Source organism: Pontibacter indicus (assembly GCF_900156345.1).
In the GTDB taxonomy this organism is placed as follows: domain Bacteria; phylum Bacteroidota; class Bacteroidia; order Cytophagales; family Hymenobacteraceae; genus Pontibacter; species Pontibacter indicus.
This window is the reverse complement of the sequence record NZ_FTPP01000003.1, coordinates 288,358-513,291: the sequence shown is the minus strand read 5'-3', so window position 1 is coordinate 513,291 and position 224,934 is coordinate 288,358. Positions and strand designations below refer to the sequence as shown.

The 224,934-nt window shown below is 51.4% G+C and carries 200 protein-coding genes, 1 tRNA gene, 1 pseudogene and 1 riboswitch (1 of these 203 only partly in view); of the genes and pseudogenes, 117 read left to right on the top strand and 85 right to left on the bottom strand.

Annotated features, from left to right (window positions below; translation table 11 throughout):
* Both B0B12_RS16980 and B0B12_RS16975 read right to left on the bottom strand, forming a co-directional pair.
* Positions 1-476: M57 family metalloprotease (locus B0B12_RS16980; protein ID WP_244554744.1), on the bottom strand; the 476-nt coding region annotated here is incomplete at its 3' end.
* A 267-nt stretch (positions 477-743) separates the two neighbouring features.
* Entirely contained in the window at positions 744-1,823 is a 1,080-nt protein-coding gene (locus B0B12_RS16975) for a sensor histidine kinase (RefSeq protein ID WP_076671279.1), read from the bottom strand.
* An 86-nt stretch (positions 1,824-1,909) separates the two neighbouring features.
* Here B0B12_RS16975 and B0B12_RS20430 point away from each other — a divergent pair, with 86 nt between their 5' ends.
* Positions 1,910-2,047: a hypothetical protein gene (locus B0B12_RS20430; protein ID WP_170871901.1), complete on the top strand. Its 138-nt coding sequence runs from the start codon at positions 1,910-1,912 to the stop codon at positions 2,045-2,047.
* 12 nt (positions 2,048-2,059) lie between these two features.
* Here B0B12_RS20430 and B0B12_RS16970 read toward each other — a convergent pair whose 3' ends face one another.
* The gene (locus B0B12_RS16970; RefSeq protein WP_076671276.1) at positions 2,060-2,803 is read right to left on the bottom strand and encodes a LytR/AlgR family response regulator transcription factor; all 744 of its coding nucleotides are present in this window, start codon (positions 2,801-2,803) and stop codon (positions 2,060-2,062) included.
* Between the two features lie 675 nt (positions 2,804-3,478).
* On the opposite strand from B0B12_RS16970, the gene B0B12_RS16960 reads away from it, so the two are divergent.
* Positions 3,479-3,772, top strand: a complete 294-nt coding sequence (locus B0B12_RS16960; RefSeq protein ID WP_139337833.1) for a DUF6520 family protein — start codon at positions 3,479-3,481, stop codon at positions 3,770-3,772.
* An 86-nt stretch (positions 3,773-3,858) separates the two neighbouring features.
* Here the strand turns inward: B0B12_RS16960 and B0B12_RS16955 are convergent, their stop codons facing one another.
* From B0B12_RS16955 to B0B12_RS16940, 4 genes are all read right to left on the bottom strand, one after another.
* Complete coding sequence (locus tag B0B12_RS16955; RefSeq protein WP_076671267.1) at positions 3,859-5,214, bottom strand: RagB/SusD family nutrient uptake outer membrane protein; 1,356 nt, start codon at positions 5,212-5,214, stop codon at positions 3,859-3,861.
* Between the two features lie 18 nt (positions 5,215-5,232).
* Positions 5,233-8,439, bottom strand: a complete 3,207-nt coding sequence (locus tag B0B12_RS16950) for a SusC/RagA family TonB-linked outer membrane protein (RefSeq protein ID WP_076671264.1) — start codon at positions 8,437-8,439, stop codon at positions 5,233-5,235.
* Between the two features lie 12 nt (positions 8,440-8,451).
* Entirely contained in the window at positions 8,452-9,057 is a 606-nt protein-coding gene (locus B0B12_RS16945; RefSeq protein WP_083704268.1) for a TlpA family protein disulfide reductase, read from the bottom strand.
* Between the two features lie 66 nt (positions 9,058-9,123).
* Positions 9,124-9,486, bottom strand: a complete 363-nt coding sequence (locus tag B0B12_RS16940; protein ID WP_139337832.1) for a hypothetical protein — start codon at positions 9,484-9,486, stop codon at positions 9,124-9,126.
* 645 nt (positions 9,487-10,131) lie between these two features.
* Between B0B12_RS16940 and B0B12_RS16935 the strand changes: the two genes are divergently transcribed.
* Positions 10,132-10,563: a helix-turn-helix domain-containing protein gene (locus B0B12_RS16935; RefSeq protein WP_076671256.1), complete on the top strand. Its 432-nt coding sequence runs from the start codon at positions 10,132-10,134 to the stop codon at positions 10,561-10,563.
* Between the two features lie 340 nt (positions 10,564-10,903).
* Here B0B12_RS16935 and B0B12_RS16930 read toward each other — a convergent pair whose 3' ends face one another.
* The 4 genes from B0B12_RS16930 to B0B12_RS20515 form a co-directional block, all read right to left on the bottom strand.
* Positions 10,904-11,623 (bottom strand): DUF5131 family protein, encoded by a 720-nt coding sequence (locus tag B0B12_RS16930; RefSeq protein ID WP_076671368.1) that lies wholly within the window; start codon positions 11,621-11,623, stop codon positions 10,904-10,906.
* Positions 11,624-11,726: 103 nt separating this feature from the next.
* The gene (gene tcmP, locus B0B12_RS16925) at positions 11,727-12,842 is read right to left on the bottom strand and encodes a three-Cys-motif partner protein TcmP (RefSeq protein ID WP_076671253.1); all 1,116 of its coding nucleotides are present in this window, start codon (positions 12,840-12,842) and stop codon (positions 11,727-11,729) included.
* A gap of 378 nt (positions 12,843-13,220) precedes the next feature.
* The gene (locus B0B12_RS16920; protein ID WP_076671250.1) at positions 13,221-13,901 is read right to left on the bottom strand and encodes a hypothetical protein; all 681 of its coding nucleotides are present in this window, start codon (positions 13,899-13,901) and stop codon (positions 13,221-13,223) included.
* Between the two features lie 70 nt (positions 13,902-13,971).
* Positions 13,972-14,661 (bottom strand): YbjQ family protein, encoded by a 690-nt coding sequence (locus tag B0B12_RS20515; RefSeq protein WP_083704267.1) that lies wholly within the window; start codon positions 14,659-14,661, stop codon positions 13,972-13,974.
* Positions 14,662-15,172: 511 nt separating this feature from the next.
* Between B0B12_RS20515 and B0B12_RS16910 the strand changes: the two genes are divergently transcribed.
* The 4 genes from B0B12_RS16910 to B0B12_RS16895 all read left to right on the top strand — a co-directional run bounded on the left by B0B12_RS16910 (position 15,173) and on the right by B0B12_RS16895 (position 18,790).
* Entirely contained in the window at positions 15,173-15,898 is a 726-nt protein-coding gene (locus tag B0B12_RS16910; RefSeq protein WP_076671246.1) for a DUF6088 family protein, read from the top strand.
* Between the two features lie 77 nt (positions 15,899-15,975).
* Positions 15,976-16,794, top strand: a complete 819-nt coding sequence (locus tag B0B12_RS16905) for a nucleotidyl transferase AbiEii/AbiGii toxin family protein (RefSeq protein WP_244554743.1) — start codon at positions 15,976-15,978, stop codon at positions 16,792-16,794.
* A 137-nt stretch (positions 16,795-16,931) separates the two neighbouring features.
* Positions 16,932-17,126, top strand: coding sequence for a hypothetical protein (locus B0B12_RS16900; protein WP_076671243.1), 195 nt, complete (start codon positions 16,932-16,934; stop codon positions 17,124-17,126).
* Positions 17,127-17,599: 473 nt separating this feature from the next.
* On the top strand, positions 17,600-18,790 hold the full coding sequence (locus B0B12_RS16895) for a TlpA family protein disulfide reductase (protein ID WP_170871900.1): 1,191 nt from the start codon (positions 17,600-17,602) through the stop codon (positions 18,788-18,790).
* 65 nt (positions 18,791-18,855) lie between these two features.
* Here the strand turns inward: B0B12_RS16895 and B0B12_RS16890 are convergent, their stop codons facing one another.
* Both B0B12_RS16890 and B0B12_RS20425 read right to left on the bottom strand, forming a co-directional pair.
* Positions 18,856-20,121 (bottom strand): GDSL-type esterase/lipase family protein, encoded by a 1,266-nt coding sequence (locus B0B12_RS16890; protein ID WP_170871899.1) that lies wholly within the window; start codon positions 20,119-20,121, stop codon positions 18,856-18,858.
* A gap of 484 nt (positions 20,122-20,605) precedes the next feature.
* On the bottom strand, positions 20,606-20,764 hold the full coding sequence (locus B0B12_RS20425) for a hypothetical protein (protein ID WP_170871898.1): 159 nt from the start codon (positions 20,762-20,764) through the stop codon (positions 20,606-20,608).
* Between the two features lie 297 nt (positions 20,765-21,061).
* A riboswitch (SAM riboswitch) is annotated at positions 21,062-21,166 on the top strand.
* Positions 21,167-21,614: 448 nt separating this feature from the next.
* Between B0B12_RS20425 and B0B12_RS16880 the strand changes: the two genes are divergently transcribed.
* Complete coding sequence (locus B0B12_RS16880; RefSeq protein WP_076671232.1) at positions 21,615-24,626, top strand: SusC/RagA family TonB-linked outer membrane protein; 3,012 nt, start codon at positions 21,615-21,617, stop codon at positions 24,624-24,626.
* Positions 24,627-24,638: 12 nt separating this feature from the next.
* Complete coding sequence (locus B0B12_RS16875; protein ID WP_076671230.1) at positions 24,639-26,000, top strand: RagB/SusD family nutrient uptake outer membrane protein; 1,362 nt, start codon at positions 24,639-24,641, stop codon at positions 25,998-26,000.
* Positions 26,001-26,381: 381 nt separating this feature from the next.
* Here the strand turns inward: B0B12_RS16875 and B0B12_RS16870 are convergent, their stop codons facing one another.
* The 6 genes from B0B12_RS16870 to B0B12_RS16850 all read right to left on the bottom strand — a co-directional run bounded on the left by B0B12_RS16870 (position 26,382) and on the right by B0B12_RS16850 (position 30,418).
* On the bottom strand, positions 26,382-27,377 hold the full coding sequence (locus B0B12_RS16870) for a phosphotransferase (protein WP_076671227.1): 996 nt from the start codon (positions 27,375-27,377) through the stop codon (positions 26,382-26,384).
* Positions 27,378-27,495: 118 nt separating this feature from the next.
* Positions 27,496-28,242 (bottom strand): serine hydrolase domain-containing protein, encoded by a 747-nt coding sequence (locus B0B12_RS16865; RefSeq protein WP_212564620.1) that lies wholly within the window; start codon positions 28,240-28,242, stop codon positions 27,496-27,498.
* On the bottom strand, positions 28,229-28,597 hold the full coding sequence (locus B0B12_RS20710; protein ID WP_212564619.1) for a serine hydrolase: 369 nt from the start codon (positions 28,595-28,597) through the stop codon (positions 28,229-28,231). Before B0B12_RS20710 ends, B0B12_RS16865 begins: the two co-directional genes overlap by 14 nt.
* 206 nt (positions 28,598-28,803) lie before the next feature.
* Positions 28,804-29,118, bottom strand: coding sequence for a hypothetical protein (locus tag B0B12_RS20420; protein ID WP_076671225.1), 315 nt, complete (start codon positions 29,116-29,118; stop codon positions 28,804-28,806).
* A gap of 87 nt (positions 29,119-29,205) precedes the next feature.
* Positions 29,206-29,751, bottom strand: coding sequence for a hypothetical protein (locus tag B0B12_RS16855; protein ID WP_076671222.1), 546 nt, complete (start codon positions 29,749-29,751; stop codon positions 29,206-29,208).
* A 91-nt stretch (positions 29,752-29,842) separates the two neighbouring features.
* On the bottom strand, positions 29,843-30,418 hold the full coding sequence (locus tag B0B12_RS16850; protein WP_076671219.1) for an SUKH-4 family immunity protein: 576 nt from the start codon (positions 30,416-30,418) through the stop codon (positions 29,843-29,845).
* A gap of 1,913 nt (positions 30,419-32,331) precedes the next feature.
* Between B0B12_RS16850 and B0B12_RS16830 the strand changes: the two genes are divergently transcribed.
* From B0B12_RS16830 to B0B12_RS16795, 8 genes are all read left to right on the top strand, one after another.
* On the top strand, positions 32,332-32,892 hold the full coding sequence (locus B0B12_RS16830; RefSeq protein ID WP_076671209.1) for an RNA polymerase sigma factor: 561 nt from the start codon (positions 32,332-32,334) through the stop codon (positions 32,890-32,892).
* Between the two features lie 70 nt (positions 32,893-32,962).
* On the top strand, positions 32,963-34,018 hold the full coding sequence (locus B0B12_RS16825) for a FecR family protein (RefSeq protein ID WP_076671207.1): 1,056 nt from the start codon (positions 32,963-32,965) through the stop codon (positions 34,016-34,018).
* 91 nt (positions 34,019-34,109) lie between these two features.
* A complete protein-coding gene (locus B0B12_RS16820) occupies positions 34,110-37,232 on the top strand; it encodes a SusC/RagA family TonB-linked outer membrane protein (protein ID WP_083704265.1) in 3,123 nt (1,040 codons plus the stop codon).
* An 18-nt stretch (positions 37,233-37,250) separates the two neighbouring features.
* Positions 37,251-38,579 carry a RagB/SusD family nutrient uptake outer membrane protein gene (locus B0B12_RS16815; RefSeq protein WP_076671203.1) on the top strand — a complete coding sequence of 443 codons (1,329 nt, stop codon included), beginning with the start codon at positions 37,251-37,253 and terminating at the stop codon, positions 38,577-38,579.
* 96 nt (positions 38,580-38,675) lie between these two features.
* Positions 38,676-39,650, top strand: coding sequence for a phosphodiester glycosidase family protein (locus B0B12_RS16810; protein WP_083704264.1), 975 nt, complete (start codon positions 38,676-38,678; stop codon positions 39,648-39,650).
* A 23-nt stretch (positions 39,651-39,673) separates the two neighbouring features.
* On the top strand, positions 39,674-40,864 hold the full coding sequence (locus tag B0B12_RS16805) for an Sb-PDE family phosphodiesterase (protein WP_076671201.1): 1,191 nt from the start codon (positions 39,674-39,676) through the stop codon (positions 40,862-40,864).
* A 35-nt stretch (positions 40,865-40,899) separates the two neighbouring features.
* Positions 40,900-41,853, top strand: a complete 954-nt coding sequence (locus B0B12_RS16800; protein WP_139337831.1) for a sugar phosphate isomerase/epimerase family protein — start codon at positions 40,900-40,902, stop codon at positions 41,851-41,853.
* A gap of 278 nt (positions 41,854-42,131) precedes the next feature.
* On the top strand, positions 42,132-42,398 hold the full coding sequence (locus tag B0B12_RS16795; protein WP_076671198.1) for a hypothetical protein: 267 nt from the start codon (positions 42,132-42,134) through the stop codon (positions 42,396-42,398).
* Positions 42,399-42,583: 185 nt separating this feature from the next.
* Here the strand turns inward: B0B12_RS16795 and B0B12_RS20415 are convergent, their stop codons facing one another.
* Entirely contained in the window at positions 42,584-42,838 is a 255-nt protein-coding gene (locus tag B0B12_RS20415; RefSeq protein WP_170871897.1) for a hypothetical protein, read from the bottom strand.
* 216 nt (positions 42,839-43,054) lie between these two features.
* Between B0B12_RS20415 and B0B12_RS20410 the strand changes: the two genes are divergently transcribed.
* The 21 genes from B0B12_RS20410 to B0B12_RS20705 all read left to right on the top strand — a co-directional run bounded on the left by B0B12_RS20410 (position 43,055) and on the right by B0B12_RS20705 (position 71,777).
* A complete protein-coding gene (locus B0B12_RS20410) occupies positions 43,055-43,210 on the top strand; it encodes a hypothetical protein (RefSeq protein ID WP_170871896.1) in 156 nt (51 codons plus the stop codon).
* Positions 43,188-44,030 (top strand): UDP-2,3-diacylglucosamine diphosphatase, encoded by an 843-nt coding sequence (locus B0B12_RS16785; RefSeq protein WP_076671194.1) that lies wholly within the window; start codon positions 43,188-43,190, stop codon positions 44,028-44,030. The genes B0B12_RS20410 and B0B12_RS16785 overlap by 23 nt, the downstream gene beginning before the upstream one ends.
* The gene (locus tag B0B12_RS16780; RefSeq protein ID WP_076671191.1) at positions 44,027-45,013 is read left to right on the top strand and encodes a glycosyltransferase family protein; all 987 of its coding nucleotides are present in this window, start codon (positions 44,027-44,029) and stop codon (positions 45,011-45,013) included. The genes B0B12_RS16785 and B0B12_RS16780 overlap by 4 nt, the downstream gene beginning before the upstream one ends.
* A gap of 58 nt (positions 45,014-45,071) precedes the next feature.
* Positions 45,072-46,439, top strand: coding sequence for a GH1 family beta-glucosidase (locus tag B0B12_RS16775; RefSeq protein WP_076671361.1), 1,368 nt, complete (start codon positions 45,072-45,074; stop codon positions 46,437-46,439).
* Between the two features lie 854 nt (positions 46,440-47,293).
* Positions 47,294-49,732, top strand: coding sequence for a TonB-dependent receptor domain-containing protein (locus B0B12_RS16770; RefSeq protein WP_076671189.1), 2,439 nt, complete (start codon positions 47,294-47,296; stop codon positions 49,730-49,732).
* Between the two features lie 62 nt (positions 49,733-49,794).
* A complete protein-coding gene (locus B0B12_RS16765; RefSeq protein WP_076671187.1) occupies positions 49,795-50,802 on the top strand; it encodes a hypothetical protein in 1,008 nt (335 codons plus the stop codon).
* Between the two features lie 49 nt (positions 50,803-50,851).
* Complete coding sequence (locus B0B12_RS16760; protein WP_076671184.1) at positions 50,852-52,069, top strand: lanthionine synthetase LanC family protein; 1,218 nt, start codon at positions 50,852-50,854, stop codon at positions 52,067-52,069.
* Positions 52,059-53,234: a lanthionine synthetase LanC family protein gene (locus B0B12_RS16755; RefSeq protein ID WP_076671181.1), complete on the top strand. Its 1,176-nt coding sequence runs from the start codon at positions 52,059-52,061 to the stop codon at positions 53,232-53,234. The genes B0B12_RS16760 and B0B12_RS16755 overlap by 11 nt, the downstream gene beginning before the upstream one ends.
* Before the next feature lie 13 nt (positions 53,235-53,247).
* The gene (locus tag B0B12_RS16750; RefSeq protein WP_076671179.1) at positions 53,248-54,171 is read left to right on the top strand and encodes an LLM class flavin-dependent oxidoreductase; all 924 of its coding nucleotides are present in this window, start codon (positions 53,248-53,250) and stop codon (positions 54,169-54,171) included.
* A gap of 371 nt (positions 54,172-54,542) precedes the next feature.
* Complete coding sequence (locus B0B12_RS16745) at positions 54,543-54,755, top strand: class I lanthipeptide (protein ID WP_076671176.1); 213 nt, start codon at positions 54,543-54,545, stop codon at positions 54,753-54,755.
* Positions 54,756-55,058: 303 nt separating this feature from the next.
* On the top strand, positions 55,059-55,274 hold the full coding sequence (locus tag B0B12_RS16740) for a class I lanthipeptide (RefSeq protein WP_076671174.1): 216 nt from the start codon (positions 55,059-55,061) through the stop codon (positions 55,272-55,274).
* A 231-nt stretch (positions 55,275-55,505) separates the two neighbouring features.
* Complete coding sequence (locus B0B12_RS16735) at positions 55,506-58,676, top strand: lantibiotic dehydratase (RefSeq protein WP_076671172.1); 3,171 nt, start codon at positions 55,506-55,508, stop codon at positions 58,674-58,676.
* A gap of 461 nt (positions 58,677-59,137) precedes the next feature.
* Positions 59,138-61,117, top strand: coding sequence for an alpha/beta hydrolase family protein (locus B0B12_RS16730; protein ID WP_170871895.1), 1,980 nt, complete (start codon positions 59,138-59,140; stop codon positions 61,115-61,117).
* Between the two features lie 85 nt (positions 61,118-61,202).
* On the top strand, positions 61,203-61,400 hold the full coding sequence (locus tag B0B12_RS16725) for a hypothetical protein (protein WP_076671168.1): 198 nt from the start codon (positions 61,203-61,205) through the stop codon (positions 61,398-61,400).
* 18 nt (positions 61,401-61,418) lie between these two features.
* A complete protein-coding gene (locus B0B12_RS16720) occupies positions 61,419-61,601 on the top strand; it encodes a hypothetical protein (protein ID WP_076671166.1) in 183 nt (60 codons plus the stop codon).
* Between the two features lie 8 nt (positions 61,602-61,609).
* Positions 61,610-63,883, top strand: a complete 2,274-nt coding sequence (locus tag B0B12_RS16715; RefSeq protein WP_076671164.1) for a peptidase domain-containing ABC transporter — start codon at positions 61,610-61,612, stop codon at positions 63,881-63,883.
* 12 nt (positions 63,884-63,895) lie between these two features.
* Positions 63,896-64,630 carry an HlyD family secretion protein gene (locus tag B0B12_RS16710; RefSeq protein WP_076671162.1) on the top strand — a complete coding sequence of 245 codons (735 nt, stop codon included), beginning with the start codon at positions 63,896-63,898 and terminating at the stop codon, positions 64,628-64,630.
* A gap of 265 nt (positions 64,631-64,895) precedes the next feature.
* On the top strand, positions 64,896-65,618 hold the full coding sequence (locus B0B12_RS16705) for a LytR/AlgR family response regulator transcription factor (RefSeq protein WP_076671160.1): 723 nt from the start codon (positions 64,896-64,898) through the stop codon (positions 65,616-65,618).
* A 182-nt stretch (positions 65,619-65,800) separates the two neighbouring features.
* The gene (locus tag B0B12_RS16700; protein ID WP_076671158.1) at positions 65,801-68,896 is read left to right on the top strand and encodes a lantibiotic dehydratase; all 3,096 of its coding nucleotides are present in this window, start codon (positions 65,801-65,803) and stop codon (positions 68,894-68,896) included.
* Positions 68,893-70,005, top strand: a complete 1,113-nt coding sequence (locus B0B12_RS16695) for a sensor histidine kinase (protein ID WP_076671156.1) — start codon at positions 68,893-68,895, stop codon at positions 70,003-70,005. Before B0B12_RS16700 ends, B0B12_RS16695 begins: the two co-directional genes overlap by 4 nt.
* Before the next feature lie 1,649 nt (positions 70,006-71,654).
* Complete coding sequence (locus tag B0B12_RS20705; protein ID WP_280173756.1) at positions 71,655-71,777, top strand: hypothetical protein; 123 nt, start codon at positions 71,655-71,657, stop codon at positions 71,775-71,777.
* Between the two features lie 173 nt (positions 71,778-71,950).
* On the opposite strand, the gene B0B12_RS16690 is transcribed toward B0B12_RS20705, so the two are convergent.
* The 3 genes from B0B12_RS16690 to B0B12_RS16680 all read right to left on the bottom strand — a co-directional run bounded on the left by B0B12_RS16690 (position 71,951) and on the right by B0B12_RS16680 (position 74,320).
* Positions 71,951-72,892 (bottom strand): relaxase/mobilization nuclease domain-containing protein, encoded by a 942-nt coding sequence (locus B0B12_RS16690; protein ID WP_076671154.1) that lies wholly within the window; start codon positions 72,890-72,892, stop codon positions 71,951-71,953.
* Positions 72,867-73,259, bottom strand: coding sequence for a plasmid mobilization protein (locus B0B12_RS16685; protein WP_076671152.1), 393 nt, complete (start codon positions 73,257-73,259; stop codon positions 72,867-72,869). The genes B0B12_RS16690 and B0B12_RS16685 overlap by 26 nt, the downstream gene beginning before the upstream one ends.
* A 128-nt stretch (positions 73,260-73,387) precedes the next feature.
* Complete coding sequence (locus B0B12_RS16680) at positions 73,388-74,320, bottom strand: toprim domain-containing protein (RefSeq protein WP_076671358.1); 933 nt, start codon at positions 74,318-74,320, stop codon at positions 73,388-73,390.
* 323 nt (positions 74,321-74,643) lie between these two features.
* Between B0B12_RS16680 and B0B12_RS16670 the strand changes: the two genes are divergently transcribed.
* Entirely contained in the window at positions 74,644-74,916 is a 273-nt protein-coding gene (locus B0B12_RS16670) for a helix-turn-helix domain-containing protein (protein WP_076671148.1), read from the top strand.
* Positions 74,913-75,245, top strand: a complete 333-nt coding sequence (locus tag B0B12_RS16665) for a hypothetical protein (RefSeq protein ID WP_076671147.1) — start codon at positions 74,913-74,915, stop codon at positions 75,243-75,245. The genes B0B12_RS16670 and B0B12_RS16665 overlap by 4 nt, the downstream gene beginning before the upstream one ends.
* On the opposite strand, the gene B0B12_RS16660 is transcribed toward B0B12_RS16665, so the two are convergent.
* Together B0B12_RS16660 and B0B12_RS16655 are read right to left on the bottom strand one after the other, a co-directional pair.
* Complete coding sequence (locus B0B12_RS16660) at positions 75,242-76,192, bottom strand: ArdC family protein (protein WP_076671145.1); 951 nt, start codon at positions 76,190-76,192, stop codon at positions 75,242-75,244. The genes B0B12_RS16665 and B0B12_RS16660 overlap by 4 nt on opposite strands.
* A gap of 79 nt (positions 76,193-76,271) precedes the next feature.
* Complete coding sequence (locus B0B12_RS16655) at positions 76,272-76,736, bottom strand: JAB domain-containing protein (RefSeq protein WP_076671143.1); 465 nt, start codon at positions 76,734-76,736, stop codon at positions 76,272-76,274.
* 216 nt (positions 76,737-76,952) lie between these two features.
* On the opposite strand from B0B12_RS16655, the gene B0B12_RS16650 reads away from it, so the two are divergent.
* Positions 76,953-77,540 (top strand): hypothetical protein, encoded by a 588-nt coding sequence (locus tag B0B12_RS16650; RefSeq protein ID WP_076671142.1) that lies wholly within the window; start codon positions 76,953-76,955, stop codon positions 77,538-77,540.
* A 207-nt stretch (positions 77,541-77,747) separates the two neighbouring features.
* Here the strand turns inward: B0B12_RS16650 and B0B12_RS20505 are convergent, their stop codons facing one another.
* Both B0B12_RS20505 and B0B12_RS16640 read right to left on the bottom strand, forming a co-directional pair.
* Positions 77,748-77,975 (bottom strand): hypothetical protein, encoded by a 228-nt coding sequence (locus tag B0B12_RS20505; protein ID WP_212564618.1) that lies wholly within the window; start codon positions 77,973-77,975, stop codon positions 77,748-77,750.
* A gap of 114 nt (positions 77,976-78,089) precedes the next feature.
* Positions 78,090-78,569 (bottom strand): hypothetical protein, encoded by a 480-nt coding sequence (locus tag B0B12_RS16640; protein WP_076671140.1) that lies wholly within the window; start codon positions 78,567-78,569, stop codon positions 78,090-78,092.
* A gap of 259 nt (positions 78,570-78,828) precedes the next feature.
* Here B0B12_RS16640 and B0B12_RS16630 point away from each other — a divergent pair, with 259 nt between their 5' ends.
* The gene (locus B0B12_RS16630; RefSeq protein WP_076671137.1) at positions 78,829-79,035 is read left to right on the top strand and encodes a hypothetical protein; all 207 of its coding nucleotides are present in this window, start codon (positions 78,829-78,831) and stop codon (positions 79,033-79,035) included.
* Between the two features lie 279 nt (positions 79,036-79,314).
* Here B0B12_RS16630 and B0B12_RS16625 read toward each other — a convergent pair whose 3' ends face one another.
* A complete protein-coding gene (locus B0B12_RS16625) occupies positions 79,315-80,559 on the bottom strand; it encodes an ROK family transcriptional regulator (RefSeq protein WP_244554741.1) in 1,245 nt (414 codons plus the stop codon).
* A 554-nt stretch (positions 80,560-81,113) separates the two neighbouring features.
* Here B0B12_RS16625 and B0B12_RS16620 point away from each other — a divergent pair.
* From B0B12_RS16620 to B0B12_RS16585, 8 genes are all read left to right on the top strand, one after another.
* Positions 81,114-82,967, top strand: a complete 1,854-nt coding sequence (locus B0B12_RS16620; RefSeq protein ID WP_139337830.1) for a hypothetical protein — start codon at positions 81,114-81,116, stop codon at positions 82,965-82,967.
* Positions 82,968-83,054: 87 nt separating this feature from the next.
* Positions 83,055-84,257, top strand: coding sequence for a DUF5689 domain-containing protein (locus B0B12_RS16615; protein ID WP_139337829.1), 1,203 nt, complete (start codon positions 83,055-83,057; stop codon positions 84,255-84,257).
* Positions 84,258-84,306: 49 nt separating this feature from the next.
* Positions 84,307-87,549, top strand: coding sequence for a SusC/RagA family TonB-linked outer membrane protein (locus tag B0B12_RS16610; protein WP_083704260.1), 3,243 nt, complete (start codon positions 84,307-84,309; stop codon positions 87,547-87,549).
* A 10-nt stretch (positions 87,550-87,559) separates the two neighbouring features.
* Positions 87,560-89,323 carry a RagB/SusD family nutrient uptake outer membrane protein gene (locus B0B12_RS16605; RefSeq protein WP_076671133.1) on the top strand — a complete coding sequence of 588 codons (1,764 nt, stop codon included), beginning with the start codon at positions 87,560-87,562 and terminating at the stop codon, positions 89,321-89,323.
* A gap of 141 nt (positions 89,324-89,464) precedes the next feature.
* Complete coding sequence (locus B0B12_RS16600) at positions 89,465-90,283, top strand: endonuclease/exonuclease/phosphatase family protein (RefSeq protein ID WP_170871894.1); 819 nt, start codon at positions 89,465-89,467, stop codon at positions 90,281-90,283.
* A 13-nt stretch (positions 90,284-90,296) separates the two neighbouring features.
* A complete protein-coding gene (pafA, locus tag B0B12_RS16595) occupies positions 90,297-91,925 on the top strand; it encodes an alkaline phosphatase PafA (RefSeq protein WP_076671131.1) in 1,629 nt (542 codons plus the stop codon).
* Position 91,926: 1 nt separating this feature from the next.
* Positions 91,927-93,114 (top strand): n-acyl-d-glucosamine 2-epimerase, encoded by a 1,188-nt coding sequence (locus B0B12_RS16590; protein ID WP_076671130.1) that lies wholly within the window; start codon positions 91,927-91,929, stop codon positions 93,112-93,114.
* 3 nt (positions 93,115-93,117) lie between these two features.
* Positions 93,118-94,374: a sugar MFS transporter gene (locus B0B12_RS16585; protein ID WP_076671129.1), complete on the top strand. Its 1,257-nt coding sequence runs from the start codon at positions 93,118-93,120 to the stop codon at positions 94,372-94,374.
* 84 nt (positions 94,375-94,458) lie between these two features.
* Here the strand turns inward: B0B12_RS16585 and B0B12_RS20035 are convergent, their stop codons facing one another.
* Positions 94,459-94,611 carry a JAB domain-containing protein gene (locus tag B0B12_RS20035; protein ID WP_083704274.1) on the bottom strand — a complete coding sequence of 51 codons (153 nt, stop codon included), beginning with the start codon at positions 94,609-94,611 and terminating at the stop codon, positions 94,459-94,461.
* A gap of 231 nt (positions 94,612-94,842) precedes the next feature.
* Here B0B12_RS20035 and B0B12_RS16575 point away from each other — a divergent pair, with 231 nt between their 5' ends.
* Both B0B12_RS16575 and B0B12_RS16570 read left to right on the top strand, forming a co-directional pair.
* On the top strand, positions 94,843-95,163 hold the full coding sequence (locus tag B0B12_RS16575; RefSeq protein ID WP_076671128.1) for a helix-turn-helix transcriptional regulator: 321 nt from the start codon (positions 94,843-94,845) through the stop codon (positions 95,161-95,163).
* A gap of 6 nt (positions 95,164-95,169) precedes the next feature.
* Positions 95,170-96,438: a type II toxin-antitoxin system HipA family toxin gene (locus B0B12_RS16570; protein ID WP_076671127.1), complete on the top strand. Its 1,269-nt coding sequence runs from the start codon at positions 95,170-95,172 to the stop codon at positions 96,436-96,438.
* Between the two features lie 1,071 nt (positions 96,439-97,509).
* On the opposite strand, the gene B0B12_RS16565 is transcribed toward B0B12_RS16570, so the two are convergent.
* The gene (locus tag B0B12_RS16565) at positions 97,510-98,835 is read right to left on the bottom strand and encodes a sensor histidine kinase (protein ID WP_076671126.1); all 1,326 of its coding nucleotides are present in this window, start codon (positions 98,833-98,835) and stop codon (positions 97,510-97,512) included.
* 537 nt (positions 98,836-99,372) lie between these two features.
* On the opposite strand from B0B12_RS16565, the gene B0B12_RS16560 reads away from it, so the two are divergent.
* A complete protein-coding gene (locus B0B12_RS16560; RefSeq protein WP_139337828.1) occupies positions 99,373-99,591 on the top strand; it encodes a hypothetical protein in 219 nt (72 codons plus the stop codon).
* A 195-nt stretch (positions 99,592-99,786) separates the two neighbouring features.
* On the opposite strand, the gene arsB is transcribed toward B0B12_RS16560, so the two are convergent.
* Genes arsB through B0B12_RS16535 form a run of 4 tightly spaced genes read right to left on the bottom strand, consistent with a single transcriptional unit; the run spans position 99,787 to position 102,536 of the window.
* On the bottom strand, positions 99,787-100,887 hold the full coding sequence (gene arsB / locus B0B12_RS16550) for an ACR3 family arsenite efflux transporter (RefSeq protein ID WP_076671120.1): 1,101 nt from the start codon (positions 100,885-100,887) through the stop codon (positions 99,787-99,789).
* 11 nt (positions 100,888-100,898) lie between these two features.
* Positions 100,899-101,675 (bottom strand): metallophosphoesterase family protein, encoded by a 777-nt coding sequence (locus tag B0B12_RS16545; protein ID WP_076671118.1) that lies wholly within the window; start codon positions 101,673-101,675, stop codon positions 100,899-100,901.
* A 42-nt stretch (positions 101,676-101,717) separates the two neighbouring features.
* A complete protein-coding gene (locus B0B12_RS16540; RefSeq protein ID WP_076671116.1) occupies positions 101,718-102,185 on the bottom strand; it encodes a DUF6428 family protein in 468 nt (155 codons plus the stop codon).
* An 18-nt stretch (positions 102,186-102,203) separates the two neighbouring features.
* Positions 102,204-102,536, bottom strand: coding sequence for an ArsR/SmtB family transcription factor (locus tag B0B12_RS16535; protein ID WP_076671114.1), 333 nt, complete (start codon positions 102,534-102,536; stop codon positions 102,204-102,206).
* Positions 102,537-103,034: 498 nt separating this feature from the next.
* On the opposite strand from B0B12_RS16535, the gene B0B12_RS16530 reads away from it, so the two are divergent.
* Together B0B12_RS16530 and B0B12_RS16525 are read left to right on the top strand one after the other, a co-directional pair.
* The gene (locus B0B12_RS16530; RefSeq protein WP_076671112.1) at positions 103,035-103,775 is read left to right on the top strand and encodes an SGNH/GDSL hydrolase family protein; all 741 of its coding nucleotides are present in this window, start codon (positions 103,035-103,037) and stop codon (positions 103,773-103,775) included.
* 128 nt (positions 103,776-103,903) lie between these two features.
* On the top strand, positions 103,904-106,195 hold the full coding sequence (locus B0B12_RS16525; protein ID WP_076671353.1) for a GH92 family glycosyl hydrolase: 2,292 nt from the start codon (positions 103,904-103,906) through the stop codon (positions 106,193-106,195).
* Between the two features lie 189 nt (positions 106,196-106,384).
* Here B0B12_RS16525 and B0B12_RS16520 read toward each other — a convergent pair whose 3' ends face one another.
* The 5 genes from B0B12_RS16520 to B0B12_RS16500 form a co-directional block, all read right to left on the bottom strand.
* Positions 106,385-107,281 carry a hypothetical protein gene (locus tag B0B12_RS16520; RefSeq protein ID WP_139337827.1) on the bottom strand — a complete coding sequence of 299 codons (897 nt, stop codon included), beginning with the start codon at positions 107,279-107,281 and terminating at the stop codon, positions 106,385-106,387.
* A 153-nt stretch (positions 107,282-107,434) separates the two neighbouring features.
* On the bottom strand, positions 107,435-108,043 hold the full coding sequence (locus tag B0B12_RS16515; protein WP_076671108.1) for a TetR/AcrR family transcriptional regulator: 609 nt from the start codon (positions 108,041-108,043) through the stop codon (positions 107,435-107,437).
* A gap of 194 nt (positions 108,044-108,237) precedes the next feature.
* Positions 108,238-108,693, bottom strand: a complete 456-nt coding sequence (locus tag B0B12_RS16510; RefSeq protein WP_076671107.1) for a cold-shock protein — start codon at positions 108,691-108,693, stop codon at positions 108,238-108,240.
* Between the two features lie 51 nt (positions 108,694-108,744).
* The gene (locus B0B12_RS16505; RefSeq protein WP_076671104.1) at positions 108,745-108,972 is read right to left on the bottom strand and encodes a hypothetical protein; all 228 of its coding nucleotides are present in this window, start codon (positions 108,970-108,972) and stop codon (positions 108,745-108,747) included.
* Positions 108,973-109,109: 137 nt separating this feature from the next.
* Positions 109,110-109,301 (bottom strand): cold-shock protein, encoded by a 192-nt coding sequence (locus B0B12_RS16500; protein WP_076671102.1) that lies wholly within the window; start codon positions 109,299-109,301, stop codon positions 109,110-109,112.
* A 587-nt stretch (positions 109,302-109,888) separates the two neighbouring features.
* Here B0B12_RS16500 and B0B12_RS16495 point away from each other — a divergent pair.
* From B0B12_RS16495 to B0B12_RS16485, 3 genes are read left to right on the top strand one after another with little or no spacing between them, the layout of a single operon-like run.
* A complete protein-coding gene (locus B0B12_RS16495) occupies positions 109,889-110,707 on the top strand; it encodes a prephenate dehydratase (RefSeq protein WP_076671100.1) in 819 nt (272 codons plus the stop codon).
* Positions 110,708-110,717: 10 nt separating this feature from the next.
* Positions 110,718-111,893 (top strand): pyridoxal phosphate-dependent aminotransferase, encoded by a 1,176-nt coding sequence (locus B0B12_RS16490; protein ID WP_076671098.1) that lies wholly within the window; start codon positions 110,718-110,720, stop codon positions 111,891-111,893.
* 43 nt (positions 111,894-111,936) lie between these two features.
* On the top strand, positions 111,937-113,034 hold the full coding sequence (locus B0B12_RS16485) for a bifunctional 3-deoxy-7-phosphoheptulonate synthase/chorismate mutase type II (RefSeq protein WP_076671096.1): 1,098 nt from the start codon (positions 111,937-111,939) through the stop codon (positions 113,032-113,034).
* Positions 113,035-113,073: 39 nt separating this feature from the next.
* Here B0B12_RS16485 and B0B12_RS16480 read toward each other — a convergent pair whose 3' ends face one another.
* The 4 genes from B0B12_RS16480 to B0B12_RS16465 form a co-directional block, all read right to left on the bottom strand.
* Positions 113,074-114,333, bottom strand: a complete 1,260-nt coding sequence (locus B0B12_RS16480) for an MgtC/SapB family protein (protein ID WP_076671094.1) — start codon at positions 114,331-114,333, stop codon at positions 113,074-113,076.
* Between the two features lie 108 nt (positions 114,334-114,441).
* A complete protein-coding gene (locus tag B0B12_RS16475; RefSeq protein ID WP_076671092.1) occupies positions 114,442-115,779 on the bottom strand; it encodes a TolC family protein in 1,338 nt (445 codons plus the stop codon).
* A gap of 53 nt (positions 115,780-115,832) precedes the next feature.
* Complete coding sequence (locus tag B0B12_RS16470; RefSeq protein WP_076671090.1) at positions 115,833-118,937, bottom strand: efflux RND transporter permease subunit; 3,105 nt, start codon at positions 118,935-118,937, stop codon at positions 115,833-115,835.
* An 81-nt stretch (positions 118,938-119,018) separates the two neighbouring features.
* Entirely contained in the window at positions 119,019-120,107 is a 1,089-nt protein-coding gene (locus B0B12_RS16465) for an efflux RND transporter periplasmic adaptor subunit (RefSeq protein WP_076671088.1), read from the bottom strand.
* Between the two features lie 215 nt (positions 120,108-120,322).
* On the opposite strand from B0B12_RS16465, the gene B0B12_RS16460 reads away from it, so the two are divergent.
* Positions 120,323-120,658: an MGMT family protein gene (locus tag B0B12_RS16460; protein WP_076671087.1), complete on the top strand. Its 336-nt coding sequence runs from the start codon at positions 120,323-120,325 to the stop codon at positions 120,656-120,658.
* A gap of 46 nt (positions 120,659-120,704) precedes the next feature.
* Here the strand turns inward: B0B12_RS16460 and B0B12_RS16455 are convergent.
* Positions 120,705-121,133, bottom strand: a pseudogene (locus B0B12_RS16455) (glycosyl-4,4'-diaponeurosporenoate acyltransferase CrtO family protein).
* A 418-nt stretch (positions 121,134-121,551) separates the two neighbouring features.
* On the opposite strand from B0B12_RS16455, the gene B0B12_RS20700 reads away from it, so the two are divergent.
* The 4 genes from B0B12_RS20700 (at position 121,552) to B0B12_RS16440 (ending at position 125,296) form a co-directional block, all read left to right on the top strand.
* Entirely contained in the window at positions 121,552-121,683 is a 132-nt protein-coding gene (locus B0B12_RS20700; protein WP_280173755.1) for a hypothetical protein, read from the top strand.
* A gap of 9 nt (positions 121,684-121,692) precedes the next feature.
* The gene (locus tag B0B12_RS16450; RefSeq protein ID WP_076671085.1) at positions 121,693-122,802 is read left to right on the top strand and encodes a sensor histidine kinase; all 1,110 of its coding nucleotides are present in this window, start codon (positions 121,693-121,695) and stop codon (positions 122,800-122,802) included.
* A 519-nt stretch (positions 122,803-123,321) separates the two neighbouring features.
* Positions 123,322-124,062 carry a LytR/AlgR family response regulator transcription factor gene (locus B0B12_RS16445; protein ID WP_076671084.1) on the top strand — a complete coding sequence of 247 codons (741 nt, stop codon included), beginning with the start codon at positions 123,322-123,324 and terminating at the stop codon, positions 124,060-124,062.
* 199 nt (positions 124,063-124,261) lie between these two features.
* Positions 124,262-125,296, top strand: a complete 1,035-nt coding sequence (locus B0B12_RS16440; protein WP_076671083.1) for a hypothetical protein — start codon at positions 124,262-124,264, stop codon at positions 125,294-125,296.
* A gap of 137 nt (positions 125,297-125,433) precedes the next feature.
* Here the strand turns inward: B0B12_RS16440 and B0B12_RS16435 are convergent, their stop codons facing one another.
* Positions 125,434-125,808, bottom strand: a complete 375-nt coding sequence (locus B0B12_RS16435; protein ID WP_083704259.1) for a cupin domain-containing protein — start codon at positions 125,806-125,808, stop codon at positions 125,434-125,436.
* Between the two features lie 109 nt (positions 125,809-125,917).
* Here B0B12_RS16435 and B0B12_RS16430 point away from each other — a divergent pair, with 109 nt between their 5' ends.
* Both B0B12_RS16430 and B0B12_RS16425 read left to right on the top strand, forming a co-directional pair.
* On the top strand, positions 125,918-126,301 hold the full coding sequence (locus B0B12_RS16430) for a hypothetical protein (protein ID WP_076671082.1): 384 nt from the start codon (positions 125,918-125,920) through the stop codon (positions 126,299-126,301).
* Positions 126,302-126,487: 186 nt separating this feature from the next.
* A complete protein-coding gene (locus B0B12_RS16425) occupies positions 126,488-127,024 on the top strand; it encodes a ferritin (RefSeq protein WP_076671080.1) in 537 nt (178 codons plus the stop codon).
* 280 nt (positions 127,025-127,304) lie between these two features.
* Here the strand turns inward: B0B12_RS16425 and B0B12_RS16420 are convergent, their stop codons facing one another.
* Together B0B12_RS16420 and B0B12_RS16415 are read right to left on the bottom strand one after the other, a co-directional pair.
* Positions 127,305-127,583, bottom strand: coding sequence for a (2Fe-2S) ferredoxin domain-containing protein (locus tag B0B12_RS16420; protein WP_076671078.1), 279 nt, complete (start codon positions 127,581-127,583; stop codon positions 127,305-127,307).
* 78 nt (positions 127,584-127,661) lie between these two features.
* Positions 127,662-128,078: a hypothetical protein gene (locus tag B0B12_RS16415; RefSeq protein ID WP_139337826.1), complete on the bottom strand. Its 417-nt coding sequence runs from the start codon at positions 128,076-128,078 to the stop codon at positions 127,662-127,664.
* Positions 128,079-128,358: 280 nt separating this feature from the next.
* On the opposite strand from B0B12_RS16415, the gene B0B12_RS16410 reads away from it, so the two are divergent.
* Positions 128,359-130,830, top strand: coding sequence for a S9 family peptidase (locus B0B12_RS16410; protein ID WP_076671074.1), 2,472 nt, complete (start codon positions 128,359-128,361; stop codon positions 130,828-130,830).
* 86 nt (positions 130,831-130,916) lie between these two features.
* Here B0B12_RS16410 and B0B12_RS16405 read toward each other — a convergent pair whose 3' ends face one another.
* A complete protein-coding gene (locus B0B12_RS16405; protein WP_076671072.1) occupies positions 130,917-131,684 on the bottom strand; it encodes a peptidylprolyl isomerase in 768 nt (255 codons plus the stop codon).
* A 418-nt stretch (positions 131,685-132,102) separates the two neighbouring features.
* On the opposite strand from B0B12_RS16405, the gene B0B12_RS16400 reads away from it, so the two are divergent.
* A complete protein-coding gene (locus B0B12_RS16400) occupies positions 132,103-133,329 on the top strand; it encodes a S8 family serine peptidase (RefSeq protein WP_076671070.1) in 1,227 nt (408 codons plus the stop codon).
* A gap of 56 nt (positions 133,330-133,385) precedes the next feature.
* On the opposite strand, the gene B0B12_RS16395 is transcribed toward B0B12_RS16400, so the two are convergent.
* Entirely contained in the window at positions 133,386-133,889 is a 504-nt protein-coding gene (locus B0B12_RS16395) for a GNAT family N-acetyltransferase (protein WP_076671068.1), read from the bottom strand.
* A 129-nt stretch (positions 133,890-134,018) separates the two neighbouring features.
* Here B0B12_RS16395 and B0B12_RS16390 point away from each other — a divergent pair, with 129 nt between their 5' ends.
* A complete protein-coding gene (locus B0B12_RS16390) occupies positions 134,019-135,017 on the top strand; it encodes a zinc-binding dehydrogenase (protein WP_076671066.1) in 999 nt (332 codons plus the stop codon).
* Between the two features lie 250 nt (positions 135,018-135,267).
* Here the strand turns inward: B0B12_RS16390 and B0B12_RS16385 are convergent, their stop codons facing one another.
* Positions 135,268-137,469, bottom strand: a complete 2,202-nt coding sequence (locus B0B12_RS16385) for a S9 family peptidase (protein ID WP_076671065.1) — start codon at positions 137,467-137,469, stop codon at positions 135,268-135,270.
* Between the two features lie 128 nt (positions 137,470-137,597).
* Here B0B12_RS16385 and B0B12_RS16380 point away from each other — a divergent pair, with 128 nt between their 5' ends.
* The gene (locus B0B12_RS16380) at positions 137,598-137,849 is read left to right on the top strand and encodes an acyl-CoA-binding protein (protein ID WP_076671063.1); all 252 of its coding nucleotides are present in this window, start codon (positions 137,598-137,600) and stop codon (positions 137,847-137,849) included.
* 53 nt (positions 137,850-137,902) lie between these two features.
* On the opposite strand, the gene B0B12_RS16375 is transcribed toward B0B12_RS16380, so the two are convergent.
* From B0B12_RS16375 to B0B12_RS16360, 4 genes are all read right to left on the bottom strand, one after another.
* A complete protein-coding gene (locus tag B0B12_RS16375) occupies positions 137,903-138,325 on the bottom strand; it encodes a putative signal transducing protein (protein ID WP_076671061.1) in 423 nt (140 codons plus the stop codon).
* Between the two features lie 33 nt (positions 138,326-138,358).
* Complete coding sequence (locus tag B0B12_RS16370) at positions 138,359-138,583, bottom strand: CDGSH iron-sulfur domain-containing protein (protein WP_076671060.1); 225 nt, start codon at positions 138,581-138,583, stop codon at positions 138,359-138,361.
* Positions 138,584-138,725: 142 nt separating this feature from the next.
* Complete coding sequence (locus tag B0B12_RS16365) at positions 138,726-139,526, bottom strand: hypothetical protein (protein ID WP_076671058.1); 801 nt, start codon at positions 139,524-139,526, stop codon at positions 138,726-138,728.
* Between the two features lie 233 nt (positions 139,527-139,759).
* On the bottom strand, positions 139,760-142,198 hold the full coding sequence (locus B0B12_RS16360) for a GAF domain-containing protein (protein ID WP_076671056.1): 2,439 nt from the start codon (positions 142,196-142,198) through the stop codon (positions 139,760-139,762).
* A gap of 243 nt (positions 142,199-142,441) precedes the next feature.
* On the opposite strand from B0B12_RS16360, the gene B0B12_RS16355 reads away from it, so the two are divergent.
* The gene (locus tag B0B12_RS16355; RefSeq protein WP_076671055.1) at positions 142,442-143,074 is read left to right on the top strand and encodes a DUF6565 domain-containing protein; all 633 of its coding nucleotides are present in this window, start codon (positions 142,442-142,444) and stop codon (positions 143,072-143,074) included.
* 172 nt (positions 143,075-143,246) lie between these two features.
* On the opposite strand, the gene B0B12_RS20405 is transcribed toward B0B12_RS16355, so the two are convergent.
* Positions 143,247-143,423 (bottom strand): hypothetical protein, encoded by a 177-nt coding sequence (locus B0B12_RS20405; protein WP_170871893.1) that lies wholly within the window; start codon positions 143,421-143,423, stop codon positions 143,247-143,249.
* Between the two features lie 30 nt (positions 143,424-143,453).
* Complete coding sequence (locus tag B0B12_RS20695) at positions 143,454-143,582, bottom strand: hypothetical protein (RefSeq protein WP_280173754.1); 129 nt, start codon at positions 143,580-143,582, stop codon at positions 143,454-143,456.
* Positions 143,583-143,675: 93 nt separating this feature from the next.
* Between B0B12_RS20695 and B0B12_RS16350 the strand changes: the two genes are divergently transcribed.
* The 4 genes from B0B12_RS16350 to B0B12_RS16330 all read left to right on the top strand — a co-directional run bounded on the left by B0B12_RS16350 (position 143,676) and on the right by B0B12_RS16330 (position 147,620).
* Positions 143,676-144,290, top strand: coding sequence for a deoxynucleoside kinase (locus B0B12_RS16350; RefSeq protein WP_076671348.1), 615 nt, complete (start codon positions 143,676-143,678; stop codon positions 144,288-144,290).
* Positions 144,291-145,033: 743 nt separating this feature from the next.
* Positions 145,034-146,701, top strand: a complete 1,668-nt coding sequence (locus B0B12_RS16340; protein WP_076671046.1) for a dipeptidyl-peptidase 3 family protein — start codon at positions 145,034-145,036, stop codon at positions 146,699-146,701.
* Positions 146,702-146,706: 5 nt separating this feature from the next.
* The gene (locus B0B12_RS16335) at positions 146,707-147,162 is read left to right on the top strand and encodes a hypothetical protein (protein WP_076671044.1); all 456 of its coding nucleotides are present in this window, start codon (positions 146,707-146,709) and stop codon (positions 147,160-147,162) included.
* A gap of 236 nt (positions 147,163-147,398) precedes the next feature.
* Complete coding sequence (locus tag B0B12_RS16330; protein WP_076671040.1) at positions 147,399-147,620, top strand: hypothetical protein; 222 nt, start codon at positions 147,399-147,401, stop codon at positions 147,618-147,620.
* An 84-nt stretch (positions 147,621-147,704) separates the two neighbouring features.
* Here B0B12_RS16330 and B0B12_RS16325 read toward each other — a convergent pair whose 3' ends face one another.
* From B0B12_RS16325 to B0B12_RS16300, 6 genes are all read right to left on the bottom strand, one after another.
* A complete protein-coding gene (locus B0B12_RS16325; RefSeq protein ID WP_076671038.1) occupies positions 147,705-148,097 on the bottom strand; it encodes a hypothetical protein in 393 nt (130 codons plus the stop codon).
* 19 nt (positions 148,098-148,116) lie between these two features.
* Entirely contained in the window at positions 148,117-149,256 is a 1,140-nt protein-coding gene (locus B0B12_RS16320; protein ID WP_076671036.1) for an NAD(P)/FAD-dependent oxidoreductase, read from the bottom strand.
* A gap of 2 nt (positions 149,257-149,258) precedes the next feature.
* Positions 149,259-149,516 (bottom strand): hypothetical protein, encoded by a 258-nt coding sequence (locus B0B12_RS16315; protein ID WP_076671034.1) that lies wholly within the window; start codon positions 149,514-149,516, stop codon positions 149,259-149,261.
* The gene (locus tag B0B12_RS16310; RefSeq protein WP_076671033.1) at positions 149,513-150,166 is read right to left on the bottom strand and encodes an alpha/beta hydrolase; all 654 of its coding nucleotides are present in this window, start codon (positions 150,164-150,166) and stop codon (positions 149,513-149,515) included. Before B0B12_RS16310 ends, B0B12_RS16315 begins: the two co-directional genes overlap by 4 nt.
* A gap of 57 nt (positions 150,167-150,223) precedes the next feature.
* On the bottom strand, positions 150,224-151,159 hold the full coding sequence (locus B0B12_RS16305; RefSeq protein WP_076671031.1) for an alpha/beta fold hydrolase: 936 nt from the start codon (positions 151,157-151,159) through the stop codon (positions 150,224-150,226).
* 155 nt (positions 151,160-151,314) lie between these two features.
* Positions 151,315-152,802 (bottom strand): APC family permease, encoded by a 1,488-nt coding sequence (locus B0B12_RS16300; RefSeq protein ID WP_076671029.1) that lies wholly within the window; start codon positions 152,800-152,802, stop codon positions 151,315-151,317.
* 340 nt (positions 152,803-153,142) lie between these two features.
* Between B0B12_RS16300 and B0B12_RS16295 the strand changes: the two genes are divergently transcribed.
* Positions 153,143-153,346 (top strand): hypothetical protein, encoded by a 204-nt coding sequence (locus B0B12_RS16295; RefSeq protein ID WP_076671027.1) that lies wholly within the window; start codon positions 153,143-153,145, stop codon positions 153,344-153,346.
* Here B0B12_RS16295 and B0B12_RS16290 read toward each other — a convergent pair.
* The 4 genes from B0B12_RS16290 to B0B12_RS16275 form a co-directional block, all read right to left on the bottom strand.
* Positions 153,343-153,816, bottom strand: a complete 474-nt coding sequence (locus B0B12_RS16290; protein ID WP_244554740.1) for a hypothetical protein — start codon at positions 153,814-153,816, stop codon at positions 153,343-153,345. The genes B0B12_RS16295 and B0B12_RS16290 overlap by 4 nt on opposite strands.
* A 111-nt stretch (positions 153,817-153,927) precedes the next feature.
* The gene (locus tag B0B12_RS16285) at positions 153,928-154,290 is read right to left on the bottom strand and encodes a Rieske (2Fe-2S) protein (RefSeq protein WP_076671025.1); all 363 of its coding nucleotides are present in this window, start codon (positions 154,288-154,290) and stop codon (positions 153,928-153,930) included.
* Positions 154,291-154,294: 4 nt separating this feature from the next.
* Positions 154,295-154,669 carry a DUF3221 domain-containing protein gene (locus B0B12_RS16280; RefSeq protein WP_076671023.1) on the bottom strand — a complete coding sequence of 125 codons (375 nt, stop codon included), beginning with the start codon at positions 154,667-154,669 and terminating at the stop codon, positions 154,295-154,297.
* Positions 154,670-154,782: 113 nt separating this feature from the next.
* Positions 154,783-155,466, bottom strand: a complete 684-nt coding sequence (locus B0B12_RS16275) for a hypothetical protein (protein WP_076671021.1) — start codon at positions 155,464-155,466, stop codon at positions 154,783-154,785.
* 407 nt (positions 155,467-155,873) lie between these two features.
* Here B0B12_RS16275 and B0B12_RS16270 point away from each other — a divergent pair, with 407 nt between their 5' ends.
* From B0B12_RS16270 to B0B12_RS16265, 3 genes are all read left to right on the top strand, one after another.
* Positions 155,874-158,408 carry a PIG-L family deacetylase gene (locus B0B12_RS16270; protein WP_076671019.1) on the top strand — a complete coding sequence of 845 codons (2,535 nt, stop codon included), beginning with the start codon at positions 155,874-155,876 and terminating at the stop codon, positions 158,406-158,408.
* 188 nt (positions 158,409-158,596) lie between these two features.
* On the top strand, positions 158,597-158,746 hold the full coding sequence (locus B0B12_RS20400) for a hypothetical protein (RefSeq protein WP_170871892.1): 150 nt from the start codon (positions 158,597-158,599) through the stop codon (positions 158,744-158,746).
* Positions 158,743-160,461, top strand: coding sequence for a sodium:solute symporter family protein (locus B0B12_RS16265; RefSeq protein WP_076671017.1), 1,719 nt, complete (start codon positions 158,743-158,745; stop codon positions 160,459-160,461). The genes B0B12_RS20400 and B0B12_RS16265 overlap by 4 nt, the downstream gene beginning before the upstream one ends.
* A 7-nt stretch (positions 160,462-160,468) precedes the next feature.
* Here B0B12_RS16265 and B0B12_RS16260 read toward each other — a convergent pair whose 3' ends face one another.
* The 12 genes from B0B12_RS16260 to thpR form a co-directional block, all read right to left on the bottom strand.
* Positions 160,469-161,386 (bottom strand): class I SAM-dependent methyltransferase, encoded by a 918-nt coding sequence (locus tag B0B12_RS16260; RefSeq protein WP_076671016.1) that lies wholly within the window; start codon positions 161,384-161,386, stop codon positions 160,469-160,471.
* Between the two features lie 246 nt (positions 161,387-161,632).
* Positions 161,633-162,511 (bottom strand): DUF2911 domain-containing protein, encoded by an 879-nt coding sequence (locus B0B12_RS16255; RefSeq protein ID WP_076671014.1) that lies wholly within the window; start codon positions 162,509-162,511, stop codon positions 161,633-161,635.
* A 103-nt stretch (positions 162,512-162,614) separates the two neighbouring features.
* Positions 162,615-163,139 (bottom strand): hypothetical protein, encoded by a 525-nt coding sequence (locus B0B12_RS16250; RefSeq protein ID WP_076671012.1) that lies wholly within the window; start codon positions 163,137-163,139, stop codon positions 162,615-162,617.
* A gap of 196 nt (positions 163,140-163,335) precedes the next feature.
* The gene (locus B0B12_RS16245) at positions 163,336-165,156 is read right to left on the bottom strand and encodes an ABC transporter ATP-binding protein (protein WP_076671010.1); all 1,821 of its coding nucleotides are present in this window, start codon (positions 165,154-165,156) and stop codon (positions 163,336-163,338) included.
* Positions 165,157-165,818: 662 nt separating this feature from the next.
* Positions 165,819-167,291, bottom strand: coding sequence for a sodium:solute symporter (locus tag B0B12_RS16240; protein ID WP_076671008.1), 1,473 nt, complete (start codon positions 167,289-167,291; stop codon positions 165,819-165,821).
* Positions 167,292-167,341: 50 nt separating this feature from the next.
* Positions 167,342-168,358, bottom strand: coding sequence for an MBL fold metallo-hydrolase (locus tag B0B12_RS16235; protein ID WP_083704258.1), 1,017 nt, complete (start codon positions 168,356-168,358; stop codon positions 167,342-167,344).
* Positions 168,359-168,511: 153 nt separating this feature from the next.
* Positions 168,512-169,165, bottom strand: a complete 654-nt coding sequence (locus B0B12_RS16230; RefSeq protein ID WP_244554739.1) for a porin family protein — start codon at positions 169,163-169,165, stop codon at positions 168,512-168,514.
* A 106-nt stretch (positions 169,166-169,271) separates the two neighbouring features.
* A complete protein-coding gene (locus B0B12_RS16225) occupies positions 169,272-169,775 on the bottom strand; it encodes a hypothetical protein (RefSeq protein WP_083704257.1) in 504 nt (167 codons plus the stop codon).
* Between the two features lie 2 nt (positions 169,776-169,777).
* Positions 169,778-171,607: a M61 family metallopeptidase gene (locus B0B12_RS16220; protein WP_076671006.1), complete on the bottom strand. Its 1,830-nt coding sequence runs from the start codon at positions 171,605-171,607 to the stop codon at positions 169,778-169,780.
* A 58-nt stretch (positions 171,608-171,665) separates the two neighbouring features.
* A complete protein-coding gene (locus B0B12_RS16215; protein WP_076671004.1) occupies positions 171,666-172,310 on the bottom strand; it encodes a class I SAM-dependent methyltransferase in 645 nt (214 codons plus the stop codon).
* A gap of 229 nt (positions 172,311-172,539) precedes the next feature.
* On the bottom strand, positions 172,540-173,031 hold the full coding sequence (locus B0B12_RS16210; protein WP_076671002.1) for a CinA family protein: 492 nt from the start codon (positions 173,029-173,031) through the stop codon (positions 172,540-172,542).
* A 33-nt stretch (positions 173,032-173,064) separates the two neighbouring features.
* Positions 173,065-173,637, bottom strand: coding sequence for an RNA 2',3'-cyclic phosphodiesterase (gene thpR / locus B0B12_RS16205; protein ID WP_076671000.1), 573 nt, complete (start codon positions 173,635-173,637; stop codon positions 173,065-173,067).
* Positions 173,638-173,729: 92 nt separating this feature from the next.
* Between thpR and B0B12_RS16200 the strand changes: the two genes are divergently transcribed.
* From B0B12_RS16200 to B0B12_RS16180, 5 genes are all read left to right on the top strand, one after another.
* Positions 173,730-174,437, top strand: a complete 708-nt coding sequence (locus B0B12_RS16200; protein ID WP_076670998.1) for a phosphatase PAP2 family protein — start codon at positions 173,730-173,732, stop codon at positions 174,435-174,437.
* A gap of 124 nt (positions 174,438-174,561) precedes the next feature.
* A tRNA-Leu gene (locus tag B0B12_RS16195) sits at positions 174,562-174,643 on the top strand.
* Positions 174,644-175,418: 775 nt separating this feature from the next.
* Positions 175,419-176,132 carry a phosphatase PAP2 family protein gene (locus tag B0B12_RS16190; protein WP_076670996.1) on the top strand — a complete coding sequence of 238 codons (714 nt, stop codon included), beginning with the start codon at positions 175,419-175,421 and terminating at the stop codon, positions 176,130-176,132.
* Between the two features lie 190 nt (positions 176,133-176,322).
* On the top strand, positions 176,323-179,199 hold the full coding sequence (locus B0B12_RS16185) for a tetratricopeptide repeat protein (RefSeq protein ID WP_139337825.1): 2,877 nt from the start codon (positions 176,323-176,325) through the stop codon (positions 179,197-179,199).
* Between the two features lie 77 nt (positions 179,200-179,276).
* Positions 179,277-179,837, top strand: a complete 561-nt coding sequence (locus B0B12_RS16180; RefSeq protein ID WP_076670992.1) for a phosphoglycerate mutase family protein — start codon at positions 179,277-179,279, stop codon at positions 179,835-179,837.
* A 3-nt stretch (positions 179,838-179,840) separates the two neighbouring features.
* Here B0B12_RS16180 and B0B12_RS16175 read toward each other — a convergent pair whose 3' ends face one another.
* The 3 genes from B0B12_RS16175 to B0B12_RS16165 form a co-directional block, all read right to left on the bottom strand.
* Positions 179,841-180,272 (bottom strand): RDD family protein, encoded by a 432-nt coding sequence (locus B0B12_RS16175; RefSeq protein WP_076670990.1) that lies wholly within the window; start codon positions 180,270-180,272, stop codon positions 179,841-179,843.
* A gap of 97 nt (positions 180,273-180,369) precedes the next feature.
* Positions 180,370-180,873 (bottom strand): methylated-DNA--[protein]-cysteine S-methyltransferase, encoded by a 504-nt coding sequence (locus tag B0B12_RS16170; protein WP_076670988.1) that lies wholly within the window; start codon positions 180,871-180,873, stop codon positions 180,370-180,372.
* Positions 180,874-180,974: 101 nt separating this feature from the next.
* Positions 180,975-181,982, bottom strand: coding sequence for a c-type cytochrome (locus B0B12_RS16165; RefSeq protein WP_076670986.1), 1,008 nt, complete (start codon positions 181,980-181,982; stop codon positions 180,975-180,977).
* Positions 181,983-182,416: 434 nt separating this feature from the next.
* On the opposite strand from B0B12_RS16165, the gene B0B12_RS16160 reads away from it, so the two are divergent.
* The 4 genes from B0B12_RS16160 (at position 182,417) to B0B12_RS16145 (ending at position 185,671) form a co-directional block, all read left to right on the top strand.
* Positions 182,417-182,872 (top strand): MarR family winged helix-turn-helix transcriptional regulator, encoded by a 456-nt coding sequence (locus tag B0B12_RS16160; protein ID WP_076670984.1) that lies wholly within the window; start codon positions 182,417-182,419, stop codon positions 182,870-182,872.
* 82 nt (positions 182,873-182,954) lie between these two features.
* Positions 182,955-183,614, top strand: coding sequence for a YceI family protein (locus B0B12_RS16155; protein WP_076670982.1), 660 nt, complete (start codon positions 182,955-182,957; stop codon positions 183,612-183,614).
* 336 nt (positions 183,615-183,950) lie between these two features.
* Positions 183,951-184,613 (top strand): YceI family protein, encoded by a 663-nt coding sequence (locus B0B12_RS16150; RefSeq protein ID WP_076670980.1) that lies wholly within the window; start codon positions 183,951-183,953, stop codon positions 184,611-184,613.
* A 299-nt stretch (positions 184,614-184,912) separates the two neighbouring features.
* Positions 184,913-185,671, top strand: coding sequence for a DUF6503 family protein (locus B0B12_RS16145; RefSeq protein ID WP_076670978.1), 759 nt, complete (start codon positions 184,913-184,915; stop codon positions 185,669-185,671).
* Positions 185,672-185,776: 105 nt separating this feature from the next.
* On the opposite strand, the gene B0B12_RS16140 is transcribed toward B0B12_RS16145, so the two are convergent.
* The gene (locus tag B0B12_RS16140; RefSeq protein WP_076670976.1) at positions 185,777-186,670 is read right to left on the bottom strand and encodes a flavin reductase family protein; all 894 of its coding nucleotides are present in this window, start codon (positions 186,668-186,670) and stop codon (positions 185,777-185,779) included.
* 213 nt (positions 186,671-186,883) lie between these two features.
* On the opposite strand from B0B12_RS16140, the gene B0B12_RS16135 reads away from it, so the two are divergent.
* From B0B12_RS16135 to B0B12_RS15995, 29 genes are all read left to right on the top strand, one after another.
* Positions 186,884-188,326, top strand: a complete 1,443-nt coding sequence (locus B0B12_RS16135) for an MBOAT family O-acyltransferase (protein ID WP_342039373.1) — start codon at positions 186,884-186,886, stop codon at positions 188,324-188,326.
* Between the two features lie 67 nt (positions 188,327-188,393).
* Positions 188,394-189,266 carry a hypothetical protein gene (locus B0B12_RS16130; RefSeq protein ID WP_139337824.1) on the top strand — a complete coding sequence of 291 codons (873 nt, stop codon included), beginning with the start codon at positions 188,394-188,396 and terminating at the stop codon, positions 189,264-189,266.
* A gap of 732 nt (positions 189,267-189,998) precedes the next feature.
* Entirely contained in the window at positions 189,999-190,790 is a 792-nt protein-coding gene (locus B0B12_RS16125) for a polysaccharide biosynthesis/export family protein (RefSeq protein ID WP_076670970.1), read from the top strand.
* Between the two features lie 21 nt (positions 190,791-190,811).
* Positions 190,812-193,169 carry a GumC family protein gene (locus B0B12_RS16120; RefSeq protein WP_076670968.1) on the top strand — a complete coding sequence of 786 codons (2,358 nt, stop codon included), beginning with the start codon at positions 190,812-190,814 and terminating at the stop codon, positions 193,167-193,169.
* Between the two features lie 89 nt (positions 193,170-193,258).
* Positions 193,259-194,569 (top strand): nucleotide sugar dehydrogenase, encoded by a 1,311-nt coding sequence (locus B0B12_RS16115; RefSeq protein ID WP_076671334.1) that lies wholly within the window; start codon positions 193,259-193,261, stop codon positions 194,567-194,569.
* Between the two features lie 84 nt (positions 194,570-194,653).
* A complete protein-coding gene (locus B0B12_RS16110) occupies positions 194,654-195,649 on the top strand; it encodes an SDR family oxidoreductase (protein ID WP_076670966.1) in 996 nt (331 codons plus the stop codon).
* 66 nt (positions 195,650-195,715) lie between these two features.
* On the top strand, positions 195,716-196,765 hold the full coding sequence (gene rfbB, locus B0B12_RS16105; RefSeq protein WP_076670964.1) for a dTDP-glucose 4,6-dehydratase: 1,050 nt from the start codon (positions 195,716-195,718) through the stop codon (positions 196,763-196,765).
* 18 nt (positions 196,766-196,783) lie between these two features.
* The gene (rfbC, locus tag B0B12_RS16100) at positions 196,784-197,338 is read left to right on the top strand and encodes a dTDP-4-dehydrorhamnose 3,5-epimerase (protein ID WP_076670962.1); all 555 of its coding nucleotides are present in this window, start codon (positions 196,784-196,786) and stop codon (positions 197,336-197,338) included.
* A gap of 121 nt (positions 197,339-197,459) precedes the next feature.
* On the top strand, positions 197,460-198,326 hold the full coding sequence (gene rfbA, locus B0B12_RS16095; RefSeq protein WP_076670960.1) for a glucose-1-phosphate thymidylyltransferase RfbA: 867 nt from the start codon (positions 197,460-197,462) through the stop codon (positions 198,324-198,326).
* 13 nt (positions 198,327-198,339) lie between these two features.
* On the top strand, positions 198,340-199,782 hold the full coding sequence (locus B0B12_RS16090; protein ID WP_076670958.1) for a lipopolysaccharide biosynthesis protein: 1,443 nt from the start codon (positions 198,340-198,342) through the stop codon (positions 199,780-199,782).
* Complete coding sequence (locus B0B12_RS16085; RefSeq protein WP_076670956.1) at positions 199,779-200,861, top strand: DegT/DnrJ/EryC1/StrS family aminotransferase; 1,083 nt, start codon at positions 199,779-199,781, stop codon at positions 200,859-200,861. The genes B0B12_RS16090 and B0B12_RS16085 overlap by 4 nt, the downstream gene beginning before the upstream one ends.
* Before the next feature lie 3 nt (positions 200,862-200,864).
* On the top strand, positions 200,865-201,572 hold the full coding sequence (locus tag B0B12_RS16080; protein WP_076670954.1) for a WbqC family protein: 708 nt from the start codon (positions 200,865-200,867) through the stop codon (positions 201,570-201,572).
* A complete protein-coding gene (locus B0B12_RS16075) occupies positions 201,559-202,533 on the top strand; it encodes a hypothetical protein (protein ID WP_076670952.1) in 975 nt (324 codons plus the stop codon). The genes B0B12_RS16080 and B0B12_RS16075 overlap by 14 nt, the downstream gene beginning before the upstream one ends.
* The gene (locus B0B12_RS16070; protein ID WP_076670950.1) at positions 202,517-203,065 is read left to right on the top strand and encodes a GNAT family N-acetyltransferase; all 549 of its coding nucleotides are present in this window, start codon (positions 202,517-202,519) and stop codon (positions 203,063-203,065) included. Before B0B12_RS16075 ends, B0B12_RS16070 begins: the two co-directional genes overlap by 17 nt.
* Positions 203,062-204,051 (top strand): beta-ketoacyl-ACP synthase III, encoded by a 990-nt coding sequence (locus B0B12_RS16065; protein WP_170871891.1) that lies wholly within the window; start codon positions 203,062-203,064, stop codon positions 204,049-204,051. The genes B0B12_RS16070 and B0B12_RS16065 overlap by 4 nt, the downstream gene beginning before the upstream one ends.
* Before the next feature lie 28 nt (positions 204,052-204,079).
* Positions 204,080-204,760, top strand: a complete 681-nt coding sequence (locus tag B0B12_RS16060; protein ID WP_076670948.1) for an SDR family NAD(P)-dependent oxidoreductase — start codon at positions 204,080-204,082, stop codon at positions 204,758-204,760.
* 33 nt (positions 204,761-204,793) lie between these two features.
* Positions 204,794-205,726 carry a glycosyltransferase gene (locus tag B0B12_RS16055; protein ID WP_076670946.1) on the top strand — a complete coding sequence of 311 codons (933 nt, stop codon included), beginning with the start codon at positions 204,794-204,796 and terminating at the stop codon, positions 205,724-205,726.
* A 64-nt stretch (positions 205,727-205,790) separates the two neighbouring features.
* Positions 205,791-206,630, top strand: a complete 840-nt coding sequence (locus B0B12_RS16050) for an ATP-grasp fold amidoligase family protein (RefSeq protein WP_170871890.1) — start codon at positions 205,791-205,793, stop codon at positions 206,628-206,630.
* 227 nt (positions 206,631-206,857) lie between these two features.
* Positions 206,858-207,670 (top strand): glycosyltransferase family 2 protein, encoded by an 813-nt coding sequence (locus B0B12_RS16045; RefSeq protein ID WP_076670942.1) that lies wholly within the window; start codon positions 206,858-206,860, stop codon positions 207,668-207,670.
* An 84-nt stretch (positions 207,671-207,754) separates the two neighbouring features.
* Complete coding sequence (locus B0B12_RS16040) at positions 207,755-208,819, top strand: glycosyltransferase (protein WP_076670940.1); 1,065 nt, start codon at positions 207,755-207,757, stop codon at positions 208,817-208,819.
* A gap of 1 nt (position 208,820) precedes the next feature.
* Complete coding sequence (locus B0B12_RS16035; protein WP_076670938.1) at positions 208,821-209,945, top strand: glycosyltransferase; 1,125 nt, start codon at positions 208,821-208,823, stop codon at positions 209,943-209,945.
* The gene (locus B0B12_RS16030; RefSeq protein WP_076670936.1) at positions 209,942-211,153 is read left to right on the top strand and encodes a glycosyltransferase; all 1,212 of its coding nucleotides are present in this window, start codon (positions 209,942-209,944) and stop codon (positions 211,151-211,153) included. Before B0B12_RS16035 ends, B0B12_RS16030 begins: the two co-directional genes overlap by 4 nt.
* Before the next feature lie 51 nt (positions 211,154-211,204).
* A complete protein-coding gene (locus B0B12_RS16025; protein WP_076670934.1) occupies positions 211,205-212,284 on the top strand; it encodes a glycosyltransferase family 4 protein in 1,080 nt (359 codons plus the stop codon).
* 35 nt (positions 212,285-212,319) lie between these two features.
* Positions 212,320-213,492 (top strand): hypothetical protein, encoded by a 1,173-nt coding sequence (locus tag B0B12_RS16020; protein ID WP_170871889.1) that lies wholly within the window; start codon positions 212,320-212,322, stop codon positions 213,490-213,492.
* 62 nt (positions 213,493-213,554) lie between these two features.
* Complete coding sequence (locus B0B12_RS16015) at positions 213,555-214,724, top strand: glycosyltransferase family 4 protein (protein WP_076670930.1); 1,170 nt, start codon at positions 213,555-213,557, stop codon at positions 214,722-214,724.
* Positions 214,711-215,334: a sugar transferase gene (locus B0B12_RS16010; protein ID WP_076670928.1), complete on the top strand. Its 624-nt coding sequence runs from the start codon at positions 214,711-214,713 to the stop codon at positions 215,332-215,334. The genes B0B12_RS16015 and B0B12_RS16010 overlap by 14 nt, the downstream gene beginning before the upstream one ends.
* 189 nt (positions 215,335-215,523) lie before the next feature.
* Entirely contained in the window at positions 215,524-216,129 is a 606-nt protein-coding gene (locus B0B12_RS16005; RefSeq protein WP_076670926.1) for an acetyltransferase, read from the top strand.
* Positions 216,126-217,256 (top strand): DegT/DnrJ/EryC1/StrS family aminotransferase, encoded by a 1,131-nt coding sequence (locus B0B12_RS16000; protein WP_076670924.1) that lies wholly within the window; start codon positions 216,126-216,128, stop codon positions 217,254-217,256. Before B0B12_RS16005 ends, B0B12_RS16000 begins: the two co-directional genes overlap by 4 nt.
* A gap of 346 nt (positions 217,257-217,602) precedes the next feature.
* Positions 217,603-219,534 carry a polysaccharide biosynthesis protein gene (locus B0B12_RS15995; RefSeq protein ID WP_076670922.1) on the top strand — a complete coding sequence of 644 codons (1,932 nt, stop codon included), beginning with the start codon at positions 217,603-217,605 and terminating at the stop codon, positions 219,532-219,534.
* Positions 219,535-219,658: 124 nt separating this feature from the next.
* Here B0B12_RS15995 and fahA read toward each other — a convergent pair whose 3' ends face one another.
* The 3 genes from fahA to B0B12_RS15980 all read right to left on the bottom strand — a co-directional run bounded on the left by fahA (position 219,659) and on the right by B0B12_RS15980 (position 222,522).
* Positions 219,659-220,930 (bottom strand): fumarylacetoacetase, encoded by a 1,272-nt coding sequence (gene fahA / locus B0B12_RS15990; protein WP_170871888.1) that lies wholly within the window; start codon positions 220,928-220,930, stop codon positions 219,659-219,661.
* Between the two features lie 216 nt (positions 220,931-221,146).
* Positions 221,147-221,413 (bottom strand): NifU family protein, encoded by a 267-nt coding sequence (locus B0B12_RS15985; RefSeq protein WP_076670920.1) that lies wholly within the window; start codon positions 221,411-221,413, stop codon positions 221,147-221,149.
* A gap of 5 nt (positions 221,414-221,418) precedes the next feature.
* On the bottom strand, positions 221,419-222,522 hold the full coding sequence (locus tag B0B12_RS15980; protein WP_076670918.1) for an Mrp/NBP35 family ATP-binding protein: 1,104 nt from the start codon (positions 222,520-222,522) through the stop codon (positions 221,419-221,421).
* Positions 222,523-223,681: 1,159 nt separating this feature from the next.
* Between B0B12_RS15980 and dnaG the strand changes: the two genes are divergently transcribed.
* Positions 223,682-224,934, top strand: partial view of a DNA primase gene (dnaG, locus tag B0B12_RS15970; protein WP_076670914.1) — the 5' portion only. The gene runs 676 nt beyond the window's last position; the window shows 1,253 of its 1,929 coding nt (coding positions 1-1,253); it begins with the start codon at positions 223,682-223,684; the stop codon falls past the right edge of the window.

The window sequence follows — 224,934 nt, the reverse complement described above, 5'->3', positions numbered from 1 at the left end:
CCGGCAGAGGCCAGGTAAGAAGAGCCCGCAGGCGCCTTCGACAGCAGGATGTTGTAGCCCGAGGACACGCGGCGGAACTTCAGGCGCAGGTTCTCTGCGTTGAAGCGGCGGATGGCCTCGTCCAGTGCCGTTACATAAGAAGAAGGCAGGCTGGTGGTGATGGCCACGTTGATGGTGCGGCTGGTGCCTACGCTTACCAGGTTGTTGGTGCGGTACTGTTCCTCCTCACCCACGCGCAGGGCTGTGGTTTCTGGAGAAGACTGCAAGTCGCTTTCAGAGAAGAAGATGTCGCCTTCCACAATGTAGCCACCCTCGGTGCGCTGTACATTGTCGGTGTTGAAGCCCATCTCTGAGATTTTGGCCATAGCGAGGGGTGAAATCTCGTTGGTCGTTACATCGGCCTCTTCTTTCTGGCAAGAGGAGAAACCAAACATGGCCGTCAGGGCCAGGAGCGAAAGGAGTCGTAATTTTTTCATAAAGGAACTTGTTTTAAGTGAGATGATGAGTTGATTACGAGAAAGTTACAGCAAAATATGTCTCTCTGGTAGCTTGTTACACGGAAGCGTGTGTTACCGGGACAGACAGGTAGGCTGGGGGTACCTGTTGCCTGTACACGGGCGCAATATGGCTACTATTGATGCGGACAGGAGGGGAACAAACAGCGTATGGCCGACAAACTGGTACAGGCGCAGGAACGCGGTTCTAAGCAGTTGGGTTGAACAGGTCGTCCCGGTGGAATCAGGTCAGGTCGTGACGCATAACCTGGTGTGGAAAAAGCCGGCCTCATCGGTCCAGGCGTCAAAGGAAGCGCGCCCGGGGTAAGCATGCTGCAGCCGCTTTCGGATATTGTCCAGTCCGATGCGATGTCCCCTTGCGCGTGTATCCAGGCATGGGTTCACAGTCATGATTTTCAGTTCGCCCGCCTGATACCTGACCGTGATCGTTGCGGGTTCACCTGCTCCGGTCAGGTCTCCGTGTTTGAACATATTCTCCACCAGGGTGATCAGCACCAGGGGGATAAAGCGGATACCTTCCAGGTTAGGGCCGTAGTGCAGCAGAATGCGAAGCCGGCCTTCCTGCCGGATCCGGTGGATGTGGAGCAGGTGCTCGACCTGCTGAATCTCTTCCAGCAGGTCGGTTTGCTGGTGCTCATCTTCACTTTGCAGGGCATAGCGCATCATGTGCGAGAGGGAAAGGATGGCTTCGGCCGCCGGTGCGGAAGTCTTCCGGACACTGTTGTAAACGTAGTTGAGGGTATTAAACAGGAAGTGGGGGTTGATCTGCGCTTTGAGGAAGGCGTTCTGGGAACGGATCAGCTCCGTCTGCAGGTGCTGCTTGTCGATGATGTCGAGCAGCTGCTGCCTTTGAATCTGCTCTACGCGGGTCCGTTCGCTCAGGTATTTGGTGAGGAAATAGTAGGCCGTCGCAAATCCCAGGAAATAAATGGCCCGCCAGGCGGACCGTAACAGGTAAGCCGAGTCCAGGTCCAGGGAGCGGGTCATGCGTACCTGAAAGAGGTCGACAGCCAGAAGCTCCATTGCATAGGTGAAGAGGATATAGGCGATGACTTCCGCCACAATAAGAGAAGGAAGAAGCCAGTAGCGGTGCCCGATTGGAAGGAGCCCCCTGGGCATTACAACAAGCGCATGCAGATAGAAGAGTGCGATGTTGATGCTGTAGTGCAGGGCATAATCCCCGAAGGAGCTCAGCCTGCCATAGATGATTCCGGCCACAGTCACCTCATACAGCACAAACAGCCCCCAGGCCACCAGGTGAAACTGATACCGCCGGATTGTGCTAAAAATATAATTTTTTAAAGACATTTTCCTGTATGTCTACTAAGCGGGGCAATTTGTGTAACATTTTGGCAGTGTAAGCTGGCCGACCCTATTTTCAAAAGAAAAATGTTATGGCAACGAAACCGAAAGCAAAGCTTACACTCAAGAACAAGCGCATCTTCACTTTCAATGGCACGGGTAGCAAGAATGGCAACAGTACAGACCCGACCATTCTGCCTACCACCTCCATGATGACCTTCATCAAATAAAACAGTCCGGGACTAGCGCTGCGAAAAGAGGGAGTTGTCGGCGATGTAGGCATCAAAGTGTTTTTTGTAGAGTTCGCCGACGGGTATCTCCAGGCCCCCTTTCAGCTGGATTGTACGGCCATGCACGGCCGTAATCTGGTTCTTGGCAATGATGAATGAGCGGTGGACCCGGAGGAAGCGATCTGTTTCGCGCAAGGCGTCCTCCGTCTCCTTCATGGTCAGGTAGGCGATGTGCTTCTGCGTGGGGGTATAGATCTGCACGTAGTTCTTCAGGCCTTCCACGGCGATGATCTCGTCAAAGCAGATGCGGATCAGCTTGTTTTTCTGATCGCTTTTAATGAAGAAGGTACTGTCCGGGCAGCCGGGCCGCTGGCTGGCCACCTCCCGGCTTTTGAGCAGCTCGCTGACCGTGAGCGCGAATTTATTCAGGCCGATGGGCTTTAGCAGGAAATGGTCGGCGCGGATGTCGAAAGCATCGACCGCGTATTTGGGGTGTGCGGTCGTAAAGACCAGGAAGCTGGTGAGCGGGCGCAGCACTCTGGCCAGTTCCATACCCGAGAGCCGGGGCATGTCCACATCCAGGAAGATGAAGTCGTAGCGCTCTCCCGAGTCACTGTCCATCAGCGCCGCCACCGGGTCCTGGAACGACTTGGCCAGGTATAAGGACGGGACTGCTTCAATGTAATCTGTCAATAGCTCAATGGCGTGACGTTCGTCATCCACCACCAGGCATTTGTAGCGCTGTACGGTTGACATGCTGTTAATTAAGTTAGTTTTATAGTCTGGTATCAGGGTAGCAGGATGCTGCAGCAGGTTCCCGGGATGCCGCGCAGACAACAACTAGCAAGGGAAGATTTCAGGGCGGCGTGGGGTTTCCCTGTGTTATGCGCCCAGTCTTTTCTCTGCCCCCATGTAAGCGCCTTGAGGCTCCATGCTGGTATGGCCGCTCTGTTTAGGAGGGCATGCCACGCTGAACGGGGCGTCCCTCCAGGTACAGTCCGAGCCCTGCCTAGGTAAATGTAAATTTTTTATTTTAAATAATCCACTTCCGTTCCGGTGAATTTTACCTTTCCCCAGCGGGATGGCCTGTGCCATCAGCTGTTTCACCTCCCTTTGCCATTCGGTTTGCTGACTGTGCCTCCTGCTCCTGCGTCGGGCATTACGTTTGCCTGCTCTTTCAGGTTTCCTCTACCTGTCCCTTCTCCCTGTTCTGTAACAGAAATTCCCGCGCTGCTCCGGTCTACCTTTATTCCATCATCAAAGCGAAAGGAGGTAAGCGGAAAAAGACGGAAAAGGGATGCCTGTTCCCGCTACGGGAGGTAGCCGGAACGGGCCAGGGGGAGGCCGAAAACCCGCGCCAGAGTAGGCAACGAATTAATTTCAAATTAAAGTTTTTCGCTTGCTTTTTGATTTAATAAAGCATCCAGACTTATGAAAAAGTACATGTTAAGTTTAGCGGCGATGGTGGTGGCTGTGGCAGCCATGGCGTTCACGAATGTGGAAAAGCCGGAAGAGCAAAGACTGGCGAAGTACATCTTCACTGGTAGCCAGTTATCGCAGGCAACCAACCCGGATCATTGGGATGAGGTGCCTCTAAGCGCCCCTGGCTGTTCAGCTGGCAGCTCACTCCCTTGCGCTGTAACAACTGAAATGAACATCGAAGACTGGTTGGCAGGCAAAACCGCTGAGCAGGTAAGGCTACAGGCCGATAGCCGCCGCAACTAGTATTATACCTCGCGCTAATTAAATGAAAAAGCTGCCTGGCAAGACCGGGCAGCTTTTTTGGTTTCAATTAACAAAACAGCGTAAGCTCAGCGGGGGTTCTGCGGCATTCCTGAAATAGCAATCACATCATCCGGAATCGGCAAGGCATACCGCAGGTCATTCGGGGGTAAAGTATAGGTCTGCCCCTGTACAGTTCGGGTAAGCGTTATATTAGCACCCTCTTTATTCAGGCGTTTGATATCCATCCACCACAGGCTGCGCTGCAAAAGCTGCTTGCGTCGCTCCTGCAGGATGAGCGCCAGGGCTTCCTGTTGATTACCTGCCTCTAGTGGTATAAAGGTGCCCGATCGCCACCTTTTCACCAGCAGGGTGTTCAGGTCGCGCATGGCTTCGGATACGTTTCCTGTCCGGGCGTAGCCTTCCGCGCGGGTCAGGTACATTTCATCTGTTGCTGGCCCTGCAAATGGCGAATCATGTCCATAGCTGCCTTTGAAGGCGAAGGAGCCATCGCCGTTGTCCCGGAAGAAGGCTTCTTTTCGCAGGTCATCGGCTGCATAGGAGGCATACAGAATAGGGTCCACTTTCGCCCGATCCTCCCTTAAAAGACTGGTAACGCCCCAGGCCAGGTGCTCCGTGAGCACTTCGGGATTAAAACGTGGAAAAGGAAATGTCTCAGCAGGATTCAGGGTATTGTAATCCAGCAGGGCCGGTTGCAACTGCAAGGTGGAGTCAGCATAGAACTTTGCCTGCTCGTACTGGCGCATAGAAAGATAGGTACGGGCCAGCAGGGCATAAGCTGAGGCCTTGTAGGGCCGGATGGGGTGCGACTGCGTAACCGGGAGCAATGTGGCAGCTTCCTTCAGGTCCAACAGGATTTGTGCATAGGTTTCCTCCACAGAAGCTCGTTCTGACCGGATGTTAAAATCGCTGCTCAGGCGCAGCGGAATGCCCAAATCCGTAGCGGCTGTGGCGGCATCGTAGGCAGGTGCCCAGACATAGGCTGCCTGCAGGAAATTGTGCGCGCGGTAATAAAGCGCCTGCCCTTTTACATAGTCCCAATTGCGGCTGTTGGCGGCATCTCTGGTAATGGAGGGCATTGTTTCCAGCACGACATTGGCCACATACACCGGCGCGAAATTCATGCTCCAGTCATTGAATTCTGGCGGGAAGAGGTTTGCCCTGTTCCAGGTATAGATATTGCGCTCTTCCAATGATAGGCCTGCCCAGTCGGTGTCGGTCAGGAAGAAATTGCCGGAGCCGATCTCACCCAGGTTGGGTATCTGGTGGTTCATCAGATCGTGCTCGTTGAGCAGGGCCTGCAGATCAGCCAGCGTAGTCGGTATGGCCAGCTTCTGGTCCGGCTTTTCATCCAGAAAGTTTTCGCAGGACATCAACATGAGTAGTATGGCCCAGCAAATCGGGTACTTGATATATTTTTTCATGATAGCGCTTGAATTAAATTAAAAGGAGGCTTTGAGTCCGATGGCATAAGTTCTGGCAGGCGGCAGGGGTGCAGTGCCCAGGTGATAGTCCGGGTCTATGCCTTGTTTATTGGCTACCCACAGCAGCCCCAGGTTGCTCACATTCACGTAAGCCTGCATCTGCCGGAAGGGCAGTCGCTTGAAAGTCGTTTTGTCAAACGCGTAACTGGCTGATATATATTGAAGCCTTACATGGTCGCCGCGCTCCACCAGCACTTCCGAGCCGGAGTAGAAGAAGTCGCGCGCAGTATTGGCCGGGTAGGGCATCGAAGGCACATGCGTAATGGCCTCGTCGCCCGGTTGCTGCCACCTGTTGGCAAAGTCGTGGTGCATTTCGCCGTTGCGGTAGAGCTCGTTGTAGTTGACGGACTTCCTTCGGAAGAAATAGCCGAACTTGTAGGTAAGCCGGGCGGTGAGTGACAGGTTGCCAAAACTCAAGGTATTGCCCAGCGACCCAAAGTATACCGGCACAGCGCTGCCGTTGTAGCGCAGGTCATCGATCTGTACTTCGGATCCGCGCAGCGCCACATAGTCTTGGGTCACATCCCCGTTCAGGTAACCCTGCGGATCGCCGGTTTCCGGATCGAGGCCCGCCCAGGGGTAGGAGAAAATACTATAGACCGGCTTTCCTACGAGGCCGCTGATAGCGGGCGTACTGGCAATGAAATTGCTCGCCTGCTGGTTGCCCAGGTAGTAGTCCGTTACTTCGTCTTTGAAATAGCTGAAGTTGAGATGGGAGCTCCAGCTAAAGCGCTTTGCCTGCAGGTTGATGCTGTTAAGCTCCACATCCATGCCCTGCCCCCGCATGCTGGCCACGTTCCGGAGCATGGTAGCACCTACCCCGGAGGTATAATCGGCCAGCTCCCACCCATAGAGGTTGGTGCCTTTCTTATGGAAATACTCCAAGCTGCCCGACAGGCGGCTGTTCCGCGAACCAAAGTCCAGTCCCAAATTGAACATGCCAGCTCTTTCCCATCTCAGCTCGGGGTTGGCATGGTTGGCGATATAGGCCATGGGCTCAGCAAGGAGTGGTGATTTGATAAGGCGGTAAGTCATGGTCGTGACAGCCGTTCGCGCCATATCCACATTACCACTGTAGCCGTAGGTAGCCCGCAGCTTCAGGCTGGGCAGCGCTCCCCACTTGTAAAAGGCTTCCTCTGAAATGTTCCAGGCAAGGCCCGTGCTCCACAAGGGGTTCCAGCGGTTGTTGGCATTCACGCCGAACAGGTTGGAGGCATCCTGGCGGGCGCTGGCCGACAAGGTATAGCGCTCCCGGAAAGTATAGGCCGCATTGCCGTACACCGACAAAAAACGGTTCTCCATGCCCCGGATATGCTGCGCTGGCTGGATAGTGGAGGTTCTGCCGTTGGTGATGAGTGGGTAGAAGTTCACCGGATCGATCTGTCCGAAAGTGAGGTTGTTCTCGTCGAAACCGAAGAAACGTTGCCCATGGCCACTGGTGCTGGCCTGGCGCGCTTCCGCCCCGGCAATCGCAGAAATGCCGTGCGCCCCCCAGGTCCTGTTGAATCCCAGTTGCGCACGACCGCTCTGTGATTGTATCAGCTCCTCCGAAACTACCAGTATGCCGCCTACCGGTACGCGGTAAACAGGCTCACCCGTTATAGGGTCCAGCTGTGTGTAGAGGTTGACCATGTTCCGGGCCATGTAACTCTGCGCATCGTTGAGCTGCTCGCTGGAGGACTGCTGCCGCTGGTACTGGTAGCTCAGGCTGGCCTCAAGTCCAAAGGGAAGTTTATAACTGAGCCCAACATTGCCCAGCACATCCTGCAGGGTACCAAGCGTGCGACTGTGGCGGTAGTCTGTAAGCGGGTAGTAGTTCCAGTCCAGGAGTTGGCCATTGCCAGCCGTTTCTTTCCAGGACTGGCGGTAATCCTTCACCACGGGCAGCGGGTTGCCTGCCTCATCGGCGAAACGGGCGTAAGGGTAGAGGTTGCTGGTCAGCATCGTCACCTGGCCGTAACCGGGCTTCCCGCTCTCACTGTTGCTCAAGGTATAGTACAGGCCCGTAGAGAGCTCCAACCGCTTGGCAGGGCGCAACGTGTTTTGGAAGCGGAGGTTAAAGCGGTCGTAGCTGGCGGACAGGTTGCTGAGGTTGCGGTCATAGCCTGCGGACATCAGCCAGGCGTTTTTGTCCGAGCTACCCTGCAGGCCCAGGCTATACTGCTGCTCCACACCCCGCTGGTACATGTGCCGGTTATATTCATCGCGCACGTCCACGGCACGCAGGGCATTGATCCGGGCATTCGCCTCGGCTTCGCTGAGCGTGCCGTTCCTGCGTTGCAAGAGCAGCTCCACTACCGGCGTAAGGGCCGGCCGGTTCACTGAATTGATGTTGCTGTTGTAATAACCCCGGCCAAAGAGCATGATCTCCGTGTCGATGTAGTCGGAGCTGGACATCTGCGGGATGTAGGAAAGATCCGGCACCTCCGTCATGCGCACGTTGGTATTAAAATCCAGGCGCAGGGGCTGGTTGAAGCGCCCTTTTTTGGTGGTGATCACGATCACGCCATTCCCGGCGCGGGTACCCCAGATGGAGGCTGCTGCCGCGTCTTTCAGCACCGTCACACTCTCGATATCATTGGGGTTGATGTTGTTGATGTCGCCTTCGTAGGGGAAGTTGTCGACCACGATCAGCGGCGCTTTCGGGCCCATGATGGTGCTCAGGCCACGGACCATCAGCCTGCCCCGCCGGTCGGTGCCCCGGTCCACGGTCAGGCCATTGGCTACTGCCTCCAGGCGGCTGATCACATCGGTGCTCACCTGTTCGTTAAACCGCTCCTTGCTCACCTGCGCAAAAGAACCTGTGGCACGCTCCTGCGGCAACTGCTGGTAACCGGTCGAGACGACCACTTCCCGTAACTGCCTGCTGTTTTCCTGCAGGGCGATCACAAAAGGGTCGGGCAGGGGCAGGCGAAGCGGCGCTTCATAAGGCAGGTAGCCCAGGTAGCTGATCTGCAGCGTGTCCTGGTCCCGGCTACGGGCAAGCGTGAAGTTGCCCTCTGCATCGGTCATAGTGCCGGTGCTGCTTCCTTTCAGACGCACAGGAGCGCCCGGCAAGGGCGTGTTGGTCACAGCGGATACTACTTTGCCGCTGATGGGCTGTTGCGCCCTGGCCGGTAAGGTATAGGCCAGCAGGAGCAGCAGAAGGAATAAAATTCTTTTCATATGCTGTTTTGTTTAAGGTTTATCATGGTTTCGGGTATGCCTGCGGTTGCCTTTCAGGGCGGCCCGGACTTTTTCGGGTGTCAGCTCATCCGCGCCAGTCACGGCATGCAGCGTACCGTTAGGGGCGATCCAGACGATGTGCGGAATGAGCTGGTGGGGGAAGAGGGCGTTGAGGGTGGTGTCGTTGACAGCAGCTGCCAGGGGATAGCGGCTGCCATCGGGGCGGCGCCAGCGGTCAAAGTACTTCTCTATCTTGGCTTCGGTATCGCCGGTTGACTGGGAGTTGACCAGCAGTACCTGTACTTTATCGCCAAACTCCTGTTGAATGGCGTCCAGCTTCGGAAGGGCCAGTTTGCAACTGCCACACCAGGTAGCCCAGAAATCGATCAGCACCAGTTTTCCCCTGAAGTCGGAGAGGCGCGCCGTGCCAGCCGGGTGATGGAGCACACGCGAGAAGGAAACATCCGGCACGGGTTGACCGATCTTGATTGATGGTTCAGACGGTTGCGGATGTTGTGCCATACTCCGACCGAGAGCCAGTGAAAAAGCCAGCAGCCAGGGGAGGAAGAGGAAATAAAAGGGCATAGGAAGCCCGGGAAGCCATTTTTTTGGTTTCATACTGATAGAAATTAGAATTTAACAAAGAGGACATCCGCTACAGCGGCGAGGGGTACTTTTACAGGTTTACTCGGGTGGCGAGATCAGGAGCATCCAGCTGGCATCGACGGAGGTGTGCAGCAGGTCCAGGGCCTCGGCCAGCGGCGCAGCTTCTAGGGAAGGTGCTGCCTTTTCGATGGGCTCCGGCAGCATGTCCCCCGGCAGGTCATGTAATTGATATAGAGCCGAAACAAGTGTTTTAAGATCTTCATAGAAAGTAATCAGTTCAGTATTTTTTGAACAGGTGATGGTGGCGCGGCTGTCTTTGAGGGCCAGGATGAACCATTTCCAGAGGCGCTGCTGTGCTTCATGCTGTGGGTAACGGGCGCAGAAGTCAAGCAGGGCCTGGTCGGGCTCGGAGAGTTTGAATTCAGGTAAGGTGTAGGGCATGGTTTCCATAGGTATTCGGTTAAAGTTTGGGAAATAAGGATCCTGCCAGCCGCTAATTAGCGCTGGTCATGCCGGGGAAGGGAAAAGGAAACAGCCGCCCGTTACACATGTTAGCTGGTGTTAGCGGGGCAGCGACGGAGGGGTATTCACTCACTCAGGGGGTGAGATGAGTAGGATCCAGTCGGAACCAAAGAACAGAGTGAGACCTTGGCCTGATGGCCCGGATGTAGGGAAGGGGAGAAGACGTAGTGTTATTTGTATCATGTTTCTTCCTTGTAAATCATCCAGTGCTGATTCTGACAGCAGCTTCACTTTCGCCATCGTCCTTACAGGAAGGCGATGGCAGCCTTTGGGTTTCCACGGACAGGCGGTTAAAGTACTTGTTGGCGTGTAAGCGGATCCGATAAAAGCACCTTAGTGGCCCTAGGGCTTGCCTGTGCGCCACGGTTGCTTTGGGAATATACAGAATACCTTATATCTTTAAGGGACTGAACTGCTCGACTGAGGTCAGCTTCACGAATTACAAACTTGCGGTTTTAAGCACTTGTATCAAATGTGGTACGCTTGTATTAAACAAGGGCTACATTTGTAAAATACGAGCAAAGTTTAATTGTATAATAGGTAGAAATTTAGTATATTAATCCTATGGAAACAGCAGCTAGAAAAAAACCAATCCACCTGGGCGACCATGTGCGAAGAATGCGGACCGCTTTGGGAGTAAAGCAATCCGCCTTAGCCATTGAACTGGGCATGACCCAGCAGAACGTCTCCCGCATTGAGCAGGAAGAGGAGGTTGATGATGTGACGCTGGAGAAGATTGGAAAGGTGTTGGGAGTGTCGGCTGAGGCGATCAAGAACTTTGATGAAGATGCAGCTATTAATATTGTTTCAACAACTTTTAATAGTCATGACAACTCTACTTCTGTAGCTTTTAAATCGACATTCAATTTTAATCCAATTGATAAGTTAATGGAGGTAATGGATGAGAATAAGAAATTGTATGAAAGATTACTACAGAGTGAGCGAGAAAAAGTAGAGTTCTTAGAACGTTTGTTGAAAGATCAGCAGGGTAGATAAAGGTATTTTGAATTTTTTATAAGAAGGGGTAAAGAAGATTATAATTTTCTTTACCCCTTCTTATTATTAATCATTCTATTATTACTAGTATGTAATAGTAGTACTCTCAGCAGTGTGGAATTTGCAGTTTTTCACGTCCATGAACAATATAACCAGCTATACCCAAATTCGCAGCATTATACCCATCAAGGAGCTGGTAGAGCACGTGGACAATTCGGCCCACGATTACCCAGGTACTGTGATTATGCTGGATGACCTATTAGATGCATGGGAGAAACCGGAGCTGGATCATAAGAAGAAAATGGAAAAGAAAAAGGGAGGCGCTAACCTCCCTTTTTCTTTAAATAAGTATATGTCGTTCTGGCATCCCATCGTAAGTTCTTCCATTGAGCTCTCTACCTGCGGCTTTCTTGTTCTTCCCACCCCACTGTTTAAAGAAGAAAGCTGTTCTAGCAGCCTCACATTGATCTCTTATATCTATTACCCACTTTGCTTGCATTGGCCTCGGGTTTCGGCCTGATTCACCCCCAACAATCACCCAGTCAATATCTCTCAGATTTAGTTCTATAAGTGGGCCAATGAGCGGTTCAAGAGAAAGAAACTTTATAACTGCATCCGACTGACGAAGATGATCAATCCTGAAGTCAACATCTTGATTCTCCACAGAAACTCCCATCCAGATGTTGGTAGTCCAGTTTAATAAAGGTGATAGCTCTGCTAGGCGCTCGGTTCTTTTGGTTAGGACTTGAAAGGTGTGCTGAGGACATTCATTCATGACCTTAAAAACCTGTTGTATGAAATGTAATGGCACATCTTCATGAAATAAGTCACTCATGCTGTTCACAAATATTACTGAAGGCTTCCACTTGCGGGGTTGATTCAGTACCTCAGGATGACATGTGACAGTTCTGAAGTCATTACTATACTTAGTCACACCCATAGCCTGAAGCCGCTTATGCATAACTTCAGCATAACAAAATTTACAACCCTGTGAAATTTTAGTACAGCCAGTAGTGGGGTTCCAAGTTGCTTCTGTCCATTCTATGCTTGATTCTGCCATGATCTGGTGTTTAAGGAACAAATTTAATCAATATGCTAAATATTTTAGTTTATAACTAAATATTTTGGCATAAAAGCATTAACGAAAACACTAAGGTACTTGTTTAAAATCCATTCCACTTAATAACCACAGGGCACTCACCTTTATAGGCGTCTTTAAAATTTATTTTAGGCGCTACGCCCTCAAAGTGTATTTTCTTAGCATTATTTTTGAGGAACTTCAAGTGCTCTGTTGCATGGCTAAGGGGATGGCCATGTTCTAGTGTAAAAAGATAAATCTGTCTGTTAGTAACGGTTTTAAATTCGCGAAGCATTGACTCTAGTTGCTCCTTAAATTTATCAATCTTATTTTTCTTTGGCTCAGTGGCAAACATATCAAGTTGCAAAGCTGGCTTTACAACATCATCATTTATGTCGAAGTTTGCTTGTCCATTAAGCGGGCTATGTTTCCATACTATTTGAAGGAACTTCTCTACTGCTCTTGGATGCTTGGCGCCGAAAACTAGACCGTGAATATTGGTCCCTTTTTTTATGGAGAAAGGATGAAGCTTAAGGGCTGATCCGGTTGGGATCTGATTACTGATTGCCTTCACTACATCTTCGTGTATGAACCGGTATGGATTACTCTTTAAAGCCTCCATGTCAATACTGAGGTGGTTACTGAACTCCTTGGTGCTGCCGAATCGCCTAACGTGAGAGGAGGAGATGAAAAATAGAAAATCGGTTTGTCGCGTCCTTTCCAGCGCAAGGAGGTTTTTCAAATTAGTGAACTTAATACCGTTCTGATCTAAGAAGACTAGGCTTGGGTATTTCTCGATCTCTGGGAGAAGCTCGGTATACACTTGATTGAAGTCCTGTTGAAAGATCTTATAGCTTATAGCCCTTGCTACATCACTGTTTTCAATTAGATATTGCTGGACCGCCTGCTCTAATAGTCTTTTTTTTCCCTGTTTAAACTCATTCAAGTATAGACGAACATTTACTCTTTTTGTAAATATGTGACCTATGTATTGCTTGATTACATTGAGTATGCGGATAGGGCTTCCCGGTTCCCCATTTAAATCGTAACCTGTGCCAGCAAAGAGGTCAAAGATGCAGATTGTAGGAGTGGATTGCATTACGAAAGTAGGCAACCAAGCTTGCGTATACTTCTCAAAGATATCTAGCTTGGCTAAAGTTGCTTCATCAAACGGCTTGTCGTGCAAGTCTATAATGGCCATAGTTAAGTTGTTTCATCAGTAAGCGTTAAAGTATAGTTTTAATTATGCTATTAAATTATTCATGAATTAACAGGTTCCAAGCTTTCTCTACTTCCTGCTTAGCTTTCTGTACCTGCGCAATTACTGCATGCGGCACTACTGTTTTCTCCCGTTTCCCATCTAGTATGTACCCTAACCCCATGCTCACGATAAGCTGTGAGGAAGTGCATCACTACCTGCAGACTCATCTCAACTCTAGGGTTCCAAATGTCGGAGATGTTACAAGACGGGAGGTTGCAGCCAACAACTACCTTGGCATAAGAGCCCATCACTGTTTTCAGACGCTCTATTTTCTCGAGAAATCGCGGTCTCACCTGCTCTTTGTGGTACATGGTTATCTTAATTTAATGTCTTTAGCAGCTCCCGGATTTTTTTCTTCCTTTCGTAGTAAATCCAAACTTGTGCAGGTACAATGAAAAGGATGCCACACAATAAGGCATTCAGCAAATAATTATAACTGGAGTTCCCAAGTATAATAGGTATATAAGAAAAGGTTTTGGCTAGAAGCCAAGCTAGCCCTAAGAGAGTAGGCTCGAAAACAATAAGTATAGTCAAGCCTAAGCCAAGAGAAACGGTTTTGTCAAAATATGCTGCAAAGGGCACAGCTATTATGGCGAAGACAATTAACCATGACGAAGAAATAAAATGCCAAAAATAGCTCCTGGTTGCAATCGAAGCATTTGGGCTCGTTTCATCTAGGATTTGCTTTTTAGAGTTGCTAAAATGAATGTTCGAAAAAAAGGCCCAAGTATAGTCTTTCCATGTCGCATGCTTTATTATATTTCTTCGCAAGGTAAATAATTCGGCTTTTTCGTGCTTTGTTAGACTCGTGTCTTGGAGAATTTCAGACAAAGCTTTTGCCTGCTCAATTTTTCGGGCATTATTGTAGTAATATGAGAAGCTTAAAAGATTGTCAGCTAGCAGTACAATAGCCCCCAGCAGTAAGACTAGGATAATCTTTGCGGGAAGCTTTCTGGTTCTGTCAGTGAAATAGTGAAAGATAGAATTAAAAAGGTCCATATTAAGGTTTGTTTTATCGCTAAGGTCAAGTATTATGAAGTATTTGGTATACTTATTTTGATTGACCTGATCAACTAGCTTCCACTGTTACATATGCATTGTTGGTAACATCAATGCTTCGGAGGTACTGTCTTCTCTCTACAGCTTTTGTTAGCTTCTCAAGGCTTTGTATTCTTTCCTGCCCGAGCACTTCGGTATTATGTATTTTGACAGCTGTGCCAGTCATACACACCATCAGCATACCTTTATCGCCACCAACCTCAGCATAGTCTATATCAGCGCCGATAACGGCATTGCCCCCTAGCTGAATACACTTTAATCGAAGCTGAGTAAGGCAAAGATTCTCTCCATTGCTGATCTTGCTGTTATATGCTCCTGACTGCATGCCGAAGAAGTCTGTAAAGCTTGACTTGAACTCCGAAAAAACACCGGTGCCGGTAGTAGACTGTCCCGTTACCATGTCTAACACATCATATTCCCACTTGTGAGGGGACTGTAGAGAAATGACAGGCACGCAATCAATGATAGATTCTATAGTCTTGTCTAAAGCATTTCGCTCAATAAAGAATTTGCCTTTTGAGGTTTCGTAAAGTTTCTGAGCGCATTTCTCGCAGTACTGTTCATGGTGAAGACCGGAGAATTCGTTAATGATAGGTATGAATTTCTTGCTTACTAGCTTATTGGTCCCTATCAAGCCTCCTGTTTTAAGTTTGGAGTTACAATGCGGACAATCAGTTAGGGTGGGTAAGGTTTGTTCCATGTTTTCAGAGTAAATTTTTTAATAATCAATCTAATTCTTTAGAAACCCAATCTAAGGTGTAAGCATCCTTCGCAGGCTTAGCTCTTGTCTCAGCTTTAAGAAGTATGCCTTTTTAGTAGGTAGACCCAGTTTATAAGGATGTGATATTAGTTGATTTAAAGTAAATATAGTAATATATAATGGTTCGTTGAGTGTTATAAATCAATGTTGTGGATAAAATGATGATTTTGTAGAAAATAGAATGATAGTTAAAAGTTTATGGTTTGTAGTTTCCATTATCTAGCTGAGATATTTTTTTCTCCTTAGGGAAGTCTAAGCAGGTGTTACTTGAGACGAAATGTTAGAGAATTTGCCATCAAACCTTTGCTATATCTATACCTTTATACCTATTTACATTATTGGTTTAACTGTTCTCAAGGTATACCTGCCAAAATGTTGAGGTATACCTTAAGATAAGGTATCAACCAGTTCATTCTGTAGCCAACTGTGCTTTTTTTTATAAGGTATACCTATGAAAATAACTGATTACATAGCATCTGCAATAGGTAGGCTCCCAAAAGGATATGTGTTCACCTATGCTGATTTAATAACACAGGTGAATAAGAAAGAGGCAGTCATAAAAGCACTTAATAGGATGGCAGGAGCTGGCAGAATAGCCAAGCTGAGCAAAGGGAAATATTATAAGCCTGAACAGACACCGTTCGGAGAACTGCAGCCCAGAGAAGCACAGGTAGTAAAAGACCTCCTAGAAGATGACGGGAAAGTTACTGGCTACCTGACAGGGTATAGTGTTTATAACCAGTTTGGTCTTTCTACCCAGGTAAGCAACACCATCCAGATCGGGAAAAACGACGTGCGGCCCGCTTTCAAGAGAGGAAGGTATACCATCTCCTTTATAAGGCAAAAGAATACCATCACCAAAGAGAACATTCCCTTGCTCCAGATACTTGATGCTATTCGCTACATCAAGAAAATTCCCGATTCAAGTACTGCCGAAGCTTGTAAAAGGCTTCTGGTTCTTATAGAAGGCTTGTCAATAGAGGATAAAAACACAATGGTTAGGCTGGCTCTAAAATATCCGCCGGCTACCAGAGCTCTACTAGGTGCTTTGCTGGATCAGATAGAAGAAAAGGCTATTGCAACACCACTCTATAAATCATTAAACCCTATCACAAAATATAAATTGACTGGCGTTGCAAACGTACTAGGCGCCTCCGATAAATGGAGTATCGTATGAAGTTGCATCAAGATAAGACACTTTTCAGGCAGGCGGTTCAGTTTACGGCCGACTAAATGCAGATACCCACTGTTTATGTGGAGAAGGATTATTGGGTAACTTTTGCGCTGTTCACCATTTTCAGCAGTGAGATTGGGAAAGATACTGTTTTTAAAGGAGGGACAGCTTTATCAAAATGCTACCAAATGATTGAGCGGTTTTCAGAAGACATCGATTTGGTACTATTGAAAAGGGAAGGTGAAACACCAGCCAAGTTGAAGTCAAAGCTGAAGGCTGTCAGTAAAGCCATTGAGGTGGGATTGCCCGAGGTAGCCATAGAAGGTGTTACCCGCAAAATGGGCATGAGCCGCAAAACAGCGCATAGTTATGGCAAAAGCTTCGAAGGTAATGTCGGGAATATGATGCTTAACAGCGGACAGCCAGATATGGCAGCAGCAAACGGATTGCTGCCATTTAATTTGGTTGTGTTGGAGCCTGTCAGAACTATCTGTGAGAAGATTATGAGCTTGGTCCGCTTTTCCTACAGCGACAACCCGCTAGAGGATTTAAGAAAAAAAGTCAGGCATACCTATGACTTGCATCAGCTTTTACAGCAAAAGGAATTCGCTGAATTTCTGGATTCTTCAGCTTTTGATGATATGTTATTGAAAGTGGCAAAAGATGATGTAGCTAGCTTCAAAAACAATAACCTATGGCTCAATAATAAACCGGCCGAAGCAATAATCTTTAAAGAGATTGATTCAGTCTGGAATGAATTGAAAGTTGTTTACATTGGGGAATTCAAAAACCTGGTTTATGGTAGCTTGCCCGATGAACAAGCTGTTTTCATTACGCTGAAGAAAATTAAAGATAGGCTAGCAAGTGTTAATTGGACCATTAAGGTAGATCCTCGCTAGTGGCAGCAGGTATAGGCTATACCTAAGTTTAAACCTACACTAAGTATACTAATTTTCCTATCTTGTTGTAAAATTCATTATTGTCATGTCTATACCTGATTATCCCTGTCTAACATTCATAAACTACTAGCGATACCATGTCAAAGCAAACGCACAGTTTCCCGGCACTGATCTCCTTCTTTATCCCCGGTCTTGGTCAGCTCATCAAAGGGCACCTCAAAGGCATCTTCATCTGGGTCTTTGGCGGTATCCTGACCTTCTTTTTCTGGTGGACTTTCATTATCCCGTTCATCCTGTGGGCCTGGAACGTGTATGATGCTTATAACTCCTAAGGTGAGCAAAACGTTGGCCCGCTCACCAAGCAGACGATTTCTCCGAAAGGCCGAACCATAACCGGTTACTACACTGGGGCTGAATACAGCAGCTATTTACATGCCACTGTATACGCAGGCATGGAGCAAAGCCAGGTGGTGGGCTCCCCCACGGAATGGTAACGCTAATCCGTTTTAAAATGGCTTTCGTGCAGGCAGGCGCATAGTCAATACGTATCCAAAGCCTGCTTCTTATAATGTAAAAGTTAAAGTATGTTAAAAAATCAAGAATAGCCACGGCAATTTCCTAGGTTAGCAGCTGGATGCTGAGCCTGTTTTTCTGTTAGAGCGTGTGGCAACGGGTGTCCTTGTAAAAATTCAAAGGAAGTAAAACAGGCTGCGATGGGGCTGTCACCCGACAACGGCTTTGAGGATGGAGCAGACAGGGAAGGCAGCACGAAAAGATGGTTGAACGAAACAAATCCTTGAAAGCCATGCGAACACTTCAGGCGAAGCTTATCCTGTCCGGCTGCTTCTTTCTCTCCATTTTGTCAGGGTTGCACCCCGTCTTGGGGCAAGGAGCCGACAACCCCACCGCAGACCGGGTGCTGTCGGCTGTCTATGAAAAACTGGCCGGCATGAGAAGCCTGCAGTATGCCTACCGGCTGGAGCTGAATTACGCCTCAGAGGACTACCACCGCGCCCTTCCCGGCAGCGCGTACCTGGAGTTCACCCCATCCGACACCCTGATCGGGTTCCGGTACCAGGTGGAACATGACAACATGAAGTTCGTGTACAACGGAACGGAGAGCTTTGTGCTGGATCAGGATCAAAAAACCATGCGCCTCAACACCAGTCCGGAATTTCAGTATTTTGCCGGGATCACGGCTTTCTACAATTCACTGGTGACCTTAAGGAAAGCGATTCCCGCCCTGATCGCTGACAAAACCATCGGGAAAAGCATCGCAGACACCACGATGGACAAGCGGGAGTGCTATGTGATCCGGCTGACGCTGGACAGGAGAGTGATCGACCGCCTGGGAGGTTTTTCGGAGCTGGGAACAGACCGGAAGGTCAGCTATGAGATCACAGTGGAGAAAGAGAGCTACCTGCCCGTGCAGATCCTGCAGCGCAACGACCAGAACCAAGACTTTATGCTGACGGCCTTCAGCCGGATTATGCCGGATGCGGCATCACCTTCCGAGCTGTCCTGGTATTACTCCAGCTATGCCGATCAATACAAGCTGACCCAAAAGAAAGCGCTGCAGCCGCTGCAGGAACACACGGCGGCGCCGGACTGGCAATTGCCGCTGTACGGAAGCCCGGAAGCCGTGCAGCTGCAGCAACTGCGCGGAAAGGTCGTGCTGCTGGAGTTCTGGACCAAAAACTGCGGCTATTGCATTTCGGTGGTTCCGGCCTTAAATTCCCTGGTAAAGCGATTTGCCCACGAGCAGGTCGTGGTCTTGGGCGTGAATGCCCACGATACGGAGGAGGGGATCAACAGCTTCTATAAAAAGAACAGGCCCCACTACAAGTCAGTGTTCAAGGGGAAGGGCGTGTCTGAGGCCTACGGGGTCGGTTACTTCCCGGCAATCGTCCTGCTGGACAAAGCAGGCAGGGTCCTCTACCAGGGGGAATACGACCAAAAGAAGATCGAAGGATTGATCCGGACCGCGCTGCAGTAGCGGTTTGCCACCGCAGCCGGTGCCCGTTTCATGGATGCAGGCCGATCAGGCTGCACCCGCCGGGGCTATCTGACCAGCAGCTTTAGGGTATGGCTTTTAGTTAAAGCGCTGACTTCCCAGAAGTAGAGCCCGCTGGAAAGGACCAGGGGCAGTCGCACCTCATCGTTCAGCTCTCCCTGCGCCCGTGCCTGCAGCACCTGGTGATGGAGCCTCCGGCCCATCGCGTCCCGCAGGGTCACATCGACCAAAGCCGAAGGGGCAAAACCGGTAGCACTGATGTGCACGGCCTGTGGGCTGCCATCCGACAGGGTAGGGTGGAGCCTCACGTTGAAGTCTGTGGGGACCGCGCGATGGACAGTCACCACCCGGGAGTAGGCATAGGAGCCGTCTGTGTCGACCTGCCGGAGGCGGTAGTACAGCACACCTGCCGGGGCGCTTGCATCCCGGTAGGTGTAGCGGTGGGTCAGGCTGCTGGTGCCGGCTCCCTCCACCTTCCCGATGGGGGAAAAAGGCTGCCCCTGTTGCATGCGCTCCACCTGGAAATAGGCATTGTCCAGTTCCGAGGCCGTCGCCCACTCCAGGAGCACCTCCGTCTTCGCAAGGTTGGCCCTGAAGGAGGTCAGCTCGACGGGCAGGGGGACGATCGGAGCGAGTGCCTCGTACCATACCTGGGCCATCTTGCGGTACCCCTGCTGATTCGGGTGCAGCTGGTCGGCCATGTCACCTCCGTCCCCTTCCGGCCTGTACACCAGCCCGGCGTCATCCTGCATGTCCACCAAGGTAATCTTGTCCCCGGTTGCCAGCCTTTCTTCGACCATCGCCTCCACGTGGGCGTTATACGTCCTGGTAGCGGCGTCTACGGCGGGGTCCCGTCCGTCTGTAAGTATTATTTTTGCTAAGATGACCGGCACTTCCCTGCCGACCCTTTGTTCATATAGGTCTACCTGGTCGAGGATGGCGGCCACATCCCGCACCGCCTCCGGACTGGCGTCAATCCAGTTGGTGCCGATGTGCAGCAGGATGACATCCGGGGCATACCTGTCCAGGTAGGGGCCTCCCCCCGGGCCACGGTAGTTGCCGCTATTATAGAATTCAAATTCCCCTTCCTGCAGGAGCGTGGCGATGTCCTCGTCCCGGGCCCCGCCGAATCCCGCGTGCCTGGTGTCAAGCATATGGGCGCTGCCCCCGCGCTCACTCCCCACAAACTCGTACTGCCCTTTCCAAGGAGAGGCATCCAGGAGCTCCTCCAGCCTGGCACGATAGGCGACCCTGTCTTCAGGGGCCACCTCAATGCTCCTCACGCCTTCGGTGTTAGAATCACCAAGTGGCATGATTCTTACCTTTGACGTGGGGTCCGACTGGCTGAAGGCAGCTGTCTGCAGCGCAAGCGTTGCAACAGCGGACAGCAGGAGGCAGCAATGGTACCAGGGGCGGAAAGCGCAGAGGGGCATGAACGTCTGTTTTCAGTTTGGTATTAGACAGTGCCTATATACTGCCCGTCTAATTTAAAAGTTCTGATCTAAGGTGCTTTGCCGGCTTCTCCTCCGGGGAGGAATACAAGCTGATTCACAGTTTTTTAGGTCAGGCAGGGTACACTGGATGTCCGTGGCGTGGCGAAATTTTACCGTAGCGCGCCGGCCGAACTCGTGAAAAGAATCAGCGAGAAGGGCTAGGTCTTATATAGAAACTTGCCTATATTTGATTGAAGGAATCAGCTGTACTGTGGTTTGGCATGATGGTGTGTGACAAGGCCAATCCCAGGAGTTCCTGCTTGCTCTTCAACAGTTCATGTTAACCAAAGGAATGCAGATAAGCCTATTTCCGGAAACGAAACAACTGAAAGGCCACCTCGAAGGCGAGGTAGCCCGGAGCGTGGCCCCCCGGTGGGTTTTCGGCCGGATCGACAAAAAGAAAGGCCGACACTTGTGGGTGCTGAAGCAGCATCGGGATGCTGCCATTGTATGCATCTCCCACCCTCTGGTGCAGCAGTGCACTGTTCCCTTACCCGGGATAGAAATTTAAAGAGCCTTACCGCACGCCTCCCCGCACTGGACGCAGGAGTCGTCTGGCCAGTTGCCAACAGCCATCGTTTGCAGCTGGTATTCAGCACTAACCTGCTGATACGATGTTATTGATTTTTGATATTGTATTTAGGTAAGTTGAGTTCTGGAGAATCGGGAATGCCCCTCTTTGGATATTTTCAGAAATTATTTCTTCTAAAATTTGCAATACTCGCGTGCCTGCCATTACCTTTGCAGCATCTTTATCGAAGATTTATAAAGAAGAGGTGAGAGAGCAGGCTCCATGATCCTCTAGCAACCATCAGCGCAGACTGAAAAGGTGCTACTTCCTGCCCAGTTTTGGGACATATAAATTGAAACACATGAACACACATTACATCACTTCAGCGTTTAAACCGACGGCCTTACTACCTGTTGCAGCGCCCGCTGCGCGTGTGTGCTGTTGCTGCTGTTGCTGCTAATCCACCTTTTTTCAGGTTTTACCAGGCCTGCACCACCACGGTGTAGTGGCCAATTGTATACCTGGGCCTGATTCATCTTTTTTTATTCTTACAATCCAGATCATGGGAAATCCTATACCCCAGCCTGTGCTGCGTCACCATGTGGCATCCTTTCCGAACCGGGCGCAACAGAAGTTGCCCGCCAATACCCCTATGCCCGCCTGTATGCGAATGCGCATGCGTAGCTGCTGTTGTTAGCACTACGCCTTGTACTAATCTGATATAATTCTTCTTGATTTATCCTGTGGCTGCAATTGATAAAATTGTAGGGTGGGAATACTTTATCCATTAATTAAAGATAAAATGCAAAATAACTTCTCAAATATATTTGTGCGGCTTGTCGCGTCCCTAGGGCTGGTACTGGTTTCAGGTATTGCGGCTATAGCACAGGACGCCCTAACAAAGGGTGTCGTGAAAGACGCCAAAACAGGTGAGCCGCTGATAGGGGCACGCGTGCAAATTAAAGGCTCCGATAAAGGCACCGTGACAGGTATAGACGGTAGCTTCAACCTGCCGGTGGAGCAGGGACAGACGCTCGTGATTTCGAGCCTGGGCTATACCCCGCGCGAAATAAAAGTGGCAGGCGAGTCGGTAACTGTTAGCCTGCAGGAAGATACCAAGGCCCTGAACGAAGTGGTGGTGGTAGGCTACGGCACGCAATCGCAGAAGGCGGTGTCGAGCGCGGTGACGTCAGTGAACCCGGAGGAGCTGAAAGGTATACCGGCCCCGTCGCCGGACCAATTGCTGCAGGGCAAGGCTTCTGGCGTGCAGATCTCCTCGGCCAGCGGTACACCAGGTGGCGGTATCTTTGTGCGCATCCGGGGCAACACCTCCATCAACGCGAGCAACGAGCCGCTCTACGTGGTGGACGGCGTGTTCATCAACAACCAATCTCTCTCCGGCCTCAGCCTGGGCGGTCAAACCACCAACCCGCTGGCGGACCTGAACCCGGCGGACATTGAAAGCATCGAAATCCTGAAAGACGCGAATGCCACGGCTATTTATGGTGCGCGCGGTGCCAACGGGGTGGTGCTGATCACCACCAAGCGCGGCAAAACCAATGCCGGCACCCGGATCAATTTCCAGACGTACGCAGGTATAGCGAAGGCCCCGAAGATTTACGAAACGGTGAATGCGCAGCAGGAGGCGGAACTCATCAACGAAACCTACCGCAACGACGGTGGCAATCCGGCCCTGGTGCCTTTCCGCCCGAAAAGTGAGGGTGGCCTGGGTCTGCCAAGTGAACAGACAACCTATTCCCGTATCCCGGACGTGTTCCGTACAGCACTGACGCAGAGCTATGACTTGTCGGCTTCCGGTGGTGGCGAATCCAACCGCTTTTTCCTGGGTGGCGGCTACTTTAAGCAGGAAGGCATCGTAAAGCCGGCTGCCTTTGAACGCTTCAGCGGCCGTTTTAACTACGATCACCTGGTCAACAATCGCCTGACGATCGGGACCAGCACCACCGTGTCGTACAGCAAGCGCAACCAGAGCCGCAACGACGACAGCGCCCAGGGCGTGATCAACTCGGCCCTGTATGTGCCGACCTACCTGCCGGTGTTCAACGAAGACGGTAGCTATGCCCGTCACTCCATCTTCGACAACCACCTGGCCCTGATCAACAACCTGAACATCAAGGGCGAAAGCAGCCGCCTAATCTCCAACCTGTACGGCGAGTACGAGGTGCTGGATGGCCTGACTTTCAAGTCGAGCTGGAGCCTGGACTACAACAACTACTCTGACAAGGTATACAACAACACGCAGATCAGTGTGGGTTTGCCAGCCGGTAACACCAGCCGCGTCGACACCCGCCTGGTGACCCTGCTTAACGAGCAGTTGCTGACCTACAACAAGCGCTTCGGCAACGACCACTTCCTGAACGTGCTCCTGGGGAACACGGTGCAGCAGACCAGGTATAACACCCTGTCGCTGTCCGGCCGCAACTTCCCAAGCGATAACTTCCAGGAGATCGCCTCTTCTTCGCTGCAGACCGGCTCGACCAACTCCAGCCAGAACGGCCTGATCTCTTTCTTCTCCCGCGCCGGCTATACCTTCAAAGACAGGTATAGCGTGGACGGTAGCATGCGCGCCGACGCCTCCTCGCGCTTCGGGGCCGCCAACCGCTGGGGTGTCTTCCCATCCCTGGGTGCTTCCTGGATCGTTTCGGAAGAAGCCTTTGCCCAGGACCTGCCCTTCGACCTGATCAAGCTGCGCGCCAACATCGGACTGACCGGTAACCAGAACGGCATCAATGACTTTGCTTCCCTGGGTTTGTGGAGAGCGGGCCGCAACTACGACGGCCTGCCGGGCATCAGCCATCAGCAGCTGGCCAACCCGGACCTGAAGTGGGAAACTACGCGCCAGTGGAACGTGGGCCTGGACCTGGGCCTGCTGCAGAACCGCCTGAAGCTGGAAGCCAACTACTATAACAAGTATACCAAAGACCTGTTGCTGGAAGTGCCGGTAGCGGCCAAGACAGGTTTTACCAGTGTGTTTGAGAACTTGGGCGAGATCAGCAACAAAGGGGCGGAGCTCAACATTTCGTCTACCAACATCGCGCGTGATGACTTCTCCTGGACGACCAGCCTGAATGTGGCCCGCAACGTGAACAGGATCGAGAAGCTGCCTATCCCGATCAACCAGCACTCCCGCGACTGGATCCGCATGGAAGAGGGCGGCTCAGTATATGCCTTCTGGGTATACAAGCAGCTGTACGTGGATCCGCAGACGGGCGACGCCGTGTATGACGACGTGGACCAGAACGGGTCGATCACCGTGGCCGACCGCCAGATCGTGGCGAATGCTGCCCCTGATTTCTTCGGTGGTCTGAACAACCAGGTTAACTACAAGCGCTTTGACCTGTGTGCCCTGTTCTACTTCGAGTCCGGCAACGACATCCTGAACCTGAACCGCTTCTTTATGGAGCACGGCGGTACCCGCAACGGCTCTATCACCTACCTGCCGGGCCAGCTGGACAGATGGCAGCAGCCGGGTGATGTGACCGATGTGCCCCGCATGACCCGTACCGGCAACAACTACAGCCTGCCGAGCAGCCGCTACATCGAGGACGGTTCTTTCCTGCGCCTGCGCTTGGTGACGCTGGGCTATACCTTGCCTGCGGAAGTGCTGAGCAAGTACAAAGTCTCCAACCTACGCCTGTACGTGTCCGGCACCAACCTTTGGACGCTGACCAACTACAGCGGCCTGGATCCGGAAGTGAACGTGGCCGGCAACAACCAGAATGTGCGCGGCATTGACCATGCGGTGGTGCCACAACCCAGATCCTTCCAGGCAGGTCTTAATGTAACTTTTTAAAATCTGATCATCATGAAGCATATACCCTCTAACTATAAAGTACTGGCGCTGGCGCTTGTGGTATCCCTCTCCAGCTGCGACAACATCCTGGATCCGGAGCCACGCCTCGACATTTCCTCGGAGCAGGCCATCACTGACAAACGCGGGGCAGAGGCCGCCCTGCTGGGCGCCTACAGCGAACTGCAGAGCAACAGCTACTATGGCTTTGAATATCCGGCACTGGCGTACCTGTCAGCCGACGAGGTGGACTGGTCCGGTTCCTACAACTTGTACCAGCAGTTTGACCTGAACGCCATACCTGCCGAGAACAGCTCCATCAAATCCGTCTGGAGCCAGATCTACCGGGTGGTGAATGTGGCCAACAACCTCATCGACAAAGTGCCGGGCATACAGGACCGCAACCTGACAGAGGCGCAGCGGCAGTCGATCCTGGGGCAGGCTTATTTCCTGCGCGCGCTTTCCTACTTCGACCTGGGCCGCGCCTGGGGCGGAGTGCCACTGGTGCTGCAGCCTACGGTAGACAAAAACAGTGGCAGCGGCATCAAACGTGACACGCTAGAGCAGACCTATGCCCAAGTACTGGCCGACCTGGAGCAGGCGGAGCTCCTGTTGCCGTCGCTCACGGCGCGTACCCGGGCTTCCAAAGAAGCGGTATGGGCACTGAAAGCCCGGCTATACCTGTATCAGCAGAACTGGCAAAAAGCCGAGGAGTACGCGACGTTGGTGATCAACAGCGGCAAGGCAAAACTGGTAACGCCTTACAGCGCTTTCTATACTGGTAAGCAGACCGAGGAAAGCATCCTGGAGCTGGTCTACGACAACGCCGACCGCAACTCCCACGCCAACTACTGGATGACCAGCAGCAAAGGCGGCCGCTACGAGTGGAAACCGTCTGCCTCCATCACGCAGGACCTGCGCAACCCGGCGATTGGTGGTACCAGAAGTGCCCTGATCGGTACGCAGACCAACAACGGCAACGAGCTGGTGTACGGGCAGAAGTATACCAAGATTGCTACGGGTGAAGATGGGGCCTTTATCCTCCGCATTGCCGAACAGTACCTCATCCGGGCCGAAGCCAGGCTGCAGCAACATAACCTGACAGGCGGTTTGGCCGATCTGAACGAGGTACGCAAACGTGCGGAGGTACAGCCGCTCGTGACGCTCGATCTGCAGGCAGCCCTGCTGGCTGTGGAGCAGGAGCGCAAGGTAGAGCTGGCGTTTGAGGGACACCGCTGGTTCGACCTGATTCGCACCAACAGGGCAGAGGTTGTGCTGGGTATAACCAACGCGAACAAATTCCTTTTCCCAATCCCGAACAGCGAGATGCTGGCAGATCCGGATTTGGGGCCGGAAGACCAGAACCCTGGCTACTAATACTTGCTTTACCCAGGGACCAAAGGTGGCGCACCGGCAGTTGTACGGCTGTCTGCGCGCCACCTTTGTGCTTTTTATATGGACTTAACAACGAGTTGAACCAGGTTGGTCTATACCAGACTGCTTGAAGTATGTGATCAATACGGGTTGTACGTCATGCAGCAGATCGCCCCGCAAAATGACGCAGCCCTGGACGAGAAAGCAAAAGCTATACTACACGCGGCATAGGGCCGCACCTCCATGTTTGCGTCGCTGCTACCGTTATTTGAGAGCACCCCCATAGCCTCAATCCAGGTCCTGAGCACTGAAACCAACAAGAAAACAATCCGGATCGCTACCGGCTGAGAAAGAGACGAAGCCGAATAAGGAGCCTGTACCGGTTTAGAGACAGTGTATTTTTATTCCATTGTATTCCATCCACCTGTTGACGGATTGAATCCAGAATTTCAGGAACTCTTGACTTAGAAACTGGTTCGAGAAGTCATCAAACCGTTGAATGTGAATTCCAGTATAATGTAGCCAAATTGCCAAACCACCATAGGGGATCAGCCTTTTTTCTTCTTCCGAGATAGATGTAATTGACTCATAGCCTTGATAAAAGCTATCCTTTTTTGATTCAAAATTTTCCTTATTGGGCTCATTCCTGTAGAGAGTCATAAGGCTAAATGCCATATCTAAGAACAACCACCCGTTCCCACAGTTATCAAAGTCAAAAACCGTGATTTGAGATTCGTTCTTGACTTTCATATTCTCATACCAAAGGTCAAGATGCACTATGCCGTACCTTAAGTTAGCGGTGTCAGCATTTCTAAATTCAGAAGAAATTATAGAATTCGCTCGTTGGAAATACTCCATCTCAATGGAAGGTTCTGTAAAATGTTCCTTTGCAGACTGATATGCCCAACTAACAAGCGTATTTGCGTCGTAATCCTTTCTTTTAACACTTTTATTAATTGTCAGTTGGTGCATTTTTGCCATGGTGACACCCAGACTATAAATAACACCTTCTGATGGAGTTCTAATAGACTCACCTTCAGCAAATGAAAATAAGACGGCAAATCGCTCGCCTTCCAAAGCTGGTATTCGGTTGATGTATTTTCCGTTACAATCCTTTATGGGGTATGACACCAACATACCATTGTCTCTCAGATAGTCTAAGAGCTGTAATTCTTCATTTATCTCACTTTCTTTTCGCCAATCATAATAGTATACTCTGAGTACATACTTTTTGTCATGAGTGGCTATCAAGTAACTGTGGTTGATACCAGTTTTTAATATTCGGCAAGTTGATTTTCCGTCGAAACCATAGAGCTGAATGACTAATTCTGCCAGATACGCTGGTGAAAGAATTGAGCTTATTACTGGAGCGTAGGTCATTTTATATTTTCTATAACGAACTTGTGCAGGCTAAGGCGAGGCGTTTGCCAAAGCTTAAGCCTGTACTGTGTTACCTGTATATTATATTTGTGTAATTAAAGCATTCGTCACCAGCTATTCAGAGTTTCTGAGTTCGTTTCCCGTAGTCTGCTATCATTTTGTCTCTAAGCAATAGCGCTCCTTCCACAGCTTTAGCTGCCGCACTGTTGCAAATGACAATGTATCCTAGCTTCTTATTTTTATCAAGAAGGGCATAGCAATAGAACGTTCCCGCAGATCCCACTTGTTCTGACAACTGCCTTTTCTCAGTCTTCACATTTCCCCAACCAATTGAGTAGTCTTGCATTCCATAATGCAGGAATTCGTACGTATCCGCTTTCAGTATATTATTTCTGCCGGTCAGCCCCTGCAGGTTTAACTGTATGAACCTGGCATAGTCAACTAGTGGCATGCTGATATCCCCTGCGGGCTCCCCAAGTCTCAAATTATAGCCAGCCGACGGGGATAAGGCGACCAGTGTGTCCCTATCAATCCAATGCCCCCAAGGCTGTTTGCTATCATACCTATTGGGCCAGCCAAACCTATAGCTTAACTGCAGCTTTTCGCTCAGTATTCCATCAACGAGTTGTTCCCATGACTGATGCGTAACTTCTTCAAGCATAAGAGCGGCAGCGCTGTAGCCTGCGTTTGAGTAGTCATAGGCTTTACCTTTGTTCTTGCTTGGTTCTTCCTGCAGGACATGCCTAATGAATTGCTTTCTTTGCTCAGACTTGGTCCCACTGAAGTGTGGTAATTGCCGATATTCAGGGCCACTCGTATAAGGCCTAATCCCGGTTCTGTGGGAGAGGAGGTCAGCTAATGTCATGGAAGGCGGGGTTACTGACTTTCTTCCATTCTGGAAACAAATCGAAGAACTTGGTCGCCCATTCTATTTTACCATTTTCCACTAAATAGGCAGCTACAAACCCAGTAATAGCTTTAGTATTGGAACCAATATGAAAGTAATCCGAGATTGCGACTGGATTAGCTTCATCAACCGCACCAGCTCTGTTGTATCCAATCACATCGAGCTCCAATACTGAATCAGGAGTAACTACAGCGTAGGCTAAAGCAGGTATTTGATGTACTTCCCTGATATGAACAGCAGTATTCTGTAAGTTTTGTCCTTGAGCTGCACAGGAAAGAAAAGCCACAAAGAACGAGAGTATAGCTTGTTTCATTTGGGATATCTTTAGTTATATACCAAGTAACGGATAGGCCTGATAAGGTGTGTGAGGCTTAGCCGAAGCATGACTTATAAGTTGGGTTAATTGTATTTGTTCTGCTTCTACTTATTTAGCGCATACCTCATTAAGCTAAATAAGCTGGAACACCCAATCAGCCTATTTATTCTTAATGATGGTTTTTAGAGCAATATAATTCATACTTAGTATGGGCTTAAGTTCTGTTTATACTTTCGTACAAATTCTTCTGCTTCTGACATATTTTCTGGATAGGGAACAACTACATAACTCCCATCTTCAACCTTTTCATAAACATGGTGAAAGAAGCAGCCACTGTTCTTGAGATACTCTGCCACTTTCCATTTCTTAATGTCACTACTCTTGGGGGGGCGAAACTTGTGATTAATTAATGTTGTAATAATTCCACATTCTGGACATGTAAGGTTTATTTCATCCGAGGGATTCTTATAAATGCTGAATGCCTTTCTACAGTTAAAACAAACTTTTTTATGTCCCATAATATCAATTTATAATATCCTTATTGCACATAACGGTTAGTACATAAAACGAGCAAGGCAAAGCCGCAACTTGATTTATGTATAGTGTTATATGGCATTGTTCTTCTTTTTATCTTGCTCTATCTGGTGCATCATGTAAGATATCGCACCACCAGCTGTCGCAATTCCAACCACACTACCCGCACCTGTAAGATATGCTATGGTTCCACCTGGTATGCCTGCTGCCAATCCACCTATCACGGCTGCTTTAACATATTTCCAGCTATTGTTTTTAGTCTCTTTAAGAAGCTTTTTGTTGATGGCGCAATAGTCAAAGCTACTCTGTATGGACTCTTTAAAGTTATTTATAAAACTCTCCCAAAGCTGTTCTTCTTTCAATGTCACAGCCTGGAATGATGTATCAATGTCAAACAAAGCTTTTATTTCAGAGTCAGTGATTTCCACGCTGATGGTGCTGTTCCATTTGAGCGGATTGAATGTAACCATATTTAAAAGGGTGCTGCCCCTTTTAAATACCAATGAATTTTCGGAACCTCTGTAAAGTTGAAAGCCTTGGCTTACGAAGTACTCCTTTACCTTTTGAATGGCTTCTTCCATGGAGCCTTCAAACTTAAAGTTTAAGTTTCTTTTCATTCTTGATTCACATTAAGCATATCGGCTTGTACAGGCTGTGGACGAGGCGCAGCCGAGTATGGAGCCTGTGCCTTGTTAGCACCTGTAATTCTTATTTTTGATTCTGGTAGTATTCTCTATTCCCTAATAATTGAGCAAGCTCCTGCGCCCAAAAGGTATTAGTTCTAAGCGCTCTATTGTCTACTTCTTCCATACCCTTCTTCAATTTTTCGTACTGGCTATCTGTGAAGTCTGCGTCAAGAAAAGCGTCTTCGCCATTCTCTCTAATGATTTCTCCGACAAATCTTTTGTATAGAGTTAGAAACTGAAATAATTCTCTAACTGAAGAGTTCATGAATGTTGGCTCGAAGTCTTCTTCATGATTCAATGTCACCACCTGGCATTCATTCTGAAGGTCTATGCAAACAGGGTCACCAGCACCGTCAGAACCTATACTTAGAAAGTATTTATGCCTATCCACTCTCGTCTCAAATGTGTCGAAGATGCTACTTAATTCCTTTTCTGAGTCACCAGCAAATGATAAGAATGGTGCAGCTGATGTCGGTAGTCCGACAGTTGACATGAAGGCTATTGTTTCTTCGTTTAACCCCTTATCAGAGAGGTCATGCATATAAAATCTGAATAGCTTTTCAGACTCCCAATCTTTCATCAGCTCTTTATTATCCATTACTTATATGTGCTAACGTGCTGGTATAGCTGATTGCAAGGCGTAGCCGCAGCATACCTGCTATACTTTGTTGTATGGTGCTTTTCTTTTAAGGTATAGCTGCAAACAATATCATTAGAGTATAGACATAAAACCACCACTTCACATGAGATGCTTTTTCATTATACTTTAAGTGAAATTGAGTCGCAACATAGCTAATTATACATGATAGCAACAGGAGAAATACCAGACTGCTAATCAAGGCTTCCCATTCTAAATCTTTAAGGATAATCTGTAAAACAGCTGAGACTATAAAAAGAGCAACTATGTATTTATACTTTCCCATCCGATAATTTCTCTACTTAAAACCTTCGAAATCGGGGAAAGCAAAGAAAGCTATCAATACCAGTATTGCGATAAATATGAATGTTACATTCCATGATTTCATATGTAAATCTTCTTGGTAACTTTTGAGCTTTAAGAATGTCAAAGCATAACTCAGCAAGTAAGACACCACCAACTGAAATACGACGTTTATCAGCACCCCTGTTCCAAACCCAAAGACGTATACCTGACTTGCTGCTGCTATCAGAGTAAGAGGTAGAATCAGTTTGTTCTTTCTTATTAATCTACTTACCATTCCTTAAGGTTTCTTTCATCATTAAAGTACCATACAACTACCTGCTAGCAGGAGTACCTACTCCTACTATCTGCACTATGTGTGGAGTGAGGTAGACTCTTACTTAGGCGAATGAATTTAGGAAGAAATAGTTGAAGAACGAGAGACTTTCTTAGAGAATCTACTGGAGGGGTCAGGATTAAAAGTGCTTAAAACATAAAGTAAAACACTCTTATAGTAGTCACTGGACGGCTTTAAGTAGGAAGCTTAAGCTAGCTTTTGTACGTTTTCATCAGTTGTTTATTAATAAGAGTGTCCTTTACAAGCTGTTGAAGGCCTTTGCTGAATTCGTAATGGCGGGAATCATAAGCAAATATCACCTGCCAATATTAAGTATAAATGCTTCTAATGCGCTGATTTAATGTGGGTTTCTGTTGAAGTTATGAGGTTTCCGGCCACAGCTGACGCAGCTTCTGACACAGTCGCTAGTGACGCAAGCTAATTATATTAGGCAAGGTCTGCGGGGCATGATTGATCTAAATGACCAATCGTCCTATGTACCTTGCATTGTGTCCTGTTTTTTAACCATAGAATATTTTGCCAGCGCATTGTATGCTGGCAACAAGTAGGCGTCATTTGCCTGGTCCCCCGCCACCGGATGTGAGGAAAGCCTTACAGTAACCCTCTTCGCTTTGGAATCAATGTATAGTGCCTGTCTGTGAGCCCCGCGGTGCAATAAGCACCATGTTTGGTGTAGGTGATCCACCACATATTCCGATAGCTCCAGCCTTTCAAATTGGTGTAGCCCGCTTTTTCAAATGCAAGCTAACTATCTCTGGCTTTGATGTCATCGATTACTTTGGATGGGAGTAGCTGTTTGCCATTGAAAAATCCGTTGTTGCGTATCATCTTGCCGAACATGGTCAGATCACGTAAGATGGCACATAATCCTCCCAGCTATAGGACAGGAGTTACCTTCATGTGATCGGGCAAGCTAATAAAGCGCAGCTATGTGAGTAGAATGATGTGTACCGCTACCAAGAGCACCCCAGTGGATAGGCATGCTGACCGCGAGCGTCGGGCGGGTAAGGAAATGGTCTCCTTTGCAGATGAGAAGGTCAGGCTGAATTGTTCACAAGGAGAAGGGATAGCCGCTGGACAAAGCAAAAACCAGAGTCAGTGGTCTGCAGGACAGCTGGCTGTGACCAGCGGGTAAAACGCCTCGCTCGAGCTTCCCCACTGATTTAACAGAAACTTAACCCACGCGTTTCTGAAATGTTGGTTCCTTTGTACAGGATTAAACGTTACCAGCGTGATGACTTCTGAAAGTATCGACCGGCTCAGCATACGGCCCAGCCCGGATGAGGCCGCTTTTGAGAAACTGTTTTACGAGTACCACCAGAAACTATACTTCTACTTCCGGAAACAGGCCCAGTCTGAGTTCATGGCCGAGGAGCTCGTGCAGCTCACCTTCATCAAACTGTGGAGGCACCTGGACCGCTTGTCTGACGAGGTGCCGCTTTCATCCCAGATCTTCCGGATCGCCCGCACCACGCTCATCGACACACTGCGGAAAAAAGCCGCAGAGCGCGAGGCCCTGCAACACGTCGAACTGCCCGGAGAACATGCTTCTACCGAAAATACGGTATACGCCTATTACCTGCAGCAAGACATTCAGGCTGCCATCGAACAACTGCCGCCAATCCGCAAAAAGGTTTTCCAGCTCAGTCGTCTCCAGGGCCTCTCGTACCAGGACATCGCCCAGGAACTATCCATCTCCACCAAAACCGTGGAAGACCATCTCACCAAAGCCACCAAGCATCTGAAGTTGCTCCTTCGGTATAGCCCTGTCATGCTGTGGAGCTGGCTTGGCTGAATGTTAAATAATTGTTTCCAGCAGGGGACAGGCGTTCGAGAATCGTATTCACTGTGTTTAGCTACTACCAATGGACCCACGCCAGATTGCGCGATTTCTGCAAAACAATGCCAGTGCCAGCGAAGCCAGCACAGTAGCCCGGTACCTGGAAGAAAACCCGGCTGCGCTGGAGCGACACCTGCCGGAATCGGAGTGGGAGCAAACCAACAGCAGGCTGTGGCTTAAAGAGAAAGCCTCGGACCGGATGCTGCGGCACATACAGCGTGAAGTCGGGATGCCAGGCAAAAGCAACTGGAACCTGCGCATAACGGCAGCAGCCGCTTCCATCGTGCTGGGCCTTTTCCTGGTCGGGCAGCTATACCTAGACCGTGCCAATGCAGGAACTTCAGTAGTGACGACACGGGGTATAACAAAGGGTGTATTTGCCGTGAAGGTGAATAAATCCCTCCGGTCGGTGGCCTTTCTGCTGGAAGACGGATCGGCAGTGGAGCTGCTGCCCGGAGCAGAGATCACCTATCCGCAGCCTTTTGTGCAGGACGACCGGCGCATGCTATACCTTCAAGGGGAAGCCGTGTTCAACGTAGCCAAAGACAGCCAGCGACCTTTCACCGTGCAGGCAGGCGGCCTGGCCACCACCGCGCTGGGGACTTCTTTTAAAGTAAAAGCGCCCGGCGGCAACAAACCGGTACTGGTGCAACTCTATACCGGCAAGGTGGTCGTACAAGCGGCTTCCGAAGCGCTGCAGCAAAAGGGGAAAGCAGTATACCTGACACCGGGCCAGCAACTCGAATTGAGTACAGAAAACCCAGAAGGGCGGGTGCGCAACATCGTTGCGCCGAAACAAAGCCAGCAGCGCGTGCCCCCACAGCCTGAAATGGAAGAAGGCAGTATGACGATCAGCGGAAACGTCATCGAGTTCAGCAAGCGGCCTTTGCCGGCCGTGCTCGACGCGCTTTCCAGGCTATACGCGCAGGACATCCGGTACCGGAAGGCCGACTTGACCCGGATCAGTTTTACCGGAAAGATCAGCACCAACGATTCGCTGGAGCAGGTACTGCAAACCATTGCTGTGCTCAACGAGCTGAAAATGAAGAAAGAGCAGGACAGCTACCGCATCAAAAAATAAATCAGCAACATAACAATTGCTCCGTCAATGGACGGATGAAACGTCATGGCAACAGGGCGTAGAGGGAAAACTATATCCAAACACATACACTATGAGCGTTAAGTTTACCAGGAAAGGCAGGCCGATCTGGCCCAAAGTCCTATTGTTTTTCATGCTGGCCGTCCTGCAGGGGCACAGCGGTTACGGCCAACGTGCCCCCGAGCAGGTAGTAGGGGTGGTGCAGGATGCGGGCGGCGATGCGCTGATCGGCGTGTCGGTGCTGGCCAAAAACGAAAGCACCGGCCAGACCAGTGGCACCACTTCCAATGCGGAAGGTATGTTTTCCTTCAGCAGATTACCGCTTGGCGGCCCGTATACCTTCACCTTCCGTTACATCGGTTTTGAGCCTCAAACACTGACTGGATATCGGCTGGAGGAGGGAGAGAAAGAATCCCTGCTGGTAAAGCTGAAAGCGGCCGAGTCGAAGCTCAATGAGGTGGTAGTGATTGGTTACGGCCAGAACACGCGCCGCAACATCACGACGGCCATCTCCAGCGTAAACCCCGCCGATGTGGCCGACCGCAACGTACCGAGCGCCAACCAGTTGCTGCAGGGGCAGGTAGCGGGCGTGAACCTGACGGTGAGCAATGGGACGCCAGGAGGAGCTTCCCGCGTGAACATCCGGGGCGTGAGCTCGATCAACGGCGACAACGAGCCCCTGTACGTGGTAGACGGCATCCCGCTTTCCAAAGCACGCGCCAGCTACAACTATACCGGCGAGTTCATCCAGGACCCGCTCTCACTCATCAACCCTTCCGACATCGAGTCGATTGAGGTGCTGAAAGACGCTGCTTCGGCCGCCATTTACGGTAGCCGCGCGGCGAATGGCGTGATCCTGATCACGACCAAGCAGGGCCGCAAAGGCGAGCCGAAAATCACCGTTTCGCAGGTATCCGGTATACAGACCATGCCTAAAAAGCTGAACCTGCTCAACCCGCAGGAATACATGAGCCTGCAGAAGGAATCGGTGGAAAACTACAACCGCGACCTGAACCTGAGCCCGGGCAAAAGCGGTTACCTCGACATCAACAAAGTGCTGGGCAACGTGCCCGCTGATCCGTACGACGTGAACTGGCAGGATCTGATCATCCATGAGGGCGCTGCCACGCACCAGACAGATTTCTCATTCAGCGGCGCCGCCAACTCCGTGAAGTATTATACCTCGGTAGGTTACCAGAACCTGGAAGGCCTGTTGAAGAACAGCGCCCTGGAGCGCTATTCGGTGCGTACGAACCTCGACTTTACGCCAAACAAAATTCTAAACTTTGGTCTTCGTTTCGGCGGTAACTATACCAACAGTTCCTCGGCGCCCAACGGTGACCAGGGCACGGCGCTATTCCAGCGCTCGCTCGAGCAGCGCCCCTACGACCGGATTTACAAAGACGACGGCACCTTCAACATCGGCGGGAAGGACATCCTGCGCCACAACGGCGTACAGGTACTGGAGAACGACCTGATCGAAGACAAGAACTACCAGGCGCTCATCAACCTGTACGGCAACGTCAACTTCCTGAAGTATTTTACCTGGCGCTCTGCTTACAATGCCGAGCTGCGCTTTGGCCGCGGTTTCCGCCACCAGACCCGGCTGCACCCTTATGCATCGGGCAGAGGCCTGACGATCGATATACGCAACAACCGCGTGTCGCAGAACATCGACAACACGCTGACCTTCTTCCAGAACTGGGGAGGAGACCTGAACACGGAAGCCATGGTGGGCTATACCTATTACCAGGACGCCTACGACTTCAACCATGCCCAGGGTACGGAGTTTCCGTCGGATGATTTCAGGCACATCACCTCGGCCACGGTCACCACGGCAGACGGCGACGCCAACAAATACGCCATGGAGTCCTACCTCGGGCGGGTACAGCTGGATTACAAGGGACGTTACTTCCTGTCGTCCTCGCTGCGCTACGATGGTTCTTCGAAGTTCCACAAAGACAACCGCTACGCCTATTTCCCCTCTGTGTCGGCAGGCTGGGTGTTTACGAGCGAGAACTTCTTCCCGACGGCCGAATGGCTGGAGTTCGGTAAGGTGCGCGCCAGCTGGGGCAAGACCGGCAACCAGGACGGGATCGGGATTTTCAGCTACATGCCGCTGGCCTCCGGCGGGTATAACTACGGTGCCGAAACCGGCCTGTCGGTTACTTCGCTGGGCAACCTGGACCTGAAGTGGGAGACCACCCGGCAGACGAACTATGGGTTGGACCTTTCGTTCCTGAACGGCCGACTGGCGTTCACCTATGACTACTTCATTAAAAATACGGACGACCTGCTCTACAACGTGCCCACACTGGCGACCAGTGGCTTTACGCACCGTACCACCAACATCGGCTCCATGGAAAACAAGGGGCATGAATTCTCCCTGACCAGCGTCAATATCGAAAAGGACCGCATCCGCTGGAGCACCAGCCTGAACATGGCCTCCATCCGCAACCAGGTGACCAGCCTGATCGGCAACGAACCGATCCAGGTAGGGGGGTGGAACGCCATCATCCCGGGCCAGCCGCTGGGTGTGTTCTACGGCTACAAGCAACTGGGCATTTACCAGCACATCGAAGAAATCCCCGAAGCCTTGCAAAAGCAGGGAGTACGCCCGGGCGACATGATCTTTGAGGACCTGGACGGCAACAACCTGATCAACTCGGCTGACCTGTCGGTGATCGGCAGCGCGCAGCCTGACCTGTACGGCGGCCTGACCAACAACGTGGAGATCGGCAACTTTGACATCTCGCTTTTTGCCACCTTCTCCCTCGGCAATGAGATTGCCGCTGCCTGGCGTTCCGGCCTGGACCACATGGGGGGCCGCGACTACAACCAGGTGCGCGATACCTACGAGAACCGCTGGACCGGACCGGGCACCAGCAACGACGTGCCGCGTGCCACCAAAAGCGCCTTCAACCTGAAGAACAGCAGCTACTTTGTGGAAGACGCCTCTTACCTGCGCATCAAGAACCTGACCATCGGCTACAAGCTACCGGTCGCTATGCTGCAAAAGCTGGCCATCCAGCAGGCGCGGGTGTACCTGTCCGGGACCAACCTCTACACCTTCACCGGTTACAGCGGCTACGACCCGGAGGCTTCCAGCTCACTCGATGCCCGTTCCTTCGGCATCGACAACCTGGTGACGCCACAGCCACGCGCCTTCATGGCGGGTATCAATGTAAGTTTCTAATTTTAAACAGCGTAAAACATGTTTCGAACCTATAGATTAGCAGCATGCAGCCTGGCCCTGGGCGCAAGTGTCCTTTTCGCCTCCTGCAGCAAAGAACTGGATGTGACACCGGAGAGTGCCGTATCGCCTGACCAGATCAACGAAAGCAATGTCGGCTTCTTTCTCAACGGCCTGTACCGCGCCGCCACCCCCGAGCGGGACAATTACCTGATCAACGACATCCGAGGCGGCAACTATACCTGGACGCCGCTTTCGGGCAACAACAGTGCCTACGGCCGCCTGATCACCGGCAATGGGGTGGACGATGGACTGAGCTACTCCTCCTCGCTCTGGAAAAATACCTACCGGACCATTTACAGCGCCAACAATGTGATCCAGGCCTGCGACAAGCTGGGGGCGCAGGGAAGTGTGAACGTGGTGAAAGCGGAAGCCAGCTACCTCAGGGCCTACCTGTACTACCAGCTGGTAACGGCTTTTGGCGGCGTGCCGCTGATCGTGGAAAACACCACCGAAAACCTGCCGCGCAACTCCGCCGACCAGGTATGGGAGCAGATCATCCAGGACCTGGATTTTGCCATCGCCGGGGCCAAGCCGCTGAAAGAAGCCACCAACAAGCGCGTGTCCAGGGAAGCAGCCACGGCACTGAAAGCACGCGTATTGCTGGCCCGCGGCAACAAGGCGGAGGCAGCCCTGCTGGCGCAAAGCGTGATCCAGGGCAGCGGCCTGGGCCTGGTGGCCGATTACGGCAGCATCTTCCGCAACACGGCGGCTTCCCGCGAGGTGCTCTTCGCTTTCGCCAATCTCAAAACGGAAACCAACCTGCGCTTCTCCAGCTTGTTCTGGCCGTACGGCACGGCCTGGGCCGGTTCCTACTTCGTGCAGCCCTCTACGCAGGTGCTGGAGTCGCTCTATACGCCGGACGACGTGCGCGGCGCGGTGAACATCGACACCATTTACAATGCCGACAAAACCTATAACGTGATCGTGATCAAGTACTGGGACGTGCAGCCGGTGATCGTGAGCCGCCTGTCGGAAATGTACCTGATCAGCGCCGAAGGGCTGCCCATGGAGCAGGGCCTGGTGTACCTGAATGCGCTTCGCAAGATCCGGGGTGTGGCGGAGTATGCTGTAGCCGATTTCGCCTCGCCGGAATCCTACCTGAACGCGGTGCTGGAAGAGCGCAGAAGAGAACTCTACAGCGAAGGTTTCCTGTTCTTCGACCTGGTGCGCACGGGCAAGGCGCTGGACCTGCCTAATATCCAGAATGCCAACCAGTACGTGCTGCCCCTGCCCGGTGACCAGATCAACCTGTCGAACGGCGTGCTGACGCAAAACCAGGGCTACTAACCATCATGATTACAGTAGATTGATTGATGAAAGAAGGAGTCAGCCATACGGGCGCTCCTTTCTTTTTTCTTCCCTTACCACATTCAATTCCCTAATATGACACTTAAAAAACTCAGCTTCCTGGCGCTTGCGGCAGGGATACTGGCTGGCTGCCAGACCACCAAACCCGAAACCAGCCTGGGCGCTGCCCCTAAAGTGCAACCGGTACTCCAGGACACTGCCGGCTGGAAAATCGATACCCTTTCACCCGGCTTTGTCAGGTATAACTACGCCCGCTATCACGAGCCCTTTGCCTCGGCACAGATCGTGCATGTGCTGGAGGTTAACCTGGCTTCCGGCGAGTATGAACTGGTGATGGGCAACGTGTTTCCGGAGGATTCCCTGTCGGCCGTGGCGGAAAGGAACACAGAGGCTTTGGTCGCTATCAACGGCACTTACTACGAGCTGGTGGAGAACGGGCAGTCTTCGTCTTTTTTCAAGGCGGATAACGAGATCAAAACGTCGGTGACCGTACCGGCCGGTCATAAGCTTTTCTGGAAACACGAAGGCGCATTCTTTTACGATGGCGCGAAAAAGCAAATGGGCATTGCCTACGGCGACAACGCCACCTATACCCAAATGCCGCACGCCAACATCATCTCGGGTTCGCCCATGCTCATCTATGCGTACAAACCGGTAGGTGAGACCTTTGCCAAACCGCAGGACAAGCCCCTGGACCAGCTTGACTACGAGCACCCCGACCGGCACCAGGGCGTACGGCACCCGCGCACCGCCATCGCCACCGTGGATCAGAACCGGGTCCTGCTCATCACGGTGGATGGCCGCCATGCGGGCAAATCGGCGGGCATGTCGGCTAAGGAACTGACGCAGTTCATTCAGCAATATTTCAACCCGGCCTACGCCCTGAACCTGGACGGTGGCGGCTCTACCACCCTATGGATCAAAGGGGAAGGTGTGGTCAATTACCCGACCGACAACAAGCGCTTCGACCACCACGGGCAGCGCCGGATCCGGAATTTCATCATGGTCACAGAAAAACCCGCAGATGCCGTCCCGGCAGCAGGGAAGTAGCAGGTATCTATAAGAAATAAAGTATGAAACCGACAAAACTGACGCCCTTGCTGCTGGCCTGCTTGCTGGGACTGGGCACCGAACTTAGCGCCCAGTCAGGGTCAAAAAAGGATGAGAAAGTAAAGCTGCCGGACATCCCCGGCTACCAGACCCTGAAGGGCGACTTCCACATGCACACAGTCTTTTCGGACGGGCACGTGTGGCCGTCTTTCCGGTTGTATGAGGCAGACCGCGATGGCTTGGATGCCATCTCCATCACCGAGCACATCGACTACGAAGGCTACCCCGACGAAATCAGGAAGGATTACAACAAGTCGCACCAGATCGCCACGGAGTCGGCTGCCAAGACCAATGTGCTGGTGATACAGGGGGTGGAAATCTCTCCCCGCGTGACACCTTACCACCACAACGCCCTCTTTGTAAAGGATGCCAACAAGCTGCCTGCCGATTACATGAAAGACGGGAAAAAGAAGTTTGTGATGAAGGACAGCCCGACCGAAAAGCAGCTGCTGGCCCCGTTCTGGGAGGCCAGGAAGCAGGGAGCCTTCATTTTTTACAACCACCCGAACTACCGCTGGTGGGACAAGGACAGGTATGGCCTGGATCTCTTCTCGGACCTGCACCGGAAAATGCTGGAAGAAGGCTTGCTGCATGGGGTGGAGGTGGTGAATTCGGGCATCTACAACCTGGAGGCCCACCGCATGGGCGAGAAGTATAACCTGACCATGCTGGCCAACTCCGACGAGCACCGCGACATCAGCTATACCTACCGCCACTCGCACCGGCCCATGACGCTGGTCTTTGTCAAAGAACGCTCGGAAGAGGGGATCCGGGAAGCGCTGCAGGAGCGGCGTACCGCGGTATACTTTGACGATTACCTGGTGGGCCGGGAAAAGGAAATGGACGCCTTCTTCAAAGCCTCACTGGAGGTAAAGGCCGTGAAAAGCACCCAGCGCAATGTGGAACCGGTCATCCAGATCCACATGCAGAACAACTCGGATATCCCCTACGAGGTGGTGTGCCAAAGCGATCTTGACTTTAAAAATCTGCCCTTGGGCCGCGTCACGCTCCAGCCACACGAAACCACCACGCTGACCCTGACGACGCTGTGGCAGGAGCTGCCCGAAGTGCCGCTTCGATTCGAGGTACATAATGTGTTGATTTCGCCGGAGAAAGCACTTGTTTCGGAGCTTCGGGTCAAGGTGATGGAGTAAAGTCAAGGTATAGCAACCCTCTACATTTTAAACGTGTGAAAAAGACGATCAACAGTTTTCTGCTGGTTTTCCTTCTATACCTGGTGGCGGTTCCGCTTGCCGCCGCTTTCCCCAAAAACGCCCCCAAACCGCTGAAAATAGGCTATGCGCTGGGCCTGACGAAAGTATCGGCGGAGCAGATGAAGTATGCTAAATCGGTAGGGGTGGACTATGTGGAGATCTCTTTCGGCGGCCTGATCGACGGCAATAGGAATTTCAAACTTAGCGATGAAGAGATGAGGGCACTGATGCAGCAGGCGAAAAAAGCAGCGGAGGATGCCGGCATCCAGGTATGGTCGATCCACATGCCCTTTGGTAAACGGATTGACCTGTCGCTGACGGATGAAGCCGAGCGCCAACAGGTAGTGGCCCTGCACCGGAAAGTGCTGGAGTACTGCCAGATCCTGCAGCCTCAGATCATTCTTTTTCATCCAAGCTATTACCTGGGGCTGCACGAACGGGAGGCCCGCAAGAGCCAGCTGATCAAGTCGGCTACTGAGCTCAACAAAACGGTCCGAGGGATAAACGCGACGATGGTGATCGAAAACATGCTGGGCCCCGAGCTGCTGGTGGATGCCGAGCGTGAACGACCCTTATGCCGCACCGTGGAGGAGACGATGGAGATCATGAACCGCCTGCCGAAAAACATCTACGCCGCCGTGGACATGAACCACATCAAGAACCCGGAAAACCTGATCCGTGCCTTGGGCAAACGCCTCAAATCGGTGCACATCGCAGACGGAACGGGGGAGAAAGAGGATCATTTCTTCCCCTGTTCAGGGCAGGGGAAGAACAATTGGACCGACATTCTGGCTGCGCTGCATGATGCCCGCTATACCGGCCCGTTTCTGTTTGAGAGTGCCTTCGACGATGCCCGTGATCTGAAGACTTGTTATGAAACGATGTATGATTCGTTTGTAAAAGAAAAGCAGCTGAAAGCAGCGCAATAAGATCAAAGGGGGGCGGCAGAGCGGCGGACGTACAGGGTACTATCATGGGGAGATGGCCATCTTGAATAGAAAGCGCCTGTACAGCCATGCCATCACATGCCCCCTGGAGGACCTGCGCGGTTGGTGAATCGGGCCTACTGGTTTCCGGTCCGCAAAGGCTCTGCTGACAAGACTTTATGAAAGCGTAACCATGCGGTAATATTCAGGCAATAGTCGTTTTTTACCTTGCAGCAGTTAGAGGTTAATGTTGTTATTCTCAACCCCTGTATGTAAATCAAATGGCTATCAAAACGAAAATCAACTTTGAACGCTTACTGGCTGGCACCGAGCTGGAAACCCCTGTAGGTGTAGGAAAATTCAGAATGTATAAGGAAGGAAATTTTAAGGCTCAGAATGTGCTGGTAGAGGATTCACAGGGCCGGATGAAATGGTATACAGCCCAGGAGGTTCAACTGCATTCGACAGGCAGAAAGGCTGAGCGGGAGGTAGCCCGTTTCCCTGCATTCACAACCCGTCTGCCAGAGTTGCTGTATTACGCCATGTAGGCGGCAGGATCCTTTTCATCTAAAACCAGATTTCAATAGTTTTTTTATGCGTTACTTTTTACGGCAGCCGGTTTACCGGCTGTCGTTTTTTGAGAAGGCTTGCTTTGGTGCGGGCATGCTTTGGATCTTGAGTAAGAAGCAAAGGGCGCTTTCCCAATCGGGAAGCGCCCTTTTAACTAACCTTACTAACAAAAAAATCTTTCACCTTGTCCCAAAGGTACAGCGGTTTTGGGAGCAATAACAGCGTCTCCGGCAGTCTTAACAGTTATATAACCCTGGCTTAAACTGGCGGTAACCAATGGCTGCATGCACCCCGCTTTTTGCCTGCGCCGGTCTTTCCGTTCAGGAAGCCATGGTGCCATCAACCGGCATTTTTGTACGGTCTGCTTTTGTGCCGCATATTTTCCGCGCACCAGGCCAAAACGTGGTGTGTCGTCCACAGTTCTTTCAATGCTAAGCGGAACAATCAGACACAATACGCGCCTGCTTTCAGGACTTTCTGTCTAATTCACAGCACCTGTTGCAGGGAGCACTGCTAAACCATAACAAAACCATAATCCCCTCATAACCTGTGCTTAATATCACATCTGTAGTTTTGAAGCGAGGAGAAAATCCTTCAGCCAAAGGGAAATTTCTTACCGCTAACAAGATAGATAATGGCACATTCAACACCTTACCTGATGAAAGCCGTGCTGCAAAAGCTACCGGACATTTTCCTCTACCGGCTGCATTCCTTTTACTCCCCGTTTAAGTTCTCCGGAATTCACAGTATCTCACCCGCCCCTGACTATGGCAAGAAAAAGAAAAGTTGAGGTAGCCGTCATCTCGGACGTGCACCTGGGCACTTACGGGTGCCACGCCAAAGAATTGTTGGCCTACCTCAAAAGCATTCACCCCGATACCCTCATCCTCAACGGCGACATCATCGACATCTGGCAGTTCAGCAAGAGCTACTGGCCCGCCAGCCACATGAAGGTGGTTAAGTACCTGATGGGCCTGATTGCCAAGGGCACCAAGGTCTATTACATTACCGGCAACCACGACGAGATGCTGCGCAAGTTCAATGGTTTCCAAATGAACTCGTTTCAGATCGCCAACAAACTGGTGCTGGAGCTCGACGGAAAGAAAGCCTGGTTTTTCCACGGCGATGTGTTCGATGTGACCATGCAGCACTCCAAGTGGCTGGCCAGACTGGGCGCCAAAGGCTACGACATGCTCATCCTGCTCAACCGCCTGGTGAACTTCTGCTGCCTCAAACTCAACCGCGACAAGGTATACCTGTCCCGCAACATCAAGAACCGCGTCAAGAGCGCCGTCAAGTTCATCAACAACTTTGAAACGACTGCTGCCGACATTGCCATTGCCAACAGCTACGACTATGTGGTGTGCGGGCACATTCACCAGCCCGAGAAACGCGTTATCTCCAACATGGAAGGCCGCGTCACCTACCTCAACTCCGGTGACTGGATCGAAAACCTGACGGCGCTCGAATACAGCCACGGTGACTGGCGCCTGTACAGGTTCCGGGAAGACCTGGACGCGGTGGTGATGGAAGAAGAGGAGGAGCGGATGCCCACCAGCGTACAGCTTTTCCAGAGCATGATGGTCGAATTTAACCTGAAGTCTGCTTGAAAATCCTGTATGCCATTCAGGGCACCGGCAACGGCCACCTGACGCGGGCGCTGGAGGTGATTCCGGCCCTGCAGCGACACGGCGAGCTGGACCTGCTGGTAAGCGGCTGTCAGGTGGATCTCAGCCTGCCTTACCCCGTGAAATACCGGCTGAACGGGCTGAGCTTCATTTTCGGCAAGAACGGCGGCGTGGACTTTTACCGGACCATCGCGCAGGCCAGTTCCCGCAGCTTTTACAAAGAAATACACCGGCTGCCGGTGCGGGACTATGACCTGGTGATCTCGGACTTCGAGCCGATTTCTGCCTGGGCCTGCCTGCTGGCCAAAAAGCACTGCGTCGGGCTGAGCAACCAAGTGGCGGTCCTGAACCAAAATGTGCCCAAACCCAAGGAGGCCGATCCCATGGGCAAATTCATCCTGAAGAACTACGCCCCGACCACTGCCCCATACGGTTTTCACTTTGCCCGCTTCGATGACACCATTTTCACCCCCATCGTACGGAAACAGGTACGCCAGCTGCAGGTAAGCAACCAGGGGCATTATACCGTATACCTGCCCGCCCACGACGACCATAAGATCGTGAACCGGCTGACGCGGTTCCGGCACGTAGAGTGGCATGTCTTCTCCAAGCACAACAAGCAGGCCTTTCAGCTTGATAACGTGTCGGTCCAGCCCATCCAGAACGACCTCTTCCTGCAGAGCATGGCCGCCTCGGCCGGGGTGTTGTGTGCCGCCGGCTTCGGGACGCCTTCAGAAGTGCTGTACCTGCAGAAGAAACTGCTGGTGGTGCCCATGAAAAACCAGTTTGAGCAGGTATGCAACGCGGCAGCCCTCCAGCACATGGGCGTGGCCACCATCAAAAGCCTGAAGAAAAAACACCTGCCCCGGATACACGAATGGCTCGAGCACGCAGCACCCATTCAGGTCGATTACCCGGACGAGACCGACGCCATCGTGCAACGCATCGTGCAGGAAAACACGTAAAGCATTTTTGACCTTAACACGCAGCAGCTTCCTTGCAGAAGGGCTGCTGCTTTTTTGTATGCCAGATACTAATAATGAGCAGGCACTGCCTGTACTAACGAAGTCAGCCTTCAGAGAAGATTTCCGATGGGGCGTTTCTACGGCGGCTTACCAGATCGAAGGCGCCCACGAAGCCGAAGGCAAAGGCCTCTCCATCTGGGACGTGTTCTCCTCGAGGAAAGGCAAGATCAAGCAGCGCCATCACGGCAACCAGGCCTGCGACTTCTTCAACCGCTACCCCGACGACCTGCAGCTGATGCAGTCCATGGCCATCCCAAATTTCCGCTTCTCCCTCTCATGGTCTCGGCTCCTGCCACAAGGTACAGGCCTGGTCAATCGGCACGGCGTTGCTTATTATGACCGCCTCATCGACCACTGCCTGGAGCTGGGCATCACCCCCTGGCCGACGCTCTACCACTGGGACCTGCCGCAGGCGCTGGAGCAGAAAGGCGGCTGGACGAATCGCGACATCGTCGGCTGGTTTGAGGAGTATGCGGCGCTGGCCGTAAAACTTTACGGTGACCGTGTAAAGAACTGGATGGTGCTCAACGAGCCCATGGTGTTTACGGGGGCCGGCTATTTTCTGGGGGTGCATGCGCCGGGCCGCCGGGGCTTCGGGCCGTTTATACCGGCCGTTCACCATGCTACGCTGTGCCAGGCAGCCGGCGGCCGGGTGATCAAAGACTTCAGGCCGGAGGCGGAGGTCGGTACCACCTTTTCCTGCTCCCACATTGAACCCCTGCATCAGCGGGAAAGAGACATACGGGCAGCCCGGCGGGTGGATGCCCTGCTCAACCGCCTCTTCCTGGAACCAGCCCTGGGGCTAGGTTACCCGCTCGACGAGCTGCGGTTCATGCGCCGCCTTGAAAAATACATGCTGCCCGGCGACGAGGAACGGATGGCCTTTGACTTCGACTTCATCGGTGTGCAGAACTATACGCGCGAGGTGGTGAAGTACGCTTTCTGGACACCCTTCCTGCAGGCCAACCTGGTGCCGGCCCGGAAGCGCGGCGTGCCCTATACCCTGATGAACTGGGAGGTATACCCGGAAAGCATCTACCACATCCTGCACCAGTTCAACCGCTACAAAGGTATACGCAAGCTGATCGTCACCGAAAACGGGGCGGCCTTCCCCGACGAGCTGAAAGACGGGCAGGTGCATGATCCAGAGCGGCTGTGCTACCTGAAGCGCTACCTGCAGCAGGTACAGCGGGCGAAACAGGAAGGCGTGAAAGTACAGGGCTATTTTGTGTGGTCCTTTGTCGACAACTTTGAGTGGGCAGAGGGGTACGACCCGCGCTTCGGGCTGGTGCACGTGGATTTTGAAACGCAACAGCGCACCATCAAAAGCTCCGGCCACTGGTACCGGGATTTTCTTCAAGGGTAGCATTCCCCTGCTGCATTGCCGCCCTATTAGCCCCAGATTAGATTGGGGCTAAACTCGCAGACAGCGGGTTTGGCGACAAGGCAATAACAGAATCAACCTTGATACCAGGTTAACGTGCGCCACAGTGCGGGTGATAACTGCTGTGAGCAGCAGAATGCCACAGAAAGCAGGGCCGGATACGCTTACTGTGCTAGTTACTGCTGACAAATAAGAACGGCCTGGGCTGGGAGGAGCCGATACGGGCGCTTGCTGCTGTGACAGCAACCGGGTGAGGGTGACGGCAAATTTGTTCCAGACGGATGGGCCGGAGCAGGAATTGAGTGACGCGGATGTCCATGGCTTCCACAGTGTAGCGGGTAGGGACTGTGGTGAAGATCAGCTACCAGGGATTGAGCCGCGGGGACCGGGCCAGCTCCATGCCTAAAATCGCGGCCTGTTGCCGTTGAGAAAAATAACATAGAAGGGATGGGGCGGTCTGATGACCGGCAGAGTGGCAACAGGATCCTGGAGGGCCTTGGTTGAATATGCTGATAACATAGGATGTATGAAATGGCGTAAAAGGGTGTATTCCCACTGACGGTGAGAGGCAGGGGCATGCCGGGCCGCGCGGGCGATGTGGTCCTGGTCCCGCTGGCGAACGCCCCAGGCTGCAGCTGGGCACCAGGCACTGTGACAGCACACAATGAGCCGGCACTACCCAGGTGCACTTGGTCTAAAGCTTTGACAGGTTAGTCTAATATTATTTCCGTTGCGCTTCATTCCTACTTGCTTTAAACCATAAATCGCAGGTAGGGGCTGATCTGAAGCGTTTTTGCTGCTTCCTGCGCTTGATAAATAACCTTAATTGATAGCGTATGAAAACGAGAGAAAGAATCCAGGCAATGAAGAGCTGGCTTTTGCTGCTCTTGGGGCTCTCCCTGGCGGGCTCGCTGCAGGCCCAGTATGTGATTTCCGGCAAAGTGCTGGAAAAAGCCGGCAAAGGGGCACCCTTTGCCACCGTGACCCTCCTGCAGGCGGCAGACAGCTCGCTGGTGAAGGGCGCACTGACAGATGAAGTGGGCCAGTTTCAGTTGCGCCAGCTCCAGCCCGGCTCTTATTTGCTGGCTGTCTCCAGTATTGGTTTCAAGAAATACTACGGGGAGGCGTTCTCCTACGAAGGCCAGGCAGTAGCGCTCGCTGACGTGGTGCTCCAGCCCTCAACCAATTCCCTGGGGGAGGTCACGATCACCGCTCAGCGGCAGGTGATGGAACGGAAAGCCGACCGCTATGTCATGCATGTGGCCGCCAGCTCGTTTCAGTCGGACAACCTGCAGGACATCCTGCAGGCGCTTCCCTTTGTGCAGATCAAAGGCGAAGAGATCGCTGTCAACGGCAAGGGGGGCGTGCTGATACTGCTGGACAACGTCCAGATGCCGGGTGCCACACTCAGTACGGTGCTGGGCTCCATGACGGGAGACGAGGTAGAGCAGATTGAGTTCATCACCAACCCCTCTTCCCGGTACCCGGCCAGTGTGGGCTCCGTCATCAAGATCACGACCAAGCGGTCGAAGCAGTACGGCATGACGGGCTCCGCCCGACTGACTGCCTCGCAGGGCCACCGGGGCAAGCTGCTGGGGGGAACCTCCATGACGTACCGGCGTGAGAAGTGGGTGGGCGCCCTGCACCTGAACTACAATGCGGGCACCAACTGGTCTGAGAACAATGGCTACCGGGTGCTGCAGGCCAACGGCGAGCGCGTGGTGCTGCACCAGGACCTGGTCTCCACTTTCACCACCCACAAGCCTTCGCTGCGTGGCAGCTTCGAGTATACGCTGGGCAAGAAAAGTGCCATCGGGCTCCAGGCCACGACCTCCTACAACCGGACCTTGCCCAGCAGCCGCACCCAGAACAGGATCCGCTTCACCCCTGAGGTGAACGGGGCGACAGACTCGCTGCTGGCCACTGATTTTAAGGATTTCGGCTACAGTGTCCTCCAGAACTACAGCCTCTTCTACCGGCAGCAGCTGGACACCCTGGGCAAGTCGATGGACGTTGTCCTGACCTACACGCCCGCGCAGCGCCGCGACCAAACTGAAATGGACTTCCAGCACATCCTCAGCCCGCAGGGAGAGTTGCGCAGGCGCCTGCGCACCATCCGCAACATCAATGCCAGCCAGGCGGCGATCTGGGTAGGGCAGGTCGACTGGGAGCTCCCTTTCCGCCAGCAGTGGAACGTGACGACGGGGGCCAAGCTCACGCACTCCCGCAACAGCACACAGCCTACACAGGAAGTGCTCACGAGCCAGGGGTTCATACAGGACGGCGCGTTCAGCTTTGAAAATGAGTTCGAGGAGAACATCGTGGCGGCCTATGCCTCGGTGGACAAGGCCGTCAACCCGCGAACGCGCGTGAGCGCGGGCCTGCGGTCAGAGTATGCCACCATGCGGGTGGATAACATCACGTCCGGAAACAGGGTGGTGGACCGGGATTTCCTGGACTTTTTCCCGACGCTGCTCGTGAACCACACCTTCTCGGAGGCCCTGCAGGTGTCGGCCAACTACCGGGCGACGATCCAGCGGCCGGGCTTTCAGGTGCTGACTCCTTTCAGGGTTTATGTCGATGACTTCACCATCACCGAGGGCAACCCGGCCCTGCGGCCCAAGTACACGAGTTCGTACTCCCTGAACGCAGTTTACAAGGGCAATCTCTTTGTGGAGTTTGAATACAAGGACGAGCAGGACGTGTACACCCAACTCCCTGCGGCGGTGGGGGATGTGACGGTCTGGAAAGACCGCAACTTTGACCTGAGCTCCTACAGCCTGGTGGGAAACTACGGTTACAAGATCACCAACTGGTGGTCCGGCAGCGTGTTTGCCTACGGGGCCGTGTATGACTCCAGGATCGACGCCGAGCAGGACAACGCCGTGACCGTTCCGCGGAGCCTCTTCCATACCTTCGGCATTGAAAACACCTTTTCGCTTCCCGCCGGGCTGCGCCTGGAAACCTCTTTCAAGTACACGGGTCCTTTCCGCTACGGCCTGATTGACATCGTGCCGAACCACTATTCGCGCATCGCCCTGAAGGGGGATCTGCTGGATAAGAAGCTGCAGTACACGCTGGCCGTGACGGACTTGCTGCGGGGGGACGTGACAGGCGGTGCCATCAACGCCTTCAACGTGGAGACGAATCTGACCAACTACTACGACGCCAGAAGGGTGCAGGTGGGCCTGGTCTACAAGTTCGGCAAGAGCACGGTGAAGAACGCCCAGAACAAGAAACTGGGCAATGAGGATGTTGTGGACCGGGTGCAGTAAGCGCAGGCCATCGGACAACCATTCAAATCATCAACAGGCCTTGTGCTGTAAATCGAAAGACCATGGACGCATTACTCCAGTTGAATACCACGATCCCCCCGAGTGACCGTAAATACAGTTACGGCAGAGTGCTGACCTTCTTGGAGCAAGAGGAGGAGGAGCGCCTGGGGCTGTCCCCGGACATGAAAGCCTACTATGGCGCATACCGGGAGCGCCTCAAAGCCCTCAACCAGGCCATGTTCAGGCCGGGGGCCGACCACGGGCTGCTCCTGGCCGATCTCCAGGCCCTGGAGGCGGAAGTAGCCGGACGGGAGGGGATTTCCCCCTTCCTGCGGGACTACCTGCTGACGCAGGTATGGCCGAAGACGGCCTACTGTCACTACAAGCGCCAGGACTTCGGGGCGGCCGAGCAGGAGCTGGACAGAAAGTTTGAGCGGGGGATTGCCCTGTGTCACCAAGGCTTTTATTTCCAGTTCTTCGATCTGCTGGAGCAGGTACTCAACCTCAGCAAGCTGCAGGCCGCCCAGCAGCAGATGGCGGCCTGTGTCCACAACTGGACCGAGCTTTTCCGCTTTCTGGTGCAGGGCAGCAGCGAGGACCCGCTTTTCAGCCGGTTTAACCAGCTGCCCCTGGACACGGGCCTCTACCGGATCCTGAAGGAGTACACCATTCTGAACTTTCTCAACATCTACCTCAACGGGTACATGAAGTTTGGGGGCTATCCCAACCCGAGCGAGCTGTTTTCAGGTTGGTACCAGGGCATGGAGGTGGACACGAGCGAGCGGCTCGCCCTTTACCAGTTCATCGCCCTGCAGGAAAGCGCCCGGGACAAGTCCCTGGCGAAGCTCACCGGGGAAGTGGTCGAGTTCTCGCAGCTTTTCCCCCAAAAGAATTACCTGCTGCTGCGCTGTGCCCTGCTGGCCCTGCTGGTCGGCCGGCTGGAAGAGGCGGCACCCGAGCAGGGCACCGGCCAGGCGCTCCTGCTGCGGGATTACCTGCAGGCCCTGGAAACGGGCATCCCGTGGGTACAGGATTTAATCAACAGGCTGACGCCCTGGGTGCGCGCCTAACGGCTGCGCGCAGGGCACTGCGAACAGACACCTTCTAAACAGATTCTCTATGAACGCATCTACGCTCACCGCACCAGCGGTCTCCCCTCCCGGGCGGGAGGAGCTGGGCGCCCTGGTCACGCGCATCGAGGCCAGTGTGCAAGCCCACACACACGTGCTGGCCAGCCCCACCATCAGCAACGGCTGGCTGGGCGCCTGTCTTTTCTATTGCTACTATGCCCGGTACACCGGCAATGACGCTTATTTTGAGTTGGCAGCCCAGTACCTGGACAAGGCCCTGGCGTTGGTAGACTACAAATACTACCAGCGGATTTACCCGACCGACTCCTACGACGCCAACATCGCCGCGCTGGGGATTTTCTTCATCCGCTCCCGGGAGAAAGGCTTACTGGATTTCGACGTGAGCCCCTACCTGGCCACCATCGAAGACACGCTGCACCTGCTGTGCCAGAACAAGATCAGGCATGCTGACTTCAGCATCTTCTCCGGGGCGCTGGCCACGGGCAACTACCTGCTGCTGGCCAGCCGGACAGACCGAAACGACCAACTGCTGACCGAGATCGTCGAGGCGATCGCCGCCCACGCGGTGGAGGCCCCTTCCGGGGGCATCTACTGGGTCAGCCCACGGCTCCATAACAAGGTCTACCTGGGGCTGAGTCATGGCTCCTGTATGATCATCTCATTCCTGTGCGCCGTGCTGGAACGGGGCCTGCTGGTGGATGAATGCCGCAGCCTGATCGAACGGGCGGCCGCCTTTGTGCTGCAGTGCAGGCGCCCCAACCCAAAGGGGCTTTTCCCCCATGTGCTGGGGGAGGAAGTGGAGAACACGCAGTTCAGCCTGTGCTACGGCGATCTGGGCGTAGGCTACGGGCTGCTGCGGGGTGGCCTGGCGCTAAACGACGAAGCGCTGGTAGCCGCCGCCCGCGACATCCTGGCGGCCTGCCTGGACCGTACCTACGAGGATGGCCTGACCTATGACGGCAGCATGACCTACGGCGCCTCCGGGCTTGCCTACCTGTACCGGAAACTTGCCAAGCTGGACCCCCGGGGAGCACCCTTTGAGCGCGCCTACGCCTACTGGGTGCAGCAGATTCCCCGCAATGCGAAGGAGGAGAACGGCTTCTGCGGCTTCCGTTCCTTCTTCAAACCGGAATCCGACCTCTTCAACCTGTCCTATGCCTGGGGCATCCTGGGGATCGGCATCACGCTGATGCAGTACCTGGAGCCGGACCTGCCTGTCCTGGAGGGGATCAACCATGGGATCTGACCTGCGTGGGCCGCGGATGGCCTCGGAGGCCGCCCGGGAGCTGAAGCGGCTGAGTGTCTTCGATCCCGAGGCGTCCGATGCGCTCTACACGGGAAACCTGGGCAAGGTCATCTCGCTGCTGACCCTGGCGGACTACCACCGGGAGGCGGCTTTTGTGGAAGAGGCCGTCGGCATGCTGCAGGCCGTTCTGGAACGGCTTGGGGAGCGCCAGGGCGTGAAGTTCAGCTCCGCCATGAGCAATGGCCTGAGCGGCTTCGGGTACGTGCTGCTGCTGCTGCGGGAAAGCCCTTTCCTGGGGCCGGAGGTGGACACACAGCTGCTGCTGGACTGGGTGGCCACCCAGGTTTTTGAAAAGTCGAAGGCCGAGATAGCGCGGGGGGACCTCGATCCCATGTATTCGGCTATGGGGGGACTCTATTTCCTGTCCCGGTATGCCCAGCGCCACCCGGCGGGGTGCTCCTATGTGCAGGGGCTCGTGCAGGCGCTCAGTGCCCGGGTCCAGGACGACCGGCACGGCAGCTATCTGGCGAACAGGCGCTACCAACCGGAGGCACGCTACGTCATCAACACGGGGCTGGCGCACGGCCTCTGCGGGATGGTGCTGGTGCTCACCCGTGTCCACGCCTCCTGTCCTGTGGCGGGGGCGGAGGCCCTGACGCGGAAACTGCTGGCCTACCTGCGGGCACTCTACATCCCCTACGCAGCGGATGCGGAGCGTTTTTTGTTTCCGCGGTCGGTCTCCGATGAGGGAGTGCCGCTCCTGCAGGCCCGGCAGCACAGCGCCAACATCGGCTGGTGTACGAGTGATTTGTCCATGGCCTATGCTTTCCTGAGGGCTGGCCACGTATTGGGGGACCAAACGGTCACATCCTTCGGAGAGACGCTGCTGCGGGACTTCCTGCAGTTTGAGCAAAGCGGTTTACCGCTTCAGGGGGCGAATTTTTGCCACGGCTATGCCGGCTTCTCCTGGCTTTACAGGAAATGTTTTGAGCTCACGCGGCTGCCCGCCTGCCGGGAAGCGGCCGACTACTGGCTGGTGCGGGCGGAGGCCTTCGAGGCAGCGGAAGGGGACAGCCTGCTGGACGGGCGCCTGGGTGTCTGCCAGGTGCTCCTGCAGCGGGACGGTCGGCAGGGGATGGCCTGGGATGAAGTATTTTTTCTTTAAGCAAAGCACATTTATGAAACTAAGTCTTCTGGAATTCGGAGAGGGGGATGCCGGCAGCAACAGCCTGGTGCGCCTGCGCAACGTGTTTGACTACGCCCTGCGGGCCGACGAGCTGGGCTTCCACAGGATCTGGCTGGCCGAGCACCACCACTACAACCGGAGAAGGGCCTGGGGCTGTCCCCTGGCGGTCATTCCGGTAATCGCCGGCATGACGGAGCGGATCAGGGTCGGGACCGGGGGCATCCTGCTCAGGCTCCACAACCCCTTTGACGTGGCATCGCAGTTCAAGCTCTGGAACAATATTTACGCCAACCGGCTGGACCTGGGCCTGGCAAACGGGGGCTCCCCCAAGATCGAGTCCCTGGAGCTCCCGCCTGCTCCGGGCGCTACCGCCTCCTTTGACTCGAAATTTGAGCAGGTGGTCGCTTTCCTCCGGGATGAGGAGAGGCTGCGGGAGCGGCGCATCGTCCTGCCGCCCTTCCAGGGGGCGGTGCCCGATCTGTGGGCGCTGAGTACCTCTGCGCGCGGCTTTCACCGGGCCCTGCAGCACGGGACCCACTACGTCCGGTCTATTTTCCACGAGGTGGCCGAGCGCGAACCGCAGCTGGAGGCCTTTGAAGCGTTTAAAGCGCAGTTTGCGCAGCGGCACGGGCGGCCAGTAAAAACCATTCTCGCCATCTCGGGGAGTTGCCTGCGAAACGAAGCGCGTCTGCGGGCTTTGAGGCGGGAGGGGGAGCGGGACGACAAGCACCACCTGATCGGCACGGCATCCTACTTCAGCGAGGTGCTGCCGGAGCTCCTGCAGACCTACGGGGCAGATGAGATCATGTGGCGCGACATGAGCAAGCACCTGGATGAGAAACTCGAGACGCTGGAGCTGCTGGCTTCGGTGGTCGGGCAGGAGCAGCAGGCGTGCGTGGCCTGTCCGGCACACTGAAACCGCCTTCCCTGGCCCTTCCTGCACCGGTAAGCGAGTTTTTCGCCACCGGTGCCCTGCTTGCTTCATAGCCCCGCAAAGGGCAGCCAAGCGCCCCCTCCCGGTCATGCCCGGGAGGGGGCGCTTGGCTGATGGCCCTGTTCGGCCGATTCCCCGTCTTGCGTCCGGCAGGGACGATGGGCTGCTACCGCCCCCCTTCACAAGCGCCTGCCGCTGTGGGACCGCAGGCGCAAAAAGCCCGAAACGGCCCCTTGGTCGAAGCGGGCGGCGGGTATGTCTAAAGAGTTAGGCCTCCGGCGACGGACTGCCTACCTTTCGAGTGTTAATTGATCATTGACAGCGAATAATTCTAACCCTTAACAAAACTAAAAATGAAAAAGAAAAGCACAAATCCGCTTGACCTCGACAAGGAAACAATTGCCAAGCTAGATGAAAAGCAGCTGGACGCGCTGGCCGGCGGCGCTGGCGATCCGGAAGAGGCAGAAGAGGCCACCTGCCTGTTCCTGACCCGCAACACGGTGAAGGAGCTGGAGGGCGATGGCGATGCCGCTGCTGACTGCTGCGGAACGGTGAACAGCAACTAAGCCGGGTGACCGCCTGGTTGCTCGCCTGTACAGAAGGCCCGGGACATGACGTTCCGGGCCTTTTTCATGCCAGGCTGCCCGGCCGCTTGGCGCCGCCTGCTCCGGTTGCCCTGGGACTGTCCGGCCTGGTAAACCGCGCAGGGCCCGTGCGCCGCCCCCGTCTTGTAGCCTGGAAGGCCCGCCTTGGTCGAAGCGGGCGGCGGGTATGTCTAAAGAGTTAGGCCTCCGGCGACGGACTGCCTACCTTTCGGATGTTACTTGATCAATGACAGTGAATAGTTCTAACCCTTAACGAAACCCAAGATGAAAAAGAAAAACAACATCAACCCGCTCTCCCTTGACAAAGAAACAATTGCCCGACTGGACGAAAAGCAGCTGGACGCCCTGGCCGGCGGCGCTGGCGATCCGAATGAGGCGGAGGAGGCCACCTGCCTGTTCCTGACCCGCAACACGGTGAAGGAGCTGGAGGGCGATGGCGATGCCGCTGCTGACTGCTGCGGAACGAAGAACAGCAACTAAGCCGGATGACGGCCTGGTTACCTGGTCATGAGGAAGGTCCGGACATTACGTCCCGGACCTTCTTTTTTTGGGATGGCGCTTGCCTACAGCTGCGTTTTGGAACGAATCGGTGGCTTTGTCGAAGCGGGGGCCGGGTATGTCTAAAGAGTTAGGCCCGCCAGTGGCGGTGGCCTACCTTTCAAGTGGTGCACTAGCAAAGCGCCCCATGGGAAGCTTAAAACAATACAACTTATGAAATTCGTACATTCTTTGGACTACTATCTGCTACGGACTGCGGCCCTTCCCCTGGAAGAGGCCTTTGCCTTTATGGAGGAAAGCCAGCCGACAGGTCAGCAACTTTGCCCGATCATGTCTGAGCCTTTCATCCGAAGCGCCTTCTACCTGGCCTCTCCTGACTTTACGGAGGCACTGGACAATTACCTCGAGCGCGGGGAACCGTGGAAGGCCGATGAGAAAATCATCAAGTCCTTTTACAAGTACTACGTGCGGATGAGCAGCCGCTGCACGCCTTTTGGACTGTTTGCCGGCTGTGCCGTCGGTGCCTTCGCAGACAGCACCCACATTGCGTTCCGCCCGGAAAAGATGCGCACCATCTCGCGGCTGGACATGTATTACGTATCGGCCCTGTCCGAGTACATCAACCGGCTCCCCCAGATCAAGAACCAGCTGCTGTATTACCCCAACGAGACACTTTACGCTGTCGGGTCCGACTACCGCTACATTGAGTTCTCCACGGTAAAGCCCACCCGCAAATACAGGCTGTCCTCCTTCAGGGGGAGCGACCTGATCTCAGGCCTGCTGGCAGCGTCCCGAGAGGGGATATCCTACGCGGCCCTGGTAGCCTCCCTGCAGGCGCAGGGCTTTGATGAGGCAGCTACCGTGCAGTTCATCGACAACCTGATTGAGTCCCAGATCCTGGTGAGTGATTTGCTGCCCTCAATCACGGGGGAGGAGTACTTTGGCGCGCTGCTGCGCAGGTTGCGGGCCCTGGCTGGGACCGGGCAGCTGGTGGCGGACCTGGAGGCGGTCCATGCGGCCGTCAAGGCCGGCAGCTGGACGCCGGCAGCCAGCGCGCAGGTACGGGCCTTGCTGGGCAAATACGTGCCCACGCAGACGAAAGACATGGTCCAGACCGACCTGTTCTTCTGCACCGAACACAACACCATCAGCCGGAAGGTCATCGAGGAGGTGGCCGGCCTGGTGGAGGAGTGCGTCAGCCTGCAGCCGTTTGGAAGCTCAACCGGCCTGCGTCAGTTCATTACGAAATTTGAGGCGAAGTACGGGGAGCAGGAGGTGCCCCTGCTGCTGGCGTTGGACGGGGAGAACGGCGTCGGTTTTCAGGTGACAGACCCGGGGGCCTCGGCGTACATGCCCCTGCTAGAGAACATCCACGTGCCGGCGGGCAGGCCTCCGCGCACGACGCCTTGGGGGGCAGACAAGGACCATGCCCTGCGCCTGATCCTGGACGCGATCCAGACGGGAAGCCGGGTGGTCGATCTGCAAAAGCCCCTGGCGGCGGAAGCCGGGAGCGGGAAGAAGGGCAGCAAGCTGCCTGCCAGCATGTTCCTGTTCGGCAGCCTGCTGGCGGGTTCGACCGAGGAGTTGGATGCGGGCCACTATCAGTTTGTGCTGAACAGCGCCGGCGGTCCCTCCGGGGCTAACCTGCTGGCCCGTTTCTGCCACGGTGATGCGCAGCTCGAGGCCCGCGTCCGGGAGACCCTGCAACAGGAGGAGGAGCTGCAGCCGGAGGTGCTCTTCGCCGAAGTCGTGCACCTGCCAGACGGTAGAACGGGGAACGTGATCATGCGGCCCGCACTCCGCCGCTACGAGATCCCGATCCTCACGCAGGCCTCTGTCGAGGAGGAGTACGTGATCCGCCTCTCGGACCTGCTGGTCTCCGTCAGTGGAGGGAAGGTGGTGTTGCGTTCCCGCCGCCTGAACAAGCGCGTGATCCCCCGCCTCACCAATGCCCACAATTACGCACGCGGTCTCCCGGTCTACCGGTTCCTCTGTGAACTGCAGAGCCAGGGGCTCGACAGCCTGCAACTCTGGAACTGGTCAGTCTTCAGGCAGCAGCCCTTTTTGCCGCGGGTACAGTACGGCAAGCTCATCCTCAGCCGCGCGACCTGGAACCTGAAGAAATCAGAATTCCTGGAGGGGAGCCGGCAGGAAGGGGCACTCGCTTACCTGGCCGCACTCCGGGACAGGCGACAGCTGCCGGACAAGGTCAGCCTCGTGGAGGGGGACAACGAACTCCTGCTGAGCATGGCCTCGGCGACGAGTCTCCGGATCCTGGCCGACAAGCTCTGCAAACGGGACGTGGTGCTCCAGGAGTACCTGTTTCGCCCCGACAACTGCTTTGTCAAAGATGCGCGGGGAAGCTATGCCCATGAGCTGGTGATTCCCTTCTGCACGCAGCGGGAGCCCGCAGCGGCCCTGCCGCGGCCCGAGCCGGCTGCTCGTCCGGCGCCAGCCCTGAAACGGGACTTCCAGGTGGGGGAGCCCTGGCTCTATTACAAGATTTTCACCGGAAACAAAACGGCCGACAGGCTCATGGTGGAAGGCATCAAACCCTTGGCGGAGTCACTGCTGATTGAAGGGGTGATCGAGAAATGGTTCTACCTCCGCTACGATGAGCAGGGGCACCACCTCCGGGTCCGCTTCTTTCACGGCGGCAGCGACAGTTTCTGGAGCACGGTCATCCAGCGCATGGAGGCCCTGCTGCGTCCCTACCGGGCAAGTGGCCAGGTCCACCAGGTGCAGCTGGACACCTACCAGCGGGAGGTGGAGCGCTATGGATTCCAGACCATGGAGCTGAGTGAAAGCCTGTTTTTCTACGACAGCATCGCGGTGACCGAATTCCTGGAGCTCATTGACGGGGACCGGGGGGAGGAGTACAGGTGGCTGTTCGCCCTGCTGAACGTGGACAGGCTCCTGGATGATTTCGGGATGTCCCTGTATGAGAAGTTCCAGCTGGTCAGCCAGCTGCGGGAATATTTTTACCAGGAGGCAAACAGGGGCAGCCAATCCAAAAAATTGTGGATCAGCCTCAACGACGGCTACCGTGCCAGGGCCAGGGACATCCGGGACCTGCTGGAGCGCGAGGAGAACCGCCACGAGGATGTGCGGGAGGCAGTCGACTGCTTCAGGCGCCGGTCGGAGCGTAACCTGCCGGTCACCCAGGAGATCATCCGCCTGCTCAGGCAGCCCGGTGGAAAAGGGCCGGTCTCCCTCTCCAGCCTGGTCAGCAGCCATGTCCACATGACGCTGAACAGAACCTTCCTGGCCAAGCAGCGGATCCATGAAACCGTTATTTACCATTTCCTGGCCAAGTACTACGATTCGAGGATCGCCCGCGAAGAGCATGTCTCCACAAAGTCAAATAAAAAAGTAATCACCTGAAAACCAGTATGATGAACCGAATTCTTGAACTCCTGCTACTCATCGCAATGCTCGGGTGGGGGATGCCCCGGCTCGGCTTTGCGCAGTACGCCCTGCCCTACCAGAAGCCATCCCAGGCGGTGGCGGCCCTTGTGAAACTGCCTGCCGAGCTTGTCATGAGCCTTAGCCCGGACCGGCAGATGATTCTGCTCTGCGGCTATGACCGCTTTCCGGACCAGGGGGCGCCGCCGGAGGACAGGGTTCTGGCACTTGGCGGGGTCCGCTTTGATACGGACGGAAACCTGCCGGCCGACATGCCCTGGTACAATGCCCTCTTGCTCAAGCGCGCCAGCGGGGACAGCGCGACCTTCCCCATCCGGGGGCTGCCGCCGCAGCTCCGCATCGTCGACTACAAATGGTCCGACGACAGCCAGTACCTGGCTTTGGGCCTGCGGGAGGCCAAGGGGGTCAGCTTGTGGCTGGTGGACGTCAAAGCCCGGAAGGCCCGCAGGCTGTACAACGGGTACCTCAACTTTTCCCTGGTGGATGAGGCCTTCTTCGCCTGGCTTCCCCAGCAGCGCAGCCTGGTATTCGCTGCGCTCCCGGAACGGGGGGATCCGGCCGTCGGGCCCCGTAAGCCGGTCATTTACGAACATGACAGGCAGGCCCAACCCCAGCGGACGTACCAGGGGCTGCTGAAGCATGAGGCGGATGAGGCGCTCTTTGACTATTATGCCACCTCACAACTCAAAAAAGCAGACGTGCGGGGCAGGATTTCCCCCCTAGGGGAAAGCGGGCCGATTGCCAGCTTTGAGCCCTCCCCGGATGGACGCTACATCAAGGTGCACTATGTGGCCAGGCCCTACACCTACACCCAGACCTTCCACCGCTTCCCCTCCGAAGTGGTGGTGCTGAGCCAGGAAGGTCGGGAAGTTGTCAGAAAATCCATCGGGCCGGTGAACCGGCCGCTGGGCAGGGATGCGGCCTACGATGTACCCCGCCACTTTACCTGGCGCTCAGACGTGGGGGCCACCCTGACCTGGGTGGAGGCACAGGACGGGGGCGACCCCAAGGCGGAAAGCACCGAACGGGACCGCCTGTTCGCCTGGGCCGCCCCCTTTGACCAGGCACCGCGGTTGCTGCAAAGCAGTGCCCTGCGGCTGGAGGCCGCTTACTGGATACGGGATACCCTGGCGATCCGCTCTGAAAAGTGGGGGGCAACCCGGACAGGTCATTGGGTGCTGTTCAACCCCCGCACGGGAGCGACGCTAGACACGCTGCTGCACCTGGGCCGGCAGGGGACATCCTTTGATCCGGGCAGTCCGGTCTACGAAAAGGCGGGCGGGGGGAAGCGGCTGCTTTTCCGGGATGGCAGCATTTACCTGTCCCGCAAACCCGTCAACGCGCGGGATGAGGTGGAGCCCGTGCTGGAGAAACTGCACCTGCGCAGCAAGCGCCGGGAGGTGGTCTGGCGATCGGCAGCCCCCCACTATGAGTTCCCGGTGGCCTTTGAGCAGGGGGATGCCTGGATCATGGCGCGCCAGTCCCGCACCGTTCCCATCAACCTGGTGCGGGTGGACCTGGCCAGCGGAAAGGAGGAGGTGCTGACTTTCAATGGCAACAACCTGGAAGTGCTGCAACAATCCCTGGTCACGCAGGAGCTGACTTACCTGCGGGCGGACGGCGTGCCGCTGCAGGCCACCCTGTACTACAACCGGGACAGTGTGCGGGCGGATCGCCTGCTGGACTGCCTGGTATTCGCCTACCCCATTGACCACGTCGGCAGCGCCGGTGGGGCCGCCACGTACCCTTACCGCTACGAAGCCTCCCTGTCGCTGCAAAAACTACTGGCCTATTCCGGCTACGCGGTGCTGGACAATGCCGCGTTTCCGATCATCGGCCGGGAGGGGAGCCCGCCCAACGATACGTACCTGGAGCAGATCGAGCTGAATGCGCGGGCAGCGGTCCGGGCGGCAGGCGGCACCGGCCTGATCGACACGTCCCGGATGGCCGTGATGGGCCACTCCTACGGAGCGTTTATGGTAGCCAACCTGCTGACCCATACGAACCTGTTTAAAACGGGGGTGGCCATGAGCGGTGCCTACAACAGGTCCCTGACCCCTTTCGGGTTCCAGCGCGAGTACCGGTCCTACTGGGAGGAACAGGCGCTCTACCACCGGCTTTCGCCTTTTCAGAATGCCGACAAACTCAACCGGCCCATTCTGCTCTTCCACGGGGAGCGCGATGAGAACGCAGGCACGCATTACAGGCAGTCAGAGGCCTACTTCGCGGCCTTGAAGGGGCTGGGCAAGACGGTTCGCTTTGTGTCACTGCCAGGGGAGGCGCACGCCTACACCTTGCTGGACTCTTACCTGCATATCCTCTGGGAAGTGGACACCTGGCTCCGGAAGCATTTGCAGGACGGGCCGCCCAAGGTGCTGGGTTTGACGAATGGAAACTGACCTTGGTCGAAGCCCAGCCGGCCATTGGTCTAAATAAATTCTGCGTGAGGGGGCGCTTAAATAATTTAAGGGAAAAGAAGAGAACATGAAAAAGCTATTCAACTTCAAAAGCAAGCGCAAGGGCCTGGCGGACTTTTACGAACTGTCCGTCGAAGAGGCCGAGGCCAACCAACTGAGCGGGGGCTTTAAGGAATACAAGCCCACCATCTACAACGCCGACAAGCACCAGCGCGTGCAGATCAAGGTCAGCCATTTGCTGAGTGGGATGGAGGAAATGATATAAGCGATAACCAAACACCATATGAAAAAGAGCAAAAAAGTAAAGGACAGGAAAACGATCGAGGAGCTTAAGCGGCTACGGCTGTTTGGCGATTCCGAGGGGCAGGACCCGCACGAGGGCCTGGACCAGATGGCCGGTGGGAACGCAGGCCCCACGGTCGAGACGCACTGGCCGACCACAACGAACAAACTTCCTCATAAATAGCGCGCGCGATGCATTCAAAGTATAAGTTTTATAAGCAGTTGGACTACATGGACTGCGGTCCCACCTGTTTAAGAATGGTGAGTGCATATTATGGGAAGGAATACACCCTGGACTACCTGCGGTCCATTTCGCACATTACGAAGAACGGCGTCAGCTTTCTGGGCCTCAGCGAGGCCTCCGAAAAGGTCGGGTTCAGGACACTGGTGGGCAAGCTCTCCTATAGCCAGCTGAAGGAGGAGGTGCCCCTTCCCTGTATCCTGCACTGGAACCAGGACCACTTTGTCGTGCTCTATGACGTGAAGGAGAAGTCCCTGCTGCGGCGGGAGGAGAAGCTCGTGATCGGCGACCCCGGCCATAACCTGGTGGAGGTGGACGTGGAAACGTTCAAAAAGTGCTGGGTCAGCACGGACGACGGGCGAGGGGTTGCCCTGCTGCTGGAGACCACACCGGAATTTTACACCCGCCAGGCAGAGGAGGAGCCTCAGGAGAACTCCACCAGCATTGGTTTTCTGTTTCAGTACATCAAGCCCTACAAGGCCTATCTCTTCCAGATTTTCCTGGGGATGATCCTGGCCAGCTTCATCAGCATGTGCTTTCCCTTTCTGACGCAGAGCCTGGTCGACTTCGGGATCAACAAGCAGAACTTAGACTTCGTCTACCTGGTGCTGATCTCCCAGCTGGCCCTCTTCATCGGGAGCCTGCTGGTCAACCTGATCCGGAACTGGATTCTGCTCCATGTCAGCACCCGGATCAGCATCACGATCATCTCGAACTTCCTGATCAAGTTGATGAAACTGCCCATTAATTTCTTTGAGTCGAAGAACATCGGCGATATTACCCAGCGCATCAGCGACCACCACCGCATTGAGACCTTCCTGACGGGCTCGGCGCTGAGTACGCTCTTCTCTATCATCAACCTGGTCATTTTCTCTGTCGTGCTGGGTATTTACGATATGCGGTTCCTGCTGGTCTTCTTTGTGGGGAGCAGCCTGTCTGTGGCCTGGATTTTTCTCTTTCTCAAGCGCAGGCGAAACATCGACTACAACCGCTTTCAGCGGGCACGGGAGAACCAGAACAGCATTTACGAGATCATCACCGGTATGCAGGAGATCAAGCTCTACAACAGCCAGAAATCCCGGCGCTGGGAATGGGAGAAGATTCAGTCCAAGCTCTTCAAGGTCAACATTAAGAGCCTGGCCCTGGAGCAGTACCAGGAAATCGGCGCCACGTTTTTCACACAGCTGAAAAACATCCTGATCTCCTTCATGGCGGCCGTATTGGTGATCGAGGGGCAGATTTCCCTGGGGGTGATGCTGAGCATCTCCTACATCATCGGGCAGATGAACGGCCCGCTCAACCAGCTCATTCAGTTTGTCAAGACCGTACAGGATGCCAAGATCAGCCTGGAACGGCTGGGGGAGATCCACAACAAGCAGAATGAGGAGAAGAGCAACGTCCAGGTGACGGACATGCAGGAAGAGGAATTCGGGCATTCGCTCAACCAGGTCTTCTTTGCCAAAGGGCTCAACAGCAGGTTCCGGCCGGGCATCACGCTGGACAACGTCAGTTTCCGGTATGGACATGCCAAGTCCGCCCTGGTGTTAAAGAACATTAATCTCCACATCCCCAAGGGACAGGTCACGGCCATCGTGGGGGCCAGCGGGAGTGGGAAGACGACCCTGATGAAGCTGCTGCTTAAATTCTATGCACCCACCGAAGGGGAGATCTTGGTGGACGGGAGCAACCTCAACGACATTTCCGCCAAGCTGTGGCGAAGCCAATGCGGCACCGTCATGCAGGATGGCTACATTTTCTCTGACTCCATCGCCCGCAACATTGCCCTGGACGGCAATAAGATCGACGAACTCAAATTGATGAACGCGGTGCATGTGGCCAACGCGCACGACTATATCTCGCAGCTCCCGCTGGGTTTTACAACCCGCATCGGGAACACGGGCTCCGGTCTGAGTGGCGGGCAGAAGCAGCGGATCTTCATTGCCCGTGCCGTTTACAAGGAGCCGAGTTACATGTTTTTTGACGAGGCGACCAGCGCCCTGGATTCCAACAATGAGCGCATCATCATGGAGAACCTGGACGAATTCTATATCGGGAGGACGGTGCTGATCATCGCCCACCGGCTGAGCACGGTCAAGAAGGCCGATCAGATCATTGTCATGAAGGACGGGGAGATCGTCGAGCAGGGCACACATTTGAGCCTGGTTTACCAGCGGGGCTATTACTATGAACTTGTCAAAAACCAGCTGGAGCTGGACGCCGCCTAAACAGAACACACGATGCCACAACACAGCCCCCTAAACGCAGAAGAGCAGAGCCATGAGATGGAGGAGATCATTGGCCGCGTACCGCACTGGATCACCCGCTGGGGAATCACCATCCTGTTCATTGTCTCGGCCATCGGCATATTCATCAGCAACACGATCGCTTTCCCGGACAGCGTGCCGGCCGAGGTGCTGATACAGGCAAAGGAGCAGCCCGGAAAGGTGTCCCTCAAGCGGGAGGATGCCGGGCAGGAATTCATCTTCCTGGTGAAGGACGAAGACTGGGTGCAGCCCGGTGACACCCTGTTCATTCACCGGAATGCTGCCAAAAAACTCGATGAGCCCATCATCACCCCGATGTCGGGCCAGGTGTTCATCTCCAAGGGGATCGATGGGACCAACACACAGGACTACGTGGTCTGGGTCGTGCCCAAGACGACCGATTTTGAGGTCAAGCTATTCTATCCTGTCAAGGGGTCGGGTAATATTCAGCTGGGGCAGGAAGTCGTGATCACCGTGGACAATTACCCGCCCTCGGACTTTGGGTTCCTGACCGGCCGGATAAGCAAGATTCTCCCCGTACCCGTGGACGGGAAAGTACAGGCCTACGTGACGCTCGATCACCGGCGGCTGCGGACGAACCTGGGGCAGGAGCTGCCCATCAAATACCTGATGATCGGAAAGGCGGAAATCGTGCTGGAGAATAGAACCATCGCCGGGAGGATTTTCGGGAATGTCCTGCCCCTTTAGCCAAAAAAACAGGCGCTGTGGCCCGCTTTTGGCAGGCAGGCGTATTTTTACTGTGAAAAGATGGATTTTCTGAGGGATTTTGTACAACTTGAAACAAGAAGCCGGCCGGAGCCGGGGCCCTCGCCCTTCCCAGTGCCGGCTGCCCGTTCGCCTAGCGCGGGCACGGCATGGGGCCTCCGCCAGGCGGGGCTGCCGGAAGGCAGTCCGTCGCTGTCCCCGTATCCTGTAAAACAACCAGCCTTGTGAAGCAAACTTTTTAGGAAACATGAAGTGTATCATAATTGACGATGAGCCCCTGGCGCAGGAGGTAGTTGAAAAGCTCGCCGCGAAAGTGCCTTTTCTCGAAGTGATCAAGAAGGCCGGCAATGCGATTGAGGGGCTGCAGGCGATCGAGGACTTAAAGCCTGACCTGGTGTTCATGGATATCCAGATGCCGACGATGAGCGGCCTGGAGCTGATCAAAATTCTCGAAAACCACAAGCCGCAGATCATCCTGACCACGGCTTCCCCCGACCATGCCCTGGAAGGCTTTGAGCTGGACGTGGCCGGCTACTTGTTAAAGCCCATCTCGTTCGAACGCTTCCTCAAGGCGGTGAACAAAGTACACAAGCTCGTCAGCGGAAACCAGCCCGCCCGCAGGCAGGAGGTGGAAGGGCAGCCCTCCGCCTCTCATTTCTGGGCCAAGGTGAATGGCAAACTGCTGCACATCAAGTTCGAAGACGTCCTGTTGGTCAAAGGGATGAAAGACTATGTGCAGATCTACCTCAAGGACCGCAAGATCATCACCTACCTGACCATGAAGCGTATCCTCGAGATTCTACCGCCACAGGACTTTACCAGGGTGAGCCGCTCCTACATTGTGCGCACCTCCTCCATCAAGGGCATTGACGGCAACGTGTTGGAGACAACGGTGGCCGATGAGGAGATCATCATCGGGTCCACTTACCGGGAGAGTATCAAGAACGAGGCGAACAAGTGGCTGAAATAGGCCTTCCGGCCAAAAACCACTGCCCGGCACAGGGCCTGTTAACCAGCAGGCAGCCTGTGAGGGCCGGGGTTTCTTCTTTGATGCGCCGGGTATGCCAAGCCACGTTCTTGTGCTGCCTTGTCAGTCTTTACTTATTTTGACAACCAGACCTGCCTGGTCCCAGCGCCTTTCCCTAATTAGCTATGGCAACAATCGACCATTTCGGGCATTTCATTGTCCGCAGTCCACTTTTCCCTTATGACGGCATCCACCCTGCCGCAGCACACAGCCTGGATGAATGGCTGGATGCGCAGCTGGAGAACGACCTTTTCCTGGAGGCTGTATTCTGGTCCTCCCCGGTTCTCTACGAGCAGACCGTCAAAATGCTGCAAGGAGACAACCGCCAGCGAGAGCGTGTCCGAATCAGCCTCAAAAAATACCTGATCCGGGCCTCCAGCCGTTGCACGCCCTTCGGTCTGTTTGCCGGTTGCAGCCTGGGTACGATCACCGGGTGGCGGGGTGAGCCGGTGCTGGCCGCTGCTGCCGGCTCCCTGCGCAAGGCGATCCGGATGGACATGCACCTGCTGTTCACCCTGAGCAGTCTCATCAGCCGCGACCCTGCCCTTGTTCCCCTGCTGTCATACCATCCGAACAACTCCCTCTACCAGGTGGGGGACACCTACCGCTACGTCGAATACGAACTGGAGCAGGGGGTGCGCAGCTACCGGCTCTCCTCGGTGGAAAGGGAAGAGCTGCTGGCGCGGATTTTTGCCGCTGCAGCGGGCGGCGCCCGGTTTCAGGAGGTAGTGGCGCTGATCGATCTGGAGGCTCTCCAAGAAGAGAAGGAACAGTTTGTCCGTGAGCTCATGGAGGCCCAGCTGCTGGTGAGCGAACTGGAGCTGGCGGTGACGGACCCGGACCCGCTCGGCTCGCTGATCCGAAAACTCCAAACGCTGGCAGCGAAGGTATGCCAGCCCCGGCTGACGCTTTACCTGGAGGTGCTGACAGGCTTTGAGGGGGCGATCGCCCGGTTGAATGAACGCAGCGACAGAGCCCGACGGGAGGAAATGGTTGCGCTGTTCAAGGAAGGATTGAAACAGTTGGGGCTGGAGGACTACAGGAGCAGTTTTTTTCAATTAGACCTCTACAAAGAGACCCCCACGCCGGACAGGCTCCCAGGGGAAACCCTGTCGGCCGTGCTAAAGGGGATCGAGGTACTGAGTCGTTTCACGGCAACCCAGACAAAGCAGGAGCGACAGCTCGCGGCCTTCAAGCGTGCCTTTGTGGAGAAATACGAGTCAGAGGAGGTTCCGCTGGCGGAGGTAATCGACTCGGAGACAGGCATCAGTTTCCCGGTGCTGGGCAGCATTGGCAACATCTCCGACGCCGCGCTGGCGGACGCTTACCCGGAGGGCAACCGCACCGAACAGGTGACGGAACCCTGGCATGCCTTTTTGCAGGGACGTTACGAACGGGCCGTGCGGTTGGGAGAAACAGAGATCGTGCTGCAGGACGGGGAGATTGCCGGTTTTGCCCCAAAGACAGGACAGCTGCCGCAGACCTTTGCCGCTATGTTTTCCCTGGTAGCACCCGGGACCGGGCAGCAGGTTTTCCTGCAGACGGTAGGTGGCGCCACGGCCAACAGCCTCCTGGGGAGGTTCTACCACCTGGATGAGGGGATGTACAGGCTCGGGCGGGAGATAGCCGAAAAGGAGCAGGCCCTCTGCCCTGACCAAATCCTGGCTGAAGTGCTGCACCTGCCTGAGGCGCGGGTCGGTAACGTCCTGCAGCGGCCGGTGCTGCGCGCGTATGAGATCCCCTACCTGTCTGCCGCCTCTGTGCCGGGCGAGCGTCAGCTGCCCGTAGCAGACCTGCTGGTACGCGTTGAGGGGGACCGGATCGTGCTTCGTTCCAAACGGCTCGGAAAGCAAGTACGGCCACGCCTGTCGACTGCCCATAACTATGCGCAGCGGTCCTTGCCGCTGTACCATTTTCTCTGTGCCATGCAGCACGAGGGCAAAACCGCGTTGGGGGTGGACTGGGGGAGCTGGGCGTCTGGCCTGACGTTCTTGCCCAGGCTCACGTACCGCAATGTGATCCTGGCGCCAGCTACCTGGAAGTTCTCGGCCGCCGACACGCGGCAGCTCCTGGAAAGTGGGCTCGCTGCGGAGCCATTGGCGGCTTTCTGGAAGCAGTGGAACCTGCCCCCGACTGTTGCCATCACCCGGGGGGACCACCAACTGCTGATCCACATCCACCGCCCGGAATACCGTGAAATCCTGCTGCAGGAGCTCAAAGATCAAAAATCCCTGCACCTGACGGAATGGTTGCACGTGGGGGATGTCGCAGCCCCTGGCAGTTTCCTGCACCAGGTTGTCCTGCCGCTCTATCAGCCGGCCCCCCGGGCTTCCGGCCCGCCGCCGGTGTATGGCGAGGACGCCCGGGCCCTCCGGCGGACTTTCTTTCCTGGCGACGAATGGCTCTATGTGAAAATCTACTGCGGGGCCCACGTGGCGGACACTGTCCTGGCAGAGGCGGTAAAGCCCGTGGTGGAACGGCTGGAAGCCGCAGGGGAGATCAGCCAGTACTTTTTTATCCGGTATACCGATCCGCACTGCCATCTTAGGCTGCGCATGCAGCTGGGGAAGGGGGAGGGGCGCTTTGCCTGGGCCCTCGGCGAGCTGAATGCCGCACTGGCCGCTTTCACGGCGCAGCGGTTGGTGTGGAAAGTGCAGCTCGATACCTACGTACGGGAAGTGGAGCGCTACAGCCCCCGGTACATGTTGTCCTCAGAACGCCTCTTTTACCATGACTCCGCCCTGTTCCTGGCCGCCGCCGGGCAACTGGAGCTGGACGGGGAGGGGGACCGCCGGCTGCTGTATGCAATGCGCAACGTGGCGAGCTGGCTGGATACCTTCCAGTTGGACCTGGCAGAGCGCCTGGATTTTATCCGGGGAGCGTGCGCTGCATTGGGCAAGGAGTTTAAGCCGGACCTGCGGGTGACACTGGATCAGCAATACAGGGCGCTACGGCACAAAGTGACGGCCCCGGAGGAGCACGACGCGCTCGAGGGGTTGCTGGCGCTGCGAAGCCGCCGGATAGCGGACGAACTGGGGCATGACATCGCCGGCAAGGATGCCGCGCTTTTCAGGAACCTGGGCAGCTACATCCACATGAGCATAAACCGGTGGTTTAAGACAGATCAGCGGCTGCAGGAATATGTCGTTTATTATTTTTTACAGAAACACTACACGGAAAAACGCAAGCGGGCTGCTGTCCTGCAGGAGGAAGATAGATGAAACTAAAGGTGCAAGATTTTTATACCGACAATGCCACAAGCAGATTTTCCCTCCACGCGCTGCTGTGGCTGGGCATGTGCTGTTTTCTCCTGTTACTGTTCAAACTTCCCCTGCAAGGGGATTTACTAGACCCGGCGTTTATTCTTTTTGTGGTGGCGATGGTGGCGACCGTTGCCTTCAACCACTATGCGACCATCTACGGGCTGGTTCGGTTCGTGCAACGAAGGAACTGGGGCATGGTGGCCCTGCTGCTGCTGGGGCTCTATATTTTTTCTGCTCTATCCTCTATTCTCTACATTGCGCTCCTGTCGGACCTTTTCCCTGGCAATGGGATCTTTCAGACCCTGACCAACCGGTATGTGCTCCAGGGAATCGCTGACCTTTTTACGCTGACCACCTTCACCTGGGTGATGTCCTTTGTCTTCCCTTTTTGCATGTTCACCTTGTTTATCAAGTTTTACAAATCAAACCAGGACGCCTCCCGGAGGAACCTGTATTTACAAAAAGTCAACTCGGAACTGGAGTTGAATTTTTTGCGATCACAAATCAACCCCCACTTCTTTTTCAATACCCTGAACAGCCTCTATTCCCTCGTTTTTGACAACGAGCGTGCCGCCAAGATTGTGCTGGATCTTTCGGACATCATGCGGTTTTCCCTCTATGAGGCGAAAGGAGAGCGTATCTCGCTTGAAAGAGAAATCAAATTTCTGAGCGACTACATCGGACTGGAGGCCTTGCGCCATGACAGCCGGGTACAGATTGCCTACGAATTTGATGTGAACGGCCACGAGCAGCAGGAGCTCCCCCCGCTGTTGTTGGTGAATTTTATAGAGAATGCCTTCAAACACGGGATTCACAACACCATCGAACGGGCCTGGGTGAAGGTAAGCCTGCAATGCCAAGACGGGATCCTGGTTTTTAAGGTCAGTAACAGCAGACCAACGCGTGAGACTGTGGGAGAAAAGGCTAACTCCGGCATCGGCCTCGAAAATGTGAAGCGGCGGCTTAACATTCTGTATCCTGAACGCCATGAATTGGTGATCCGGGAGGAGGCATCTTCATTTCACGTCATGCTGACCTTCCAGCTGCATGAAACGGGCATGGGGTAAGACCCGCCTCCTAGGGCCTGTACGCCGGGTGCCGTCACTGAATCGCTCCCTCCAGCCCACACCCCCTGCGCTTCTGGGGAGATGGTGGCTGTCGGTATCTAAGGTGCTTTACAGGTCCAGACAACCCTGTCAGCTTTTTCGCAGGGTCCTGCCGTGTCGCCCTCACAGCAGCAACGGCCTTCCCTTTCACGCACCAGTTCTGCAAATGGCCACCCGGTGGGCCAGGGAGACTGTGCGTGGCACCTTCCCAGTTTTATCCGTTTGTAGTCTTCTGAAGTGGTGGCCGGGTCGAGCGTGGCATGGCCGGCTGTGTGATAGCATACGCTGGGACCATGTGAGCGAGCGGCCACACCGGCCTGCTGGCAGCGGCTGTTTTCAGAATGTCGACTGAATTATAAGGTTTATCTAATACAAACGTGACTATGTCTAAATTAGAAAGATTTTATATATATATATGTTTATATTTGATAAAATCTAAAACAAAGTCACATGAAAAAAGGAAAACTACAACTTAAGAAACAGGTCGTTCTGACCTTGACAACGCAGGCGGTAAAGGGTAACAGAATGGAGAATGTATTCACAACCGCTATATGTACGGTCTTGACAACCGCAACAGAAACCAGTCTCTAGTGAAGCTGTGGCTGTGCCGCCACATTTACTGAATGGGAAGTGAGGCCCGGTTCCAAAAGCCCTTCGCCAGAAATTGCGCCTCCTTCCATTTCAGTTACCTATCCATTTCAGGGGCTTTTCAATCCCTGTCATCGTAGCCAGCATCCTGTCTCTTTCCGAAAGAAGCCCATTCCATCCCCTGTGTGGTTCCTAAACGCGGCGTATTTGGCATCTCGCTACCTATACCTGGTTGCCTCTTCTGAGGCTTCTGGATGGCTTCCTTCGTACTCGACGTATAAAAAGCACCTCAGCGTTCATTCAAAGGCTTCAGTGTGGGGACGTCTCGAACCATTCCCCCAATGGTTTGGCTGCTGTAGGCATTATCTTAGATCCGGAAATGAAAAGAGTTAGTTTCCCTGCTATCGGAAGCAAACCCACTCTTGATCAGACCAAAAGTGAAAGCCCGGAATCACTGTTTACTGCCCGCCCCTGCGGGTTGTGCTCTCATGTGAGACGGGCGCTCGCTGTCCTTGGGATGCAGCTTCGGTGAAATTTTATCCGAACAGACGCTTTCCCCTAACCAACACGTTATTCTGATTTTGCCTCCCTTTTCGGAATGAAAAAAATCCTGCCATCGCCCCTCATGTTGCTACTGAGCACAGTGTCTTTTTCACAAACGCTTAGGCTCTATGCAGATGGGTACAAAGGGTATGATAAGAACGGGGCAGAATCAGAGCTTTTTACCACGGAGGTAAGAGATCAGGCTTTATATTCTGGATTCAGCGCAAATAGTTGGGATCATCGACAAGCGGAACGTCAAGTACGACATCCTGGAAGTGCATGACGCGGAGGACGAGAAACATTATGCCCTTGAAAAAGATGAAACCGGCTGGGCGTATGAATTCAGGTATAATCAGAAACCGAATGAATTCACGATTTGGCGTAAAAGATCAAACGCTGCTGCGCTTCACCAATGTAGAAGCGTCTGCCTACTAGCTGCCCATTGAGGTGTTGATGATCCTGTTGTTCCCTGATACGTCATGACTTGGGGCTTACCGGAAATGACGCCAGGAGAGGGCCCTTGGTATCACATGCTGTTCAGTTGGATAAACGAAGTAGCGGTTGAGGCCGTAGGCGCCTACTGCTGGGAGCGCTGGCCGTAAGCAGGAGGAGCGTGTGTTATAACCTTATAAATTTAATCCTGCCCGAGCGACTTACCAGTTCCGCTCTTATGCTTAAACAGGAGTAGATAACCCATCTCCCTGCCTCAGGCCACGGTGCTCCTCAAAACCAACAACTATCATTTTACAGCGTCTTTCTTCCAGTCCCTGTAGTGTCAAAGGTGTTTCCTTTTTCTTTTCCTGCGTTTTTTCTTTCGGTAGGGGTAGTCTGTTAGGTGGGCAGGTGCTGTCAGCGCTGTCTCAGGAGCAAGCAGGTGTTCTACCAGGGAGCCGATTTCACCGTTTATCCCTGCAGCAAGGCCCGGCACCGACTGGTTCAGCGAACTGTCCTGCAGGGAGGCAAAGGCAGGCTTAACCTGTGGCGGGGTGATCCGCTGCTGCGCCAGTTGCCTGTTGATCGCCCCGTAGCTCAGGCTTCGGTCCAAGGCAGAGCCTTTAAAGTTCAGATTGCCCATGCGGAAGCTGACGCCCTGCACCTGTGCTGTGCCCCTTTTGTATTTGTAGTCGATGGTGATGCCCTTGTCCTGCAGGAGTCGTTCCAACTCCTGCCAGCTGCGGGCCTGCTGCAGCGCCAGCTTGATCGCGTCATGCAGGACGTACCGGGTTTTATCAGCTCCTTGGAGCCGGTGCCTGTTCACCTGTGCCTTGCCCGGCGCCAGGTAATAGCCGTGGCGGAGGGTGAGCTCCCGGCACACCTGCACGTTCCGCTGCCGCTGGAATTTGTCCGGGATCGTTTTGCCTTCATAATTGACCCTGTTGTAAACGATGTGCAGGTGGGGGTGTGCTTTGTCCCGGTGCCGGACAACCAGGTACTGCGTGCCGGTGATCTGCATCTTTGCCAGGTACTCCCTGGCCCGCTCTGCCATCACCCGGTCACTGAGTAAGGCCTTGTCGTGCACGCTCCAGCTCAGGACAAGGTGTCCCACGGCCTTCTCCAGTTCCGGGTTTAATCTGCGCTGCAGGTTGAAATCGGCTACCATAGCCTGTACCGAGTCGGTGCGGAGGCCCTCCGCGTCCAGCACCACGGTCCCGGGCTTCTGCATGACGTAGCGCACGCAGCCCGCAAAGCACTTACCGGTCATCACTTTTCCGATCATTTCTTCCCAGTTGATACAGTATGTGATGGAGCTGGTCAAGCACCTTCCGGCAGATGCCCTGTAAGGGGAGCAGCCCCTCCCGGTGCGCCAGCCGGGTCAGCTGGTTGAGGTTGTTGGCTACACCCGAGAGCGTGCGCAGGGAAGCCAGCTCCTCGGGGCGGAGGCGGGCCACGACAACAGCCCGCTTGGCCGAGGCCCGGAACCAGGCCGAGAGACTCAGGCCCGCCTGCCGGGCCTTGCCCGTGATGAGCAGCCGCTCAGCCTCCGTGAGCCGCACGACCAGCGTGTAGTCCCGCCTCACCTGTTTGCGGGGCCGACCGCCTTTCTTCACTGTCTGCTTTGGCCGCTGTGTGGGAGGTGTTTCCATGCTATTGTTTTGTTAGGTGAAAAAGAATTCCCCGCTGCGACCACCGGGAGCTGCGGGCCGGGAAAAAGTTATTGTATGACAAAAACACAAACTTGCTCCCTACGCTTAAGGCCCTTCGCGGGCAGCGCTTAGCTGTGGCGAAGTCCCAGGCGGAGCTGCCTGGCCGTCCCACCCCGGGCGACCAGGTAGGCATTCACGTCCTGATGCCCCCGGTAGAAGGAGGAGCAATCACGGGCACTCCCGTAGGTGTGCTGGAGCCGTGCTGTGACGCGGCGTCCCGCCTGATCCTGGTCGAGGAAAAGGAGCACCTGCCGGTGCTGCGCCAGCACCTCCTGGCTTTTGGCCAGCTGGGATAGCGAGTTCAGGACCAGGAAGCTGGCCCTGCGCACCAGGCGGGGCCGGAGCTGAAGCAGGGAAAGAAAGTCCATGAACCCTTCCAGCAGGCAGAGGGTGCTGCTGCCACGGTCGAGGAAGGTGATGTCTTTGGGAGAAGAGGAACCTTTGAACCAGCTGTTGCGCAGCTCATAGCCCCCGGAGCGGTTCTTAAACCCAATCGCCTGGTAGGGCCGTCCCCTGACCAGGAAGCGGGCCTCACAGCAGTAAGGGCTTGCCGTGTCAAGGGGAATGCCACGCTGCCCGAGGTAGGAGGCAAGCGGGCTGCCTGCCTCCAAGGGCTTGGTCTCCAGTACCCGGAGGCCGGACGGAACGGGTTGCCCCATTTTTGGGCTCTCGCTGGGGAGGGGCTGTGGCGGGGAAAGCCGGGCTGCCGTGCCATCGCTGATGGAAGGCAGCACAGGCCCGGAGAGCAATTGGATGAGCTCCCGGATGGAGGCGCCCGGGAGCAGGCGCACGGCCAGGTCGAAGAGCTTGCCGCCCTCGCCTGCGCCATGGTCGTACCAGCGGTTCAGGCGCGTGCTGACTTTGAAGGAGGGCGTACGTTCGGGTGCGCGGATGGGGGAGGTGTACCACCAGTCCTCCTTCCGTTTGTAGGCAGGCTGTATGCCCTGGCCGGCCAGAAAATCGGTGATGGCGACCGCACTGTTAAGCTGCTGGATGTTCATAGTTCTGCTGGGCTGCAAGTGTGAAATAAGCTGGTGCGCCGTCTTCCCGGGGAGCCGGGCTGCCGGCAATGGCGCCCGGCCCAAAGGGGTGACGCTTTTCAAAAATGGGGAGGTATATGGTGTTTTTTTCACAAGGCACTACACAGGTGGGTAAAGTTTTACAGGCCCTCCTCCGGGTACCCGTTCTGCCGGGGGAGGCAGAGAGGGGGAGGGGTTGCCACGTCCTGCTGGCAGCAGGAAAGTTTTTCCCTAGTGGGGGTATGCTTGTGAAGGAAGGAAATACGGGGGGCGGATATTGACCCTGCAAACAAAACGATTCGCTTATGCCAGTAGAAATCATTACCAAAGAAGACCTGTTCGCCTTCCACCGGCAGCTGCTGGAGGACTTGTCCCGGCTGATCGGGAAGGAGCAGGCCAAAGCACCGGCCAAAGTACTCAAGTCCGCCGAGGTGCGGCGCCTGCTCCAGGTCTCTCCTTCCACCCTGCAAAAACTGCGGGTGGAAGGCACGCTGCCCTTCAGTAAGATTGGCGGAACGCACTATTACCGCCTGGAGGACATCAACCGGTTGCTGCAGGGGAAAGGAGGGCGCCCATGAAGCTGCCACTGCTCCTGACATCCTTTTTCGCGAAAGCCGCGCGGGACCCGCGCCTGCACCGGTCGCACCTGTGCCTCTACATGGCCTTGCTGGCCCAGCGGCGTGAAGCCTACTTTCGCGCGCAGCGCAAAGAGTTGATGCGCTGCGCGCGCATCGGCTCCCGCGTCACCTACCACCGTTGCATGCGGGAACTGGCCCGGTGGGGGTACATTCACTACCTGCCCTCCTACGATCCCGGTGCCAAAAGCCAGGTGTACATCATTCCTCCGGGAACAGAAAAGAAGAAGGGGGGCGGCCTGGTCGCGCCAGGTCGCCCCGCTCCTGCCTAGACCTGGGCAGCCCGGGTGAGCTCGGAGGTTGGCAGCCTTTCCGCTTCGGCATTCAGCGCCAGCAGGTAGCTGGCTGCTTTGAAAGCCCTGGTGCCGGCGTAGAGGAGCAACGTCTTGTCCTCCCGGAGGCAGCTGATCCAGCCCTGCAGGTAAGCCACTGTGTTCTGGAAGACAGCCTCCCGGATACCGGTATAGGCGCAGAGGAAGCTGGCGCCCATCTCGGCGATGAGCTCCTCTTTGCTGTAGGCCTCGTCTCCGAAGCGGGCGGGTGCCGCTTCCCGGGTGAAACGATTCAGTCTGGTGGCATGGCCCGTAGCGTGGATCAGTTCGTGGAAGAGCGTGGCGTAGTAGGAGGCGGAAGAGTGAAAGCGCCCGGGTTCGGGTAGCTGCACCGTGTCCGTGGCCGGGGCATACCAGGCCGCTGCACCACCATGCAGGATCCGCGGGCGCGGGGAGGGGAAGCCGTCCACCACGTCTTGGCAGGCCTCGATAAGTTGCTGGCCGGAACGCTCCGGGATCTCAGGCAGGCGGAAGTCGACGCCCTCCACCTGGTCGATGTTGAAGACGGTCCAGAAGAAAGGGACGCATTTCTTGCCCTCTTTCTCCCGATGCCCGACCTCCTGATCTTTCGGATGCGTGATTTGTTTTCCATCATAAATTTTCCAGTAGACGATGGGAGTGCCCTGCTCACCCTTCCGGACCCGGCCGCCCAGTGCCTGCGCCTGCTTGAATGTGACAAAGTAAGGCGCTGTATAGTGACATCTCGCTGTGACATAGTTCAGGTAGAAGGCGTTGAAGCCCCCGTAGGGGCGGCCGGAACCGTAGTTTTTGGGGAGCCCGTACGAACTCCAGGGTTTTTGCCAGAGAACCTGGCCCTGCTCGAGTTGCTGCATGATTTCGTTAGTCACCTGCCCGGCAAGCTGGTTGAATTTCTGATAGGCGTTCATAAGATTGAATTTTAAGTGATGAAAACTGCTAGAAGGGAGGCAGGGACCGTGAATGGTCCCTGCAAAAGAAAGAAGGGCTTTACAGGAGCCCTTCGTCTGCCAGGGAATAGTATCCCTCGCTGGAGAGGATGAGGTGGTCGAGGACGGCGATGTCCAGTAGCTCCCCTCCTCGTTTCATTTTCTGGGTCAGCTGCAGGTCGGCCGCGCTGGGGGTCAGGTTGCCCGAGGGGTGGTTATGCGAGAGGATGATTCCCGAAGCGCAGGCTTTTAGGGCGGCCGCGAAGATGAGTTTGGGGTCGGCGACGGTGCCGGCCACGCCACCCGTGGAGACCTCGTAGATACCCAGCACCCGGTTGGCCCTGCTCAAGAGTAGCACTTTGAACTGCTCGACGAATTCCATTTTGCCCGTGTCCCAGCTGGTTTTGAGCACTTGGTAGCTGTCATTGGAGCAAGTGACTTGGGGTCTTTCGGAGGGTTTTACTTTGTTGCGGTAGGTGAGCTTGATCTCGGCTACTCTGGCGAAGGTGTTGACGGTCTTTTCCATAATCTTGCTGTTTTAAGTGTGAGGAAATGGATTATGGTGCCCCACTCGCCTTCGGAGCCGGACTAAAGGCAAGGTGGAGGCCAAGAAAATGCGGTGGGTCCGCCGCAGGTGGATACCCATTTTGTTGGCACGACCTTGTCCCTGTGTCCGGGCCGCAAGGCTACCTTTGCGCCGAATCAAGTGACGTTGGTCTTTGGCTTTGGGATAGGCTTAACAATGGGAACTGCAGGAAGCCTTAACCGTTCTTTCGCTTGGAATCACGAGATAAAAGCGGAGCCGTCTACAGCAGCGGCGAAGGAAAGCCTGCTTCAGCAGTTGAGCGCTGCACCAGATGCAGCAACCTACCTGTCGTTTCGCATGCTGCATGAGCTGGAAGTGGACGTGACAAGAAGCAAAGGAGGGAGAAGTAACATGAATTACCACCATTTTCACAGGGTGCACGTGACAGACGAGGCGCCGCGCTCGGCAGAGGGTAAGGCCGTGGATTATTTTTTCTCTGTAAACTTTGACCTGGGAACAGCTTGCCTGACAAATCAGCATGCCCTGTGGGTAAAGAATGCGGGACCGCTGCACTGCAAATACAAGGTGGTCCATGCCTACGGCCAGAACGCCTTCAGTGTACTGAGCAACGTAATGCAGGAACTGGAAGCGCTTGTCAGGTATTTTTCTTTCGAGGAAGTCTACCGAAGCGCCAAAGACGACAACCGCACAAAAGCCCTTTTGCACTTACTGGATGATGTAGCCAATCAGCAGTACAGAGGGTATTTGTCGCACACCTCCGAGATGATGGTGCTCAAAAAGTAAGCAGGCGGCTGATCCATCGATTCGAATGCACAAGCAAAGGGGATCGATGAGCACTAAAAAGCTGCTCCATTTTGGTGGAGCAGCTTTTTTGATCGTACTCGCCTGTAGATGAATTAACGAAATTTATTCAGCGTGACGTAGAGTTACTAGCAGCCCTCACTACACTACCCTCAATGGCGAGGGGGTAGAGCTTCCGATCGATACCTTTTAAATCAGGCCTCTTAACTTTTTGTAAAAGCCATCACTGTAGGTATCGCTGATGGGGATGATCTGATCGGCGATTCTGATCCTGTTCTTCTCGAGGTGGTCTGTCTTGTTGCGGGTTGCCAACCTGTGGATGCGGTGGCCTACCTTCAGGAAGAGGTTTTGAGAAAAGCCAGCACATATGAAAAAGCGCCAGCCACGTTTGCAGTAGCTAGCGCCTGGTATTGTCATGAGTCTCAAAGATGCGAATTTCGGACCAGTTAAGGGGGCATTTGAGGGTACGGAGCAGCTTGGCCTGTGTTTCGTTAAGCCTTCTTCCTATACGCTGATAGTGAAGCGCGCAAGCTATAATTTGGGTCCTCGGCCTCGTTTCAATCTTGGTTCAGCCTGGATCTCCTTGATATCACTCAGGTCTCTGGCCCTGCCAACTGCCTCCTTATTTTGGACAAACTCACGAAGGCCAATATAGGCTACCTCCAGCCCTTCTAGCTCCACCATCTCTCGGTTACCGTAAGCTTCCTGGAAAGTGACACCGTCAATGGTGTTGAGGATGTAGATTCGCAGCGGAGGGTAGCCGATCTGGGTGACGTAGCCTTCTTTTAGGAAATCCTGCTTCTCAAAGCCGAGGGAGGCAAGTCCGAAATCTTTTAGCACTTGCAGCATACGTTGTGCATTCTCCTCTGAGACCTTTATCCAGATATCCAAATCGCCCGTGTGACGCGGTCTTCCATGGAAAGCAAGCGCGTAGCCCCCGACCACCAGGTATTCCACGGCATGCTTGTTCAGCAGACCGATAAACTCCTCGAAATCCCTAGCTAATGTCATGGGAAATCTTTCTTTTGGTCACAGCACTTTTGTCCATCCTCTGCCCTGGCTTGAGAAACTGGGAGATGATGAAGGTGACTGCTTCCATTCGCTCTCTTGGGGAACGGTTGAGCCAGTAGAGCAGGTCCTCTCGCTCGTCAAGTTCTTTTACATGACCTTTTCGTACGACAGCTTGTATGCGCATAATATCCAGTTAACTGTCTCAAGACAGATTAAGATTTACCCTGTACAAATATACTAAATTTATCAGACTCTAGTTGTGACGCAAGACAGGGAGGTGGTGTTACCGCCACAGTTTAGAAGCCTGGATGGCGAGGGGTTGGAGCTTCCTACGGTTTTGGCAATCCGCCAAAGGAGCTGCCTGCTCTCCGATGTAGCGGTTCACATGCAACCTGTAGGTGTAGAGTACCTGGCAGGAGAAGAGAAGTGTAATTTTAAACCGATGGGGGCGGATGCGTCGGCCTAAGGCTGCGATGGTGCGCAGACAGGGCCGGGCGGAGCAACACTTGCTTCTGGAGAGCGACCACCTGCTAGGGGCGTGCACTGCGGCTTAAACAGGGGCTTGATGAGTTATTCTGCAGACAACCACGTAATGGCCAAACTGCCCTGAGCGGCCTTGGAGGTGTTTTACTTGAACCGCGGGATGTGGCAGGATTACACCTTGTGCCCTTTCCAATCCTGATACCACTGTAAAGCGGCGTTTAGTATCGAGCGACTATATGTCTGACTAAACGCCGCAGGCTTATTATTGTATGAATAATATTTTATCTCTTGCCAGGAGACAGGCCCCCATGACGCCTGCTTTTCTGCCGAGACTGGACATCCTGAGTTCCGTATCCGTGCTGACAAGGCTTAAGGAATACTTATTGATCGCGGCTTTGATTGGAAGCCTGATATAGGCATCTGTTTCAGCCAATGCTCCACCCAAAATGATTAATTCAGGATTAAACAGGTTCATGATGGCTGCGATTCCGCGTCCTATTTTTTCACCTGCCTCGGAGATGATCTCGATAGCCAGCATGTCGTCGTTCAGAGCGGCTTGAATGATATGCTGGAGGTTGATTTTGGCTACATCACTGACCGTGTGGGTGACGATGCTCGTGGCTCCCTGTTGCAGCCTTGCCTGAAATTGTTTGGTGATCGCAATACCGGAGGCTTCCGTTTCCAAACAACCCTTCTTGCCACAATGGCAGATGATATCATTCGCCAGCAGCGGGATGTGCCCAAACTCCCCTGCGAAGCCTGATTTCCCATAATACAGTTTCCCGTCTATCATGATGCCCATTCCAATGCCTTCATCTATGTTGACGAAGAGAACACTTTTTTCTGATGTCACGACACCACTATAAAATTCACCGAAAGCCATGCCGCGGGTATCATTTTCGAGGTAGGTATGGATACCTATCTTATCTCTGATGATCTCACTGAGTGGTTCCTGATGTAAATGGAAGAAGCTGTAGCTATAGCCGGTTTTATGGTTCACTCTGCCGGAGATATTGACACATGCGGCCAGAATTTTATCCCTGGGGACTGTAGTCGAGTTGATGAACTCCTCGATTTTAGTGCACAGTTGATCAAGTGACTCATTTGAATTCTCCAGGTGAAAGGGGATGTCCAGTTCTATTTTCAGAAGCTTTTCGGAGAAGTCCATCAACCCGATGTTAATGGATTCTCTTTTAACCTCCACCCCAATAAAATGAGCCGAAGAGGCTTCCAAGCCATAGATGTTAGGCTTTCTGCCAACCCCTGCATTGCTTTTCCCATAATCACGGACCAGGCCCTCAGCCATGAGCTCTGTGATGAGCTCATTGATTTTGGGGGTGCTGACATTGAGTTGCCTGCCCAAATCAGCTAAGGTAGCGTTTCCCCGAGTGGATAGGATTTCCAACACTTGTTTTTTCAACAAGGTGTTTTTATAAGAAACGCCACTCTTCTCATCCTGCTGCAATTCCTGTATAAGCGTCCCCATTAACCCTTTTCTATATGACATTCCTTTAAACTTCTATACAATGGTAAATATATACAGCAAACACAGTTTGCTGTCGATTCATAACATAAAGATAACACGGAAATGTATTTAAATAAATTTCACTACTATATTTTTGTTTAAAAATTAATTTAAATACAAAACATCAATTATTAAAATATATTAAAAATGATTTGGAATATATAAAATTAATTTTCTAATTTATCCATCATTAACGCGAAGATATGCATTCAAAATTTACACTGATCCTATTATTGCTGTTAATCGCCGGTTATAAGCAAGCCTCAGGAAGTGGAGGCAGCTTAAAAGATCCACAGTTGATTGTGTCAGCTTCGGCGGACAATGATATTGTGAAGCTGCTGTTTAAAAATCAGATTGATTTTCAGAGAGTGGAGAGTGCAGATGATGCGATAGAGAGTGCCAGAAAGCATGATGCTGTCCTCCTGCTGGCAGATTCCTATCCTGCTAACCGTGTCCTTTTAAGTAAAAAATCCTTTGACAGGATTAAAAAGAAAAAATTAAAGGTGTACCTGGAGTACCCTGCCACCCTTCCTGGTATGGAACTGCCTCCAGAGACCAGGCGCATAAAGTTAGAGAGAGGAGTCGTCAATACCTCTAAGATCTCCGGCCTGGATTCGCTCGAGCTGCTGGGGGTAAACGACCATCAGTTTATACCCTTGCAGGCAGCGGGAAGCCCGCTTATCGTGTTGGGGAAAGTAGCGGGATATGACAAGGCTGATTATGGCTTGCAGGATGTAGAGGCTTTCCCGCTGTTATTCAGGCACCAGGGGATGATAGTAAGCCCGACAAAGCTGAGTGATGCCATCACCTCCCGGTTTGGGCCAGCAGCCTCCTGGTCCAGGGTATGGGATTACATCTTGAGGGATTTGCTTGCAACAGATGCAATCGCCCTGCAGCATTGGCCCCAGGAAGTCAGGCCTTCCTACGCAAAAGAACAGGCGCTTCCGGCGAACGCCTATGAACAATCCATTCTGAAAGGTTCAGATTGGTTTTACAAGGCACGCCTGTTCATCCATCCGGACTGGCAGGAGCAGTTTGAGCAGCGAACTTCGAAAAATGGGATCGAGGTGGTGCACCCTCCGGTAGGACCGGATCAGCCTGTTGGTGATGGGAGTTTAGGCATATTAGAGGGGCACGCCTCTTTCATTCAGGCAGACGGGTCCCAGCCTTACCGTTGGTGGCTTCGGGCAGACTGTCAGGCGGAAGTGGCCTTTGCACTAAGTTCTGCGGCGCACCTGCTGGAGAGGGACGAGCACAAGGAGACAGCAAAAAACTTATTGCATCACCTCTATAAAGACTCGAACCTGCGGGCCGGAGAGCGGAATGATCCCCAGAGTCCATCTTACGGGTTGATAGGCTGGGCCACCACAGATCCCGACGCCTATTACGGGGATGACAATGCGCGGGCGCTCTTGGCAACCATCGGCGCATCGGCCAACCTCGGCACCAGTGACTGGGATGCCTACATACTAGAGGGGATCTTGGGGAATTTCAGAACGGCCGGCACAAATGGTTTCAGGGGGCCCTGGTTCAGAGACGCAGCCATGCAGAAGACGGACTGGCAGACCCTGGGCAATCGTGAAATCGTAAACGTCCATCCTCATTATGAATCCTGGCTATGGGCTTGCTACCTCTGGCTTTATGATAAGACGGGGTATGCACCGCTGCTGCAGAAGGCCAAGGATGCCATTGCCATCACCATGAACCGTCACCCGGACTGGAAGTGGACAAACGGGATCCAGCAGGAATACGCACGAATGCTGCTGCCCTTGGCCTGGCTTGTACGCGTGGAGGATTCCCCGACGCATCGGCAATGGCTCGCGCTGGTGGCAGACAAGCTACTGGAGGACTTGCAGGAGAGTGGTGCCATCCGGGAGAAGCTGGGGAAAGAGGGACTGGGAAGATACGGCCGCATCGCATCCAATGAAGAATATGGCTCTAAGGAGGCCCCGTTGATATCAGAATATGGCGATCCGGCCACTGACCTGCTCTATACCTTAAATTTTGCCTCATTTGCCCTGAATGAAGCTGCTGCCGCCACAAACAACCCTTCCTATAGAGCCGCCTCCAATCGGATCACTGATTTTCTGGTGCGGATCCAGGTGAGCAGTCCTGTGCATGAGGATTTAGACGGGGCCTGGTTCAGGGCATTCGATTACGAGCGCTGGGATTACTGGGCCTCCAATGCGGACTCGGGTTGGGGACCCTGGGGCACCCTGACCGGGTGGACGCAGAGCTGGATTATCAACAGCCTTATCCTGACGAAAGAAAAACAAAATTTTTGGGATAATACCAACGCCCGCTACAAAGGCAATGATCAGTTCAGGCAAATGGCAAAGGAGAAAATAAACGCCATGCTCAAGCAAGGGCAACCAGTAGGGAAGCAATAGTTTCCTCATGACAGCATCAAATTCACTATCCATAGCAATCAAGCATAACCATTAATCCTAATGTCTACACTTTACACCTCTAAAAATATGATGAATAGAGCATTAAGAAGGAGCCTGGCGATTATTCTGCTATTATCGGTTTGGGCCTGCAGTAAAAGCGAGGATGCCACTCCTGTTCCGTTATCCAAGCCTCAGAATATTACAGGTTTAAGAAAGGTGCAGCAGTCCGATGACCTGAAGTTCGGCGCTACTGCCATCAAAGGCATTGTGATTTCCGATGCGGCTGGTGGCAATATGGAAGCAGGAATGGTGGCCGTGCAGGAGGAGGGAAAAGATGCCGCCATCCTCTTGCAGTTGTCTGGTGATTCCAATTTTGCGAAAGGCGACGAGGTGACGCTTAATCTGGAAGGGGCCTCGCTCTCATCCAGGGAGGGAGAGCTGGTCATCTCCGATTTAAGTGCAAGCGCTGTTGAAAAAACGGGAAGATCTGTGGAGGTCACCCCAAAAGCAACCACGCTTTCTGACATTGTGGTCAACGCGGAATTCTGGGGCCCGATCCTGGTAAAGGTTTCTGATGTCAACCTGAGCGGTGGTACCGAGGGGAGATTTGAGGGGGAGGTGGTGCTTCGGGACGGCATCGGAGCCGTTTATTCCATGCTTCAGCCCAATACCGCGTTCACGGATATAAACATGCCCGCCATGGCCAACTCCTATACCGGCATCGTCCGGATAAGCGGAGATAAATTCTACATCAATCCCAGGAATATCGAGGACATCGTGGGAGGAGTGACTGAAACGACCGAGGATTTCGAGGACGCCAGCAATACCAGCTATGACGTGAAGGAGTTGAGTTTCAAGTCAGGTGTCTGGACCCTGGATGGTGCCATCACAGCGGCTACCGCGGCCGACATGAAAAACGGGGCACAGAGCGTGCGCATGCAGGGCACGGTTGGCAACGACAAGCGAAATGGCATGGTGAGCATGAATTTCGATCTGCAGGGGGTTAAGGGCTTGAAAGTGTCCCATGGCATCTACCCAGCCAGCGCGGAGGTGGCCAACATGAACCCGACCACGATCGATGTGGAGATCTCAAAAGACGGCGGCAACACTTACACCCTGCTGCAGCAGCTAACCATTGATGTGCAATCTAAAGTTTTGGTGACAGATGAAATCGCTGTTAATGCGGCTGCAAATGAGCAGGTAAGAATCAGGTTTGTGAATTCCTCAACCCCTTTTGCCAATAACAACAGGCCCCGCATCAACATCGACGACGTTGTTTTCCAATTTTAGTGATGGCGTACTCAGGCAAATTATTCACACTGACATTTAGCATTGCACCATGAGACAGTATTTAAAACTTTTAACTTCCCTTCTCCTGCTGCTCTGCATGAGCCTGGCACAGGAAAGCGTAGCCCGAAGTGTGCAGACACAAGCGACATGGCGCCTCACAGGCTTGGTCGTTTCACAAGGCAAGGAGCCGCTCCCTGGTGTGAGTATTCATTTAAAGGGAACGCAGACAGCGACTGCAACCGATGCCGAAGGCAGGTTTTCACTGGCAGTGCCTTCCGCTCCCGGGGAACTGGTGTTCTCTTTCATCGGGACTAACACACAGACCATCTCTTTTCAGGGGCCTGGAGAGCTCAATGTGACCTTGACAGACAAAGCCCAGTCACTGGATGAAGTGATTGTGGTCGGCTACGGAACCCAGAAAAAGGAGAACCTGACGGGGGCTGTTGACCAGGTGACCGCTGAGGTTTTCACCAATCGTCCTATCACAAATTTATCACAAGGTTTGCAGGGCGTCCTTCCCAACTTAAACCTGACGCCGGCAGACGGAAAGCCGACGCAGTCTCCTTCCTTTAATATCAGGGGAGCAACCTCCATCGGGCAGGGGGGCAACGCCTTGGTGCTGATCGATGGCGTAGAGGGCAATCCGGCCCTGCTGAACCCCCATGACATTGAAACGGTTTCTGTCCTGAAGGACGCGGCTTCTGCCAGCATCTACGGGGCGAGGGGCGCATTTGGTGTGGTGCTGATCACAACGAAAAGACCAGCCAAGGACAGAACAAACGTAACCTATACCACGAACTTCGCCATCAAGGAACCCACTGTCGTTCCTGACTTCGTGACAGATGGCTATCAATGGGCGACGATGTTCAATGAGGCGTTTTCAAGCTGGAACAACTACGCCAGCACACCCCAGAATGTCAACAAAACGCTTCGGTTCTCACCTGCTTACCTGGCTGAGCTGGAGCGCAGGTCCAAGGACCCCTCCCTTCCCAGGGTGGAGGTAGATCCTGTTACAGGGGAATATGTCTATTATGAGAATACGGACTGGTTTGATCAGCTGTACAAGAAGCATACCTACTCCCAGGAGCACAACCTGGCCTTCTCAGGCAGCGGTGAGAAGACGAGCTTTTATGTGACGGGCAGGTACCTGAATCAACCCGGACTTTTCAGGTATAATTCGGACGATTACAAGATGTATAATTTCCGGGCCAAAGGGGCCATCGACGTGTTCTCCTGGCTAACGCTGGAGAACAACACAGACTTCTCCAATGTACAGTACCACAACCCGCTGAATGTCGGAGAAGGTGGGGGTATCTGGCGGAATATGGTGGCAGAAGGCCCTCCTATGGCTCCTATGTTTAATCCGGATGGTACGTTGACGCACTCAGCAGCCTATACCGTGGGTGACTTCTGGTATGGCAAAAACGGGATGGACTCAGACCGCAGGCTGCTACGGAATACGACAAGCTTCACTTCCAGATTTTTTGAAGACAAGTTTCAACTGAAAGGGGACCTTACCTTTCAAAGCCTGGACGACAATGAAAAGAGAATTCGGGTGCCAGTGCCTTACAGCCGGGTGCCGGGCGTGATCCAGTATGTAGGTCTCAACACGAACGACCTGCGTGAGATCTACAGAGAAACGCAATACATCGCCTCCAACCTGTATGGGGAATACCAACATACGTTCAAGGATGTCCATCGCTTGAAGGCCATGGCAGGGTTCAATTATGAATTAAACACGCACCGGCGAGTAGGCGCGCAGCGCAACGGATTGATCTATGAGAATGCCGATGATCTGAACCTGGCTTTGGGCCAGTCCATCATCACGACAGGTGGATGGGAGCAATGGAACATCATGGGAGGCTTTTACCGACTGAACTATGATTTCAAGGATCGCTACCTGCTGGAGGTGAATGGCCGGTACGACGGTTCCTCGAAGTTTCCGGAGCATGAGCGGTTTGCCTTCTTTCCGTCTGTTTCCGCAGGTTGGAGAATCTCCTCAGAACCATTTTGGAATGTGTCAGAGGACCTCGTTTCCGACTTCAAGCTGAGGGCTTCCTACGGCTCCCTGGGAAATGGCAATATCAGATCCTATGTCTTTCAGGAGCAGCTGGCAGTTGGCCAGTTAGGGCGCATTCTGAATGGGGTACGGCCACAGTATACCAATAATCCTTCCGTGATTCCTTTCGGGCTGACCTGGGAAACGGCAACCACACAAAATGTAGGGCTTGATCTGTCACTACTGCGAAACAGACTCAATATTGTAGGCGATGCCTATGTCCGCAAGACAACGGATATGTTCACGCCTGGGGTACGGCTCCCCGCCGTTTTTGGGGCGGCCACACCCAGAGGAAACTATGCTGATCTGGAGACAAAGGGCTGGGAACTCTCCGTCAGCTGGAGAGACGAATTCAGCCTGGGGGCCAAACCATTCAGCTATGATATAAGGGCCATTGTATCGGACCACACATCCACCATTCTAAAATACAACAACCCGGAGAAACGGTTGACTGACTTTTATGAAGGCCAGCGCATCGGCGAAATATGGGGCTTTGAAACCGCTGGCTTCTTTGAATCCAGTGAAGACGTCAACCGGTCGGCGGATCAGAGTCTGTTCAATACAACGGCTACAGGTGTCTGGCGTCCGGGCGATATTAAATTCGCCGATCTGAACAACGACGGGGTGATTGACTTTGGCGAGAACACAGTCGATTCGCCAGGCGATAGAAAAATCATCGGTAATTCGGAGCCGCGCTACAGGTTCGGGCTAAATCTGGGCGCAGACTGGAGTAACTTCTTCTTCAGTGCCTTCTTTCAGGGAGTGGGCAAACAAGACTGGTACCCGAGCAGAGGGGCGAACACCTTCTGGGGGCAGTACAATGCACCTTATGGACATCCCCCTAAGTCACAGATCGGCAACATATGGACAGAAGACAATCCGGACGCCTACTTCCCACGCTACACAGGTTACCTGGCCTGGACAGGAGGGGGTACCCTTCGGGAAACACAGACCCGGTATTTGCAGAATATCGCCTATGTGCGTTTGAAGAACCTGCAATTTGGCTATAACCTTCCGCAAGCAGTTACCTCCAAAGTGCGGGCACATGCCGCCCGTGTCTATGTGTCTGGCGAAAACCTGTTTGCCTATTCCCCCATGCACAAGATTACCAGGGATATCGATGTGGAAAACACGGGTGCCTCGGACCAGGACCTGGACTCCACCAACCATGGTGACGGATTCAACTACCCCATGTTGAAAAGCTATTCTTTAGGGTTGTCCATAACGTTTTAAAGCAAGTACGATGAAGCGGATTTATATATTATTCATAATAGCTTTTAGCTTTTCTTCCTGTGAAAAGCTGGACCAGGCACCAAGGTCAACGGTTGGGAAAGAGGCCGTTTTTGAAAGCGAGAATGGCCTGGCGCTCTATTCCAACTCCTTTTATGACATCCTGCCCACGGCCTCTGACATCCTGCGCGGGGATGCCATGTCAGATTACATTGCCAGAAAAGAGGTGCCTGATTTTATCAGGCCGGGAGCCTACGGGCCCCGGCAAAGTACCGGTTGGAACTGGTCAGAACTGAGGAACATCAATTATTTTATTGAAAACAATAACAACATCTCCGTTCCGGAGGAGACCCGAAACCATTATACGGGGATTGCCCGGTTCTTCAGGGCATGGTTTTATTTTGACAAAGTAAAGCGGTTCGGGGATGTACCCTGGATCGGCAAATCATTCGATGTGAACGATCCGGAATTGTTCAACGGCAGGGATTCCCGGGTACTGGTGATGGACTCCGTATTGCGTGACCTGGACTTTGCGATCAAGCATATCCGGACCACCAACGATGGGTCGAGATCCATGATCACGCAGCCTGTTGCTTACGCCTTCAAGTCCAGGGTCTGCTTATTTGAAGGTACTCTCAGAAAATACCATACCTCCTATAACCTGGCCAGTACAGCCGACGAATGGCTCACGCAGTCAGCAGACGCAGCAAAGGCCGTGATGCAGGACTTCTCCTATTCCCTTCATACAGGCGGGGGCGCTTCTCAGGCTTACCGGCAGCTTTTTACGAGTAAATCACCGATCACAAGCGAGGTGTTGCTAGCCAATATTTACGACGATGAGCTGGCGCTTTACCATGACGCAAACTGGTACTGGACCAGTGCCACTTATGGGGACAGGGCCAATTTCACCAGAAGCTTTATCAACACCTACCTGAACCTGGACGGAACCCCTTTCACGAGCAACCCCCAATACGAAACGATGGTGTTCAGCGATGAAGTTAAAAACAGGGACGCAAGGCTCAGCCAGACCATCCGGACAAAAGGGTACACCCGAATTAATGGTGGAAACGTGATCGCTTCCCCTCCTGAGTTTTCCTATACCTACACAGGCTATCAACCCATCAAATGGACGCTGGATGACACGTTCTACGACAGTGGGAGCCGCAATGACAACATCATCCCGGTCATACGCTATGCGGAGGTATTGCTGAACTACGCGGAAGCAAAGGCGGAGCTTGGAGCCCTGACTGACCAGGATTGGGCTCAGACCGTAGGCGCCCTGAGGCGAAGGGCAGGCATTATGAATGCCCCTATGCCAGCAGCAGCAGATCCTTATCTGCAACGTGAGTTTTTTCCTGAGATCAGTAACCCAGCCTTACTCGAGGTGCGCCGCGAAAGAGGCATCGAGTTGGCGCTTGAAGGGTTCAGATTCTATGACTTGGTGCGATGGAACAAAGGCAAACTGTTAGAAAAGACGTGGAATGGCATGTATGTCCCAGGGTTGAACATTCCCTTGGATCTGAATGAGGATGGCGTCCTGGATGTGGCCTTCTATAAATCCATGCCAAGCACTCCGGTTGCGGGAGTCACTTACATCAACGTCTCTGACAATGCGAACGGGAGGCCAAACCCCCTGGTGCTATCTCAGGGAGACAAAGGGGAGATCATCTGGCTGAACACAATTCCGAGGATATGGGAAGACAAATTTTACCTGTACCCCATACCTGAGTCAGAGCGTTTGATCAACCCGGCACTCGGCCAGAATCCGGGATGGTAGAAAACAACACAGCCAGTGGCCCCTCTACCTGCTTCATCACTATCCTCTTCCTCTACCCCTACTAACGTGGCGTTTTTAATTGGGGTAGGGGGGAGATAGTCTTTGCTATTTTTCAACAGTGTATCTACTAAGCTTATGAATATGAAATACCTGGCAGGCTTTTTTGCCCTGTTCCTGCTGCTTTCGTGCAAAACTTCTTCTGAAGGCACGCCTGAACCTAAAAAGCAGACGATCAAAGTGATGTCCTACAATATTCATATTGGGAACCCACCCTCCAAACCAGCCGGAGAAGTTGATTTGATTGCCACAGCCAAGGCCATCAACGGTGAAAAGCCTGACTTGGTAGCCCTGCAGGAAGTAGATGTGCACACCACGCGCTCCGGAGCCACCCTGCACCAGGCAAAGGAATTGGCAAAGCTGACGGGTATGCACTATTTTTTTGCAAAGGCAATTGACAGGTCAGGTGGCGATTATGGCGTCGCGCTGCTGTCCCGCTTTCCGATCCTTTCTTCATCCGTTCATGCACTGCCTGTAGAGGATGGTTCCGGTGCTGAACTGCGGGCTGCCGGCATTATTGAAGTCGAGTTTGCCCAGGGGCAGAAACTGGTATTTGTCTCCACGCACTTAGATCATCTGACAGATAAAAACAGGGAACTGCAATCCAGGGAGCTCATGCGGGTGCTGGCCCCATTTGCTCAGTCTCCCATCATTATGGGCGGGGATTTCAACATGGACCCCCAGAACAAGAACTGGAGCCTCTATCAAGAGGGATTCAAGATGGGCTGTGGTGATATCTGTCCTCCCACCTTTCCGGCTGGAAGGCCCATAACGACCATTGACTACATTCTGCTGAACAAAGCAGCTGCTTCCAGATTTACCGTCAAAGACTACTATACCGTCTCGGAACGCTATGCCTCAGACCATTTGCCATTGGTAGCGGTGCTTGAATTTGAAAATTAAACCCCTGCTCCCTATGACAAGCTTTTTTAGAGTGCTTGCGACACTGTGCCTGGTGATTGCAGGCATGACTGTATACGCAGGTTCCCCTCCTAAACTGGTCGTCGGGCTCGTGATAGACCAAATGAGATGGGATCATTTACATCGGTATCAGGACAGGTATGGCAAAGATGGGTTTAACCGGTTGTTACGCAAGGGCCATTCCTTCAACAATACCTTCATCAACTATGTGCCTTCCATGACAGCGGTGGGGCATGCCAGCATTTACACAGGTTCGGTACCAGCCATACATGGCATAGCCGGCAATGAGTGGTTTGATTTGAAATCTGAACGCATGGTTTACTGCACGGATGACAGTACGACCCACCTGGTAGGGGGAGAAGAGGCCCTTCCAAGTATGTCTCCCCGGCAGCTGCTCACTACGACCTGGACAGATGAGCTGATGCTGGCTTCAAATTTCAGATCCAAGGTGGTCGGCGTTTCCCTGAAAGACAGGGCCGCCATTCTGCCCGCTGGTCACAAGCCGACAGGCGCTTTCTGGTATGATGACAAAAGTGGCCAATTTGTGACCAGCAGCTGGTATTTCCAGGACTTGCCAACGTGGGTAGAAAAATTCAACAGCCGGCAACTGGGGCAGCAATTACTGGCGCATGAGTGGGAAACCCTATACCCTGCTGCTTCTTACGGGCAAAGCACGGACGACCAGGCAGCCTGGGAAAGACCTTTTAAAGGGGCACAGACAACACGTTTTCCCCACCAGGTTAAGCACCTTTATCAGACTGACAAAGGGATTATCCGCAACACGCCCATGGGGAATACCTTAATTCTGGAGTTTGCCAAAAGCGCCATCGAAAGTTATAGGTTGGGTGCCGGGGCCTTTACCGATGTGATTGCCATCAACTGTGCCTCCACAGATTACATTGGCCACCAGTTCGGGCCCAATTCCATGGAGGTGGAAGATGCCTACCTGAGGCTGGATCAGGATTTAGCGTCTTTCTTCAAATACCTCGACAAGAAGATCGGAGCCGATAATTACCTGGTGGTGCTGACGGCAGACCATGGAGCTGCCCAGTCCATTGGGTATCTGGAATCGCTCCGTTTTCCGACAGGGTGGCTGAGGGGAAAGGAGAAGGTCAAGCCACTGAATGAATTACTAGCCAAGAGATTCCAAACGGATGACTTAGTCAAAGCCATCTATAATTACCAGGTCTATTTTGACATGGCGAAGATAGCGGCAGCCGGTTTGGACTTCCAGGCGATAAAAGCACACGCGATCGGGTATTTGCGACAAGAGCCAGGGGTACAGTTTGTGGGGGACATGGACAACGCCAGTCAGCTTTCTATCCCCGAGCCTATCCGATCGATGATGGTCAATGGCTATCATTTTAAAAGAAGCGGTCAGCTGATGATTATACAGGAGCCTGGCTGGTTTGATGGTCCCTTGAAGGGAACCACCCACGGCACCTGGAATCCGGCTGATACACAAATCCCCCTGATCTTCATGGGATGGAAAATAAAAGCAGGGCATTCGAATGAACGTGTCCATATAACGGACATTGCCCCAACCCTCTCTTGGCTCTTAAACCTTCAGGCGCCCAGTGGAAGCATTGGCAAAGCCCTACATGTACAACTTAAATCAGACTGAAATGACTAAAATTGATTACGCAGCCTTATACAAGTCCAATCTTTTAGAAAATGTGGTGCCTTTCTGGATGCAGCATTCTGTAGATACGGTGAACGGGGGATTTTTTACATGCCTGGACAGAGACGGACGTGTCTATGACACGGATAAGTTCATGTGGCTGCAATGCAGGCAGGTATGGACGTTCTCGATGCTCTACAACGCGTTGGGCGAGCAGTCCTGGTTAGATGTTGCCCGGCAGGGGGCTGAGTTTTTGAAGAAAAACGGACGGGATGAGCAGCAAGACTGGTACTTTTCCCTGACGAGGGAAGGAAAACCGCTTACGCAGGCTTATAATATATTCTCGGATTGTTTTGCCACGATGGCATTTGCTCAGCTTAGCAAAGCCACCGACAATGCCGCGTATGCCAAAGTTGCCATCGATACCTTCCACAAGATCCTGGAGCGGAAACAGCATCCAAAAGGGAAATTCTCGAAGGCCTTCCCCGGGACCCGGGATCTGCAAGGGTTCTCGCTTCCCATGATCATGTGTAACCTGGTGTTGGAAGTGGAGCATCTGCTTGATCCGCAGCTGGTGGAGCAGACCATTGCCGATGGGGTGAATACCGTGATGAAGACTTTCTATCAGCCGGAGCTGGGAATTATCCTGGAGAATGTGGACATGGATGGGAAGTTTTCTGATTCTTTTGAGGGCAGACTGGTAAATCCGGGCCACGGCTTGGAAGCCATGTGGTTCATCATGGATATTGCCGAGCGGACAAATGACACGGCCTTGACAGCGCAGTGTGTGGAGATCGTGCTTTCCACCTTAGAGTTTGGCTGGGACAAGGAGCATGGGGGGCTTTTTTATTTCCTGGACATCAAAGGAAACCCGCCTCAGCAGTTGGAGTGGGATCAGAAGCTGTGGTGGGTGCATATTGAAGCCATGATCGCAGCACTCAAAGGGTACCTGCACACAGGGAACGAGCATTGCTGGGAGTGGTTTGAGAAACTCCATCGCTACACCTGGGAGCACTTTGTGGATCAGGAGCATGGGGAATGGTTCGGCTACTTGAACAGGCAGGGCGAGGTGTTGCTTCCCCTGAAGGGCGGGAAGTGGAAAGGTTGTTTTCACGTACCCAGAGGCTTGTTCCAACTGTGGAAAACGATGGAAAGGGTTGAGAAAAGTGAGTATTCATTAGCAAAATCGTAGAATATGGCCATGTTACCGGTTAAAAACCAGCTGGAGGTATCCCAGGAAACCACAACCAGCAAGAATTACCTGCCTGCGCTCATAGCTTTGGCGGTCCTGTATTTTATGATGGGGTTCATTACCGTACTAAACGATACCCTGGTCCCATTTTTTAAGGAGGGCTTCACCCTTACTTATTCCCAATCCTCGTTGGTGCAGTTCTATTTCTTCCTTACCTATGGCTTACTCTCCATCCCCTCAGGGAAAATAGTGGAAAAAATCGGGTATAAGAATGGCATGGTAGCCGGTTTCCTGATAGCCGGATTAGGCGCTTTTCTGTTCCTGCCCGCTTCCTGGTTCCACCAGTATGAGTTATTCCTGGCAGCCCTGTTTATTGTTGCCACGGGAATCGTGTTGTTGCAGGTCGCGGCTAATCCTTATATCACTGTGTTGGGTTCACCGAAGACAGCCGCCTCCCGCCTGACGCTTATACAGGGGGTTGGGTCCATCGGTACGACAGTGGCGCCTATTTTTGGAGCCCAGTTCATCCTCTCGCGGTTAAGTGAATCAAACGCCTCAAGCGATGCCCTGGTGAAGCCTTATCTGATGATCAGCCTCGGGTTGCTGTTAATTGGAATTATTGTGTTTCGTTTAGCTTTGCCTCAGATTTCCGCCTCTGCAGACAATGAAGAAGCGGAAGGGACAGGGCAGCGATCTATTTTCAGTTTCCGCCATCTCAAATACGGCATCATCGCCCTATTTATGTATGTAGGGGCGGAAGTGGCCATCGGCTCCTTCTTAACGAACTACATCGCCGATACACTTTCGATCGAGGAGCATGCAGCCAATCTGTACTTGTCTTTTTACTGGGGTGGCATGCTGGTTGGCCGGTTCATAGGTGCCTATGTGTTAAAGCTGTTACAGCCTTCAAGAGTACTGGTGATCGTGGCGTCCATGTCTGTAGCGTTGATAATGACCTCCATTCTTTCAACAGGCTATCTGGCAGTTTGGGCGATGGTATTGGTTGGCTTGTGCAACTCCATCATGTTCGCCGTCATTTTTTCCCTGTCCGTAAATGGTCTTGGAAGATTCACCACCAGGGCTTCCGGTTTACTGTCCACCGCGATAGTAGGAGGAGCATTTGTGACGTATGCCCAAGGGGTGTTGATTGATCATTTTTCCTGGGGGATAGCCTTTATTATTCCGCTTTGCTGCTATTCCTATCTTATTTTTTATGGTTTGAATGGATACAAGCCATCTAATACTTTCAAAAGTCAATAATTGCAAGTCAAGTGTTTTGCGCAAAATACTTGATAAATGACTGTCTTGTATTATCCTTGCTTCTATTAGGTAATGTATTAGTAATCAATGAGTGTAACAGCGAAAATAGACTACGAGATCAACAGGATACAGGAAGGAACAACATTTAAATACCAGCAGCTTGATCTTCCGGGTGAGCTGCAGGTCCGTCTGGCTGGGGTTGAGGTTGCCCGAGGAGTGGTTGTGGGCGAGGACAATGCCCTGAGGTGCAGGCCTTCAGGGCGGCCGCGAATATGAGCTTGGGGGCTTCCGCGGTGCTGGCCTTACTGCCCTTTCATTGCTTTGTCATATTTTTCTGTCATAAAACATGACAAGCTGCTCTGCTACAACTTTGGCGGTACGATATGTACAAAATATGTATATTTTTTGTATAATAATGTAAGCTGTGATTTACAAAAGTGTGTATATTTGTTAATTGTAGTTTACATTATGGCTAAATCACGACCTTTATACCCATCCTGGCAGCGACTATTGGCTGAGCTGGGGGAAAACATTAAGCTGGCCCGACTGCGACGCAGGCTCAGCACTGAGCAGGTGGCCGAGCGCGCCGCCATCTCCCGGCCCACACTCAGCCAGATCGAGAAAGGGGAGCCCTCCGTGGCCATGGGGAATTATTTAAAAGTGTTGGCAGTGCTGGGCCTGGAAAAAGACCTGGCGCAAGTGGGGCGGGACGACAAACTCGGCCGCAAGTTGCAAGATGCCGAGCTGCCGGTACGAGAAAGGGCTCCTAAGCATTCAAGCGATACCTAAGCGAAGATGGCAAAGCATAAGGTAACCAAAGCGATATACGTGTACGCTGACTGGGCCGAACTGGGAGGACCCCAATGGATGGGCACGCTGCATGCGAGCGTCGTTCGGGGTAAGGAAGTGTTCTCCTTTGAGTACGAAAAGGCCTGGCTAAGCAGTGCGTACGCGCAGGTGCTGGATCCTGAGCTTCAGCTCTACACAGGACCGCAGTACCTGGCAGGAGAGGAGAAGCATAACTTCGGTGTATTTCTGGATTCCTCTCCGGACCGGTGGGGCAGGGTGCTGATGCGCCGGCGAGAGGCTGCAATGGCCCGAAGAGAAGGTCGTACAGAGCAACGCCTGATAGAGAGTGACTACCTGCTGGGGGTGTACGACGGCCACCGCATGGGGGCACTGCGGTTTAAACAGGCGCTCGATGGCCCGTTCCTGAATGACAACCGGGAGATGGCCACCCCGCCCTGGACGGCTTTGCGGGAGTTGGCCTACGCAAGCCAGAAGCTGGAGGAAGATGACATCACCCAGGACGAGGAGTACCTCAAATGGCTCAGCCTGCTGGTCGCGCCTGGCTCCTCCCTGGGGGGAGCCAGACCGAAAGCCGGCGTAACGGATGAGAAAGGAAGGCTGTGGATTGCCAAGTTCCCCAGCCGCAATGATAACCGTGACGTCGGGGCCTGGGAGATGGTGGTGCAGGAGCTGGCCGTGTCGGCGGGGATTCACATGGCAGAGGCCAGGGTAGAGCGTTATGCCTCCAGGCAACACACCTTCCTGACCAGGCGCTTTGACCGCACTGAAACCGGAGAGCGTGTTCATTTTGCGTCCGCCATGACGCTGTTGGGTTATCACGACGGCATCGACTACCAAGATGGGGTAAGTTACCTCGAGTTGGCTGAATTCATCTCCAGGCAGGGTGCCGCTCCGGAAAAAGACCTGGAAGAGCTCTGGCGGCGCGTTTTATTTAACATTTACGTGAGCAACACAGATGACCACCTGCGCAACCACGGCTTCATCCTGACACCGCTGGGTTGGAGGTTATCGCCTGCCTATGATCTAAATCCGGTGGAGACCGGAGTAGGGCTCAAGCTCAATATTACGGAGGAGGACAACGCGCTGGATCCGGAGCTGGCCCTGGAGACGGCGGAATACTACCGCCTATCTGGTAGACAAGCGGCAGCGATACACCAGGAGGTCAAAGAAGCTGTGGCCAACTGGAGGAGCGTGGCCACGAAGTATGGTATCTCAAAGGCGGATCAGGAATTGATGGCGTCTGCTTTTAGATAGGCAAAAAGAAAAGATTCATATATAAGGGCAAAGTGTGGCCTTATTAGCAGAAAGTAAAATCAAAGACATCAGTGAAGTGAAAATAAGTATGTTATGGAAGTTTGGATTCTAGCATGCTTCAGTCCATGGTTTTAGTACTCTCAAAGAGTAGAAGGACTAACATTTTACATTCTCTAGTTGATGTATGAGGTTTAAATCACTAAATTTGTTTAGTGAAAAAAAGCTAAAATTCTCAGAAGGGGGAAAATTCGGGTGACCGCTGATTTTAAGGTTATAAGTAATTGATAATAAAAGCATTGTGGGGTAGGTTCGAATCCCTCACTCTCTGCTGGTAGCGATACCAAAATACCTAAAAGCCTGCAAACCACGTGTTTGCGGGCTTTTTTGTTTTAGTGCACGTATCTAATCGTAATAGCAGCAAAAGTGGTAGGTGTTGCCTTATTTGGTGCGGTAGAGGTGAGTATGGTGGCGAAAATCGAAGCCAGCCAGTTGGAGCACCTGTTTATTGTGGTAGTTTTCACCTACAGACTGGTCTGCTCGAGTATGATGCGGTTGCGGCGCAGGCTGGAGTTGATGTTTAAGTTTAGCTGCTATCCGCTGTTGTGCCGTTTATCTGCATGGTGGGCATTTGCCCGGCACTGATTAGTGCAGAAGCGCTTGTCCAGTCTCGCAATCATTCTGCCGCCGCATTGCTGACACTTTTTTACTATTTGTCATCAAAACACCCGTTTTATGAAACGTATAGTTGCGTTTATATACGCATTTATGCGTTTCAAAAAACAGCTGAGTCAGAGGCTGGGTTTACTTTTGAGTGAAATTCAATTCAGATGCTACGCAGCAGACATACAATTAAGTACCTTTTCTTAACCTGAATTAACCTGAGCACCAGGGCAAGCAGTTCATACGCCTGTGGTAAACCTATCGTTTGAAAACGCAAGAGTAAGGCTCCGGGGGAGTTGTAGGAGTAAGCCTCTCGGTGGGCTGGAAAAGACGGAAGGGCCTGGGGTAAGTCAGTGCCCTGGGCCCTCTGCTTTGGTATACCTTGAGAGGTAAGTTTCTTGAGGCGCCCGCTTACTTGAAGGCCGGCAGGGAGATACGGAACGTCGTTCCCTGTTCCTGTCCGTGTCGAAGCTCCAGCGTGCCCTGATGCATTTCTACCAGCTTACGGGCGATGCTCAGGCCCAGCCCGACGGTCTGCTCGCCCCGGAGGCCCTTTCTACCTGCCCTGGAGAATGGTTCAAACAAGTGGGGGCGCATGGCTTCCGGTATCCCGATGCCATTGTCAGAAACCTCCAGTTTTATCGTGCTATCCTGGCGCATCAGGCGAACCATGATATTGCCTTGTTCCTGGGTGAACTTCACGGCGTTGGAAAGCAGGTTATCCAGTACCCGCCTGAACTTCTCCGCATCCAGGTTCACCCAGCACTCCTCCTGGTCTTTCTGTACCTGGAGCTGCCGCGTGCCCTTTAACTGAAGCTGCCACTCCAGCTCCAGATGATCCAGGAACTCATCGAGTTTAGTGGGTTCCGGCGCGCAAGCTCCCTCCTGATCGTAGCGGGCCATTTCCAGCAGTTCGTTTATGATGCCCTTCGAGCTCTGGCAGCTCTTCAGGATGAGTTCAAAAAAGCGGGCCTGCTGCTCCGGTGACAGCGGCTTGCGGATAAGCATGGAGGCCATCATTTCGATATTGGCGAAGGGGGTTCGCAGGTCATGTGCCACCACCCCGAGAATTTGGGTTTTGGCTTTGCTGAGCTGTTCCAGTTCCGCGTTTTTCTGCTCGATTAGCCTCAGCTGTAGAAAGTGGTTATAGCGAAAGCTGTAGTTGAGCCTGCTGATGAAGTAGAAGAAGAGTATCAGGAACAGGGACCCGGTATGGTTCATGATGATGCGCTCCACAGGCAAATCCAGCAGCATGACGCCCCCGGCAAACGTAAGCTCCACGGCAGTCGCCAGCAGTAGCAGCTCCTTCAGTTCCAGTACGAAGAGCACGGCGATGAGCGAAAGCCCCAGCAGGTACATGGTCATGTTGTTGATGGGGCTGCCCTGGACGGCCACCGACATCAGCAGGCACGTGACGGCGAAAACAAATGCGTAGGCAAGGTACAGGTAGCGGTAGGAGGTACTGACCCGTTCGGCCGGCTTTGTCCTTAACCAGCGGTCGAAGAGATACACACTCAGCCCGGCCGTTAGAAAGAGGGTGTACGCCACCTGGTAGAAGGCCGCCCCCTGAAACCGATGGCCAAAGTCAACTACATAGTTGCTCGCCAGTACTAGGATGGCGATAACGAGCCACACCCTGGAAAGCAACCGAACAGCCCTGATGTTATGCGGAAGGTAATACTGGTGGAAATCCTGCGAATTGGCTTGGGGAGCTGAACGGTAAAAGTATAGGTTCATAAGGAGACAATGCAAAAGGGGTGCAAATATAGGCTGTGTTATGTTGATTTTCTAGAGCTGTAAATTATTTATTTCCAGGCTGTCAGCAGGTAGTGTGGCCATGTGGCGTCGCATCAGCTGGCCAGTTCTCCGGGGTCGTTCTGTGCAATTAATTCGGCACGCGAAAAGAGTAAGTGGTTCGGTCGCAGGGTCAGGTTCGCGCGCTCTGGAAATAGCTTTACCCGGGCTGTAACAGGCTCACAGCCCGGCAGCCACTAAGACCTTAAGCAGGACAGGCCGCTATAGAAACGTGGCAAACTGTTTTAAAAGGAACAAAAGGACGCAGGGCAATCAGGGACGGGTGGGTGAGCATGAACCGGAGAGAGCCGGTTGAATTTACCTGCAGAAAGTCAGGAGTAGGGTAGTGATAATATATAAATTTCGATATATTTGTTTGAGGGGATCATCCAATATGAGGCAATGTTGCTTACCGAGCCACACGAGAGCTACCCCTGGTGCCGCCATAAGCATTTTAATCGGGTCATGCCAACCACAGGAATGCAGATAAGCCTATTTCCGGAAGCGAAACAACTGGAAGGCCACCTCGAAGGCGAGGTGTCCCAGAGCGTGGCTCCCCGGTGGGTTTTCGGCCGGATCGACAAAAAGAAAGGCCGGTACCTGTGGGTGCTGAAGCAACATCGGGATGCTGCCATTGTTTGCATCTCCCACCTTACGGTGCAGCAGTACACTGTTCCCTTACCCGGGATAGAAATTTAAAGAACATTACCGCGCGCCTCCCTGCACTGGACGCAGGAATCGTCCGGCAAGTTGCCAACAGCCATCATCTGCTGCTGGAAGGTGGCGTTTCCAGTAGCTAAGCCTTCCTTGTAAACGGCAGTGACACCAGCCCGATCACTTGGCTTCATTGCCCTAAGCAAGATATTTCTGTCCACACTATATGGGTTAAAATCGCTACTTATGCACAGACTCAAGCGCTGGCACCTTTTCCTCCTTGCTATACCACTTCCTTTTGAACCAGAAGGCTGCGTTCACCAAAAGTATCAGCGCAGGCACTTCCACCAGCGGACCAATCACCCCAGCGAACGCCTGACCTGAGTGGATGCCGAACACACCGATTGCAACAGCGATAGCTAACTCAAAGTTGTTGCCCGTGGCGGTGAAGGAAATGGCGGTGTTTTTGGAGTAGTCAGCGCCCAACTTCTTGCCAACCACGAAGCTGACGAAGAACATGATGGCAAAATACAGAACCAGCGGCACGGCTATCTTCAGCACATCAAAAGGTATGCTCACGATGGCATCGCCTTTCAGGCTAAACATCAGCACGATGGTGAACAGCAGCGCCATCAGCGTGATAGGCGATATGAACGGAATGTATTTGCTGTTGAACCAGTCCAGCCCTTTCCAGCTTATCAGCGTATAGCGGCTCACGATGCCAGCAAAGAAGGGAATTCCGAGGTAAATCAGCACGCTCTCGGCAATCTGCCCGATGGTGATGTTTATCTCGGTACTGTTCACTCCGAAATATGGCGGCAGCACCGAGATGAACAGGTAGGCATACAGGCTGTAGAAGAAAATCTGGAAGATGCTGTTGAGCGCCACCAGACCAGCCGCATATTCCCTGTTGCCCTCCGCCAGCTCGTTCCACACGATCACCATGGCGATGCAGCGGGCGATGCCAATCAATATCAGCCCCGTCATGTACTCAGGCTGGTCGTGGAAGAAGCCTATCGCCAGGAAGAACATCAGCAGCGGTCCGATCACCCAGTTGAGCAGCAGAGAGATACTCAGGATCTTCACGTTTCGGAACACCTCGCCCATCTTTTCATAGCGCACCTTCGCCAGCGGTGGGTACATCATCAGTATCAGCCCGATGGCCAAGGGGATATTGGTCGTGCCGCTGGAAAAGGAGTTGATGAACCCCGAGGACTCGGGCAGGAAGTAGCCTATGCCCACGCCCAGGAACATGGCAAGGAAAATCCACAGGGTCAGGTAGCGGTCCAGAAAACTCAGTTTCTTCCGATTATGGGTGGGGGTACAGTTGGTAGCGCTCATGTATTATCCTTTTAGCAGCCTTTGCGCAGGTTCTCAGCGTAGGCATTCGGCAAGATGCAGTCCTCGATGGCTATGGCTGCCTTCTCATAATCATATTTGAAGCGGATGAACTCCACCCCGATACTATCCTTTTCCAGCACGGAACTGCTGTCGTTTATGGTGAGCATCACGTAGCCGCCACGGTTGTCGCCATCCTTGGGTTTGCCTACCGAGCCGATGTTGATGGCATGTCGGTAATGGTTGTTGCCATCCTCACCAGAGTTCAGAATCCTGTGATATGGCTTGTGGGTATGCCCGAAGCAGAGGATGTCGGCATCGGCATCGATCATGATGCGCAGCAGGCTTTTCTCGTCACGGTCTTCAAACAGGTACTCGTTTATCTTCCTAGGGCTGCCATGCACGAGCAGCAGGCTGAGCTTGTCGTTATTCAACTGGTACTCCACCCGGATGTGCGAAGGCAGCGTTCGGAGGTACTGCCGTTGCGCAGGCTTGATGATTTGGTTGGTGAAGGAGATGGAAACAGAGCCGTTGGCTTTTTCCTCGTCCGTTTTATAGGCGCAGCCGCAGTCATTACTCTCCCTGCCGATGCCGAAGTCGTAGTTCCCCGCAATGGTGGGGATGTTGCGCTTCCTTATTTCATCTATCACCTCGTTTGCCCAGATGTTGTAGCCCACCAAATCTCCGAGGCAATAGATGAAGTCGGGTTTTCTGGCTTCTACATCGGCAAAGAACGCCTCTAAGGCAGGCAGGTTGGCATGGATGTCGCTGAACAAAGCAATCTTGCTCATGTGTGTTGTATGGGTGGAGTGAGTACCGTGTTAAAGTGGGGATTAGCAGCACCCACCTCCTGGCGTGCATGCGTTGGCGGTCTTGATTTCTTTGAGATTAATCCTCAGTTTCTCCTTCGGGATGCCGCACTTGTCTTTGGCAAGGCAGTCGGTGGTTTTGGAGAGCAGCACGAAGTGCTTGCCGTTAAAGCCAAGGTCGTATTTGCCGATGGTCTCGCCCTGGTACTCCACTTCGATGTCCAGGTCTTCCATGCCCAAGGCTTTCTCCGAGAGGGCGATGATGTCGAGCAGCTTCTGCGGCTTGAGCCTGTGGTCAAAGTCGTTGGCATCCCATAGCTGGAAGTTGGCGACCTTCTCGCTGCGCACGGTGCCACCGCAGTCGATGAAGTGCTTGGTCACCACGCCAATCTCGGTGATGTGAAAATGTGCTGGAACCTGCGTTCCGTTCGCTAAGGCAAAGTCCACCGTTTCGGCAGTTTGCAGGATGTGTTTTACTTCGGACAGTTTCATGGTATTAGTATTTGATGTTTAACAGCAGCTTGTGTCCTGGCTTCTGACAACAGCCAGCAGGTCGGAGAAATAGTCGCTCAGGTACTCGAAAGCGTTTTCGTCCAGGCAGTAGCAAACTGCGTTGCCCTCCACCGTGCCTTTGATGATGCCAGCGTTCTTGAGTTCTTTCAGGTGCTGCGACACCGTTGCCTGCGCCAGCGGCAGCTCGCTCACGATGTCACCGCACACGCAGGATTTGGCTTTGAGCAAGTGTTCGATGATGGCGACTCTCGCTGGATGCCCCAACGCTTTGAACAGGATGGCAGTCTTGTTCTGCGTCTCCGTATAGTTTTCAGTTTTCGTAAGTCCCATAGCTTTTAATCGTATGATTGCAATATTACGATTAACTTTAAAAAAGGAGAAGAAGTTCCGCTGTTATTTTCGCAATTAACTTTCTCAGGCAGGGGTAGCGGTACGCTCGCTGCTGGAAGCGATACCAAAGAGTAAAGCCCATTAATCATCAATTGATGGGCTTTTTGTTTTCACCGGCCTATACCTTGTTTAAAGGCAGTGAAGAAGGTATACAGCTTTTCGTAGTCAGAAGCTGCTTTATACACCTCCTATCCTCTTATTCTTTCTGTCTTAAAAAGTCAGGCAACTGACTGCTAGACCTCATGCCGGGTTAATTTAGGGAATTGCCTTTGAGAGCTGCACAAACAGTCCTCTGTTCGTAGGAAGCTTGCCAGTCAGATTAAAAATAATAGATTTACGAGAGGATAAGGATTCTTTGATGTTCCGTGCAGGAATACCAAATGCTCCTTTGTCAGTCTTAAAGCCTTGTCTATTCGAAGTTAAAAATGAGTAAACCGTATGAAGCAACTGCTACTGCCTTTCGTGATCTTGTTTATGACAGCTAACGCCCAGGCCCAGGATTGGCCTAACCTCAAAAAATATGAGGCTGCTAACCAGCAGATCATTTCCTCTTCCAAATACCCCAAAGCGGTCTTTATGGGCAATTCCATTACGGAGGGGTGGTGGCAGCAGCGTCCGGAATTTTTCTCCCAGCATAATTTTGTAGGAAGGGGGATCGGGGGCCAGACCACACCCCAGATGCTGATCAGGTTTACGCCAGACGTGATCGATCTGAAGCCGAAGGTGGTGGTTATCCTGGCCGGCACCAACGACATTGCGGGAAACACCGGCCCATCCTCCGTCAAAATGATCACCGATAACCTGGCAGCCATGGCGCAACTAGCAAAAGCAAGCGGCATAAAAGTAGTGTTGAGCTCCATACTGCCGGTGAAGGAGTACCCTTGGAGCAAGGACGCGGATGCGGTCGGGATGATTGCGCAGGTGAACGCGTGGATGAAACAGTATGCTGCAGCACATGGGTTTGTATACCTGGATTATTTTACTGCGATGGCCGACGCGGAGCAGGGGCTTAAAAAAGAGTATTCCGGTGATGGCGTGCACCCGGACCTAAAGGGCTATGCCGTGATGGAGCCATTGGTGCTGAATGCGGTGGAAGCCTCACTCAAAGAGGATACCGGGTCTTCCAGTAAAGCAAAAGCGTCCAGGGGCAAAAAAAGTAAGTCTTCTAACCGCCCCTGAAGCAGGCTTAGCTGTATAAGCAACAGCTACTTTTCTTTTTTCCCTCTCACGAAGAGTGAAGCGGCCATGCTATCTTATAGGCCAGCCTCAAGTTATAGCCAACAACCACAGAAATGAATGCTTTGCATATGAGATCGATTTATACCTTCCTTTTACTTCTTGTCTTGAGCTTCTCTGCCGGGGCACAGGATTACATAGTAGAAAAAGTAGAGCACCCAGTGGATTGGGTAAGCCCGCTGATGGGAACGGACTCCAAGCGTGAGTTATCGAACGGAAACGTCTACCCGGTTATTGCCCGCCCATGGGGCATGAACTTCTGGACACCGCAAACCGGTAAGATGGGCAATGGCTGGATCTACATGTACAGCGCAGACAAGATCCGTGGCTTTAAGCAGACCCACCAGCCCTCTCCCTGGATGAACGACTACGGTCAGTTTGCCATTATGCCACTTACGGGCAAGCTACGGGTGCACGAAGATGAACGCGCCAGCTGGTTCTCCCACAAGGCCGAAATCGTGAAGCCTTATTACTACAGCGTATACCTGGCCGACCACGACGTGACCACCGAGTTTACGCCCACTACCCGAGCAGCCTTCTTCCGCTTTACCTTTCCGGAAGCAGAGCAAGCCCACATCGTGCTCGATGCGCTGGACATGGGGTCTTATGTAAAGGTGCTTCCGAAGGAGAGAAAAATCCTGGGCTATACCACTAAGAACAGCGGGGGCGTGCCGGACAATTTCCGGAATTACTTTGTGATCGAATTCGACAAGGATTTTGAAGCGGTGCATACCTTCAGCGACTACCAGATCTCCCAGAAACCGGAAGTGGAGGCTAACCACGTGGGGGCAGCCATCTCTTTCAAAACCAAAAAAGGAGAAGTGGTGCACGCGAGAGTTGCCTCCTCATTTATCAGCCACGAGCAGGCACTGCTAAACCTGCAGGAACTGGCGAATAAGGACTTTGAAACCGTGCGGGCAGATGGCCGGGCGGAGTGGAACCAGGAACTGGGGAGGATCAAAGTGGCTGGTGGCACCTACGACCAGACTAAGACTTTCTACTCCAGCCTATACCGCAGCCTGCTGTTCCCACGGAAGTTTTACGAGATCGACAAAGACAATAAGGTGATGCATTACAGCCCCTACAACGGGAAAGTGCTTCCGGGCTATATGTTCACCGACACAGGCTTCTGGGACACCTTCCGTTCGCTTTTCCCTTTCCTGAACATGATGTACCCGGAGCTGAACGCGCAGATGCAGGAAGGCCTCGTAAATGCCTACAAGGAGAGCGGCTGGCTTCCGGAGTGGGCAAGTCCGGGCCTGCGAAACGTGATGGTCGGCAACAACTCCGCTTCGGTGGTGGCCGATGCCTACCTAAAGCTTGGCAAAGGCCATCCATATAATATCGAAACGCTGTGGGACGCCGTGATCAACGGTGCAAACAATGCAGGTCCGTTGACTGCGGTGGGTCGCGCCGGTGCCGCTTATTACAACGACCTGGGCTACGTACCTTACGATGTGGGCATCAACGAGAATGCCGCCCGAACCCTGGAGTATGCCTACGACGATTTTGCTATTTACCAGCTGGCAAAGGCCCTGAAAAAGCCGGACGATGTGATTGCGTTGTATAAGCAACGAAGTCTGAACTACAAGAACCTCTACAACCCGGAGCACAAGCTGATGCGCGGCAAGAACAAGAACGGGGAGTTCCAATCACCGTTCAATCCATTTAAATGGGGCGATGCCTTCACGGAGGGAAACAGCTGGCACTACTCCTGGTCGGTATTTCATGATACGCAGGGTCTTATTGATCTGATGGGAGGGAACAAGGAGTTTGTGGCCCAACTGGACAAGGTGTTCGACCTGCCGCCTGTTTTTGAGGAAAGCTACTACGGGCAGGTGATCCATGAGATCCGGGAAATGCAGATTGCCAATATGGGGCAGTACGCACATGGCAACCAGCCCATCCAGCACATGATCTACCTGTACAACTTTGCCGGAGAGCCCTGGAAGGCGCAGTACTGGGTGCGTGAAACAATGGACCGGATGTACAAACCAACGCCAGACGGCTACTGCGGCGACGAAGATAACGGCCAGACCTCGGCCTGGTACGTGTTCTCCGCGCTGGGCTTTTACCCGGTAACGCCTGCCACAGACCAGTACGTGCTGGGAGCGCCGCTTTTCCGCAACATCACAGTAGAGCTTTCAAACGGTAAGAAGATCGTGATCAATGCGCCCAAAAACAGCTCTGAGAACAGGTATATCGAAAGCCTGCGCGTAAATGGCAAGACGCATACCCGCAACTGGTTGAGCCACTCTGATCTGATGAAAGGTGCTAAGCTGAACTTCAAAATGACGAACAAGCCTAACAAGAACCGGGGAACTGCGAAGGAAGACGCACCTTACTCTCTGTCAAACGAGTAGCGGCTGCCTGAGGCAGTAATATAACAGCAAAGCCCATCAATCAGCTATTGGTGGGCTTTGTGCTTAAATGGTCTCAAATATATACTTCTAAGTTCCTGCTAAGTTCGGCTTCAATATAAAAGCCTACATCTACAACCCACCTGCGTTCGTACCATACCATAGTTTTAGTCAACCAGCTCCAGATACGTTCTATTTTTCTGGTTCTAATGAGGCAACCGCCGCTTTCCCTATAGAAGCCCTGTACACAATATACCCTTCCTGTTCTAAGCCATCGAGCATGGTCTTTTTGATCCTGGTAGGGTAGCCATCCCGGTTGTAGGTATAGCTACAGGTATAGGAGATGTCTTTCCGGATCTTGCCATCCCGGTCGCGCACGGTATACCTGGTGATGTTGTGGTTGCGGTAAGGCAGTTCCAGTGGCATGAACTTGGCTTCGAGGGGAAGGCTCCGCAGATAGCTGGGCTTGTCGTCGTACTCTAGCTCGATGGTGAGGTAAGGCTTTTGGGCGCTGGGAGCGCTGTAGGTGACTTTTGCTAATTTACCCTGCTCGTAGGAGTAGGAGATTACCTTGGAAATATACTTGGGGTCATCCATCACCAAACTTGTATTCCAGTCAGCAGGGTTGTAAAAATAGTATTTGGACTCTGTTAGCTGATTTGCGGTATCATACGCATGGTAGATGTAGTCCCTTACAGTTGCGTGATGCAAGTAGATGGTCTGATCCTCACGTGAAACAAGGCCGGCTTCGGATCTCATCATCATGTCCTGCCTTGACTTGACAGAGTCACTCTTATCCCAGCCAATGGGGCCCGCATCGGGTTTGAAGATCACTTCAAAGATTTTATCCTTAAACCGGTGGTCCGGCTCCTTGAAGTAATCATCAAAATAGCGATAAGTCACTTCCTCATAGAAGTTAGGACGGTTGGTTGTTACGCTGTAGACCCTGCCCTGGTCGTAGTGGAACTCGTGGGTCGTGGGGCCGATTATTACCTTTTTGGGGTATAGCTGTTTGATTTCTTCTTCGCCTTTGGAGCAGGCGGCCAGCATGGCCAGAAGGGGGAGTAGGAGTAAAGTTCTTGCTTTCATACCTTGTCTGATGAGTGAGAAACGAGAAAACTTTACTAAATATAGTTGTATTTTAATCTATAGCAAATTCAATATACTGTCTTTCAGTTGCTTAATTCTTTGGTTAAGGTATAGCAGTTGGCTTTGCAGTTGCTAATTGAACTCGGCCATCACCTACTTCTTCTCCAGCAAACCATGAAAAATAAGATTAGCCAGGCCCTCGTATACGGCCGAAGGGGTATAGTCAATAGCCTGCATCAGCTCTGGTGGCACCTGGCTGATAAACTCCGGGTCCAGAATTTTCTCAAGCGCACTGGCGTATAGCAGCACGGCCAACGAAATATTGGCGTCTTTCCGGATGTACCCTTTCCGGCTGCCTTCCTCCAGCAGCGTTCGGAAGCGCTTGAAAGCCGCCTCGGTGCGATACTGCTGCAGCAGTTGCCAGGTTTTGGGGGTGTGTTTTCTGATGTCGGTGAGCAGCTGCCCGTTGATGCGCGCAAAGCGTTGCCCAACGGTGCGGAAAACCTCTTCTGCTTTACGGGTAAAATCAGCCTCTTCCTGCTGGAGCAGGTTCTCGACCTCATGCTGCAATGCTTCCAGGTAATGCTTGATCACAGCATGCAGCAATTCCTCTTTCCCTCTGAAATACTGGTAGAGCGTTTTTTTGCTCATGCCCAGCTGTTTGGCCAGGTCAGCCATCAGTACTTTGCTATAGCCCTGGTTAAAAAACTGTTGTTGAGCTTCTTGCAGAATCAAGGCCTTCGGGGTGTTCGTAATGTCCATACTTGTAGGGTGCAATTTCTATAACCGGTCTGGCCACAAGGTATAGGCGGCCGCAACCGAACAGTCTTATACGACAAAAAAATCTCCTGCAGTCAGTGTTTTTACTGACAAAAGCAGGAGATTTCAGATTTATTATCAAGAAGTCAAACTAGCCGGCTCAAGGCTGCGCTTTGAAGCTTTTGAGCCAGAGGGTATTACGCCAGCTTAACGTTAACAGCATTCAGTCCTTTCGGGCCTTTCTCTACCTCAAAAGTTACCCGGTCATTTTCCTTGATCGCGTTCACCAAGGCATTCTGATGCACAAAGATACGCTCCTGGCTCTCATGATCCTGGATAAAGCCATATCCTTTTGACTCGTTGAAGAAAGAAACGGTTCCTTTTCGGATCAGGTCAGCCGGGTCTAGCTCGGCCTGCTTGGCCACACCGATCTGGATGTCCTCCAGCTTAATGTCTTTCTTCTTTTTCGTAGGATCTGGCGGCGTGTCGGTGATATTGCCGAACTCGTCCACATAGGCCATCATTTCATCAAGGCCTTTGCCTTTGTCTGAGTTGGCCATACGCTCTTCGCGCTTCTGCTCTTTGTCTTGTCTCTTCTTAAGTTTCTTCTTCTCTTTTTCTTTTTTACTGAAGGTTTCTTGTGATCTACCCATATTGCTGTTAAATGATCTATAAAATGTTGTTATGCAGGTATGCAGGCCTTTTTAGTACCTGAACAGGAAGTTAGTGCCATTGCGAATCCACTTTTCAAAAAATGTATTGTCGTTATACTCGCCGGTTACAAGCTCGAAGTCGGGCTGGTCTTTGTTTTTACGAGAGTTCATGAACTTTGGGAGGGAATCCTGATTGTTGGGGGTCCAATCCTGTCCCTTTTGGAGGGCTACGCAGATGTACTCGCGTGTGGTAGTGTCTACCAGGTATCTTCTATTCATGGTAAGGAGGGGTTAGGTGAAACATGGCCAGGGCGGCATTAAACTAACGGGGAGTGGTGCTTGAACTTGCACAGCAAACTTAAAAAAAAGCCTCACCCGCAGGCAAGGCTTTTCTCGAAATGACTTATATCAGAAAACTAAGCACGCTTAACGTTAACCGCGTTTAGTCCTTTTCTTCCTTCCTGCAGGTCAAAAGTCACTTTGTCGTTTTCCTGGATTTCGTGTACCAGGCCAGTCACGTGTACAAAGTACTCCTGATCTGTGTTGTCTTCCTTAATAAACCCGAACCCTTTCAGGTCATTAAAGAATTTTACTGTTCCGTTATTCATTCTGTGTTGTTTAATTATATACTAACTACATAATAGCTGGCATATAGGTTCGTTTATTTTTTTACAATGTACGATAAAAATTTTACAATTCCGAAGTCCGGTCCGTTTTATTGGCCTGAACACGTTGCTCATACCGTGCGCTTGCATCCTTCAAAGTGCTCCTGAGCGCTTTAAAGGCAGCTGTTTAGGAGGAGAGGGAGAAAAGCAGGCTGACAGGTAATTACTTAGAGCACACTGGCTGCGTAACAAAAAATCGAAAATAAATTGGCGTTCCATAAAAAGTCTCTATATTGGCAGTCGAAATGAACAAGCAACAGAAATCTTATACCTTCTTTTTTTACTTTTTTCCTCCACAGGACTAAAGCGGGAAGAGGTATAGGTAACCATATAGAGGCCCCGCTCCAAGCGGGGCCTTTTTTATTTTAAAGCAACCGAACAAATGCATCCAACTCAACAGAATTCTTATTACGGCTTTGGTTTTAGCTTTTACTTTTTTGGTAAACGCCCGGGGCTGTATTGATTGTACTTTAACCTAAAGTTGTCACCAGCGCCCCGGAGTTTTACTTCGGGGCGTTTTTTTTATTCAAATGAAAATAGCAATTCAAGGTATAGCGGGCGCCTTCCACGAAGAGGCCGCCCGGCTCCGGTTCCCCAGTCAGCCGCTGGAAATCGTGCCCTGCCTCACCTTCCGGGAGCTGGCTATGGCCGTTGCCACCGGCCTGGCCGACAAAGGCATCATGGCGATAGAGAACACCATAGCAGGCACCATACAGCCTAACCTGGAGCTGATTCGGGAGCACCAGCTGTGGATAAGCGGCGAAGTGATCCTGCGCATCCGGCAGCATCTAGGCGGCGTGCCCGGCTCGTCGCTGCAGAGCATCCGCAAGGTATACTCGCACTACATGGCCCTGAACCAGTGCCGCCCCTTCTTTGACGCCTACCCCGATGTGGAGCTGATCGAGTCGGAGGATACGGCGCTAAGTATCCGGAATGTAGCCGAAGCCGGCTCCCGAGAGCTCGCCGCCATCGGCAGCGCCCTGGCCATTGCCCAGAATGGCCTAATCTTGCTAGGGGAGGGGATCGAGTCGAGCAGGCAGAACTACACCCGCTTTCTGTTGCTGGACAGGCAGCCGCAACCGCTTGCTTCCTGCAACAAAGCCACTCTCAGCCTGGTGCTGCAACCCCAGCCGGAAGCTTTCACGCAGGCCATGGCCCTGTTGCAGGAGCAGCACATGCAGGTCTCCAAAATCGAATCAGTGGTTATACCCGGCCGGCCCTGGCACTACCGATACCACCTGGACCTAGCCTTCGAAACGGAAGAGCAACTGCAGGCCGCACTGGCATCACTCCATACCTTGGCAGAATCAATGGAACTGCTGGGGAAATACACAGCCCATACCCCTTAATCCACTTGTTATGATCAACCCATCCACACGCGCCAGCAGCACTGGCGCTTATTACTTCTCCCACAAACTGACTGAGATCAGTCAGCTCGAAGCACAGGGCCGCACCATCCTCAACCTGGGTATAGGCAACCCGGACCTGGCGCCCGACGCCAAGGTGACCGCTGCCCTGATCAAGGCGGCTGGCCAGGCGGAGGCGCACCAGTACCAGTCCTACCGCTGCACTCCGGAATTGCGCCAAGCGCTTGGTGCCTGGTATAAGCGCTGCTTCCAAGTAGAGCTTGACTACCGGGACGAAGTGCTGCCACTTATCGGCTCCAAGGAAGGCATCCTGCACCTTTCGCTGGCATTCCTGGACCCGGGTGACGAAGTACTTATACCTGACCCAGGCTACCCGATCTATGCCAGTGCGGCCCTAGTGGCCGGCGCCAAACCCGTTCCCTACAATCTGACAGCGGCAAAAGGCTGGTTACCGGATGTGGCGGAGCTGGAAAAGCTTGTGAACCCCTCGACCAAGATGTTGTGGCTCAACTTTCCAGGGAATCCGACAGGGGCAGTGGCCAGCAAAGCGGACCTGCAGGCGCTCGTCGCATTTGCCCACCAACACCAGATCCTGCTCTGCCACGACAACCCCTATGCGCTGACCCTGAACAAAGAACCGCTCAGCATCCTAAGTATTGAAGGGGCGAAGGAAGTGGCCGTGGAGCTCAACTCGCTGAGCAAATCGCACAACATGCCCGGCTGGCGCCTGGGTATGCTGGCCGGAAAAGCAACTTACCTCGATGCCGTTGCCCGCATGAAGAGCTACTCGGACACCGGTATTTTCAGACCCATCCAGGAAGCCGCCATCAAAGCGCTGGAGGCAGATGAGGCCTGGTATAAGGTGCTGCAGCAAACCTACCTGCAAAGGCGGGAACTGGTATGTCAGCTACTGGATACGCTTCAGTGCAGTTATGCCACCACGGGGGCAGGGCTCTACCTGTGGGCGGCTATACCTACCGGCTGGCAGGACAGCTTTGCCTACAGCGACTACCTACTCAGCACCTTCGACCTTTTTGTGGCCCCCGGTCCCGTTTACGGACGCAATGGCGAGGGCTACATCCGGGTAGCACTTACACAACCTGCCGAAGCGCTGGAACAACTACTGAAGCGGGTACAACAGCATGAACTAGCTGGCCTTCAGGTATAGCACAACACAAAAACGGAACTCAGAAACACATTAGCTTTAAATTATGAACACGACATCAGCATGGACACTAAAAGCGCAGGGGCAGCCGATCATCATAGCAGGACCTTGCAGCGCAGAGACAGAAGAGCAGGTGCTGGCCACCGCCCATCAGTTACAGGACACCGGTATAAACGTTTTCCGGGCAGGCATTTGGAAACCCAGAACACGTCCAGGCTCTTTTGAAGGTGTAGGCACACTGGGACTTGCCTGGCTGCAGCGCGTGCAGCAGGAAACAGGTATGCGGGTAGCCACAGAGGTCGCCAACACCGGGCATGTGGAGCAGTGCCTGCAACACGGCATCGACGTGCTTTGGGTCGGGGCACGCACTACCGCCAATCCCTTCGCCGTGCAAGAAATAGCAGACGCCCTGAAAGGGACAGCTATACCTGTGCTGGTCAAGAACCCTGTGAACCCGGACGTAAACCTTTGGCTCGGAGCCATTGAGCGCCTGGAGAAAGCAGGTATAAAACAGGTGGGCGCCATCCATCGGGGCATCTCTCCGCTGGGTAAGTCGGTATACCGCAACAGCCCGGAGTGGAACATGCCGATGACACTCAAGGAGCTGCGTCCTGACGTGCTGCTGATCAACGACCCTAGCCACATCGCCGGTAACAGGCAACTGCTGGCAGGTATAGCCGAGACCGCGCTGGCACTCCGCATGGACGGCCTGATGATCGAAACGCACATCAGGCCGGAAGCAGCCTGGAGTGATGCCGACCAGCAAATTACCCCACAAGCCCTGCAAGAGATGCTGGCAAAGCTAAGCGGCCATTCGCTGACTGCAGAAGCAAAGTTGGCTACCAACCTAAGCGACATGCGCCACTCCATCGACTACATCGATGAGCAGCTGATCGATCTGTTGAGCTACCGCATGCAGGTGGCTGCTGAGATTGGGCAGTACAAAGTGCAGCATGGCCTGGCCGTGTTCCAGGAAGAAAGATGGGCGGAGCTTCTGAAAAAGCATAGCAGTCTCGCCCTGAGCAAAAACCTGAACGAGGAGTTCGTTACACAGCTGTTCGACCGGATTCACCAGGAGTCGGTGAGGCGGCAGCACGGGGTGTTGCCGCTTATACCTGCGCGGGCCGTCGCAGCCGGGCAGTAATTCTATACGCTTCACCCATTCGGGCTATACCTGCTGGAATTAGAGAGAGAAGGTATAGCCCTCCGGCCACCACCAGAGCACCAGCAGTCCGCCGAGTAGCACGATGCCAAACAGGAGCGAGATCTTAGCGAATAGCTTGCTGTTTCCGAGAAAGCCGGCTAGGGCACCCTTGAAAGCGACATTCGAAAGGGCAGCAACCAGGATAACACGCCAGCCATTGTCGGGCGAGAGATTGCCGATGTTCATTAGCCGGGAAGTCGAAAGCGTAATGGCATCCACGTCGGTCAGGCCCGAAATAATAGCCACTATGTACAGGCCGCTGTCGCCGAGGTAATCATTGGCAGCGGCTGTTGCCAGGATCACGATGCCGTAGATAGCCCCGAAGACCAGGGCCGCTTTCAGCTGAGCGGGGTTTTCCTGCTCAGGCATTTGGTCACTTTCCTCTTTGTTAGTAAAATAGGCGACCAGGCCTGTCGCAACCATCAGACCAACGACCACCATCAGGGGAGGGGCCACTTGCGGCATCACGCCCGGCGCCACGATCAGGATCTCTGTCAAGATTCTGAAAAAGGCCACAGTAGAGGCAATGAAGATGACAATAGCGGCTAACTGACTGCTTCCTTTGGTGTCCTTCGTTCGGCGGGCATAGCTCACAGTGGTGGCTGTGCTCGAGATCAGCCCTCCCAGCACGCCGCCCAGAAAAGTGCCTGCCTTGTTGCCGAAGATCTTATACACAAAATAGCCCAGCAAACCTATCCCTACAATCAGCACCACCATGAGCCATATGTTGTAGGGATTGAGCACCTGGTAAGGACCGTAGGCCTCGTTCGGCAATATGGGCAGTATCACGAAGGAGATGACCACGAACTGCATAATGGCCGTCAGGTCCTGCTGCCCGATGCGCGATACCATTTGGTGCAAGGTGTCCTTCAGGTGCAGGAGAACCGCCACGGTGGCGCCGAGGGCCACGGCCACTGTCTTGCTGCCAAACGCCAGGTAGGCGCCAATGGCAAACATCAGCAATAGGGCTGCTTCTGTAGTTTGGCCAACGTCGGGCGCAGCCTCTTTTTTCTTCATCAGATTAGCCGTCACCACAATGGCCGCTGTAGCCAGCAGCCCCGCCGCCACGATCCAGCCTCCCAGCTCACGGGCCATCAAAGCCGTGAGGGTGCCGAAGAGGGTGACCAGCGGAAAGGTGCGTATGCCGGCGATCTGCGCGTTGTCGTGCTGCCGTTGCAGGCCGACCAGCAGGCCGAGCCCCAATGAAATAGCAAGTATCTGGAAGAGTTCCTGTTGCATGCAGGCGTTGTAATAGCGGATGGTATGGTGCTAAGATACAGCCCTAAACGATAAAAGTATAGCTGCGGCTATACTTTTATCTGAGAATGACAATATAGAGAAGTCGGATTATTCAGCTCCCTCCTGCAGCAGGGTGCTGCTAATGCGTCGGAGTTCTGTTTCGGCCGCTTTGGCCTGGAACTGGATGTCGATCAGGCGGTTCTCTGCCACCAGCTGGTTGCGTTGGGCCTCCCGCAACTCGATGGCCGTCAGAAGCCCAAGTCGATAGCGTTCCAGGGCAATGGCGGCATTCTCCTGGGCCAGGGTCAGGTTGGTCTCTTCCAGTTGCAGCAGCTGGAGGCGGTTGGTGTACTGGCTGTAGGCTCTGGCCAGGGCGGCATCAAGTAAATTTTGCTGACGCTTATACTCCAGGTTGGCAGTCTCCAGGTTGATGCGGGCATTTTGAGCCAGTCGGTTGGTGTTGAGTCCGTTGAAAATAGGCAAGCTCACACTCAAGCCGTAGTTATACCCGCGGTTCTGGTTAAATCTCGGTGAGAATTCGTTCAGCGGCTCGTTTTCTGAGCGGTTGAAGTTGTAAGCTCCTACCACCCCGATCACCGGAAAGCGGCTGGCCCGAACGGCTTTGATGTCCAGGTTGGCGATCTCCTGGTTGAGTTTGAGACGTCCCAGCAGCGGGTTGTTAGCCAGCATGCCTGCATCGGCATTCCCATAGTTCAGGTTCGGGTCCACGACAATGGAGTCGGTTGCCACGAAGTCGATGTCCGGGTCGCGGCTAAGCAGCTGGTTGAGGTTGATCTTCGCATTTTGCAGCGCCTCCTGTTGCACCAGCAGCTCCGAACGATCGGTGTTAAAGTCTACCTGCGCACGCAGAATCTCCACTTTAGCACTTACGCCTACTTCGTATTGCGCCTGCGCAATGTCGACACGGGCCTGCGAAATGGCGATGGCATCTTCAATGGCCTGCATCTTTTTCGACTGGCGCACCACTTCAAAGTAGTTGTCGAAGATGTTAGCCAGTGTGTTCTGTACCGTTTCACGGGTAAACAGCACACCCGATTTCTCCAGTGCCTTAAGGCGATCGTAGTTAATGAACATGCCCATGCCGTCAAAGATGGTCCAGTTTAGGTTCACGCTCCCGTTCAGGTTGTTGGAGCTGGCCCCGTTACGGGTACGGTCCGGGCCCGTTTGAAACTGCTGGCGGGAGTTGTTCTCACTAAACGTACGGCCACCGCGCGCCTCTACATTCGGGAGGAAGCCGGCATTGCCGCGGGTAACGTTATTCTCGGCAATGGCCTCCTGCCTGCCGGCAATCTGAATGTCGTAATTGTTCTGGAGCCCTATCCGGATGGCATCCTGCAGCGAAAGCTGTTCCTGGGCGGCAAGTTTGTTGGGGAAGAGCAGCACTACTCCCAGAAGGAACAGTGCTGCAACTCGAAGTGATGACATTATGTTAGAATGCAAAGGTTTAAATCTTAGCGTCAGAGATTCGATTTCAGGTATTATTTGCTCAGAGCCGGTTCTCTTTCCTGCTTGCGCATCAGCTCTTCTTCCTCTTCCTTATCTGCCATCAGGGCAACGTTAGCCTCTGCGGACGAGAAGTAGGAGTAGATGGCCGGAATGATGTATAGCGTAAGGCCTGTGGCCAGAATTAGACCACCTACCACGGCTATACCCATTGAAACACGGCTTTCGGAACCGGTGCCGAGCGCCAGCGCGATTGGCAGCGTACCCAGAATCGTCGACAAGCTCGTCATCAGGATCGGGCGGAAACGTGACACGGCGGCTTCTCTAGCTGCTTCGAGTTTATTCAGTCCCTGTTCTTTCTTCTGGTTGGCAAACTCCACCAGCAGGATACCGTTTTTAGTCACCAGACCTACCAGCATGATCATACCGATTTGGCTGAAAATGTTGAGCGTTTGGTCATAGAACCATAAGCTGAGCAGGGCACCGGCAAGGGCCAGCGGCACTGTGAACATGATGATGATCGGGTCGCGGAAGCTCTCAAACTGTGCTGCCAAAGCCAGGTAGATCAAACCGAGCGCCAGCAGGAAGGCGAACATCAAACTGCCCGAGCTCTCCTGGAAGTCTCTGGACTGACCGGTCAGTGTGGTCTGGAAGGTTTCATCCAGCACATCTTTCGCAATAACGTCCATGGCCTGTATACCATCGCCTATGGTATAGCCCTTGTTGAGCGTGGCACTGAAGGTGGCGGCGGCAAAACGGTTGAAGCGGTAAATCTGAGGCGAAGAACTCTCTTCCTTCAGCTCAACCAGATTGTCCAGCTGTATCAGCTCGCCGGCATTGTTTTTTACATAGAGGGTGCGCAGGTCGAGGGGTTGGCTGCGGTTCTCGCGCGCCACCTGACCCAGGATCTGGTACTGCTTACCGCCGCGCACAAAGTAGCCGAAGCGCTGACCGCTTAGGCCGAGCTGCATGGTCTGGGCCACGTCCCGCACACTCACACCCATTGAGAGGGCTTTCTCACGGTCGATCTCTACACGCAGTTCCGGCTTGTTGAACTTGAGGTTAACATCCACGAAGTTGAAGGCCGGGTCCTGACGGGCTGCCTCCAGGAAAGGTGGAATGATCTCGCGCAGTTTCGCCATGCTTTGGGCCTGCACGACATACTGCACCGGCTGACCGGCACCACGGCCACCACCCAAGCCCTTGTCGCCTGCGGCAAAGGCGCGGGCACCCGGTACCTGGTTGAGCAGGGCAGGGAGCTGTTCCACAATTTGCTGCTGGGTCAGGTCCCGCTCAGACGGGTCTACCAGGCGCAGGCGAATGAAGCCCGAGTTGGAGTTACGCGTCATGGTCGTCATGCTGCTGATGCCCTGCACCGAGTCGTTTACGAGCGCCGACAGTTCGTTCATGTAGCGGTCCATAAATTCGAAAGAGGCACCTTCCGGGCCAGTCGTCTGAATACGGAGGCCACTTCGGTCTTCTTCCGGGGTCAGTTCAGACTGCAGGGTAGAAAACTGCCACCAGATAACGCCCGCAGATAATACGATCAGGATGAAAGACACCCAGCGGTAAGCCAGGAAGCTGTTGAGGCTATCTCTGTATATGTTGGTGAGGGAGGTGAAAAACGGCTCTGTTTTGCGGTAGAACCAGTTCGGCCGCTCACGTTGCTTCAGCATCCGCGACGACATCATCGGTGTGAGCGTGAGCGAGACAAAGGATGAGATGATCACAGAGCCCGCCACCACAATGCCAAATTCCCGGAAGAGTCGACCGGTCGTATCTTCGAGGAAGGCAACCGGCATGAACACAGCCGCCAGGGCAACGGTGGTGGAAATAATGGCGAAGTAGATCTCTGTAGCGCCTTTCTTGGCGGCCTTCATCGGTTCCTGCCCCTCCTCAATCCGGGCGTAGATGTTCTCGAGCATCACGATGGCGTCATCCACTACCAGACCAATGGCCAGTACGATGCCCAGTAGCGTCAGCACGTTAATGGAGAAGTCCATCACGTACATGATGAAGAAAGTACCCACCAGCGAGACAGGTATAGCCACGATTGGAATGAGCGTAGAGCGCCAGTCGCGCAGGAACAGGAAGATAACCACCACTACCAGGCCGAAGGCCACGAAGATAGTCTCCTGCACTTCGGCGATAGAGTCCCTTACATATTGCGAGTTATCGAAGCCGATGGTCAGTTCCAGGTCCTCAGGTATGTCTTTTTTGATGAATTCCAGACGTTTGTAGAATTCATCGGCAATTTCGATCTGGTTGGTGCCCGGCTGCGGGATGATTACGACACCGATCATCGGAATGCCGTTGTAGCGCAGTACCGTCTTTTCGTTTTCGGGGGCCAGCTGGGCGTAGCCAATGTCACGGAAACGAATCAGGCGGTTGGCATCTTCTCTTACAATCAGGTTGTTGAATTCATCGGGGGTGGAGATACGGCCCATGGTTCTCACCGAAAGCTCTGTGGTGGCGCCTTCGATGCTACCTGATGGCAGCTCGACGTTCTGGCGGGCCAGCGCATCGCGCACCTCCAATGGGGTCACGCGCAAAGCCGAAAGCTTGTCCGGGTCCATCCAGAGGCGCATGGAATAGCGCTTATCACCCCAGATGTTGATGGCACTTACGCCCGGAATCGTCTGCAGCTGCTCTTTGAACACGTTCTGCCCGATGTCGGAAAGGTCGAGCAGGGAGCGGGTTTCGCTACGTATACCCAGGAAAATGATCGGGTTGGCGTCCGCATCGGCTTTAGATACGGTTGGGGGCTCGGCATCTTCCGGCAGGCGGCGCTGCGCTCTGGCCACACGGTCGCGCACGTCGTTGGCGGCTGCTTCCAGGTCCACGTCAAGGCCAAACTCCACCGTGATGTTGCTGCTACCCTCACTGCTCGAAGACATAAGCGTGCGTATACCTGCAATACCGTTGATCGATTCCTCGAGCGGCTCTGTGATCTCCGATTCGATGGTCTCGGCATTGGCACCCGCGTAGCTCGTCGAAACGTTCACGATCGGCGGGTCCACGCTTGGGTACTCGCGCACGCCTAGGTACGTGATGCCGATAAACCCGAACACCATGATCGTGATACTCATCACAATGGCGAGCACCGGGCGCTTGATACTTATATTTGATAAACTTGCCATAAATAGCTCATGCTAAACAGTTTCCGGAGGAAACCAAATTGTTTATACTCCTTCCCAACAAATGTGGCGCAGCCTGTGGCTTTACTGCGCCTCTCCCGAGTTTGTCACCCTTCTGATATTCAGGTCTGAGCCAGGGCGGGCCTGCAGTATACCTGAACTGATGATCGTGTCACCCGGTTCCACGCCTTCGATAATCTGGATCATGGTTTCAGAACGCTGACCGATCTTCACCATCTTAGGCTGGGCCTTGCCACCCTTCGCCAGGAAGATTTTGTGGCCGGTTGCCTCCGGTATGATGGATTCGGTCGGGATCAGGATGGCTTCATCCATATCCTCCAGACTCAGCTCCACCCGAACGAATGCGCCTGGCTTAATCTCCTGGTTCTTATTGTCATATAACGCGCGCAGCTGCAGGGTGCGTGTAGCCGGGTCTATGTTTGGCTGCACGGCATAGATAGAGGCTTCGTATTTTTCTGCGCTTCCTTCGGAAGTAAAGGTGATCTTGTCGCCTACCTTCACAGACTGGCTGTAGCGGCCAGGTATAGAGAAGTCAATCTTCACGGGGCTGATGTCCACGATGCGGGCTACAGGGGTGGTCGGTGTTACGTAGCTGCCTTCGCTTACCTGGCGCAGACCGATCACGCCGTCAAACGGTGCGCGCACGTAGGCTTTGTCCAAAGTGGCTCGCAACGCCTGGATGTCGGCGGTGGCGGTGGCGAGTTGGTTGCTCACCTGGTCGTACTCCTGGCGGCTGATGTATTCTTTCTCCAGCAGGGTGCGCTGGCGCTCTTCCATGTCGCGGTACAGCTTCTGGTTCGACTGCAGCTTGGCCAGTTGGGCACGCAGGTCGGCGTCGTTTACCGTCATCAGGAGCTGCCCTTTCTTCACCTGGCTGCCCTCCTTGAAGTTGATCGCTGTCACGCGGCCGGATATTTCGCTGCGAAGCTCCACATCTTCGTTTGGTATAACGGAGCCTGTGGATGTGATCTTATTCTGGAAAGCGGTGGGAGAGACGACGAACACGTCCACGGCTACTTTCTGAGCCATTGGTCCGCCCGTAGGCCTGGCAGCTTTTGCTTCCTCGTTTCCGGTAAATGCTTTGCTGTATAACAGGTAACCCACAACGGCGGCGACTACCAGGAGAAGGATGGTTTTGACGGTTTTGTTCATTTAAATTTAAACTTCGAATTTGGTAATCTTAACCTCAAAGGTATAGAATTCCGGTTTGTATTTAACGTATAGACAACAGCAAAAAACAACTAAATTTACATGCTTGCCTCTGTATAAGAAAGCACGCGGCAGGCGAACTCTACCAACTGACACTATTGTAAGACAAACGGCAGCTACAGAGGTTTAAAAACAGATTAAAGAAATTTAATAAAGGTATGAGCGAGGACAAGAAAAACTTTTTCGAGGATGTATATGAGGTGGTTAAACTCATACCGGAGGGGAGAGTGACCTCCTACGGCGCTATTGCCAGCTACTTGGGCTCCAAAGGATCGGCCCGCATGGTGGGCTGGGCTTTGATCGCCTCGCAGCCCTTCGCCGCCATACCTGCGCACCGCGTCGTGAACAGAATAGGCATGCTCACAGGCAAGCAGCACTTCGAAGACTCCGGGGCCATGCAAGAGCGACTGGAGCAGGAGGGCGTGAAAGTGGAAAACGACCAGGTGGTGGAGTTTAAAAAGCTGTTCTGGGACCCGGCAAAGGAGCTGTTGTAAGGTATAGGAGTTTAAGGGTTAGAGAGTTTAGGAGTCGACTGATACTCTATCGGTTCATTTTAGCGCTCGGGGGTGCAATAGAGAGTCTCTCGTATACCTGAATGGCCTTTTGTAAACGCGGGCGGTTGTAGCGTTGCACCATGATCGGGTAGATGTTCAGGAGGACGTTCAACGAAATCAGCCACCACTATTGTGCTATACCTTCCTGATAAGCTACCCAGATGGTGAAGACCATGACAATGAAAAAAATGACCAGGTGCCCGAAGTCATCCTGGCGGGTGTTGTACTCCAGCTGCTTTAACGCCGGAAGATCCTTTTTAACCGGGTTGGCCGCTTTATGCAGCTTCTCCCAGCCAGTCCAGAGGAGTAGTTTCCGGAAAGCGTGGACGCCGAACCACCTGTATACCTTACCGCCTGCTTCCCATCTCTTGCTATTAAAATAATTCGCATTGAAGGCGGGTTTAAACGTCTGCATGAGCGATGAAACTGCCATCATGAGCATGAAATTCAACACCCAGGCAAAAGAGAAGGAGGTAAAGCCCTGCAGGTAGGCCAGCAAAGCAATGGTGGCCAGTGCAAAAAGGGAGACGAAAAGAGCGCCTACGTATTTGAGCAAGGGAGTGGCTGCAGGTATAGTGAGTTACTAATATACAGTATTCATGCCCAAACAACCTATTCCTAAACGGAAAAAGGCACCACCTTGCCGGCAGCGCCTTTCACCACTCTAACAAATCACTGTTGGTGGAGCTCCGATACTCGCTACCAACAGTGGCTTTTAAGAAATCACAGAAAAAATGTCTATGCAGCACCAAAGGGGCTCTGTCTTCCCCGATAGTGATACAAGTATAGGCACTCTGAAATTCACAAATTCAACTTTTAGACAAGCGACCGGTTTGCGGACCCTTACAGCAGGTATGGCACCCTCGCAGGCTGTACGCGGCACGATGGCTGCACTTCGGGTGGCAGGTATAGCCGCTTGTCTAAAAGCACCTGTTGGCGAGGGACTTGATGCGCAGAAAACGTAACTTTGCAGGATGGAAGTAAAACTGAACGCGGCACGTGAGCTGGAGGCGAGGAGCTGGAGTCTGCCGGATGTGCGTAACATTACCCAGAACAGGCTGCTGCTGCACCTGCTCTTCTGGGCAGTGTACGTGTGCTTTTTCGGCCTGCTCTACGGCAGCTACATCGACGATTACTACAACGCCTTCATGATCGAGCTCATCGAGCTGCCCTTCAAGATGCTGCTTGTATACTTTAACATGTACTTCCTGATGCCGCAATACCTGCTGCAGCAGCGCTACCTGGAGTTTGCTGTCTACCTGCTCCTCATGATGGGGGCCATCGGCATCCTGATGCAGTTTGTGCTCATGCCGCTGCTCATCCACCCGCTCATTTGCCCCACCACCTGCACCAACGACAACCTGACGCTCTACCGCTTCGTGCGCAACATCGTCAACCTGGGCTACCTGGTGTCGATGTCGGCGGCCATTTACCTGCTCAAGAACTGGTACCGCGATCAGCAGGCCACGCAGTCGCTGGCGAAGGACAAACTGGAGGCGGAACTCAAGTTCCTGAAAGGCCAGATTCACCCGCACTTCCTCTTTAACACGCTCAACAGCCTGTACTCGCTCACGCTGCGCAAATCGGAGAACGCGCCGGAGGTGGTGCTCAAACTGTCGGGCCTGATGGACTACATGCTCTATGATGCGGCAGCCGCCAAAGTGCCATTGGAGAAGGAGCTCAACTATATCCAGAACTACATTGCCCTGGAGCGCATCCGCTACGGCGACCGCGTGGACATTGCCTATACTGAGTCGGGAGGTATAGCCGGCAAGCAGATTGCGCCCATGATGCTGCTGCCTTTTGTGGAGAATGCCTTTAAGCACGGCGTGAGCACCGAAACCAAAAACGCCTGGATTCGGGTAGATGTAAAGGTGCAGGGCCATATGCTGGTGGTGCTGGTCGAGAACTGCAAATGCCTCGAGAAAGCAAGCGACAGCAACCGCGACTTTGCCTCGGGCATCGGGCTGAAAAATGTGCGCCGACGACTCGAGCTGCTCTATGAAAACAGGTATAGCCTGGAGGTGGAAGACGATCCCGAAAGCTATGCCGTGCGATTAGAGCTTCACCTGGGGCAGGAGTAAGGAAGTTTGGGAGCTTGAGAGTTGAGGAGTTAGAAAGTTACAAAGGAAGAGAATTCAGGAGTTGTTGTAGCGACGGTACACTGTAACGTCGTGGTGCCACGCAGCAGGCCCGTTACCGTAGGGTAGGGACAGGTCGCGACCTGTCCGAATCGTGCACGAAATTTCCGTTGCTTTGCGGGGTTTTCCGCTGCAATGATGCTCATCGCTCTACATTGCTCTTCGGGATTTGCAATCCTGAAGCACTATACTATAAGGATTTGCAATCCGACTTCTGTTTTTCCCGTCCGGTCAGCAAACTGGCGATTTTAAAACTGATGACAAATCCTGGCAGTAGTAAACTTTCTGATTGCAAAACCGAAAGAGCGGAGGACTGTATATTTGAAAGAGCAGCCAAAAGGCTATACCTGTGTCCTGATTGTAATTTGGGAGCAGCAGGGGTAGCGTAACCTATACCTTAAGCATCTGTCAAATATTACCACATACTTATTTCGTATACCTTGTGCCATACCTGAATAAAACATGAAACTACGCTGCCTGATAGTAGACGACGAGCCCCTGGCGCTGGATGTGCTGGAGACTTTTGTGGAACGACTCGATAACCTGGAATTGGTATGCCGCTGCAACAATGCCGTGGAGGCCTATAACTGTCTGCAGACCGAGCACATCGACCTGATGTTCCTCGATATCCAGATGCCCAAGCTCACAGGTATAGATTTCCTTAAGTCGCTGCCTAACCCGCCCCGGGTTATCTTCACGACCGCCTACCGCGACTACGCCCTCGACAGCTACGAGCTCAATGCCGTGGACTACCTGCTCAAGCCCATCGCCTTCGACCGCTTTCTGAAAGCCGTGGCCAAGGTGACGCCCGCGGAACCCAAAGGTATAGCAAGCCCGGCAACGGTGGCTGCAGCCCAGTCAGAGCCGGATTACAAGGATGCCTTCATTTACCTGAAAGCCGACAAGAAAATGGTGAAGGTGATGCTGGCCGATATCCTTTACATCGAGAGTCTGAAAGACTACATCCGGGTGAAGACCGACACGAAAGAGATCATCTCATACCAGAAGATCTCTTTCCTGGAAGAAAAGCTGCCAACCGATAAATTCCTGCGCATCCACCGCTCGTTCATCATCTCCCTAGATAAAGTACAGGCCTTCTCCGCCACTGCCGTAGACGTTGGCAAAACCGAAATCCCGATCGGCCGCCTCTACAAAAACGAAGTGCTGCAGGTGCTCGGGCAGAACAACCTGTTGGAATCGTAGATGCTATGAATGACTAATGATTAGTGAAGAATGATTAATGTGAGAAGGGTAATAAATAAAGAAGTGTATTACTGCTTGGTATAATAAACTTGAGTAGCGGGTTTATGGTATAAGTCTCCGAGGTGTAACTGCCTTCTCTCCGGACTATTCATTACTCATTATTCACTAATCATTAGTCATCACTCATTAATCATTCGACTTGAACTCCATCTCTAAAAAGAAGCAGTTTTACTCAATTGCGGCTTGTCTGCGGAAATACCTGCACGAGTACGACCGCGAAACGAAGCTGCCGGTGCGCTACGAGGACCTGGTGCACTATACCGATGCCTTTCCGTACTACGACAAAAAAGGGCACGACACGCTTTGGGAGACGATTATGTTCGACCAGCAGTCGCAGGTGGAGCTTAACGGCGGCCTGACACAGATCTATGCCCTGCTCAAGACCGACGGCGATATGTCGGTGATGGAGCACCTCTACGTGTCGCGGATCGATTACTGCACCTTTGGCAACTCTAATCCTTTCCGGGTGCAGATCATGAACCAGCTCAACGACAACTACGACTACTTTTATGTGAAGCGGGCCGATGCCTCGCGCATCTACGGGCTGGAGCTGGAGTATATTTTGTCACCCAACCGCATCAACTACCTCGTGGACGGCGATACGCTCATTGAAGAGCACATAGCAGGTATACCAGGCGACCTCTTCATCAAGGAATACCTTAACCGACCGGCTTCGAACAAGGTGCGCATTGCCAAGGAGTTTGTGAAGTTTAACGAGCGCTGCTTCGTGCGCCTGCTCGGCGATATGCGCTCCTATAACTATGTGGTGGACATCACGCCCGACTTTGAGGACGAACAGTACCGCGTGCGGCCCATCGACTTCGACCAGCAATCTTACGAGGGGCGCAAGAGCATGTACCTGCCACAGTTTTTCAAAGACAATAACGTGATTGTGGACCTGGTGCTCAATCTGCTGAAACCCGACGTGGTGCGCCAATACCAGAACGAGGAGCGCACGCTTATATTCAGACGCCTGCGCACGGCCCGCTACCGTCTCCGAGACCTGATCGACTGCATGCGCAAAGATACCATCTCCTCACCCGAAAAAATAGCGCAGCTGAAGCAGGAACTAGCCCAGCACCACAATTCCGACGAATTTCTCAAATGCCGCGGCATGGGCGACCTCGTACGCCTCAACCTCAAGACCGTGATGAAAAAGGCGAAGATCAGGTAGGTCTTTTTCGTATCACGACACACGTATCAAGTAGCACGATGCCTTCAGTGAGTATTTGAAAAAGGAATTTTTGACATAGGATGAAAATCGCAAGAGTCCTTTATCAAATAGTCTTTTGTCAATTTCTATACCTAGTCCTACAGCCGCTCCAGGTTCGTGCGGGTGCGCTCGCTGTCGGTCAGGTTGCCGGTGTTGACGGTTGAGGCCGGCTCAAACAACAGTATTTCCGCCTCTTCGTGCGCCACAGGCCGATGCTCTACACCACGCGGCACGATCAGAAACTCGCCGGGCTGCAGGGTGATCGTTTTGTCTCGGAACTCCATCACAAAACTGCCATTTACGACCAGAAACAACTCGTCTTCGTGCTCGTGGTGGTGCCAGTCGAAGGCACCCTTAAATTTGGCGAGCTTTACCTGCTGCCCGTTCAACTCACCCGCTATCCGCGGATTCCAGTGATCCGGTATCAGGGCAAACTTCTCGGCCAGGTTTACTTTCTCTATTTTTTGTGCCATGCCTATACCTGTTTTGTGGAGATGATGAATATCATTTAAATTTATTTGGACTGATTCTAAATAGGCCTTACCTTTGTGACGTTAGATTATAAATACAAGCGCCACCACTATGATTGCAGCGATCGTAAAGCCCGGAGAGAAGATAGCAGCTACTACTGAGTTAGTCGAGATTTACGCAAACGAGGCTGGCGCCGTTTATCAGTGCGATCGTAAAAACCGCCTGATGTTGTTCTTCAACGGAACACTGAACGTGCTAAAGGTAGACACTTTTCTGCGTTTGAGAAAAGTGGTGGCAAGCATCGACCTGCAGCAGATGGCCGCTAACCCAAGCCGCTCCTCTGATTACGAAATTGTATCGGTATGCGGCTGCGACCGCTGCTTTATCTTGTCGCTGACAGAGCTACACGCCCTGCGCGACCTGCTGGCCGGCGCCAAGTTCACCCTCGAGCTGAACCGCCTGTTGCACGAGTGCCTCACACCGCTCGAAACCTAGCCCCGCAACACCAGCCATACCTGCCAGCACAACCTCTCAGTTGTGCTTTTTTTATTTAGACTTCTTCCATATTTCGCCTCCCGCATCCGTTTTCAAAACATTATACTTACCTTAATGGTAAGAATAAAAGACGCATGCCCTGTCTGGCGCATGCCTTCAATTAGAAACGAAAAACACCCCATACCTATGAAGGATTTACTAAGGCTAAGAACTTCGCTTACCGAAGAGATAGAGAGAGTGCTCAACGAACAGATCAAAATGGAAGGGGAGGCCTCGGCCATGTACCTGGCCATGTCTGCCTGGTGCGACCGCAATGGCTTCGACTTCAGCGCTGGTTATTTCAAAAAGCAGTCCGACGAGGAGCGCGAACACATGCTGCGTTTGTTCAAGTACGTGTCCGATATGGGCGGCCGCGCCGTGTCGCCGGACATCACGGGCGTTCAGATCGAGTTCGAGTCTTTCAGAAGCGTGTTTGAGCAAGCATTGCAGCAGGAGATTGCTGTAACGCAGTCGTTCAACCGCATGGCCGACAAGTGCATGAAGACAAAAGACTTTGTGACATTCACGTTCCTGCAGTGGTTCCTGAAAGAGCAGATCGAAGAAGAATATGTAGCCCGCCGTGCGCTCGAGCTATTCGACGTGATAGGCGAGGAGGGAACTGGCCAGTACGAGATCGACAAGCGTGTACCAAAGATCACGTACGAGGATACTTACGAAGGTTAAGCTATACCTGTAGTCAAATAAAAAAAGCCTTTGGATTCGCTCCAAAGGCTTTTTTTTATGATGCTATACCTTAGCGCTCAGCATAAGGGGTATGTTTCAGTAGCTATACCTGTTTAAGGTGTCTTTTGTCTTTCGTCAAAAAGTCTCTTGTCCCGGATCGGCTATACCTGCAACAACGTCTTTTGTTCTTTGTCAAAAACTCCTTTGTCAATGACTTTCCAAAGACATCGTGCTACTTGATACGTGTGTAGCGATACGAAAAAAGTGATACGAAAAAGATCTACTCTTCTGATTTCAGGATGTGCTCTTTAAAGGTCTGGATGGCCTGCTCTTCGGTGGTATGGTGCAACCACACGTTGTCCGGCTGAAAACTCATGACCGGGGCAAAGTCACAGCGGTCGGTGCACTCAGTCTTCACGACTTCCACCTGACCTTTCAGGCCCATGTCTTTGATCATGTTGCGAAGCGTCTTGCCGATGTCCTTACCGCCTTTTTTCTTGCATTTGCTACCCGTGCAGACGTAAATCACTTTGTCCGGTACGTTGAATCCTTTGCTCATGTATTCGTTTGAATGGCTACCCTTTAAAGGGGAAAAGCTGTGAATTAGTTCATGTACGTGCGGCCGTACACCATCGGTTTAGTTTTGCTGGCAGGCCGTAAGCCAGTCGCGTGCCTCGTCTATGTCCTGAAAGATGCGCATCTCAAAGCGTCCCCGTACCCGGTTCAGCATATCGGCTGATGAGGCGGCGGCAAATGCCTCTGCGTTCGCGACGTGGGCATAGTACTTTAGTTCGGCCTCTGCTGCCATGGGTATCCATACCTGCTCAATCCACTCCACTGACTCATCCCAGCGCCCCACCAGGTGGCGGTTGTCATTCAGTCCGCAGGAGGCCTTATACTGCTTAATGGCTTCCAATACGGCCAGGCTGCCCTGCTTCACGTTTTCAGGAGACACATAGCCGATCCAGTCGTTGTAGACCCAGTGGTGGTGCTCATCGAAATGGATGGTGAGGTAGGTTTTGCCGGTAGAAGATGTAAGCTCCCGTATTTTCATGTGGAGGAGGTTCATTTTTCAAGTATAGCCAGTTGCAATATAGTCAATACAAGTTAGGCAGCAGCTTTCATACAGCCTGAAAAGCAGAAATTTACCCCTTTGGTCGCTATTTTCTTAAAGTAACGTGCCATACCTGATGTAAGGAACTAAGAGAAAAGGAATGATGCCGCGCGAAGCGGTATAAAAATTAGGCTTTCTGTGGTAACAGTTGTAAGTTAAACCTTCGGATTGACGGATTGTCTAATTTCCACATCTAACCCATCTTAACCTTAAAAGAAACATGCACATCAAGACTCTGAGAACCTCGAAGCGATTGGCTGCTTCGATGCTGAGCCTGTTGTTGCTGGCGGGCTCCCCGGCCCCTGTCGTATTTGCGCAGGGCGGCAAGCAGGCCACCACCGGCTACCAGCGACCACCCGAGGCCATCGCCTCCATCATCGACGCACCTTCCACACCCGGTGTCAGCATCAACTCCAAAGGCGACTGGATGCTGCTGCTCGAGCGGGCAGGTTACCCCAGTATCGAAGAGCTGGCGCAACCCGAAAGCCGTCTGGCTGGTTTGCGCATCAACCCTGCCACCAATGGCCAGAGCCGTGCCACGTTCATCAACAACATCAAGCTGAAGCAGGTGAACGGCGGGCAGGAGTTTGAGCTGGCAGGTATACCGCAAAATGCGCAGATCTCTTACGTAACCTGGTCGCCGGACGAAAAGCAGATCGCTTTCACCATCACCAAAGCCAACGGCATTGAGCTGTGGGTGGCAGGTATAGCCGACCGTCAGGCACGCAAGCTGACCGAGGCCACACTCAACGATGCGTATAGCGGCCGACCGTTCTCGTGGATGCCGGACAGCAAGTCAATGCTGGTGAAGTTCGTGGACGAGAAGCGCGGCGAAATGCCGAAAGCCAGCCTGGTGCCGACCGGCCCGAACATTCAGGAGAACATCGGCAAGGCCAACCCTTCGCGCACCTACCAGGACCTGCTCAAGAATAAGAACGATGAGCAACTGTTCGACTACTACATGCAAACCCAACTGAAACTGGTGAGCCTCGACGGCAAGCAGCAGCCAGTTGGTCAGGCCGGCATCATCAAGAGCGCCGACGTGTCGCCGGACGGGCAGTTCCTGTTGGTGGAAACCATTCAGAAGCCATACTCATACCTGGTGCCGCACTATTACTTCCCATACAACGTGGAGGTGTGGGGCCGCGACGGCAAGGTGGTAAAGCAAATGGCCCAACTGCCACTGGCCGAAGACATTCCGATCGGCTTCGATAACGTGGCCAAAGGTCCGCGCGGCTACAACTGGCGCCCCGACAAGCCTGCTACCCTTTACTGGGCAGAGGCGCAGGACGGCGGTGACGCAACCAAAGAAGTGGCCGAGCGTGACGTGGTGTTTATGCTCGATGCGCCTTTCTCTGGAAAACCTGCCAAACTGGCCGGCACCAAATACCGATACCGTGGCGTGCAGTGGGGCAACAACGACCTGGCGCTGGTAAACGAGCGCCTCTGGAAGACCCGTACCGAACGCGTGTTGCGCATCGATCCATCGAAGCCTGCACAGGCCGGCACGGTGCTGATCGAGCGCTCTTACGAAGACGGCTACAGCGACCCGGGCAGCCCGGTGTATACCAAAAACCAGTATGGCCGCAGTGTACTGTTGACCGACAAGAAAGGCGACAACATTTACATGATCAGTGAAGGCGGCTCGCCGGAAGGCAACCGTCCGTTCCTGAGCGAGTTCAACCTCAAGTCGAAGAAGGCCAAAATCCTTTTCCGTTCCGAGGCCCCTTATTACGAGCGTCCGGTGGATATCATCGACCTGAACAGCAAGCGTATTATCACGCGCCGCGAGTCTGAGCAGGAAGTGCCCAACTACTTCGTGCGCGACCTGAACAAGAAGCGCATGACGCAGGTGACCAAATTCCCGCACCCATACCCACAACTGCAGGGCGTGCAGAAAGAGATGCTGCAGTACGAGCGCAACGACGGTGTGAAACTGACAGCTGTGCTATACCTACCGAAGGACTATAAGAAAGAAAATGGTCCGCTGCCGATGCTGATGTGGGCCTACCCGCGAGAATTTAAGAACGCTGCAGCAGCCGGTCAGGTAAAGAGCTCGCCTTACGAGTTCACCCGCATCAGTTCCGGTTCGCCGCTGTTCTGGGTAACGCAGGGCTACGCCGTGCTCGACCGCACCGACTTCCCGATAGTGGGAGAGGGCGAAGCGCAGCCAAATGACACTTACGTAGAGCAACTGGTTGCCAACGCCAAAGCCGCCATCGACAAGACCGTGAGCATGGGCGTGGCCGATCCGAAGCGCATCGCCGTGGGTGGACACTCTTATGGTGCCTTCATGACCGGTAACCTGTTGGCGCATTCCGATCTGTTTGCTGCAGGTATAGCCCGAAGCGGTGCTTATAACCGTACGCTCACACCATTTGGCTTCCAGCAGGAGGAGCGCACCTACTGGCAGGCGCCGGAGGTATACAACCGTATGTCGCCGTTCTCCGCTGCCCATAAAGTGAAGACTCCGATCCTGCTCATCCACGGAGAGGCTGATAACAACTCCGGTACCTTTCCGGTGCAGAGCGAGCGCTTCTACAACGCCCTGAAAGGCCACGGCGCCACCACGCGACTAGTGTTCCTGCCGCACGAAAGCCATGGCTACGCTGCCCGTGAGTCGATCCTGCACATGCTGTGGGAAATGGACACCTGGCTGAACACCTACGTGAAGAACCGTCAGGTGCAGTAAGGTATAGCCATACCTTGATCAATAAACAAAAAGCCCCGACCAATTATGGCCGGGGCTTTTTGCTTATACCTTACTGTAAGTAATGTCTATTGCTTGATCGCCTTGATCGTGTGCGGCACGATGTCCCGTGGCCAGTTCTGCCCGTCTACCGGCTCTTCTGAGATCTTATCCACTACTTCCATCCCTTCAATCACTTCTCCAAACACCGTGTATTCCTGGTCCAGAGACGGCTCACCTCCTATTGTAGTATAAAGCTTAATCTGCTCCGGGGTATACTTGATGTTGTGTTTCGCTTCGAAAGCCTTGAGTTCCTGCACTGTTTTGGGCTCGCCCTGCACAATGTAGAAGTTGTGCGAAGAAGACTCCTTTTCCGGGTTGCGCTCGTCGCCGTAGCGGGCCATGGCCAGAGCACCGCGCTTGTGGATGTATTTGGGGTTGAACTCCTGCGGAATTTTGTAGGCCCCGTTTTTCATGGTGCGGGTATCAGAGTCGCCGCCCTGCACGGCAAAGCCTTTCACAACACGGTAGAATTCTCCCTGGTCGTAGAAGCCTGCTTTGGTGAGGCGCAAAAAGTTGGCGCGGTGCAGGGGCGTTTCAGGGTATAGGCGCAGCTTGATGTCGCCGTGGCGCGTGCTGATCAGGATCAGGCTGTCAGTGTGCTCTTTCCCATAGGTAGTCAGTATTTCAACAGCATTCTCCGAGGTGAGTGGCTCGAGCCCGGCTTCTGTATCGGTCTCGATTTTCTCGGCTGTGGTTTGTTCTTCTGTTTTGGGTTGGCAGGCCGCGAGGCCAATGAAGAGAGCGATCACCCAAAGAAGAGACTGGGGGTAGCGTGTTTTTTTCGAATAGTTCATAGCGGTGAGTTTAGTGCGTCTGTTAATATAGTGAAATCAGAGTACAAGGTGCAAATAAAATTGGACTCCAGACTTATTAAAGTTAGATTAAAATTTAATTTTTTAAAGATAGTGCAGCGCTAATAGAAACCTTGCGTTAAGAGAGCCGTATAAAGCGCGCCTCAAAAATTCTGGAACCAGTATATACCTTGAAAAGGCGCTCTGTTGCAATGTAGCCCAGAAATTTGGTCCTGGTTTCAGTGCAATTTAAATGTTGTAACAACGTGTGGCTTGCAGATAGTGTTAAGTGCATTTCAGAAAAAAACTTTTAAAAAAATTATACTTTTATTTGGATATATAAATCCAGTTCAATAGTTTAGGTTCCACTATCCTTATAATAAACCTTAAAACTTTAACTAACCTAACATCTTTTTCAAGTATGAAAAACACCTTACGCGTTAAGAACGTCCTGCGTTCTGTACTATTTGGCGCAGCTCTCTCTTCTGCTGCCGTATCATTTACCTCTTGCGACTCTGAGGCTCCGGAAGCTACCGAAGTAGCAGAGAATTTACAGACTTCTACCCAGAACGGGGCAGTTATCAAAGGACAGTACATTGTTGTATTTAAGAAGGACGCCAACCAGCGTCTGGATGGTACTGTTACATACGCCGAGCGTGTAAACGCAGTGCGTGAAATGGGTCAGGAATTACTTTCTTCTAACGGCATTGCTGGTGCAACCATCGAGCAGGCCTTCGGACAGGCCATCGTAGGTGTGGCTGTTAAGATGGCTGACGACCAGATTGACGCACTTCGCAATGATAGCCGTGTAGCTTATATAGAGCAAGACAGAGTGGTGATGCTGGCGCCAGGCGGTGGCAAGCCAGGTGGCGGCGGCTCTACAGGCCAGACCGTACCTTACGGCATTGCGCGTGTGGGTTACGGTGACGGAACCGGTAAAACGGCTTGGGTGATCGACTCAGGCATCGACCTTGATCACCCAGATCTGAAAGTGGATGTGAACCGCAGCAGAACCTTCTTTACTTCAGGTAAAGATGCTGGATCGGCTGACGACGGAAACGGTCACGGTACGCACGTAGCGGGTACGATCGCAGCTAAAAACAACTCGATCGGTGTTATTGGTGTGGCGCACGATGCTACTGTGGTAGCCGTAAAAGTGCTTGACTCACGCGGTAGCGGCTCGTACTCTGGCGTAATTGCCGGCGTTGACTACGTAGCTTCTGCTGCTCAGTCAGGTGATGTAGCCAACATGAGCTTGGGTGGACCAACTTCTCAGGCGCTTGACGACGCTGTGGTTGCTGCTGCCAGCAAGGGTATTAAGTTTGCCCTGGCTGCCGGTAACGAGTCTACGCATGCCAACAACTCGTCTCCAGCCCGCGCTAACCACGCGAACATCTACACCGTGTCTGCCATGAACTCTTCTGATTCATGGGCCAGCTTCTCTAACTATGGCAACCCGCCGGTAGACGTTTGCGCCCCTGGTGTGAGCATCAACTCTACCTGGAAAGGTGGTGCCTACAACACGATTAGCGGTACGTCGATGGCGTCTCCGCACGTAGCCGGTCTGTTGCTGCACGGTCCACTTAGAACAAGTGGCACTGTGAAGAACGATCCGGACGGAAACGCTGATCCAATTGCCGTAAAGTAATCCGAACCATTAAGGATAGTGATACAGAACGGGCAGCCTTTTGGCTGCCCGTTTTTTTATGCCAACGCTTTGCGCATGACGAAGTCGTTCATCCAGTAGGGGCCGATCGGGATATCCTCTTCCTGGTATACCTGGTAACCACAGCGCTCATAAAATGCTTTCGCTTTGTTGTACTTGTTCACGTTCAGGTCCAGGTAGCGGGCTCCCGCCTTCCTTACCCGTTCTTCCACCGCCTCCAGCATAACCTTGCCCAGCCCGCTGCCCTGCCGAGAAGGGAGCAGGTATATTTTGTTCAATTTGTACACAGCTTTTGCAGAGTCCTTCACAGAATAGGCCGCAAATCCGACCGGTTCATCTCCATCGAGCACTAGGAGGAAAGTCTGGCCCTCCAGCATCTGTCGTTCCAAGGCTTCATAGGTATAGATCGCCTCAAACATATAGTCGATCTGCTCCCGCGACAGGATGGGGCGGTAAGTGGGCTCCCAAATGGCTTCGGCCAATTGATGGATGGTAGGTATGTCGGCTACTGCGGCTTCGCGAATGCTGAAATTACTGCGCATGGGTTGAGACGTTATGGTGCTGGCAACGAAGATAGTTGCTCCCGTATAAAAAGCCATTGTCTGTGCGGGGAGATTTTCCGCTTAAGGCAGAAGTTATACCTTTGTACACATACCTTAAAACCATCCACTATGAGAGCCATCTACCTGGAAGCCATCAACAGCCCTTTTGTACTGATCGAAAAAGAGAAACCCACTGCCGGACCTGGGGAAGCCATTGTGCAGATCAAAGCGGCCGCCCTTAACCACCGCGACGTCTGGATACAGTATGGCCGCTACTTCACCAAAGACTATCCGGCGATTCTAGGCTCGGATGGAGCGGGTATTGTGACGGAAGTAGGCGAAGGCGTGGACGAGAGCTGGCTGGGGCAGGAAGTTGTCATCGATCCCTCTACTGACTGGGGAAATAACCCACAGGCACACAGCAGGGAGTACAAAGTGCTGGGCATGCCTGAGGACGGTGCTTTTGCGGACTTCGTGAAAGTGAAGGCCTCCAACCTGCACCGTAAGCCGGCCCATCTGAGTTTTGAGGAAGCAGCAGCCTTGCCGCTGGCAGGCGTAACAGCCTGGCGCGCCATGTTTACGAAGTGCGGCCTGCAGGCAGGTGAGCGGGTGCTAATAACGGGCGCCGGTGGGGGAGTGGCGCTTTTTGCCGTGCAGTTTGCGGTAGCGGCTGGAGCGGAGGTATGGGTTACTTCGGGCTCAGACGAGAAAATCGAAAAGGCCAAAGCGCTAGGTGCAACTGGGGGTATAAACTATAAAAAAGAGAACTGGGGCAAGGAGCTGAAAGCCGAAGTGGGCGGATTTGATGTGAGCATCGACGGCGCTGCAGGCGAAGGCTTTGTGCAACTGGTCAAATTGGCCAAGCCCGGCGGCCGCATCGGCATCTACGGTGGCACTACCGGTATGATCGGGCAGATCAACCCGGCAGAAATTTTCTGGAAGCAACTGGCCATACACGGCAGCACCATGGGCACGAACCAGGACTTTGCAGATATGATTGCTTTTGTAGCCGAAAAGCAAGTGAAACCGGTCGTGGACATTGTGTTCCCGCTCGAAGAAACCGAGCAGGCCATGCGCTACATGGAAGCCGGCAAGCAGTTCGGGAAGATTGTAGTGAAGGTGAGTTAAGCTCTTCTTTAATATTCACACTGTATCTCGTTTTTTTCTGTCATCTCGACGAAAGGAGAGATCTGGATTTTTACAAAACCGGAGCGCCGATTCAGATTTCTCCCGAATAGAGGGCCCCCTGCCCCCAGGTCGAAATGACAGTATAGAGTTAAAAAGCGGAAGCCGGCTACCAAATCATTTGGCAGCCGGCTTCCGCTTTTTAGAGTACAATGAAGACTACTTCTATTAATTAATCATTCTTCATTAATCATTACTCCTTTATCCCCGCCAGCTTCAAAAAGAAAGCGTACTGCAGCGCTGTCTCTCGGTAAGGCTGGAAGCGGCCAGAGGCGCCGCCGTGTCCGGCTTCCATGTTGGTCTGGAAGAGCAGCAGGTTGTCGTCGGTCTTCAACTCACGCAGTTTGGCCACCCATTTGGCAGGCTCGAAGTATTGTACCTGCGAGTCGTGCAGACCGGTGGTAACGAGCATGTTCGGGTAGTCTTTGGCCTCTACGTTGTCGTAAGGCGAGTAGGAGAGCATGTAGTCGTAGGCGTCTTTGTTGGCCGGGTTGCCCCACTCGTCAAACTCGCCGGTGGTCAGCGGGATGCTGGTGTCGAGCATGGTGGTGACCACATCCACAAACGGCACGGCGGCGTGCATGCCTTTGTACAGATCGGGGCGCATGTTGGCAACAGCACCAATCAACAGGCCACCAGCGCTACCACCCTGTGCGAACAACTTGTCCGGATTGGTATAGCCCTGCTGAATCAGGTACTCGGATACATCAATAAAGTCCGTGAAGGTGTTCTTTTTCTTCATCAGTTTACCGTCCTCATACCACTGGCGGCCCATTTCCTGACCACCCCGGATGTGGGCAATGGCGTACACAAAGCCGCGGTCGAGCAGGCTGAGGCGCACGGAGCTAAAACCCGGGTTCATGCTAATGCCATAGGAACCGTAAGCGTACTGCAAGGTTGGGTTGTTGCCGTCGAGCTTTAGGCCTTTGCGGTACACCAGCGATACCGGAATTTTGTTGCCGTCCTTGGCGGTGGCGTAAATGCGCTTGGCTTCGTAGTTGTTCTTGTCAAAATCGCCCACCACTTCCTGTTCTTTCAACAGCGTTTTCTGCTTGGTTTCCATGTTATAGTCGAACGTGGAGCTTGGTGTGGTGAGGGAACTGTAGACATAACGCAGCACTTTGCTGTCGAAGTCTGGGTTGATGCTGATACCGGCGGTATAGGCTTCTTCTCCGAAGTCCACGTAGTAGTCGGTCTTCGGATCGTTCCACTTTTTCACGCGCAATTCTGTCAGGCCATTTTTACGCTCTTCCAACACCAGGTAGTCTTTGAAAATCTCTGTGTTTTCCAGGTAAGTATCAGCGCGGTGCGGAATCACTTCCTTCCAGTTCTGCTTGGCAGTTTTGCCCACCGGCGTTTTCATCAGCTTAAAGTTGGTCGCGCCGTCTTTGTTTGTGCGGATGTAAAAGCTGTCCCCAAAGTGGTCGACGCTGTACTCCAGTCCGCGCTCACGGGCTTGAATAACCTTAGGCGTGGCGGTTGGGTTGGCGGCATCCACGAAACGGTACTCTTGGGAGAGTGTGCTGCTGGAGCCGATGATGATGTACTTCTCCGATTTGGTCTTATACACAAAGGTGCTGAAGGTTTCGTCGGCCTCGTGGTATACCTCTTTGTCCTGCGAGGCAGGGGTGCCCAAGGTATGGCGGAAGATCTTGAAAGAGCGCAAGGCCGGGTCCTTCATGGTATAGAAAACGGTCTTGTTGTCATTGGCCCATACCGCTCCGCCCGTCGTGTTAGGTATACGGTCAGGCAGCAGTTCGCCGGTTTGCAGGTTTTTGAAGCGCAAGGTATACTGGCGGCGGCTGACGGTGTCTTCGCCAAAAGCTAGCAGCTGGTTGTTCGGACTCACGTTCATGCCGGCGGCTGCGTAGTAACTCTTGCCCTCGGCGCGCTCGTTGGCGTTGATCATGATTTCCTCTTTGGCCTCCAGGCTTCCTTTTTTGCGGGCGTAGATCGGGTATTCTTTGCCGGCCTCGAAACGGGTATAGTAGAAGTAACCGTTCTTCTTGTAAGGCACCGACTCGTCAGTTTGCTTGATGCGACCCACAATCTCGTTGAAAAGCTTTTCCTGCAGCGCTTCGGTATCGGCCATCACCTGCTTGGTATAGGCATTCTCGGCGTTCAGGTAGGCAATCACTTCCGGATTTTCGCGCTCGTTCATCCAGTAGTAATTGTCGACGCGGGTATGGCCGTGTGCTGTGAGCTCTTTTGGTTTCTTAGCGGCAACAGGTGGCTGCGGCAGGTTCGTCTCTTTGACTGCGGTGGTGTCAGTGGTTTGTCCGGCGGTGGCCGTTTCGGTGGTGGCTTGCTGCGTGGTGCTGCAGGCTGTGCCCGCCAGCAGGCAGGCCGATAGCAACAGGGCCGGAGCCGTCGTGCTGTTATGCGTTTTTTTCATAGTCCGTGTCTTTTAAACAGAATATAAAAATAAGGAAAATTTCTAGATTTTATCTTAAATAAAAGTTATGCATGCAGCGCATTTTTTTATACCTTGTCATCATTAAAAAACAACTAATCTGACACCCTATGGCAACACAAGAAGAATTTGAGCAGGCAGTGGCCCAGTCGAAGGAACTGACCGAGCGTCCGTCGAATAACATTTTGCTGCAACTATACAGCCTTTATAAGCAGGCCACGGAAGGCGACGTGAACACAGAGCGCCCGGGCGGCTTCGATTTCAAGAACATTGCCAAGTGGGATGCCTGGAAAAGCCTGCAGGGAACAAGCCCGGAAGATGCCCGCGCACAGTACGTGCAGTTGGTAAACAGTCTGAAGTAAGTTTAACTTCTATAAACAACAGGTATAAAAAAAGCGCCCCGAGGGGCGCTTTTTTAGTTTTCTTTCCAGGTATAGCTGCAGTCGTGGCACCCGAAACGTTTGCTGATGAAAGGCAGCGCTATACCTAGTACTCCTCCGAAAAACCCGCGTTCCGTCACGTTCTTTGACTCACAGATCGGGCAGGTCTCGGTGTCCCGGTATACCTGTGTGGGAGGCGCCAGCTCAATGTTGTCGTCGAGGATGTACTCGCTGGTGCCGCGCTCGATGCGGGACAGCAGCTCCAGAGCCTCTTCCACATCACCCTCCGTTACCTGCAGCTTCACGCCGCCCACTGCCAGTGAGTACAGGGGCTGGGCTGCAATGATCTGCTCGTCCCCCAGAAAACACAGAATTCCCTCCGCTTCGAGGCGGCCTTTCAGAATATGGGCTTCCGTAGGCTGGTTGAAAGTGGCAACGGTGACGAGGCGCTCTGCCATAAATTGTACAGGTGGTGTTAGGTCAGGATGGGTTTATTGTTTTTTAGGAGGCAGGTCGAAGGCCTCGGCATCGTGCTCGAAGTGCCCCTTGTGTGAGCCATCACAAAATGGTTTGTTCTTGGACATGCCGCAACGGCAGATCGAAACCAGTTCGCGGCCACCGAGCCCGTACACATTGCCGTGCTTGTCCACGATCTCAAACTCACCCTCTACTCGCAGCGAACCATTGCTGTTCACCGTAATTTTTGTCTTCGCCATTGTCATGTGTTTAGTGCAATAACAAATATAGCTTTTTTGAAGCAAAATTACCAGCCGACATCCGATGCCGGGAAAAGGCCAAAAACACCACAGCCCCCGGACGTGAACGGCCGGGGGCTGTGGTGCTAGCTGCGTGCGGGCATTAGTTGCTGTACACGTAGTTGAATGTCTGCGACTTGCCGTTAGGCAGTGTCACCGTCTGGCTGATCGGGTGACCGCTGTCGTCGTACTTGTAAGAGTAAGAACGCGTGAAGGTCTTCTGGCTGTTGTGCACTGCCATAGAAGAGCGCACCAGGTTGTTCGGGCTGCTGGCCGAGCCCGGCTCTGCAAAAGCATGCAGCGGGTTCGGGTTCGAATCGTATGAGTTTGTGGTCGTCGCGTAAAGCTTGGCTTCTCCTGATCCGTCGATCACGAACTGCTTCTCCTGCGCGAAGTTGCCGTTCGGCATTACTTCATAGGTAATGAAAGACTTCAGTTTGCCTTTCTCCTCCGTGCCTTCGTAAACCGACTTCTTGCTCAGTTTGTTGGCAGCGTCATAAGAGTAAGTAGAGTAGGTCTGGTACTCAGGCTTGCCACCTGTAAAGTAAGTGGATACCGATTTGCTCAGCTCACCTTTATCGCCATAGGTATAGTGGTGTTCTGTAACAAGTGCCTGGCTTTTGCCGGCGTAGGTTGAGCCCTTGATCAGGCGCCCCTTGTTGTCACGCTCATACTTGTCGAGGCTCTCCACTTCTCCGGTTTCCGGGTTGTAATGGTTCACCTGGTTGAGCTGCTTGCCCACCACTTTGTAAGAAGTAACCTCGGTGGAGTCCAGTGTAATGTGTGACAGGCTGCCACGGTCAAAAGTAGGCTCTGCGGACTCGCTGTCGTTTTTCTCGCAAGACGAAAGGGCTACCACGCCAAACACAAGCATGGCGGGTAAAAAACGGTTTTTCAATTTCATTTGGCTAAAAGTTGAAAAGTGAAAATAAATAAACCGCTGGGGCGCTTCCCCGGCAGTCTCAGGTAAAACGCCCTTTTGGACAAAATAATTGCACCGATGTAGAGAAAATTACAGCAGGTTGCCCGGTTGGCAGAATTTTACAACAGTTTATTGTGTGTAAACTCCTGATTTATACATTTTTGTGAATTGATTCCGCTCGTTAAAAAAGTTTCTGTTTGCATAAAAGTGCAATTTTAGTTGAGTGAGGCCTCTTGGGCGATCTGCAGCAACTCGTCGCCCGCATCAATATCATGGCGCAGCTGTTCCTGGAAATTGATCGAAATGCGGAGCGCCTTCAGCCCCTGTACTCCTTGTAATTCTTCGATCTCCAGGTCCTCAACCTCGTCCTCAATGTAACCCTCTGACTGTAAAAAGTCGATGTAGCGCCGGTACTCCTGTGCCTCGCGCGGCTGCGTGTACACAATGGCCACCTTGCCGGGCTGGGTGAGGCGCTCGCCCGTGCCGCGCAGCGTTGCCTTGTCTATTCGCTTCTTGATGATCTCGTAGCGGATGTTGTCGGCGCCCTCCACGTCAAATTTCTTCTCGTCTAGGCGGAAGCGGATGCAGATCGGGTTGTTGTGCACCAGAATCAGCTGTGTGATCTCGAGCGGTAGTTTCAGGTTCGCGCGCAGTTTGTGTATGCGGCGGGCAATCTCGCAGGTGAGCATCAGTTGCCACAGGCGCATGTTTTTAAGGTATAGCTCCTCAAAGTGGCCGCTGCTCAGGAGCGAGGACCCGATGTAGATGTTATACTCCAGCCCGTCGGTCTTATACTTCTCGAAATAGTGCGGAAAGATCTGCTGCGCCTTTTCCTCCTCCCGGTCCAGGAAGCTCGAAATGGTGTCGTTGATCAGGTATAGGCTCTCTTCGTACGCTCTCCGTTTGTTATACACCACCCCATTGGGGTTATTGATGGCTTTGCGGTAAGCCTCGATGGCCTTTGTGGTGGACGGGTACTTATGAGAAAAGTGATTGAAGAGCGGTTCGATCTCGCTGCGCAGAAACTCCAGCACCACCGCCTCGTCGCCCGAGCCCAGCTCCTGCACGATGCTCTGCGAGTACTTGTCTATCTTGAAGATCAACTCGTCCAGGATGGTAAGTGGCAGTTCGTCTTTGGCGGCCAGAATCACTTCTTTGGCCAGTACCAGCTGCTCGAGCAGGTCACCTTGTATGGCCTTGATGCGCTCCGAAGCCGAGCTGCGGATGTCTGACACCCCGTAGAGTGGATAAATGTCGCGGAACACGATCGGCTCGATCTCGGCCGGCACCTGGCGCTCCATCTTGTCGAGGAGGTTGATGGCGGCCTGTGTGAAGCGCCACTCCACGATCGGGTGAATGGCCGTGTACTTCTCCTTGATGATGTTCTGAATGCTGCTGCGCAACTCGTCCAGCATGCGGTTAAGCGCCAGCGCAAAGAGCGGCAATATCTCCTTGAGCTTGATGGTGGACAGTGCATTCAGTTCGCCAGGTATAGGCGAGGCCAACTCCAGCATCCCGATCAGTTTGCCTTCGTACTGAAGCGGTGCGATGATCAGGTTGCGTACGCCGGACCTGATCAGCTCCTGTTCGAGTCGGTTGGGCTCGTCGAGTTGCTCCAGGTCGTCTACTATAATGGTGTTGCCCTTGATGAGCACAGGCGCGTAGATGGATTCAGTCAGGTCCTCCAATTTGACATGGGAGTCTTTTTGAAGTACCAGCCCGTTCCAAGTTTTGCGGGTAAAGTTATTGTCGAACTCATGCAGGGCGGGCAGGGAAGCCAGTCCGAGCCGCAGTCCAGGCAGTCCAAACAGCACGCGCAATTTCTGCTGCAGACTTTCAAAGCCCTCCGGTGTGGTCACAGCATCCTGGTCGAGCAGGTCGTAGCGCAGCGATGAGATGGTCGCCTCGTTGGTCACGTCCGTGAAGTCGTAGATGGCAAAGCCGCTGAACTCAAAGTTCTCCGGCGGAATTTTCTGCATCCACAGATCCAGGTCGTTGTAGCGGTTGATCAGAAAGTTGATTTCCTGCGTGCTCAGTTTCTTGATCGGGCCCTTGGCCTTCACTTTCATGAACTTCAGATCGATGATCAGCTTGTAGTGCCGGTCCAGTTTGGTGAACTTGTCTTTGATGCTGAAGATAAAGGGTTCGTCCACGAAGAAATTGGCATTGTAGAACTTCTCCAGGATCAGGGTATAGGCTGAGAGCGTCTGCCGGAAAAGCAGCGTCTTAAGGTCGAGGTTGAGTTTTTGGGTATAGTCACCGCCCCCCAGCAAGTTCAGCTCCTCGAGGCGCGGCGTAGCGTAGAAGCTGTCGAAGTGAAAGGGCAGCACAGTGGCACGCAGATCGTTCTCCCAAAGGGCACTCGGAAAAATGTCCTCCATCAGAATATCAACCGTATCGATGTACTTGTTGATGAGCGATACATCTTCGATAGGCTCCAACAGCTCGGGGTTTTGGCGCAGCAGATCGGCCAGCTCGTTTACACGGGCCAAATTGCAGTTCGGGTCTGTCTTGATCTTGTTTTCCCAGTAAGACACCAGCGGTGACAGACTGAGGGTCGCCTTGAACGGAAACCGCTCGGCGCTCAGGATGATCTCGTCCCGGTTAGGTATAGAAACAACAGTTTCGTGGAAGTTGTCCCTTGTTTTGCGCATAGAAGTTTATTTGGTTTGATGGGGGAAGAACGTGTGTGGTACAATCCCAGGTGCAAGGCAGGCGAAATGCCTACCACTGCTTTAAACGTAAGCAACCGTAAAAAGATAGCGGGCGGTGTGTTATAGCGGGTGCAGGAAAAGGCAGCTAGCTTAAAAATATAGTGCCAACAAAATATTCTGGCATAATATTTACTAGGGGAGCTGTGTTAAAAGAGTATTCCGACATTTAATTAAGACCAACCTATGAAGAAGCTATTTGTTTCCGCCCTGCTGTTGTTGATGGGCCTGAGCACGTTGAACGCGCAAGCCCAGACCAAAACCAAGCTGGAGCAGGACCTGGAGGATTTCCGCAATTGGATGAACAAAAGAGTCAGTCAGGGCGATAGCATAACAAGGGCTGAATGGCCCGCCGTGAAGCAGGAGTTCAGAACTCGTACCCAAAATCTGGACCGCAGCAGCAGCCAAATGAACGAAGCCTCAAAACAGGAATATGGTCAGCTGAAGAACCAGTACCAGGAGTGGGAGGCGGAACATGAAGAGCGCTATGGTCAGCCCCTCAGCCGCGAGACGGCTGCTAACTGGGAGCGCCGTCTGGCCGGCACTAACAAGATCGGGCAGCTCAAGGCAAGCCAGTTACGCGGCACCTTTGTGCGGTTCATGGAAAACGTGCGGGCGCAACGCACCGATTGGAGCCTGCGCGATTGGGACTATGCCGAGCACGTATACCTGCAGCTCAACGACCGTAAGCAACAGGTGCTCAGCCAAATGACCAACAGCGATAAAATGAAAGTAGCGGCCTTGCAAGTAGAGTTCAATACTCTGCGCAAAAGCCGCGACGCCAAAGACAGGTATAACCAGATGCGCGAGCAACGGTAATCCGAGTGTGTACCTGGACTTAGTGACAAAGGACTACTTGACTAAGGACGGTTGCGCTTCTTAGGGTTGAGGTGTGCCAGGGTTGATCCCCGGTAACATCAGTTCCTGAATGCGTCTAACCCGTTTTTCCTGTGTCAAATAGTCCTTTGGCAAACAATCTATTGTCTTTGATCTAAATAGCATTCTGGCCCTTGGTTCCACCCGACTGATCGCCTTTGTTGCGTCCCTGGTTCGGGCTCTTGTCCTGCTGCTGGTCGCTCAGGCTGCGGTTTCCTTCCTGGCCACCTTTCTTTTTCGCCTCAGGCTGTTGCTGCGACTTGTTCTTGTCCTGGTTGTGTCCCTTTGTCATAGCTTTTTTAAGTTTGGTTTCGTCTTGAGTTTACGAAGCCCATCCGGATGGGTTGATGGCCCCCGAAGCAGGATGAAGGTTTAACTGAAGTGCTATACCTGTACACGCATATCCTTTAGGTATAGGGATGTGCAGGTATACCGGCTTTGCGATGTGCATAACCGCGTTGGTAAGTTTCAGGGATTGAGACAGGCAGGCACGAAAAAAAGCTTTAATTTGCAGCCGGTTTTCTTCACCCATTATACCATTACCATGCACATTGCGATCGTCGGCAACATTGGCGCCGGCAAAACTACCCTGGCCACCAAACTTTCCCAGCATTTTAAGTGGGAGCTATACCTGGAGGCAGTCGAGAATAACCCTTACCTGAAGGATTTTTATGAGGACATGGAGCGTTGGGCTTTTCACCTGCAAGTCTACTTCCTAAACAGCCGCTTCGGACAGGTGCAGCAGATCCAGGCTAAGGACGGGCACGTGATCCAGGACCGCACCATTTACGAAGACGCTTATATTTTCGCCAAGAACCTACACGACTCCGGGTTGATGAGCACGCGCGATTACGAGAACTACTTTGCGCTGTTCCAGTCCATGATCAGCATGGTAAAAGCACCCGACCTGATGATCTATCTGAAGGCCGACCTGCCGAAACTGATCGGGCAAATCGAGAAGCGTAACCGCGAGTACGAGAACAACATCAGCATCAATTACCTGCGCAACCTCAACGAGCATTACAACACTTGGATGAGCAGCTACGACCAGGGTAAATTGCTGGTGATCGATGTGAACAACATGGACTTCGTGGCGAACCCGGAGGATCTGGGGAGCATTATTGAGAGAATCAACGGGGAATTGTTTGGCCTGTTTTAACGCTGGTCGAAAACATCGCCTAAGGTATAAGCCGCTGTCGCCGCAAGGTGCAGCGGCTTTTTCTTTTTGCCCGTCAGTTGACAAGGCATAGGACTCGCCTCCCTATACCTGAAGTTGCCAGATGAGCGAATGCTATCAGTAGATGAAACCTGCCAGCCAGTCCGCGCCTCCGAATAAAAAAAATTTCAGCTTGAAGATCACAACTGACACACCAATTGCGCCCCATTCAATGCGCCGCCTGAATTTCTTATCCTCGAGATAGGGATCCGACTGAGTCAGTTGCTTGAGAACCTGGGCGGTTGCCTTTTTTCTATACTTAGTTTTGGGGCTTTTGGGCTGTAGAAGTGTTAGCATATCATATCATTTGAGAAGAGGTACCTCTTTGCAATTAACAAAGTTATATTATTTATAATAATGTTTCTTTTTAATGATTGTGATATTGTATTATTTGAAGTATGCTTATATGCTTAAGCAGTTGGGGTAACTATAGGTATTGCACTATCTGCAGGCAAGGAATTTAGAGCTTTTTTAAAGTAGCCTGTTTTCCTGACCTATAAAGCACATGAATCCCGGGTAAAACGCAGCGAGTGCTGCCATTGCTAATCAACCTTTTGTAATCTTTGATATTTATATTTATACTTAAACCAGCAAGCTGCCTGGTAAGCATTTCGCTGCCATTTGCGGCTTGCACCTTTGAGTCATCGTCCTTTACCCCAGAAAAATAAAACTAACCTTATACCTACATGAAATCACGCCATCTCATACTAGCCTCGGCTGTAGCTGCCATGACCGCTGCCTGCACCGGAAACACAACCAACGAGGCGCAAACCACCAACACCGAGCAGACCGAAGCCACCACCAACGACCTGCAGCAAAAGCTCGGTATGTACACGACCGTGCGCCTGACGACAGACCTGAGTGGACTAAGCGACAAGGAGCGGCAGATGATTCCGCTGCTGATCGAGGCCAGCAACATCATGGATGAGCTGTTCTGGTATGAGGCTTATGGCAAAAAAGACTCTTTGTTGAGTGCCCTGACCGACGATGCCGCCCGCCAGTTCGTGATGATCAATTACGGTCCCTGGGACAGACTCAATAACAACGAACCGTTTATACCGGGCGTGGGCCCCAAGCCCGATGCGGCCAACTTCTACCCGCATGACATGACGAAGGAGGAGTTCGAAAAATCAACCTTGAAAGACAAAGCTAGCCAGTATACCTTCCTGCGCCGCGACGACAAGGGGCAGCTGATCACGGTGCCTTACCATGTGCAGTTCAAAGAGCAGGTGAAGCGGGCGTCTGATCTGCTGCGTCAGGCGGCCAACCTGGCGGATGAGCCGGGCCTGAAGAAGTACCTGAGCCTACGTGCTGACGCCCTGCTCAACGACAACTACCAGCCCAGCGACCTGGCCTGGATGGACATGAAGAACAACCGCATCGACGTGGTGATCGGCCCGATCGAGACTTACGAGGACAAAGTGTTTGGTTATAAAGCGGCCCACGAAGCTTATGTGCTGATCAAGGACATGGACTGGAGCAAGCGACTCGAGAAGTATGCGGCCTTCCTGCCAGAACTGCAACGCGGTCTGCCGGTGCCAGCCAATTACAAAAAAGAGACGCCGGGCACGGACTCCGACCTGAACGCCTACGACGTGGTGTACTACGCCGGCGACTGCAACGCGGGCAGCAAGACCATTGCCATTAACCTGCCCAACGATGAGGAGGTGCAGCTGAAGAAAGGCACCCGCCGACTGCAGCTCAAAAACGCCATGCAGGCCAAGTTCGATAAGATCATGCTGCCGATTGCGGACGAGCTGATCGCCGATGACCAGAAGCAGCACATCACCTTCGATGCCTTCTTTGCCAACACCATGTTCCACGAAGTGGCGCACGGTTTGGGCATCAAAAACACTATCAACGGCAAAGGTACCGTGCGTGAGGCTTTAAAAGAGCACGCTTCGGCGTTGGAAGAAGGCAAGGCCGACATCCTGGGCCTCTACATGATCACGCAATTGCATAAGAAAGGTGAAGTGAGCGGCAGTCTCGAAGACTACTATACCACGTTCATGGCAGGTATTTTCCGCTCAGTACGCTTTGGTGCGGCCAGTGCACACGGCAAGGCCAACATGGTGCGCTTCAACTTCTTTAAAGAAAACGGGGCCTTCGAGCGCGACGCGCAGACCGGCAAGTACCGCGTGAACTACGCCAAAATGGGGGAGGCCATGAACAAACTGTCGGAGCTGATTCTGACACTGCAGGGCAATGGTGACTATGCTGGCGTTGGCAGATTGCTGAATGAAGACGGCCAGATCAGTGCCGAACTGCAGTCCGACCTCGACCGCCTGAGCAAAGCCAACATTCCGGTGGACGTGGTGTTTGAGCAGGGCGTGGACGTGCTTGGCCTCAAGTAACAGGTATGGCACTACTGCACTGGAAACAGCAGGACCTGACCACCCGGCGGTATACCGTAAGTGACGAAAATGGGCAGGTTGGTGAGCTCGCCTTCAGGGGCTGGACCAGCAACGACGCCGATTTCAGCTCGGAGCGCATTAACCTGTACTTTCAGAGGCAAGGCTGGCTCCAGCATGACGTTACCATCCATTTCAAAGATGAAGTGATTGGCATGAGCAAGACCTCAGGCTTTGGAAAGACCACAACTACCCTGGTAACAGGCGAGCAATTCACGTTTCAGGGCAAGTCGCTGGACAGTACCCGGGAGCTGTTGGACGAAGCTGGCAATTCGTTGATGCGCTTTGAGCAAGGTAGCTTTAGCATGTCAAGCGGTCAGATTACCATTGCCCGGGACATTCCGGAGCTGACCAGGCTGCTGCTGGTGGCCACCGGGCTTTACCTAAGGCACCTCGGGCAGTAGCAGGTCATTTTTTGGATTAATTTCCTTAGGTTTAAGCTGCTAAATATTTGAATGCCTAAAGATAAGGCCCTGCCAACCGGCGGGGCCTTTTTCATTATGGCGTCTTTTGGTAAGCTTTTGTGGGTTTGCAGGCGCTGAGGGTAGATTGTGGAAAATTGCCTTCAAATATAGACAACTTTATAAGTGGCATGGGAGTAAAACTGTTCTCCAACTCACTTTAAATCAAATAATTAATCATGAAAAATTTTGTAAAATCATTCTACGATTTTAACAGAGACAGTCCCCAGGAGCGCCAGGAACGCAACAAACTATACCCTGAACTGGCCAAGTTTCACATTGCCCTTCGCGAGGAAATGAGCGAAGAAGAGTATCAGGCATTCTACAGAGCGGAACGAGAAGCCGCCCGAAACCTGATGATCCCTAACCAAACCACCCCAACTCAATGGATTCGAATGTAAGTCGCACTGACGATAGAAATTGAAAAAGGTAAACCCGAGCAGGTTTACCTTTTTTGTTTGTACTCATTTAGAAGAAGTTGCTTGCTATACCTGCATGGATTTTCCTTCAACCTCTATTAGCTGAATATGCTTATTACATCCTTTATACAAATAGAAACCAGCCAAAGGCATGATCGTCAGTGGCGGAATAAATGCCCAGATCATACCCATACCGTAGCGCAGCCCTAATGAAAGCACTGGTAAGAGCATAAGGAGTGAAGCTGCTAATAAAACAATGGCTCCTACTTTTATAGCTCGCTTCAGATGGATGCTTTTAGTAGAGTAAGAAAAAAGAATATATCCATTGATAACTAGGCTTGACAAGGTGACCAGGTCAAAGTCTAAAACAAGCATAAAGAGCCCCGCCACTATGTTTAATATTACCCAGGCTAACAAGGTTATTTTATAAGTAGTATTGGTGACGACGGCTATTTTCATTCGGCTTGGCGCTGTTTCATTAAAGTCTTTCTAAAATCAAGGAGGCTCCCTCTTCACCCACCAGCGAACCGATGGCCACTCCCATACCACCCATGCGCACGGCACAGCACACATGCTCCGATACCGGTTGCACAATGGTCGTTTTGCCAGGACCTACACCCATGATGCCGCTCCATCGCTGCTCCACTTCGTAAGGTATACCGGGCAGAATGACTTCGCGCAGCAGCTCGTCAAGTTTGTTTTGCACCAATTCCGTCAGGCCCATTTCAGTCGTTTCCTCGGTTTTGAAGTCGAGGTTGCGGCCGCCGCCGAACAGCACGCGGTTGCCGATGTTGCGGAAGTAGTAGAAGCCCTTGTCGTAGTGGAAGGTGCCTTTGAACCGCAGGTCAGGTATAGGTTTGGTGATGAGCACCTGTGCCCGGGCAGGCACCACCTGCAGCTGCGGCAGCAGTTGGCGGGCAAAACCATTCGTCGCTACCAGGGCCGCACGGGCAGGTATAGCAATGCCTTGTTTGGTGAGGGCGGTTATACCTGTGCTTTCTTCCTGCAGACTTTCAATCTCCAGCCCGTTCAGTACGATCACACCCAGGCCCTGTACCTTCTGCGTAAGCGCTAGGATCATCTTTCCCGTGTCGATCTGGCCTTCGGCGGTGCTCTCGATCAGGTGGGCAACCTGCTTAAAACCGAACGCGCTGATCTTGTGGTCGGCCAAACGGTAAATGTCCTGCTCACCCGTTACCTGCTGCAGCTGCTCGTTCAGGTAGGGCATTTGCTCCAGACAGGCTTCGTAAAGCGGCTGCTGGCTTTCTTCAAACAATTCATAGCCGCCCCAGCGGTGAAAGTCGATGGCCTGGTCACCAAGGTTCTGGCGCAGGCGCTGCAGTCCGCGCCAGCGGCGCTCCACCAGCGCAAAAACCTCTTCCTCACTGTGGAGGCTCAGGTCGTCGAGCAGCTCGGAGGGACTGCCGAAGCAGGCGAAGCCGGCGTTGCGGGTGCTGGCCCCAGTGGGCAGCAAGCCGCGCTCCACCACCATCACTTTCAGGGTAGGCTGCTGCATTTTCAGGTATAGCGCCGCGTTCAGGCCCACAATGCCGCTGCCCACGATGAGCACATCTACGTGGCTGAAATACGATTCCTTTTCCCAGAAGCTCAACTCCATGGCTACTCGTCTTCGCGGGTATAGGTATGCCTGTAGTTGCGGGCCGTTGCCTCGTCTATTATCTCAAAGCCGGTCAGCATAATTTCGCGCTCACCGCTGTTGTAGCCACGCACAAAAACGCCTTCCGGGCTTTCATAAATCGAGTAGTTGTGGCGGCCGAAAGGGTAGAGGTTGTTGCTTCGTAGCGTAGTCGCATTGGTGAGGTCAGCTGTACGGCCGTCCGGTGTTTTGATGATGAATTTCTTTTTATCTGCTGTCATGTTTCGCAATCTTCTAAAATCTTATCCAAGATAGCACTAATCTCGGAAGCATGGCTCAAAACCATCAGGTGGCCGGCTCTTTTTACTTTGATGATGCCCGGGTAAGTGCCCATCGGCAGGATGCGGTCGGCGGTGCCGTGAATCATCACGCAATTTTCATAGTGATCGGGTTGGTGCCAGTTGAGCAGCTGTCCGATGGCCCAACGCAAGAAAGTTGGGTCAGTTTCGAGGATCACTTGCTTGAGAAGCACTTTCTCGGCTTTGGTGCTGGCTCCGAACAGCATCGGACCCACAAAATGGAATCGTTTGAGCCAGGACACAGGTATAACACGGTGCAGGCGCAGGAAACCCATCAGCCGGTAGTACCAGGGCAGGATCTTGCTGCTGGCGATGCTCGAGATCAGGATTGTTTTGCGTGGGTTCAGGAATTTGGAAAGCTCTATGGCCACCACGCCGCCAAAGGACATACCCACCAGTACCGGATTAGGTTCGGTAATCTGCTCGGCTAGTCGCACCGCATAATCATGGAGCGGCTCGTCTTCGTGGGGTTGAATCCAGCGCACGTATACCTTGTTTTTGCATTTGATGTGCAGAAACTGGAACATGCGCTCGTCCGCTCCGAGGCCGCTGATAAAATAAACGGTGCTCATATAGCTTTGCAATTACGGCCATTAGCCGTGTGGGGCAGCAAAGCTACGGCTTTTCTGCTAATCGAGCAGGGCCACGTCTTGGCGCAGGAATGACAGCACGTCCTGCACCGTCTCCTCTGCCCGCTCCTCCATTGGAATATGGCCGGCACCTGCATAGCGTTTCAGTTGAGCTCTTCTTATACCTTTCTCAAAGCGGCTGGCATCCGCAACCGGCACCCAGGCGTCGGCTTCACCCCATAGGATCAGGGTAGGAGCCTGCACCTTTGCCAGCTTGTGCAGGTTGTCGCCGTCCACCGTGTTGAGGCGGTCGATCAGGGCGCTGCGGTTGCCCTCGCGCAGCAGCAAATCGTGGCTCAGGCTGATGGTTTCCGGTTTCAGTTTGGTATCATCGCCGTATACCTCCCGCAGACTCTGGGCTACAATAAAGCGGGGCGTTAAATATTTCATGGAGTGTTTGAGCAAGGGCGTCTGGGCCATCCGGAAAGGCAGCGTGATGCTTTTGTCGTTGGCATTGGTGACGCCGGTGGGAGAGACCAGGATCAGCTTCTGCACCCGCTCCGGATGCGTGGCGGCAAAGTCGTAGGCGATCTGCCCGCCCAGCGAGCTGCCTCCTATATGCGCTTGCTCAATATCCAGGCTGTCCATAAACTGCAGGAGCAGGTCGCGGTAATAGTTGATGGAGTAGGCGCCGGAGGCATTGGGTCCCGTCAGGCCGAAGCCGGGTAGGTCGAGCCGCAGCACCCGGTACTGCTTGCTGAGTTCCGCAGACCAGCCGTCCCAGGTATGGAGCGAGGCGGCCGTGCCATGCAGCAGAATGATCGGCATGCCCTGTCCCTCGTCGCGGTAATGCAGGTTGGCGCCGGCTATGTTCATAAACCGGGAGGATTCATTCGTATACCTTGCTTTCACCTCTTCGGCAGGTATATCCGCCCTGATCATCAGCACAACAGCAAGCGGAACGGCCAGTGCTGCATACTTAAGCTTGAAACGCATGGCTTTGGGGATGTTTTGTCTCTTGTACTAAAGTATGAAATTGTTAGCTGAGTTGTTGCGCGCCTACTCCGGTTTTTCATTCCAAAAGATGATCGCAAACAAAAAAGCAGCCTGCCATACCTGACAGACTGCTTTCCTGTTCCAGAGCGAAACTCTTACAAGTCGGACGACTGCTTGAACTTGCTTCCGAAGAAATAATAAACCGGTATACCCAGCGCCACAATGATCAGGCCCGGCCAGGTATAGACTGGTTTGTAGATCAGCAGGATGATACAGATGCCTGAGGCAAGCAGCACGTAGAGTGCAGGCAGTACCGGGTAGCCGAACGCCTTGTACGGACGTTTCAGGTCCGGGCGACGCACGCGCAGCACAAACACCCCGATGATGGTGAGGATATAAAAGAGCATCACGGCAAAGATTACGTAGTCGAGCAGGTCGTTGTACGTGCCGGAGAGGCAAAGCAGACAGGCCCAGAGGCACTGCAGCCACAGTGCCGCAGCCGGTACGCCGTTTTTATTCAGGCGGCCCATTCTTTCGAAAAACAAACCGTCTTTGGCAATGGCATAGTATACCCGCGCGCCGGATAGAATGGCGCCGTTGTTACAGCCAAAGGTAGAGATCATGATCAGGATGGCGATGCCCACGGTGGCCGGGTAGCCGCCGATCACTTCTGCCACCGCTGTTGCCACGCGGTCGTTGGAGGCGTACTTGATGCCCTGGCCGATCACATCGGTTGCGTTCGGGTCGCCGTTGATTGGCAGCACGAGCAGGTATACGAGGTTAATGATCAGGTATAAGCCCATCACAATCGCGCTGCCAATCACCATGCTGAGCACGATGGTGCGCTTCGGGTTCACGATTTCGTCACCCGAGAAGCCAATGTTGTTCCAGGAGTCGGCCGAAAACAAAGCACCCACCATGGCAATGCCGATGGCAGTGATCAGCGCCATCCCTACCGGAGGCGCCTCGCTGGCACCAGAGGCGGCTGCTGCAGCCCCCCAGAAGTCAGAGAAATTGGCCTGCACTGCCGTATCGTTGATGCCAAAGAGCAGACCGAACAGAATCAGGCCGAAAAGGGCGATGAGCTTGGTGCTACCAAAGATGTTCTGAATCATTTTGCCGCTTTTCACGCCGCGCGAATTGATATAGGTCAGGTATAGGATGCTGGCGATGGCCAGCAGCTGCACAGAGGTGAAATTAAAGCTGCCTACAGAAAACAGCACGTTGCTCTCGCTGAACCAAGGTATAAGCACTCCCGTGAAACGCGCAAAGGCGACCCCCACCGCCGCGATTACACCCGTCTGGATCACAAGAAACAGCGTCCAGCCATACAGGAAGGCTACCATCTTATTATAGGCCTCTTTCAGGTAGACGTACTGCCCGCCCACTTTCGGGAACATGGAGGAGAGCTCGCCGTAGCTGATGGCGCCCACCATGGTCAGGAAGCCCGATAGCACCCACACCAGCAGCATGTTGCCCGGACTTACCACTGCTCTGGATATATCGGCCGTCACGATAAAAATGCCCGAGCCGATCATGCCGCCAGTCACGATCATGATCGCATCAAAAAGCGTGATCTCCCGCTTGAATCCGCTTTGTTGTTCTTCCTGCTGTACGCGCTTTACTTCTTCTGTATGCTGCATAAAAGCTATTTTATACCTTTCTGGATAGCTATAAGCCCTTAAAATCGGCTAAAGCTGAAGGGCAAAATTAAGGCTAATTCCCGGGGAAATGGCAAACGCCGCGCATTATCTGTGATTAAGCTTATACCTATTTAAATATATAGCACTATACCTGGTATAGTTTGCCTTTTTTGGCTCTATAAGAGTGTAGCCGTTCGTCTGGTTTTTCAGGTGTTTCACGGACAATTTTAGTCACTTGGTATAAAACAGTAGTAAATTAAGCAACAGTACCTTGCATAACAAAGTACTATAGAATAACTTTGTCACAGTAAATAATTGATAACCATTTAAAAATAAAGCCATGAAAGTATTATTCGTAATCGCCGCCACTGTTTCTTGCTTCGGTCTTGCTATGCAACCAGCTTCTAAAAACACACAGCCAATCAACGCCGCTATTGCCAGCCACGTTGAAATGGAAGTAGAAAAACCAGTGATGACTGTGCTGCTCGACACTGTCGTGATCACACCTGTTGCCCCTCATGCGGTAGCTGCTAACGTGCGCTAAGCCGTTGCAGCCCGCTGGCTGGCGGCAGCGTCATCCTGTTCCAGCAGCCAATCCTCGGCTTCGTGCCGAACACTAAAGTTTTTCATGGAGAGTCGGGGCGAGATGCGCTCTTGAAGCTCCCGGGCAGCGAGCCTGCTGAACATGCTGAAGGAGTATACGTGCGCTATGTAGCGCAGGCCTGCCTGGAGCACCTGGGGCAGCCACTCAAACCGAAGCCAGTCGTTCGCCTCCTGCCAGTCGCCAGTCACCTCCGACTTGTCGTTGAGCAGTTTCGTGCAGGGTTCTTTTCTGATCAGTTCAAGAAAGGCCTGGGCTGCGCAAACCACATTGTCGGCCGTTATATGGCCCTGCCACTTGGCTTCAATATAGTCCTGTTTGCGCTGTATGGTTACGTACGCTTCGCCCATTATGTGGCGCAGCACAATTGGTGCAGTTGGCTTGGTTTCAGGCCGGATCATTTCAGGTGCCATAGGGGTACTGTCGTTAGATGCCCCTCAATGTAAAACAATTCGCACACCTCACCCTCAAAAGTCGCCCTGTTTTGAGTGGAGCACCCTCCTGGAAGGGTAAATGGCTCTGCTTCAGGTAGTAGCAGCTGTCTGCTCGATTCCTACGAACACACCCTCTTCTCTTACCTCTACCCGGTGAAACGCTGCTTTTCGGGTTCGAAACTCGCATTCACGCCCGTCCCGCATGCTATAGCGGTAGCTGTGCCAGGGGCATATGACTTCATCCAGGTAATTGGTCGTGCCTTTGCTGAGGGAGTAGCCCAGATGCGGGCACGTATCGTCGAGGGCGAAAAAGCCGGAAGCGGTATGGGCAAAGCAAATGGCCCGGCCATCTAGCTTCAATTGCTTCAGTTTGCGCAGAGGCACCTGCTCACGGGCCTCGGTTACGCTATCAAATACTTTGTGCCAGGTATAGCGCGTCTCTTGCTTTTCCATCTGCTTAGTAATTGCTCACCCGTACGGCCGAGGCATGGACCTGTACCGGAAAGGATTCCATGACTTGCTCATCAAACCAGGCCTCCACCAACTGCCCCTCACGCAGGTGCTCGAGCCGGAGTGTGGCTCCCTCCACATTTTCGATGTGTGTTTTGGCATCGATACGCAATGTCGCCTTGGTGTGACCCGTCTGCAGGCCCTCCACCGATTCAACGAGCAGTACGGCTACGCCCTCTTTCTTCTTCGAGTTGGTTTTTTTGATGTTCGTGATGCTGCCCCGCATGTCGGGCTGCGTGCTGGGGATCTGAAAGCCGTCCTGTGTCTGGCATCCAGCCAGGAGGAGAGCCGCCAGGGGAAGTATGCTCAGGTATTTTTTCATGCGTGTAAGAGTCGTGCCTTACCGACAGCCCGTGTGGGCCTGGCCGGTTTTTGACCTTTGTACGCATGCAGCAGCGGATTAGTGGTGGCTCAGCCGCACTTTATTTGCTCTGATTAAGCTACTCGCATGAACTGCTCAGACAGCTCTCTGCGCAGGCTGTCGCCTTGGGTATAATAGGAAAGGAAATCGCTGCGGCGGCAGGTGGCCGGGCGTGGTTCCTGGTGTAGGGTGAGGCGGGAGCGTTTGCCCACTGTTAGCAGACCGATCCCTTTTCGCTCGCAAAGCTTGGAGAGGTAGTCGGCCATGGCATTGCTACGCCAGCACAGGCTGCTCACCCGTATGCCCAGCCATTGGTGGTCGGCCGGCTGCTGCTTGAGTTGGTCTACCGCCGCTTTCAACTGCTGCTGAATGTAGCGTTTGCGCAATCTTGAATGCAAGTGAAAGCCGATAAAAGCAAGTAGGGCAGGGATGGAGGCCATGATGAGCCAGCTTCCGGTGAGGTAGCAAAGGTAAGCTGCAGTGCCAAAAATGGCAGTAGCCGTGAGGTAGCGACTTTTGCCCAAGCCGTTTTTCTTATAGGTGCTCAGCAGTCGGGCAAGCTTGTGGGAAGCAGAAGTATTGAGTGAGACGGCAAAAAAGCAATTATCATGTTTCTGGTAAGCAAACAGCGCGTCTGCAAAGGTGCCCTGGTGGGTGGCCACCAGTCTGTTTACCAATAAACCAGATTTTTTTTCATGTTTGGCATAGTAGGATCCGAGGAACTCGATGGCCTGGTCTCCAATTCTGCTTTCTGCCATATGCGTCAGTTGTTAGTAGCCTTCAAATACTTTGTTTCATAGTCGGGGCTACCCAGTTAAACTGACGAGCCTCAGGCAGGATGCGGCAAGTGTCTTCCACTTTTTTACAAATATAGCGAGGGTTAAATATAAAGCTAGTAATTAGATTATTTATTTTTAAAATTTACTTTAGCGTATATGTTTCTTCGATAAGTCCTGCCTGTTCATATTACTATTCTATACCTTCTGGCTTCGAGTTATCAGGCTTCCGGCCGTTTTAAATACAAAAGTTTTGTGCTCATTGTTATATGTCGGGTTAGAACGACTTTCTGTCTTGTAAAACCTGAAAAGCTGGTGAGGCTAACGCAAATTTTTTAGATTTACGGCACGGCAGACCGCTCACGTTCACCGCTTCTTTAACTAAAACCATGAAAAAAAGTTTTTCCCTCCTATTTGCCATCCTGGTGCTGTTTACCAGTGGTTCGCTGAAGGCGCAGGCACCCGCCAAACCCGATGCTGCAGAGCTGCTACAGGACATTAAAAAGCTGAGCGTGCTGGGCACGGCGCTATATTTAGCGGCGCACCCCGACGATGAGAACACCCGTTTTATCGCCTACCTTTCCAACGAAAAACTCTACAATACAGGCTATCTATCCGTAACCCGCGGTGATGGCGGGCAAAACCTGATCGGGCCGGAGATTCGCGAAGGACTGGGCATCATCCGGACTCAGGAACTGCTGCAGGCCCGTCGCCTCGACGGAGGACAGCAGTTCTTTACCCGCGCCAACGACTTTGGCTTTTCTAAAAACCCGGAGGAGACTTTTGCCATTTGGGACAAGGAAAAGGTGCTCCACGACGTGGTATGGGCGATCCGCAAGTTCAGGCCAGACGTGATCATCACACGCTTCTCCCCGAAACCATCGGAAACCCACGGCCACCACACAGCCTCTGCCATGCTGGCGAACGAGGCGTTTGAGGCCGCCGCCGACCCGAAGCGCTTTCCGGAGCAGCTCAAGCATGTGCAGGTATGGCAGGCCAAACGGGTGCTCTGGAATACAGGCGTGTGGTCGTTCCGCAGCCAGAAAGAGTTTGAAGATTACGGTTCGCAGCTGCTGAAGGTAGATGTGGGTGGCTACAATCCACTGCTGGGTAAGTCGTACCCGGAAATTGCCGCGCTGAGCCGCAGCATGCACAAGAGCCAGGGCTTTGGCGCCACGGGTACGCGCGGTGTTACCATCGAGTATTTAGAGCATACAAAAGGGGAGCGGGCCAAAGGAGAGCTGTTTGAAGGCATCAACACCACATGGAGCCGGGTGAAGGGAAGCGAGAAAGTTGCGGCCCTGCTGCAGCAGGCTATAACGGAGTTTAAACCAGAGCAACCAGCGGCTGTTGTGCCTACCCTGCTGGCTGCCCGAAAAGAACTGGCCAAGCTACCCGACAGCTACTGGAAGCGCCTTAAAACCGAGGAGCTGGAGCAGGTGGTGAAGCACAGCCTAGGGTTATACCTGGAGGCAGTGGCCACAGACTATGCCGTAACGCCGGGAGAGCGCCTGAATGTGCAACTGGAAGCCATCAACCGCTCCACTATACCTGTGCAATTAGTAAGCATGCGTCACAGCTATGCTTCCGGCGACAGTGCCCTGAATAAAAAACTCGCGCCGAACGAGGCGCAATTGATCTCTTTTAAATTACCGATCCCAGCCTCGGCGCAATTATCGCAACCTTACTGGCTACGGCAGGAGGGTACGCTGGGCCTGTTCCGGGTAGACGACCTGCAGGAAATCGGGGCGCCTGAGAATCAACCGGCCGCCAACGTGCAATTTGACCTGTTGATCAGTGGTGAGCCTATCCGATATACCGTCCCGGTCGTGTACAAGCGCAACGACCCGGTGGATGGTGAGCAGTACAGGCCGTTGGCCATCACGCCACCAGTGTTTGTGAACATCTCGGAGAAAGTGCTGATGTTTGCGTCGCAGGAGCCGAAACCCGTGCATGTGCTTGTGAAGTCGGGTAAAGCAGGTATAAAAGGCAACGTGGCGCTGCAGCTGCCGAAAGGCTGGCGCGCGGAACCGGCAGAGGTAGCTTTCGACCTGGAACAAAATGGGGCAGAGCAGCTGGTGCGCTTCATGGTGCACCCACCGAAGGGGCAGCAGGAGGTTGAGCTTAAAGCCGTAGCCACTGTTTCTGGTAAGCCTTATACCCGCGGCCTCAACGTGATCCAGTACAGCCATATCCCAACCCAGACCACTTTCCCGGAGGCGGTGACCAAAGCCGTTCGTCTCGACCTGAAGCGCAACGGAGAGCAGATCGCCTACCTGATGGGGGCCGGCGACGACATACCGGCCAGTCTGCAGCAGATCGGGTATAATGTAACGCTGTTGAAAGACGAAGACATGACAGAGCAGAACCTGAAGCGCTTTGATGCGGTGATCTTGGGGGTACGGGCATATAATACAATAGAGCGCATGAACTTTTACCAGCCGCGGCTGCTCAACTATGTACAGCAGGGCGGCACCGTGATCGTGCAGTATAACACCGGACACAGCCTCAAGACGAACAACATTGCCCCATACCCTATGAAGATTTCGAGCCAGCGGGTGACGGTGGAAGATGCCGAGGTGCGCTTCCTGAAGCCTGGGCATCAGGCGTTGAACAGCCCGAACAAGATCACCAAAAAAGATTTCGAAGGCTGGGTACAGGAGCGGGGCCTATACTTCCCGAGTGAGTGGAGCAAGGAGTTCGAGGCCATCTTGTCGAGCAATGACCCGGGTGAACCGGCCCGTGACGGCGGCCTGCTGATTGCCAAGTATGGCAAAGGACACTTTGTGTATACCGGCTACTCCTGGTTCCGACAACTGCCTGCCGGCGTGCCGGGTGCCTACCGCATTTTCACCAACCTGATCTCCCTCGGAAACGGGCATGGTGGCGCACAAGGCAGCAGCGCAGAGAGCACGGCGAAGTAAAAGACGTATCGCATAGCACTTCTTTGATCAGGGAAATAACCTGACAAAAGACGATTTGACAAAGGGCTTTCCTCACTCACAGGTATAGCTTAACCCTTAAAAGTCTATTGTCCTTTGTCATACTGTCTTTTGTCCCCAGACGTCGTGCTACATGTGTCTTGATACGTGATACGAAAAGAACAAGCAACATGAAAGATAACCAATCTGATAGCCAGCTGTCTGCTGACACCGACAAGCCGCCCTTTTTTAAGAGCTGGAAGGGCATGTACTGGCTGGTGCTGGGCAACCTGGCTTTTCTGATCATCCTGTTTTACACCATCACCCGCATCTATTCATGAGGTTACTCGACTGGATCGTATTGCTCGGCACACTGGGCTTTATCGTGAGCTATGGCGTTTGGAAAACGCGCGGCAGCAAAGATATAGAGGGCTACCTCAAAGGCGACAACAGCATGAAGTGGTGGACCATCGGGCTCTCCATCATGGCCACGCAGGCCAGCGCCATCACCTTTCTCTCCACGCCGGGACAGGCTTATGAAGACGGCATGCGCTTCGTGCAGTTCTACTTCGGTCTGCCCATCGCCATGGTCATCATCTCGGTTACGGTGATCCCGATTTTCTACCGACTCAAGGTATACACGGCCTACGAATACCTCGAAAGCCGCTTCGATCTGAAGACACGGTCGCTGGCCGCTCTGCTCTTCCTGGTGCAGCGCGGACTGGCGGCGGGCATCACCATCTATGCGCCGGCCATTATCCTTTCCACCATTCTGGGTTGGAACCTGACGGCGACCAACCTGCTTATCGGCGTGCTAGTTATCATCTATACTGTGTCGGGGGGCACCAAGGCGGTGAGCGTGACGCAGAAGCAGCAGATGGCCGTGATGATGGGCGGAATGCTCATCGCCGGTTTTATGGTGGTGAAGTATTTGCCTGAGAACGTGTCGTTTGGCGATGCCGTGGCCGTAGCTGGTAAGATGGGCAAGATGAACGTCGTGGATTTTTCCTGGGATTGGGAAACAAGCTGGTACGACCGCTATAACTTCTGGTCAGGTATAACGGGCGGGCTTTTTCTGTCGCTTTCGTACTTCGGCACAGACCAGAGCCAGGTGGCCCGCTACCTGGGTGGGCGCTCGGTAGCCGAAAGCCGTCTCGGATTGCTCTTCAATGGCCTGCTTAAGATCCCGATGCAGTTCATCATTCTCTTCATCGGGGTGATGGTGTTTGTGTTCTACCAGTTCAACCAGCCGCCGCTCTTTTTTAATGAGGCCGCTAAAAATAAGGTATACGCCACCCCATATGCTTCTGAGCTGGAAGCGCTGGAGTCGCAGCACACAGAGCTGTTCGCACAGAAACAGGAAGCGGTGCAGGGACTGGTCAGCGCATTGCAGACAGAAGATGAAACCGCCATTGCCGCCGCTCAGGCCGAAGTGCAAGGTATAACCGAAGCTTCGAAAGTGGTGCGCGAAGATGCAAAGGCACTTATTGCCAAGGCCACACCCGATGCCGAGACCAGAGACACAGACTATGTGTTCATTTCCTTTGTGATGAAGTACCTGCCCGCCGGACTGGTGGGGCTGCTGCTGGCGGTGATTTTCTCGGCGGCCATGTCCTCCACCTCCTCTGAGCTCAACGCCCTGGCCTCGACCACGGTGATCGACATCTACAAGCGCTCTGTCAAGCAGGATAAAGACAGCTTCCACTACCTGCGGGCATCCAAGCTCTTCACGGCGGCCTGGGGCACGCTGGCCATTATCTTCGCCACCTACGCCTCCATGCTCGATAACCTGATCCAGGCGGTGAACATCATTGGCTCCATCTTCTACGGCACCATCTTGGGCATTTTCCTGGTAGCCTTTTATGTGAAGTACATCAAGGGGCATGCCGTGTTTATGGCGGCTATACTGGCCGAGGCGGTGGTGCTTTACTGCCACTTCTACACCGACATCGCTTTCCTGTGGTTCAATGTGATTGGCTGTGTGGCGGTGATCTTATTTGGCCTGATCATACAGCTTGGGCTGAACCAGCGGAAAAAAGTAATGCAGGCGGCTTAATAGGGGACTAGCGTGGCTTTTGGCCTGCCACAATGTAAACCAGGCTGCCTCCTGCTGAGACGTATTCTTCGTTCAAGAGCCTTTGCTTCAGGGCGATCTTGTTGTAAAGCAACTTCTGCCAGTAATCGTCGAACTTATCTTTATCGCCACCGCCGGCCATAAAGTAGTTCAGGTTGTCCTGGTAGTCATAACCCATGGCCTCTGAATCGATCCACTGCAGCATCTGTTCCACGCGCAGCATCTTCTCCTGCGTGTCGTAGGGCGGGATGATGGAGAGGGCTTTGTCTGAGATCCATACCTTGATGTTCTCAAGTCCGGCTTTCAGGTATAGGTCGGGTATTACGTCGCCGAGGGAGTTGAAGCCCTCGCCGAGCCGCTTTTTGCCTTTCTCGATGCGTAGCTTTATTTCCAGTACTTCGAGGGTACTTTCCACGTCAAAATCAGTTTCGCCATAGCGGTCGAACATCAGGTTAGGGACCAAGTTGTTGGGCTCCAGCGCCAATACCCAGCCGCCGGGTTTTGTGATCCGGATCATCTCGCTGATCACCTGCTTCGGGTCCTTCACATGGATAAGCAACGTCTGGCAGAGTGTGATGTCGGCCAAGTTATCGGGCAGGGGGATGCTGGAAGCATTGCCTACCCGGAAATCGTATTGAATATCGTTGTGCCCGTAGATGCTCAGTGCTTTTTGCCTGGCTTCTTCAATGTACTGAGGCTCAAAATCAACCCCGTATACCTTGGCGCCGGCGGATAGGTGTTTCGAGAACATGAAACCCATCATGCCTTTGCCGCAACCGATGTCTACCAATGTGTTTGTGTAGGCCAGGTGTAGCCGGTTGGCCAGCAACTCCAGGTAGTCGTCGTTCCACCAGTATTCGCGGGCTGGACCAAGGTGATCTTCTGAATGTTTTTTAGGTTCTTCCAACAGGTATTATGTATTAGGTTCAAAGATAGCCTTCACTCACTTCTCCGAGAAGGGGGATTTCTCGTACATGGATGTTCCCCTTGGGAGTAGGGCCCTCTACAGAGAAGGCGGCAGGAGGATAACGATCGCTCCCAAACTACCCTTATGGGGGTAAGGACCCTTTAAAAAGAGAATGGAGCAAGGTATCACAAAAAAGAAAGCCCCTGCCATAGCAGAGGCTTTCGGTAAGAAGCGGGCAGGTATAGCCTACTTCATTTTCTTCCACTCGGCAATGGCCTTTTCATTCATACGCACATAGTCGTCATTGTTTGCCTTTTTTGCCAGTTCAATTGACTGCTCGGCAGTTTTGGTAGCGCCTTTGTAGTCTTTTAGTTTCGCCTGAATTTTGGCTTGGGCGTGCAGGTTCCAAAATTTAGGGTCGTTGGCGTTGGCCTTCTTCATCCACTCCAGTGCCTGCTTCAGGTCTTTGTTGTTATCGGCGTAGTAGTTGGCAGCCGCCGCATACAGCCCTGGCGATACTTCTTTGCCGTTCACCACGCGCTCCTGAATCTGCGCCATCACTTTGCTGTCTACTTCTGTCTCAATGGTGAAGCTGGCGATGGTTTTGTCCCACAGGATCTCCAGATCAGCAGCATTGGTCTTCAGGTTGGCAAAGTTGATAGTAAAAGTTTCCACCGCTCTTGGGTTAGTCTGCGGCTTTACCGTGAAGCGAAGCTGGTCGTTTTCCTGCTTATAAGCAGCCACGTTACCACCCAGTTTGGTGTCTTTGTAGAGGATGATAGTCCACTCGTTTTGGTTCGGAATGGTCAGCAACGCATACTCACCGGCAGGCACTTTTTTGCCCTGGATGGTTACTTCGTCGCTGAACTTAAGCGTGGTTGAGTTATTGGCTCCTGTGCGCCATACCTTGCCAAACGGCACGATGTCGCCACCGAAAACCGAGCGACCTTTGATGGATGGGCGAGAGTAACTCACGGACACGTTGGTCAGGCCTATTTCCTGCGTTACAGTGGAGAGTGGGCTGGCAGCCGGCATGGCAATGCCCTGTTGCTGGGCCTGCACGGTAACAGCTGTGCCGCAAAGCAGTGCCGCTGAAAGCATGATGCTGTAAAAAGTCTTTTTCATTGCTCTATCTTTTAAAGTTAAGGATGGTTTGCGACCCGAAAATACTCAAAAATGCTGATAATACCCCTTAACCGTTTCTTTTGGAATAAGTTTTTGGGATGGATTAAAAACTTCGTCCTATACTAAACCCGAATCGGGGAATAAAAGCGGGACCCGGTGACTTGGTGTTACTCTCGGTAGATAGAAAAGGGGTAAAGCCGACGCGCACCACCAGACCGCCTGTCGGGTTTTGGTACCGGAATCCGATACGGCTGAAATACAGGTTGCGCAGCAGGTCCGGTTCGTTGGTGAAGCGGCGGGTATAGCCCAGGCCAAACTCGAAGTGCTTCTGAAACCGCCCGATCATGCCCAGTGCTTCCACTGGTACAACCGGGTAAAAGCCCGGCTCCTCAGCAGAAAAGAACTGGTTGCTGGCTATACCTATCCTGAAAGCGGCCTTCAGCAAAGACTTCTGGTACACGATCCGGTCGTAGTTAGCCGATAGCAAATCGCCGTTGCCGCCCAGCTCCGCGTAGAACGCATTGCGCGCCCTGAAAGAGTCGCGGTAGTTCTGAGCAGAGGCTGAAAAGCCGAATACAAGCAGCAAGCAAAAAAGAATGGCCCGGGTGAAAGCGCTGGTTGGGTGCATAAAAAGGTATAGGAGCGTCAGGAGCAGGTAAAGCCAATTTTACCGCAAAATAATCATTTATTAGGATATTTGAATCAGTGTCCGGAAGATTAAAAAGCGTGCACAGACCATAACTTCTGCATATGGGGAGCTTCAATAAAAAGAGCCCTGTCAGATTTACACTAACAGGGCCCCCTATACCTTAAGAAATTACCTCTTAACTCATTTCAAACTGCAGTTTCAGCAGATTGGCATAAATACCATTGTCGTTGATCGACAGTACTTCATGCGAACCTTCCTCGACGATCTCACCACCATCGATCACCAGGATCTTATCCACTTTACGGATCGTCGCGAGTCGGTGGGCAATGATGATGGTCGTACGACCCTGCATCAGCTCGTCCATGGCCTGCTGCACCAGGTGCTCCGACTCAGAGTCGAGCGAGCTGGTGGCTTCGTCGAGTACGAGGATAGCTGGGTTCTTCAGGATGGCGCGGGCGATGGCAACGCGCTGGCGTTGACCGCCGGAGAGTTTGATGCCGCGCTCACCCACCAGTGTGTCCAGTCCTTCCGGGAAGGAAGAGATAAAGTCGTAGGCGTTGGCTTTGCGAGCTGCCATGATAATCTCTTCTTCTGTGGCTTCCGGACGGCCGTAAGCAATGTTTTCACGAATGGAGCCACCGAACAGGAGTACTTCCTGCGGCACAATACCCACGTTGGCGCGGAGCTCCGTCAGGCTCATCTGGCGAATGTCCTGGCCGTCGACGGTAATGCTGCCGTGGCTCACATCGTAAAGGCGAAGCAAGAGCTGCACAATGGTTGATTTACCGGCGCCGCTTGGGCCTACCAGTGCAATTTTTTCACCTGATTGGATGCTGAAATTGATGTCGCGCAACACCTGAATGTCCGGGCGGGTAGGGTAGGAGAAGGCTACTTGGTTGTAACGAATGTCACCGCGCACGCGCCGGATCTCACTCAGCGGTCGCAGGTTTTTGTCAGTTGCCTCTTCCGGTTCAGCCAATATTTCTTGTATACGCTCAGTTGCACCCAGCGCTGACTGTATCTTGCCGTAAAGCTCACCCAGTCCACCCACGGAGGCGCCGATGAACACGGTATAGATGATGAAGGAAATCAATTCGCCAATGGTCAGGTCGCCGTTCTGCACCAGCGTGGCGCCGTACCAGATCACGAGGATGATGCCGCCAAACAGGCCCACAATCACAAAAGAGATAAAGGCACCACGGTAATTGGCTGCCGAAAGCGCCGCTTTCACAGCCTTGCTAAGTGAGTTCTGGTAGCGGCCGATCTCAAAGTTTTCGTTCGTATAGGCCTTTACTGTATTGATCGCTTGCAGTGTTTCTTCTACGATGACGTTGGTGTTGGCCAGTTCGTCCTGTGTTTTCTTTGAAAGGCTCTTGATCTTGCGGCCGAACACAAGCGTGAGTGCTACCAGCACCGGGAAGGTGGCCAGCATAAACATCGAGAGCTTAATGGAGGTCCAGAGGATGATACCAATACCTACCAGCAGGGTTGTGATCTGGCGGAAAAGTTCGGCAAGGGTAATCGACATGGCGTCTTGTACCTGAGCCACGTCCGTGGTGATGCGGCTGGTAATCTCGCCCACACGTCTCTTTTCGTAGAACGGGATCGGCAGCATCATAAACTTGCTGTAGAGGTCGCGACGGATGTCGGCTACGGCGTTTTCGCTCACCTGCGCGAAGAAGTATACCCGAAAGAAAGAGAAAATACCCTGCGCCAGAATCACGGCAAAGAGGCCGAGCGCGATCATGTCAATGTCTTCGAGGAACCAGTCAGCATTGCCGGTAGAAGAGTCGACCAGCTTGCCAGTCAGCAGCGGGAAGATCATGAAGGTCAGGCTGGAGAGCACCAGGAAGCCCAGACCGATCAGGAACTTAAATTTATAGGGTAGTACGTAGCTAAAGATCCTGATTCCTCGTCGAAAGCTTTCTTTGCTGATCTTCTTTCTGCCCTCTTTTTCCGGCGAGTTGTCGTTTAGCCCGTTTCCGCGTCTTGCCATTAATGAAATCTATACTTAATAATAGGGGTGTGCTGGCATATAACAGCCAAAAAGCGCTAATAATGCCACCGCCCCGGAAAATCTTTCAAAGGTAAGCAAAGTATAGGAGATTAGTGTCAGAATCATGACAGTGGGTGTTTATCCATTTATTTGACTTGTATACACCTCAAGTTTAGCGTCAGTATAACTTGTGGTTGTCTATGACGCCAGTTTGTAAAGGCGTAGCGGCAGCTTTAAGGTATAGCCACTTGTCTCGTTCTATAGCTTCGCCTGTGCGGCGGGCACTCACTTTTTTCCTTGATGAAAAAAGTAAGCAAAAAAATCAAGACGCTCAAAACTCGCTGAACGCTCAAACAGTGGAGCGTCGTAAAGTGCACCTAGCCCAAGCTATTTATTTCATTGCTTCCGGGGCAAGTTAGTCTTACAATGCGTGCCAGCGGTTTGTGTGAAGTGCAAAGAGCTCATTTTCTACAATGCTGATACCTGTCAACCGGCAATCACAAACTCCCCTTTTGGGGTAGGGGCCCTCATTAAAGGACAGGGAGGGGCAGTATGACTCCGTATAGCTAAAAGTGACTACGAAGATATGCCTTGGAGGCTTGCAGTAGTGGAAAAGTCCCTCTTCGAAGGGGGCAGGGGGATGTTAATCGTGCACAAAACTTTTAGGGCAAGGATTGATTAGCCCCAGTTTCAGTTGATCCAGTCTTCGACACCGTCCACAACCCCAAAAAAGTCAACAATCCATTTAAAATCAGTACCTCGAAGCCAAACTGGTAGCCGTTGAACCAGGCGGCGGAGTTGGCGCTGATGATGTAGGTGAGAACTGGGGCTGCTATACAGATAGCCGGGACAAAGCGGTCGCGAAGTTGGCGGCGGGTAAAGAGGCCAAAGCTGTAGAGGCCCAGCAGCGGACCGTAGGTATAGCCGGCCACTTGTAGCACCGTCGCGATCAGGCTATGGCTGTTGATGGCGTTGACGGCAATGATGACCAGGCCGAGCAGTAAGGAGAATCCGATGTGCACAAAGTAGCGCAGCCGTACCCGCTCATGCTCGCTTTTGTCTTTGAAATTGAGGAAGTCCACGCAAAAGGAGGTTGTCAGGGAAGTCAACGCAGAGTCGGCAGAAGCGTAGGCAATGGCAATGATGCCCAGGATGAACGCTATACCTATTACAGGGGGGAAGTGGTTCAGGGCCAGGTAGGGGAACACGTCATCGCCGCGTTCCGGTAGCGTGATGCCTTTAGAGCCGGCGTACAGGTATAGCAAAGCCCCCAGCACCAGCAACAGGACAAAAATCATTGTCAGGATCAGGCTGAACCAGTACATGTTTTTTTTCGCTTCGTCAATGTTCTTGCAGCTCAGGTTCTTTTGCATCATGTCTTGGTCCAGGCCGGTCATGGCAATGGTGATAAAGGCGCCCGAGAAAAACTGCTTGAGGAAATAGCCGTTGTCTTTGAAATCCCAGTTGAAGATCTGCGAATAATCGCTGGCGGCTATTGTGTTGACCATGCCCTGAAAACCGAGGTTGAGTTCATCGGCCACCACCCAGATGCTTATCCCTATGGCCGTCAGCATGGCTGCCGTCTGGAAAGTGTCGGTCCAGATGATGGTTTTCATACCGCTCCGGAAGGTATAGACCCAGATCAGCAGGATCGTGACGGCCACTGTCACGGCAAAGGGAATGCCTATTTCATCGAAGACGGCCAACTGCAGTACACTTGCCACCAGAAAAAGGCGTATGGCCGTGCTCAGCGTGCGCGACAGCAGGAAAAAGGCAGCCCCAGTTTTATAGGACCAGAAGCCCAGGCGCTGCTCCAGGTAGGTATAGATGGAGACCAGATTGAGGCGGTAATAGAGCGGCATTAGCACGTTGGCAACCACAAAATAGCCCGCAAGGTAGCCCAGCACCACCTGCAGGTACGAGAATTGTGCAGCACGCACCATGCCCGGCACCGATACAAAGGTCACGCCCGACAAGGTAGCACCGATCATGCCGAAGGCCACCACATACCAGGGCGACTTCCGGTTGGCGAGGAAAAAAGTATAGGAGTCTGTCTTCTTACCGGTGATGTAGGAGATCAGGACCAGGATGCCGAAATAGCCGATGAGAAGGCTGATGATGAGCGTTGGGGACATGTGCAATGCGGAAAACGCTGCAAATATAGCACAGCCTACCGGTTTTCGGGCTATACCAGCTCGCGCAGCAGCACCGGCTCGCCAATGGCAGGTATACGCAGGCCCTGCATCATGCCCGAAGCCGCGATCTGCTCAAGCAGCCTTACCGGCTCGCCGGCCGGTTCATCCGACAGGTCGAAGGTGCCGTAGTGCATCGGGATAAAGGTACCGCCCCGCAGCACATTGTAGGCCCGTACCGCCTCGTGCGGATTCAAGTGGCTCTTCTGCATCAGGAAACTCGGCCGGTAGGCCCCCACTGGCATAATGCACACATCCATCGGGCCGAACAGATCTTCTATTTCTTCAAAATGGCCATTAAAGCCGGTGTCTCCCGCAAAGTAGAGTTGCATAGTGGGCGTCTTGATCAGGAAACTTCCCCAGAGCACTTTGTTCATGTCGAACATGCCGCGGCGGTGCCAGTGTGAGGCCGGCAGAAAGTAAATCTCTATACCTTCCGGTGTGAGGTCGAACTTCTGGTACCAGCCTGCTTCTTGGTAGGGCAGCTGCGGCTCGGCGCTGCGCAACAAATTCCCGGCATGCAGCGGCGCCAGGGCTTTCAGGTCCGGATTCTGTCTGTAGAGCGTTTTAATAGAGCGTTCGTCTAGGTGGTCACGGTGGCCGTGCGAGAGCAGCACCAGGTCTATACCTGTGAGTTGCTCCGGCGCGCAGGGCAGCCCGATGCGGCGTTTGATCATCGGCAGGTCGTAGAACACCGGATCGGTGATCATGGTAAGCCCATTCACCCGGATCAGGAAGGTCGCATGCCCGAGCCAGACCACCATGTCTTCGTTGGAGGAGATAAAGTCGGTGCCGTAGACAACGGGTGGCACGTAGGTATCGGCTTTTTTTTCTTCGCGCTGCGGGTTGCGGGAGGTTTTCCAGCGAAGCACGGTACTCAGCTTTGGTATAAAAAGCTCCTCGCCGTTCACAAACTGTCCGTTTATGGTCTTGTTGCCGCGGAAGTCCGGCTTCACTACGGGCAGCTTGTCGTTTTTCAGATGTCTCACTGTGTCGTTCTTCTGCGTCAAAATCTGATTCGGGTTGTTCCAGCCATTATAAACAGCCTAACGCGTTTTAAAGTTGAACCTTGTGCGGAATATTGAGAAAATTACGGTTTCGGGTATAAAAAAGCGCCTCTTCTGTTGAGAAAAGGCGCTCTGAGTCTTAGATGTTGTTCGGAGCTAGTACCAGAACCCACCGCCTCTGCCCACAGACACCGGGTGGTGGAATGGGCCATAGAAAGGAGACGCACCGTTAGAATAGCGCATGCCGCCCGTCACCGAGAAGTGCTCCGTGATTTTATAGGTCGCCCGGAAGTCCATACCCTGACGGCCTGGGTTCATGAAGTTCCTATAAGCCGGGTTCTGGGCCGGAATGTTGGAGAAGTCTTTCCACACGCTGCCGCTCAAAATCAGGCGCTCGTTCACCAGGTAGTCGGCACCCACGTGGGCGATGTAATGGTTGCTGGGGCTTGTCCGCATCAGCGCAGTACCACCTTCCGTAGTAGGCACACTAAAGTGACCCTGCATCACTGATAGATAGGTCAGGCTGCTGAACACACGCAGGCGCGGATTGAGCTGGTAGCGCACGGTGGGCTCGAGGTAGGTGGCGCCAAAACCGCTGCCAAAACTGGCTCCGGCCGAAAGGCTGTAGCTCAGGCGCTTTGCCGGCATCTCAAATTTCGTGGGTCTTTCCGCCTCAGCCACTGGTGCCGGACGCTCTTGCAGGGCAGGAGTTGGTGCCGTTTCCAGACTGGCTTTCTGGCCTGACTGTGCCATGGCGTTACCCGCAAAAAGCAGGCTACAGGTCAGGAAGGTGCTTAAAAATATTTTCACGTGAAAAATTCTCTGTTGAATGAGGTACTAAGTTACAGCGCAATCGCTTCAGAAACAAGCGAGTGTCTTTTTCCAAACGGCTCCGCATACCTTTTGTTGTCGGCGGCTATACCTTGTTTCTGCTTCCTGTTTGGAGGATGCGCTTGCCTAAAAAAGCCAGCCAGAAGCTGAGACCCAGTAAAAGCAAGTAGTTCAGGGTATAGACCGTCATCACCGATGCCGAAACAAATCTGCCAGGAGCAAAAAGGATGTTTTTGAGGAAGGAGGCGTCTAAAATACCTCCAAGCGCCAGCAGTACCGCAATTACCAACGCGATCAAGATATGTTGCAGGCCAAACTCCTTCTTGCGCAGCACGATGAACGAAAGGGCTACCCCGAACAGGGCTCCGGCAAAAGGCGCATATTTTTGGACCAGCGTGAATTTACCTATCCGGTCGGCGTTTACCTGGTACATGTTGGCGCTTCGCTCAAATTTGTCCAGGTCGTCTGTCTCCAGGTATAGCTCTGCCAGCGGCACATCATAAATATAGCCCAGCGCGACAAAAGCGTAGGAAGCCAACAGGACAACCAGACTGTGAAGCAGGATGACCCTAGGGTTGATACGATGCATGCCTACTTTGCCTTAGACCCCAGCCACGCATCCCGGAAGGCTTTCGCAGCGGGTGTAAGCTCCTTGCCTGCGCTTTCAAAGCGTTCGATCATCAGCTCCGGCATCTCTTCCAGCACAATCTGGGTGCTGATGACTGGGGATTGTTCGCTGCTTCGGTAAGTGATCGGCACGCTGTGCGTTGGCTTTAGTTTGCTCAGAATCTTTTCCAGCTCTTTCTCGCTGGTTACTTTTTTGCCATTGAGCGTCAGCAGGATGTCGCCCCGGTTCAGGCCGGACTTGTAGAGCGGTGAGGTGATGTAGGTGCCGCTCGCGAGTTTGGCGCCCTGCTTACTGAACTCAAATTGGGCAGGACCCAGACTTGCTTTACCTGGTTCGGCTTTGCGCAGTTGCAGACCGGCTTCGGCTAGTAGGGCTGCGTAGTCGGGCAGTTCGCTGCCGAATACCTGTCGTCTGAAGAAGTCGGCTGCCCAGGCAGTATCTTTGGTCACTTCAGCCAAGGTGCGTTCCAGGTCGGCCATGGTATAGGGCTTTTCGGCTTTGCCATAAGCTTGCCACAGTGCCTGCATGTAGGCATCCAGCGTGGTGTTGAAATCACGGCGGAGCGTCAGGTCTAATCCAAGGCCGAGCATGCTGCCATAGGTATAGTAGGAGATAAAGGTGTTGCCGCGGTTATTCGGGTCTACGGAGCGGGCTGCATCCACAAAGGGCGCCTGCATGCTCATCTCCACCAGGCTATGGTAATGCCTGCCCGGTGAGAGCAGCACGTAGTTCAGGTCGCGGGCAACGCTTGTGACATCGCTTATACCGAGGCGGTACAGGGTCATAGCACCATAGTAAGAGGTAAAGCCTTCGGCCAGCCACAGGGCCTCCGTCATGTTGGCGCGCTGAAAATCGAAAGGCTCGAGGGTTTTCGGGCGTAGGCGCTCCACGTTCCAGGCATGGAAAAACTCATGCGATACGGTGCCGAGCAGGGCCGGAGTGGAGGCGCCGAGCGGGCGGGAGCTCGACACGATGGTGGAGTTGCGGTGCTCCATGCCGTCGCCGATGGCCTGTGGACCATAGCAGGCTATGAAGGTATAGCGACCGAAGTCAAAGTCGGGCAATTCTCCGAAAACGGCCTGCTGCTCGGCCACGATTTGCTTGCTTTTCGCCACGTACTCGTCAAACTGCGCTTTGGTGCCGTGGTGGTGCATGGCGATCTGTATAGTCTTGGCCTTGCCGCGGTCCTGCACTGTCCACTCTGCAAACTCGAAGTCGCTCAGCTCGGTGGGACTGTCCATCAGGTACTGGAAGTTGGGCGCGGCGAAAGTGGAGTCGTTTAGTGGCTGCAGCTGCGTGGCTACTTTCCAGTTGCTGGTCTTAGGTATGCGAAACGTGACGCGGGCCGGTGCTTGCTCAAAGCCACGGGCATACATGAGGGTGGCCGGCATATTCAGGTGTGCGTGGGTCTCGTCGATGCCGGTATACGTGCCATCGGCGTGGGCGCCAAACAAGGTATAGCTAACGGTCACTTCTCCCTGATGCCCGCTCACATCCCATTGATGTGGGGTCGCACGGCTGATCTGCAGGGGCTTGCCACTCTTGTCGGTGGCTTTTACGCTGTACACGTTTTTGGCAAACTCGTGCAGCGCATAGCGGCCCGGTGAGCTGCGGGGCATGAGCACCTGCAGCGTGTCGCTCTTTATACCTGTAAACGAGACGCTGATTTGTGCCTCGTGGTGCACGGCGTTCGGGAAGGAAAGGTGGTAGCTAACCTGCTGTTCCTGGGCAAGCAGCGGGGTAAACGACAGCGACAGGGCAGCACACAGGGCGCCAAAAAGTCTCGTGGACATAAAGGGTTGTTTGGTTCGAAACTAAAAGTAGGAATTTTATAGCTGTCGCGCAAAGCGGCTATACCTTCCGGTAGGCTCTGGCCTGCACCAGACCGCTGTAAAAGCTGGCAGAAGCCTCTAAAAACAGCGGTTGCCTGGCAAAGTGAGCGTTAAAGTCAGGTAGTCTGATGGCCTCTACATTACTTACCGAACCGAAAAAGGTATACATGCTTTTGAGCAGCAGGCGCTGCCAAACGGGCGCCGGCGTCTGTGCTGGCCAGAAATCACTGAAAAGCCAAAGCCCTTGCAGACGCAATGCAGCGTTTAACCGGTTCATCAGGTAGTTTAGCCGCTCCTCCGGAAAAAGATCGAGCAGGAAGGGAGTGAGGATGATGTCAAATGTTTCGTCGGGCTGCAGGCTGTTTTCATCTCCTAGACGGAAATCTATACCTGTAAGCGCTTTTGGTGTACGCTGCTCAATACGCCGCCGGGCTAGTTGCAACATGTTGGAAGAAACCTCCAGGTAGGTGACTTTTACTAAGGGACGGCAATTCAGCAACTGCTCCAGCAGCCAGCCGGAGCCTCCTCCGATCAGCAGCACCTTGGCCTGTTCAGGTATAAGCGCTAGATGTGTTGTCTGTGCACGCCGAAGCGAGTTACCAAACACCAGCCGTGAAAGGCTATCGTAGACGGGGGCGATTCGGTTAAAGTTGGTGTTGTGCACGGATTTGCGTCAGGCCCTATCGGTTATGTTATTTCAAACGCTAGTGAGAAATCTGGAGTGTTTCTAACTATTTTTTTCTCTTACCAGTTGAGTGGCAAAATCCATCCGAACCGGAATCCATTGAATGACAAAATTCAAGATCGAAGGTACTAACATACTACTATTGTTCCAGATTTCTCCCTCTGGTCGAAATGACAAGAGTAGTAAACCCCATAGTTCGTCATAAAGATCAGCGACTATAATGCTCCTCTACAATCCCTTTCAGCTTTTCGAGCACATAATCGGTGAACTGCTTGAGCAGGCTCAGGCTGTTGCCTTTAAACACTTCCCGGAACTCCTCTGCCTTGCCATCATAGAGAAAGGAAACGAAGATCGTGCCCACCGGCTTTTCGGATGTTTCGGAACCTCCAGCGCCCGCGAGGCCTGTGGTAGCCACGCTGATGTCGGCGTTCAGCGCTTTTTTCAGGCCCATCACCATCTCGTTGGTTACCTGCTGCGATTCGGCCGTGTAGAGGTCGAGCGTGTCCACTTTCACACCCAGGAGTTTCTTCTTGGCTTCTACATTGTATACCACCATGCTGCCGATCAGCACATCGCTGCTGCCTTTGGCTTTTACCAGTTCAGATGACAGCATGCCGGCCGTGCAACTCTCCGCAAAGGCAACGGTCAGGCCATTGTCTTTCAGCATCATGTTCAGTTCAGTAAGCTCCGTTTGATTCATAGAGTCTTGTTTGCTTCAAATTAAGGGTGATTCTCATACTGTTTTGCCGTCTGGGTGGTTGCCTGTGAGCGGATAGCGCTGCAGAATGCAATAGCGGGGGTGAGGTGAACCCAGTTCTGAATGCCAGACTGCTATCTCGTTTACCTGCAGCGTAATCGGGGCATCAGGGTAATGGGTTTCAAGGTCGTGAGGCACCGGACGGTCCTTACGAAAGCGGGCAAGTGTAACGTGCGGTTTGGGCTCGCGGTTGAGGGACGGCTCATCCGAAAGTGCTTGTGTGAGGCTACGACTTAGTTGGGCAAAGTCAGGCTGGTTCTTAAAGCGGGCCCAGATCAGGCGCGGGGACCGGGGCTTGGGGCCAGGCTCAATGGCCTCCAGGTATAGCGTAAAGGGCGCGAACTGCTGCGCCATGTGGGCGGTCACATCCTCGATAGCAGGCAGCTGACTGGCCGGTACGTTTCCGATAAAGTAGAGCGTCAGATGCAGGTTCTCGGTTGGAACTTGCCTGATGGCATCGCTCTTATACCTGCTGGCCTGCTCGGTAAAAAACTGCTTGAGCCCGTCAGGAAGCGGTGCTGCGATGAAGAGTCTGGTGGTCTGGCCCATACGTTGTCATGTCTTTACCCAATGGCTTTGCATACGTAATTACAGGTCAGGCGTATACTTAGCCAACATTTGAACCGAGACCCCAAACATGCATGATACGAAACTTCTATAAAAAGCTGGCAGCGGGCTTTGCCTTGTTCACCCTCGAACTGGTTTTCGTGATGGTGGTTTTTCTGGCCTGTGTGCTGGTCTTTCTTTATGTAAGCGCCCAGGTGGTGGAGGCCTCTGGCCCAATGAAGTTCGACGAAGCGGCTTTTGCAGTAGCCGCCGATATGCGCAGCGATGGCTTTACCAATTTCATCGAGTTCATCACCTTCTTCGCGTCCCGCCACTTTATGACGGCAGCCGGGCTGTTGCTGATCGCTTATTTCCTGTTCGTGCGGCGACACAAGTGGTATTCGCTGAAAGTGCCTGTGGTGGCACTGGGCAGTATCTCGCTCAACCTGGTGCTTAAGTTCTTTTTCGACAGGGAGCGCCCCACCATGCCCTTGGTCGATGCCTCCGGCCTGAGCTTTCCGAGTGGCCACTCCATGGTAGCCGCCTCATTCTACAGTCTGCTCATCTACCTCACCTGGAAACATGTGGAGTCGAAGCCCCTCCGAAATTTTTTAGTGGCCCTGCTCGTCATTTTTATTTTGCTCATCGGGTTCAGCAGAATTTACCTGCGCGTGCATTTTGCGACTGATGTGGTGGCGGGTTTTGCCGCTGGTATTCTGTGGGTTATCATTGGCATTTCGCTGCTGCGCCGCATCGAGAAATATACCCGCAAGGAGATTGCTCCTGTGGTAGAGGAGGAGTGATTTTTAGTGAGCGTAATTTTTTTTCGGGTAGACTATTGCAGATAATAATTTCTGTTATACCTTTGCAATCCCAATCAACAAGGGTTAAAGGGTTTTTGGGAAACACATTTTGATTACTACCAGCGCGCACGTGGCGGAATTGGTAGACGTGCAGGTCTCAGAAGCCTGTGCCTTCGGGCGTGGGAGTTCGACTCTCCCCGTGCGCACAAATTCAAAATGTAAAAAAGCCGGCTGCAAAGCCGGCTTTTTTGTTTTTAGGCCTCTTTGAATATGGCGCGAGCGTCCACGCTCGTGACTACTATCGTGGGGCCTCTGGCCCAAGTATAGGTATAGGGGCAAATAAAACCAGCATTCTACAAAAAGCGCTCTAAAAAGAAGCTCTTTCGGATCTCCAGATCCGAAAGCAACCTGCTGGGGATGTCACATCCCGTGTTCAAGTATAGGTATAGCAAGGGGAACTTGTAGCAGCCTCTACTGCAGTTATAGCAACTATGCTACTGCGTAGCTGGCTTTTCGCCTGTGCGGCGGGCACTCACTTTTTGTCTTGACACAAAAATCGAGAGCCCCTACCCCCAGTAAGCAAAAAAGTCAAGACCCTCCAAACTCGCTGACCGCTCAAACAGTGGAGTGTCATTTGGTGCACCTGGCACCGCTACTTGTTTCATCGTGAGCGTGCAAGTTAGTCTTGCTATACCTGCCAGTGGTCTTTAACATCAACTACGAAACTATACCTGTGTACTGGCAGCGGCAGAAAAGTCCCCCTTCGAAGGGGGTAGGGGGATGACGGCGTAATTCTGTCAAGCTATATCTGAAGACCTCGCGATGTGCGCAGCTCCCGCGAGTGTCTAAACCGACTGCCATCGCCATGCCGCTATACCTATTCAGCCACTGCTCTCTAAATAACACCGCAAGGCCTTCCCAAACACCTATACCTCACCTAACCTTTCCCTTCTTTCGTAAAGTGAGCAAAATGTTTGCGATATGAAAAGCCTGACCAAGCAATTGCTGAAACTGTTGGCCCTGTTGTCGGCAGAAGTAGTGTTGGTAGGGCTGTTGTTTTTTGCCTGCGTTGTTGTGTTTAGCTTCATGGCGCATGAAGTTTTCATCCAGCAGGACACCGATCTGGACAATGCGCTGTTTGAATACGCCGCCACGCACCGTTCGGCGGAGATGACCCGCTTGATGCGCTTTTTCTCTTTTTTTGCCTCTGCCGATTATCTCTTGGTGGCACCTGCTCTTATCGTGCTGGTGATGGCCTGGTTTCAGCACATGCGCTGGTATGCCTTGAAAGTATTGGTGATTGCTTTTACCAGCACCATGCTCAACCAGTTGCTCAAACGGCTTTTCGAACGACCACGGCCTGTCACGGCCATGCTCGAGCAATCCGGACTAAGTTTCCCCAGCGGACATGCCATGATCGGCGGCTCATTTTACGGACTCCTCATCTACATTGTATGGCGGGAGGTGAAGCATCCATTCTGGCGCTGGTGCTGGGTGTTGCTTCTCACGGTCTTACTGCTTCTCATCGGTTACAGCCGCATCTACCTGAACGTGCACTACGCAACCGATGTGTTGGCCGGTTACGCCCTGGGCATCATCTGGCTACTGCTCGCCATCTATTTTATGAAAAAGCTAGAGCGGTGGTATTTCGGAAGGTCGGAAAATTCAGCAAGAAGAGAGTTGGGAAATTTGTAGCGAGGTTATACCTTAACGTCGAGGTGCTACGCAGCATAGACGCACCCTCGTAGTGACAGGTCGTGACCTGTCCGAATCGTGCACGAACAACCATCAACAATCAACCAACCAACAATTTCCCAAATTCCTTTGTCTTGAGCATCAGGTGACTTAATTTAGGGTGATCAACCGCCTTTCCAAAACTGAAACTATGCCGCGCCTCCTGATTGCCTGCCTTTGCTATACCTTGTTGCTCGTCGCTATACCTGCCCTCGCCCAGCAGCCCGACCAAATAGCCGAAGTGAAAGCCAGGTTGGAGAAGGAGCGAAGTGCCCTTCGAAGAACGGGTACAAGCCCATTATCCGACCGAGTGAATCACATGTTGGACCTAGGGATGTGGCAGGAAGCTGAATCATTACTCAAATCAGCGCCCGTTTCGCCTGCCGTGAAATTAGCTAAAGCCCGGCTGGCGATGCTGCGGCACGAGTATCATGCAGCCGATGCGCTCGTAGAAGAGGTGCTGAAGCAGGAACCTGCCAACAGGATGGCCCTGCTCTTGCAAAGCAAGTTGCAGATACAGGCCTGGGAGCTGCCAAAGGCGATGGCTACGGCTCAAAAACTGCTGCGTGTCAATCCAAAAGATGAGGAGGCGGCTTTGCTGGTAGGGCGCATTTTCATGCTGCAGAAGAAGTATAACGAGGCTTTGGCACAGGCGCTGAAGGTGCAGCGTTGGAACCCGAACAATGCCGCTGCCTACCTGCTGGAGTCCGATGTGCTGTTCTGGGACCAGAAACCTGAAGAGGCCGAAAAACCCCTTTTCAAAAGCCTGACCCTCGACCCGTTTGATGCCGATGCCCGCTTCAACTACGGCTATGCCATCTGGCGCCGGGTAGATGCCACACAGCTCAATGCTATGGCCGCGCAATGGGAAATGGCCCTTGAACTCAACCCGCTGCACTACGTCACGCACTGGCACTGGGGCAACGGCCACACCAACCTCACGTACGCCGACTATGCCCAGCCTGAAGACGAGGCCGTGCGCAAGGCCCTGCAGCCCGTCGATCAATTAATCTCACAAAATAAATTACAGGAAGCACTTACCGAGGTGCGCAAAGTGCAACAGGCTTACCCCACTTCAGTGCTGCCCGACATGCTGCGCGGGTCTGCTTACTACATGGCATTCGACCTGCCTCGACAGCCGCGCCTCGATTCGGCGGAAGTGATTTTTCAGCGCATCCTCCACAAAAAGAAACACTACGGTCCGGCGCATAATGCTTTGGCCGCTGTCATCAAACAGAAGCAGCTCGTATACCTGGCCGCCTACGATTCGCTCACACAGGTGATCCAACGGACGGAGATCAAAGATCCGGTGAATTTTGCCCGGGTGTTTCCGGACGTGACCTACTATCCGGGAGAGACGGTGAAGAAAATGGTCTGGTCGCAGCTGTACGCCAGCACGGTGTACTTTCCATTCCTGTCGCGACAGGGCGAGAAGTTCGTGATTCCGCCGCTGCACATTGACCTGGCCATTGCCATGAATTCTCCCTTCTTCCGGCAGGCTACCACCTTCGACAATCGTCAGTGGATGGACATACGGGGGGTGGGAAGCGGTGCGGCGGCCATTGAGTACGTGGTGCGTGGCTCATACCTGGAGCGCAACGTGGTGCTGCATGAATATGTGCACCAGTTTCACGGACGAGTGTTCACCGATGCCGAGAATCGAGAAGTGCGCCGTCTGTACCAGAATGCGATGAAGGAAAACCGCACGCTCGACTATTATTCGGCCAACAACGAGCACGAGTACCTGGCGCAGACCTATCCGGCTTATTTTGAGCCCGTGAAAGTGCATCCGCTCAACCACAAGTCCATCAACACGACCGGCGACCTGAAAGCAAAAGATCCAGAGCTGTATACCTTCCTGGACAAGCTCGTGAAAAGGCAGCAAGCTTACCTCGCCGGCGACAAACAAGCCATGGCTAGCAACTGGGCGCAGGTATACCTGAACCTGGCCGAACGCGAAACCCGGGCTCAAAACTACCCGAGAGCCGCCGCACTACTTGACTCTGCCCTCACCTGGGACGCCAATTATCAACCCGCTCTGCTGGCTTATGCTGGTTTGAAGCAACGGCAGCTGGCCTTTGACGAAGCGCAGCAATGGCTGCAGCGTGCGCAGAAAGTGAATAAGGAATACGCACCGATCTACACCGCCGAGGCAGAACTGCTGGAGGCGCGACGCAGGGCCAATCAGCTTACGGCGCGACGCGCTGTGCAAGAGCAGCAGTCCAGGTATGAGCAGGCCCTTTTGTTGGAGGATGACCTGCTGACCCGCGCCCGCATGAACCAGGCTTTCCGGGAGATGTATGCGATGTATGGGCGTATTTCGGATGCCATTGCCGTGGGCGAACGCTATGTGCAGAACGCCCCCACGATCTCGACCTACCTTCGTGACCGCCGCGATGAGGCGCAGGCCTACGCCAGCTGGCTGCGTGGCACAGCCGCTCCTTCGCAGGAGGCAGAGCGCACCCTGGCAGCGTTGGTGGCCCGCAAACCGCAGCAGTATGAGCTGCGCCAGCAGTATGCCGAGGTGATGGCCACGCAGGGCAAGTATAATGAAGCTATTGCTACGTTGGCAGAAGCGCAACGTATTCTCACAGCGGCAGGCACTCCGCGCCCGGGCTACATGGTGCGCATGGCCGCCTGGCAGCTGCAGCTAGGCAACCAAGAAGCTGCCCGTCAGTTGCTGGAGCCTATTAGTAATGGCAAAGTACGCGCCCGCAGCGAGGCCACCCTACTGGCCAGGGTATTCGCTGGTCTGGGTGATACTAATCGAGCACAGGATGAGCTCAAAAAACAGCCCGTTCAGCTTACCCCAGCCGAACTAGCCAACTTTTTGTTCGCCTCAGGCAAGATATGGGAAGCGGAGAAGGAGCCAAAGCGTGCCCAGAAAGCCTACGAAGCCGCCCTCCGCGAAAACCCATACCTCTATGAAGCCCGTCAAAGCCTGGTCAGCCTGCTGCACCAGCACGGTAAAAACAGCCAGGCTGAACGACTTCTTACTGAAGGGCTGGAGTTGGGGTATAAGTTGTAAATCCTTAGGTACGGGCTCAATATAGCGATTCAGACAATTTTCTTAACTTCCACATTTAAATCATCTAACCTCACTACATGAAAAATCTCTTCCGATTCAGCTTCTTACTTATCTTCCTGGGCGTTTTCAGCGCCTGCAATTCTGGTACAGCTACCTCTGATCAGCAGATCGAGGAGATAGAGACGGCTACGGAAGTGACCACCGTATACCTGGTGCGCCACGCCGAAAAAGACACGACCGATGACAATAACGAGGATCCGGAACTGACGGAGGTGGGACATGCGCGAGCGGAGGCCTTGCGGGCTTTGTTGGAAGGACAGAAAGTAGATGCTTTGTATGCCACCAAATACATGCGTACCGGCCAGACACTCTATCCCTTAGCCAGAGAGCGCAACATTGAAGTAGTACAGTACGAAGGGCACGATTTTCATGGCTTGAAAGAGCAGATTCTACAGAATCACCGCGGACAAACCGTTGTGGTGGCCGGACATTCCAATACCTTGCTGCCTATTATCGAGGCATTTGGTGCCACGAAGCCTTTCGAAGAGATTGCGGATGAACAGTACCGTTATTTGTTCAAACTCACAATTCGTCCGGACAATACGGCAAGTGTGGAAGTGACGGAATTTGGTGCCTAGGCGCTAAGACAACACCCTGGTTTTGCAGATGCGGTCGTGAAAAAAGCGGGAATAGGAGGGAACTCTTGTTCCCGTGAGGGCCTGCATAAGGAGTACAAAAATGCTGACCGGCTTGAGCAGGTAGCGGAGGCTGGCCCTCCTGAACGAGATGCGCTCACCTGCCTCTCCTACTACACGAAGGCCCAGCAGATGTTTGCCAATGGAACCCTGGCAAGCGGCGCTTTCGGTGCCGGCAAAGTATAGCCAGCCCATCAGAATGTGTAGCAGACGCTCTGACTTGAAGACCAGTGCCGCCTCGTTGCTGCTGATGGTGAAGTACTCGATCAAACCGATTATAGAGAGCAGTAAAAGGGCATCCAGGCAAAAGGCGAGCACCCGGCTGTCCACCTGGGCTTCAAGTAAGAAGGGCTTCGCTTTTTGATAAGACAATTGCATGGGTAGTGTAAAAGAATAGTTTCCTGATACAGGTTGCTATTTCTTTATACTACGCTCTGATTAACATGTTGCAGTATTTTATTTATTTTTTGAACTTTTAAAATAGAGATGTTTGCATGGCTGTTTTCAATGCCCCTTCATGCCGCAGCAGCCATTCTTTACGCCACAGCCCTCCCGCATAGCCAGTCAGACTGCCGTCGCTACCAATCACTCTATGGCAAGGTACTACTATGCAGATAGGGTTACGGCCGTTTGCAGCACCCACAGCCCGTATGGCCTTCTCGCCCGAAACTGCCCTCGATACCGCCAGATAACTGGTCGTCTTGCCATGCGGTATACCTTGCAACTCCTTCCATACCTGCTTCTGAAAAGCCGTACCGCTAGGGTCCAGCGTTAAGTCAAAATTCTGGCGTGTTCCTGCAAAATATTCCTCCAGTTGCTGCACACAAGTGCTGACACAAGCCGGTAAATCGTTCGTTTGCGCGGGCAGCGCTTCTCCCTCATCGCAGAATCTGACCTCTGTTATACCTTGGCTTGTGCCACTAATCCGAAGCGGCCCGAGGGGTGTTTGTAGGTATGTGGTGTTAGTCTGGCTCTCCATGTTTTGTGCTTGGCTATACCTCAAATATAACAAAGGGTACGCACACTTTCGCTAGCTGGCTCCTGAAAGTATCTGCCAAGTCAAAAAGGTATAGGTTTGCTCTAGTTGCTGGCTACGGCGGCGGATGGGGAGTAGCGCTCCACCTTGTTGGAGTTTGCCTCGACAGACATCAGGTATTTGTAAATCGCCTTCAGGTCAGCTTCTTCCATGCCTGCATACATGGTCCAGGGCATGATGGTGTTGAAGGCATCCGGCGCCAACTTCGCAGTGGTAACTTCGGGTTTGCCGTAGTTTTTGAAGCGTTGCACAAATGCTTCCTCTGTCCAGTTGCCTATACCTGTCTGTTTGTCAGGTGTGATGTTGGCTGAACGCAGAATGGCTCCGTTCGGCGCTTTGAACTCAAATCCACCGGCCAGGTATTTTCCTTCGATCGGCGCGCCCTTTTCCTGTGGTGTGTGGCATTCGGCGCAGGCAGCTATGGTGAGCAGGTACTTGCCGCGCACCAGTTCATCGTCTAGCGTGCGCTCGTCGGTAGGAGTTGGCTTGCCAGACGGGATCGTACGCAGGATCAGATTCATCGGGAAATCGGGCTCTGACTTGGGTACTTCGTGCTTGATCGGGTCAAGTGAACGGATGTAGGCAACAATGGCGTAGGCATCGTTAGTCGTCATATTAGCATAGGACTTATAGGGCATGACCGGGAAAAGCGGGTCCCCGTTACGACTAACCCCGGTCGCGAAGGCACGGTACACCTCACCATCTGTCCACTTGCCTATACCTGTCTCGGGGTCAGATGTAATATTGCGGGCGTAGAAAACACCCGGGAAACCCATGGAATGGTCAAATACATCGCCCCCTTTGCCCTCCGTACCAGGTATAACCGGTCCTGAAAAGCGGGAAAAGTCGCGGGTAGAGTGGCAGTCGATGCACACCGCCACGTGATTGGCCAGGTAGGCGCCCCGCTCAATCATTTCCGGTGTCTTCTTAACTGTAATGGCAGGAGCTGCGTCCACCTTCGGGAAAGTGTAGCGCAGGTATACGACCCCTGCTGCCACGATTACCACCAGGGCCACAAGCAGCCCACCGATGATTCTAAGTGCTTTTTTCATAATAGTGAGCGGTATAAGGTATAGGGTAAGGCCTTAATTGAAATTCAAAGTGTAATATTTAAAATAAAAATTTTCATAATCAATCTATAGTGTGCTAATTATGGTCGATTATTAGTGCAGCACTATTAGGAGCAGGTGAAGATGGTTGAGAATTGAGTATAAGTTTGAACTGTGTTGTTGTATTAAATGTATGTACATATATTTGCGGGGTGTCTAGGTTATCCTCGGAATGAGGTAGAAGTATACCTGCTAGTTCTCCTCTTGAAGAGATAGTTTTAACTGGACTTTAGAGTTCAATTTTCTGGAAGGGAAGAGATGTCAGTTAGGCACATAAACTTTTTGCCCTTTGCTTTATAAATGGTGACATAGAAGCTTACAATTTGTAATAGGTATACTCAATCGCTATAAACAACCAGAGAAGTGAAAAAAATCATATGAACATAGAAGAAGAAATAAAGCAATCGGCATTCAGGAGTCCGCACCAGAAAGCGTATATCAATTTGGTCTATACTGCCGGGTGGGTAGAGCAGCAGCAGAGCGCTCGTTTTAAGCCGTTTGGCCTGAGTTTACCGCAGTATAACATTTTGCGTATCCTGCGTGGGCAATACCCGAAGCCTGCCACTGTTAGCATGCTCATAGAGCGTATGCTCGACAAAACCTCGAACGCCTCACGCATTGTCGACAAGTTGGTAGCCAAAGAACTGGTAACCCGCCAGCAGTGTCCGAATGACCGGCGCACGGTAGATGTGCTGATCACCGAAAAGGGCCTGAACCTGCTCAAGCAGATGGATAGTCTCGAAGGAGGGAAGGGGACAGGTATAACCAATTTGTCAGACGAGGAGGCCCTGCAGCTGAGTAACCTGTTAGATAAAATAAGGGATAGAAGCTGAAGAGTTTAACAATTCAGCCACTGGCCATTAAACCAATTTAAAAATAAACTATCTTACCAACTCAAAACCAACAATTCAGTATATGAAGAAAACCGCTATTCTGGCATCACTCGCAGCTGCGCTGATGCTATCTGCCTTCACGGGCACTTCTCACACCGATCTGAATGCTACAGAAATGGCTGCTCCAGCTAAAGCGCGTACGTTTGCTGTAGAGACCGCTGCCAGCGAAGTGAACTGGAACGCCAAAAAAGTGACCGGCGAGCACTATGGCAAAATTTCCATGAAGAGTGGACAGCTGCAGGTGGACAAGAACCGCGTGACAGGTGGCACTTTCGAGTTTGACATGAGCTCGATCACAGTGGAGGACATCAAAGATGCCGGCATGAACGGCAAACTGGTTGGTCACCTGAAGTCAGATGACTTCTTCGGCGTGGATAAGCACCCAGGCGCTAGTTTTGTGATCACGGAGGCAACCCCGATTGCGAAAGCCGCTGCCGGAAAGCCTAACTACAACGTGAAAGGTAACCTGACCATCAAAGGCATTACCAACCCGGTAAGCTTCCCGGCCACCATTACCGTGAAGGACGGCGTTGCCACTGCCAAGGCTGATGTGACGGTAGACCGCACCAAATACGACATCCGCTACCGCTCCAGCAACTTCTTCGAGAACCTGGGCGATAAAGCGATCTACGATGAGTTCACAGTAAGCTTTAACGTGAAGGCCAAGCAGACGAATAGCTAAGGTATAGCTGAGATAACTTTCCAAAAAGCCCTCCTCTAAAAATAGGGGAGGGCTTTTTGTTTGTCAGAATCAGGATTTACAAGATTAAAGGATTAACAGGATTATGAAAATTGAGTGTACACATCTCCAATCCTGATAATTTTAAACTACTTAAATCCTGATTCAGACAATTTACCCATGCACGATTCGGACAAGTGACGACCTGTCCTTACAATTTTTTTATTTTCAACAATCAACAGTCTAACAATTTTCTTGAACTATGTTTGTACAATAAATGTATATACATTAGATTTGCATCTCAAATTAGAAAACTATCATTATCTAAATCAGAATTACATGAAAAAGACAGCAATCCTTGCTTCTATGGCTGCAGCGCTTTTATTCACTGCCTGTGCTGACAGCAACACTGCAACTGAGAACACAACTGCCGTAACTACAGAAGCTCCTGCAACAGCAGAGGGCGACGCTTATGCCGTTGATCCGGCTGCCAGCCAGTTGACCTGGAATGGTAAAAAGGTAGGTGGCGAGCATTCTGGTAACATCAGCCTGCAGGGCGGTGAGCTGGTAGTAGCAGATAACCAGGTAGTAGGTGGCGAGTTTACTATCGACATGGCTTCTATCACTAACACCGACATCGAGGATGCTAAATATAACAGTGACCTGGTAGGTCACTTAAAGTCTGACGATTTCTTTGGCGTAGAGCAGCATCCAACTGCTAACTTCAAAATCAACAGCATCAGCCCGATTGCTGACGCCGCTGCTGGTCAGCCAAACTACAACGTAGCAGGCGACCTGACCATCAAAGGCAAAACAAACCCAGTTAGCTTCCCAGCCACGATCACTGTAGAGAATGGTACAGCTACAGCGAAGGCCGATGTGATCGTTGACCGCGCGAAATACGACGTACGCTACGGTTCTAAGAGCTTCTTCGATGACCTGGGTGACAAAGTGATCGACGATAACTTCACCGTTAGCCTGGATATTACGGCAAAACAGTAATTATTATCCATATAGGAAGAATATCCTACCCAAGCCCTCCCTTGTTTTCAGGGGAGGGCTTTTGTTTTTCGCTGGGAACATTACTATTTGTCATCTCGACGATAGGAGAGATCTGAATCATTTCAAAGCCTTTACTATGTTTCAGGTATCTCACTAGCTACGAAATGACAAAAAAGTACTTTCTACCGGTGTTGGGATTCAGGCAAATGACCCATGTACAATTCGGACAGGTCGTGACCTGTCCCTACAGATAAACTTGAAAAATGATTAACTTGTCTGCATCTAAAATCCGATAAACCATGATGCACAGAGCACTCTATACCTTACTATTTACCTTACTGATCGCCATCACTTCCTGTCAGACAGAAAACAAACCGGATGCCCAGCAGATCGTGGATCAAGCCATTGAAGCGCACGGTGGAGATCGTTTTCTGAAAAGTGCGATCAGCTTTAAGTTTAGAGACAGGCAGTACCGCGCTTTGCGTGACGGTGGGGTGTTTGTGTATAGCCGCACCTTTACCGACTCTACTGGGCAACAGGTGCGCGACGTGTGGCGGAACAGTGGCTTTACCCGCACCGTCAACGACGTGGAGGTGGATTTGCCTGAAGAAAAACAAAAGGCTTATACCGCTTCCGTTAACTCTGTTATCTATTTTGCGCTCCTGCCTTATGCGCTTAACGACGAGGCAGTTCGCAAAGAATATCTGGGGAAGGCTACTATTAAAGGAGAGTCCTACCACAAAGTGCGGGTAACCTTTGCGCAGGAAGGTGGTGGGGAAGGCTATCAGGATGTCTACGTCTATTGGTTCCACCAGCAGCGTCACACCATGGATTACCTGGCCTACTCTTTCCAGGAAAACGACGGTGGAACCCGTTTCCGCGAATCCACCAACCCCCGCACCATCGGCGGCATCCTGTTTCAGGATTACATCAACTACACTTTAAAAGAAGACATCCTACTCGAAAACTACGACCAAGCCTTCGAAGCTGGCAAAATGGAGAAGGTATCAGAAGTTGTGCTGGAAGAGATTGAAGTAAATGAAATAGAAGGCTTGTAGGGACAGGTCACGACCTGTCCGAATCGTGCATAAGAATTCCCCTCCTCGGAGGGGTAGGGGTGGGTTGATCGTTCAAAAAAAATAATCACTCATTCACTAACTCACTCATTCACACATCAACAAAATCTTCCACGCCTCCAACACCTGGTGGTCATCCAGTAGCTGTTTTGCTAACCTCTCGAACTCTTCGCGCAGCAACGTTTTGTCGTGGCCGTACTTGTTGAAGGTATAGCTCACCAGTGGATCTGCTTTAAAAGCCTCTACTTCCTCAGTCGTAGGGATAACTTCCGTATTGCCCAAGCGAGCCAAATGATTGCCGGACAGGATACTGCTGTTGCGGATGTGTTCTGGCAGCTGGTCTACGCCCACCCCCTTGTTACGCACCGGTTTGGGCAGCTCAAAAATACAATCGCCGTTTGCCCGCAGGTAATAGTCGCCGCCCATACGAGCAACGGCATCTAATTTGTAAGGGTCGATCTTACCTTCCTCGTCCAGAATGTTTTCGCTTACATGGATCAGGAGCACTTCACAGATCACCAGGTTGCCCGCGCCGCCTTCGGGTCCAAGGCTGATCACTTCGTTCACCCTGCACTCTAGGGCCACAGGCGCTTCCTTTACCCGTGGGGCACGCACCATCACAGACGGTTCCGACGTTAACCCTGATTTGATGAATTCATTAACCCCTTTATCATACTCTGTGCTTGCCAGCGACATTTGCTCCACAATGTCATAGTTGCCGATGTTGATCACCACCTCTTTGGTTGTCATTACATTTTCGAGCGTATGCTTGCTGGTGTTGTCACGCACACGTCGGGCAGGGGAGAAAACCACGATCGGTGGCTTGGCGCTGAAAACATTAAAAAAGCTGAAAGGGCTCAGGTTCACATTCCCCTCCTCATCCACCGTACTGGCAAAGGCAATTGGCCGCGGCGCAATAGCTCCTAACAATAAAGCATGCACTTCCGCCGTTTTAGTTTCTTTTGGATTGATGGTTTTCATGGTGTGTTTAGGTTGAATCTGAATTGCAGGGCAATTTACGAAAAGATAAAAATTCTATTATAAGATGCCTGTTCTGTTATTTAGCTAAATTCTCTTTAATTATTTTTCGGGATGTTATTTGAATTCATCAAATTTGCTGCTTGATTACAAAGGTCATCCAACAAATTTATGCTTTTCAACTCGTTTGAGTTCCTCATCTTCTTTCCGACGGTGGTGGCGCTCTTCTTCCTTTTACCGCACCGCTTCCGGTGGCTGCTCCTGCTTGTTGCCAGCTATACCTTCTACATGTTCTGGCGGGTGGATTATGCCATCATCCTGGTCATCTCCACGCTTATTGACTATTTGTGCAGCCTAATGATGGACCGCCACCCGGTAGAGGCCACATCCAAGCGTAAGCCTTGGCTGTGGGTGAGCCTTTTCACCAACCTGGCCACCCTGTTCACCTTCAAGTACTACAACTTCTTTAATACCGCCGCAAAGGACTTGGCCGATGTGCTGGGGGTGAGCTATGCGGCACCTGCCTTTGAACTGCTCCTGCCCATGGGCATCTCCTTCTACACCTTCCAGACTATGAGCTACACAATCGACGTGTACTATGGCAGGCAGAAGGCAGAAAAGCACTTTGGTATTTTTGCCCTTTTTGTCACCTTCTTCCCTCAACTTGTAGCAGGCCCTATTGAGCGGGCGGGTAATCTGATAGACCAACTAAAAGAAAAGCACGAGTTTAACTATGAAAGAGTGACAAGCGGCCTCAAGCTGATGGCTTGGGGCCTGTTCAAGAAAGTAGTAATTGCTGACCGCTTGGCTGTGATGGTCAACCAAGTCTACAACAACCCCACAGACTATGAGGGTATTCCCCTTATAATCGCCACGGTGTTCTTTGCCTTTCAGATCTACTGTGACTTCTCAGGCTATTCCGATATTGCTATTGGCTCGGCTCAGGTAATGGGATTTAGGCTGATGGAGAACTTCAGAAGGCCCTATTTCTCTAAGTCCATCCGGGAGTTCTGGAGCCGATGGCATATCTCCCTATCTACCTGGTTCAGGGATTACCTCTACATTCCGCTGGGTGGCAACCGCGTGGTGAAATGGCGCTGGTATTACAACATCTTTATTGTATTCCTGGTGAGCGGGTTCTGGCATGGGGCCAACTGGACATTTATAGTATGGGGAGCACTTCATGGCTTCTACCAGATATTCGGGTTCCTTACAGCTAAGCAGCGTGACACAGCTGTAGAGCTTCTGGGGCTCGGCAGAAACAGGATTTTCTATAAGTTCATCCAGGTAGGAACAACTTTTTCCCTAGTCTGCTTGGCGTGGGTATTCTTCAGGGCAAATAATATTTCTGACGCTTGGTACATCACCACGCATATGTTTTCGGGGTTTGGAGAATCGGCAAGGGAGATAATGTTTAATGTTAATGGAGCTTGGATCAAGTATTTATTATTTAATCAACCACCAAACACCATTGCTTTATCACTATTCTTTATCATCATACTGTTGGTGATAGAATATTTTCACAGAAAAGATTTATTAAACTCTGGAGTCAATTCTCTACCTACTATTGCCCGATGGGGCTTTTACTATTTTTTGTTGATTACAATTATCACACTTGGTGTATTTAAGAGCAATGAATTTATATACTTCCAGTTTTAATAGGCTCCGGCTCCCTGTACTGTTTAAATTACTGGTGTTCTTACTTATTCTTTTCCTTATACTTTGGATGATTAAGACTTCATTATACGCAGGGGTCACCAAAGTTAGAAAAGGACAAGTTGCAACTGTAGGAAAAATTATTAGCCATCAGCAAAATCCAGATGTGGCAATTTTTGGGTCATCTGTTGCATGGGTACATTTTAATCCTGAAATAATATCTAATATCACAGGTAGAAGCAGCTATAATTTTGGACTGAATGGTACGCCGCTGACACAGTATCAAGGGCTACTTAAGGAATTTATAGAATATTCAGATTCAGAAGTAATAGTTATTGCGGGTACATTTAGCGAATTCTCTGGCAGAGAGGCAGTTGCTGAAATTTATAGGTTTACTCCTTATCTCGACAATTATTATCTATACGAAGGACTTGAACAGATTGACCCTAATTTACTTTGGAAAATGAAATATGTTCCATTTTACCCTTTAACAACATTAGACTATAATTTTTTTCAGTATGCTGTATATGGGTATTTGGGTAGAATTCATCACGATGACGAAACTGAAGTCAATGGCTTTGTCCCACAGCACAAAATTTGGAGGGACAGCCCGAGAGAAACATCATTAAAAGCGACTATTAGTAATAAAGTGGTGCAGCAGTACAAGGCATTAGTAAGTTTAGCAAATGCAAGAAATAAGAAGGTGGTTCTTGTTCTTCCTCCTATATATTATGAGGGGGTTATGAAAATAGAAAACTTACAGGAGATCAAAGAAGTATTCCAAAGTATTGCAGGAACAGACAACTACTTTTTAGACTATACTAGTAATGAAATCTGCTTAGATAAAAGCCTCTTTTATAATAATACACATCTTAATAGTACCGGTGCGGATATTTTCTCTGAAGATTTTTCCAACAAATTATCCATTATATTAAAACAGTAACCTAATAAGTTATTGGATACTTTATCACTTACTAAACATTTATTGAAAATAATTAATAGAAGAGGCTTGTACTTTAAAACACATACTTTCAATTAGCATTTCAAGCTAAAGTAGCTAATCAATTTCCCCTATCTTTATTACTGTTCATTACATTACTAAGTTGATCTTCTTTTCTTAAACTTCTATGAGCATAAGAGGTAATTTAACGCTAAACGCATTTAAGAAACTGAATAGGCTCAAGTTCAAACTCCCCTTCTCACCCACCGTACAGGCAAAGGCAATTGGCCACGGGGCAACAGCACCTAGCAATAAAGCATCCATTTCGGTCGTTTTAGTTTCTTTCGGATAGATAGTTCTCGTGGTTCGTCCGTTTAAGAAGTAAAAACTGGGAAGCAAGTTACGAAAAAGGAAAAGGCGTTAAGTTCACGCGAAATTGTACCCATGAGGGGATCACAGGAGTGTAAGTCCAGCTATGAACGCACTAAGACAAATACTGCCCCCCCTTAACATTTGTTCACAAATCTGGACTTTCCGACCCTACTTGTCCTCAAAGAGATATTTTTGTATAGGACCTAAATACCTTAAGTTGGGAGGGGTATAATTATCCACATATAATAAATGTTTTCAAAAACATTTTACGTAATTTTGCTTTCTAGCGACAATGTGTTTGTGTTGCTGAGACTTAGTTGTGCCCTTTAGCTTGTTGCATTAGCAAATGCTATTTTACACTATATGAAAATTAAACTAGTACTCTTCCTGAGTCTTCTCTTCTTAGCCTCCTGCAGTTCACTGCGTACCCGTAACATCGTCTATTTTAGTGACCTGGAGCAAAAGCCCCTCCTTACAGAGTCGATAGAAATAAAGCGTCTGACCATCAAGCCGGGTGATTTGCTTACTATTGATGTGCTAACTCCTAATATGGAAACCAATATGCTGTTTAGCCGTGGTATAATCATGGAAGAAGGTACTGGTGGAGGTGGCGGCGGCATAATGCGTCAGATAGGAAATGAAAACCAAGGTTATCTAGTAGATACTCGTGGCTCGATTGATTTTCCTGTAATAGGAAATATGCAGGTGAATGGGCTGACAACTGAACAAGTTCGGGACTCAATCGTGTTGCGGGTAAAAGAATATGTGCAGGAGCCTATCGTTAAAGTGAGATTGCAAAATTTCAGGTTTACCATGATGGGTGAAACAGGACCTTCTGTAATACAAGTGCCTTCAGATAATGAAGAGGTTAACTTGCTGGAAGGTCTTGCGATGGCAGGCGGCATTTCAATTTACGGGAAGATGGAAAATGTGCTGGTGATCAGAGAGCAAAATGGTGAGCGTACCATGGCTCGCTTAAACCTCAATAGCAAGGAAACACTTAACTCGCCTTACTTTTATTTGCAACAGAATGACATTGTGTATGTAGAGCCAGATAAGGCCAAGGTGACAGGTACCAGCTTTATCCGGCGTAACTGGGGCTTCGCTGCAGGCATTGTGTCTTCTGCCTGGGTGCTTTACCAATTGTTAAAATAATATAACACTTCCTTCTATATAATGTCCGAACTCGATTTTCAGGAAGATAATTCTGAGTCTTTAGATATAAAAGGCCTGCTCATGCGGTACCTGCGCTACTGGTACCTGTTTGTGATCGGTGCAGCCTTCGCCCTTACGGCGGCACACCTTTACTTGCGTTATTCCACCCCAGTTTATAGTGTAAAGGCTACTATTCTCATAAAAGATGAAAGTGGCGCCGATCTGGCAAATAGCGGATTATTTGGCGACATGGCTTTGATTAAGGCAAATAAATCCTTTTCAAATGAGGTATTGGTCATCAAATCGAAAGGCTTGATGGAGCGTGTGCTGACCGAATTGGGTATGGAAGTGTCTTATTTTGGTGAAGGAAGAATTAAGTCACCTGAGCTTTACGGGGGTCGAAGCCCTATTAAGGCGGTTATCGCACAGCTTGACTCGGCTGGACTAGGCAAAAGCTTCGTTGTAGAAGTAGAAGACAATAATTCTTTCAGTATTTACGAAGGGGAGAATAAAGTATCTACCCACAAGTTTGGTGAGCAGATTAAGAAAGATTACGGGATTTTTACTATTGTGGCAGATTCGGACATCACCAACGATAGAGGTCGTCGAATACTAGTACGCTTCAATAACCTCGGCAAAATGGCGAATAGCTACAGTAGGCAATTGGCAGTAAAAAGCGTGAACGAGTATGCCACGGTGATGGAGTTGAGTCTGACGGACCCTGTACCTGCCAAAGGCAAAGATATTTTGAATAAGCTGATTGAAGTATACAACCGCGAAACGATCCACGAAAAGAACTTAGCTGTTACGAAGACCATACAGTTTATTGATGACCGTCTGGTATATCTCACTCGGGAGTTGACAGATGTTGAGAAGGATGTTGAGCGTTACATGCAGGATAACAGATTGATAGACCCCGCAGCCAGTGGTGGGATGTATCAAAGTACTGCTCATGAATACAACCAGCAGATCACAGAGAATGAAATAAAGCTCGAAATCTTAAAATCAGTTGAATCTTACCTGCAAAAGGAGGAGAATAAGTATGAACTGGTGCCGACCAGTCTTGATATTGCAGATCCGACCTTAGGCGGACTGATCGCAAACTTCAATGACTTGCAAAACCAGCGTCGGCGCCTGGGTAGATCTGTTACTGAAAGCAATCCTGTGCTTCATAATGTAAACGAGCAACTTGAAATACTTCGCCTGAATATTCTCGAAAATATTCGAAATATAAGGGAGGGATTATTAGTAAAACGGAGGGGTTTACAAGCCATCGCCCGACAATTTGAGTCTCAGGTGCGGCAGGTACCCTCTATGAAGCGTGAACTGACTGATATCAGTCGGCAGCAAGGTATTAAAGAGGGGTTATACCTTTACCTTCTACAAAAACGCGAAGAAGCAGCGCTCTCACAAGCTATAACTCCTTCAAATTCTCGTGTTCTTGATCCGGCCGCATCTAGTGGTAGCCCTATCGAGCCCCAAGCCACAAATATTTATTTGATGGCACTGTTGGCAGGTTTGGCCATACCTTTTGCCGGAATCTTCTTGCGAGATATGCTTAATGATACCGTGCAGGAACTGCGGAATGTCGAGAAAGGTACTTCTACCCCTATTTTAGGTGAAATTGGGCATAATGAGTCTGGTAAGATGCTTGTTATTACGCAGGAAAGCCGTAGTTCCAGTGCCGAACTTTTCAGATTGCTACGAGCTAACCTACAATTTGCAGCAGGAGGAAAGGAAAACAAAGTTATTTTGGTGACATCCAGTATGAGCGGTGAAGGAAAAACTTTCTTTAGCCTCAATCTTGCTGCCAGTTTGGTCATGACAGGAAAGCGCGTTATAGTACTGGGTTTCGATCTTCGTAAGCCAAAGTTGACGCAAGGTGTGAATTTGCCAAATAATATTGGCATCACGAATTATCTGATCTCTGATACAGTTCAGATCGAAGACCTGATTCAGTTCGCGCCTGAAATGCCAGAATTAGCAATCATTGGATCCGGCCCAATACCCCCGAACCCAGCAGAACTAATGATGCTTCCGAAGATAGGGACGCTACTAGATGAGCTAAAAGCAAGCTTTGACTATATCATTCTCGATTCTTCACCCGTTGGGCAAGTTGCAGATACCTTGGCATTAGCCCCCTACATTGACTCTAGCTTATATATTGTTCGGTATAATTACACGCATAAAAAACAGCTGCAAATCATAGATGACCTGTATAAGTCACGTAAGTTAAAACATCCAATGATCGTGCTGAATGATGCTAAAAAGAGTAATAGCTATGGTTATTCCTATGGTTACGGCTATGGGTATGGTAACTATTATGAAGAAGAGTCTAAGGGCTTGGGAAGTAAGTTGAGGAAGTTGGTGAAGGGATAACATCCCACCCCTCCCCTCAAAATATGATAGAGGTGTGTTAAATGAACCGCAATAAATTAAAGCGCATAAAGAAAAACGAATATAAAGAAATGTCAAGTACAGAGATGACAGCTATAGAAAATGCCAAGATTGCCGTAATCGGCTTAGGTTATGTAGGTCTACCACTAGCCGTTGAGTTCGCAAAAAAATTCTCTACTGTCGGATTCGATATAAACGAGGGTCGGGTGCAAGAGCTGAATGATGGGTATGATCGCACATTAGAGATTGAAAATGATTATTTAAAATCGGTTTTAACTTCAAGCTCTAACGGGCAGGCTGGTCTCTACTGTTCCAGTAAGCTGCAAGACATTGAATCCTGTAATTATTACATCGTGACTGTGCCTACCCCGGTGGATAAAAACAACCGTCCCGATCTTACACCGCTCTACAAAGCAAGCGAGACTGTGGGCAAAGTACTGAAGCAAAGTGACATCGTGATATACGAATCTACCGTGTATCCTGGTGTAACAGAGGAAGAATGCGTGCCGGTGCTGGAGCGTATGTCGGGGCTGAAATTCAACGAAGACTTCTTTGCAGGCTACTCTCCTGAGCGCATTAACCCAGGAGATAAAGAACATACTGTTGCTAAAATACTAAAGATCACTTCTGGTTCTACTCCTGAAGCTGCAGAGAAAGTGGACCAACTGTATAGAACAGTGATCACAGCCGGAACGCACAAGGCAGCTTCCATCAAAGTAGCGGAAGCAGCAAAAGTGATTGAAAATGCACAGCGTGATATCAATATTGCCTTCGTGAACGAACTTGCCAAAATATTCAACCGCTTAGGGATTGATACGGACGAGGTATTGGAAGCAGCCGGTACGAAATGGAATTTCCTAAAATTCAAGCCCGGTTTGGTAGGTGGTCACTGTATTGGGGTTGACCCTTATTACCTGGCACAAAAAGCTCAGGAAGCTGGTTACCATCCGGAGATTATCCTAGCGGGTCGCCGTCTGAATGACGGCATGGGCGAGTATGTGGCCCATGAAGTGATAAAGCTAATGGTTAAAAAGGACATTCCTGTAAAAGGAGCTAAAATACTGGTACTCGGCATTACCTTTAAAGAGAACTGCCCGGATGTGCGTAATACTAAAGTAGTAGACATCCTGCGCACTCTCAAAGATTACGATACCAATATCACAATTTACGACCCTTGGGCTGAGCCAGCGGAAGTGAAGCATGAGTATGGTTGGGATTCTGTTAAAGAATTGAATGGTATAACTGATTGTGATGCCATTATCTTGGCAGTTTCCCACAATGAATTTAAACTGCTCGACCTGAATAATCTTTGCAAAGAGAAAGCCATTATTTACGACGTGAAAGGTGTACTCCCAAAAGAGCTTTCCGACGCACGTCTCTAAAATAATAAACAAACCCTCTCCTTAGACAAGGAGGGGCAGGGGTGGTTTGACCCAGTTAAATTAAACCATTTAGATAGTAAATATATGTACAACACTCCCTACCACACGACAGACCTAAGCCAAAATAGCTTCCTCATTACAGGTGGAGCTGGCTTCATCGGTTCTAATATCGCCGAATACTTGCTCAAATACGGTGCAGGGAAGGTTCGTGTACTTGACAATTTCTCTACCGGTTCCAAAGCAAATATTAAAGAGTTCAATAGCAATCCGGCCTTTGAACTAATAGAAGGCGATATCCGAGACCTTGTAACCTGCAAGAGAGCGCTGGAAGGTATAGATTATGTAACGCATCAAGCTGCACTAGGCTCAGTGCCCCGCTCTATCAATGATCCTATTACGAGTAATGAAGTAAATGTAAGCGGTTTTCTGAACATGCTGGTAGCGGCAAGAGATGCACGAGTAAAGAACTTTATCTATGCGGCGAGCTCCAGTACATACGGCGATCATCCAGATCTACCAAAGATAGAGGACAAGATTGGAAATCCACTTTCTCCTTATGCTGTGACTAAGTTTGTAAATGAGCTGTACGCCAGTGTCTTCTCCAGAACCTACAATTTCCATACCATAGGCTTGCGCTACTTCAATGTGTTTGGACCGAAGCAGAATCCGAAAGGACCATATGCAGCAGTGATTCCACTCTTCATCGAGGCAGCGATTGAAAACAAACAGCCTTATATTAATGGGGACGGAGAGACGAGTCGAGACTTTACTTTTGTTGAAAATGCGGTACAAGCAAACATCAAAGCCTTGCTAACTGAAGCTATAGGCAAACATGAGGTGGTAAATATTGCATATGGTGAGCGAACCACCTTGAACCAGTTATGGCAAAGCATAACCGAAACTGCAGGTATAGAATTAGCCCCAGAATATCGGGAAGAACGAAAAGGCGATGTGCGTCACAGTTTGGCAGACATCAGCAAGGCAAGCCAACTAATAGGTTACAATCCTATATTCTCTGTTGTGGAAGGATTAGACATAGCTTTCAACTGGTATAGGCAAAACAGCATTGTAGTACAATAATTCCCCGACTTAGACAATAATGGTCTAGGGGTGGTAGGATAACTACCAAGAGACAAATTTAACAATATGAACCTACTAATCACCGGTGGTGCCGGCTTCATCGGCTCGCATGTAGTGCGACTTTTTGTGGAGTCCTACCCGCACTACAACATTTTCAACCTCGACGCCCTTACATACGCAGGCAACCTGCAGAACTTGGCAGATATTGAGGGCAAGCCCAACTACATTTTTTTGAAGGGTGACATCACAGATGCGGCCTTTCTGGAGCAGATCTTCCGGGAACACAGATTTGACGCGGTGGTGCACTTGGCGGCGGAATCGCATGTGGACCGCTCCATCGCAGGGCCTATGGCCTTCGTTGAGACAAACGTGATGGGCACGGTGAACTTGCTAGAGGCATGCCGCCGCGCCTGGGACGGTGATTATGAGGGAAAGCTCTTCTACCACGTCTCTACCGACGAGGTGTATGGTTCGCTGGGCGCAGAGGGGCTCTTCACAGAAGAGACACCGTATGACCCGCGCTCGCCTTATTCTGCCTCTAAGGCTGCTTCGGACCACTTTGTCCGGGCCTGGCACCACACATACGGTATACCTGTCAAACTCTCGAACTGCTCCAACAACTACGGGCCTAACCACTTCCCTGAGAAATTGATCCCGCTCGCAATTCATAACATCAAGAACTCAAAGCCCGTGCCCGTGTACGGGAAGGGCGAGAACGTTAGGGACTGGCTCTTTGTAAAGGACCACGCCCGGGCCATTGATGCCATTTTCCATAAGGGAAAAGTGGGAGAGACCTATAACGTGGGTGGGGTAAATGAGTGGCGCAACATCGATTTGATCGAGCTACTCTGTGACGTGATGGACGAGAAGTTGGGACGTGGAAAAGGCGAATCCAGGAAGCTGATCACCTTTGTCAAGGACCGCGCCGGCCACGACGCCCGCTACGCCATCGACTCGAGCAAGCTGATGGAGGAGTTGAGTTGGGAACCCTCGGTTACATTTGAGGAGGGGCTACGCAAGACCGTTGACTGGTACCTGGAAAACGGTGCCTGGCTGGAGGAGGTGACAAGCGGCCACTACCAGCGGTACTACGCACAGCAGTACGGAGCAAGATAGGGAAGCAAAAAAAGACAGATGAAAGTAAAAGAGACATACTTAGGGGACTGCCTGCTGTTGGAGCCGATGGTCTTCGGGGATGAGCGAGGCTACTTTTACGAGAGCTTCAACGAGGACCGGTTCAACACCCTGACGGGCCAGGAGACGCACTTTGTGCAGGACAACCAGTCATACTCCACCCGCGGCGTGCTTCGGGGGCTCCATTTCCAGCGCGGTGAGCACGCCCAGGCCAAGCTGGTGCGGGTGCTGAAGGGGGAGGTGCTCGACGTGGCCGTTGACCTGAGGCCGAGGTCAAAGACCTTCGGTGAGCACTTCTCAGTGGTACTCAGCGCTGCAAACAGGCTGCAGCTTTTCATCCCGCGCGGCTTTGCCCACGGCTTTTTGGTGCTGAGCGAGGAAGCTGAGTTCTTCTACAAGTGCGACAACTACTACAATAAAGAGAGCGAGGGCAGCCTCCTCTACAGCGACCCAGACCTAGGCATCGACTGGCGGATTAGTCCATCAGAAATAATCGTCTCAGAGAAAGACAAAGAAAGTGGTTCTTTTGCTGAATTCAAGCGGTCGTTTGCTTAAGTGAATCAGAGAGGACGCTTCTACTCACCAGATTATATAATATTAGTAACATTAAAAGATTAGTTACCTTTGCCTTATTGGCTGTGCCAAAAGACATACTTTTAGTTACACCCGAAAACAAATGAAAGGAATTATCCTGGCCGGAGGCTCCGGCACTCGCCTGCATCCGCTGACACTTGCCGTTAGCAAACAACTAATGCCTGTCTATGACAAGCCCATGATTTACTATCCGCTCTCCACGCTGATGCTGGCGGGGATAAGGGAAGTACTGGTCATTTCAACGCCACACGATTTGCCAATGTTTGAGCGATTACTGGGCGACGGCTCACAGATTGGTTGTCAATTCAGTTATGCTGTGCAGGAGGTACCTAACGGGCTGGCTCAAGCCTTCGTGATCGGCGAGAAGTTTATCGGCTCAGATAAGGTGGCTCTGGTGCTGGGAGACAATATTTTCTACGGGGCTGGCATGAGTAAACTTTTGCAGGTTAACAGTAACCCTGATGGCGGAGTAATTTACGCTTATCATGTGAATGATCCTGAACGTTATGGTGTAGTAGAGTTCGATAGTAATAATAATGCTGTCTCTATTGAAGAGAAACCTGCACAACCAAAATCCAGCTATGCAGTGCCGGGTCTTTACTTTTATGACAATGAAGTAGTAGAAATTGCTAAAAATCTAGAACCGAGCGTCAGAGGAGAATATGAGATCACTGATGTAAATAAAGAGTATCTAAAAAGAGGAAAGCTTAAGGTGGGTATCCTTAATAGGGGTACGGCTTGGCTTGATACTGGTACTATCCAATCACTAATGCAGGCGGCCACCTTTGTGCAGGTGATAGAGGAGCGGCAGGGCCTTAAGATCGGCTGCATCGAGGAAGTAGCGTGGCGCATGGGCTACATCAATAACGAGCAACTCAGGGCAGTTGCTGGGCCTCTGCGCAAGAGTGGTTATGGTGAGTATCTGCTAAGATTACTAAAGGAACAGTAGAATATTATTAATAGTGAGTTTAAAACAAAAAGCTGTTTCAGGCCTTTTCTGGACATTTAGTCAGCAATTCGGAGTACAATTTGTTAACTTTTTAGTTTCTATTGTACTAGCCAGATTATTACTGCCAGCCGACTTTGGTCTGATAGGTATGCTTTCAATTTTTATAAGTGTTGGGTATAGCTTGATTGATAGTGGCTTCACTTCATCATTAATTAGAACAGAAAAACCGAATCAGCAGGATTATTCAACTGTCTTTTTTACCAGCCTGATAGGCAGTGTTGCAATTTATCTTATCCTTTTTATCAGTGCTCCTTATATAGCAGCATTTTATAACCAGCCTGTTCTTCAAAATGTAGTTAGGGTATTTACAATAACCTTTATCATTGAGGCATTTGCAGGTGTGCAACGCGCTAAACTGACTAAGGAAATGAATTTTAAAATGCAAATGACGATTCAGATACCCTCTATTATTCTTAGTGGTATTTTGGGAGTAGTTTTGGCGTATTATGGATATGGAGTATGGAGTTTGGTTTACATGAATGTGTTTCGTTCGTTATTATCAGCTGTGCAGCTATGGGTTCGTAGTGGTTGGCAGCCAAGTTTCTCCTTTAATAAAGAGAGATTCAGACACCACTTTAGCTTCGGCTATAAATTGACCCTCTCCGGTTTATTAGATGCAGCCTTTAGCAATGCATACAATATAATTATTGGTAAATTTTATTCCGCATCCCAATTAGGATTTTATACCAGAGCACAATCTTTACAGCATTTACCAGTAAACAATTTAACATTAGCATTGAATAGAGTGACTTATCCTATGTTTTCTTCTATACAGAACAATGACGTAAAACTGAAGGAAGTATATCGGAGAGTGATGCAGCAAGTGCTATTTTGGCTGGCACCTTTAATGATTTTTCTTGCAATAGTTGCAGTACCTTTGTTTCGCCTTTTGATGGGAGAGAAGTGGTTACCCGCCGTACCCTATTTTCAGATTCTTTGTGCTATTGGCATCATGTATCCATTGCACTCTTATAACTTAAACATCTTAAAAGTAAAAGGGAGAAGCGATCTATTTCTAAAGCTTGAAGTTATTAAAAAAATTATTACAGTTATCGGGATAGCTTGTGCATTACCTTTTGGAATTTATGGATTACTATATTTTCAACTCATTTTTTCTTTTGCTGGCTTTTTTATCAATACCTGGTACAGTAGCAGTATGATTAATTATACTGCTATTGATCAAATCAAAGACGTACTGCCTGGAATACTATTGGCTGTGATAGTAGGCTTTGTAAGTTGGATTATAGACAGCCATTTTATCATGAACACAATTACTTATGATATTGTAAGAATCGCTATTGTGGGTGGATTTTACTTTGCACTCTACCTTGGCATTAGCTTCTTATCAAGTATGCCAGCTATTTTGGATTTTAGACAACTCGTTTTAAAAAAATGATACCTGTAACAAAGCCTTTTCTACCTCCACAAGCGGAATATGAAAAATATTTAAGTGACATTTGGAAGCGTCAGTGGCTTACTAATATGGGACCACTAGCTAATGAACTGGAACTTCAACTCAAAGCTTATCTTAAAGTGCAACATTTACTATTTGTTACGAATGGTACAGTAGCCCTTCAGATGGCCATTAAGGCACTAGACTTAAAAGGGGAGGTCATCACGACTCCTTTCTCTTTTGTAGCTACTACTAGTAGTATCGTCTGGGAGGGATGTGAGCCGGTATTCGTTGATGTTGATGCCGAATCATTAAATATTAATCCTGCAAAAATAGAGGAAGCTATAACAGATAGAACATCTGCAATTTTAGCTACACATGTCTACGGAAATCCTTGTGATGTGGAGGCAATTGAGAGAATTGCTCAAAAGCATAAGCTAAAAGTGATTTATGATGGAGCACATAGTTTTGGTGTACAGATAAACGGGAAATCTATCTTTGAATATGGTGATATTTCAGTATGCAGCCTGCATGCAACTAAGTTATATCATTCTGGAGAAGGCGGATTGGTGATAACCAAAGATCCTGAGTTGCTCAAGAAATTAGCTTACATAAGGAATTTTGGTTTCAATGGACCTGAAGCGTTTGCAGAGTTGGGAATAAATGGTAAAAACTCAGAGTTACATGCTGCAATGGGTTTGGTAAATCTTAAATACATTGACAAGATAATAGAGAAAAGAAAGATTCTTACGGATCAGTATTTACTTAAACTGGAAGGTTTTAAAGCTTCTGTGCCATTGTGGAATAAAAAGGGAAGTAAGAACTTCGCTTACTTTCCTTTAATCGTTGAAAGCGAAGAATTCTTGTTGAAGTGTATGAATTTTTTACAGTCCCATGAAGTATTTGTTCGCAGGTATTTCTATCCTTCTTTAGCGACCTCTTTGCCTTACCTAAAGCCAGAAGTAATGCCTGTGACCGATAATGTAGCGAAAAGAGCTCTGTGCCTACCACTCTATAATGATTTATCTGTTGAAGAAGTTGATATGATTTGCAGGTTATTATTAAGAGTTCAGAACAACTAGAATATGAAACTAGCCATAATGCAGCCATACTTTTTTCCGTATATAGGCTACTTTCAGCTAATCAATAGTGTAGATAAATTCATTGTGTATGACGATGTTACATTTATAAAACAGGGGTGGATAAATAGAAACAATATACTGCTGAATAGGAAGCCGCATCTTTTTACCGTTCCACTTGAGAGTGCCAGCTCTTTTAACTTTATAAAAGATACAAGACTTAATCAAAAGTTTTATAGTACCTGGGCTGAGAAATTTACTAAGACACTGGAGCAAAATTATAAGAGAGCTCCTCTTCTCAACGCTACTATGACTTTAGTAGAGGAAGTACTTAGCACACCGACTGATACAGTATCTGGACTAGCGCTAAAGAGTCTAACACTTATATCTGATTATTTGGGGATCAATACAGAAATAATTCCATCATCAGTGTCTTATGGGAATACCCATCTCAAAGGGCAGGCACGGGTGCTGGATATTTGTAAGCAGGAGCATGCGCTTCATTACATCAATCCTATAGGAGGTCAGGAACTATACTCAAAAGGAGATTTCTTAGAGCACGGGTTAAAGTTAAATTTCATAAAACCAAATGCCTCAACTTACAGACAATTTGACAATGATGAATTTGTTCCTTGGCTCTCAATAATAGACGTGTTAATGTTCAATGATCGTAAGGTGGTAAGGCAAATGCTGGAGGACTATGAGCTCATCTGACGCAATTGGTGGATATTTTGAATTAGAATTACCGGGAGGAAAAGAATTTTATTCTAATCTAACAAAAGTTAATTCAGGTCGGAATGCTCTCGAATATATACTTCTAGCTCAAGGATACAAAAAAGTGTATGTGCCTTATTTTACGTGTGATGTGGTGCTCGAGCCTTTTCATAAGCACGAAATAAGCTATGAGTTCTATCACATCGATAAACAACTGGAGATTCAAGATATTCCATTATTAGGAAACGACGAAGCAGTTTTATATACTAATTATTTCGGTCTTAAGAGTAGTTATGTGCATGAGCTTAGTAGCCGCGTGCCAAGATTAATTATTGATAATGCACAAGCGTTTTATAGTTCTCCATTGAAAGGAGTTGATACATTTTATTCTCCCAGAAAATTTTTTGGCCTGCCAGACGGGGGATATGTCTCTACTGCAGCTTCGTTGGACTTAGTACTACAAAAAGACCGCTCTGCAAAGAGATGCTCGCACTTGCTGCTGCGCTTAGACGAAGGGGCTGAGGCCGGTTTCAACGATTATAGAGAAAATGACAAAAGCTTGTCTAATTTGCCTATCATGCAAATGTCAAGTCTTACTCAAAGCCTTTTGGAAGGAATTGAATATGACTTTATAAGAGGAAGAAGAACTGAAAATTTCATGCTGTTGCATGAGCGGCTTAAAAGCTTTAACCAACTTGAATGGATAGACGGGGCAATTATTGATGGCCCAATGGTATACCCCTTTTATGATAGTAGTGGCGGATTACGTCAATGGTTGATAGGAAAGAAAATATTTACAGCAACGCATTGGCCCAATGTACTTATCGACAATGAAGAGGACTCATTGGAGTATAGGCTTGCAGTTAATGTTGTCAATTTACCTATTGATCAAAGATACGGCAAAGACTCTATAGGTCGAATCATAAATTATGTACTAGAATATTATGGAATTCAGAATTAATTTCCGACCTCTAAGATTAGAGGATGCCAGTTTCATTAACAAACTTCGACAAGAAGAGGATATGGAGCAGCTTATAGGAGGAGCCAAGCGGCCTGTTGCCTATGAACGCGATTTGAAATGGGTAGAGCAACTAATTTTAGGCGACAGCCAAATAAGCATTTATTTTGCTATTACTCCCTCAGGCAGCGATGAAATTGTTGGTTACACCTCAATTTCGGAGATCGATTATCGTAACGGCACTTGCTTTTGGAGCGGTATCAAAATAGATGCTACAAAGGCCGGCAAAGGATGGGGATCTGAAGTTGCTTTGAAAATCCTTAAATTTGTCTTTGAGGAACTTAGGATGGAGCGCTGTAAGGCAGAATGTCTGGAACATCATGAAGTTGCCCTGAAGATGATGCTTAAAGTAGGTTACAAACAGGAAGGGTTGATGAGAAATACTGTTTACAAAAATGGTATTCATAATAACCAATGGCTGTTGAGTGTTATTAGGGAAGAGTATTTGGAATTGAAGCAAAGATTCAGTCTATGAAACAATCTATTACTAACGTTAGAATAATAGGAACTGGATCTTATTTGCCAGAGACGGTTATAACAAACAAGGATTTAGAAGCCCGGGCAAATACTGCAGATGCGTGGGTCTATGAAAAATTAGGAATCAGAGAAAGAAGGATAGTAACCAATGAACTTACCAGTGACCTTGCTGCTAAAGCGGCTCTAAACGCTCTGAAGTCAGCCAACCTTTCCGCAGATGAAATAGATTTGATAATTGTTGCGACCTCAACACCTGATCGGTTAGCTCCGTCAACCGCATGTATTGTGCAGGATAAAATTAAAGCCTACAAGGCCGTTGCTTTTGACCTGGCAGCGGTATGTTCAGGCTTCCTTTACGCATACTCAACTGCCTCTCAGTTCGTTTCGAATGGAATATACAAAAATGTGCTGGTTATAGGTGCTGATACGTTTTCCAAAATAGTTGATTGGGACAGACGCGATTGTGTATTTTTTGGCGATGGGGCAGGAGCTGTTGTATTGTCCCGTAATGAGGAGAATGATGGGTTTCTGCGGTTCCGCTTATATTCCGATGGCCGTGGTAAATCTAATTTTACCATTCCTGGTGGAGGAGCAGAATATCCCATAAGTCAGGAAAGTCACGATAATCGGAAGCGTTATTTTGAGATGAATGGGTCTGCAGTTTTTGAAACAGCTGTTAGCGTACTCCCTAATACTATTTTGGAAGTTTTAGACGATGCGCAGATGTCAATCAATGATGTTAGTTTATTAGTCCCTCACCAGCCTAGTATACGAATCCTTAAGGAAACAGCTCGGAAGATTGGAATGCCTTTCGACAAAGTGATGATCAATATGGAAAAATATGCAAATACCTCAGGAGGTACTATTCCTATTGTATTAGATGAAACCTATAAATCCGGGAAAATCAAGCCTGGTGATTTTATCTTATTTGCTGCGGTTGGCTCAGGATGGACTTGGGGAGCGGCCTTATTAAAATGGAACTGACAAAAAATATTTAAGCCGGGAGAACATTATGTATTTGATAACAGGAGCATCCAGAGGGATAGGGAGATTTTTAATTGAAAAATATGCAAAAGCAGGCCACCAGGTTATGGGCCTTTACAAAACCACTGAACCTGAGTCTATTCATGGTGAATATTACCAGTTAGACATTAGCAATGAAGAGGAGGTTGCTAAATTTTATGAGGCTAATAAGGGAAAGCTTAAAGACATTGTGTTAATCAATGCAGCGGGGATTTCTTATAATGCTTTCGGTCATAAAGCCGACATTGATGCCTGGAGCGAAGTAATAAAAACCAATTTAATTGGCTTGTTTAATCTCACTCGTCTAGTACTGCCCATTATGCGGACCGACAGTTATGGCAGGATTATCAATTTCTCCTCAGTCGTTGCTCAACTCGGGGTGCCAGGCACCAGCGCTTATGCTACCTCGAAAGCAGGGCTGTGGGGAATGAGCAAAGCCCTCGCAGTAGAAAACGGATCAAAAAACGTTACGATCAACAATATAAATCTAGGTTACTTCAATATAGGTATGATTGAGCAGGTACCTGGTAATATGTTAGAAAACATACTGCAGAAAATACCTGCTGGCCGTCTCGGATCCCCTGAAGAAATATATTCAACGGTAGACTTTATAATTAATACACCATACCTAAATGGTGCCTCCATTGATCTAAATGGTGGTATGCTATAGAAGAGGTTATTAGTTTTTTACTTACTAACCCATATGCAATTAAACGCAAGAGAGGAAACTCCTGTAGTCTCGGTCTGGATGATAACTTATAATCATGAAAAGTTTATCCGGCAAAGTATTGAGAGTGTTCTTATGCAGAAGACAAATTTTCCTATTGAACTGGTTATAGGAGAAGATTGCTCAACTGATGGCACTCGCAAGATTATTGAAGAACTTGAACAAAAATACCCACAAGTTATCAAACCGGTTTATCACAAAAGTAATGTAGGTGCAGCTAGAAATGCTTATGAATTTTGTTTACCTAAACTTAAAGGTAAATATGTTGCTTGTTTAGAAGGCGACGACTATTGGATGGATCCATTTAAACTACAAAAACAAGTAGATTTTTTAGAGGCCAACCCTGACTATATTTTATCATTTCATGATTGTAAAGTCGTTGATAGAGATAATAAGGTTTTAAAAGAGGGAAGGCTTGCAGAAAACTTTAAAAAAGATCTGCCTCAAGAAAGCATCATATTAGGTTCACTAATTCCAACAAATACAGTTCTCTTCAGGAATAGAGTTATAACATGTCCTAAAGAGATTTTTAGCGTTACAAATAATGATACCTTTCTTTTTGCTTTATTAGGACAACATGGGAAGGCAAAATTCTCTAATGATGTGCAGCCATCGGCATATAGGGTGCATGATGGTGGCATATGGAGTTCCATAGATAATCTTGAAAAACGCAAAAGCGGATTAAATACTTATGAGCAATTATACAAAGTGATTGATAGTAAGTATAAACATCTTATAAAGAAAGCTCTATTCACACGGCGATTAATGCTTATAAAGCAAAATAAAAGTGTTCTAGATTCTATTAAGTATTATATAAACTCTTACAATTACTTTTATTTCGGGAATGGGATGTATAAAACCTGGTTAAAATCACACTATGATTTGTTAAAACAGCTGTATAGAAACTAAGAAGATGCTTACAAACAGGATTGAATCAATTAATTTGAGAATTGGCAGGATAAGGTACAAGCTAATGAAAGCTTTGAAAATTGAGAGTGAGTTTTCAAGGCGGATAAAATATAGGCACAAAACATTCTGGACGGGAGAAGGCAATAGAGATGCTATTTATAGAACAATGAATGCTAATGACCCGATAGAGAAGTGGGAGGATATAGAGAATTGGCAGCGTAAACTTAGTAATAAACATAATTCCAGGCAGTTTGCTATCAAACATTCTTGTAATGTTCCGGAACTTTACTGGCAAGGTAGAGATGTCGATAAAATTGATTTTTCTTCTTTACCCAAAAATTTTGTTATTAGACCGATTACAGGATCAGGTGGTAGTTCTATTTATCTAATTAAAGATAGCAAAAATTTATTTGATGGTAAGAGTTATACTCAGCAAGAACTTATCAATTCTATGTCTGTCGTAATAGATAAGCATCCTAACCAAGAGTTTCTGATAGAAGAATTTGTTACGGATGAAAAGGGTAATCAGAGAATACCCGATGATTATAAATTTTACATGTTTAATGGAGAGGTAGCGTGCATTCAGATTATAAATAGATTAAGCCCAAGTAGAGGGAAGACCAGCTTCTATGATGTAAACTGGACTCCTCTTCCTAGGGTTCAATTAAATTATGCGACCGGAGAGAATCAGCAAGCACCAAAGTGCCTCGATGAAATGGTCAGAGCTGCAAAGGATTTAAGTAGAGCGTATAAAATATTTGCAAGAATAGACTTTTACGCTACCCATAAAGGGGCTGTATTTGGGGAAATTACACCTACTCCTTTTCTTGGAAGTGCTTTCACATCATTTGGAAATAAGTTACTCATTAGTAAATGGGATAAGTATTGTAAAGGGATGATATAGTTTTGAAAATAAAAGTTATAATTCTTTTATATACTATTAAAATCAAGAATACTAATAGTAAAATTATATACTAGTATTGATCTTTTACAAAACTTTAGCTTGGCATATAAAAATTGGTTCCCATAAGGTTATAATACGGTAGCTGGATTATAATTTCGTTAGCTTTGGCATTTCCTACATTACTATCTTACCTATTAGTAGATATATAGATATTCTGCTGTAAATAAATGAGAGCAAATACCCCATTAGTTTCCATCATTATTCCTGCCTTCAATAGAGCTAACTTAATTGGTCATTCTATTGAAAGCATTATCAATCAAACTTATCTTAACTGGGAACTAATTGTCGTTGATGATAGGTCAACTGATGAAACAGAAAAAGTTGTATTAAACTATTGTATAAAAGATAATAGAATTAAATATCTCAAAAGACCTACATCTTTGCCAAAAGGTGCTAATACTTGTAGAAACTTAGGGTTTGATAAGGCAAAAGGTGAGCTAATAAAGTGGGTAGACTCAGATGATCTACTTGATAAAATCATCCTGCAGGAACAAATAAATGTTTTCAATAATCATCCTGAAATAGATTTAGTTGTTTGTAATGGAGTATATTTTACAGAAGAGGGTATACTTCATAATGAATACTGGTCAAAATATGTAATTACAGAGAATCTGTTTTATGATTACATCAGAAATACAGTTAGATGGCATGTATGTGGATGCCTGTGGAAAAAAAACTTTTTTAAAACTGCTCCCTATAAGCTAGGTTTGATGAATGCCCAAGAATGGCTTATGCACGCAACTGCTATTTTAAGACAACCAATTGTTAAAGGAACAGACACTACACTTTTCTATGTTAGAAGAAGTCCTACAGGTAGGATAAGTACAAATAGAAATAAGCAATATTTTTTAAACGCAGCTAAGGCAAGGTCACTATTACTATTAGAGAATGTTAAATCAAGTGATAGATCCATTAAGGCTAGCTTAGAAATAACAAAACAAATACTGGTTAACGCTTTTCATGCTGTGAAAAACTTTTAGCCTTTAAAATAGCTTCTAGGCTAAATTCTCTTTTAAACTAAAGATATACACTATTATATTATTAATAAAAAACAAAATTTTTGAATGAAAATAATTAGGGTATGCACTATATTAGACTTTGGTGGAGTTGAGAAAAGATTAGTTAATATAGCACAGAGTTGTCCTAGCGGAATAGAAACTATATTCATTGCATTAGGTACTGGCGGCTGGGCTGCCAATGAATTGCAGAAGTACAGTAAGGAAGTTATTTGCTTAGAATCTGACTATCGCATCCCAAATTTAAACTTAATATTTAAACTTGTTAAGATATTCAAGTTTCTAAAACCAGATGTAGTTCATACTTCTGGAGCAGAGGCCAACTTTCATGCTCAAATCGCAGCCTTCATTGCTAGTGTGCCAAAGCGTGTGAGTGAAGAGATAGGTTTCCCAAATCATAGCAGAACTTCTAGATATATCTTTGGCAATGTATACAAACTATCTCATAAAGTTGTCTGTATATCAAAGGCTGTTGCTGACAAAGTTGTACAACTAGGAGAAGCAAAAAAGGAAAATATTGAAGTTGTGTATAATCCTATTGCCTATAATATTTATGAGAGGCAAATCACGAAAACGGAATCGCCCCTAAGGTTTGTCACTGTATGTAGGCTTACTGAGATCAAAAACTTAGCAAGATTAATAAGAGTCTTTCATAGATTTTTAGATGTTTCTCCAGGTTCAGTTCTTCAGATAGTTGGTGACGGGCCTGAAAAAGAAATTCTTCAAAAGCTTGTCAACGATTTAAGTATAGATAACAGCGTTTGGTTAGAAGGGTTTTCTCAAAACCCTGCTAATTTTTTACTTGAGGCTGATGTATTTGTGCTACCATCATATTCTGAAGGTTTAGGAAATGCTATTATGGAAGCAATGCTCGTAGGTATTCCTTGCATTGTATCTAATATTGGTGGTGGAAGAGAATTGATAGAAGATGAAATCAACGGTTGGTTAATTAATCCTTATAATGATGAAGAAATATTCCAGAAATTAGTTGCTGCCTCTACAACTACAATTGCTCAGCGAGAGTCAATGGGTTTAATAAGTAGAAAATTGATAAAAGATAAGTTCTCATCTGAAAATCACTGGAAAAGCCTTATCAATATATACAGAAATTGAGGTGAAAATAAGAATATTATTTATTCAAGAGACAATTAGTAGTGGCGGTGTAGAGCGAAGACGCTATTCTCTTGTCAAGTTTCTTCCAAAAGAAAAATACGAAATAAAAATTATATGTACTAAAAGTTTGGGCCCCTTAGTCGAAAATATTAAAGAAGAAGGGGTGGAAGTGATTGAAATTGGTGTGCTTTCTAAAGTATGGGATACAGATAAGTATAAAGCCGTATTGAAAGTAATAAAAGCTTACAAACCTCACATAATTCACGGTGCTGTTTTTGAGGGTGTATTGCTCTCAACAATTGCTGGCTATATGGGTAGAGTACCTATCATTATTGCTGAGGAAACCTCTGATCCTCAGAACCGCTCAATTAAGGCTAGCTATCTTCTTAAAATTTTATCATTAATAGCAGATAAATTTATTGCTATTGCACCAAATGTTGGCAATTATTTAAAAGAGGTAGCCAGAGTTTCCCCATCTAAGATAAAAGTGATTACTAATGGAGTTTCTTTACCGAGACCTGTAACTTTTCACGAAACAACAAAATTAAGAAATTCTTTAGGAATTCAAGTAGAGGATTTTGTGATAGGAAGTGTAGGAAGATTGTTTGATGACCATAAAAAGTTCACAGATATAATTAAAGCTATATCCCTTTTGAGCCAGAGATCTAATATAAAACTGTTGATAATAGGAGACGGAAAAGACAAAGAATTTATCAAAAGGGAAGCTGAAAGTTTAGGGTTGTCTAGAAATCTGGTTATGGTAGGTTTTCAATCGGATACAGCTCCCTACTATAAGTTAATGAATATCTTTTGCTTAGCCTCACAGCGAGAGGGTTTCGGTTTAGTAGCTGCCGAGGCTATGTTCCATGAACTACCAGTAGTTGCAACCAAGGTTGGCGGATTGCAAGATATAGTAGTTAATAATGAAACAGGTATATTGGTAAATGCTAACCGACCGGAGCAGATTGCAACAGCAATAGATAAGCTGTTTTCCAATCAGGATCTTATAATCAGTATGGGTAAGAAAGGTAGATTAAGAGCAGAAAAAGAGTACAGTGCCGAAAGGTATGTAAAAGAAGTTGAGGAAATGTATAAGGAGTTGCTGAGACAGAAACAGATAATATGAAGTTACTATTTGTTACCTGGAATGGCCCTGAGGTGAGTTATATTGAAGGCTTATTTCTACCAATATTTGAGCAACTATCAACCCAAAATAATATTGAATGCCATATACTACAGTTTACCTGGGGGGGAAAAGAGTATGTTTCTAAAGTAAGTAAAGCCTGCGAGTCGAAGGGCGTTCACTATGAGTTAATCAAGGTAAACCGTAAGTTTGTTCCCGCTGCCCTATTAAAGGCGAATCTACTTGATAGTAAAAGAGTAAGGAAGTATATACTAGAGCATAAGATTGATATTGTCATGCCCCGGGCTACAGTAGCTGCAGCTATCGTCCTTCGGGCAATAAGTGGAATACCGCAGGTGAAAATGCTCTATGATGCAGATGGCTTGCAGCAGGATGAGCGGGTAGATTTTAGTGGTTGGAATCCTTTGGAACTACAATACAGGATTTACCGCGATATAGAGTTCAAAGCGTTGAGAAAGGCTGATGGCATTTTGGTGCGATCTTTTCAGGCAAAACAGATCTTAGCAAGCAGAGCAGGAGCTCAATTTGATGAAAATATTATTACAGTAATAAATAACGGCAGAGATAAGAACCTGTTTGCTCCCAAATACAATAAAGAAGTCAAAAGCAAACTTTTCAATGTTAGTGCAGATGACTTTCCTGTATTAGTATATGCGGGTTCTATAGGACCGCAGTATTGTATTGAAGAGATGTTATATGTTTTCAGCAGGGTGCAGGAACGATATACAGATGCTAGATTTCTGATTTTAACCGGTCAGCCTGATGTAGTTTATCAGAATCTAAAGGCGTATGGTGATTTACAAGACAAATGCCTCATCAGAAAAGTCGCTGCAGAAGAGGTGCCTACCTATTTGTCTATAGCAGACATAGCCTTTGCTTTAAGAAGACCTACCTTTTCGATGAAGGCGGTTGCACCTATTAAATTAGGGGAATACCTGCTATGCGGTGTCCCGGTAATCGCAACGAAAGGAATCGGTGATACCGAGTTGTACATTAAGGATGTTGCATGTGCCTATCTGCTCGAAGACCTGGGAACCGAAAAATTAGACGCTGCTGTGCAATGGAGCCTACAGTTGCTGGATCAGGAAAAGGGTAAACTCAGAGCAGAAGCCAGAAAGATTGGAGAAGAGTTTTTTGATCTGGGAAAGACTGCCGGACAATATATACATGCAATACAATCCTTAAGATAGATCAACTCCAAAAGTATTACCTTTGTACTTTATCATCATTACAGATCAGACTTGAGAGTTTTATTTTTCCCAAAGTATACCCGTCTGGGAGCCAGTAGCAGACTGCGCACCTATCAGTACACGCCTTATTTCGAAGAACAGGGAATTAGGTGCGAATATAGTCCCCTCTTTGATGATCAGTACCTGCAACGCCTGTACCAGAAGAAAAGCAGTAACAAGTTGAGCATTGTCATCGCTTATATTAACAGGTTATTAAGACTTTTTACTATACCAAAATACGATCTCATTGTTATTGAGAAAGAACTATTCCCTTATCTTCCTGCGTTTGCAGAGCAGGTTCTTGCTTTCTTCAAATTCAAGTATGTGGTAGACTATGACGATGCAATTTTCCATAATTATGATTTGCATCCAAACAAATTGATTCGATCGTTACTTGAGAAAAAAATTGCGCATGTAATGAAAGGATCATCGCTTGTGGTAGCGGGCAACACTTATCTAAGAGATTATGCTCAAAAGGCCGGAGCCAGTCAAATTACCATTATTCCAACAGTAATTGATACAGACTCCTACACGGTGAAGACACAAGAAGAGCAGGATAATGTGACAATAGGTTGGATTGGTTCTCCGGTTACGCTGAAATATGTCAAAAATATAGTTCCGGTTCTGAAAGAATTAAGCAGTAAGTATCCATTGAAACTCCACATAATAGGAGGGAAGGCAGGGGTAGGATTTGAAGGACATGAGGAAGTGTTGGAATGGTCAGAAGCTACGGAAGCGGAGTTAATCAGGCATTTTGATATAGGAATTATGCCTTTGAATGACGATGCCTGGGAGAAGGGTAAATGTGGGTACAAACTTATCCAATACATGGGCTGTGGCCTTCCTGTGGTAGGAAGTCCTGTAGGGGTGAATGAGGAAATTATACAGGATGGAGTAAATGGCTATAAGGCCGCTAATTTAGTAAGCTGGCAAAAAAGTTTAGAAACGTTATTAGCTGACAAAGAACTCCGTGAAAAAATGGGGAAACAGGGGCGAGCGCTGGTAGAGGAAAGGTATTCTTACAAAGTGGCTAAAACCATTTGGCTGCAATGCCTACTGGGAGTGCAGAATTCAAAAGATGCTCATTTATAAGTTGATCGCGGATGGGGATTTTTGATATTATCATATTGCTACTAATACCCTACCTGGTTAAGGTAGCAATTCCCTATTTCTCTAAAAGTGCCGGCGTCAGAAACACCAAGTGGTTGTACTATCTATGGTACTACCATGTGCTTTTCGGTATCATCTTCATGTTCTATGTCCAGGTATTTGGAGGAGATGCCATGGGATACTGGCGCAAGACTGATTTAAGCTTCGATCAGTATTTAAATCAAGGCCAGGGTACCGCGTTCATGCATGTATTTAACTATGGGTTCGTACATGTGCTGGATCTATCCTTTTTTACCGGATCTATGATTTATACTTTCATAGGCTTTATGGGGGTAATGTTCTTTTATCTTTCTACCGCCAATCTTGTCAAGACGAATGTAAAAGTCTATGGGTATAATATCTTCCCTTATATATTCTTCTTGCCTAACCTCCATTTTTGGTCCTCAGGAGTAGGAAAGGATACCTTAGTATTCTTCAGTGTAGGCTTATTTTTGTTTAGTGTTATGAGTCCTATGCGTCGGGGTGTAGGTATAGCCATAGCTTTGTTTCTGTCTTATAACATAAGACCCCATATTACCATATTTCTTTTAGCCTCTTTCGGAGCAGGCTTTCTATTTGATAGTAAGCTAAAGCCATTTCAAAAGGTTCTACTTACATGCTGTATGATAGCTGTCGCAGCCTTTATATTTGACGATGTAATGCGATTCCTTAAACTGGACGAACTTTCTACGGAAAGTGTAGAACAGTTCTCTGAAAAGAAGGTGTCGCTTTTGAGTAGAGGTCATACAGGATCTAGCGTAGATATATCAGCTTATCCACTCCCATTAAAGGTCTTCACTTTTTTATTCAGACCTCTATTCTTTGATATACATAACGTAATGGGGGTTCTCGCCTCTTTAGAGAATCTAATTTTATTGATTCTCTTTACAAAAATAGTAAATATGAAAACCATCAGTCTGTTAAAGCAGGCTCCATATCAGATAAAAGGTTTGTTTTTCTTTTTTCTGATAGGAAGTGTTGCGTTCGCCACTTCGCTCGGGAACCTAGGTATTATGATGCGTCAGAAGAATATGCTGGTCCCTGGTATGCTGATATTTATGTTTTGGGTGCTTAGTAGCAGGAAAGAGGAGATAATAGCCAGGTATAAAAGGATGAAGACAAAGACAAATCCAGCACTTGGAGCTGCTTAGCGAACAGAACCTAATGCCAACTCAGATTGCTATCTTTGCACCCGAAAACAAATATTACCCCCATGCCCCCAGTACTCATCCGCATCACCACGGTGCCACTATCTTTGCAAAAGCTGATTACAGGTCAGTTGCCCTATATGCGTTCGAAAGGTTTTGAGCCAGTAATGGTGTCAGCTGCAGGGCCGGAGTCAGAGGCGGTGGTGAGGGAGCAGGCTACACCCTTGATTGAGATCGGAATGACGCGCAAGATTACGCCGGTGCAGGATCTGAAAGCGCTCTGGCAATTCTACCGGCTTTGCAAAAAATATAAACCCGCCATTGTACATTCCCATACACCCAAAGCAGGTATTATCGGGATGCTGGGCGCGAAACTGGCAGGGGTGCCAGTGCGGCTGCACACAGTAGCAGGATTGCCGCTAATGGAGACAGAAGGCAAAAAGAGACAGGTGTTGGAGGCAGTGGAGAAACTGACCTATACCTGCGCTACCAAGGTATACCCGAACTCTACCGTTCTTAAAGAATTTATCTTAGAGAGTAAATTCTGCGCTCCGGATAAAGTGAAGGTAATCGGGAATGGGAGTAGCAATGGCATCAACACTGAGTTCTTTCACAAGGAACAGCTAGATGCCGCCCAACTGGAGGAGCTGAAAGCGCAGCTAGGTATAATGCCTGATGATTTTGTATTTGTGTTTATCGGTCGCCTGGTAAAAGATAAAGGCATTCAAGAGCTCGTAAACGCCTTTAAGAAACTACAAGAACAGCATCCACAAATAAAACTTTTGTTGGTTGGACCCTTCGAGCAGGATCTTGACCCGATCAATGATAGTATTCTAAAGGAGATTGAAAATAACCCGGCCATCCTGTCGGTTGGTTTTCAGCATGATGTGCGGCCATACCTGGCAATCAGTCAGGCGTTGGCATTTCCTTCTTACCGCGAAGGTTTCCCCAATGTGCCTATGCAGGCTGGTTGCTTTGATTTGCCAAGCATCGTAACAAACATCAACGGATGCAACGAGATCATCCAACACGGTGAAAACGGTTTGATCGTGTCCCCCAAGTCAACGGAGGAACTCTACGAGGCTATGCTCACTTTCATAACGGACAAGAAGATTTTTGCCCACATGCAATCAAAAGCACGGCAGATGATCGTGGAGCGTTACGAGCAGACCCATTTCTGGGAGCTTTTATTACAGGAATACCAAACTCATCTGAAACAACATGAACTTATATAGTCGGTTCTTTAAGCGCCTGATTGATTTTGTGCTTAGTCTAGGCGCTTTCATCGTGCTGCTTCCTGTCTTTCTGATTGTTACGCTGCTGCTGGCTATAGCAAATGACGGCAAGCCTTTCTTCCTGCAGCCGCGCCCGGGCAAGCATGGCCGTATTTTCCGGGTGATCAAGTACAAGACTATGAATGACAAGCGGGATGCACAGGGTAATCTGCTGCCAGATGCTGATCGCCTCACCCCGATAGGTTCGTTTGTTCGCAAAACTTCTCTGGATGAAATACCTCAGCTACTGAATGTGATCAAAGGAGAAATGTCCCTAATTGGTCCCCGGCCCTTGCTGGTAGAATACCTGCCGCTTTACAACGAAGTACAGCGCCGCCGTCACGAGTTGCGACCTGGCATCACCGGCTGGGCCCAGGTAAACGGGCGCAACGCCATCAGCTGGGAAGAGAAATTCCGCTATGATGTGTGGTATGTGGATAATGTTTCCTTCTGGCTGGATGTGAAGATCATCTTTAAGACGATTGAGAAGGTGTTTAAGTCGGAGGGGATCAGTGCAGAGGGAGTAGCGACGATGGAGCGGTTTAGGGGGAGTAACTACGTGAATGATTAACCCTCTATCCGCATGTCCAAAGTCCCCTCTAAAGTGGATAGGAGGATGACAATCATGCGCAGGAATCCTGTTAATCCTTAAGTCCTTAAATCCTGATTCAGACATCCACTATTTCAGATTTCTCACTACATTCGAAATGAGAAACTGAGAATTCTTACCTTTGCACCACACCATCTCCCTTATACAACGATGTACCTTTACGGCGCGAGCGGACATGCGAAAGTAATTATCGATATTCTGCGGGATAGTGCTATACCTGTGCTAGGCGCCTTCGATAAGAACCCTGCCATAAAAGAGATAAGTGGTATACCTGTGCTGGGTGCTGAGGTAGAAGAAGAACTGGAGCAGCCGGTAATTATCAGCATTGGCGATAATGCCATTCGCCGCCGCGTGGCTGAAAAATTGGAAGTCTCCTTCGGCAAAGCCATTCATCCAACTGCGATTATATCATCTTCTGCCACAATTGCGGAGGGAACCGTAGTCATGCAGGGGGCCATTATTCAGGCTGACGCCCAAATCGGGCGGCATGCGATTGTCAATACCGGTGCCAGTATCGACCATGACTGTCAGATCGGGGACTATGCCCATATTTCGCCGGGAGCGGTACTGAGCGGAAACGTGCAGGTAGGGGAAGGGACGCATATTGGCGCGGGAGCTGTGGTGATCCCGAACCTGAAGATTGGTAAGTGGTGCAAAATAGGGGCTGGTGCCGTAGTGATACGCGATCTTCCCGATGGCGTGACTGCCGTGGGAAACCCTGCCCGCATTATTAAAGAACATCAGACTAAACTATGAATACAAAAATCTGGCTCTCTTCCCCGCACATGGGAACAAATGAGTTCAAGAATGTAAAAGAGGCTTTTGATACGAACTGGATCGCGCCGCTTGGTCCACATGTAGACGGCTTTGAGCGTGACTTAGCAGACTTCCTGGGGGAGGGCGTGCATGTGGCAGCGCTTAGCTCGGGTACTGCGGCGCTGCACCTGGCGCTCATCATGCTGGGCGTGCAAGCAGGAGATGAAGTGATCTGCCAAAGCATGACCTTCTCGGCTTCGGCTAACCCCATCGTATACCAGGGAGCCACGCCGGTGTTTGTGGATAGCGAAGACCGTACCTGGAACATGTCGCCTGACCTGCTGGAAGCAGCAATTGAAGACCGCATCAGTAAAGGGAAAAAGCCAAAGGCCATCATTGTGGTACACCTTTACGGCATGCCGGCGGAGATGGACCGTATTATGGTCATTGCCGACCGCTATGCTATACCTGTGGTGGAAGATGCGGCGGAGGCGCTGGGTTCTACTTATAAGGGACGTAAGCTGGGCACCTTCGGAGCGATGAGCATCCTGTCCTTCAACGGTAACAAGATCATCACGACTTCTGGTGGCGGCGCCTTGGTTTCGAACAACGAAGCCTACATCAAGCAGGCCCGTTTCCTGGCTACGCAAGCCCGTGACGCGGCTCCACACTACCAGCACTCGCATATTGGGTATAACTACCGCATGAGCAACGTATGTGCTGCTATCGGTCGCGGACAAATGGACGTGCTGCTAGACCGTGTGCAGCAGCGCCGGGCCAACTATACCTTTTATCAGGAAAAGCTGGCTGCTATACCTGCTATTCAATTTGCACAAGAACCAACAGGCGACTATTACTCCAACCGCTGGTTGAGCACGATACTGGTGGATGATAGCAAGGGAGTGAGCCTGGAGGATATCCGCTTGGCGCTGGAACGTGAGAATATTGAATCGCGCCCACTCTGGAAGCCAATGCACATGCAGCCGGTGTTTGCCAATGCGCCCTACTACGGCGATGGTACAAGCGAGCGACTGTTTAACCAAGGTCTATGTCTGCCTTCAGGCTCTAATATGACGAACGAAGAGCGGGAGCGGGTAGTAAACTGTATCAAAGCCTGTTTCGGCTGATAGAACTTTGTTTTGTAAAAAGCCGCCTCTGTTTTGTTCATTATGGCAAAGCAAAGGCGGCTTTTTACGTATAGGTATAAGCTGTGAGAATTGAGAAACAGTAAGTTAAAAGCTGATAGTTTCAGTACTTTTCTTTAATTTTGTACGGCATAAATATTATTTAGAATTGTGAGTGATATAATTATGCCGGTGAAACTGCGTTAAGATTTAGTTAGCGTGTTAACTACTAATTATATTATGACGTAGTCAGGGAACTTTTGACTGGACAAAACAGGTATTAATTTAAATTAAAACTAATGCCAGCCTATCACCGTACTCTAAGCTCTTCTCTACCCGGGACCTCCGTATGAAAACATTTTTACAGAACAAAGCCTTACCAAAGTGGATCATTCTGATCATCGATCAAATCATCTCTACCTGGTCTTTTGCTTTGTCTTTCTTCATCATACGCCAGTTTGATTTTGAAACCATTTTGCGTGGTCACTTTTTTGTGTACAGTGGTATATACATGGCAATCTCTGTTATGGTATTTTATGCCATGCGCATCCATACAGGCCTGATCCGCTACTCCAGCACCGACGACATTTACCGCATCTTCACGGCTGTGTTAATGGCTAGCTTGCTTTATGGCGCTATCATAGGCTTTTGGGTATCACCAGAGCTGCACATCGACTCTGTAAACATCTACGTTGTGCTGTTGGTCAATTTTTTCATCAGTTCTTCGGTGCTGATCATGATGCGCCTGGGAGCGAAGGCTCTGTTCTACTATATCAAGCGCGGAGCCAGCGGCGACAAGGAGTCTGTGCTGATTTATGGAGCTGATAGCTTTGCCATTTTGGTGAAGCAGGCTTTGGAGCTTAGTAACGCAGGGCGCCTGAATATTGTGGGCTTTGTGGATGATAATCCGAACAAGATCGATAAGCACATTCAGCAGAAGCGGGTCTACCATATCAATGACATCGAAAAACTGCAGCGGAAGCTCAAGATCGATAAACTGGTTATTCTGAGTGAAGAACTGAAATCAGACGCTCGCAAGAATGCGATCGAAACCTGTGTAGAGCTAGGTATAAAAGTAGTAACTGTGCCACCGACGGAACAATGGATGTCAGGCCAGCTGCGCATGAACCAGATACAGGACCTACGTATTGAAGACCTCTTGCAGCGTCCACCGATCGTAATCGAAAATGACAAGATATCAGCTGACCTTGCCGGTAAGCGTATCCTGATCACCGGAGGTGCTGGCTCAATTGGTTCAGAGATTGTGCGTCAGGTGCTGTCTTATAAGCCGGAAATGGTGATCATCTGTGACCAAGCCGAGTCACCTTTGCATGACCTGCAACTGGAAATGGAGGAGCAGTTCCCGGAGGCTTGCCTTAAACTTTGCATTGCTGATATCCAGAACTTCAACCGCATGTATGCCCTGTTCAAGGAACATAATCCGCAGATGGTATACCATGCAGCTGCCTACAAGCACGTGCCGATGATGGAAAGCAATCCGTCTGAGGCAATCCTGACAAACGTTTTGGGTACCAAAAACCTGGCAGACCTCTCTATGACTTTTGATGTGGAGAAGTTCGTTATGATATCCACTGATAAGGCGGTGAACCCTACCAACATCATGGGGGCTTCGAAGCGTATTGCCGAGATCTACATCCAATCGCTCAACAACATTAGTGCGCAGCCAAAACTGCAGGATAATGTAACAGGCACTTCCCTGCAGCAAACCCGTTTCATCACAACACGCTTTGGCAACGTGCTGGGCTCCAATGGTTCTGTTATCCCACGCTTCCGTTCCCAGATCGAGAAAGGCGGCCCGATTACAGTGACACACCCAGATATTACCCGTTACTTCATGACTATACCTGAAGCGGTGCAGTTGGTGCTTGAAGCCGGTACGATGGGTAGAGGCGGTGAAATCTTCATCTTCGATATGGGACAGCCCGTTAAGATTGTGGATCTGGCTCGTAAGATGATCAAACTGGCCGGTCTGACCTCTGATGATATAGAGATCGTGTTCTCAGGCCTTCGTCCGGGAGAGAAGCTCTACGAGGAACTCCTAAACCAGGAAGAGCTAACTATTCCTACTCATCACGAGAAAATCAAAGTATCTAAAGTGCGCGAGTATACCTACAACAAAGTGCTCGCCAGCATCAACGAGCTGCTCAACCTCAACAAGGATGGCGACGAGCTGGATACTGTGAAGCAAATGAAAAGGATCGTTCCTGAGTTCAAGAGCAAGAACTCCCGATTCGAGGAGTTGGATTCGATGGTGCAGTAAGACCTTACCCTTACAAACAGCAAAGGCCCGGTAAATCCGGGCCTTTGCTGTTTTATTATCGTTTACATTTCAGGGAAAGCCCCCCTTGAAAGGGGGACTTTCCCAACATGCCGAGGAAATCAACCTACAAAGCCGGCAGCACCTTGCTTCTCACTTCCCCAAAGCCAACTCTGATACCATTCCGCTCGGCGAAGCCGCGCATGATGACTGTGTCGTAGTCGTTGATGAACTTGCGCTGCGTGCCGTCGGATAGTTGGATAGGTTGGGTGCCGCGCCAGGTGAGCTCGAGCATGGAGCCGTAAGAGGTCTTGTCCGGGCCGCTGATGGTGCCGGAAGCGTACATGTCGCCGACCTGTATGTTACAGCCGTTGCTGCTCTGGTGGGCCAACTGCTGGTTCATGTTCCAATACATATACCTGAAGTTGGAACGGCAGATGCTGTTCTCAACTCCATCTTCCGGTTTCAAGAGCACTTCCAAGTTAATGTCGTAGTTGTGATCGCCACGGAACTCAAGGTAGGGCAGAGGCTTTGGATCCTGTACCGGGCCTTTCACGCGGAAAGGCTCTAGTGCGTCTAGCGTCACTACCCAAGGAGATATAGAAGAGGCAAAGCTTTTAGCCAGGAATGGCCCTAGTGGAACGTACTCCCAGGTTTGAATGTCCCTCGCTGACCAGTCGTTGAAGAGCACCAGACCAAAGATGTAGTCGTCTGCTTCGTCGGGACTAATCATATCACCCAACTTGGTTTCTCGACCTGTTATAAAGGCCACCTCCAGCTCAAAGTCGAGCAGACGGGAGGGACCAAAAGTTGGTGCATCGGCGTCAGGCGCCTTGGTTTGACCGTTGGGGCGGCGTATGTTAGTGCCAGACACAACAATAGAAGACGCCCGGCCATGATAACCGATCGGGATGTGCTTCCAGTTAGGCAGTAGGGCGTTTTTTGGGTCGCGGAACATGGTACCCACGTTGGTAGCATGCTCGATGCTAGAATAGAAATCCGTGTAGTTGCCCACTTTCACCGGCATCCTCATGCGAACGTCACTCCGCTTGATCAGACATTCCTGCATCAGCCTGCTGTTGCCACTGATCTCTTCGTTGTCGTTGCGCAATAGCTCCGATACCCGGTTTCGAACAGCCCGCCATACCGGCTTGCCAAGGGCTATGAAATCGTTCAGGTATGGGCGGTGAAAGACCGTTGGATCGATGTCGAGCAACTCGAAGAGGTTGTGCTGAGCCACGGCATAAAGGTCGAGCACATATTCTCCGATGGCCACCCCAACGCGCGGGTCTCTGGTAGCGGACTCAAAAATACCGAACGGGAGGTTCTGTATAGGGAAATCACTGTCGGGGGCTATTTCGATCCAGGAATGCAGGGCAGGGTCGTTCGCTTTTATCATAGTGCAAGAAATTCTGGGTTGTTAGACAAAGATAGGGATTTTGAGGAGTATGGGAAAAGCGAAAACTTTGTAGGTAAGTTGGATTTACTTCGCTGTGACGTGTGCAAGGGCGATACTATACCTATACTTGGCTAGTCCAACAAAAAAGCAGGTGCCGATTTCTCAGCACCTGCTTTAGGTATATTGTCCTTTGTCAGAACTCCTTGGCTACTTATCTTACCCCAGCGGTGTCAAATTTACTGCCTCTACTGCCTTAATTTCAGGTACGGCTTTCAATACAGATTGCTCTACACCTGCTTTAAGCGTCATAGTAGACATCGGGCAAGTGCCACAGGCGCCGAGCAACTCCAGCCTCAGAGTCATGTCATCGGTTACTTCGAGCACTTTCACGTTGCCGCCGTCAGCCTCCAGGTATGGCCTGATCTGGTCGAGGGCACTCTCAATGCGAAGTAAAAAATCGTTGTCAACGTTTATGGTTGCCATGTGTCTTAAGTTTTAATTTCTACAGGTTGTGTTTTGGCTATGGTCGCATTACGAACCGACACCTGCTGGGCTACAGCCTGGGCCAACTCACTGAAAACACCAGAAGCCGGTGAATCGTTCTGCAGAGCTACCGGTGTTCCTTCATCGCCGCTTTCACGGATGCTCTGCACCAACGGCACCTGGCCTAATACAGGCACATCAAATTTCTTGGCCATATTCTGACCACCTTCCTGCCCAAAGATATAATATTTATTTTCAGGAAGTTCGGCAGGTGTAAAGTAGGCCATGTTCTCCACAACGCCCAACACCGGCACGTTGATTTGTGGCTGGCGGAACATTTGCAGACCTTTCTGGGCGTCAGCAATAGCTACTTTTTGAGGTGTCGTCACGATCACAGCGCCTGTTACCGGCAGCACCTGCACCATAGTCAGGTGGATGTCGGATGTTCCCGGAGGGAGGTCGAGGAGCAGGTAGTCTAGTTCGCCCCACTCCACATCAGTTATAAACTGCTTGAGGGCAGAGCTCGCCATCGGGCCACGCCAGATCACCGCATGGTCAGGAGGCGTCAGGAAACCGATCGACATCAGCTTCACTCCGTATTTCTCAACCGGGATGATATAGTTTTTGCCATGGTCGCCCTGTACCATGCTCGGACGCATGTCTTCTACACCAAACATGGTAGGTATAGACGGCCCGAAAATATCCGCGTCGATTAGCCCTACCTTTGCACCGGACTGCGCCAAGGCAATAGCCAGGTTGCTCGTAACGGTAGACTTGCCAACCCCTCCTTTACCGGAGGCTATCGCCAGGATATTTTTAACACCCTTCAGTACCTCGCTGCTGCCTGCACGGCCGGAAGTCACACGCGAGGTCATGTTGACCGTCACTTCGGCCTCCTTGTCCACCATGGTATGGATGGCGCGGATACAGGCATTGCGGATCAGGTCTTTCAGTGGGCAGGCGGGTGTGGTCAGGATCACGGTGAAGCTCACGTTCCTGCCGTCTACCTGCACGTCCTCAATCATGTTGAGCGTCACCAGATCCTTTCCAAGATCCGGCTCCTCTACATAGCTGAGGGCTTTGAGTATATCTTCTTTTGAAATTGCCATAGTATTAATGCTTTTGTGAAGCCTTACAAAGATACAAACAAAAAAACTTTAAACATGATTTGGTGGATGGTGATTAATAGTCTGAATCTTAATACAAGGCCCGTACCTCATGGATTTTTAGGGTTGAGCTGGCTAAGAGCGCAGAGACCTCTCAGCGTCTTTCAGACCTGCGAGTGTATAGGAGATCGGCTGTAGATGAGTTGGTATGACTGCAGCAGTCGGTTTAGACACTCGCGGGAGCTGCACACACCGCGAGGTCATTGGCCGTCCCCGGACTTCGCGGCGTCTTTAGACCCGCAAGCGTCTAATCAATTGGCGGTGGAGAAGCAGGATTCTCGTAAATTATTAAACACACCCCTGCCCCTCTCTTCAAAGATGGCCCCTACCCCCAGAGGGGATTTTCTGCCGTTGCCATTGCAAGGTATAAGCTTTGTAAAGGTATAGCTATACCGGATCCAACCACTCCTAACCCCAAAACAGGGGAAGGAGCCTTTCACTACTATTATAAACTAACACTGGCAGGTATAGGAAGACATCCTTGCCCCTCAGCTATGAATCAGAAAGCGGTGCTAGGTGCATTTTTGACGCTCCACTGTTGGGGGTGAAGGGGTCCCCCTGTCAAGAGCGTTCAGCGAGTTTGGAGCGTCTTGATTTTTTTGCCTACTGGGGGTAGGGGCCCTCGATTTTTTCATCAAGGAAAAAAGTAGGTGCCCGCCGCACAGGCGAAGCTATACAACAACTCAGGTTGCTATACTTACAGCAGTACTAATACCTGCAATAGCATTAGCTTTACCTTACACATGGGGATGTGGACATCCTTAACAGATTTCTTTCGGATTAGGAAATCCGAAAGAGCCTGCTCAGAGCCTTCGAGTATAATGCTATACCTTGCCAGAGTAACACCATACCTATACTTGGCCAGAGGCCTCATGATAAAAGACACGAGCGAGGACGCTTGCGCCATGAAAGAGGTCGCCGTTACATCAAACATAAACTACCTCTAGCCAAACTAAACCTTATCCTACAGACCTGAACAATCAGAATAACTTGTTGCCGGAAGTCAATCAAATGCAAAGCAAGATTAGCAATTTAGCCAATCAACAATTTAACCTTTCAACAATTTAAATCTATATTTGTAACCCCTCAAAACTGCATACCCATGTCCCTGATCCCGAAAGAAGTAGTTGACCAGATCCTTACCCAGGCCGATATAGCGGAAGTAGTAGGGGATTTTGTGTCACTCAAGAAGAAGGGGCAGAACCTGTGGGCAAACTGCCCTTTCCATCACGAGAAATCACCATCCTTTTCAGTTTCGCCGGCGAAAGGCATTTACAAATGCTTTGGCTGCGGAAAGGCGGGCAACTCGGTGCAGTTTATCATGGACGTGGAGGGCACGAGCTTTCCGGAGGCGCTGAAGTACCTGGCCAAGAAGTACGGCATTGAGGTGCCTGAAGATGAGCCGAACCCGGAGTATGCTAAAGAGCAGAGCGAGCGCGACAGCCTCTACATCGTCTCCGATTTTGCCAGCAAACACTACCAGCACCTGCTGCATCAGCACGAAGAAGGAAGTATAGGGCAATCTTACCTGAAGGAGCGCGGACTCAGCAATAGCACCATCAAAAAGTTTGAGCTCGGGTATAGCCTCGATGCCTGGTCCGACCTGACGGATGCCGCCCTGAAGGCCGGGTATAAGCAAAAGTACCTGGAATCGACGGGGCTGACCATTGTAAAGGAAGACGGCAAAAAGTACGACCGTTTCCGGGGGCGTGTCATGTTCCCGATCCATAATATTTCGGGGCGCGTAATCGGGTTTGGTGCCCGCACGCTCAAAAGCAACGACAAAAAAAGCCCGAAGTACCTCAACTCCCCTGAGTCTGATATCTACCACAAGAGCAACGTGCTCTACGGCATGTACCAGGCCCGGCAGGCCATCCGGATGCAGGACACCTGCTATATGGTGGAAGGCTATCTCGACGTGCTCTCGCTACACCAGGGAGGTATAGAAAACGTGGTAGCTTCGTCTGGTACTTCGCTCACCGAAGGGCAGATCAAGCTCATAGCCCGCTATACCCAGAACATTACGGTGCTCTACGATGGCGACGCGGCAGGTATAAAGGCCTCTCTCAGAGGTATAGACCTGATCCTGGAGAATGGCCTGAACGTGAACGTGGTCACTTTCCCGGCAGGCGAAGACCCCGACTCCTACATCCACAAGGTGGGCGACGAGAAGTTCAAAGCCTACGTGGCCGAGCACGCTCAGGACTTTATCTCGTTCAAGGCTAGTCTGTACGCCGAAGAGGCGAAGGGTAATCCGGTAAAGAAGGCCGAGGCGATCCGCGAGATCGTGACCTCTATCTCCAAAATTCCGGACCCGATCAAGCGCTCGGTTTTCTTCCAGAGCTGCAGCCTTAT

Excerpts from the sequence above, each read along its gene's own strand:
- B0B12_RS16970 (WP_076671276.1), bottom strand. The coding sequence starts at position 2,803 with ATGTCAACCGTACAGCGCTACAAATGCCTGGTGGTGGATGACGAACGT.
- B0B12_RS15995 (WP_076670922.1), top strand. The coding sequence starts at position 217,603 with ATGAAAACATTTTTACAGAACAAAGCCTTACCAAAGTGGATCATTCTG.
- B0B12_RS16320 (WP_076671036.1), bottom strand. The coding sequence starts at position 149,256 with ATGGAGTTGAGCTTCTGGGAAAAGGAATCGTATTTCAGCCACGTAGAT.
- B0B12_RS16210 (WP_076671002.1), bottom strand. The coding sequence starts at position 173,031 with ATGAATCAAACGGAGCTTACTGAACTGAACATGATGCTGAAAGACAAT.
- B0B12_RS16395 (WP_076671068.1), bottom strand. The coding sequence starts at position 133,889 with ATGCGCAGTAATTTCAGCATTCGCGAAGCCGCAGTAGCCGACATACCT.
- B0B12_RS16485 (WP_076671096.1), top strand. The coding sequence starts at position 111,937 with ATGAACACGACATCAGCATGGACACTAAAAGCGCAGGGGCAGCCGATC.
- B0B12_RS16445 (WP_076671084.1), top strand. The coding sequence starts at position 123,322 with ATGAAACTACGCTGCCTGATAGTAGACGACGAGCCCCTGGCGCTGGAT.
- B0B12_RS16390 (WP_076671066.1), top strand. The coding sequence starts at position 134,019 with ATGAGAGCCATCTACCTGGAAGCCATCAACAGCCCTTTTGTACTGATC.
- B0B12_RS16815 (WP_076671203.1), top strand. The coding sequence starts at position 37,251 with ATGTTTCGAACCTATAGATTAGCAGCATGCAGCCTGGCCCTGGGCGCA.
- B0B12_RS16360 (WP_076671056.1), bottom strand. The coding sequence starts at position 142,198 with ATGCGCAAAACAAGGGACAACTTCCACGAAACTGTTGTTTCTATACCT.
- B0B12_RS16000 (WP_076670924.1), top strand. The coding sequence starts at position 216,126 with ATGAATACAAAAATCTGGCTCTCTTCCCCGCACATGGGAACAAATGAG.
- B0B12_RS16820 (WP_083704265.1), top strand. The coding sequence starts at position 34,110 with ATGAGCGTTAAGTTTACCAGGAAAGGCAGGCCGATCTGGCCCAAAGTC.
- B0B12_RS16695 (WP_076671156.1), top strand. The coding sequence starts at position 68,893 with ATGAAACTAAAGGTGCAAGATTTTTATACCGACAATGCCACAAGCAGA.
- B0B12_RS16735 (WP_076671172.1), top strand. The coding sequence starts at position 55,506 with ATGAAATTCGTACATTCTTTGGACTACTATCTGCTACGGACTGCGGCC.
- B0B12_RS16470 (WP_076671090.1), bottom strand. The coding sequence starts at position 118,937 with ATGGCAAGTTTATCAAATATAAGTATCAAGCGCCCGGTGCTCGCCATT.
- B0B12_RS16335 (WP_076671044.1), top strand. The coding sequence starts at position 146,707 with ATGGCACTACTGCACTGGAAACAGCAGGACCTGACCACCCGGCGGTAT.
- B0B12_RS16530 (WP_076671112.1), top strand. The coding sequence starts at position 103,035 with ATGAAGCAACTGCTACTGCCTTTCGTGATCTTGTTTATGACAGCTAAC.
- B0B12_RS16115 (WP_076671334.1), top strand. The coding sequence starts at position 193,259 with ATGTCAAGTACAGAGATGACAGCTATAGAAAATGCCAAGATTGCCGTA.
- B0B12_RS16200 (WP_076670998.1), top strand. The coding sequence starts at position 173,730 with ATGATACGAAACTTCTATAAAAAGCTGGCAGCGGGCTTTGCCTTGTTC.
- B0B12_RS16300 (WP_076671029.1), bottom strand. The coding sequence starts at position 152,802 with ATGCAGCATACAGAAGAAGTAAAGCGCGTACAGCAGGAAGAACAACAA.
- B0B12_RS16895 (WP_170871900.1), top strand. The coding sequence starts at position 17,600 with ATGCGAACACTTCAGGCGAAGCTTATCCTGTCCGGCTGCTTCTTTCTC.
- B0B12_RS20710 (WP_212564619.1), bottom strand. The coding sequence starts at position 28,597 with ATGAAACAAGCTATACTCTCGTTCTTTGTGGCTTTTCTTTCCTGTGCA.
- B0B12_RS16140 (WP_076670976.1), bottom strand. The coding sequence starts at position 186,670 with ATGAAAACCATCAATCCAAAAGAAACTAAAACGGCGGAAGTGCATGCT.
- B0B12_RS16220 (WP_076671006.1), bottom strand. The coding sequence starts at position 171,607 with ATGTCCACGAGACTTTTTGGCGCCCTGTGTGCTGCCCTGTCGCTGTCG.
- B0B12_RS16575 (WP_076671128.1), top strand. The coding sequence starts at position 94,843 with ATGGCTAAATCACGACCTTTATACCCATCCTGGCAGCGACTATTGGCT.
- B0B12_RS16700 (WP_076671158.1), top strand. The coding sequence starts at position 65,801 with ATGGCAACAATCGACCATTTCGGGCATTTCATTGTCCGCAGTCCACTT.
- B0B12_RS16870 (WP_076671227.1), bottom strand. The coding sequence starts at position 27,377 with ATGACCTACGCTCCAGTAATAAGCTCAATTCTTTCACCAGCGTATCTG.
- B0B12_RS16855 (WP_076671222.1), bottom strand. The coding sequence starts at position 29,751 with ATGAAAAGAAACTTAAACTTTAAGTTTGAAGGCTCCATGGAAGAAGCC.
- B0B12_RS16265 (WP_076671017.1), top strand. The coding sequence starts at position 158,743 with ATGAGGTTACTCGACTGGATCGTATTGCTCGGCACACTGGGCTTTATC.
- B0B12_RS16775 (WP_076671361.1), top strand. The coding sequence starts at position 45,072 with ATGCCAGATACTAATAATGAGCAGGCACTGCCTGTACTAACGAAGTCA.
- tcmP (WP_076671253.1), bottom strand. The coding sequence starts at position 12,842 with ATGGCCATTATAGACTTGCACGACAAGCCGTTTGATGAAGCAACTTTA.
- B0B12_RS16570 (WP_076671127.1), top strand. The coding sequence starts at position 95,170 with ATGGCAAAGCATAAGGTAACCAAAGCGATATACGTGTACGCTGACTGG.
- B0B12_RS16625 (WP_244554741.1), bottom strand. The coding sequence starts at position 80,559 with ATGTCATATAGAAAAGGGTTAATGGGGACGCTTATACAGGAATTGCAG.
- B0B12_RS16305 (WP_076671031.1), bottom strand. The coding sequence starts at position 151,159 with ATGCGTTTCAAGCTTAAGTATGCAGCACTGGCCGTTCCGCTTGCTGTT.
- B0B12_RS16650 (WP_076671142.1), top strand. The coding sequence starts at position 76,953 with ATGGGAACTGCAGGAAGCCTTAACCGTTCTTTCGCTTGGAATCACGAG.
- B0B12_RS16475 (WP_076671092.1), bottom strand. The coding sequence starts at position 115,779 with ATGTCATCACTTCGAGTTGCAGCACTGTTCCTTCTGGGAGTAGTGCTG.
- B0B12_RS16290 (WP_244554740.1), bottom strand. The coding sequence starts at position 153,816 with ATGGCACCTGAAATGATCCGGCCTGAAACCAAGCCAACTGCACCAATT.
- B0B12_RS16585 (WP_076671129.1), top strand. The coding sequence starts at position 93,118 with ATGGCCATGTTACCGGTTAAAAACCAGCTGGAGGTATCCCAGGAAACC.
- B0B12_RS16070 (WP_076670950.1), top strand. The coding sequence starts at position 202,517 with ATGGAATTCAGAATTAATTTCCGACCTCTAAGATTAGAGGATGCCAGT.
- B0B12_RS20420 (WP_076671225.1), bottom strand. The coding sequence starts at position 29,118 with ATGGGACATAAAAAAGTTTGTTTTAACTGTAGAAAGGCATTCAGCATT.
- B0B12_RS16060 (WP_076670948.1), top strand. The coding sequence starts at position 204,080 with ATGTATTTGATAACAGGAGCATCCAGAGGGATAGGGAGATTTTTAATT.
- B0B12_RS16275 (WP_076671021.1), bottom strand. The coding sequence starts at position 155,466 with ATGGCAGAAAGCAGAATTGGAGACCAGGCCATCGAGTTCCTCGGATCC.
- B0B12_RS16315 (WP_076671034.1), bottom strand. The coding sequence starts at position 149,516 with ATGACAGCAGATAAAAAGAAATTCATCATCAAAACACCGGACGGCCGT.
- B0B12_RS15985 (WP_076670920.1), bottom strand. The coding sequence starts at position 221,413 with ATGGCAACCATAAACGTTGACAACGATTTTTTACTTCGCATTGAGAGT.
- B0B12_RS16610 (WP_083704260.1), top strand. The coding sequence starts at position 84,307 with ATGAGACAGTATTTAAAACTTTTAACTTCCCTTCTCCTGCTGCTCTGC.
- B0B12_RS16085 (WP_076670956.1), top strand. The coding sequence starts at position 199,779 with ATGATACCTGTAACAAAGCCTTTTCTACCTCCACAAGCGGAATATGAA.
- B0B12_RS16600 (WP_170871894.1), top strand. The coding sequence starts at position 89,465 with ATGAAATACCTGGCAGGCTTTTTTGCCCTGTTCCTGCTGCTTTCGTGC.
- B0B12_RS16830 (WP_076671209.1), top strand. The coding sequence starts at position 32,332 with ATGACTTCTGAAAGTATCGACCGGCTCAGCATACGGCCCAGCCCGGAT.
- B0B12_RS16665 (WP_076671147.1), top strand. The coding sequence starts at position 74,913 with ATGAAGCTGCCACTGCTCCTGACATCCTTTTTCGCGAAAGCCGCGCGG.
- B0B12_RS16040 (WP_076670940.1), top strand. The coding sequence starts at position 207,755 with ATGAAAATAATTAGGGTATGCACTATATTAGACTTTGGTGGAGTTGAG.
- B0B12_RS16410 (WP_076671074.1), top strand. The coding sequence starts at position 128,359 with ATGCACATCAAGACTCTGAGAACCTCGAAGCGATTGGCTGCTTCGATG.
- B0B12_RS16015 (WP_076670930.1), top strand. The coding sequence starts at position 213,555 with ATGCCCCCAGTACTCATCCGCATCACCACGGTGCCACTATCTTTGCAA.
- B0B12_RS16940 (WP_139337832.1), bottom strand. The coding sequence starts at position 9,486 with ATGCCCTACACCTTACCTGAATTCAAACTCTCCGAGCCCGACCAGGCC.
- B0B12_RS16825 (WP_076671207.1), top strand. The coding sequence starts at position 32,963 with ATGGACCCACGCCAGATTGCGCGATTTCTGCAAAACAATGCCAGTGCC.
- B0B12_RS16910 (WP_076671246.1), top strand. The coding sequence starts at position 15,173 with ATGAAAATAACTGATTACATAGCATCTGCAATAGGTAGGCTCCCAAAA.
- B0B12_RS16950 (WP_076671264.1), bottom strand. The coding sequence starts at position 8,439 with ATGAAAAGAATTTTATTCCTTCTGCTGCTCCTGCTGGCCTATACCTTA.
- B0B12_RS16755 (WP_076671181.1), top strand. The coding sequence starts at position 52,059 with ATGGGATCTGACCTGCGTGGGCCGCGGATGGCCTCGGAGGCCGCCCGG.
- B0B12_RS16900 (WP_076671243.1), top strand. The coding sequence starts at position 16,932 with ATGTCAAAGCAAACGCACAGTTTCCCGGCACTGATCTCCTTCTTTATC.
- B0B12_RS20505 (WP_212564618.1), bottom strand. The coding sequence starts at position 77,975 with ATGACAATACCAGGCGCTAGCTACTGCAAACGTGGCTGGCGCTTTTTC.
- B0B12_RS16545 (WP_076671118.1), bottom strand. The coding sequence starts at position 101,675 with ATGAGCAAGATTGCTTTGTTCAGCGACATCCATGCCAACCTGCCTGCC.
- B0B12_RS16520 (WP_139337827.1), bottom strand. The coding sequence starts at position 107,281 with ATGAAAGCAAGAACTTTACTCCTACTCCCCCTTCTGGCCATGCTGGCC.
- B0B12_RS16500 (WP_076671102.1), bottom strand. The coding sequence starts at position 109,301 with ATGAATAACGGAACAGTAAAATTCTTTAATGACCTGAAAGGGTTCGGG.
- B0B12_RS16565 (WP_076671126.1), bottom strand. The coding sequence starts at position 98,835 with ATGAACCTATACTTTTACCGTTCAGCTCCCCAAGCCAATTCGCAGGAT.
- B0B12_RS16620 (WP_139337830.1), top strand. The coding sequence starts at position 81,114 with ATGGAACTGCCTCCAGAGACCAGGCGCATAAAGTTAGAGAGAGGAGTC.
- B0B12_RS16920 (WP_076671250.1), bottom strand. The coding sequence starts at position 13,901 with ATGGACCTTTTTAATTCTATCTTTCACTATTTCACTGACAGAACCAGA.
- B0B12_RS16165 (WP_076670986.1), bottom strand. The coding sequence starts at position 181,982 with ATGAAAAAAGCACTTAGAATCATCGGTGGGCTGCTTGTGGCCCTGGTG.
- B0B12_RS16945 (WP_083704268.1), bottom strand. The coding sequence starts at position 9,057 with ATGAAACCAAAAAAATGGCTTCCCGGGCTTCCTATGCCCTTTTATTTC.
- B0B12_RS16465 (WP_076671088.1), bottom strand. The coding sequence starts at position 120,107 with ATGAACAAAACCGTCAAAACCATCCTTCTCCTGGTAGTCGCCGCCGTT.
- B0B12_RS16245 (WP_076671010.1), bottom strand. The coding sequence starts at position 165,156 with ATGGCAAGACGCGGAAACGGGCTAAACGACAACTCGCCGGAAAAAGAG.
- B0B12_RS15980 (WP_076670918.1), bottom strand. The coding sequence starts at position 222,522 with ATGGCAATTTCAAAAGAAGATATACTCAAAGCCCTCAGCTATGTAGAG.
- rfbC (WP_076670962.1), top strand. The coding sequence starts at position 196,784 with ATGAAAGTAAAAGAGACATACTTAGGGGACTGCCTGCTGTTGGAGCCG.
- rfbB (WP_076670964.1), top strand. The coding sequence starts at position 195,716 with ATGAACCTACTAATCACCGGTGGTGCCGGCTTCATCGGCTCGCATGTA.
- B0B12_RS16155 (WP_076670982.1), top strand. The coding sequence starts at position 182,955 with ATGAAGAAAACCGCTATTCTGGCATCACTCGCAGCTGCGCTGATGCTA.
- fahA (WP_170871888.1), bottom strand. The coding sequence starts at position 220,930 with ATGATAAAAGCGAACGACCCTGCCCTGCATTCCTGGATCGAAATAGCC.
- B0B12_RS16415 (WP_139337826.1), bottom strand. The coding sequence starts at position 128,078 with ATGAAAATACGGGAGCTTACATCTTCTACCGGCAAAACCTACCTCACC.
- B0B12_RS16540 (WP_076671116.1), bottom strand. The coding sequence starts at position 102,185 with ATGAAACTGTCCGAAGTAAAACACATCCTGCAAACTGCCGAAACGGTG.
- B0B12_RS16420 (WP_076671078.1), bottom strand. The coding sequence starts at position 127,583 with ATGAGCAAAGGATTCAACGTACCGGACAAAGTGATTTACGTCTGCACG.
- B0B12_RS16705 (WP_076671160.1), top strand. The coding sequence starts at position 64,896 with ATGAAGTGTATCATAATTGACGATGAGCCCCTGGCGCAGGAGGTAGTT.
- B0B12_RS16955 (WP_076671267.1), bottom strand. The coding sequence starts at position 5,214 with ATGAAAAAATATATCAAGTACCCGATTTGCTGGGCCATACTACTCATG.
- B0B12_RS16240 (WP_076671008.1), bottom strand. The coding sequence starts at position 167,291 with ATGTCCCCAACGCTCATCATCAGCCTTCTCATCGGCTATTTCGGCATC.
- thpR (WP_076671000.1), bottom strand. The coding sequence starts at position 173,637 with ATGGGCCAGACCACCAGACTCTTCATCGCAGCACCGCTTCCTGACGGG.
- B0B12_RS16295 (WP_076671027.1), top strand. The coding sequence starts at position 153,143 with ATGAAAGTATTATTCGTAATCGCCGCCACTGTTTCTTGCTTCGGTCTT.
- B0B12_RS16120 (WP_076670968.1), top strand. The coding sequence starts at position 190,812 with ATGTCCGAACTCGATTTTCAGGAAGATAATTCTGAGTCTTTAGATATA.
- B0B12_RS20410 (WP_170871896.1), top strand. The coding sequence starts at position 43,055 with ATGGCACATTCAACACCTTACCTGATGAAAGCCGTGCTGCAAAAGCTA.
- B0B12_RS16655 (WP_076671143.1), bottom strand. The coding sequence starts at position 76,736 with ATGGAAAAGACCGTCAACACCTTCGCCAGAGTAGCCGAGATCAAGCTC.
- rfbA (WP_076670960.1), top strand. The coding sequence starts at position 197,460 with ATGAAAGGAATTATCCTGGCCGGAGGCTCCGGCACTCGCCTGCATCCG.
- B0B12_RS16310 (WP_076671033.1), bottom strand. The coding sequence starts at position 150,166 with ATGAGCACCGTTTATTTTATCAGCGGCCTCGGAGCGGACGAGCGCATG.
- B0B12_RS16055 (WP_076670946.1), top strand. The coding sequence starts at position 204,794 with ATGCAATTAAACGCAAGAGAGGAAACTCCTGTAGTCTCGGTCTGGATG.
- B0B12_RS16375 (WP_076671061.1), bottom strand. The coding sequence starts at position 138,325 with ATGGCAGAGCGCCTCGTCACCGTTGCCACTTTCAACCAGCCTACGGAA.
- B0B12_RS16130 (WP_139337824.1), top strand. The coding sequence starts at position 188,394 with ATGATTAAGACTTCATTATACGCAGGGGTCACCAAAGTTAGAAAAGGA.
- B0B12_RS16355 (WP_076671055.1), top strand. The coding sequence starts at position 142,442 with ATGAAGAAGCTATTTGTTTCCGCCCTGCTGTTGTTGATGGGCCTGAGC.
- B0B12_RS16810 (WP_083704264.1), top strand. The coding sequence starts at position 38,676 with ATGACACTTAAAAAACTCAGCTTCCTGGCGCTTGCGGCAGGGATACTG.
- B0B12_RS16690 (WP_076671154.1), bottom strand. The coding sequence starts at position 72,892 with ATGATCGGAAAAGTGATGACCGGTAAGTGCTTTGCGGGCTGCGTGCGC.
- B0B12_RS16590 (WP_076671130.1), top strand. The coding sequence starts at position 91,927 with ATGACTAAAATTGATTACGCAGCCTTATACAAGTCCAATCTTTTAGAA.
- B0B12_RS16250 (WP_076671012.1), bottom strand. The coding sequence starts at position 163,139 with ATGCACCCAACCAGCGCTTTCACCCGGGCCATTCTTTTTTGCTTGCTG.
- B0B12_RS16745 (WP_076671176.1), top strand. The coding sequence starts at position 54,543 with ATGAAAAAGAAAAGCACAAATCCGCTTGACCTCGACAAGGAAACAATT.
- B0B12_RS16765 (WP_076671187.1), top strand. The coding sequence starts at position 49,795 with ATGGACGCATTACTCCAGTTGAATACCACGATCCCCCCGAGTGACCGT.
- B0B12_RS20705 (WP_280173756.1), top strand. The coding sequence starts at position 71,655 with ATGACTTGGGGCTTACCGGAAATGACGCCAGGAGAGGGCCCTTGGTAT.
- B0B12_RS16975 (WP_076671279.1), bottom strand. The coding sequence starts at position 1,823 with ATGTCTTTAAAAAATTATATTTTTAGCACAATCCGGCGGTATCAGTTT.
- B0B12_RS16515 (WP_076671108.1), bottom strand. The coding sequence starts at position 108,043 with ATGGACATTACGAACACCCCGAAGGCCTTGATTCTGCAAGAAGCTCAA.
- B0B12_RS16125 (WP_076670970.1), top strand. The coding sequence starts at position 189,999 with ATGAAAATTAAACTAGTACTCTTCCTGAGTCTTCTCTTCTTAGCCTCC.
- B0B12_RS16535 (WP_076671114.1), bottom strand. The coding sequence starts at position 102,536 with ATGGGACTTACGAAAACTGAAAACTATACGGAGACGCAGAACAAGACT.
- B0B12_RS20695 (WP_280173754.1), bottom strand. The coding sequence starts at position 143,582 with ATGCACATCGCAAAGCCGGTATACCTGCACATCCCTATACCTAAAGGA.
- B0B12_RS16450 (WP_076671085.1), top strand. The coding sequence starts at position 121,693 with ATGGAAGTAAAACTGAACGCGGCACGTGAGCTGGAGGCGAGGAGCTGG.
- B0B12_RS16370 (WP_076671060.1), bottom strand. The coding sequence starts at position 138,583 with ATGGCGAAGACAAAAATTACGGTGAACAGCAATGGTTCGCTGCGAGTA.
- B0B12_RS16740 (WP_076671174.1), top strand. The coding sequence starts at position 55,059 with ATGAAAAAGAAAAACAACATCAACCCGCTCTCCCTTGACAAAGAAACA.
- B0B12_RS16385 (WP_076671065.1), bottom strand. The coding sequence starts at position 137,469 with ATGAAAAAAACGCATAACAGCACGACGGCTCCGGCCCTGTTGCTATCG.
- B0B12_RS16255 (WP_076671014.1), bottom strand. The coding sequence starts at position 162,511 with ATGAAAAAGACTTTTTACAGCATCATGCTTTCAGCGGCACTGCTTTGC.
- B0B12_RS16850 (WP_076671219.1), bottom strand. The coding sequence starts at position 30,418 with ATGGATAATAAAGAGCTGATGAAAGATTGGGAGTCTGAAAAGCTATTC.
- B0B12_RS16280 (WP_076671023.1), bottom strand. The coding sequence starts at position 154,669 with ATGAAAAAATACCTGAGCATACTTCCCCTGGCGGCTCTCCTCCTGGCT.
- B0B12_RS16750 (WP_076671179.1), top strand. The coding sequence starts at position 53,248 with ATGAAACTAAGTCTTCTGGAATTCGGAGAGGGGGATGCCGGCAGCAAC.
- B0B12_RS16180 (WP_076670992.1), top strand. The coding sequence starts at position 179,277 with ATGAAAAATCTCTTCCGATTCAGCTTCTTACTTATCTTCCTGGGCGTT.
- B0B12_RS16285 (WP_076671025.1), bottom strand. The coding sequence starts at position 154,290 with ATGGAAAAGCAAGAGACGCGCTATACCTGGCACAAAGTATTTGATAGC.
- B0B12_RS16430 (WP_076671082.1), top strand. The coding sequence starts at position 125,918 with ATGATTGCAGCGATCGTAAAGCCCGGAGAGAAGATAGCAGCTACTACT.
- B0B12_RS16680 (WP_076671358.1), bottom strand. The coding sequence starts at position 74,320 with ATGAACATCCAGCAGCTTAACAGTGCGGTCGCCATCACCGATTTTCTG.
- B0B12_RS16005 (WP_076670926.1), top strand. The coding sequence starts at position 215,524 with ATGTACCTTTACGGCGCGAGCGGACATGCGAAAGTAATTATCGATATT.
- B0B12_RS16805 (WP_076671201.1), top strand. The coding sequence starts at position 39,674 with ATGAAACCGACAAAACTGACGCCCTTGCTGCTGGCCTGCTTGCTGGGA.
- B0B12_RS16340 (WP_076671046.1), top strand. The coding sequence starts at position 145,034 with ATGAAATCACGCCATCTCATACTAGCCTCGGCTGTAGCTGCCATGACC.
- B0B12_RS16660 (WP_076671145.1), bottom strand. The coding sequence starts at position 76,192 with ATGAACGCCTATCAGAAATTCAACCAGCTTGCCGGGCAGGTGACTAAC.
- B0B12_RS16770 (WP_076671189.1), top strand. The coding sequence starts at position 47,294 with ATGAAAACGAGAGAAAGAATCCAGGCAATGAAGAGCTGGCTTTTGCTG.
- B0B12_RS16325 (WP_076671038.1), bottom strand. The coding sequence starts at position 148,097 with ATGAAAATAGCCGTCGTCACCAATACTACTTATAAAATAACCTTGTTA.
- B0B12_RS16710 (WP_076671162.1), top strand. The coding sequence starts at position 63,896 with ATGCCACAACACAGCCCCCTAAACGCAGAAGAGCAGAGCCATGAGATG.
- B0B12_RS16935 (WP_076671256.1), top strand. The coding sequence starts at position 10,132 with ATGGAAACAGCAGCTAGAAAAAAACCAATCCACCTGGGCGACCATGTG.
- B0B12_RS16525 (WP_076671353.1), top strand. The coding sequence starts at position 103,904 with ATGAGATCGATTTATACCTTCCTTTTACTTCTTGTCTTGAGCTTCTCT.
- B0B12_RS16330 (WP_076671040.1), top strand. The coding sequence starts at position 147,399 with ATGAAAAATTTTGTAAAATCATTCTACGATTTTAACAGAGACAGTCCC.
- B0B12_RS16185 (WP_139337825.1), top strand. The coding sequence starts at position 176,323 with ATGCCGCGCCTCCTGATTGCCTGCCTTTGCTATACCTTGTTGCTCGTC.
- B0B12_RS20400 (WP_170871892.1), top strand. The coding sequence starts at position 158,597 with ATGAAAGATAACCAATCTGATAGCCAGCTGTCTGCTGACACCGACAAG.
- B0B12_RS16715 (WP_076671164.1), top strand. The coding sequence starts at position 61,610 with ATGCATTCAAAGTATAAGTTTTATAAGCAGTTGGACTACATGGACTGC.
- B0B12_RS16080 (WP_076670954.1), top strand. The coding sequence starts at position 200,865 with ATGAAACTAGCCATAATGCAGCCATACTTTTTTCCGTATATAGGCTAC.
- B0B12_RS16030 (WP_076670936.1), top strand. The coding sequence starts at position 209,942 with ATGAAGTTACTATTTGTTACCTGGAATGGCCCTGAGGTGAGTTATATT.
- B0B12_RS16145 (WP_076670978.1), top strand. The coding sequence starts at position 184,913 with ATGATGCACAGAGCACTCTATACCTTACTATTTACCTTACTGATCGCC.
- B0B12_RS16505 (WP_076671104.1), bottom strand. The coding sequence starts at position 108,972 with ATGAATAGAAGATACCTGGTAGACACTACCACACGCGAGTACATCTGC.
- B0B12_RS16670 (WP_076671148.1), top strand. The coding sequence starts at position 74,644 with ATGCCAGTAGAAATCATTACCAAAGAAGACCTGTTCGCCTTCCACCGG.
- B0B12_RS16785 (WP_076671194.1), top strand. The coding sequence starts at position 43,188 with ATGGCAAGAAAAAGAAAAGTTGAGGTAGCCGTCATCTCGGACGTGCAC.
- B0B12_RS16795 (WP_076671198.1), top strand. The coding sequence starts at position 42,132 with ATGGCTATCAAAACGAAAATCAACTTTGAACGCTTACTGGCTGGCACC.
- B0B12_RS16190 (WP_076670996.1), top strand. The coding sequence starts at position 175,419 with ATGAAAAGCCTGACCAAGCAATTGCTGAAACTGTTGGCCCTGTTGTCG.
- B0B12_RS20405 (WP_170871893.1), bottom strand. The coding sequence starts at position 143,423 with ATGACAAAGGGACACAACCAGGACAAGAACAAGTCGCAGCAACAGCCT.
- B0B12_RS16875 (WP_076671230.1), top strand. The coding sequence starts at position 24,639 with ATGAAGCATATACCCTCTAACTATAAAGTACTGGCGCTGGCGCTTGTG.
- B0B12_RS16460 (WP_076671087.1), top strand. The coding sequence starts at position 120,323 with ATGAGCGAGGACAAGAAAAACTTTTTCGAGGATGTATATGAGGTGGTT.
- B0B12_RS16150 (WP_076670980.1), top strand. The coding sequence starts at position 183,951 with ATGAAAAAGACAGCAATCCTTGCTTCTATGGCTGCAGCGCTTTTATTC.
- B0B12_RS16075 (WP_076670952.1), top strand. The coding sequence starts at position 201,559 with ATGAGCTCATCTGACGCAATTGGTGGATATTTTGAATTAGAATTACCG.
- B0B12_RS16960 (WP_139337833.1), top strand. The coding sequence starts at position 3,479 with ATGAAAAAGTACATGTTAAGTTTAGCGGCGATGGTGGTGGCTGTGGCA.
- B0B12_RS16365 (WP_076671058.1), bottom strand. The coding sequence starts at position 139,526 with ATGAAATTGAAAAACCGTTTTTTACCCGCCATGCTTGTGTTTGGCGTG.
- B0B12_RS16170 (WP_076670988.1), bottom strand. The coding sequence starts at position 180,873 with ATGGAGAGCCAGACTAACACCACATACCTACAAACACCCCTCGGGCCG.
- B0B12_RS16350 (WP_076671348.1), top strand. The coding sequence starts at position 143,676 with ATGCACATTGCGATCGTCGGCAACATTGGCGCCGGCAAAACTACCCTG.
- B0B12_RS16045 (WP_076670942.1), top strand. The coding sequence starts at position 206,858 with ATGAGAGCAAATACCCCATTAGTTTCCATCATTATTCCTGCCTTCAAT.
- B0B12_RS16065 (WP_170871891.1), top strand. The coding sequence starts at position 203,062 with ATGAAACAATCTATTACTAACGTTAGAATAATAGGAACTGGATCTTAT.
- B0B12_RS16685 (WP_076671152.1), bottom strand. The coding sequence starts at position 73,259 with ATGGAAACACCTCCCACACAGCGGCCAAAGCAGACAGTGAAGAAAGGC.
- B0B12_RS16400 (WP_076671070.1), top strand. The coding sequence starts at position 132,103 with ATGAAAAACACCTTACGCGTTAAGAACGTCCTGCGTTCTGTACTATTT.
- B0B12_RS16480 (WP_076671094.1), bottom strand. The coding sequence starts at position 114,333 with ATGCAACAGGAACTCTTCCAGATACTTGCTATTTCATTGGGGCTCGGC.
- B0B12_RS16605 (WP_076671133.1), top strand. The coding sequence starts at position 87,560 with ATGAAGCGGATTTATATATTATTCATAATAGCTTTTAGCTTTTCTTCC.
- B0B12_RS16615 (WP_139337829.1), top strand. The coding sequence starts at position 83,055 with ATGATGAATAGAGCATTAAGAAGGAGCCTGGCGATTATTCTGCTATTA.
- B0B12_RS16490 (WP_076671098.1), top strand. The coding sequence starts at position 110,718 with ATGATCAACCCATCCACACGCGCCAGCAGCACTGGCGCTTATTACTTC.
- B0B12_RS16010 (WP_076670928.1), top strand. The coding sequence starts at position 214,711 with ATGAACTTATATAGTCGGTTCTTTAAGCGCCTGATTGATTTTGTGCTT.
- B0B12_RS16225 (WP_083704257.1), bottom strand. The coding sequence starts at position 169,775 with ATGCATCGTATCAACCCTAGGGTCATCCTGCTTCACAGTCTGGTTGTC.
- B0B12_RS16865 (WP_212564620.1), bottom strand. The coding sequence starts at position 28,242 with ATGACATTAGCTGACCTCCTCTCCCACAGAACCGGGATTAGGCCTTAT.
- B0B12_RS16510 (WP_076671107.1), bottom strand. The coding sequence starts at position 108,693 with ATGGGTAGATCACAAGAAACCTTCAGTAAAAAAGAAAAAGAGAAGAAG.
- B0B12_RS16880 (WP_076671232.1), top strand. The coding sequence starts at position 21,615 with ATGCAAAATAACTTCTCAAATATATTTGTGCGGCTTGTCGCGTCCCTA.
- B0B12_RS16405 (WP_076671072.1), bottom strand. The coding sequence starts at position 131,684 with ATGAACTATTCGAAAAAAACACGCTACCCCCAGTCTCTTCTTTGGGTG.
- B0B12_RS16725 (WP_076671168.1), top strand. The coding sequence starts at position 61,203 with ATGAAAAAGCTATTCAACTTCAAAAGCAAGCGCAAGGGCCTGGCGGAC.
- B0B12_RS16050 (WP_170871890.1), top strand. The coding sequence starts at position 205,791 with ATGAAAGCTTTGAAAATTGAGAGTGAGTTTTCAAGGCGGATAAAATAT.
- B0B12_RS16175 (WP_076670990.1), bottom strand. The coding sequence starts at position 180,272 with ATGCAATTGTCTTATCAAAAAGCGAAGCCCTTCTTACTTGAAGCCCAG.
- B0B12_RS20515 (WP_083704267.1), bottom strand. The coding sequence starts at position 14,661 with ATGGAACAAACCTTACCCACCCTAACTGATTGTCCGCATTGTAACTCC.
- B0B12_RS16930 (WP_076671368.1), bottom strand. The coding sequence starts at position 11,623 with ATGGCAGAATCAAGCATAGAATGGACAGAAGCAACTTGGAACCCCACT.
- B0B12_RS20430 (WP_170871901.1), top strand. The coding sequence starts at position 1,910 with ATGGCAACGAAACCGAAAGCAAAGCTTACACTCAAGAACAAGCGCATC.
- B0B12_RS16270 (WP_076671019.1), top strand. The coding sequence starts at position 155,874 with ATGAAAAAAAGTTTTTCCCTCCTATTTGCCATCCTGGTGCTGTTTACC.
- B0B12_RS16640 (WP_076671140.1), bottom strand. The coding sequence starts at position 78,569 with ATGACATTAGCTAGGGATTTCGAGGAGTTTATCGGTCTGCTGAACAAG.
- B0B12_RS16890 (WP_170871899.1), bottom strand. The coding sequence starts at position 20,121 with ATGCCACTTGGTGATTCTAACACCGAAGGCGTGAGGAGCATTGAGGTG.
- B0B12_RS16380 (WP_076671063.1), top strand. The coding sequence starts at position 137,598 with ATGGCAACACAAGAAGAATTTGAGCAGGCAGTGGCCCAGTCGAAGGAA.
- B0B12_RS16720 (WP_076671166.1), top strand. The coding sequence starts at position 61,419 with ATGAAAAAGAGCAAAAAAGTAAAGGACAGGAAAACGATCGAGGAGCTT.
- B0B12_RS16425 (WP_076671080.1), top strand. The coding sequence starts at position 126,488 with ATGAAGGATTTACTAAGGCTAAGAACTTCGCTTACCGAAGAGATAGAG.
- B0B12_RS16110 (WP_076670966.1), top strand. The coding sequence starts at position 194,654 with ATGTACAACACTCCCTACCACACGACAGACCTAAGCCAAAATAGCTTC.
- B0B12_RS16560 (WP_139337828.1), top strand. The coding sequence starts at position 99,373 with ATGCAGATAAGCCTATTTCCGGAAGCGAAACAACTGGAAGGCCACCTC.
- B0B12_RS16495 (WP_076671100.1), top strand. The coding sequence starts at position 109,889 with ATGAAAATAGCAATTCAAGGTATAGCGGGCGCCTTCCACGAAGAGGCC.
- B0B12_RS16760 (WP_076671184.1), top strand. The coding sequence starts at position 50,852 with ATGAACGCATCTACGCTCACCGCACCAGCGGTCTCCCCTCCCGGGCGG.
- B0B12_RS16160 (WP_076670984.1), top strand. The coding sequence starts at position 182,417 with ATGAACATAGAAGAAGAAATAAAGCAATCGGCATTCAGGAGTCCGCAC.
- pafA (WP_076671131.1), top strand. The coding sequence starts at position 90,297 with ATGACAAGCTTTTTTAGAGTGCTTGCGACACTGTGCCTGGTGATTGCA.
- arsB (WP_076671120.1), bottom strand. The coding sequence starts at position 100,887 with ATGAGCGCTACCAACTGTACCCCCACCCATAATCGGAAGAAACTGAGT.
- B0B12_RS16435 (WP_083704259.1), bottom strand. The coding sequence starts at position 125,808 with ATGGCACAAAAAATAGAGAAAGTAAACCTGGCCGAGAAGTTTGCCCTG.